Consider the following 229,444-nt stretch of genomic DNA (forward strand, 5'->3'; position numbering starts at 1 on the left):
TGGTGGAGGCAATGGCGGCGGTAACGGCGGCGGCAACGGCGGCGGCAATGGCGGCGGTAACGGCGGGGGCAATGGTGGCGGTAACGGTGGAGGCAACGGCGGGGGCAATGGCGGCGGTAACGGCGGGGGCAATGGTGGCGGTAACGGTGGAGGCAATGGCGGCGGTAACGGTGGAGGCAATGGCGGCGGTAACGGCGGCGGCAATGGCGGCGGTAACGGCGGGGGCAATGGCGGCGGTAACGGCGGCGGCAATGGCGGCGGTAACGGCGGGGGCAATGGCGGTGGAACCGGCGGCACTGCCAGTGCAGTCACCGGATATGGCTCCGGCGGCCCCGGCGAGCCCGGTGTGAGTGCTCATGGTCGGCATGGCAGATCTGATCGTGCCGCAGGACCATCCAGGGGTAGAGCGAAGGCGGAAGCCGCCAAGGCCCGCGGACGCGCGGCAGCACGTGCCGCTGCGGAGAAGGCGAAGGCCGGCCGGCCCGCAGCGCCTACTCGAAGCCCTGCGCGTGCGGTGAGGGCCGAGCCTGCCGCCACCGAGCCCCGCGCCCTATCGGCGGAGCGTCGGGACCGCAGCCGGCAAGCCGCCGAACAGGCCAGAAGCGCCATGCCTGCTCCCCCTCCTCGTCCACGGGCGGAAGACGCTCAAAAACCCCGTCAGGCGCAACATTCGATCGTCGCCGCAGGGCTGAGCGACGCGGATCTCGCCCGCCTTACGGCGCGGGGCATTCGCATCGCCGAAGCAACCCAGGGCCGTCTTGCCCCGCGGGTTGCGCGTCTGCATCTGCCAGCCGGCATGAGCGTGGCACGCGCGCGAAGCCTCGTCGCCCAGATCGACCGGCGCGCCACCTCCGATTTGGACCATTTCTACTATACGGACGAAGGTCCGCCCAATTGTACGGGGCCGGGCTGCCGGGCCGCGCTGATAGGCTGGCAGATGTCGGAGCCTCACCGCTGCGGCGCCCCGCCGCTCATCGGCATGATCGATACCGGTATCGATCGCAACCACGACGCGCTCCGCGGACAGAGCATCGAGATCATTCCCGGGCCGGAGAGCGGGAAGAAAGCGGCATCGCCAGGCCACGGCACCGCGATCGCAGCCCTTCTCGTCGGCCGCTCGAGCAGCACGGCGCCGGGCCTGCTACCCGATGCCAAACTCATTGCCGTCGACGCCTTCTACAACGAGGGTGGCACGGCCGATCGCACGGACGTGATCTCGATCGTCTCCGCCATGGAAACCCTGGCCGAGCGCGGTGTGCGCATCATCAACCTGAGTTTCTCGGGCCCGCCGAACGAGGCTTTGCGCGAGGCGATCGCGGCAGTGCTGGCGCGCGGCATCGTGGTGGTGGCGGCTGCGGGCAACAGGGGAGCCGGCGCCGAGCCGGCCTATCCGGCCGCCTATCCCGGCGTAATCGCGGTGACGGCGGTCGATGGTGAACTCGGCATCTATCATCGAGCCACACAGGGCGACTATGTCGATCTCGCCGCCCCGGGCGTCGATGTCATGGCCGCCCAGCCCGGCGGCGGCGTCGCCCCGAAGACCGGCACCTCCTATGCCGTGCCCTTCGTGACAGCCGCAGCTGCGCTAGTCCGGGCTGCCCAACCCGACCTCGATCTCGGCACGATCCGAACCATGCTCGAGAACCATACCCGCGACCTCGGCCGGCCCGGCCGCGACCCCACCTTCGGCTGGGGTTTGATCGAGGTGGCGCAGCTCTGCCCGGCGTCACCGGACGCCAAGCCGGTCGCATCGGCAAAGGCCACCGCTGCCGACACGGCCGCTGGGCAGGATGAGCCCATTCCATGAGGATTGCTCGCGGGCGCGCCGACTTAGGGGCAGGGACGCGAAGCCGCAGCCAAGTCTTTTGGAGCGGGACCCGCTGGCTTTTCAAGCGGGCGCGGATGCACGATCGATGAACGGCCCGCACGGCACGCGGTGCCGCAGGATTTCCAACGGGGGCGCATCGGGTTTTTCGCGGTCTCTCCCGCCGTCACGACTTTAGGGCTGTCGTTTCCCCGGCTGCTACTCGCACCGGCTAGAGAGTGGTTCCGCTCGCGTTTGTCGTCGCCAAGGCCCCCACCAAAGCCCCCCACGCTCTGGACACCCTCGCAGCGAAGACCCGAGGGCGAATCCATGCGGCCGCAGAAGCGGCGAAGAGTTGAACGGACCTCGCGCAGAGACGAGGGCGTCCTCCATGGCGCAGGAGAGCCCCGACGGGGTCGAGGGAGTCCTTGCGCGCCTTCCGGGTCTTCGCCCGGTTCTGCCGGATAGTGGCGCCGTTCCCCCCAACGGGAAGAGCCATATCCTCAGGCTTCAGCTTCTTTGGTAAAGCGCTACACGCCTTTAGACAAGATTCTCAACGAATCTAATCCCCATTTATCAACTGTTCAATGCAATTCCCCGCCCGAAACATGGCGTTTTGCGCGACATGAGGACCGATAGCCAACATCCAAGAACCAAATGATTCGGGGCGAATCCCATGCTCCCGGTGTGAGCCTCCCCGGTAGCGAATCGGGAACCACGGATCCGCTCCGGCGCTTTCACGCTTGAGCAGCTTTCATCCCGCTCGGATTGTTCCCCTGTCGCATTGCCGGAGCAGCTTTGTTCTCGATTCTCGACAGCGCCGCCATTCTCCTGGTGCTTTCCGCGGCATTCAGCTGGGCCAACCACCGCTTCCTCGGCCTGCCGCGCACGACGGGCCTCCTCCTGACGGGCCTCATCGTTTCGCTGCTGCTGGTCGGCGTCGATTTCGCAGTGCCCAACGAGCATCTTCACGCCGCCCTGACGCAGGCGCTCCTGCAGGTCGACTTCTCCGAAGTGGTGATGAACGGCATGCTCGCGTTCCTGCTCTTCGCAGGGGCTCTCGACGTGGACTTCGGGGCACTGCGCAGCCGCGCCTGGCCCATCGCCTTTCTCGCCATCGCCGGCACCACCTTGTCGACTGCCATCGTCGGCGGCGCCTTCTGGGGCGCCACTCAACTGGTCGGCACACCCATTCCCCTCGCTTGGGCACTCGTCTTCGGCGCCCTCATCAGCCCGACTGATCCTGTCGCCGTGCTGAGCACGCTGAAATCCGTACAGCTGCCGAAAGCGCTCGAGGCCGAACTTCAAGGCGAAGCCCTGTTCAACGACGGCGTCGGCGTCGTCCTGTTCACGGTGCTGGTCGGTTTGGCGGTCGGCAGTTCCGCGCAGGGGACGGATGCACCCGGGCTCGGGCATCTCCTGCTGCGCGAGGTGCTCGGCGGGCTGACGCTCGGGCTCGCCGCCGGCTATCTCGCATTCCGCGCGATGCGCGCCATCGACGATTTCGCCGTCGAGGTGCTGATCACGCTCGCTCTGGTGACCGGAACCTACGCACTCGCCGAGCGGCTCGAAGCCAGCGGACCGCTCGCCGTCGTCGCCGCCGGCCTGCTCATCGGCGATCGCGGCCCGCGCTTTGCCATGAGCGATCGCACGCAGCGCTACGTTTCGACGCTCTGGACCCTCATCGACGAAGTGCTCAACTCCGTGCTCTTCCTGCTGATCGGCCTGGAAGTCATCATCCTGCGCTTGCGCGGCATCGACCCCGCCCAGGCAGCCCTCGCCATCCCGATCGTGCTCGCCGCCCGTCTCGTGGCGCTGGCAACGCCGATACTGGCCTTTCCCGCAACGCTCTCGGCGACCAATCTGCCTTTCCTGACCTGGGCGGGCATTCGCGGGGGGATCTCGGTGGCGCTCGCCCTGTCACTTCCCGACACGGCGGCAAAACCGATGATTCTTGCCGCGACCTATGCGGTGGTCCTGTTCTCGATTCTCATCCAGGGTTCCACGCTCGGCTGGTTGGCGCGGCGCACCATCGCCAAGCCAGCGTGAATTCCATGCACGCCACACCTTCCACCGCAGGTGCCGTCTCGACGCGGCTCGCTAGCGCCGAACCGGCGGCTTTGATTCCAAGGTTCATCGAGCAGACGGGAGGCTGAGGTGGCTGCGCATTCGGGATCGACGAGAACGGTCTATGCTGCGCTCATCGGCAATTTCTTGATTGCCATCACGAAATTCGTCGCCGCAGCGCTGACGGGCAGCTCGGCGATGCTCAGCGAGGGCGTGCACTCGCTCGTCGACACCGGCAACGAGCTTCTGCTCCTCTACGGCCTCAAGCGGGCCGCCCGCCCGCCGGACCGCTCGCATCCGCTGGGGCACGGGCGCGAGCTCTATTTCTGGAGCTTCATCGTCGCGCTGCTGGTCTTCGCGCTGGGTGCCGGCGTTTCCTTCTATGAGGGCGTCTCGCACATCCTGGATCCGCATCCCGTCGAGGCCGTCGGCACGACCTATGTCGTGCTCGCGCTCTCCTTCGTCTTCGAAGGCATCACCTGGCGCATCGCGCTCAAGCAGTTCCGCGCCGAGAAGGGCCGCCTCGGCTATGTCGCAGCAATGCGCAGGAGCAAGGACCCGACGACCTTCACCGTGTTGTTCGAGGATAGCGCGGCCCTGCTCGGCCTCGTCATCGCCTTCGCCGGCATCTTCGCCGCCGATCGCCTCGGGCGTCCCGAGCTCGACGGAGTCGCTTCGCTGGGCATCGGCGCCGTGCTCGCTGCCACGGCGATCTTTCTGGCCCGGGAAAGCAAGGGCCTGCTCATCGGCGAGCCGGCCCTGCCCAAGGTTCAGGAGGCCATCCTGGAGACCGTCCGCCGCGATGCCGCCGTTCAGCACGCCAATGGCGTGCTGACGGTTCACCTTGGGCCGGATCAGGTAGTCGCGGCCGTCAGTGCGGAATTCGAGGACGAACTGACCGCGCCCGAGATCGAGGCCTGCATCGAGCGGCTCGAGGACGCGGTAAAGCGGGAGCACCCGCAAGTCGTCACGCTCTTCGTCAAGCCGCAGTCGACAGGCACCTGGGCGGCGCGGCGGCAGCGCATCGAGCCCGCCGGCTCAGGAGATTGATTCGGGCAATCGGCGAGGCGGCTTCGCGTCGACGGTCTGCGCAGCCCCGCTCTCGTACCAGCCTTTGGAGCGGTTCACGATCCAGACCACGGACAGCATCACAGGCACCTCGATGAGCACGCCGACGACGGTCGCGAGCGCCGCGCCCGACTGGAAGCCGAAGAGGCTGATGGCCGCAGCCACCGCGAGCTCGAAGAAATTCGAGGCGCCGATCAAGGCCGAAGGGCCGGCGACGCAATGCTGCTCGCCGGACAGCCGATTGAGCAGATAGGCGAGCCCGGAATTGAAATAGACCTGGATCAGGATCGGCACGGCCAGCAGCGCGATGACGAGCGGCTGCGCCAGGATCTGCTCGCCCTGGAAGCCGAACAGGAGAACGAGCGTCGCCAGAAGCGCCACCAGGGAGAGAGGCTGCAGATGCTCCAGCAGCCTCTTGAGCGCGAGCTCGCCGCCGCTTGCTATCAGGCGCCGGCGCAGGAGCTGCGCCGCGATCACCGGCACCACGATATAGAGCACGACCGACAGGACGAGGGTGTCCCAGGGCACCACGATCGAGGACAGCCCGAGGAGCAGCCCGACGATCGGCGCGAAGGCGAAGATCATGATGCTGTCGTTGAGGGCGACCTGGCTCAAGGTGAAATGCGGCTCGCCGCGGGTCAGGTTCGACCAGACGAAGACCATGGCTGTGCAGGGTGCCGCCGCCAGGATGATCAGCCCGGCGATATAGCTTTCGATCTGATCGGCTGGCAGATAGGGCCTAAACAGATAGCCGATGAAGAGCCAGCCGAGCGCCGCCATCGAGAAAGGCTTGACTGCCCAGTTGATGAAGAGCGTGACGCCGATGCCGCGCCAATGCTCCTTCACCTGCCCGAGCGCGGCGAAATCGATCCTGACCAGCATCGGGATGATCATCAGCCAGATCAGCGCCGCGACCGGCAAATTGACCTTGGCGATCTCGGCCGCGCCGATGGCATGAAAGACGCCCGGCATGAGCTGACCGAGCGCGATGCCGGCGACGATGCAGAGCGCGACCCAAAGCGTGAGGTAACGTTCGAAGGTGGACATCATTCTTCCCTATGCGGTCGCGACGCGGCGGCCGTGCTCGTCGACCACGCGCTCGCCGTCCTCCTTGACGAACTCGCCCTGTTGCGGCGGCAGCAAGTCGAGGACGTCCTCGGACGGGCGGCAAAGCCTGACACCCTTCGGGCTGACCACGATCGGTCGGTTGATCAGGATCGGATGCGCCATCATCGCATCGAGAAGCTGGTCGTCGGTCAAAGCGGCATCGCCAAGGCCGAGCGCGGCATAAGGCGTGCCTTTTTCGCGCAGCAAAGCGCGAGCCGAAATCCCCATTCGCGCGATGAGCTGTTTCAGCATGACGCGCGAGGGGGGCGTCTTCAGGTATTCGACGACATGCGGCTCGACGCCGGCATTGCGGATCATCGCCAGCGTGTTGCGCGAGGTGCCGCAGTCCGGGTTGTGATAGATGATGACGTCCATCGCCGCCCTCACGCCGCGCTCGGGCGCGGCCGGGTAGCGCCATCGAGTTGCCCAATCTCGGTGAGCTTGGAGCTGAGCGTCAAGCGATCGAGGCTCGCGATCGGCAGTGCCGCAAAGATCGAAATCCGGTTCTTCAGATGGCGAAAGGCCGCGACGAAGGCGGCTTCCTTCTCGATATCCGCCCCCTCGACCGCGGCGGGATCTTCGATCCCCCAATGCGCCGTCATCGGCCGGCCCGGCCACACCGGGCAGGTCTCCCCGGCGGCGGAGTCGCAGACCGTGAACACGAAATCCATGATCGGCGCGCCGGGCTGCGCGAACTCATCCCAGCCTTTCGAGCGGAAGCCCTCGGCAGGATAGTCGAAGCTTCCGAGAACGCGCAGGGCGAAGGGGTTGATGGTACCCTTCGGTTGGCTGCCGGCGGAGAAGGCGCGGAAACGGCCGGCCCCGTCCTTCGCAAGAATGCTCTCGGCCAGGATGGAGCGGGCTGAATTGCCCGTGCAAAGGAACAGCACATTGTAGATACGATCAACCACGGACGGCCTCCTTCTCGGCGGTCTCTTCGGATGTGCAATCTTCGGATGTGCAGCATGGCGCGAGATCGGCGATCAGCGGCTCGCAGATCTCGGGCCGGCCGCCGCAGCAATCCTTGACGAGGAAGCCGGCGACTGCCCTCACCGCATCGAGCCGTGCCCGATAGAAGATGGACCGGCTTTGCCGCTCGGCATCGATCAGACCCGCGCGCGTCAGGATCGCGAGATGCGACGACATGGTATTGTGCGGCACGGCCAACGCCCGAGCGATCTCCCCCGCGGGCAGCCCGTCGGGTTCGTGCGCGATCAGCAGTCGGAAGACGTCGAGCCGCGTGGATTGGGCAAGCGCCGCAAAGACGGTTATGGCCTGTATCGATTCCATATGTCCAGACTACTCGACATATGGACCGGACGCAAGCGTTTCGGCATCCCCACGCCGCGATCGACGCTGGCTGCACCCGCAAAGCTCAACCATAGTAAACTCCCGAAACTGGAAAATGTTCTCGCCCAAATTTCTGTGAGAACGCGGAATTTTTGGTCATTCCACTCGTTAGCCAAGTGTCGAAGAGAAAACTACGCGGCAGTCTAACCGTAGATCACGCCATCGCTCCGCGGTTGTTGTCGCCACATTACGGAGTCATGATGATGCGCAATCTTCTTCTTACAACAGTGGCGGCCGCTACGCTCGTGCTTGGCGCGAGCTATGCTGGCGCGCAAAGCCAAAACTCGCAATCCGGGAGTAGCGGCAGCTCGGCCACGCAGGCTCAACCCGGTTCCTCGAACGGCTCGGGCGGGGCAAGCAACAGGATGACGCCGGGGCAGTCCGGTGGCGCCGCCGGTACGAGCCGGCAGTCCGGCGCCGCAACGGGCGGCATGAACGACTCCCAGCCGGGGTCGATGGGCTCCCAGGGCAACCAGAAGGAGCCGAGCCGCACCGGCCAGAACGCCTCTCCAGGGCAGCCCGGAAGCGCTTCGGGCAGCCAGCAGTCCGGCGCGGCAACAGGCAGCGCAAACGACTCGCAGCCGGGGGCGATGGGGTCGCAGGGCAATCAGCAGCAGCCGAGCCGCTCTGGTCAAAATGCCTCGCCAGGGCGGAGCGGCACGTCCCAGGAGCAGCGGTCGACCACTCAAGACACGATGCAGCAGCAGAACGGGACGCGGTCCGGGGCAGCGAGCACCAGCCGCGATACCGAGACCACCGGCAGCATCAATATCACCAGCGAGCAGCAGAGCACGATCAAGCAGACGATCGTGAGCCAGCGTGTCGAGCCGGTGCGGGACGTCAATTTCTCGATCAATGTCGGTACGGCCATTCCGCGCACGATCGAGTTGCGCCCGCTGCCGGAGCGCGTCGTCGAAATCGTGCCGCAGTATCGGAACTACCGCTACTTCGTGCTCGCCGACGGCCGGATCGTGATCGTCGAGCCGTCATCCTACAAGATCGTCTATGTCGTCACGAGCTGACGCCTGGATCGGTGCCGCAGCTTGGCGTTAACAGGGCGCGCGTTCCCCGGAGCGCGCGCCCTACTTTTTGGCTCTGTCAGAAGCTTTTCTTCTCTGATCAGCCGGGCCAGCAAGCGAGCGCACTCAGGCGCTCATGACGCGAAGCTAGTGGAGCGCGAGAGCGATGGAGCGTCCGGCGTGAGCGCAGCCGTAAGGCGTTGAAAAATGGGGGAAATTGCTTCTGACAGAGCGGAACTGTCGTCACGATGGCTGGTTTCTCTGGCACCTGCCGCCATACGGCGGTTCCTCTGTCCGGAGAGTCCCGATGCCCATCCAATCGCCGCAGGAATTGCTTGTCCACGAATTGCACGACATCGAAGACGCAGAGACCCAGGCGGCTCAGGCGCTGCAGAAGCATATGAAGGAAGTCCAGAACGACGAGCTGCGCGAAATGCTGGAAGAGCGCCTCAAACAGGGCGAGACTCTGCTCGAAGACGTGCGGCAATGCCTCCAGAAGCTGAACGGCAAGAGCAAGGGCACCCGCAACAGCGCAGCCCGTGGCCTGATCGAAGAAGCCGAAAAGCTCGCCAAGGAAGTAAAGTCACCTGAAATGAAGCAAGCCGTGATTATCGCCGGCGCGCAGAAGCTCGAGCATTACTGCATTGCCGCCTGGGGCACGGTAAAGGCGATTGCCAACGAAGTCGGCCAGCAGGAACTCGGTGAAATCATGCAGCGCGCCGTCGACGAGGGCTATCGCTGGGACGAGGAGATGACCAGGATCGCGGAAAGCCGCATCAATCCAGAGGCGATCGAAAGCTCCGTACGGTCTGGCAAGAGTCAGTCCTCTGGGAAGAGCTCATCACGCGGCGACGGCCAGAGCGAGAAGCGCAGCCGCTAATTGCAGCTACCTTCGGGGAATGCGGGTAGCCCAAGAGGGAGCCCGCATTCTCGCGCCATGGGCCTGCATTGGGCAGCCGCCCAAAGGCTCTCCTTCAAGCGCCTATGGCCGCCTTGATCTTCTCGCGGGTGAGCGGCAGATCGCGGAAGCGCACGCCCGTCGCATGGGCGACCGCATTGCCGACCGCCGCTGCGGCCGGCCCCTGCGCCGCCTCGCCGGTCCCGAGGAACGGCATGCCCGGACGCGGAACGATATGCACCTCCACGCTGTCGGGCACCGCGTCGAAACGCAGGATGGGATAGCTCGCCCAGTCGATGCTGGTGATGCGGGTGTCGTCGAAGGTGACGCTCTCGTAGAGGGTCCAGCTCATCGACTGCAGGATGCCGCCCTCGATCTGGTTGCGGATGCCGTCGGGATTGACCAACTCGCCGGAATCGACCGCCGCCACCACCCTGACGAGCCGTGCCCGGCCGGTCTCGCGCTCAACCTCGACTTCGGTCGCGAGCGCGCAATAGGCGGCGAGATTCTTGTAGCGCGCGAAGGCAAAGCCGCGCCCCCTGCCCTTCGGCAGATCGGCCGCGTTTGCCCAGCCGAATTTCTCGGCCGCAACCGAGATCACATCGCGGGCGCGGCTGTCCTCCATATGCCGCAGCCTGAACTCCACCGGGTCGACGCCGGCAGCGGCCGCGAGCTCGTCCATGAAGCTTTCGATGGAAAAGATGTTCACATAGGCGCCGAGGCCGCGCATAGCCGAAACGCGCAGCGGCATGTCCGGCAGGAAATGGTGCACCACGCGGGCGCTCGGCAGGTTGTAGAGGGGAATGGCGTTACGGTCGCCGCCGCCTTCCGGCTGCGGCAGCGGCTTCGGCGGCGGCGGCGCAAAGGGCTTGGCGAGATGCCGCGCCGCAAGCAGCGCCCCCGCCGGCCCCGGACGCGTCGCATGGGTATTGCTCCAGACGCCGTAATCCCAATCGGCGATGCGACCGGAGGAGTCGAGGGCCGCGCTCACCCGGGTCACCATGGCCGGGCCATAGGGCTCCCACGCGTGCTCCTGCTCGCGCATCCACTGCACGCGTACGGGGCGGCCGGGCACCGCACGCGCGATGAGGGCGGCATCGGCCGCGGCGTCATCCGCGCCATTGTGGCCGTAGCAGCCGGAGCCTTCCACATGGATGCAGCGCACCCGCTCCGGCGGAAGCCCCAGCATCTCGGAGATCGCCTTGCGGTCGGGATAGACGCCCTGGGTATGCGTCCAGATCGTCAGCTCCTGGTTGGTCCAATGCCCCACCGCGCAGGACGGGCCCATCGAGCCGTGCAGCTGGTAGGGCCGCGTGAAGGTCGCCTCGACGATGCGCAGGCCCGGCGGCTGCGGGCTACGCTTGTCGTGGATCGCTGTATCCTGGGAGGCAAGGCCGCTCGTAAGCAGCTTCGGCAGCTCGGTCTGGGGGGGCAGGCTCGGTTTTTCCTGCCATTGCGCGGCTACGGCGAGCACCCGCATGGCCTTGATCGCCTGCCATTCGCGCTCCGCGACCACGGCCAGGAAATTGCCGTCGCGCACCACGCGCAGCACGCCCGGCAGGCGTTCGACTTCCGCCGTATCGAGCGCCTCGAGCGTGGCCGCGGGGCTTGGCGGGCGCACGACGCGCGCATGCACCATGCCGGGCAGCCGCATGTCCTGCACATAGGCCGAGCCGCCCGTCACTTTGGCCGGAATGTCGACGCGCGGCATGGGCTTGCCCATGACGGTGAAGCTGTCCGGCCCCTTCAGCGGCGCATTGGACGCGGCATTGACATGCAGGATGTCGCCCGCGACGAGCGCGCCATAGCCAAGGCGGCGGCCGTCCGGCGCGACAACGGCGCCACCGTCCGCCTTCAACTGCTCCGGCGGCGCCTGCCAGCGTGACGCGGCTTGCTCGATCAGGATCTGCCGCACCTGTGCCGCCGCATGGCGGATCGCGGTGCCGCTGTCCTGCATGGAATGGCTGCCGGCCGTATAGCCCTCGTTGGGGGTGGCGCTCGTGTCGGCCGTGATGAGCTTGAGCGCAGTGGGAGCGACCGCGAGCTCCTCCGCCGCCACCTGCAGGAGCGCCGTCTTGATGCCCTGGCCGAGCTCGACTTTGCCCGTGAAGACGGTGATCGCTCCGTCCGCATCGATCCGGATCCAGGAATCGAGGAAGGGCGCATCTTCGAGGCTGCCCGGCAGCGCCGGCGTCTGCGGGGAATCGCTCGCGAGATTCTGCGGCTCCTGCGTCTCCTGGGCGAGCGCCCGGGACACGGAGAAGCTGAGGATCAGCGCGCCGCCGCCGGCGAGCAGGCCGCGGCGGGTCGGGTTCGGCAAAGGCGCGTTCATCGCACGGCTCCCGTCGTCTCGGCTCCGGCGCTCTGCATCATCGTGGCGGCGCGGCGCACCGCCCGCAGGATGCGCATATGCGTGCCGCAGCGGCAGAGATTGGGCTCGAGCGCGGCGCGGATGTCCGCATCGCTCGCATGCGGGTTACCCTGCAGCAGTGCCTGCGCGCGCATCATCATGCCGGCGATGCAGTAGCCGCACTGGGCCGCCTGCTCCTCCATGAAGGCACGCTGCATCGGCCCTGGATTCTCGACGGTGCCGAGCCCCTCGACGGTCATGACTTCACGATCCTCCAGCATCAAGAGCGGCATCACGCAGGAGAAAACGGCGACGCCGTCGACCATCACGGTGCAAGCGCCACACTGGCCGAGCCCGCAGCCGAATTTCGCCGCGTTGAGTGCGAGATGGTCGCGCAGAACGTAGAGAAGCGGGGTATCCGGCTCGGCGTCGACCTCGTGCCGTTGCCCGTTGACGGTGAGGCTCACCATGTCGACCCCCTTTGTGCGCCGCTGGTCGGTGCGTTGCCGCCCGTATGGGTGGCGTAGGACGAGACCACCCGCGCGCCCTCGCGCGCCTCACGGATATGGCTCTCCACGTCCGTCCAGGCCGGCTGCTCGCTGAAGGTTGAACGCAGGTAGCCGAGGAGCGCCGCGAGCTGGCCGTCGGTCATGGCGCCGTTGAAGGCGGGCATGATCGCGCCCCTCTCGCCGCCGAGCGCCGGCACGCCCTGCAGCACGACATTGATGACATTGTCAGGCGTGGAGGCATTCATGGCGCTGCTCAGGTGGAGATTGAGCCCCCCGAAGGGCGGCGCCCGCCCGCCTTCGTGACAACTGGCGCAGGCCGCCGCGTAGATCATCGCGCCCTGGTCTGCCGAGGCTTTGAAGGGCGGCACGGCCTGGCTGTCGGCGGAGGCGGGCTTCAGCCCCGGCGCCTCGACGCGTGCAGCGGTCATGGCCTTTTCGCCGCGCTGGCGCCGCTCGGGCGCGGTCTCGCCCATCAGCGAGGCGACATAGGTCGCGATCGCCTGGACGTCCGCGTCGGGCACGGAAGCGAGATTCGCGGTCACCGGCGCCATCGGCCCGCGCGCGACGCCGTGCAGCGGATGCCAGCCCTGGCGTAGATAGGCGTGCAGGGCCTCCACGTCCCAGGGCACCGGAGCGGGCGAATTGGCATCGAGCGCATAGGCATGCCAGCCCTCCGCCTCGCCGCCGGCGTAAGCATCGCCGGACTTTTCGGCGCCGAGCAGGTTGCGCGGCGTGTGGCAAGCGCCGCAATGGCCGAGACCTTCCACTAGATAGGCGCCACGGTTCCAGGCCGTATCCTTGGTGGCATCGGGCTCGAGGGGGCCGGGGCGGAAGTAGAGCAGCTTCCAGCCGGCGACCATGGCGCGGATGTTGAGCGGGAACGGCAGGCCGTTCTGCGGCGCCTCGGCCTTCACCGGCTCGCGCGTCATGAAGAAGGCGTAGAGCGCCCGATTGTCCTCGTCCGTCACGTGGGTGAAATGGTCGTAAGGGAAAGCCGGGTAGAGATGCCGGCCTTCCCTGTCGAGGCCTTCGCGCATGGCGCGGGTGAAGGCCGCCTCCGACCAGCGTCCGATGCCGGTGTCCGGATCGGGCGTGATATTGGTCGAGTAGATCGTGCCGAAAGGCGTCGGCAGTGGAAGACCGCCGGCGAAAGGCTGGCCACGCGGCGCGGTATGGCAGACGGAGCAATTGCCGATGGCCGCAAGCTCCGCGCCGCGTGCCACGAGCCCCTTGTCGAAGCTCTCCGGTGCCGGCCGCTCGATCGGGTCGATCGCTGGACGCCAGATCACGGCGAAGGCCGCTATGGCGATGCCGAGAACGATGACGGCGATCGCCGTGGTGATAGGTCTGGCCCGCATGATCTCACGACTGCTCGACGAATGCGCCCGGCCGAAGGCCTTGGCCCTTCAATCTCGACTCGCGTCGTTGGTTCCCCGAGGGCGCCCGCGCCGCCAGCCTTGCCTTCCCGCCGACCTTATTAGAATACCTCCAAAATGGCAGCAAGTATTCCGCCGAGGCGGGTATCGCGGCACTTATCCACCAGGACCGTGCATCCGATCGCCCCACGTCGCGGGGGGCGGTGCCGCGGCGCTAACGCATCGCCGGGCTGAAGCGCGCGATGAGCTGGTGGCGCTCGCCGGGATAGGTGAGCGCGACCGCGGTGACGGTCACGCCGGCCTGGAAGGTGCGGCGTTCGACGACGAGACAGGCGGCGCCGCGCGCGACCCCCAGATGATGGGCGATCTCGGCGCCGGCGGTCTCGGCGCGGATCCTGTGCTCGGCTTCCGTCCAGGGGATCTGTTCCAGAAGCCATGTGCCGGGCGGCGAGAGGGCGAAATCGGCCGAAGCCGCTTCCGGCACGACGGCGAGATCGATCAGCCGGTTCTCGTGCACGAAAGGCCGCTCGTCGGCGAAATGAAGCACCGTAAGCGCTTCGATCGTGTGGGCCGCACCGTCCAATCCGAGGCGCTCCCGATCCTCAGGGCGGACGCGGCGCCGCTCCCGCTCGAGGATCATGTAGCGGTAGCTGCGGCCGGCTGCGGTGATCTCCGCCTTGATGTCGTGGACTTCGAGCACCGTCTCCTGCGACTTCGGCGTCGCCACGAAGGAGCCGAAGCGACGCCGCCGCACGACGAGCCCGGCAGCGGCCAAGGCCGACAGGGCCTTGTTGACGGTCATGCGCGAACAGCCGAACTGGTCCACCAGATCGTGCTCGGACGGCACGCGATGCCCCGGCGGCCATTCGCCCGACAGGATCTTGTGTTCGAGGAGGCGGCGGATCTCGGCGTAGCGCGGGAGCGGTTCGACGAGGCTCACGGCACGGCCTCCGATTGCGCACTCAATGCTCGGCGGCGGCGCGAACCGCTTCGACGCGGATTTCCTCGGTCAGCCGCAGCTTGAGCGAAGAGAATTCCGGGCTCGTCTTCATCCTGTAGTCGCGCGGATGGGGCAGGTCGACGGCGACATCGGCCTTGATGCGCCCGGGGCGGGCTGACATGACGATGACGCGGGAGGCGAGGAAAATCGCCTCCTCGATGTCATGTGTTACGAAGAGCACGGTCTTGCGCTCGCGCTCCCAGATGCCGAGGAGCAGTTCCTGCATGAGCGAGCGGGTCTGATTGTCGAGCGCCCCAAAAGGCTCGTCGAGCAGCAGTATTTCCGGGTCGTTGGCGAGCGCACGGGCAATCGCCGTCCGCTGCTGCATGCCGCCGGAAAGCTGCTTCGGCCAGTGGTTTTCGAAGCCGGTGAGCCCGACCTTCTCGATATAGGAGGCGACGATCTCCCTGATCTCTGCCTCGGGCCGCCCTTTCTCGCGCAGGCCGAAGGCGATGTTCTGCGCCACCGTCAGCCATGGAAAGAGCGTGTAGGATTGGAAGACCATGCCCCGGTCGGCGCCCGGTCCCGTGATCTTGCGGCCGTCGAGCAGAACCGCGCCGGTGGTCGGCCGGTCGAGACCCGCGACGATGCGCAAAAGCGTGGACTTGCCGCAGCCGGACGGGCCGAGAACGGTGATGAAGTCGTTCACCGCCACGGACAAATTGGTCGGCTCCAGCGCTCGCACCGGCCCCCCGCCACGCACACCGGGGAAGGTGCGCGAGACGTTGTCGATGAGGAGCTTGCTCACGCCAGCCTCCAGGGGAAGAACCAGCGGTTGAGCGCCTTGAACAGGAAATCGGAGACGAGGCCGATGACGCCGATGACGATGATGCCGAAGATGATCTGTCCCGTGGCAAGCAGCGCCTGGCTGTCGATGATCATATGCCCGATGCCGGACGAGGAGCCGATGAGCTCGGCGACGATGACATAGGTCCAGGCCCAGCCGAGAACGAGCCGCAGGATCTCTGCGATATCGGGGGCATTGGCTGGGATCATCACACGTCGCACGATGCCTCGGTCGCGGGCGCCGAGCGTATAGGCGGCCTCGACCAGGTCACGCCGGGTCGAGCCCACCGAGACGGCCACCATCAGGATGATCTGAAATACCGACCCGATGAAGATCACGAGGAGCTTCTGCACCTCGCCAATGCCGGCCCAGAGGATGAGGAGCGGGATGAAGGCCGACGCAGGCAGATAGCGCGCGAAGGAGACGAAAGGCTCGAAGAAGGCTTCGATGGGCTTGTAGGCGCCCATGAGAATGCCGAGCGGCACGGCAACGACCGCCGCGAGCACGAAGCCGCCGAGCACGCGCCAGATCGTGACGCCGATGTCGAGCAAGAAGCCCTGGTCGACGAGAAGCGTCCAGCCGTCCGTGACCATGGTGAGCGGATCGGCCAGGAAGGTGCGTGAGACATAGCCGCCGAAGGTGGCGTAGGCCCACCCCAGCACGAAGAGGACGAAAAAGGAGATGCCGAGGACGACGCGCATCCCCTGCCCGATCGGTTCCAATGGTCTCAGCATGAATGCGCCTGCGGTGTCCTTGGGAAACTATTGCGGGTTCCGCTCGTCGACGCGCCCGCCGGTGAGGTCTTGCGCGTGAATGGCCCAACCGATCTTGCCGCTCGCCGCCGGCATCGCGGCGCTGGACCTGCGGTGAAGGCTCCCGCGGTGCAGGCGCCTCCTGGGCCGAAGGAGCTTGGCGTATGCTCGCCCGGATCAGTCGATGAAGCGGGTATCGACGATGGTGCTGATGTCCGGCTTCTTCTTGATGATGCCTATTTCGAGCAGAAGGTCTCCGGCTTCGCTAGAGAACTTCTGAAATTCAGCCTCGAAGAAGGTCTTGTTGGCGGCACGGTCCTGCCAGCGCAGATATTGCGCCGATTTGCCGAACTGCTCTCCACTCTGCTTCACATCGGCGCCCATGATCTCGAAGGCCTTTTTCTGATCGGTCTTGATCATCTCGAGCGCGGCGAAATAGCTGTCGGCGAGGGCCTTGGCGGCCGTGGGATTCTCATCGAGGAATTTCGGCGTGCAGCCGAAGGTGTCCATGACCACCGGATAATCGAGCGTCGTGGCGATGATCTTGCCCGCCTCCGGCTTGTCGCGGACCGTCGAGAGATAGGGCTCATAGGTCATCGCCGCATCGTTCTGGCCCGCGACGAAAGCCTGGGCCGCCGGGCCGGGCTCGAGATTGACGACCCTGACGTCCTTGACCGAGAGCCCATTCTCCTTGAGCATCCAGGCCAACACGAAATAGGGCGAGGTTCCGGGTGCCGAAGCGGCGACGGTCTTGCCCTTCAGATCCTTAATCGACTTGATGTCGTTGCGCACGACCATGCCGTCCGCACCATAGGACTTGTCCATCTGGAAAATCTGCTTGGTGGGAATGCCGTTGGCGTTCCACACGACCCAGGTCTCGACGGTGGTCGCCGCACACTGGATGTCGCCCGATGCGATGGCGAGATGGCGGCTCGCCTGCGGGATCTTCTTGATGGTCACGTCGAGGCCGTTCTTCTCGAAGATCCCGGCCTCCTTCGCCAGCGTCAGAGGTGCAAAGCCCGTCCAGCCGCTGATGCCGATCACGACCTCGGTTCCGGCCGCGCGTGCCGACCCTGCAGCCCCGATGACAATGCCCGCTGCGAGCCCCAAGGCCGAACACCATTTCATGACGATCTCCAGTTCGTTAGCCCCTCTTTATCAGGAATGGCAGCATGCCCCAGGACCGCTGTCAATTGTCTAGACATAACTGCATAGACTTTGTCGGGGGCAGGCGGCAGTTGCCTATTTGAGCGGCAAGGCCGACGCGCGCAGATGAGCGTTTGCCGACGCCAGGTCGCGTGCGGCTCAACGACCGGGGAACAGTCAAGCGAGGTTCGCTGCAGCGCGAGGCGCGCTAGGCATTAGGGCCTGCAACGCCCGCGCCCGGCAGGCAATCAATGGCAGAGGGTGCCGTGGAGAGCGCCGGCGGTGGATCTATCCCCGTGCCATCGCCTCGGCGAGGCGCAGGAAGGCGAGCATGCCGGGATCGTCGCTGCCGATGCTCTTCTCGGCGAACATGCGCGCGCGGCCGATCTTGCACGGCTCGCCGCGCAATCGCTCCAGCGCTGCCGCGGCACCCGCCACAGCCCGTTCACCGGGCGTCCCGGTCTCGCTCTCCGCGGCGGCATGGGCCGCGCCGTCGATGGCATCGAGCACGGTCTTGTCGCCGAGCTTGGCGCCGCCGCGCGCCATCATCGCATCGCGCGCCGCGACAAGCAGCGCGCCGAGCCGCTCCCAGGGGATATCCTGCTCGCCGCGTGTCTGCTTGGAGATCGTGAGCAGCCCCGTGGCGAGCAGCGTGCCGAGGCTTGATCCCGTGGCGCCGGCGGCAGCGCGGGCGAGCGCCGCGAAAGTCTCGCCGACATCCGCGCCAGGCGCGATCTCCGTCGCGGCCAAGCGGTCGACGACACGGGCGAGCATGCCACCCGTATCACCATCGCCGAGCTTGGCGTCGGCCTCGTTCAGCTCCTGCTCCAAGGTCGCCATCCGCGCCTTGGCACGGGCGATGCCGGTGGCAATGGCGGCCGCGTCGATCGCCATCAGCCGACCCTCCAGAAGGGGCAGGAGGCGGGCGCCGCAAGAAGCCGCTCCAGCTCCTCGTCGACGAAACAAAGGCTGATGGAGGCTCCCGCCATTTCCATGGAGGTGACATAGGGCCCGACGAGCGGCTGCACGATGGTGAAGCCGGCCTCCGAGAGCCGCTTCGCCGCGCGACGGTAGAGGATGAAGAGCTCTTCCAGCGGCGTCGCGCCCAGGCTGTTGACGAGGATGGAGACGCGGTTGCCGGCATCGGCCGGCTTCTCGGCGAGAAGGCGCTCGATCATCTCGTCCGCAATGGCATCGGCGGTCTTGAGCTTGGCGCGCCAGATGCCCGGCTCGCCGTGGATGCCCATGCCCATCTCGATCTCGTCGTCGGCGATGGTGAAGGTGGGCTTGGCCGCCCCCGGCACCTGGCAGGGCGAGAGCGCCACGCCGATGGTGCGTGTGCGTTCGACCGCCTTGGCGGCGGTCGCCGTCACCGCGGCGAGATCAGCGCCTTCCTCGGCCTTCGCGCCGGCGGTTTTATAGGCATAGATAATGCCGGCGACACCGCGGCGCTTGCCCGCCTCATCCGGCCCGGCGCTCGCGATATCGTCGGTGCCGAGCACGGTGGTCGTCTCGATCTCGCCTTCGAGCATCTCGCCGGCCATGTCGAAATTCATGCGGTCGCCGCCGTAATTGCCGTAGAGGCGCAGCACGCCGCGGCCGCCATCGGCGAGCTTGATGGCCTCCATGCAGGACTCGACATTCGGGCCCTCGAAGACATTGCCGATGGAGCAGGTGTCGAGCAGGCCGGCGCCGACATAGCCGGTGAAGAGCGGCAGGTGACCCGAGCCGCCGCCGGAGACGACGCCCACCTTGCCCGAACGCGCACCCTCGGCGCGACGGATCACCCGCCCAGCAGCGCCGTCGCGCTTGAGAGATGGGTTGGCCGCAACGAGCCCCTCCAGCATTTCATCGACGAAATTGGACGGATCGTTCATCAGCTTTTTCATAGGGTCTCTCCTCCCACTCAGGCTCAGCTCACGAAGTGCAGGTAAAATATATTTCTACCTGCACAACCCGGCGCTGTCTCGGGGTGCGCCCGCATACAGCCCGCATTCTTGAACGGACCCCGCGCCTGCCACCGGTGGGAACTGGTTCCGTGCCGATCAGCCGAGCATCGTTGTTCGAAGCGCGCTATTTACCAGGGTGATGCCCGCAAGAAAAATCGATTGTTGCCGCAAGTAGTGATCGGTTCTGCCGATGGGCGTCATCGGCTGCGCTGTCCCCATCGGATCTTGCCCCCGGGCTGCACGATGCCGCCTCACCTCACCTCGTTCACGTAACAATAGCGGTCGGTCAGGGCCCGGTGCAGGGCCCAGATCACCGGCAGCCCGGCCTGGTCATAGGCGACCTCGTCGATGACGAGCAGCGCCTGCGGCGCGTCCGAACCGAAGATCGCAGCATCCTCCTCGGTCGCCACCTCGGCCGTGACGCTCTCGCGAATGGCCGAGATGCGGATGCCGTATCGATCGAGGAGGTAGAGATAGAGCAGCTCCGGCAAGGCTTCCGCCGGGGGGAAATCCGGCAGGCGTGCGGCCGGCATGACCATGCGCTCGTGCATGGCTGGGCGTCCCTCGACCCCGCGCACGCGGTGGAGGCGGATGACCGCGGTGCCTTCCGGGATCTGCAACCGCTTGCCCTCGGCAGCGGTCGCCTTGCCGATGTCATAGGCGAGAATCGCCGGCGTCGAGCGCAGCAGCTCGCCGTCGGCCCCGTGCAGGCGGAAATACTGGAAAAAGAAACGCAGCGAATGGTCCGGGCTGCGGCCGGTCACGACCGTGCCCGTCTTGCGCCGGCGCATCAGGAGCCCTTCCGCGGTGAGATCGGCAAGCGCGCGGCGGACGGTGCCGACGGCAATCCCGAAATCGCGCGCGAGCTGGCTCTCCCCAGGCAGAACCGTACCGGGAGGCCAGGTACCACGCAGTATCCTGTCGGAGATCTGCCGCTTCACCTGCTCGTAGAGCGGTGTCGCGGCTTGCTGCGACAGCGGACGCACACGGCCCGAGGCCGTCACCGTTGACAAAGGCGATTCCTCCTGTCCTATTTCTATATAGGAATAGGCAAACGATCAGTGCTCTCTCATCGACCGAACTCAACAGACGCCTTACTCGCCAAGGCTCTCGCACGGCTTGCGGAGGACGAAGCGCAAGTCAAGCAGGAACTTGCGCTCATCATAGCGGCCGACACCTCCTTTCCGCCCGGCACCGGCTATGGCGCCTTCGCCGATCTGCTCGAGCGCCTGACTGCCCCCCTCGGCTTCGACGCCCAGCGGGTGAGCGTGCCGCAGGCCCTCTGGGATGCGGGCGTGCCCGACATCGCCGGCGAACGGGTGAACCTGATCGCCGCCCGCCGCAATGGCCGGCCGGTCTGCAGCCTCTATTTCCATGTGGATTGCGTGCCGCCCGGCGATGGCTGGACGCACCCACCGCTTCAGCTCACCGTTGACGGCCGAACCCTCTACGGCCGCGGCACAGCCGACATGAAGGGCACCATCGCCTCGGCGCTCGCCGCCATCCGCGCAGCGGTTGCAGTGGGCCTGCCGCTCGCCTTCGACCCGGTGCTGCTCTTCTGCACGGACGAGGAAGGCGGGCTTTATCCGGGCATTCGCTATCTCGCCGAACAGGGGCTCGTGGAGGGGCATCTTCTCAGCTTCAACGGCGGCGCCGTGCCACGGATCTGGGCAGGATGTTTCGGCAGCCTCGACCTGCGCATCGAGATCGAGGGCAGAGCCGCACATTCGGGCGAGCCCGGCGACGGTGTCAATGCCATCGAAGCGGCCATCCCGCTGCTCACCGCATTGCGGAAGCTCAAGGCGGTCGTCGAGCAGCGCACATCCGCCCTGCCCCCGCCGCCGCGCCGCGAAGGACGGCCGCTGACGGCGAGGCTCAATGTCACGGCGGCGCACGGCGGCGACAAGGGCTCCTCGCTGCCGGGCCGCTTCACGCTGCTCGTCAACCGGCGCTATGCTCCCGAGGAGCGCTTCGAGGACGTGCTCGCCGAGCTCGAGATGACGGTGGCCGAGGCCATGAAGGGTTCGGGCGCCCTCGGCTTTACGACCCGCGTCGTCGGCCATCTCGCGCCGGTCGCCGACCCGACCGGCCCGCATTGGCCGCGCTGGCAGGCGGCCCTGTCGGAGGGCTTCGGCTGGCCCATGGAAAGCTTCAGCGCCTATGGGGCCTCGTCGAGCTCGGACATGGGCTGGGTGCAGGCGGCCGGCATCCGAGAGATCCTGCTCGGCGGGCTCGTCAAGCCGGGCTGCGGCGCGCACGGCGCGGACGAACACACCACCCTGGACGACGTCATGGCGCTCGCCCGGAGTATTCTTCTCTACCTGGCCGAAGCTTTTCCGGGCGACGGCCCCAACACCACAAAACCAGAGGCGTGACCATGAACAAGCTCTTCAGCCCCAACCGTCGTGAATTGCTCGCCGGCACCGCGGCGCTGCCCTTCCTCGGCACGGCCGCCGGTCCGGCCTTCGCGCAGGCAAAGCGCGGCGGGACGCTGCGCGTCAGCGTCGACCAGGCGCCGGGCAAGCTCAATCCGCTGCAGCACCGGGTCAATCCGGAATATCTCCTCGGCGAGCTCCTCTACAGCGGCCTGACGCGCCTTGCGCCCGACATGACGGCGGAGCCGGATCTCGCCGAATCCTGGAGCCCGAACGCCGACCTTTCGGAATGGACTTTCAAGCTGCGGCCGGGGGTCACCTTCCATGACGGCTCGGCGCTGACGGCAAAGGACGTTGCGGCCACTTTCGCGGCGATCCTCGACCCCAAGACCGGCTCGCCGGCGCGCACCAATGTCGGCCCGATCGCGAGCGTCGAAGCACAGGACGACCTGACCGTCCTCATCAAGCTCAAGGGGCCCTACGCCGACCTGCCGATCGCCCTCGCCTATACCAATGCCAAGATCATTCCGGCGGCGGTGCTCGAGGGCGACATGGCCCGCCTCGACCGCGAGGCCATCGGCACCGGCCCCTTCAAGCTCGTCTCCTACGAGCCGGCGCGGCTCGTCGTCGTCGAGCGCAACCCCGCTTATTTCGACAAGGAGCGACCCTATCTCGACCGCATCGAGGTGGTGGTCTATCCCGACTCGACCGCCGAGGCCTCCGCACTGATGAGCGGCGACACCGACCTGATGCTGCTCGTCTCGCCGGCCGACTACAAGCGCGTCAGCACGGCCTCCGGCATCAAGGGGCTGCGCACGCCCTCCGGCCTCTTCCTCAATGTCATCCTCGGCTGCAACCAGAAGCCCTTCGACGATGTGCGCGTGCGCAAAGCGCTCTCCCTCGCCGTCGATCGCGACGCCCTGGTCGAGCTGGTCGCCGAGGGCTACGGCACGCCGGGCGAGGACACGCCGATCAACAAGGCCTATCGCTTCTACACGGAGCTGCCGCCGAAGAAGGCCGATCCCGCCGCCGCCAAGCGCCTCCTCGCCGAGGCCGGCTATCCGAACGGCATCGACCTGACGCTCGTTGCCTCCGACCGGCCGGGCACGCGCACGCAGCTCGGCATCGCCCTGCGCGAGCTCGCCAAGCCCGCCGGCTTCAACATCAATGTCCAGACGATGGCGCACGCCACTTATCTCGACCAGGTCTGGCTGAAGGGGCCGTTCTACGTTGGCTATTACAACATGCAGCCGACGGCCGACGGCATCTTCTCCCTTCTCTACACCTCCGACTCGCCCTGGAACGAGACCAAGTGGAACAATGCCGAGTTCGACCGGCTCGTCGCGGAGGCGCGGCGGACGGGGGACGAGGCCAAGCGCAGCGAACTCTACGGCGCGGCGCAGAAGCTGATGTATGACGAGGTGCCAACGGTCATCCCGGTCTTCTTCGATCTTCTCGCCGCCCAGCGCGATTACGTCGAGGGCTACAGGCTGCATCCGCGCGGCGCCGTCTACCGCCTCGATCACGTATCGCTGACGGACAAGGCGCCGCGGCGCGGCTGAGCGGGAACAGTCCCTTGTCCCCCGCTTATCTCCTGAAGAGGATGGCGACCATCCTCTTCACCCTGCTCGTCGTATCGGTCATCGTCTTCGGCATCACGCAGCTGTTGCCGGCCGATGCGGCGGTGATGATGCTCGGCGAACATGCGACGCCCGAGCAGCTCGCCGCCGTGCGCAATCAACTCGGTCTCGATGCCCCCGGCTGGCTGCAATATCTCCACTGGCTCGCCGGCGTGCTCACCGGCGACTTCGGCACTTCGCTGCGCACCGGCCTGCCGGTCGGCGAGACGATGGTCGTGGCGCTCGGCCGCTCACTTCTGCTCGCCTTCGCCTCCATCCTGCTGATGCTCGTCATCGCGGTGCCGCTGGGGATTGTCGCGGCGCTGAAGCGGGGCAGCGCGGTCGACCTCGGTGTCGGCCTCGGCTCCTATCTCGGCGTGTCGCTGCCGGAATTCGTGACCGCGACCATCGTTCTCATCCTCCTCGCCAATCCGGCGCTCGGCTGGTTTCCGGCGACCGGCTATGTGCCGCTGACGGAGGATTTCGGCGCCGGCCTCCACCATCTCGTGCTGCCGGTCATCACCGTCTCGGTCATCCTCATCGCCCATGTCTCGCGCATGGTGCGCTCGGATCTCGTCGACGTGCTCGAGACCGATTATATCCGCGCCGCGCGCCTCAAGGGCCTGTCGCCGCGGCGCGTGCTCGTCCGCCACGCCCTGCGCAACGCCCTTCTGCCGACCATCACCGTGATCGCTCTCGACGTGGGCTATCTCCTCGGAGGCATCATCGTGGTCGAGGAGATCTTCGCCTTCCCCGGCATCGGGCGCGAGCTCATCGTCTCGATCCAGGCCCGCGATCTGCCGGCGATCCAGGCGGGTGCCCTCATCATGGCGGGGACCTATGCGGCCGCCAATTTCCTCGCCGACATCGCCTATGCGGTTCTCGACAAGAGGATCCAATATGGCTGACGTCATCAAACGGCTGATGCGTACCCCGCAGGGCAGCCTCGGCACGCTCCTCCTGCTGGCGGCCTTCGCCGTCGCGGCTTTCGGGCCGTTCATCGCGCCCTACAGCCCCGAGCAGTTCCACATCACCGACCGCTTCCAGGGGCCGAGCGCGCAATATTGGCTCGGTACAGACCAATTCGGCCGCGATCTTCTGAGCCGCATCCTGATCGGGGCGCGGCCGACCGTCATCCTCGCCGTCGTGGCGACCCTGCTCGGCTCCATCATCGGCGCCGTCATCGGCACGCTCTCGGCCTTTCTCGGCGGCCGCGCCGACGAGGTCATCATGCGCATCCTCGATGCGATCATGGCGATCCCGAGCCTCCTCTTCGCGCTGCTCATCGTCACGGCACTCGGCGCCAATGCGGCCAACGCCCTCATCGCCATCGGCATCGCCTTCGCGCCCGGCATGGCGCGCATCACGCGCTCGGTAGCGCTCGCCGTGCGCAAGCAGGACTATGTCAATGCCGCGGTGGCGCGCGGGGAATCGAGCAGCTTCATCGTGCTGCGCGAGATGCTGCCGAATGTCATCGCGCCGATCATCGTCGAGGCGACGATCCGCGTCGCCTTCGCGGTGATGACGCTCGCGACCTTGAGCTTCCTCGGGCTCGGCGCACAGCCGCCCTCCTCCGAATGGGGACTGATGGTGGCCGAGGCGCGCGAATATCTCTTCCGCAATCCCTGGATGATGATCTGGCCGGGGCTGTCCATCGCCGTCGTTGCCATCGGCTTCAACCTCTTCGGCGACGGCCTGCGCGACGCGCTCAACCCGAGGACGCGGACATGACGGCGCCTGTGCTCGCGATCGAAGGCTACGGCCTCGACTATCTGACGCCGGCGGGCCCGGAGACGGCGCTCGCCGACGTCAGCCTCACGATCGCCGCCGGCGAGGTGCTGGGGCTCGTCGGCGAATCCGGCTCTGGCAAGACCTCCCTCGCCTATGCCGTGATGCGTTATCTCCCGGGCAACGCGCGCGAGACGGGCGGCGCCATCCGCCTCTCCGGCGAGGACCTGCGGAGCGTCTCCCGCTCGGCGATCGGCCGCATTCGCGGCCGACGCATCGGCATGGTCTTCCAGGACCCGAGCACCTCGCTCAACCCGACGCTGACGCTTGGCGAGCAGCTCGCGGAAGTCCTCGTCGAGCACAAGAGCCTCGCCTTGCGCGAGGCGCGTCAGCGCGGCGAGGCGTTGCTCGAACGCGTCGGCATCAAGGACCCGGCCGCGATGATGCGCCGCTACCCGCACGAGGCGAGCGGCGGCGAGAAGCAGCGCGTCGTCATCGCCACCGCCTTCGCGGCCGAACCCGAGCTCATGCTCTTCGACGAGCCGACCACGGCGCTCGACGTCATCACGGCGCGGCAGATCCTCGAGCTCTTTGCCGAACTGCAGGCGGAGACCAAGGTCGCGTCGCTCTATATTTCCCACGACTTGGCGCTCGTCTCGCGCATCGCCGACCGTGTCGCCGTGCTGAACAAGGGGCGCGTCGTCGAGATCGACGCCGCCGGGGATGTCTTCCGCGCGCCGCGCGAGGCCTATACCCGCCAGCTCGTCGCCGCCGTGCCGCGGCCCGATCACCGCCTCGTACAGGGCGAGGCGCCGGCCGAGGGCGCGCCGCTTCTCGCCATCGAAGACATGACGGTGCGCTACGGCCGCCCGTCCTTCATCGAGAGCCTCACCGGCAAAGGGCGGTCCGTGACCGGCGCGCGCAGCGTCTCGCTCGATGTCAGGCCCGGCGAAATCCTCGGCATCGTCGGTGAATCCGGCTCGGGCAAATCGACGATCGCGCGCGCCCTCGTCGGCCTCAATCCCTTCGAGGGCAAGCTCAGCTTGGAGGGCCGGGCCGTCCGCGGCGCCACCGACATGGACACCGCCTATCGCCGTGCCGTGCAGATCGTCTTCCAGCACCCGGATTCGTCGCTCAATCCGCGCCACACCATCGCCGACATCCTGGCGCGGCCGCTCCGGCTCTATGGCCGCGGCGGGGAGCGCGAGCGCGACGCCATCGCCCGCTTGCTGGCGGAAGTCGAGCTGCCGGCCGATTTCGCCAGGCGCTATCCGCATGAGCTCTCCGGCGGACAGAAGCAGCGCGTGGCGATTGCGCGCGCCTTCGCCTCCGCGCCGCAGCTCGTCATCTGCGACGAGATCACCTCGGCGCTCGACGTCTCCGTGCAGGCGCGCATCGTCGAACTGCTCTTGAGCCTGCGCGAGCGCTTCGGCACCGCCTATCTCTTCATCACCCACGACCTCAACCTCGTGCGCCAGATCGCCCATCGCGTCGCGGTGATGTACCGCGGCGATCTCGTCGAGGTCACCGACGTGGCAGGCCTCGCCCATGCCGAGCACCCCTATACGCGCGCCCTCATCGACGCCGTCCCCACCCCCGTCTGACTGTCCCACGAAAGGATCCAGCCATGGATCGCCAAAGCCTTCTGGCGCGTATCGACGAGAAAGCCTGCCTCGACCTCTTGAGCCGCATGGTCCAGCACAAGAGCTACTCCCAGACCGAAGGCGAACGTAAGCTCGCGGCTTTCATGGCCGAGGAGATGCGGGCCATGGGGCTCGACGCGAGCCTCACGCCGGTGGAGGGCCAGCGCGTCAATGCCATCGGCCGCTGGAAAGGCGCGGGCGGCGGCAGAAGCCTGCTGTTCAACGGCCATGTCGATACCAATCCAGCGACCGAGGGCTGGACGGTCGATCCCTGGGGCGGGCTTGTCGACGACAAATTCATCTACGGCATCGGCGTCTCCAACATGAAGGCGGGCGATGCCGCCTATTTCTGCGCTGTAAAGACGCTGGTCGATGCGGGCGTGCGCCTGAAGGGCGATGTGATCCTCACCTTCGTCGTGGGCGAATTACAGGGCGGCGTCGGCACGATCGCAGCGATCGACCAGGGCATCCGCGCCGATTACTTCATCAATTCCGAGCCGACGGACTTGGCTGCGCTCACCATGCATGCCGCGGCCTTCACCTTCATCATCGAGATGACGGGCGTGACGCGCCATCTCTCGAAGCGCGAGGAGGCGGTCGACGCTATCGCCGCCGCCTGCGAGCTCATCCCGACGCTCAATGCCATGACCTTCTCCGGCGCGCCGAGCGAGGAGCATCGCGGCATCAACCGCGCCCATATCGGCGTGGTGCATGGCGCGCTCGGGCGCGACCTGCACGAATGGCGGCCGCCTCAAGTCGCCGATTTCGTGCGCATCAAGGGCTCGGCCCGTTACGCCCCCGGCCAGACCGAGGCGGTCGTGCTCGCCGACATGCGCCGCGTGCTCGATGATCTCGAAGCCCGTCACCCCGGTCTGAAGGCAACGCTCATTCCCGAGCATCAGGTCGGCCGGCCGGCCATGCCGACCTTCGAGGTGCGCAAGGATTCGCCCATCGTCCAGGCCGTCAACCGGGCCTATCGCGCGGTGCGCGGCGCGGACCAGCCGACCGGCGCCATCACGCCGCCAGGCTACTACGGCACGGATGCGGCCCATTTCCAGCACCGCGCCGGGATGGAGGGCATCGTCTGCGGCCCCGGCGGGCGCTACAACACCATGCCGGACGAGCGTGTCGACATCGCCGACTATCTCGACGCCGTGCGCATCTATCTGCTCGCGATGGTCGAGATTTGCGAACTCGCCTGACAGATCAAATTTCCATAGACGCACGGAAAGAGAGCTCTCCTGCAGCGATGCCAAGCGGCTCACGCTATGCGTGGTCCGCTTTCTGCGCAAACTGCAGTAGCCATACTCGGCATATGCAAAGATTTTCACGCGAACAGACGAATTATCATCAGAATTTCTTTACATAGCGGAACATGATGCCAATCACTAATGATTGGATACAGAAACCATTTTCCGCTAAATTGCCTGATATGAAATCGGCCTAGCGCACGCTCTGAGACGGTGGAGCGTGCTGCTTAACGCCGCCGTTGGGGCGGTTGCCGCGGCCAAGCCGAGCCGCATTGCAAGGCCATCGGCCGATCGCGCGAACGCGACGCAGCTTCGTCTCATGGACGGCCGGCCAGCGGCAGCTGATCTGATTTTATTCCTTTGCAGAGCGAGTAGTTTCATGGCGGACATCAGCACCACCTCCCCCTTCCCGCTCAACGAGAATGGCGGCGCGCGGGCCCCCTCGGCCGCGCAAGAGACCGCCTTCGATACGGCGATCCAGTCCGTTCAGGAGCGGCCGGAGAATGAATCCGGCGCACGCCCCGATTCGGACGGCGAAGCGGCAGGCGGGCCACCGACCGATACAAACCCGACTGGAAGCAATGAATCGCCGACCGATGGCATGCAGCCGGGGGACGCCATAACGTCGGATAGCGTCTCGAGCGCAGCCCAGGAGAATGCCGAGGCCGGCCCGGCCGCCGTCCTGGCCGATACGGCATCGACAGCGGCGCCGGGCGCCACGGCGGAGCTTTATGCCAAGCTGCGCCATGCTCTGGCTGAGCACACGCGGGGGACTGCGGAGGGCGCAAGCGCCTTCAGCGGGCTCACCGATGATGAGGTGCTCGCGAATATCGCCGATTTCCCGAGCCCGGACGCGCCTGACCTCATGCGCTACCTGGCGGATGCCGTTGGCCTCTACGGCGGCAAGGAGGGCGAGACCGACGTTTCTCCCGCCCAGCAGAAGGCTCTTTACGGCCAGCTGCTGCTCGCGCTGACCGAGAATATCGATTGGCAGATCGAATTAGCCACCGCCGCCGCAGATGGCGCGAACGTCGTGACCTCGGACGGCGACGTCCTGCTCGGAGCAACGGGCAAGACGCTCGCCGACGCCGCGGCGGCCATCAAGGACAAGATCCGCGCTTTACTCACGAGCAAGGTCGGCGGCTGGGCCGCGAGCATGACGGACCAGATCGCCTCCGTGCTCATCGCAGATCCCACGCTGTTCCTATCGTCGCCACCCGCCACCATCCTCTACGGCAGCCTGGAATGGGCGCAGTTGCGAATGGGCATCGAGATCGCGGGAGATCTCGGTCTCGATTACGGGACGCGGACCGCAGACGAGCTGATGGGGCTGGGCAAGGCGGCCATGACCGCGCCAGCCGCCGGGAGCGAAACGGCAACTTCGACGGAGACAGCCACCCCGGCAATCGACGCTGGTGCCGCGACGACGCCGGCGCCCGAGACGGTGCCGACGGATGCCGCCGACGCGGTGGGCCATGCGATCGCGCTGGATCCCGCCGCCTCGGCGGTTGCCGCCCGGACCAGCCAGGCGCTTCTCCTGGTCGCCCGGGCGACCGGTAAAATTGACGCGGAAAAGCTCGCGACCGCGGGCGACGACGAGATCACGGCCGTGCTCGAAGCAGCGGCGCGCGCAGTCTTCGCGGAGGACTTCGCCTTCGCCGATGCGCTCGACGCCATCTCGCAGGACATGCCCACCCGCCAGGAGCTCGGCTCCGAAATCCTTCAAGAGCACGGCATCAACCCCGAAGCTTACATCTTCACGCATGGCGGCCTGATTCCCACCGATACGTCTGCGGATGAATTAGCAGATCAAAGGATGCTCGACCATATTACGAACTTCAAGTCCTATTATTTCGAGCACGATAATCCGGGCGAGGTTCCGGATGCGGAGAACTATCCGGTACTGTCAGATGAATTCGACAGAAGATTCAACACTTATAAGACAAATTTTGCAAATGCAATGTCCACCATCATCGACCATTGCATCTTATCTTATGCCACGGATAACAATATAAATCTTGATGAGTCACATATAGAAATTAGCTTACTTAATTATCAGGTAAAGGACAGGAACCCTAGATTCTGGGGTATTGGAGATGACACCTGGACCACAAATAATAAGAATTTCTTTGTTATAAAGATTTCCAAAGCCGACTTGACGGATCCTAAAAGTTTTACCCTTTCAATGGTGGATCTCGACAAGGGGCTACAAGAATATTCTGGCGAAAACCAATGGCTCTCCGACAGATATGAAACTATCTTCGAGTCGGATACAGTCGAAAAAATGCGCGCCTCCTTAGCGGACAACCACGAACTGATCGATACTTGGACAAGCTTGGCATCCGCCGCTGGGAGAGATTACAAAAGCCAGATTGTCAGCCATTATGAGAGCGAAGTTCAAAAATCCCATGAATCCTTGCGGGGGAACACCGCCCTTGAATCCCTTGGGAATTACGCACTCAATTTGATTCCTTTTCGCGCGATGATCGTGTCGATTCAAAAGGGAGAGACCGGCGGCGCCATCCTGAACGGCTTGCTCGACATCGCCACCTTCATTCCTTTCGTCGGCGAAGCGGTCGCAGCTGCACGAATGGGCGTCAAGGCTGTCGCGGCCGGCGTCTCGGCCGCCCTCAGGGCAACCCTGAAGGAAGGCCTGACGGCCGGTCTCTCGCTCGGCCTCAAAGCCGCAGCCCCCCTGGGGCGTGAGTTCGGCACGCAATTGCTTAAAGTCGGCCTGACAGGCCTCGAAAACGCCCTGCCGATCCCGACCCCCGGCCTTACGCCCAAGCTTTTCAACAGGGCGACGGAAACCGCACGCATCGTCGGCAGCCTCAAGGATACGCAATCCGAGCTGGCCACAGTCCTGGAACAGGTCACGAAGCGTTCGAATCTCGTCGACATCGCCGACGACGGCGCGCAGACCCTGGCTTCCGGCATAGCACTGACAAAAGACGCCAAAGGCCTCGACGTCATCAAGCTCGACGCCATTCATCTTTCGCTCGCCGACAGTCGGAGCATCGATCTGGACGATGTCACGCTGACCATTGGCCGGACGGAGGATAATCGGCTCCTTTTCCTCAAGGAGCATACCGGCACGGAAGGCGCCTTCTATACGCTCGCCGATCCGACGACCGGTCTATCTTACGGCGCACGGCTCACGCCCGATGAGGCCGGCTGGCTCGTCTCGAACGGCGCCAAAATCGGCCGTCTCAGCGGTGCAACCGAGGAGGCGGTCAACGCTTCTGGCACGGGCGCGGCCGGCCCGCATGATCTCGTGCAGTCCTGGGATGACATAGTCGAGGACTTGCTTCAGACGGCGAACGAGGCGGGACTTACCGATGTGAACGGGGCCACGACCGAGGCCGACACCGCTGGCAATGCCGAATCGGCGGGCGTCGACAAGACAGCTGGAGAGGCTATGCTCGCGGCCTTTGTCGACTACGAACGCACCGATCTGGCCCTCCCCCCCGAGACGAAACAAGAGGACGTGCTCCTCGCTTACTTCAAGCTCGACTTCGACCCGGGCGCCCCCAGGCGACTCGAAGACGATGCTGATCTGATGTTGCGCCTTGCACAGACGTCCGGCCTTTACGAGGACGATGTTACCGCGGCCGACCTGAGCCTCGGCCAGAAGCGGGAGCTTGCCAAGGCGCTGTTGCACGCCCTCACGAAGGACATTGATTGGGAGAGTGCACTCGGCGCCGACGCGAGCGATCCAACCGTCTGGTACGACGGCATGACATTGCGCAACGCGACCGGCCTGTCCATCGCCGAGGCGGCTACGCAGATCGAAGCGAAAATCAACCGGCTCCTGCTGAAGAGCCCCGCATATCAGAACAATATCTATATCAAGCGCCAGCTGCGACTAGCGCTCATCGACGACCCGACACTGTCGCTCGACCCGCCGCCGGACGACATCATATATGGCAGCCGCGACTGGGCCAAGCTATGGATGGGTGCGCAGATGGCGAGCCACATGCCCGATCTGGCCGACTTGAGCGCGGCCGAGCTACAGGAACTCGGCCAGGCCGGCATGTTGCAGGAGGCGCGCGATGCTCTGCCAGCTGCAGAGGCAAGCGATGCCAATGCCGAGGCCATGGAGACCAATCCAGAGAGCGGAATGGCGCTCTTCCTCATGGCCAACGCTGCCGGCAAGCTTGAAGCAACGGACAACTCCGATGCCATGGCTGTGAAGCTGGCGAACTTCGCCGAGGAAGAGTTCAGGGACGAACTGGCCCTCACGGTCATGCCGACGCGTGAACAGATCGCCAAGGACGAACTCAAAAAGCGAGGCATCGATCCCGATTGGATCTTGCTCGATTATGACGAGGTATCTAACCCGGCTGGATATTTGCTCTTCGGCCCATCCGCCACCATTGGTGATTATTATTTCAAGCACGGCAACATCAAGCATGTCATCGAGCTCGTGTCGAAACAATCTCCGGACGGCACCCTCAACGATCATCTTCCCGGCCTGTTCAGCAATAATGCGCAACACAAAGCCGTATTAGTCTCCGCGGATGATCTTTCCATAATGGCCAGCGATTTGCCTGCCGCAAATACGTTAAACGATCTGTTTAACGAACAATTTGACAATTATTGCAAGATAATTGCTGAATACCAGTCGCAGTCTATCTGCGGCCTAATCACAAACAAACTTTCCAGCGATGGCTTTGATCTGAGCCAGACGACGTTCTCGTTGAGTCGCCCGCATGTCACGTCCACGTTTGCATCATTATTCGACACAGATAAGCTAGCAGGAGACAGCTATTTTCTGCAAGCTAAAGCAGGCACGGCAACGAAAACATATTTCGTCGCCAGGAACCTGGAGGGTGCCGACTCTGCCGCTGACGTCACCTATGAACTTCCAGGCGTGGTAGACGACGAAGGACTTATTAAGTGGAGCCGAGCCAACGCCATCACCGTCTTCGGAGATAAATACGGCGGCTTCTACAAGAACTCCGTCGACAACTCCTATAATCAAGAGTTCTCTGTGGAAAAATGCAATCGCGGGACGGAGTATGAATTCCGCGATATCTCCGACGTTAGAGAAATTATTGCATATGATATGACCCGCGATATAGCCGCGTCGCGGGAGGAAGCGGCAGGGCAGACCAATGCGGAGGCCGCCAAGGATTTTCTTCTTAACCTAATTCCTCTGCGACAGACCTTCGTTGCAATTAAGACAGGACAGTGGGGTGACGCCCTTATATCCGGCTACTTCGACTTACTATCATTCTTGCCCGTCGGAGGGCCTCTCATCAAGACGCTGTCTGCGGGCAAGAGTTTCGGCGCCGCTGCTTTCAAATCGCTCGCGAAGAGCATTACGAGCAACGGCCTGAAATCCGGCTTGCCCAAGGGCGTGGCTTCGGCCTGGACCGCCGGCACCCCATGGAGCAATGAGTTCTTTAAGCAGCTTGGAAAAACCGCCTTGGCGGTGGGCGACGCCATCTCCCCCGTGCCCGGCTTGGACGCGACGCAGCTTTTCGGTGTGGGTAAGGCTACGATAGCGAACGTTATGGATATCGCTGCAGTTGTTAAGATCAGAAATGTCGCGCTCGCCGGCAAGATCGAGGCAACGGCAACGAAGCTGCCCGCTCTCGCCAAGATCGATGACGCTGCCTGGACCGTCAAGGTGGAGAAGGAAGCTGGCGGGACCGGAGGGGTCTCCGATGCGCCGCTGTACCTGACGGCGACAGACGCGGCGGGCAATAAACTAAAGCTCATGCACTTCAGCGATAACACCTATGTGCAATACGACCCCGTGACACTCGAACCTGTCGGTCCCATCCTGCTGCCGGATGCCGCCGGACGCCTTTACAAGTCGCTCGATGTCGATGCACTCGGCAGATACGGCATCCGCGATACGGACCTCCGTACGAAGCTCGGCAGCGCCACGCGCGACGAGAATGGCGTCATCTGGGTGGATAACGAGCGTTACGCGAAGCTCTTCGATGGCGAGTATCTTAAGCTTGCGGCCGATGGAACGACGGATCAAGGCCGGACGATTTGGCGCGTCGCTGATCCAAATGGCGATCTCGCCTATGATGCGACGACACCACGCCTGATATACGACCAAGAGCGGGGCATCTGGCGCCGCATAGAGGCCGGCGGGCTCGCTGGTGGGCAACGCGTTTCCCAGCCGGACTTGACCAAGCTTATGAACGCTCTTGGCCAACGCACCATACTCAACATTCCGAAGTCGGGCGTCGAGACCATGACACGCGGGGCCAAAGTCGACCAGCAGAAGGAAGCCAATCTTCTCCTATCCGCGGCACCCGACCGGAAGAACGGTGCATTTGAGGCCACCGTGTACCCGATGTCTGAACAACCCGTCGTGAAAGCTGGCGAGCTCATATTGAAGGGCTACTGGGCTCCCTTCAAGAGCACGGGAACCAAGATGGACTTTGTGGACGTTCCCTTGAAGGACCCGAAATACGACTTCGTCTTCACGGCGCCGATGAATGGTTGCAGTCTCATTGTTACCAAGCTCGACGATGACACGATACGTGTATTTCATTTGAACAATGGAACAAAAATTTCTGATCGACAAAAACGTCTGGCGGAATGGAATATTGATGAGGACAATATTATCGATGAGATTAGCTTCAACGAATATGGCACAGACCGTGATTTCACCTCGTTCACGGGAATGGCCTATGACGGGACAAGCGGATCCTGGAGCTTCTTTTCACAGCGCCAGCACCTGTTGACGGATGGAACGACTCTCGAGGCATCAAGTAGCATCGTTTACAGGTCCGTCGAGCTGAAGCCGAGCGGCCTCTCCGCTGCCCAAATCGAGCGGTACCGGGTGGAGAAGCCCGAATCGCTGCAACTTGCCGCCGGAGGTCCAGCGGTTACTCACGAAGGCAAGCACTACATCATGGTGAAGTCGACGGTCTTCGAGGTGGAGGCTGGCGCGGATAGCGCGCATTGCTGGATCATCAATCCGAATGATGCATCCGCACCGAAGATCCCGATGGAATCGGACGGAGTGGCCTGGCGCGCAGAGCCCGACAGCACCCGACCGGACGGCGATCGGCCGAGCAGCGGTTCCGATACGGACAGCGACTCTGGCGTCGGCAGCGACGGCGGCGTCGAGAGTGTCCTCAGCACGGGAACCATCGGCCTCAGCACCCAAGAGATCGTGGCCAGCCGTGCATTTGACGAGGACCTCCTCGATATCCTGAAGAGCGAAGCTGTCGGCTCGGATGGCACGATCAGATTGGGAGATGGTCACGTCTACTGCCAGATTGGGAACGACTATATTGAGATTGCACCCTATGCAACGGCGCGTCCCGACCGCATCATCTGGCGCCCCATCAGCCTGGACGATCCTCTCGAAGTCCCGACGGCTGCTACCGGTCTCGTCTATGATGCGAATACTCGACTTTGGCGCGCAGCCACGTTCGAGGACTATCTCGGCGGCCTCGAACTCAGTCCGGATCAGGTGCCGGCCGACTTGTCGCCTCCGAACGCGGCGGGTTTGAGCCAGAGTGGGCAGACGAACTATTTGGTTCGAGGAGACCGCACCTACCGGCTACGCGAGGATCTACAAAACAGCAGGCCAGACCAGAAGGTTTATCAGGTCGACGATCCGAACGGGGCAAATGCGGCTGGAGCCTCGGCGAATGCACCGCGGATCAGCTATGATGCGGAATTGAAGCGCTGGGACATTGAGGATGAGCTGTGGCTTGGCCTCGGCGGTGGTCTACCGCCGCTTTCCGTCAAGTATACGGCGATGGATTACAGCGCCGTCACGACGCTGCAGCAGGGCGACGTCGTCCAAAACCAGCTGGGTTACCTTGAGTTGGCGGCGGGCAAAACCTTCAATGGACGAGTCGAGTACGACGGCAGGCGCTATATGGTTCTGGACTTTAGAGATTACCTCGACAGCGCCGGAAACGTGATGATCCGGAAGGGGCGGATCCTCGCTGAAGAGCTTCCAGGAGAAATGTACGCGGTCAGAGACGCTGACGAGAATGTTCTCGCCTATGCGGTCCGCGACGCATCTCGCGACTCGCTGAAGGTTATTGCTCCTGCCGAGAGAACGAAGGCGTTCACGAATGAAATCGCGGACGTCGAGACCGGGTGGGAGCGCGCGACGGAGATCCGAAAGAACGAAGCCCAGGCAAGGAGCACGATCGGAAGAACCGATCACGTTGCCATCGCCCAGATCGAGATCAAGGACGACGTGGGCAACGTTACCGACCGACTGGAGTGGGTCGCGCCGACCGGCAGCAAACCGTCCCCCCCGAACGGAGGCATCGAGCGAGATTACGAAATCATCGCCTTTGACAAGACGGATCCAAGAGCGGGCAAGATAGAAGATAGAAATCTGACCGGCCCCCAAGCTGCAAGCGAGAAATTCGCACCTCACGAGGCCACGACCAACCGCGACAACGGGACCGATTCCGAATACAGGATCCTCAATGAGTTTCGCCGCAGGTATCCTCCCGAATCCGACATCAAAGCGACCATCGTTCTATTCTCCGAAATGCGTCCCTGCGCCGGTTGCGAACAGACGATCGCGGAATTCAGGACGTTATATGAAGGAACGGTCGAACTGAAATTCCTCACCCGCTTTGATGAAAGTTATCCGAATCTCGTCGAATCCGATACCACGATCAAGCAAATTACCGAGACCTGGAAAAAGGAAGTCGGAGAACTTTACAAGGCTAATGGCAGTGGCAGCCCCAGCAATGGCACCTCCAACAGCGGTGCGCAGCTAGCGGGGCAGTCCGATACCGGCAATAGCTCGCCGACCAGCGTGGGAACGAATGGCTCCAGCGACAGCGGAAACTATTCGGGTGAGAGCTCGGGTGAATCGTCAGGCACCCCTGCGGAAGAACGGGAAGCAGCCTAGAAATTATGATCTGTTGGCCAAGACCGGAGAAGCTATCGACCCGCTCGCTGCCGCAACTATACGCCTTGAATGAACGATAAACCGAAGGGTGAGTATTTGACGGCCACTGTGCCCGTGGCTCGCCCATCACCGTCTCAACTCGGGGCTAGTTCGCTCCGGTCCGCCCGACAATCGGGAAAGGCGATCGCGCCGTGCTCCTCTATCGCCGGACAGGCAGCATACCCACCCCTCACCTCGCGAGGCCGCTCAGCATGTCCCCGACATCGAGGAGCCTCGCGAGATCGTCGCGCATATAGGCGATCAGAAAGCCGGCATAGAGCGTCAGGAGCAGCGTGAAGACGAGGTTCTTGACGGCAAGCGAGAGATCGAAGGCGTTGAGTTGCGGCGTCGCGCGCGAGACGACAGCGAGCACCACATCGGTGACGAAGAGCGCGATGATGAGCGGTCCGGCGAGAACCACGCCCATGGACACGACAGTATCGATGAGGCCGAGGAGGCGCGCCGGCGTCTCCGCGGAAAAGGCCGGCAGCATCGCGCCGGCCGGCCAGAGGCCGTAGCTGTCGTAGATCGCCTGCATCATCAGCTGCTGCCCGCCGGCGGCGAAGAAGACGGCGATCATCACCAGACCGAGCAGGGTCGCGGTGATGCTCGCGGTCGCGCCCGAGGTGGGATCGACGACCTGCGCCAGGGTCGCACCGCGCTGCAGGTCGAGCACGTCGCCTGCGACCTCCGCCGCATAGAAGGGAAGGCCGAGCACGAGCCCGAGGATGAGGCCCGCGAGCATCTCCTTGGCGATCAGCACGACGAGCCGCGTCCCCGTCATGGCGAGAACCGGATCCGTTGTCATGGTGGCGGTGAGCGGCCCGGCAAGCGGCAGCGCGAGCACCAGCGCGATGGCGCCGCGCAGCAAGACGCCGAGCTCGAGCCGCGTGAAGACCGGCAGAACGAAGAGCACGGTGAGGATGCGTGCCATGGCGAGCGCCGCCGCCAGGAATTGCGTCGTTGCGAAGCGGACGGTCTCCTCATCGAACAGCCCGGACACTTGGACCCTCGCTCGAAACATGCGCCGGCGCGGCGCCTCGTTGGTCGGCCGACCATGGTCGTTTGGTTTCCGGCATGGGATCGCCGCGGCGGCGGGAGGCGAATGTCGGCATCGGCCGCCTAGCGCGTCATGGCGGCGAAGTTGGTGAACAGCATATTCGCCTGCTCGCCGATGTAGGACGCGAGCAGCGGCCCGAGCGTGATCGTCAGCAGCGCGACGGCGACCAGCTTCACCGCCTGGGCGAGCGTCTGATCCTGGATCTGCGTGAGTGCCTGCAGCGTGCCCACCGCGAGGCCGACGAGGACAGCGGCCGCCAAAGCCGGGCCGGAGACGATGAGCACCGTGAGCAGCGCCCTGTCCACGATCGCGATGATCATGCCCTCTGACATCTCGCTCCCTCAGGCCGCGGTGAGGATGAGGCCGTGCAGAAGGCGCGACCAGCCGTCGATCGAGATGAACAGCAGAAGCTTCAGCGGCACCGAGATCAGCGGCGGCGAGACCATCATCATGCCCATCGCCATCAGCACATTCGCCACCACGAGGTCGATGACGAGGAAGGGCAAGTAGAGCAGGAAGCCGATCTCGAAGGCTCGCTTCAGCTCCGCGCTGACGAAGGCCGGCAGCAGGACGATGAAATCGTCGTCCTTGACATCGATACGCGCCTCCGGCGGCCAGATCCGTTCGGCAGCGGCTGCAAAGAACTGCCGCTCGCCGATGGTCGTAAAGCGCATGAGGTGGTTCTTGACCGGATCCTTGATCGCCTGCGCGCTGTCCATCAGGCCAGCCATTGAGCTGAAGTCGGGCGGCTGGTCGCTGAGCCGCCGTTCGATCTCGCTGAGCACGGGCATGCTGATATAGGCGGTCAGCACCAGCGCGACGCCGTAGATGATGAGGTTCGGCGGCGTTTGCGGGACGCCGATCGCATTGCGCAGGAGCGACATGACGACGGCGATCTTGAGAAAGCTCGTCATCGTGACGACGATGAGGGGCGCAAGCCCGAGCACCACCGAGAGCGCGATCAGCGCCGTGAGATTTTCGGGCAGGGTCTGCATCAGGTCATCGCCTCGACATCGGCGCCCGCACGGGCTGTCATCCCTGGCCGAGCCGGGCGACGCGCACGCCGAGGCTGTCGCCGATCGTGACCAGCGTGCCGCGGCCGATGCGTCGGCCATTGGCGAGGATATCGACCCCCTCCTCGAGATTTCGGCCGAGCGGCAGGAGCGAGCCGGGCGCGAGCGCCTCGATCTCGGCGAGCGGCAGATCGAGCCGGCCGAGCTCGATGACAATCTGCACCGGCATTTCGTCGAAAGACGTGTCAGGCGATGAAGCAGATGGCATATCCATGCACCATTGAAGAGGGGAGCCGCGGGCAGGCTTCAGGGGTTCGAGAAGGACGGAGCCCTCCGGTTTCAGTTCAACCGGGGCGACCAGCATGCCGGCGACCAGGATGACGCCCCGGTCCGGCTGAGCAGCCCGGCCTTCACTCACGATCACGTCGCCCACCGCGACGCTTTTCACGTCCGCCAGTGGCAGCTGCACGGCCATCTGCCGCAGGCTGACCGGCAACGGGAGGTCGCGAAAGCGCGGCGGCTTCGGCGCAGCTTCGTCCAACAGGCGCACCAGCCGTTCGGCGCCGGCGAGGGTGAGGTTGAGCAGGGCGATCGATGGGCCGGAGCTAGCCTTCACGCGGAACGGTAAATTCAGCCTGTCCGTTGTGGCAGATGGTGCGGCGGCGGCGGCCGTCTCAAAGCGGATGCAGACATCGGCCCTCGATTCCAGGGCCGCAATCGCCGGTGCGGCAGCCGATTCGAGAAGAAGAGCCAGCACCTGCGGTTTAAGCGCCTCTCCGTCGAGCGCCGGATCGAGGGCGGCAAGAACCGCATCGACGAGAGCCTTCGCCAGGACGAGCACATGCATCTCACCGTCGATGGTGACGGCCACGGCGATCGGATCCTGCGGCGCCTCGTCCGGTGCCGCGGCCTCCATCGTCACCGCCATCTCGCCGACCGAAAAAGCGAGCGGCGCGCGGCGCTTGAAGAAGCCTTTCAGGCAGGCGAGATGCTCAAGGGGGATCGAGGGCAGCTGCGCATCACGCAGCGGGGCGATGGTGGGCATGGCCATCATGCGCCCCTCCCGCCGGGATTGGCGGATTCCGGCTTGGCCTGCCCGAGCAGACTCTGCTCGTCGGCCTCGTTCTCCGCCTTCTGTTCCTCCGCGCGAATGCGCTTGCCGGACAGGATTTCAGACAGGAGGTCGAGCCGGGAACGCGCCTTCTGGCGCTCCCTGACCTGGGTCCTGGACTGGGCCACCGCACCAGCTTGCCGTGCCAAGGCGGCTTCCGCGGCAGCATGCGTCGCTTCGCTCGCATGCCGTTCGCTGATATGGGCTTCGAGCCGGGCACGGACGGCCGCGATGCGGACTTCCGAGACATGCCGGTCGAGGAGCATTTCGGTCAGGTTGCGCGCCTCCGCCGCTGTCCGCTCCGCCGTGTGATCGGCCGCCGTGCGCGCCGCAGTCGCGGCCTCGCGGCCCTGCTCGAGTTCGGCGAGCGCCTGTGCGAGGCGCGCTTCGGCGCGGCGCTCGCGCAAGCGCCTGAGCTCCTGCAAGGCATTGAGACGCCGGCTCATGCCGCAAGCTCCCGCATCCCGGCGAGCGTCGTCTCCATCGAAACATGCTCGCCCGCGCCCTGCTGCAGGAAGGCATTGATGCGGTCGATCTTCTTGATCGCCTCGTCGGCCTTGGGATCGCTGCCAGGGGAATATTCGCCGACGCGCAACAGAAGCTCGATCTCGGCATAACGCGCCAGCAGTTCGCGCAGGTGTCCGGCCAATTGCCGATGCTCGTCACCAATCACCGTGTCCATCAACCGGCTACGGCTACGCAGCACGTCGATGGCCGGAAAATGGTTGCGCTCGGCAAGCTCGCGCGTGAGCACGATATGACCGTCGAGAATGGCGCGCACCTCCTCGGCCACCGGGTCGGCCTCCTCCTCGCCCTCCACCAGCACCGTATAGATGGCGGTAAGGCTGCCGGTCGGCGCGGTGCCGGCCCGCTCCAGCAGCTGCGGCAGGGCGGCGAAAAGCGAAGGCGGAAAGCCGCGCCGCGTCGGCGGCTCGCCGGCGGCGAGCCCGATCTCGCGTTGGGCGCGGGCGAAGCGCGTGACGCTGTCCATGACGAGCAGCACGTTCTTGCCGCGATCGCGGAAGTATTCGGCAATGGCGGTTGCCACATAGGCCGCCTTGGTGCGTTCCATCGCCGGTCGGTCGGACGTTGCCACCACGGTCACAGACCGTGCCCGCCCTTCCGGCCCGAGATGGCGGCCGATGAACTCACGCACCTCACGCCCGCGTTCGCCGATCAAGGCGACAACGATGACATCGGCATCAGTGCCGCGGACAATCCGCGCGAGAAGGGAGGATTTTCCCACGCCCGGGGCACCGAAGATGCCGAGCCGCTGGCCGCGCGCGCAGGTGATGAGCCCGTCGAGCGCCTTGACGCCGAGCTGGATCGCCGTGTCGACGAGCGCCCGCTTCAGCGGCGCCGGCGGCGGCGCCTGGACGGAGACGAGGCGCGGCGCATCGAAGGCCGAGAGCGGCTCGCCGTCGAGCGGTTCGCCCAGCGCATTGACGACGCGCCCGAGAAGCCCTTCGCCCACCCGCACGCGCAGGTCATGCCCGGTCGGGATCACCTCCGTCAGGCTGGAGAGGCCGTCGAGATTGCCGATCGGGGTCAGGATCGCCCGATCGTCCGCGAGGCCGATCACCTCCGCCAGCACGGAGCGGCCGGTCGTCGGATCATGCAGGTGGCACAATTCGCCGACATGCACACCCGGGATGGTCGCATGAATGATCAGGCCGAGAATCCGCTGAACGCGACCCTTGACCGGGCGCAGCTTCACCTCGGCGACCGCGCGGCGCAGATGAGGCAGAATGGTGGAGAGCCGGGCGGCCGCAGGATTCGGTGCGGGAGCCCCGGTCATGATGTCGCCCTCCCGCCGCTGAGTGCCGCCGAAATGGCCGCGAGTTGCATGTCGAGATCGGCCTCGACCACCGAGAACTCGGTCTCGATGCGGCATGCGGTCTGCGGGAGCGTCGGATAGGTCGAGACCGTCAGTCTGAGCTCGCCGTGGTCGGCGGTCATCGCGAGCAGCTTCTCGCGCACGGCATCGGCCACGTCCGGATGGACGATGACGTTGAGGCTGCGCTGATTGCGGAAGGTCTTGAGCGCCTGCGCCGCGATCTGCGCGACGAGGTCTTCCGCCGCGTATTCGCCGACGACATTGTGCAGGATATCGCGGACGAGCTTGGCCAACTCGCCTTCGATAGAGGCGAGATAGCTATCGATTTCAGCCTGAGTACGGGCGACGAGGCGTGCGGCCTCCCGGCGCCCCTCCTCCTCGCCCTTGGCGAAAGCGCGAGCATATTCGGCCTCGGCCGTCTTGCGCGCTTCGGTCGTGATCGTCTCCGCCGCCTGCCGTGCCTCGGCTACGATCTCGTCCGCGCTCCTGCGCGCGTCTTCGAGACAGCGGAAGCTCTCCTGCCATTCCGCGGCTTCATCGGCCCGTACGATCCGGCCGGAGGGACCGGGCCGCGGGACTGCCGTTGGGCTGGTCGGAGGCAGGCTCATGCGGCGGTCCTCTGCGCAGCGCGCCGGATGATCGCGGGCCCGGCTTTGCGTAAAGGCTCCGGCAGCGTCGCGCTGACGCGCACCGGGTCGCATTTCATGACCGCGCGTTTTCCGATGGCCGGCGGCTGTGCGGCGCACCAAGCGGCATAGCAGCGCCAGCCATCCTCTCCGATCTGCCCACACAGCTCGTCGATATCCTCGACGGGCCTGCCCGGTATCGCGAGCTCGCGGTTGGCGAGCGCGAAACGGACGACGTCCTCGCCGAGGCGATCGCGGACGGCCGCCGCCTCCTCGCGGCGCACCCGCCGCGCCAATGCATCCGCCCAGATGACGGCACCAGCCGCAGTAACGAGCTCCTCCAGCGCGTCACGGGAGACGAGTGCGATCTCGCGGTCGAGCGGATTGTCCGGCTCAATCTCACCCCAGGGCGGAAGTGCTGCATGGGCGGCGAGCTGCGCCGAGAGGCGATCGTGAAAGCGCGGCTCGGCGCTGAGCCGCGCACAAATCCCGAGCGTGACGCCTGGGCTAAGGCTCGCGGCCAGCCAAGCCGGATGGGCATGGCGGACCGGCTCCGTGCCGAATATCCGCCAGGCATCCTGGGTGACGGGATCGGCCATGGCAGCGCTCGTCATGACTTCGGTCCCACGGCCCGCAGCCGGTGACGGCGAGCAAAGCTGAGCCAAGCCAGGGCGAGGACGGCGCCGACAAGCGCCAGAATGAGCACCCCGACAGCAACGGCGATCGTCACTGCATTTGCCTTGCTGGACCGGTCGAGCCGCAGCCCGAGAAAAGTGTCGAGCCTGTCCCGCGGTGCCGCGACCGCCTGCGAAGCAACCGGCACGAGCACCACCGAGACCTTGTCATAGCTCAGGCCCTCCACCCCATTGGTGACGAGCATCTTGATCTGTGGCACCAGCGCCGGAACCGCCGCATCGGCCCGGTAGCGGATGAAGACCGATGCAGAGGTCGGCAGCAGTGTCCGTTTGAGAAGATCGTTCTCGGGAAGGGCGAGATGCACGCGGGCGGAAAGCACGCCGTCGATCGACGAGACGCTCTGGGCGAGTTCCTGGCTCAAGGCGAAGATCAGCCGGGCTCGTTCCTGAACCGGCGACGAGACCAGGCCGTCGTTCTTGAAGACGTCTCCAAGACTGGAAAAGGCATCGCGCGGCAACCCCGCCGAGCGAAGAACCTCCACCGCCTCGGCAAAGCGTTGCTGATCGATGGAGATCGAGAGCCGGCCGTTCTTGGCGAGCGTGCGCTCGGCGGGAATGCCGCTCGTCACAAGCGCCGCGACCATCTCATTGGCTTGGCGTTCGTCGAGATTGGTGTAGAGGTCGACCTTGCAAGCGGCAAGGCTGAGGCAGCCCAGGAGGGCAGCGACAAGACGCAGGCGGCTAGGGGAGCGTATTGCCGGTCTCATCGGTGTCTTTCGATCAGCCGCGGGCCAGTTGGTTCGCCGTTGTCGTGAGCTGGCTCGTGCCGCGCACAACAAGCGTCGCCGCGACGGAGACGTTCAGGATCTCGCCAAAGGTTGCCATCGTTTGATCGACGATCGCAGAGCCCGACTGCAGCGTTGAAGCACCGGCGCGCGGCTCCGCCGCACCTCCGGCAGCGGATGTCGATGCATAGGCTCCATCAAGGAACCCGATCCGATCGAGAAGGAGGTCGAGCTGATCGCCGATCGCGCTGCTGCGTTCAGCCGGTGCGATATCGGCCGGGGCGGTCGCTGCAGCATTGCTCCGCGCCTCTGCGATTGCCGTGCTGAACAGGGCAGCCTCCTGCGCCGTTGCGGTCGTGGCGCCGGTCGCCTGCGCCACGCGATCGAACTGGGCGACTGCTGCAGGCACAGTTGAAATCGACATAGGACTCTCCAATCGACGGTTATTTTATCAAATATTTTGCGTATTAAGGCTATTGCTCGGGTTCTTCATTGAGAAGGTCGAGAATATCCATGACGATCGGCTGCAAAAAAGACATGGAAACGGTTCCGAGGGTACTTTGCAGCTCCTGCACTGCGGCCTCGTTTTCTTGCGCCACGCTCTCGATCTGCTGCAGAAATTCGCCGGCCTCGGCGCTGCTTCTGCTCTCGGTGATCGGTTGTGTCGGAGCTATGGGATTGGAAATTTCCACCGGTCTACTCCTTCCGTGTCGGACTTGAGCCTCAGTCGGCAAGACATTCACCGCACCGCCTGTCCACCGCGAAAAACCCGCACGCGCGGGTCATCGCCCATGGCGGAGCGCGTCTCCAGCGAGGCACTCTGCTGGCCGGCAACCGACGCAACGATCCGCTGCACCTGCGCGACATAGGCTTGCGGCCCGGATACGACGACGGCTCGGCGATCGGGCGTGAGCTTCAATTGGAAGCGCTCGTCGAGCACGCCGAAGGCCTGCATACGTTCGTGGAAATCTGCCGGCGCCGGAGTGGCCAGGCTGATGAGTTCCGTCTTGCTATCGTCGATGCTGGCGATATGGACGATGGCGCCATCGTAGAACCAAAGGAGGCCATACAAGGCGCAAAGCTTGTCCAGGAAAGCGCGGGGGGCTGCTGGCGCCAAGCGCCCTGAGAGGCGGCCGCGCACCGTGTCGCTCAGCGCCATCGGAATGCGCATCTGGCGCCCGAAATCCTTGAGAACGATCCTGATATCCTGGCTAGTGACGAGATAGGCATAGGTCCCAACCGGCCACGTCGGCTCGACCGGCCGGGCGAAGCCGGGCACGGGGAGCATCGTCACTATCAAAACGACGGCCGCATAGAGCGGGACACAACACCGGGCCAACATAGTAAAAACATACTTTCAAATCGATGCGCCAATTCGCATCCACTGTAGCAATTTCTTAATCATCGTGGTGTCGCCGCAGAGATATCGACATAAGCGGCCACCGTAGATATTCTCGTATGCTGCCATATCAGCCCCGCATATGTAATGCATCCTACGCATAACGAGTCGACGGGGCTGCTTTCTTGCATCTTCCAAATTGACAAATACTTGCAACAGCCAAATCTTAGCGGCAGGCAAAGGCAGGTCCGTATGCGCGCGGACGTGACAGGCCGAACCCGTCCATGGCTGCCTTGCGTCGCGTGTCGACGTCTTGGGCAACAGGCGGCCGGCAGAGTGCAGGAGATATCCATGGCTTCGATACCCGAGATCAATACCAGCACGACCACATCATCATCTGCCGCGGTTCAGTCGGACGGCGCGATCGACGCAATGAAGGACGTCTTCCAGCAAGTGCTCGAAAAGCAGATGGAGATTTCCAAGCTGAAGTCGGAGAATAACGTCGCGATGGACGCGGCTCGCTCGGCCAAGACGAGCTGATAGCGGAGCTCCGACGGATCCGGCACCAGGCGCGCTGACGCAACGGCACCCATGTTCAGAAGCTCAGCCAGGACAGAGGAAGCGGTAGCGCCCCCGATGCTCGACGTAACCGGCGGGCTTCACCGCGACACCAATGTCGGCCTGGACGGCACCGTCTGGCGCATCGGCTCGGCGCCCGACGACGATGTCGTACTGCTCGACCGGGGCGTCGAGCCGCATCATGCGCTCTTGCGCCGGGACGGTGCAGCTTTCGAGATCGAGGCAGTCGGCGGCGAGGTGATCGTCGCCGGCACCACGCGTATCGCGCCGGGCTTTGCCGGACGCTTCAGGACGCCCGTCACTTTTACCCTGGCTGGAGCCGAGCTTCGCCTCAGGGATACCAAAGCCCGGCCGCGAACCATGCAGATCGCCGTCACCACATTAGCCGTGGCCGCGCTCGTTCTCGCTGCACGGCTGGTCCCTTGGAACGGGGTCCACGACAGGACCGGCGGGAGTGTAGAGGAGGCGGGCCCAGCGACTGCCTCCGATCAAGCGGCGAGGAGGGATGTGGCCGGCGCCCCGGAGCCGGATCGCATCGAGGCGGCGCTCACAGCCCTCCACTCCCGGCTCGCCGCTGCCGGCCTCACCTCCCTTCATGCGCGCGCGGAGGCAGGTCGCCTCGTCGTAGCCGGCACGCTCACGACGCGGCAGTCCGCGCAGTGGGAGGAGATCGACCGCTGGTTCGATGCGACCTTCGCCGGCACCCCACCCCTCGTCGCCGAGTTTGAGGCGGCCGAGGTGGAAAAGCCTGCCGTGGTGCTCAAGGCCGTCTGGAACGGGGCGCGCTCCTTCATCGTCACCGCTGACGGCGTCACGTATTTTCAGGGCGACAGGCTGCCGGAAGGCTGGACCATCGCCTCCATTGAACCAGGCCGCGTCGTCCTGACGCGCGCCGGCGAGTCGGTGACGCTCACTTATTGAAGCGCCCGCGAACGAGGCTTGTATGCGTCAGCTCCAGAAATTCCTCGTTCAGACCTCGCGGCGCAGCGACCTCGCCATCGCTCTCCTGATCCTCACCGCCATTCTCATGATGGTCATTCCGCTGCCGACCGTGGTGGTGGATGCGCTGATCGCCACCAATATCGCCGGCAGCATGCTGGTTCTCTTCGTCGCGTTCTACATCGGCCGGCCGAGCGATTTTTCGTCCCTGCCCGCGGTCATTTTGATCGCCACGCTATTCCGGCTGTCGCTCGCGATCACGACGACGCGCCTCATTCTGCTCGACGGCGACGCGGGCGAGATCATCAACACCTTCGGGTCCTTCGTCATCGGTGGCAATCTCGCCGTCGGGCTGGTCGTCTTCCTCATCATTGCCGTCGCACAGTTCGTGGTGATCACGAAGGGCGCCGAGCGCGTCGCCGAGGTCGCCGCGCGTTTCACGCTCGATGCCATGCCTGGCAAGCAGATGGCGATCGACAACGATATGCGCAGCGGCAACATCGACCAGGCGGAGGCGCGAGACTTGCGTTCGCAACTCGAACGCGAAAGCCAGCTCTACGGCGCCATGGACGGCGCCATGAAATTCGTCAAAGGCGATGCCGTCGCCGGCCTCATCATCATCGTGATCAATCTCGTCGGCGGCTTGGCGATCGGAACCCTGCAGCGGGGCATGGCGCTCGCCGACGCGGTTGCCGTCTATTCGCTGCTCACCATCGGCGACGGCCTGATATCGCAGATCCCGGCATTGCTTATCTCGGTGGCCTCGGGAACAGTCGTGACGCGCGTCGCCGGTCACGGCGACAGCGACCTCGGCGCCTCGATCACCCGCGAGCTTCTGGGCTTCCCCCGCGCGCTCGGCTTGGCGGCGGTGATCGTCCTCGGCATGGGGCTCGTGCCGGGCTTCCCCTTCTTCACTTTTCTCCTGCTGTCGATGGCCTTGGCTGGTGCCGGCCTTCTCCTCATGCGCCGCAGGGCGGCCGCAGATCAGGCGGAGGCCGCCTCAAAGGATGGCGAAGCCGCCGAGCCGCAGGATGGGCTACGCCCTCGGCTGCGCCTCCTGCTCGGAGAGGGGCTAGGCGCGCGCTTGCATATGGAAGCCCTCCATACCGAATTGGCGGCCCTGCGCCGTCGCATCGCCGACGACCTCGGCATCGCCGTGCCGCGCATTCTCGTCGAGGCCGGTCCAAACCTCGCCGCGGATGCTTTCCTGCTGGAGCTCGAGGATGTGCCGATCGCCGACGGCCAGCTCGCTGATGACCGGCTTCTCGTCGACGACACGCCGGAGCGGCTGGCGGAACTGGGCATCCCCTTCGAGGGGCGCCCGCCTGCGCTCGGGCGAAGGCTTCTGTCGGTCGAGAGCAGCGCTCGGGAGCAACTCTTTTCCACCGGTGCCGTGATCCTCGAGCCGCACGAGGCGCTGCGCGAGATGCTGCATGTGCCCCTCGTCCGCCATGCCGGAGAGTTCGTTGGTGTCCAGGAAACGCGCGCGCTGCTCGCGGCGATGGAGCCCGGTTTTGCGGATCTCGTTGCCGAGGCGCGCAAGCTCGCGCCCCTGCCCGTTATGGCCAATGTCCTGCGCAGCCTCGTCGAAGAGGGCGTGCCGGTGCGCAATCTGCGCCTCATCCTGGAAGCTCTGGCGACAAGCCGCGGCGGAGAGGTGGAACCGCTCGTGGCCCATGTGCGCGCACATTTGAGACGGCAGATCTCGTTCCTGCTTGCGGATCAGAATGGTGCCGTGCCCGCTTTGCTTCTGGCGCCCGAGATCGAGGCCGAACTCAGGCGCGCCGCGCAGGGCGGACAGAATGCCCCGGCGTCTGCGCGCGATCTCGCAGGACGGGTAGCGGCGGCTGTCAGTCGCCAGCTCGCGGGAGTGCGTGGCGAGCCTCGCGCGCCCGCCCTTCTGACCGCACCTGATATTCGCCGCGCTCTGTGGCGGCTCCTCCGGCGTCACGAAGTGGCCGTACCCGTGCTGTCGGTCACCGAGATCGCACCTGAATTCAAGGTTCGGACGCTCGCCACGGTCAAACTCAACCCATAGATGTGTATATCAGATTTAATGTATTGCTGATTGCACATCCATGCTTTGGAATGCCACCCGGCAGTATCGACGGGCCGGTCGCGACCGCGGGACATCGAATCCAGGCGAGCGCTAGTCGGATCGGCCAGCTGTTCCGGCGTGTGACGATGGGTGCGAGGTGGTGCAGTGATCGTGCAGGTGATCATCAGATGATCGTGCAGTTGGTTCGCCGTATCCGATTTATCGTTGTGGCGTGGCTGATGCTGCTGCCCTGCGGGCAGGCTTTCGGCATCGATATATCCGCCCCTTCGCAGCAGGCGATCGACTTGGCCATCGGCCAAGGCCGCCTCTTGCAATTCGATCAGCCGGTGGAAGCGGTCTTCCTTGCGGATCCGACGATCGCCGACGTCAAGGTCGTCTCGCCGGAGGTTGTCTTCGTCTATGGCACAAAGCTCGGCACCACCAATCTGATCGCCACTTCCGCCGACAAGGCCATCAAAGCCTCCCTGCAGTTGCGGGTGATCGCCGATGCCAAGCCCGCCAATGACGCCAAGGCGCGGCTCCAGCCCAACTCAACCGTCCGTATCTCGCTGTTCGGCAATCGCGTCGTCGCCACCGGCCGGACCCGCACGACCCATGAGGCGATCGATATGGGCGCGGTGGCCGATACCTTTTCACCATCGGGCATGCCGCCCCTGAACGACACGACGATCGCGACGTCGCAGCAGGTCAATCTGCGGGTGCGTTTCGCGGAGGTGTCGCGCACCGATCTGATGGCGCTCGGCTTGGACTGGCAGGCAGCGGTCAATGCCGGCGGTTTCTCGCTCGGCCTGTCGCGCAAGGGCGCATCGGGCACGGGCAGCGGTCTGGCGGCCAGCCTGCAGGTCGGTGCGGTCAACATCAACGCGCTGATCGATGCGCTGGCGCAGAAAGGCATCGTCACCGTACTGGCCGAACCCAATCTGACGGCGGTGACCGGCCAGACCGCGAGCTTCCTGGCCGGTGGCGAGATCCCCGTGCCGGTGCCCCAGGACAACGGGCGCACCACCATCGATTACAAGCCTTTCGGGGTATCGCTTCTCTTTACGCCGACCCTCTTGCCCGGCGACCGCATTGCGCTGCGCGTCCGGCCGGAGGTGAGCGCGCTTTCCGCATCCGGCAGTATCAAGATCGAGGGCTTCGACGTGCCCGCATTGACCGTGCGGCGGGCCGACACGGTCGTGGAGGTGGCGAGTGGCCAGACCTTCGCCATCGCCGGCCTGTTCCAGCGCGAACTCACCCACAGCGCCGACCAATTCCCCGTTCTCGGCGACGTGCCGATCATCGGCGCGCTGTTCCGCTCCAGCCGCTTCAAGCGCAATGAGACCGAGCTCGTGATCCTGATCACGCCCTATCTCGTCGCGCCCTCATCCACACATACGCTCGCCACGCCGCTCGATCGACCGGCGGACGGCACTGCCCAGGTCGAAGGCGGTGCCGTTGGCTTCATCGTCAAATAGGTGGCATCGATGGCTGCTCTGGAACGGCGCTGGCTGACAAGGGCTCTTCTTGCCGGAATGGCGGTGGCGCTCGGCAGCTGCGCCAGCCCCCCGGCAGACTACAGGCCCCGCTATGCCTTGATCACACCGGCTCCCGGCTACGGGCCGGGGCGAGCGGCCCAGGGTGCGGCCGTCGTTCCCGAAGCCTGCCTCAGCGCGGAGCCCGCTTTTCTCGAGACCGCCGGCCCGCTGCTGCCGCCAGGATGCGCGAATGCCTATAACCTGGCAGAGATGGTGGAACGCAGGTCGGATCTCCTGCATGGCCGGCGGCTCGCACCTGCCCCGGCCGCGCCCACCGCCCGCGCGGCGCGCCGCTACATCGATGGCGACCGCCCCAGAACCCCCCCGGCGCCACCATCCGCGGCCGACGTGTCGACCGATCAGCCTGGGCGTGGCCTCTAAACGCGATGCGGCGCACTGCTAGCCAGACGAGGGGACTCTTAGGCGCTCGTCACCGTGCCGAGCGCACGGCTGCGCGCCGCGGCATCACGCAAGGCGCGAATGGCTTTCGCGCGCGCCAGGATCTCGGCGATCTGGCGTTTCGGAATGCTCGGCGACGCCAGTCGCCGCGCGTCGGCTTCCCGGCCGGCGAGGCCCAGCACGAGCACGTAGTTTCTTTCGTGCCCCGCTTGCGCGGCAGCAGCGCGGACGACGTCCTGCATGCCCGCGATGGCGTCCTCGCCGCGTCCGGTGACGGCGGCGAGCAATGCCAGATTGGTCTTGAGGTCGAGGTCGCCGGGAGCGAGCGACAGGGCCATCTGGAAGGAGGCTCGGGCGGCCTCGACTTCCCCCACCATGGCCTCCGCGGCGGCGAGCCGGTTATAGGCGACAGCTGTATTCATCTTGGGCGCGGCCGCGCGAAGATGGGCGAGCCCCGCCCCGACATCGCCGCTCCGCAGTTCCGCCAAGCCCAGTCCGAGCTCAGCCTCCATCGACCCGGGATCGCGCGCCAGGGCGGCCTTGTAGGCTGCGATGGCGGACGCGATCTGACCATGGCGCAAATAGGCTTCTCCGAGTCTTATTTGCGCGGCGGCCGACCCATCGGTAGCGGCCCGTTGATAAAGCGCGAGCGCGGTTGCCGCATCGCCCCGCGCCTCGACATCGGCGGCGAGCCCCGTGAGCTGCGACTGCGGGGCCGGACGCTCCGCAAAGCCTGGCAGAAGCGACTGGATTCCGGAGCATCCGGCGAGCAGAGACGCAGTGGACAACAGGGCAGCCGCTCGAATCAATCGCATCGGGCCGTCTCCAGTCTCGGTCGCGGCGATTGTGACCAACCGGCCGGCCCCATCAATCTCCCATTGTTTTTTTCCTGTTGATACACGCATTGCGTGTAGAACGGCGTCATGGCTGACGGCTCATCCGAGGAAAAGCAACATCCCGCCTCTGCAAAGAAGCTCAGGGACGCGCGCCGACGCGGCGAGGTTCCGCAAAGCCGGGACCTGGTGGCCGGTATCACGCTCACGGCCACGGTTCTCTATCTATTTCTCGCATGGCCGGCCCTGCACCGGCGACTGGTCGCGCTCATCGACACGGCCGCCGTGCAGAGCGGCGCACCCCGGCCGGGCGCCTTACCGGTCGCCGAACAGGCGGGAGAGGCGCTCCTCGCATTCCTCCTCCCCCTCGTCCTCGCGACCATCGGCGTCGTCATTCTTGCCGGCGCGTCGGCGACACTCGGCGTGATCTTCGCCCCGGAACGGATCCAGCCGCGCTTCGAACGGCTCGATCCGGCGAGCGGCTTCCGCCGCCTCATGTCGATGCGCAGCCTGCTCGAATTCGGCAAAAGCATCGCCAAAATCATTCTGCTGCTGTCGACCTTCGTGTTGGTCCTCGGGGGCTTCCTGCCCAGGCTCTTCCTGGAGCCACCCTGCGGGCCGGCATGCCTCGGCCCGAGCCTTCTCGCCGTGCTGCGGCCGCTTGCAGTCCTCGCAGTCCTTCTCCTTCTCGTCATCGGCGTCGCCGACATGATCCTGCAGCGTCGCCTCTTCCTGCGCGATCAGCGCATGACGACGAGCGAGCGCAAGCGCGAACACAAGGACATGGAGGGAGATCCCCATCTGCAAGCAGAGCGCCGCCGGCTGCGGCGGGAGATGGCCGAACAGGGCCCAGCAGGTCTCGCCCAGGCGAGCTTCGTCATCAGCGATGGGCAGCGGATCATTGCGCTACGCTTCAACCGCGAGGACTCTCCGGTGCCGGTCATCGTCGCGAAGAACCTCGGCGAGGGCGCGGCCAAGCTCCACGCGGAAGCGCAAGCCCTCGGCCTGCCGGTCGTCAAGGACGACAGCCTGATCGAGTCTCTGTCAGCCGGTCCCGGGGTCGGCGAGCGGATCGCGCCGGCGCTTTTCACGCCGGTTGCCGGCCATCTCGTGCAACTCGGCCTCATTTGACGAAAGACCGGCGCGCATCGAGAAAACGCGAAGCTCTAAGCAGGCCGGTCGGCGGACGGCGCGATACGCGCACCGACAGACGCCAGAAGGAGCTCATGGGCCCGGTCTGCGATGTCTTCCAGCGACCTGGTCTTGGCGAACATCGCCCTGGCCTCCGCGAGGACCTCGTCGCGACTGGGGACGTGAGGCAGGTGCAGGCTGCGTAGCACCTCGGTCGTGCGATCACGCGCACGCGTTAGCCTGACCTGCAACGCCGACAGTTCAGGCCCGTGCAGGGCCGAGGCGACGGCAACTGCGATCCGCTCCGGATTGAAACGGGCGGCCAGCTGCTCGGCCGCACGGTCGATGACGCGCGAACCGAGCCGCTGCTCGTTGCGCAACACTTTTTCCGGCGGCGTTTTCAGGTCCCACACGACGCCCAGTCGGGAAAGCCCCTTCAGGATGTAATAGGTCGGGTCGACCTCCCACCACTTGAATCCCTGCCGGGCGCTGCTCTGATAGGCGTGGTGGTTGTTGTGCCAGCCCTCGCCCATCGTGAAGAGGGCCAGGAGCCAGTTGTTGCGGGAATCGTCGCCCGTCACATAGCGCTTGCGCCCATGCACATGCGCGAGCGAATTGATGCAGAAGGTCGCGTGATAGACGAGCACCGTGCTCCACAGGAACCCGACCACAAGGCCCGACCAGCCCGCGATGAGGAACGACAGGACGGCGAGGATGACCGCCGGCAGCAGTTCATAGCGGTGCAGCCACATCAATTCGGGATAACGGGCGAGATCGGGAACCTTGGCCAGATCCACGCTCTCGTGCCGGCGCGCGAAGATCCACCCCACGTGGCTGTAGAGAAAGCCCTTCTGCCGGGGGGAATGCACGTCATGCTCGGTGTCGGAATGGAGGTGGTGATGCCGGTGCTTGGCAGCCCACCAGAGAACGCTCTTCTGCGCGCTGCTCTGGGCGAGGAATGCCAGGATGAACTGGAATGTCCGGCTCGTTGAATAGGCGCGGTGCGAGAAATAGCGATGGTATCCGGCGCCGATCGCGAACATGCGCAGCCAATAAAGCGCCACGCAGAGCACGACGGCCGGCCATGTTACGCCCGACCAGATCGCGGCGAGGCACCCAACATGCACGAGCAGGAAGGGGATGGCCGACGGATACATGATGTCTTCATGCCCGTCGTCGGCATGGATGGTGGAGGACAAATCAGCGAACCTTCTTTTTGACCACCTTCTTGGGCGGTGCGGGTACCGCCTCGGCTTCTCTCGCCAGTCGAAGCTCTCTCAGGCGTTCGGTCTTGGCGGCGACAGCGCGCTTTTCAGCTTCGTAGTCCTGCAGCGCCTTTGCGCCTTCCCGCGCGCGCTCTTCCTTGACGATAGCCCGTGCGGCGCTCTGCGGGTTATTGCTGGAGACTGACATCGATCGGCCCTTTCGCTGGGTCGGCGCGACGAAGCGCACCGAACGTTATGTCACGGCTCGAAGGCAGGACGCGGCAGAGATCCCGTTCGAGGTAAATCTTACAAAAGAGCCCGCGCCTGGCAACCAGACGCGGGCTTCAAAAGCCACGAGCTTCGCCACGATGTGACCAAGCGGTGTGGTGCTGGCGGTCGCTTAGACGGCGCGCAGATTTTCCGCAGCAGACTTGCCAGTCCGGCGATCTGCAACGAGGTCGAAGGAGACCTTCTGGCCCTCGTCGAGGCCGCTCATGCCTGCGCGTTCGACCGCGCTGATATGAACGAACACATCCTTGCTGCCGTCTTCCGGCTGAATGAAGCCGAAGCCCTTCTGACTATTGAACCACTTCACTGTTCCCGTATTCATTGGGATCGTTCCTTAAGTACGTTTTCATAGAACTGCGCGCGAGCGCAGCCGCTCAATCGATGTTTTGGAGAAGTTCGTCAGGCAGGCCGCGGGTACGGCAAGGCCAAGTCGTTCGGCCGAAACACGATAAGATATAAATGGGCGCAGCAAGGCCATTTGGCAAGTGGCGATCTGCACCGGGCGGAAATTTCAGACCCTGGTGCGCGCCCCGCGGCCATAGATGAGCAGCATCGCGATGATCACCACGCCATAGATAATCTGCCGGCCCGCCTCCGGCATCTGGGTCACGGAGAGGATGGATTGCAGGAGCGTGATAAGGATCACGCCGGCGATCGTGCCGAGATAATTGCCGCGCCCGCCGAGGATATTGGTGCCGCCGAGCACGACAGCGGCGATCGCCGGCAAAAGATAGGCATCGCCCATATTCTGGTAGGCTTTGTTGGAATAGCCCGCCAGGAGGACGCCGGCGAAAGCGGCGAGCGCGCCGGAGATCATGAAGCAGATGATGAGCACACGATTGGTGCTGACGCCGGAGAGATAGGCCGCGGCCTCGCGGTTGCCCATGGCATAGACGTTGCGGCCGAAGGCCGTCCGCTTCAGGAGAAAGATGACCAGCGCCCCGACGATCGCCCAGACGATGAGGGCATTCGGGATGCCCAAGATCGTGCGCTGGACGGCGATGAAATGCATGGCGGGGGTCGCCTGGTCCTGCGGCGCCGATCCGCCCGTGTGCAGGATCATCAAGCCCTGGACGACGGCATTCATGCCGAGCGTGAAAATCATCGAGGGCAGCCGGAGATAGGCGACGCCGAGGCCGTTGAGGAGACCGACGGCCGCGCCGCACAGAATCCCGAAAGGAATGGCGAGCACCGGGCCGGCCGCACCGCCCCAGCCGACCATGGCGGTTGCCATCATCGCGCCGAGCGTCACGACCCAGGGGATCGACAGATCAATATGGCCAAGCAGGATGACCATCATGGCGCCGGTGGCCACGACGCCGAGAAAGGCGCCGATCTGCAGCTGCTGGAGCAGATAGTCCGGCGAGAGGAACTCGCGCGAGTAAAGCGCGCCGCCGGCGAGGATGACGAGGATGCAGCCGAAGGCGATCGCCACCGAGCGATCGATCCCGAGCCGCTCGGCGAGGCTGCGGCCTGCCTGCGGCCTGCTGTCGAGAGCGGTCACGTGAAGAGCTCCAGGCGGTTGCGGATGCGCAGGATACGCAGTGCCCCGAGACTGACGGCGATGAGCAGGACGACGCCCTGGAAGAGCGGCTGCCACAAGGGCGGCAGATCGAAGACGAAGAGGAGATCCTCGATCGTGCGCAGCACGAAGGCGCCGAAGAGCGAACCGATGGCCGAGCCCCAGCCTCCGAACAGCGAGGTTCCGCCGATCACCACGGCGGCAATCGAATTGAGCGTATAGGTGCCGGCGATGGGTGCAGACGCCTCGCCCGAATAGGTGTTGAAGGTCAGCATCAAGCCGCCGACCGCCGCCAGCAGGCCGGCGAGCGTATAGGCGAGGAGCTTGGCACGCTCCACGGGCACGCCCGACATATAGGCCGCCTGCTCGTTCGAGCCGACGGCATAGGCGGCACGGCCGAGGACCGAGCGGCGATAAGGCACCCAGACCACGAGCACGACGGCGAGAAGAACGGCCAGTGCCGCCGGGATGGTGTCGAAGAGCTGCCCCGTCAGGAAATCGGCGATATCCGACTGGACGTCCCCGCCCGGGTCCGGACGGATGAAGAGCGCGATGCCGTAATAGACTGCCCCGGTTGCGAGCGTCGTGATGATCGGTTGCAAACGCCCCCAGACGACGATCGCTCCATTGACGAAGCCTGCCAAGGCCCCGACGGCCAGCACCGCGACCATGCCGAGGAGCCCCTCCCCGACCGTCCCCACCACGATGGCCGAGGCGATGCAATTGGCCAGAACGAAGATCATGCCGACGGAGAGATCGAGGCCGCGCGTCAGCACCGGCAAGGTCTGCGCCATCGCCACCAGGGCAAGCAACACGGCCTTGTTGGCGGCGGTGGTTGCGACCGCCGGCGTGAGCCCGCTGCTATAATTGCCGATATAGGTCGCGAACATCAGGAGGAAGAGCCCGATGGCTGCGAGCACGCCGGCATTGTGGGAGATGCGATAGCGCCAATCGCTCATGCCGCCTTGTCCGCCCCCGTGACATTCAGCGCGCTCTGCAGCAGCGCGCGTTCGTTGAGATCGTCGCCTGCGAGTTCGCGCGTGATGCGCCCGCCATAGACGACGAGCACGCGGTCGCAGCAGCCGATGAGCTCCGCATAATCGGTGGAATAGAACAGGATCGCCGCTCCTTCATCCGCCAAGCGCCGCATCAGCCGATAGATCTCTTCCTTCGTACCGACATCGATGCCGCGGGTCGGATCGTTGAGGAGAATGATGCCGGGATCGGTCATCAGCCATTTGGCGAGGACGACCTTCTGCTGATTGCCGCCGGAGAGGGTCGACACCGGCGCGGTGAGATGGGGGAGCTTGATGCTGAGGCGCTCGACCGCCTGCGCGACGGCCTTTTCTTCCTTCTCCGCATCGATGCCGAAAAGGCCTTGCATGCGCGGCAGCGCGGCAAGCGTGACATTGTCGCGCACGCTCATCGGGAGCATCAGCCCCTCGGTCTTGCGATCCTCGGGGATGAGGGCCATCGGCAGCGGCGCCGCCATGGCGCGCCGCGGGCCGCTGAGCGGCACGGCCTGGCCACCGACCGTGACCCGGCCCGAGACGCCCTTCAACACCCCGAAGAGCGCAAGCAGCAGCTCCCGCTGCCCCTGCCCGTCAAGACCACCGAGCCCGACGATTTCGCCTTTGCCGACCGTGAAGGAAATATCCGCGAGTTCGCGCCCCCAGGAGAGGTTCGCGACCGTCAGCGCCGGCGACAGCGGCGCAGAGCGTTGCGGCTTTTCCGGATATTGGTGGGTGATGTCGCGGCCGATCATCATGCCGATGATGGCGTTGACCGACCGCTCGCCCTTGGTGAAGGTCTCGATCTTGCGGCCGTTGCGGAAGACCGTCGCCACATCGGCGAGCGCCTCGATCTCGCGCATGCGGTGCGACACATAGAGAATGCCGACGCCGGCCGCCTTGAGATCGCGGATGATGCGATAGATGCGCTCCACGTCCTCGGCCGTGAGCGCCGACGTCGCCTCGTCCAGGATGAGAATTTTCGGATCCTTGCCGAGAGCCTTGGCGATCTCGACCATCTGGCGGCGCGACAGCGGCAGGTCGCGCACGAGCGTCATCGGGTGTACGTCGCCGCAACCGACGCGTTCGAGGAGCTTCACGGCGCGCTCGCGCTGCGCGCGGCCGTCGATGAGCCCGGCACGTTTCGGGGGATCGACCAGACAGAGATTGTCGGCGACCGTCATGTCCGGCAGGAGCGAGAGCTCCTGGAACACGCAGACGATGCCGGCCTGCATCGCCGCGGTCGGCGAGCCGAACCGGACGCCCTTGCCCTCAACCAGGACCTCGCCTTCGGAGGGATCGGTGACACCCGAGGCGACCTTGATGAGCGTCGACTTACCCGCGCCGTTCTCGCCGAGAATGGCGTGGATCTCGCCGGGATAGATGGCGAGATCGACCTCGTTCAGCGCGGCGACGCCGCCATAGCGCTTCGAGATGCGCTTCAGCTCCAGGAACGGCCTGCGATCGGCGGGAGGGGTACTCGTCAAGGCGGCAACCTGCTTGAATGAAGGAAAGCCGGCGGCAACCGCTGCCGCCGGCGCAATCAGGCTTACTGGTTGTCCTTGGTCTGACCCATGATTTCCTGGGCTGTGAAATTGATGCCGCAGGTCGGGAAGGAATTGCCGACGAAGAAGTTGTCGGACTCCTTCGAGTAGAAATTCTTTCCGTCCTCAAACTCCTTGTCGACGGCGAGCGGCAGCGCGACCGATTGCGGCACCACCTGGCCTTCGAGCGCGGCAATCGCGGTTTTGATGGCGACCGCCACCTGAGCCGGGCCGCTGCCGGCCGAAATGCATTTCAGCCCCTCGCCGGCATGCGCGGCGCAGAGCTTGCGGAAGCCGTTTTCGGTCTCGCCGCCGACGGGCACGAAGGGGTGCTTGGCATCCATCATCGCCCGCACCGTGCCGGTCGACCCGCCCTGGACCGTGACGCCGTCGAAGCGCTTGTGCACGGCGATGGCATCGGCCACCACCTTCTGAGCCGTACCGTCGTCCCAGCGGCCGTTCACCTCCACCGTCTCCCACTTGCCGCCTGAGGCCTTCAGCACCTCCTGGACGCCGTCGTGACGGTCGCGATCGACCGAGGTGCCGGAAACGCCGCGCACCTCGAGGATCTTGCCTTGCTTCGAGGGAATATTCTCGACGAGCCACTGCGCCCAGACCTTGCCGAGCCCCTTCTGGTCGACATTGACGTTGATCGCCTCGTCGCTGTCGAAGGTATTGTCAAAGGCGACCAGAACGACACCGGCCGCATTGGCGCGCTTGATCACCGGCCTGAAGGAGGCGGGGTTCTGCGCATCGACGACGATGGCGTCATAGCCCGAATTGATGAAGTTATCGACCGCGGCTATCTGTGCGGCGACATCGTCGCCGGTCGACACGATCTTGAACTCCTTCAACTTTTCCTTGATCTGCGGCTGCTCGGCATAGGCCTTCGCCGTCTGGATCATCTGGATGCGCCAGGTATTGCCGATGAAGCCGTTGGCCAGCGCGATCCGATAGGGGCCGTTTTTCTTCGGGAACTGGAAGAACTTCGTGTTGCTCGTCCAGGGCTTGAAACATTCCTGGTCAGCGGCGGGGCCGCTCACCACCTTCGGACCTGCCGCCATGGCAGCGGTTGCGAGCACGCTCACGGCGGCTCCGGCAACAAGCGTCGACAAAAAGACTTTCAACATGCCTTCCTCCCTCTGGGTGGCCGCCGCTGTTGCTCTCCGCGACGCCGGGAAGGCTGCTTCAAGCGTATCAAGGCGAGCCGCATCAGTGGCGCGCCACTGATGTTTCACTTCTCAGACGATTGATGGCCCAGGTGAGGGATGCAAGCAAGCGCGACCTCCGGCCGCAACTGAAACCTCCACCGCAGACGGCGGAAGCGGCCGCATTCATCGGCTCCGCGATCGAGCCCGCGCCAGCGCCGCGATGATGAGCGAGCTCATTGCCAGCGTCTGGAAGCCGGCACCCGCGGCATGCGAATATTCCCATTGCCGGCGCAGGATCTCCCAGTTGTCGGGCACGACCGTCCAGTTCTGCGTCGCCACATTGGCGGGATAAGTATAGATCCAGAACAGGGCCTGTGCGCCGACGAGAAACGCGATTGCGGCAACCGTCGGCCAACGCACCCACGGCTCGCTGGATAGCGCGGCGATCGCGATCATCGAGCCGAGCTCGATCAAGAGCAGAAAGCCGAGCAGGCTCCAGCCGCGATAGGCCTGCTGGACGACGAAATACTGGTCGCGCGACATGCCGATCTTGTTCGGCATCTCGAGCGCGTGAGCGAGCGCTCCGCCGAGGGCGAGCGCCGTCGACAGAAGAGCAATGGAGAAGACGACTTCATAGGCCATCCCGTCCCGGGGGCCGCCTGGCGTGCCGATCTCGCGCGTGGACAAAGCGACCGCTCCTTCGTGCCGTTCCGCTGCATCCTTTCGGGTTCAGTGCGACCGCAACTTGGCGCCCGGTCGGGCGCTCTCCCCAGGCTGCCCGTTGCGACGCGCGCGCTGCACCGCCGGCTTGGCCGCACGGCTCAGATTGTGCACCGTATTGATGAGCGCGACATGCGAGAAGGCCTGTGGAAAGTTCCCGAGCTGCCGTTTGGCCAGGGGATCATATTCCTCGGCGAGCAACCCGACGTCGTTGCGCAGTCCCATCAGCCGCTCGAGCAGGCGCTCCGCCTCCTCGTGCCGGCCGAGGAGGCTGTAGGCATCGGCGAGCCAGAAGCTGCAGGCGAGAAAGGCGCCCTCACCTTTCGCCAGCCCTGTTTGCGTCTCGGCCGGATCGTGACGCATGACGAAACCGTCGACCATCAACCGCTTCTCCACCATCGCGACGGTGCCGACGACGCGTGGGTCGTCGATGGGCAGGAAGCCGGTCGTGGGGATGAGCAGCAGGCTCGCGTCGAGCCTGTCCGAGCCATAGGATTCGGCGAAGCTTTCGAGCTTCTGATTGTAGGCCTTGGCGCAGATGTCGGCGTGAATCTCGTCCCGCAGCCGCGACCATTGTTCGACCGCCCCGTCGAGCTCGAATTCACCGCTCATCTTTACCGCCCGGTCGAACGCGACCCACGCCATGACCTTGGAGAAGGTGAAATGGCGCGGCTCGCCGCGTATCTCCCAGATGCCGCGGTCGGGCTCTCGCCAGACCTTTTCCAGGTGGTCGAGCAGCGCGCGCTGCAGCGCCCAGCTCTCGTCCATGCGCGGCAGACCTCCACGCAAACCTTGGTAGAGGGTGTCGATCACCTCGCCGTAGACATCGAGCTGCAGCTGCCCGTGGGCGGCGTTGCCGATGCGGACGGGGCGTGCGTCCTCATAGCCGGGCAGCCAGCTCACCTGCCATTCCGACAGACGCCGCTCACCAGCGATGCCATACATGATCTGCGCTTGCGAGGGGGCGCCGGCGACCGCCCGCATCAACCAGTCGCGCCAGTCCCGCGCCTCCTCGTAGATGCCCGCATTCATGAGAGCAAGCAGAGTGAGGGTGGAATCGCGCAGCCAACAGAAGCGGTAATCCCAATTGCGGATGCCGCCGATCTGCTCCGGCAGCGAGGTGGTCGGGGCGGCGATGATGCCGCCGGTCGGCGCATAGGTCAGCGCCTTCAGGGTGATCAGCGACCGCCTGACAGCATCGGCCCAGGGGCCGGAACATTCCGCCTTGCGCACCCACTCCGTCCAGAACGCGCGCGTGTCGCCGAGCGCGCGCTCGGCATCGATCGCGGGCGGAGACGGCCGATGCGAGGGCCCATAAGCGAGAACGAAGGGAACCCTGTCACCGGCCTTGACGGTGAAATCGGAGATCGTCTTCAGATTCTCTCCTCGGAGGGGTGCGCAGGTGCGCAGCACCGCCATATCCGGACCGGCAACGGCCCGCAGCATTCCCGGCTCGGGGCGCGTCACCCAGGGCACATCCGACCCATAGCCGAAGCGCAGCACCAACTCGCCGCGCATGTCGACCGTGCCGCTCTCGCCGATGACGAGCCGTACGAGCTCGGAGATCTCGCCGCGCGGCGGCATGAAGTCCACCAGCCGCACCACGCCGGTATCGGTCTCGAACCGTGTTTCGAGGATCAGCGTATCGTCGAAATAATTGCGGGAGGTCTGGCGCAGTCCACCCCGTGGCGCCAGCCGCCAGCGGCCGTGCTCTTCTGTCCCGAGAAGGGCGGCGAAGCAGGCATCGGAATCGAAGCGCGGCCAGCAAAGCCAATCGATCGAGCCATCCCGCCCTACGAGGGCCGCAGTCTCGCAGTCGCCGATGAGGGCGTAGGATTCGATAGGTCCGGGCATATCCCTCCCACAACGGCCGAGCTCGCCTTACCGTTCCACACGAGCAACCGTGGAGGCCACTGTCGCAGCCCGGCCAAGCCAACGCCGGCAGCATGAGCGGCGGAATTTCCGCTCACCCTTGCAACCGTTCTAATGCGATAGAACAGCTGCACGCGCCGCTCCTCCGGAGATCGCCATGGCCATTTTCAACAGAAGGAACAAAACGTTGCCTTGACGGGGATTGACATCAATTCCCTTGCGTGAAACCGTTATAGTCACTCTGGACATTCGGCGCCGCAGACGGCAGAGGTTCGCATGCATTCTCGGTTGCTTGAAAGTGGGCAGGCAGCATCGGCACGCCATACCTATCCGCAAATGGACCCGGCGACCCTTGCAGCCCTCAACGCGAAGTTGATCGAGATCGTCTCGCTCCTACATCGGCAGGGGCTCTCGGCTGAACAGCTCACCGAGCTTACTTCGGCCGTCGCCATCCAGACGGCCAATGCCGAAAGACTCCACCGGTTTCCTCTGCGCAACGCGGACGAGCCTGCCTTTACCGTCTTCATGCCAGAGATGGCCGCCCGTGAGCGATGACGACATTGCCTTCCTGTCGATCCGGGCGCTCGGCGAGCAGCTGCGGACCGGCGCGATTTCGCCCGTCGAGCTGACACGGCTTTATCTCGCGCGCCTCGACGGGATTGGCCGCGCCATCAATGCGGTCGTGACGATCACGGACGAGATTGCCCTGCGCGAGGCCGAACTGGCTGAGGCGGAGCTGCGCAGCGGCCTCGACCGCGGCCCGCTGCACGGCATTCCCTATGGCCTCAAGGATATCATCGCCGCCGTCGGCGCGCCGACGACCTGGGGCGCTCAGCCCTTTCGCGACCAGACTTTCGCGGAGGAGGCGACCGTCACGCGAAAGCTGCGCGATGCGGGCGCGATCCTCGTCGCAAAGCTCGCCACAATCGAGTTCGCAGGCGGCATGGGCTACAATCACCCCAATGCCTGCCATACCGGCGCGACAGCCAATCCCTGGGATGTGACGCGCTGGACCTGCGGCTCCTCCAGCGGCCCGGCGGGGGCGGTGAGCGCCGCCGCCGTTCCCTTCGCGATCGGCAGCGACACGAGCGGCTCCATCTTATTTCCCGCCGCCTTCACCGGGACGGCTGGCCTGCGCGCAACTTATGGCCGGGTCAGCCGCTTCGGCGCCATGACGCTCTGCTGGACGCTCGACCGACTAGGCCCCATGTGCCGGACCGCTGATGACTGCGGTCTCGTGCTCGAGGCCATAGCCGGTCACGATGCCCGCGACCCGGCAAGCCTCGCGCAAAGCTATCGTTATCGCCGCCGAGACGTGCGCGACCGTGGCTTTCGCTTCGGCGTTATCGAGGGCGCCTGCGACAATGCGGATCGCGAGGTCGAACAGAATTTCAAAGCATCACTCGCCATCCTGAGCGAGATCGGCACCCTGGAAGAGGTGTCGCTGCCGGACTTTCCTTATGCCGAAGTCGCGCAGGTCATCAGCGCGGCGGAGTCCTATGCAGCCTTCGACGATTTCATCGCGTCCGGCGGCACCGCTGAGCTGACCGCGAAGAAGGCGAGCGGATTTCGCCTCGCCGGAGCCACGCTGCCCGCGCATGATTATATTCGCGCCCAACGGATCCGTCGCATCGTCGCCGACAGCTTCGGCCATCTCGCCGGCCGCTATGACGCCCTGCTCGCGCCGTCGCTCGGGGTCGTGGCCTGCGAGATCGACGAGGAATTCGAATATGGGCTGCCCCGCGGATCGGGACGCCCGCTCAACCTCGCCGGAACCCTGTCAGGCACGCCGACAATTTCCGTGTTCAACGGTCTCGGCCAGGGTAATCTACCGACAGGAATTCAGTTTGCCGGCGCAGCGCTCCAAGAGAATGCTATCCTCGACGCCGCACGAGCGCTCGAGGAACGGCTGGACCTCGGACATCTTCGCCCGCCGATCGAAATCGGCAACGCGGAGGCGGAATCGCGGGTGGTTGCGGAGCAAGGTCTGCTCCAGTGAGACGAGCCACGCCGCCGACAGCAAACAAAACTGCGCCGATCGCGGGGAGCGGCGCATCGGACGTTCGGGGCAACCGAAGGTCCAATCCAGCCGATACGGGGATACGGCGCCAACAACGAGGAGGGGCATGACCCCGTGAGCAGTTACGTTCTTCGGCGCCTCGTGTCCATCGTCGCGCTGGCATTCGGCATCAGCGTCATCGTCTTTCTGATCGTCCGCCTCATCCCCGGTGATCCGGCGTTGGTGATGCTCGGCACCAATGCGGGGGACCCTGCCGTTGTCGAGCGGCTGCGCGAACAGCTTGGCCTCCATCTGCCGCTGCATGTCCAATATTGGCGTTGGCTTTCTGCTCTATTTCAAGGCGATTTCGGCTATTCTTACGGCTATCAGCAGTCGGTCGCCTCGCTTCTTGCGGCGAACTTCCCAGCGACCATCCAGCTGACGATCGCCGGCCTCGGCCTGTCGCTCACCTTTGGCCTGGCTCTCGGCATCATCGCGGCGGTGAAGCGCAACCGCCTTGCCGACACGGTGACCATGGGCACGGCACTCGTCTTCATGTCCATCCCGAGCTTCTGGCTCGGTCTCTTGCTCATCCTCGCCTTCGCGGTGACGCTGCCGTGGTTCGACGTGGTCGGCGGGACCTCCCTCAAGGGTCTCGTTCTGCCCGCCGTCACGCTTGCCCTCGGCACGATCGGCTTCAACGCCCGCTTTATCCGCTCGAGCGTCATCGCCGCGCAGGTGCAGAAACACGTCGTCACCGCGCATGCCAAGGGCCTGTCGCGAGTGACCGTCTTCGTCCGGCACGTGCTGCGCAATGCCATACTGCCGATCCTCACCGTCGTCGGCCTGCAGGTCGGCCAGCTTCTGTCGGGAACGGTGATCGTCGAGACGGTGTTCTCTCGCCCCGGTATCGGGCGGCTGCTCGTCCAGGCCATTCTCGCCAAGGATTATATGACCGTGCAGGCCGTGGTGCTGATCATTGCGATCATCTATGCGCTGACCAATTTGATCGTCGATCTTCTCTATCCTGTTTTCGACCCTCGGGTCGCGAGCCGCTAGGGGGATGACAATGCAGCTCGAACCCGAACTGGCGAAGGCCGCCGCCCCTCCCACGGTCGACGTCTTCACCGAGACCATCGGCCCCAAAGTTCCGCGCTGGCGGCTTGTTCTCAGGGCACTCCGCCACCGCAGCCTCGGGCTTGGCTTTCTCATCGTCGTCGCCCTGACGCTGTTGGTCATCGCCGCACCGCTCCTCACGTCCATCGACCCGAATGCCCAGGACCCGATGGCGACCTTCGTGCCGCCCTCGGCGGAGCACCCCATGGGCACGGATGCCTTCGGCCGCGACCTCTTCTCGCGCGTTCTCTACGGCGGGCGCACGACCATGCTCGCGAGCCTCTTCGTCGTCGTGATCGGTGCGATCATCGGCACGGCGGTCGGGCTTGTCGCCGGCTATTTCGGCGGGGCCCTCGGCTTCGTCATCATGCGCCTGGTCGACCTTCTCCTCGCCTTCCCCGGCATCCTGCTCGCGCTGACGGTCACGGCGATCCTGGGGCCGGGGCTCTTCAATGGCGTCATCGCCATCGCCGCCATCCTGGTGCCGGTCTATGCGCGGCTCGTTGAGGGCGCGACGCGCGAGGTGCGCAACCTGCCTTACGTTGAAGCCGCCGTGACGCTCGGCGTCAGCTCCCGCAAAATCATCCTGTGGCACATCCTGCCGAACGTCATGTCCGGCGTCATCGTGCTGACCACTACCTGGCTCGGCATCGCCGCCCTGTGGGTCACGGCGCTCGGCTTCATCGGCTTGGGGGTACAGCCGCCAACGCCGGAATGGGGCGCCATCCTTAACGACGGCCAGAACTACATCACGCTCGCCTGGTGGATCACGGTGTTCCCCGGCGTTTTCCTGTCGCTCTTCGTCATCGGCGTCAATCTGGTCGGTGACGGGCTCAGGGACGAGCTCGACCCCACCCTCACCGGACAGTAGCCGCAGAGAACGGCCTTATGCAGTCGGAGTAGAAGTCATGTACAAAAAAGACAGAGGCGGATCCATGAAAAGTCTATTTCTCGCTCTCGTAGCGGCAGGGAGCCTGACGCTCGCCCCGGCTGCCATGGCCCAGACGCCGAACAAGAACGCCAAGCTGACGATCGGCTGGGCGGAGCCGATCGACACGCTCAACCCGGCAACGACCGGCGCCCGCAATGTCGGCCCGGTCGTAGCCAATATGTTCGACATGCTGGTCTGGTTGACGCCTGATTTCGAGATCACGCCGCATCTCGCGACGAAATGGACAGTCTCCGACGACGGCCTGACCTATACATTCACCTTGCGCGAGGGCGTGACCTTCCACGACGGCACGCCCTTCGACGCCGAGGCCGTCGTTGCCAATATCAACTACATCACCAACAAGGAGACGCAGTCGAAGATCGCGCTCGGTCTCCTCGGCCCCTGCGGCTCGGCAAAGGCGCTCGACAAATATACGGTCCAGTTCACCTGCTCGGCGCCCTATGCGCCCCTCCTCGCGCAACTGGGCGAGCCCTATCTCGGCATGCAGTCGCCGAAGGCCATCGCTCAATACGGCAAGGACCTCGGCCTGCACCCGACTGGCACCGGGCCGTTCCAATTCGTGAGCTACTCGCCGAACCAGAGCCTCGTCCTGAAGCGCAACGAGGCCTATAACTGGGGCCCGGCGGCCGTAAAACATTCGGGGCCTCCCAATATCGCGGAAGTCACCTTCCAGATCGTTCCCAATTCCCAGGCCCGCGTCAGCCAGTTCCTCAGCGGCCAATCGCAGATGATGCAGCAGACGCCGGGCGTCTACTGGAATTCGCTGCAAAAGCAGGACAAATATACGGCCATCCCGGTGCCGATCAGCGGCCTGGGCATCTTCTCGCCCATCAATGCCTCGAAATTCCCGACCAACGACATCGCCGTCCGCAAGGCGATCCTGCACGCCATCGACAAGAAGGGCGTCATCCAGCTGGCGGAAGCCGGCGTCTTCCCGGTGCACAATACGCCGCTGCAGAAGGGCATGACGGGCTATGATCCGTCGCTCGAGGATGCCTATCCCTATGATCCGGCCAAGGCCGAAGCCCTTCTGAAGGACGCCGGCTGGACGAAGAACGGCGAGTTCTGGGAGAAGGACGGCAAGCGCCTCGCCTTCACCATCAACGCCATCGCCACCGTGCCCTCCTACCCGCTGCTCTCCCAGGCGATGCAGGGCTATCTGCGCAAGGCCGGCATGGACGTCTCGGTGCAGCAGCTTGCGGTACCGGCCTGGCTCGCCTCCAACATCAACGGCGAGACCTCGATGGCGCCGCTGCAGTATATCGGCGTCGATCCCGATGCGCTGCATTTCTGGTTCTTGCCCGGCGAGTACTTCAACTGGAGCAAGTTCTCCGATCCCAAGCTGACCGACCTCATCAAGGAAGGACAGAAGGAGCGGGATCCGGCAAAGCGCGCCGAGATCTATCACCAAGTCCAAAAGATCATCATGGACAACGCGGTGATGATGCCGATCCGGCAGAACATCGACCTCGTGATGACCACGAAGAAGCTGACCGGCGTCACCTATATGGGCGGAGGTTTCGAATATCTTCTGCCCGCGACCCTGTCCGACTGATCCGCTTTCCGGCCGCCCCGCGGCCTTGTTCCAAGGAGTTCGTTTCGTGACAACGCTCATCCGCGCAGACAGGCTGATCGACGGCACCGGTGCCGCGCCCATCAAGGACGCCGTGCTCGTCGTCGACCAGGGCAAGATCGTCGGTGCCTTTCAGGGCACGCCGCCGGAAGGGCTCGTCGCGGCGAATGCCGAGATCCTCGATTTCCCCGGCTGCACCATCATGCCGGGGATGATCGACACCCATGTGCATCTCAATCTTCCCGGCGACGGCACCTCGCTGGAAGATGCGGTGCGCGAGCCGGAAGGCGTGCTCGTCGCGACTTCCGTCTTCACGGCCGCGACGGCGCTCGCGGCCGGCATCACGACGGTGCGCGACGTCGGCGCCTACGGCACGACGGCCATCGACCTGCGCCGCGCCCTCGAGCTCGGCCTGGCCAAGGGACCGCGCGTTCTCGCCTGCGGCCAGCCGATCACCATCACCGGCGGCCATACCTGGTATTTCGGTGGCGAGGCGGACGGCGAGGATGCCCTGCGCCGCAAAGTGCGCCACATGGCCAAGATCGGCGCGGATTTCATCAAAGTCATGGGTAGCGGCGGTGGCACCGTGAACACCATGTCCTGGCTCCCCGCTTATCGCCTTGAGGAGATGATGGCGCTCGCGGACGAGGCCCATCGCCTCGCCCGTAAGATCACCGTGCACTGCCTCTGCGCCGAATCCATCGACTATGCCGTCGATGCCGGCGTCGACCAGATCGAACATGCCGGCTTCCTCGTCGACCGCAGCGGCCGGCAGGAATTCGTTCCGGCGGTTGCCGAGAAGCTCGCGCGCTCAGCCATTCCCGTCACCGGCACGCTCGCGGTCGGCGGCGCCGTGGTGAATGTGATGCAAGCCAAGGAGAAGCGCACGCCCGACGAGGAGGCGATGCTCACCCGCTGGCTCAAGATGCTCGAGGACAATCTGACCCAGTTTCGCAAGCTGCGCGAGGCGGGCGTTTCCTTCGTCGCCGGCACGGACGCCGGCTGGCGGTTCACGCCTTTCGACGGCCTGCCGCTCGAGCTCGAGCTCATGCACCGGGGCGGCATGCCGACCATGGAAGCCATCGTCGCCGCCACGGGCTTCGCCGCCAAGGTCATCGGCATCGATGACAAGGTCGGCACCCTGACGAAGGGCCTTGCCGCGGATGTCATCGTGGTCGGCGGCAACCCGCTCGATGATCTCGCCCAACTGCGGGATCTGCGCCTCGTCATGCAGGCCGGCCGCGTGCTGAACGGAGCCAAGGCACCAGAAGGCGCGCGCCAGTCCTGAGCGTGACGGCCGGCGGCCTTATCGGGCCGCCTGCCATGCCACCGAGAGGACCGCGGCGCCCACGGGCGACCGTCCCTGAAACGAGGCACCCGATGCTCGTCATCCACCATCCCGACCAGGCACTGCACGATCCGGAACTGGTCTTCCGCACCGGCCAGTTCATTCCGCAGCCCGATCGCCGGGAGCGTTACGAGATCTTTCAGCGGGTCATGCAGGAGGACGGGCACGCGGTCGAGACCGCGCCCTTCGGGCCGCTCGATCCGATCACCGCGGTGCACGACCCGGATTACGTCACTTTCCTGCAGACGGTCTATGCGCGATGGTCGGCCAGTCCGGGCTATGGACCGGTCGTCATTCCCAATGTGCATCCGACCCATCGCATGCATCACAAGCCGACCGAACTGCTCGGCGAGCTCGGCTGGTATTCGAATTCCACCTCCTGCCCGATCACGGCGGATACCTGGCCCTCCGTCCATGCGAGCGCACAGGTGGCGATCCACGCCGCCGACAGGCTGTCGGGCCTCCCGGCCGTCTATGCCATGTGCCGGCCGCCGGGCCACCACGCTTATCCCGACTTGATGTCCGGCGCCTGCTTTCTCAACAATGCGGCCATCGCAACGCATCGGCTGACCAAGACCTTCGGCAAGGTGGCGCTAGTCGATATCGACGTGCATCACGGCAACGGCAGCCAATTCATCTTCTATGAGCGGGCGGATGTACTCTTCTGCTCCATCCACGTCGACCCGCGGCTCTCGGCTCCCCTCTATGCCGGCTATGCCGACGAAATCGGCGAGGGCGCCGGCAAGGGGCTGAACTTCAATCAACCGCTGCCCCTGGAGACGCGCGACCCGGAATGGCTCGCGGCCATCGACGAGGCGCTTGCCCGCGTTCAGGGCTTCGCCCCGGGGGCGGTCGCCGTCTCGCTCGGCTTCGACGCGGCCGAGCACGATCCCGTCGCCACCTTCAAGATCACCAATGCGGGCTTCATGGAGGCCGGCCGGCGCTTTGCCGCGCTCGACCTGCCAACCCTACTTGTGCAGGAGGGCGGCTATCTCAGCCCGCATCTCGGCAGCTACCTGCGCAGCTTCTTTCAAGGCTTCGCCCGTCAATCGTCCTAACCCGCGAATGGACCTACCCCCATGAAGACGCTACCGCCCCTGAAGACCGGCAAAGCCCGGACGGAATTCGGCCATGTCCGGCCGCTGGAGGATGACGCGGAGATCCCCTTCGCGATCATCGAGAGCGCCGAGCCTGGGCCTTGCCTCGTCATCACGGCCGGCGTCCATGGCTCCGAGTTCTGCACGGTCGAGGCTGCCGTCCGCCTGATGCAGACGCGGCCACAGGATATCAAGGGCACGCTGGTCGTCCTGCCGATCGTCAATATTCAAGGCTTCCATAAGCGTAGCATCTATGTGATGCCGCAGGATGGAAAGAACCTGAACCGCATGTTCCCCGGTAATGCCGATGGCACGACCAGCGAACGTCTGGCCCATTGGCTCGTCACCAATGTCTATCCCCAGGCCGATGCTTACATCGATCTACACGGCGGCGATCTCGACGAACAGCTTGCGCCGTTCACGATCTTTCCGGGCAGCTCGGAGAAGTCGAAAGAGCTCGCCGTTGCCTTCGGTCTCCCGACCCTGGTCGCCTCGGCCCGTGGCGGCGGCACGATCCACGCGGCAGCCGCCTTGGGCGTGCCGAGCATTCTGCCGGAGGTCAGCGGCAACGGCCTCTGGGGCGAGCAGACGGTGACGCAAGTCACGGACGGCGTGCGCCGCGTGATGCGCCATATCGGGATGGTATCGACCGCGACCGCGCCCGCATCCGAGGCGACGAAGATCGTCAGCATGTGGGTTCCGGCGGCCCCTCACACCGGCCTCTGGTATTCGCACAAGGAGGTTTCGGACAAAGTCGCGAAGGACGAAGTTCTCGGCGAGATCAAAGGCGTTTTCGGTGAGGTCCTGGCCACCATTCGCTCGGAACAGGAAGGCTTCGTGCTCTACCGGCTGACAAGCCTTTCGGTGAACCAGGGCGAGGCGCTCATCGGCATCGGCACATCGCTTTAAAGGAGCAGCCGGCAAGCAGCTTTTAGCGCTGCTCGCCGGCCCGTTTCGACGCGTGCTGCTTGCGCGGTGCTCAGCACCTTCAGCATCGATTGAGCAGCGCGACGACAACCGTCTGTCGCTCATCGCCTCGATCTCAGGACCGGTATAGAGCAGGCGCCGACCGGTCCGCCAAAATCCCGGTCCCGAATCCTTCTGCCGCCGCCTGTATGCGCAAAGCGTGCTAAGTCGTCTTAAATAACAGCTTCATTCCGACCTCCAGTCGTAGTGACGGCCATCTCCACTAGACAAGCGCGCGGCGGGCCGCCGTAGAGTTTGTCCTGTTCTGTGCTTGTCGCGTTAGCCGTATCCGGGGATTCTTTTTGAGACAAACTACTTGAGGTTTTAGCATATATGATTGTGTTTATTTTCCCTTCGAGTATGTAAAATTCCAATAAATTATGAGATATATATAGAAGAAAGGAACTTCTATAAGAAGCCTATAAGACGATTTCTGTTCTTTGCTCCGAACGAATTGGGAAAGCCTGAGCTTTCGCGCTGACCCCGAAGCTGCTTTACGAGCCGCACCCGCACCGCTCGGACCGCAACGGACGGCTGAAACTGCCAATCAAAACTGTCTGTATAGTTAATCGTAAACACAGGCATTGTCTTCAGACCAATTCATTCAATTTGAATTTCGATCTTTCCGGTGGTATTCTGCTGCACCTCGGCTCGTGAGGGAGGCGTTCATGTCTATGCGGACGATTGGTTTCTTAGCTGGCGCGGCGATTTCTCTAATTTGGGTTTGTGCAGTGCCGGCACAGGCGCTGACCATGCAGGAGTGCAGTGCGAAGTATAAGGCAGCCGAGGCTGCCGGCACGCTCAACGGCATGAAGTGGAACGACTTCCGCAAGGCCCAATGCGGCAGCGATGCCTCCGCGGCTGCGCCGGCCGCAGCAAGCACGGCGAACCCCGGCGCACCGGCGGCCGCGCGGAGCGCCGCAGCTCCGGCCGCGGCCACGACCAATTCCGGCAGTGTCGTCTTCCCGACATCGGTCTCGACGAAATATGCCGACCAGCCGGCGAGCAAGGCGCGAATGCATACCTGCCTAGACCAGTACAAAGTCAACAAGGCGAGTGGCGGCAATGGCAGCCTGAGGTGGGTTCAGAAGGGCGGGGGCTATTACAGCGAATGCAACAAGCGCCTGAAAGGCGCCTGATTTCGCAGCTGGCGGCAAGTCTGTCGGCCGATTGCGATCCTCGTATCGGCCCGACGCATCCTGTCTTGGAGAGGAAGCATCCATGGGACTGCTCGACAATCTTTTCAACCAGGCCGTTCCGGACGGCAATATCGCAAAGCCCGCGATGATCGCGCTAGGCGCCTTGCTCGTCGGCAAGATGCTGACCTCGGGCCAGAGCGCCCAGCCTGCCGCCGACCCGCAAGCGGGGGATTCTGCCACCGCAGCCGCTCCGAGCGGAGGAGATCTCGTCAGTGGTCTCGGCGGCCTTCTTCAGCGCCTGCAGGATGCCGGCCACGGCGACACGGTGAATTCCTGGGTTGGAACCGGCCAGAACAACCCCATTCATCCGGACCATCTCGGCGCTGCGCTCGGTCAGAACACGGTGAGCGATCTGGCACAGCAGGCCGGCGTCAACCAGCAGGAGCTTTTGAGTGTACTGGCCCAGGCGCTACCGGCCCTCATCGACCGGTTCACGCCCAACGGTCGCCTGCCGACCTCGCAGGAAGCGCACGCGCTCGTGCAGCAGTGAGCCCCTGAACAGACCAAGCGTCACCCTCAAGCAAAAGGGCTATACGATGTCGGTTATCGGATGGATCGTGCTCGGCCTGATCGCGGGCTACCTCGGCAGCAAAATTGTCAACAAGAGCGGTCAAGGCGTCCTGCTCGACATCGTTCTCGGCGTCGTTGGCGCGATTGTCGGCGGTGTTCTGTTCACGTTCTTCGGCATGAGCGGAGTGACGGGCTTCAACATCTACAGCCTGATCGTCGCCGTCATAGGCGCCGTCGTGGTGCTTTGGCTCTATCACGCGGTCACCGGCCGGCGTTCCGTCTGAGCCATCTCAGCCGGCTGCTGTGACAGCTTTCCGATAGCTGCGGCGGCGGAGCATTCCTTCGCCGCCGTCGGCTTTCGCAGGCGACAGTTCGCGCCGGTCAGCCTTCGCGTCAGCTCGCGATCGGCGTGCCGACGCCGAGCAAGGCCTCGCCCTTGTTCACGGAGAGGCTGGTGAGCCGATAGAGCACGAAGCCCTCCTTCTCGGAGCGCACGGTCGCCAGCACCGTACCGAACACGTCGCGGATCTCGCCGAGGACGTCGCCGATGGCAACCGGATCCGGAATTTCCTTGGCTGCATACCACAGCCCGTCGACCGGTGCCGACGGCACCCACATGGTGACGAAGCGCGGCGCCTCTTGCGGAGCAGGCTTCACCGGCCCGGCGATCATGCCGATATGCTGCATCACGCGCTCGACGCCCGCCGTCATCTCGCCGACCGTGGCCTCGCCCCAAAGGCCGTTGCCGCTGACCTCCGGCAGGATGCTCGGTACGCCGACCTTGTAAGCCGCATTGACCGTATAGCCCTCCCCGCCCGCGGCGATCGCCACCGGAATGCCGAAGGCGACTGCAAGTGCTTTGGAGCGCTCACAGGCAGCCGGATAGATGGTGAAGGGCGCAAGGGACTCGTCGAGATCGCCGCCGTGCATATCGATATAGGCATCGGCCTGCGGGAAGACATTGGCCACCAGCCAGTGGGCGAGCCGTTCGCTGGTCGAGCCGTCGGGCTTGCCGGGGAACATGCGGTTCAGGTTCTTGCTGTCCTCCGGCATGATATAGATGCTGCGCTTCTGAAAGCCCTTCACATTGAGGATGGGAAGCACGACCAGCGTGCCCTTGATCTCCTCGGGCTTTGTCTTGAGAAGTCTGAGCGCCGTCTCGATCGAGCAGAATTCCGAGCCATGGACGCCCGCCGTGACGAGCAGGCACGGTCCGGGCTCAGTGCCTTCGATGATGCCGAAGGGGATCTCGAGATCGTGCGTCGGCTGGACATGGCCTTTTTCGACACGCGGCTTTCCAGTGCGGAAGGGCGGAAGTGAATTCATGGCTGGTTCCTTGTCCGATGGGAAGAACGTCGCGTTGTCATCGCGCCAGCAGATGAGAATGGGATCCGCCGAGCGCGGGCCTGACATTCCTTAGCAGAGGCGGGCCGCCCGCAGGCAAAGTCTTATGCGCCGTGGCCGCTCAGTCGAGCGACCGCCCTCGGGTCTCCGGCGTCAGGAAAATATGCGTCAGCAGCGTAACGACGCAAATCGCTCCGATATAGAGGGCGATGTAGAAGGGCCCGCCCAATCCCTGCAGCCAGGTTGCCATGAGCGGCGCCGTGCCGCCGAAGATTGCGGCGCAGACCGCATAGGGAATGCCGATGCCGGAGGTCCTGACCTTCGTCGGGAAGAGCTCGGCGAAGACGGTGCCGATCACCGCGTTATTGAGCGCTATGAACAGAGCCCCGACCACCGCGACGAAGAGGAAGGTGCCGAAACTCGGATTGCCGACGAGCAGTGACAACAGCGGATAGGTAAAGACGAGGAAGCATGCCGCCGAGACGATGAAGAGGGGCCGGCGGCCGATGCGGTCCGACAAATAGGCGAAGACCGGCACGCCGATGCAATAGGCGGCCGTCGCGATGATATTGCCGGCAAAACCCGCAGACCGATCGAGCCCTCCGACGAGATTGGCATAAGTCGGCAGAAAGATGAGCCAGATGTAATACTGCACGCCGTTCATCTGCACGACGAAGACGATGAAGGCCTCTTTCGGATATTTGGCGAGGGAGGCGATGATGGAACCGAGGCTAAGCCTTTCCTTCGCAGCCGCCTTCGCGAAGGAGGGTGTCTCATCGAGCCCGCGCCGCATATAGAGACCATATAAGGCAAGCAGCGCGCCGATGAGGAAAGGCACGCGCCATCCCCAGGAGGCGAGCGCATCGGGTGGAATGAAGCGGGTCGTCAGCGTTGCGACGGCGGTCGCCGCGAGCACAGAAAGCCCGATCGCCACCATCTGCGGCGAGGCCGAGAGTGCGCGGTTCTTCGCCGACGCATGCTCGTTGAGGAAGGTCACGGCGATCTGGAATTCTCCACCGGAGGAGAAGCCCTGCAGAAGGCGCGCCGCGACGATGATGATGGGCGCGGCTATCCCGATTTGCGCATAGGTCGGGCAAAGGCCGATGATGAGACTGCCCAGACCTGCCATGATGATGGTGGCGGAGAGCATGGTGCGCCGGCCGTATTTGTCGGCCATGGGCGAGAGCACGAAGGCGCCGATCGGCCGGCCGGCAAAGCCGATGGCGAAGGCTGCGAAACTCGCGACCAGCGAGGCCACCTCGTCATGGGCTGGGAACATCTGGCTGGCGAAGATGCCCGCGAGGAGGCCGTAGATCGACCATTCATACCACTCGATGAAGTGGCCGATCGAGCCGCCGAAGATGGTCTTCAGCCGGCCCGGCGCGGCATCTACCGACCCGGACGCCGCATGCGCTCTGGCGCTGTCGCTCATTCCACCAATCCCCTCTTCATGTGTCTTTCTTGGTCATATGGATGTGTTGCCGAGGCCGCACCGCATCAGCGGGCGAAATCCTTCGGCGCCAAAGCTTCCAGCCGCTCACCCACGAGTTCGGCCAGGATTTTCAGGTTGCGTTCGAAATAGGCTTCGTCCTTGTCCAGAAACCGCTCCAGGCTCAGGCCGCGGATGGCGGTCAGCATAAACTCGAAAAGGGCGATCGCACGGGGGCGGCTCTGTTCAGCCGAGGTATGGCGCACGAGCCACGGGTGCAGAACCTTGCGCATCGTCTCCAGACGATGTGCGACGACCCGCGGATGCACCGCCTCATCTGAGCGTGTGCCGATGATGATTTCCCAGATCGCCCAATATTCGGGGTCGCCATAGACCTCCCAGAGATGCCGCACGAGATCGGATATGTGCAGCGCCGCGCCCGGTGCGAGATGCTCTTCCGCATCGAGGCGCGCCCGCACACGCTCGGAGGCGGCATCGAGCACCCCGAACATGAGCTCATCCTTGGTGGCGAAGTGATGATGCAGCGCGCCGGTGGTGACGCCGGCGCGCCTGGCAATGAGCGCAGTCGTGGTGCCGGCGAAGCCGACCGTCTGCAGAAGCTCGATGGTGGCGCGGATCAGGATCGCCCGCGTCTCGGCACTGCGATCGACCTGGGTCCGTCGGCGGCTGGGAACTGCACTCATCCGCGCGAAGTTACATACATATCAGACAGTATGTAAATGGGCGCGATGGTTCGTCACCAAGCTTTTGCCTGGCGATGTTCATGGGCATCGCCAGAGGGCGGTCCGATCCCGACTTTAAGTGGTGACAGCCTCGGAACTGTGGCGCCGCAGTTCCGCGATCAGCTGCCGTGTCGCCGGCGCGACATAGCTGTCCCGCCGCGTCATGAAGCCGAGCTTGCGGCGCAATGTCGTCTCCTCCAGGCGAATGGCCCTGAGCGGAGCACTTCTTGCAGGCGCGCCGAGCCCGCGGGTTGAGGTGAAGCTGAGGAGGTTCGTTTCAGAGATCAGCCGCGGCAGTTCCTGGATGGAATTCGTCTCGATCTGCACGACCGGCGCCGGCAATCCCTTCGCGAGGAAGACCCGCTCAAGCCATTGGCGATTGGCGACGCTTTGCCGGGAAAGCACCCATTTGTAGCGAGCAAGAACCGGGAGATCGACGGCGCGCCGGAAGAGTTCGTGGCGGGGATTGGCGACCACCACCACCTCGTCGTCGCAGAGCACCTCCACCGCAAAGGTGCCGTCCTGTTCCCAGGATACCGAGCTGACGATGATGTCGATCTCGCCGCGCCGCAGCGCCTCGCGCAACACGTCGCCCATCCCCACGACAATCTCGAGCGTCACGGCGGGACTTTGCGCGAGCAATGCGCTCACCACAGGCGGCAACAGACTATTCGCCGTGACTGCGCCCGCTCCGATCCTGACATGGCCGGCGCTGCCTTGGGCGCGATCGTGCAGCTCGCGCCGCACCTCCGCCACTTCGGCGCGCAGGTATCGCGCGCGTTCCAGAAGAACGCTGCCAAGCACCGTCAAGACGATGCCGCGCCCGGCACGCTCGAACAACTCACCGCCGATCGCGCTCTCCAGCCGGTGAATGCATTTCGTCAGAGCCGGTTTCGTACGACCGAGTTTCTCCGCCGCCACGCGGAGATTGCCGGCATCCGCGATCACTTCGAAATAGGCAAGGTCGCGCAGATCCATTGTTCACCTAAAGTTTCCAATTCAGGAACTTTAGAAAATGGACGAATGCGGCTCAATGCTCAATTCTCATCCGACATGTCGACGGTCTGATGCCGTCAGCACAAGGCAAAAGACAAACCGGGAGATGCGCACCATGGCCGAGAGCAAGACCACCATTGCCTATGAAACGCTCGATCGGGTCGTGACCGACATCTTCGCGTCCCACGGGCTGCCGCGCGCGGATGCGGCGCGCGTCTCCGAATGCCTGCTCTTTGCCGAAGCGCGCAGCATGTCGTCGCACGGCTTGAGCCGCATCCCGATCTATACGCGCCGGCTGCGCGAGAAGCTGGTGAACCCGACGCCTTCGCTAACCGTCGAGGAGGCAAGCCCGGCGGTCGCGCGCATCGACGGCGACAACGGCATGGGCTTCGTGGTGGCGACAAAAGCGATGGAGGAGGCGATCAAGCGCGCTTCGCAGCTGGGCATCGGCCTCGCCCTCGCCAAGGACAGCAGCCATTTCGGTATGGCGGCGATCTATCTGCACCAAGCGGTCGAGGCCGGCATGGCGGCGATGGTGCTCACCAATGCCTCGCCCGCCATGCCCGTCTGGGGTGGGCGCAACGCCTTTCTCGGCACGAGCCCCTTTGGGCTCGCCGTCCCCGGCGGCCAGGTGCCGATCGTCCTGGACATGGCGACCTCCGTCGCCGCCCGCGGCAAGGTCCGGCGTGCCGCCCAACTCGGCCAGCCGATCCCCGAGGGCTGGGCGCTCGATGAAGAGGGGCGGCCGACGACCGACGCCGAGGCCGCCTATAAGGGCATCGTGCTGCCGCTCGGCGGCCCCAAGGGCTCCGGCCTCTCGCTGCTGATGGAAGCGCTTGCCGGCGTGATGGCAGGATCCGCCTTCGGCGGCGAGGTCGGCACGCTGTATACGGATCTCGACCGGCCGCAGCGCACCGGCCATCTCTTCCTCGCCCTCCGGCCGAATCTCTTCATGTCGCGCGCCGATTACGAACGTGACATCGACACCCTCGTTGACCGGGCGAAATCCTGCCCCAAGGCGGAAGGCTTCGACGAGATCCTGATGCCCGGCGAGAAGGAGGCGCGCCTCTTCGCCGAGCGGCGCAAGAGCGGTGTGCCGATCTCGCAGGAGGACGTCGATATGCTCGCTTCCGAGGCGAAGATCGCCGGCACGCAAGGGCTCTACAGGTCTACTGCTCGGGGTCCGAGCTGATCCTTCCCCGCGAGGAGGGGCAATTGCACGCAATCGACGGACGCAAGCTAGCCTCTCCCCGCCTGCGGGGAGAGGTCGGTCGCAAAGCGACCGGGTGAGGGGATCTCTTACTTTCTANCGCGACTGCCGCTACCCACGGGGTGGAAGGTCGAGCGTTGGGTCCGCTTGGTCGGCAATGTCTTCTAACGCTAGCCAGCTCGGACCTCTCAAATACGGCCTGGAGAAATTCCGGTGGGATGGATCATCCCATCCCGTCCAAACCGGGAATATGCTCGGCTGGTCTTAAGGGGAGCAACTCCGGAATAGACGGCTCTGAACTCGATTACGTGCGCGCGATAACGTTGTGCTTCTCCAGAGCGGCAATCTCCTCGTCCGTCATGCCCAGCTCGGCCAGGATCTCCCGGTTGTGCTCGCCCATGGCGGGCGCTTCGCGACGCAGCCCCAGGCTATGGGCACCGATAGCCACAGGCAGGCGCGGCAGCCGTGTGCGGATGCCGCCGGGAAGCGTGACATCCAACAGACCACCGCCGGCCCTCAGATGCGGATCGTCGAAGAGATCTTCCACTTCCGCGACGGGCGCATAGGCGATGCCCGCGTCATCGCAGAGCGCGCAGATCTCCGCCGTGCCGCGCGCCTTCAGGATCTCGGCGATCAGCGGCAAGAGCCACTCGCCTTCGGCGATACGCTTTTGATTGCTGTCGAGCCGCGGGTCGGCTGCAAGATCCGGCCGCTGGAAGGCCGCGCAAAAGCGCGCCCATTGCTTGTCGCTGACAATGCCGATGAAGAGCTGGTCGCCGTCGCCGGTCTCGAAGGTGCGATAGATGCTCCAGGCGCTCCGCCGCTGGCTCATCGGCAGAATCTTTTCCTGGGTCATGGCGCTCGCCGCCATGTGCTGCCCCATGAGGAAGGCCGTGGATTCGAAGAGCGCGCTCTTGACCAGTTGGCCCTTGCCGGTTCGCTCGCGTTCCTTCAATGCGGCGAGGATCGCGATGACGCCGAACAAGCCGCCGGTGATGTCGATCACCGAGGACCCCGCCCGCAGTGGCCGGCCGGGCAAGCCCGTCATATAGGCGAGGCCTCCCATATATTGCACCACCTCGTCGAGCGCCGCCCGCTTCTCATAGGGACCGGGGAGGAAGCCCTTCAAGGCGCAATAGACGAGGCGCGGATTGATGCGGGCGAAGTCGTCGTAGCCGCAGCCGAGACGCTCCATCGTGCCCACACCGAAATTCTCGATGACGACATCGGCATCGGCCACCAAACGGCCGATAATCGTGCGCCCCTCGTGCGTCTTCAGGTCGAGCGCCAGGCTCTTCTTGTTGCGGTTGAAATAGCCGAAGAAGCCCGAGCCGAAGCCGCGCAACTGCCGGGTCGTGTCGCCGTTCGGGGCTGGCTCAATCTTGACGACATCCGCCCCGAGATCGGCCAGGACCAGCCCAGCGACCGGCCCCATCACCGTATGGCCGAACTCCAGCACGCGGTATCCGGCGAGCGGCAAGAGCCCCTGCCCGGATCCATCGGCCATCTCCTTGTCCTCGATCATCCCGCCGCCGATACGGCCGGCTTGGCCGGGGGCAGGATCCGGCCGTCGCCGGCATTCCAGCTGAGCGTCGCCGGCGTGCCCGGCTCCACGGTCATGCGCCCCGCCTTGGTGAGTTCTTGAACCACCAGCACCTTGTCGTCCGATAGACGTACGAAAGTCTTCGTCACACCACCATAGGCGATGCTGTTGACCATCTGCCCGGTCACCCGGTTGTCGTTACGTTCGGCGCTGGCGGGCTGGGTGTGGAAATTCTCCGGCCGGATCAGGATCTGCACGGCATCGCCGACGCCCGCCGTCCCAGGCTCGATCTCCGAGCTGCGGAAGGTGCCATAGGCTGTTTCCACCTCGACCACGGTGCCGGTCGATTTCACCGTGCCGTCAAGGATGTTGGAATCGCCCAGGAAGGTCGCGGCGAACAGGGAGCGGGGCCGGAAGTAGAGCTCTTCCGGCGGGCCCATCTGCTCGATGCGCGCACCGTTCATCAGGACGATGCGGTCCGACATGGTCAGCGCCTCCTCCTGGTCGTGCGTGACATAGAGGACGGTTATTCCGAGCTCGCGGTGCAGCCGCTTCAGTTCGAGCTGCAGCTCTTCCCGGAGCTTCTTGTCCAGCGCCCCCAGAGGCTCGTCCATGAGGATGATGGAGGGGCTATAGACGAGGCAGCGGGCGATCGCGATACGCTGCTGCTGACCGCCGGACAGCTCGCGCGGCTTGCGTGCGCCAAGATCCGGCAGGCGCACGAGCCGCAAGGCCTTGGCGACTTCCGCATCGATCTCCGCCCGCGATCGCCGCCGCACCCTGAGCGGAAAGGCGACATTCTCGAAAATGGTCATATGCGGCATCAGCGCATAGTGCTGGAAGACCATGCCGAGTTCGCGCTTGTTGGCCGGCACGTCCGTCACGTCCCTGCCGTCGATCGAGACGCGGCCCGAGGTCGGCGCCGTCATGCCGGCGATGAGATTGAGCATCGTCGTTTTGCCGGAGCCGCTCGGCCCCAGCAAGGTGACGAACTCACCCTCGCGCACCTCGAGATCCGTCGAATGGAGGGCGGTGACCGCACCATAGCGCTTGCCCACCCCGCTCAGGCGAACCTTGCAGGCGCGCGCCGTACCGCTCTCGGCGATTTGGCCCCCTGCGCCGGCGGGCCTGATGGCTTGCTCAGCTCGTGATGATAGGCTCATGAGGGCTTCGATCCATTCTGCGTGCGGGTCTGCGCGGCGACGACGAAGAGCGACAGCCCGAAGGCGAGCGCCGTAAGCAGCGTCGAGACCGCGGCGAGGACCGGCGATACTTCAAAGATGATGTTTTCCCACATCTTGACCGGCAGGGTCTTGGTATCGAAATCGGCCAGAAACAGCCCGATGACGAGTTCGTCGAAGGACAGAAGAAAGCCGAAGAGGCCGGCCGAGATCAGTCCGGGCTTAATGAGCGGCAGCGTGACGCGACGGAAGGTGTAGAACCGGCCGGCTCCCATCGTGCGCGCGGCCTGTTCCAGATTGGGATCCACGTTGCGCAATGCCGCCATCAGCACAACGATGACATAGGGCGTGACATAGGCGGTATGCGCGAGAATGAAGGCGAGCTCCGTGCCCTGCAGCCGCAGCGTGGCGAAATAGATGTAGAAGGCGAGCGCCACCACGACGAGCGGGACGAACATGGGACTGAGCAGGAAGAGGGTCACCACCTGCCGGCCGGGAAAGGTGCCGCGTACCAGCCCGTAGGCGGCCGCCGATCCGAGCACCAGCGCGAGAATCGTGGCGACGATGGCGATGCGGGCGCTGAGCAGGCTCGTTGCAACCCAGTCCGAGGTGAAGAAAAACTTCTCATAGAGATAGAAGGAATAGCGGCGCGGCGGAAAGACGAGAATGTCCTCGCTGGCGAAGGACATCGGGATCACCACCAGGCTCGGCGCGACCAGAAAGAGCAGCACGAACCAGGCAGCGGCCGCGGTGCCGAGGGACGGCCGGCCGCCGAAGGTGCCGGCTGATGCAGTCATGGGACCTGCCATCGTCGATCAGCTCCGTGTTCCAAGAAGATCGCCGCCGCGCACACGCCCGAGCGCGACGAGGAAGACGGCGCAGACCGCGAGCAGAACGAGCGAGATCGCCGCCGCCATGTTCCAGTCGAGCACCTGGCTGATGTGGAAGCCGACGAGATTGGCCATCATCATATCCTGACGCCCGCCGAGCAGGGCTGGAACGGCATATTGCCCCATCGCCCGGATGACGACGAGGAAGACCCCGGCCAAGAGGCCGGGCAGGCTCAGTGGAAAGGTGACCTTCCAGAAGATCCTGAGGCGACCCGCGCCCATGATTTCGGCGGCGCGATGCAGCGCCGGATCCTGCGCCAGCAGACTGACCAGAATGGGGAAGACGAGAAAGGGCAGCATGTCATGCGTGATGCCGATCACCACGCCGATCCGGTTGTGCAGCAGCTCCAGGCCCGCGTCTTCGCCGAAGATGAGCCGGATGAAGAGATTGACCATCCCCTGATGGCCGAGGATGACCGAGAAGGCGAAGCTCTTGACGAGAATGCTCGTATAGAAGGGCAGCAGTAGGAGCATCGAAAGATAGATGCGTTTGCGTGCCGGCTGCGCAGCCAGGTAATAGGCCAGCGGATAGCCGAGCAGGAGCGTCACCGCCGTCGAGATGAAGGAGATTTCGAGCGTCGTGTAAAGCACCCGAAGATAGAGCTCGTTGCTGAAGAACCGCTCAAAGAACTGCAGCGTGAACTGATATGTGCCCTCTTGAATGAAGGCGGTGCCGATGACAAAGCCCATCGGCACAACGAAGACGGCACACATGAAGATCAAGAGCGGAAGAAGAAACGGCATCGGCGGTTCACAACCTGTATTGTCGTCGAACGCACGAAAGCGAGCTGAACCTGCGGCTCAGAAAGATCGCGTAATCAGCTGATCAGGTCAGAAGCCAGAGCTTATGCCGCCGCGTCACCGGCTCAAGATTTTGGCTCCACCAGTCCACATTGAGCCATACGGCTTGCGGATTGTCGCGTGAGGGAAGTTGCGCCCTGATATTTTGCGGCAGCCCTTCGAGCGTCGGCTTGTCGGTCGGCCCATAGCCGATCTGCACCGTGAAATACCGGATGCCGGCCTCCGTGTTCTCCGTGAACCACTTCGCCAGTTCCATGCAGGCGTCGTAATTCTTGCCGCCCTTCATGATATGGACGTTCTGCGGCGGATTGAGCGGCATCTCCGAAAGCATGCCGAGCGGCACACCGGCCTTGGCGGCGGCTACGACGCGGGCGCTCGTCGTATAGGTATAGTCGATCTCGTTCGTCTGCAGCAGTTCGATCGTCTTGCCCGTGTCGTCGATCCAGATCTTCACGTCGTTCTTGACGCGATCGAGCGATTTATAGGCGCGGTCGAGATCGAGGGGATAGAGTTCAGAAGGCTTGACGCCATCGGCCATCAAGGCCTGTTCCAGCGTCTCCTGCGGGCGGGACAGCATCCCACGCCGGCCGGGAAATGCCTTGAAGTCAAAGTATTCCGCCCAAGTCTTCGGCAGCGGCTTGCCCTGCAGCGCCTTTTGATTGTAACCGATTCCACCCGTATAATATTGCCAGGCGATCGAGCCGTTGAAGACCCATTCCGGGAACATGTGCCGCGACATGTCGAGACGCGATTTGTCGAGCGGCGCGAGATAGCCCGCTTTATCGGCTGCCGCCGACACGGTGCCGAGTTCGTTGCCCATGTCGAATTCGAGATTGCCGACCTGAGTCATGGCCTTCATCTTGGCGAGGCTCTTGTCGCCGACATAATGCTGGATCTCGACGCCGGTCTTCTCCATGAAGGGCTTGAGATAGGTCTCGAAACGGCGGTCGTAGTTGTAGCCGCCGTCATCCGCATAGCGGATCGTCGCCGACGCCTGCGCCCTGCCGACCGTGGTGAGCAGCGGCCCTGCCGCCAGGGCGATGCCCGCGCCGGCTGCGCTTTTCAGCAATGAGCGGCGGTCGATCTTCTTAAGCGTCTTCGGACCTTGGCCGTGCTGCAGCAGCTTTGCCACGCTCTCCTCCCTCTATTGTTTCGACGGCCTATGGCCATTCTTGTTCGCGGGCCCAACCGCTGCCCTGAGACGCACAGCAGGCCAACCATTCTTGAGAATAGTTTTAAACGATATCAGACTAAAAGCGAAGCTTTTTTTAAAGCGTCACACCTGTTCAGATCCGCAAAGACCGCATATACAAAATCACTCCAGCGTAATCGTGCGGATAATTCATTGGAATACGCAACGTCCGCACCGGAGCGCAATAGTAGAGAGCCGCACCGTGCCGGACACGTGCTTGAGCAACAAACGCCTGTTGGATAGCGGGGGCCACCTATTCCTGCATCAGAACCTCGCGCTCGTGAAATGCCGCTGAATCACGAAATTATGCTCCGCCAAGAAATTCGTGGGTCCATTGCCGGTAGCGATCGTCGCGCGTGACTTTCTTCATCAGCGCCTCCGGCGCGACGCCCTCGATGGTTGCGGGCGGGGCTCCTTCTCTCAGCGCCTTCAGCGTTTCGTAGGTTGCCCTGACGGCCGCCATGATCGGCAAATGGCCCTGCAAAGCGATCCGGACGCCCGTTCGACTCAAGTAAGCGCGGTCGTCGATGGCCTTAGCCACGGCGCCGAGCATCACGGGGATGCGCACTGCCGCGCACAAGGCCTCCAAGTCTTCGCGCCGGGTGATGCCGGTTGCAAAGACCGCGTCGACGCCAGCCTGTTCATAGGCGCGGCAGCGGGCGATGGCCTCGTCGATGCCGGCGATGGCGGCAGCGCTGGTGCGCCCGGCGATGACCATCGACTTGTCCCGGCGCGCCTCGATCGCTGCACGCATCTTGCCGACGCCTTCCTCGATCGAGATCATGCTGGGCTTTGCGGTCTGCGCGAAAGGCAGCGGCAGTTGCGTATCTTCGATGGTGAGCGCCGCGATGCCGGCATGTTCGAGCTCCTCGACCGTCCGCATGACGTTGAGCGCATTGCCATAGCCGTGGTCGGCATCGACGAGGAGCGGCAGATCGCCGGCCCGGCAGATGCGGCGGGCCTGATCGGCGAATTCCGACAGGGTGAGCAGAATGATATCGGGGGCCCCGAGCACGGTCAGGGAGGCGGTGGAGCCGGCGAACATTCCGGCCTCGAAGCCGAGATCCTCGGCGATGCGCGCCGACATCGGATCATAGACCGAGCCCGGATAGATACAGGTCTTGCCCGCCAGAATAGCGCGGAACCGCTCGCGCCGCTCGGTCGCACTCATCTTGCAGCTATCCTCGTTCGTTTCACGGGCCAACCGGCGCCCGGTTCAGCGCCTCCGGCCCTCAGCGGCACGGGGCCTGTCGATTTGCGTAAATTGAGCTCCCTCGGCAGTAAAGGACGCACCGGCGGCGGTGCACGGCCCTGAAGCATGGCGATCAGCACGTCGACGGCGGCCGCGCCCATGTCCTGCAAAGGCATTCCCACCGTGGTCACGGGTGGCTGCAGCGCTTCGGCAAAGCCGTGGTCATAGAGCGCAAGCACCGAGACGTCGCCGGGAACACGCAAGCCTTTCTCGGCGAGAATGGCCATGATGCCGGAGGCCGCAAAGGGCGTGACGGTGAAGATGGCCGTTGCCACCACGCCGGACTGCAACAGCGCCTCGACCCCGTTAATGCCGCCTTCGCGCGTATGGGCGGAATGGATGATCAGGCGCTCGTCGATACCGATGCCCGCTTCGCGTAGCGCGGCCTTGTAGCCGGCGAGCCGCCGCGTATCGTTGTAATAGACCGAGCGGCGGGCGACATAGGCGATCCGGCGGTGCCCCTGCTCGATGAGATGATGTACCGCGAGCTTCGCGGCCGCATAGGAATCCATGATGATGCAGCGCTCGATGCCGCGAATCCTGCGATGCACCACCACATAAGGCACGTCTATGCGCTCGAAGGCCGCCATCAGCTCCGGCCCGGCATCGAGGGGCGCGGCGATCAAGCCATCGACCCGATTGACCTGCGCGACCTTCTCGTAGACCGAGCCGCCGCCGGCCCAGTCTTCCTGATAAGCGACGAGCAACGTGTAGTCATGGGCACGCACCGCCCGCGCCGCGCCTGCGATGATCTCCGCATAAAGCGGATTTTCGATCTGCGGGACGACGATGCCGATGCTGCGCGTTCGCGCCGTGCGCAGGCCGCGTGCCATCGGATTGGGGGAGTAGCCGAGCTCGGCAGCGGTCGCGAGCACGCGCTCGCGCGTGGCTGCGCTCACCCTGTAGCCGGCGTCGTGATTGAGGATGCGCGAGGCGGTGGATGCATCGACCCCCGCCTTGGCGGCGACATCCGCCAAGGCGACGGCGCGGCGCGGCGCGCGTTGGACCGTGCTGCCGTTCCGTCCGGCCTTCATCGCGCAAAAACCCTCGTGAACGGCCCGCTGGGTGGCCGCTTGCCGGTCTTTCCTGAGCGCGGACAATTCGGCATCGGTCGTCCCGTTGATCTCGTGCCGCTCATGATACCGGGCGAACGGAGGACACCGCCGCCTCCGAGCGCAGCAGAAGCTGCGCCAAAGCCGCGGCCACCGTCAAACCCGTGGCCAGCACGCCGGCTGAATCGATAATGCCTCTTGCCACAAGGTCGCAACGCTCGCCCGTGCTCACATCGATGCCGGCCGGATAGTGCCCGTCGATGCGGCCGACGACCGCTGCGAAATCGATGCCGGCATTGGCGAAGATCTGGCGTGCCGGCGCCTGCAGCGCCCGATGCATCACATCGATGCCGACGCGCTCTCCGAGGCTGCCTCGGCGCAGGCTGCGCAGGGCGTCCGCCGCCGCCACATAGGCCAGACCGCCGCCTGCAACGAAGCCGTGCCGCAGCGCCGACTTGGCGGCTTTCGCGGCAATGTCGATGCGATCGCGGCGTTCCTTGGCTTCGACCTCCGTGCCTCCCCCCACCTCGATGGTCACGAGGCGACCACCGAGATAGGCGAGACGCTTGCCGAGCGCATCGCGCTCGTAATCGGACTGGGTTCTTTCGCGTTCCGCCTGCAGTGCCAGCCGCCGCTCCTCGATGCCCGCCGTCTCGCCCCCGCCGCCGACGAGCAGCGTCTCCTCCGCCTTGAAGACCGCCCGCTCCAGCCGTCCGAGGTCAGCCGCGGTTATGCTCTCCAGGGAAACGCCGCGGGCCGTCTCGACGAGCTCGGCGCCGGTGAAGACCGCGATGTCGCGCAGTAACTCGCTCCGGCGCTCGCCGGAGAGCGTGGATCGGATGGCGGCGACGTCGAGAATATCGCCACGCTTGTTCTCGATCAGCCCGGCCAGCGCATCCGGCGCGATCGTATCCGCGATGATCAGCAGCGGCTGATCGAGCGGCAGGATCTCTTCCGCGAGCGGTGTCAGCGCATCGAAGGAGCTGATGGGCCCGTCCACCACAAGCACGAGCACGTCCTCCAACTCGCGCAGTCCATTGGTGATGTCGACGGCGAGGGCTTCGGAATGCGAGCGGGATTCCAGCTGATAGCCGCGGCTCTCGCTGACCAGCGTCTCCCGTGCGCGACCCGCACGAATGGTGAGAAGCCCCTGATCGCCGGCGGCCTCCAGCCCCCGGCGCACCAGCCGGCCGATCTCCGCGTCGCCATTGGCCGCGACCGTTGCGAGCTGCTCCAGGTGATCGCCACCCGCCACGGGCTGGGCGAGGTCGGCAAGCCGGCCGAGTGCAGCCTTTGCGGCAGCACTTATGCCGGCGCAGATCTCGACCGGGTCGATCCCGCCGGCCGCAGCGCGGATCCCGTGAGCCGCAAGCGCGTGGAAGAGGAGCACGGCCGAGGTGGTGCCGTCGCCCGCGAGATCGGATGTCTGCACGGCGACTTGGCGGACAAGACCGACGCCCATGTCGGCGATCGGGTCGGCGAGCTCGATGGCGCGCACCGCGCCGACGCCGTCACGCAGCAGCGGCGGGCCGTAATGCCGGTCGACGATGACATAGCGGCCCCGCGGTCCGAAGGTCGTCGCGGCAGCGCGGCTCGCAAGCGTGATCCCGCCCAACATGCGCAGCCGAGCCTCCTGGCCGTATGTCACGCGCTTGGCCATCATGCGGTGAGCGGTCCCATGGTGCGGCGCCTCGATGCTGAAGAGCCCATGTCAGTCCGGAATTTCGACCAGGAGCGCGTCGCCCTCGCGGCGCAGGCGGTAGGTCTGAAGGTCTTCCTCGATCGGCGGGCCCATGCCTTTGCCGGTCCGTATATCGAAGCAGCCGGCATGGAGCGGGCATTCGATCATGCAGTCATCGGCGAGCCACCCTTCGGACAAGAGCGCTTGACCATGCGTGCAGATATTCGCCGTCGCATGGAATGAGCCGTCCGGCAGGTGGTAGAGGGCGATCTCATGCCCCTCGACCGTCACGCCGATGACTTCGCCCTCCGGGACATCGTCCACCGATGCGACTTCGACCCAGCGGGTATTGAGCGCGTCCTGTGTCAATAAATCTCCCTCCCGGTATACGGTGCGCAAAGCTCAGACCTGTACGACCACATAATTGCGCTCGACCGAGACCTCGAAGGTCTCGGCCTTATACGGCCCCTCGACGATCTCCTTGCCGCTGGCAACCCCGGCTTCATAGCGGCGAACCTTCGTATGCAGGGGATCGAAATAGGACTGGCCGGTCTTCACGTCGAATTCCCAGCCGTGCCAAGGGCAGCGGATCACCTCGCCGGCCCGCTCCAGGGCATATTGGCCAGGCCCCGTCGAGGAGGCAAAGCCCGTGAGATGTCCGTGGCACAGTGAAGCCCCCTGATGCGGGCAGCGGTTGAGCAGCGCGAAATATTCGCCGTTCACATTGAAGATGACGATCGGCCGGCCACCGACCTCGACGAGCTTGCGAGATCCGGGCGGTATTTCGTCCGCCTGGGCGACAGCGTAGCTTTTCATCCCTATCCCCTCTGCCGCACAATAGCCGGGAGCGCTCAATGCAGCGCGAAAGCGGCGCGCGCGTTGTCCTCGAAGATCAGTTTTCTTTCGCGCTCGTCCAACTTGAATGGAAAGGCGTGGCGCGGATCGTCATAATCCCAATGTGGATAGTCACTGGAGTAGACGAGCCGATCCCAGCCGATCCAATCGAAGATGCGGCGCATCTCTGCGGGATTATCGACTTCCTCCATCGGCTGCGTGCTGAACCAGCAATGCTCGCGAATATATTCGGACGGCGGACGCTTAACCTGCGGCACCTCGCTGCGCAGCTTCGCCCACAGCTTGTCGAGACGCCACGTCAGCGCCGGCAGCCAGGAAAAGCCGCCCTCGATCAGAATGATCCGAAGCTTCGGGAATTTCTCGAATACGCCTTCCATGACGAAGCTCGTCACCAGGGCCTGCATGCCGAGCGAGATCAGGTGATGCTGCTCGACATAATAGGAGCACCAGCCGCCACCCGGCACGGGCGGGTGGCCGTTGTTGCCGCCGCTGTGGATGCCAATGGCAAGGCCCGCTTCCTCGGCCGCCGCATAGATCGGCCAGTAGCGGCGCCGGCCGAGCGGCTCGAGCGACCGTTGCGAGACGGAGACCTGCACGAAGTCTGGATTGCCGGCGCGCCGCTCGATTTCGGCGACGGCCGCCTCCGCATATTCCTGCGTGACCAGAATGGAGGCTTTGAGCCGCGGCTCGGCGCTCGTCCACGCGGCGATCTGCCAGTCGTTGAGCCCGCTGCAGAGTGCCGCGCCATAGTCCACATTGCGCTGGTTGGCACCGGTCGGCGCGAGCACCTGCAGGACCCCCAGCTCGACCCCGTGCGGATCGAGGTGCTGCTCGCGCATGAAGGCGAGGTCCGAGCCGGGCGGGCCCCCCGCCGGCGGATAGGCATCCCGACGCGAGATATAGGGCGAGATCTTGGGATAGATGTCGCTGCCGGCGAAGGGCTGGCGATAGTGATTGCCATACTCGTCGAAATGCTGCTGCCAGCGCTGCGACAGATGGGCCTTGATGTCGCTCGGCTTGCGCATCAGCGGATGGATGTCGCAATCGATCACCTGCGGGCGCGTTCCGGCCTGTTTGATTCCAGTCGGTGTAGCCTGGATGTTCATTGCACGGTCTCCAGGAGGCGTGGATAGGTCTGAAGCGGATTGTCGACCATCATTCGCCGGGCGATGTCGTCCGGCATATGTGCCGGCAGCACGGCCTCGCCGTCGAACTGCCAATGGGGGTAATCGGAGGCGAAGAGGAGGAGTTCGTCGGCTGGGAACTGGTCGAGCAGCGCCTTCATGTCGTCGGCCTCGCTCGGACCGTCGAAGGGCTGCGCCGTCAGACGGACGTGTTCGCGGACGATCTCGCTCGGCGCACGCGTCACCCACGGCACCTCCATGCGCAGCGCCCGCCAGGTATTGTCGGCGCGCCAGAGGAAGCTCGGCAGCCAGGCGACGCCGGACTCGAGCAGCACCACCCGAAGTTTCGGGAATTTATCGAAGACGCCCTCGTAGATCAGGCTGAGCAACTGTCCCTGAATGGCCTGGGACTGCACCGCATAGTCTTCGATATAGAAGGACGGCCAGCCGACATAGCTCGGCGCAAAGCGATGCGCTGCACCGGCGTGGATGGCAACGGGCAGCCCGTGCTTCTCCGCTGCCCGGTAGATCGGCCAATGCTGCCGCCGCCCCAGCGGTACATCGCCGGTGGCCAGCATGAGAACCTGCACGAAGCGTGGATCGCCGGCGCAGCGTTCGATCTCCGCCACGGCGAGTTCGGCATCCTGCATCGGCACGACGATCGAGGCCCGGAGCCGCGGCTCCTGGTCGAGCCACTCCTTCGCGACCCACTGGTTGACGGCGCCGCAGATGGCGGCGCCAAAATCCACATTGAAGACGGCCTGCCCGCCATAGACGACATTGCCGATGGCGAAGCGCGCCCCGAAGCCGTCGAGGGCATGGCTGCGCAGCAGATCGAGGCTCGTGCCCGCCTTGCCGCCCCCGCTCGGGCGCCAGTCGGCGCGGCCGGTCAGCGGGTTCTTCGCGGGATAAGTGGCAAGGTCGAGCGCCTCGATGCCGCGCGAAGTCACCTGCTCGCGCCAGTAATCGTCGAGATAGGGCAGCAGCACCTTGTTGTCGGGCACGACGATATGAACGTCGCAATCGATCGCGCCTTGCGTTGAAAGTGTCATCGGCGTTTCCTCAGTTGCGCTCGCGCAATCGTTTGTTCAAGGCACAGGCATGGGTGGGGAGCGGGATCGATCCGGCTGTCATGCCGCCAGCTTCCTGAGCGGCACGCCCGCATCCGCCAGCAAGTCGCGATCAGGCCGCCGGCGATGACGGATCATGTCGATGCCCGGGCGCATGTCGCGGCCATTATTGGCGGCGGTCACCGCGACGACGATGCCATCGGCGTCGAGATGGAAAGCCGTGTAGCTCTTGCCGTCGCGCTCGCCACGCAGCACCGTATCAGTCGCCTCGCCGGGCAGACCCGCCACCTGCAGATTGACCCCGTGCTGGTCTGTCCAGAAGCGTGGGATGGCCTCGTAAGCCTCCTCCGCTCCGGCCATCACACGGCCGACCAGCCCGCCGTGGTCCTGGGCATGGTGCCAGGACTCAAGCTGCATGCGCCGCCCGAACAGGGGATGCCAGAAGGCGGCCACGTCGCCGGCGGCATAGACTTGCGGCAGGCTCGTCCGCCCACGCGCATCGACCACGATGCCGCCCTCGACCTGCAATCCGGCCGTCGCGGCGAGCGCCGTGTTCCGCTCCATGCCGACCCCGGCGACGACGCAGTCGGCCATCTCGACGCTGCCGTCCGCGAGGATCACGCGCTTCGTCCCATCGGCGGCGGCCTCGATCGCGGCAACGCCGACGGAAAGGCGAAGATCGACCCCCGCAGTCCGGTGCAGATCCTCCATGTATTGCGCTTCCGACGGTGTAAGGCACCGTCCCATGGCGGTGGGGCCCGCTTCGATGACCACCACATCGCGGGCGAGAGTCCGCGCACTCGATGCGATCTCCAGCCCGATGACGCCGGCGCCGATGCAGACCACCCGCGCAGCGCGCTCCAAGGCGGCGCGGATCCTGCGCGCATCGGCATAATCGCGCAGGTAAAGCACCTGATCGCCACCCGGAATGGGCAGCCGACGCGCGCGGCCGCCGGTGGCGAGCAGCAATTTGTCATAGGCGATCGCCTCCCGGCCGGCGACTTGGAGCCGCTGCGCGGCCGGGTCGATCGCCTCGACGACAGCCCCTAAGAGGAGATCGATGCCCTCGTCGCCGTAGCGTTCCGCGGCAGACAGAAAAGGGCAGGCGGGCTCGGGTGCCGTGAGAACGTCCTTGCTCAGCGGCGGTCGCTCATAGGGGCGTTCGCGCTCGGCGCCGATGAGCAGAATGCGTCCTTGAAAGCCGGCGCGCCGCATGGCGAAGGCGGCGCAGCTGCCTGCCTGTCCGGCGCCTATGATCACGTATCGATCAAGCATTTCCGTCCCGCACGACTGCATTGTTCTGTTGTGCACAATCGTTTGTGCAGGCTATGCTACCGCCTGAGCGCTTGTCAACGCTCGCCGCACCCAATCCTGCGCGTATCGCGATATGGTCATAGCGATCGCCGGTCCTCCTCTTGGAGCCGCCATGCCTATCGATCTTACCGGCAGAGACGCGCGCGTCGCCGGCCGCAGTCCCGGCATCGGGCGCAGCCCGGTGCTCTGAACGATGAAGCTTTCTCCGGAAATCCGGCGCATTTTCCTTGCCCGGTCGCTGCGCGGCATGGGCGATGGCTGCGCGGCGGTGCTGGTGCCCGTCTACCTGCTGGAACTCGGCTTCGGCCCGGGCGAGGTCGGTGCCATCAGTTCGGTCATGCTGCTCGGGGCCGCACTGATGTTGCTGCTGCTCGGCACCGCCGGCCATGCCATATCGCTCCGAACGAGCCTGGTCGTCACGAGTGGGCTCATCGTTCTGACCGGCGTCAATTTTGCCCTGTTCCAAAGCTTCGGGGCGCTGATGATTGCGGCCCTCATCGGCACCATCAATCCGTCCGGCGGCGACAACAACGTTTTCCGCCCGCTGGAACAGACCTTCATCGCGCGCGTCGTCCAGCAGTCCGGGCAGACGGCCGCCTTCGCCTATTATTCCTTCCTTGGTCTCATCGTGGCCGGTGTCGGCGCCTATCTCGCCGGCCTGCCCGACTGGCTCGCCCCCGTGGCCGAGCGGACAACGGTGGCGCGCGTCATGTTCCTCGGCTATGCGGCACTCGGGCTCGCTTCGCTCCTCATTTATCTGCGGCTCGACCGGGACTTGCCGGACAGCGGACTGCAAAAGGCCCGTCCGCTCCGAGCCTCGCGGCGGCGCGTCGGCTGGCTCACCTCGCTTCTGACCCTCGATGCGCTCGGCGGCGGGTTTCTGCTCAATTCCGTGCTGGTGCTCTGGCTCAGCCAGCGCTTTGGCGCCTCGGCCGGAACCGCCGGCACGATTTTCTTCGCGAATGCGGTCTGCTCGGCAATTTCGCTGCTCGTCGCGCCTTATGTCGCCCACCGCTTCGGCCTGGTGCGCACCATCGTCTCGACGCAGGCTCTGGCCAATGTCTTCATCGTCGCGGCCGCTTTGGCGCCGAGTCTCGAGATCGCCGCCCTCTGCCTCGTGCTGCGCAGCATGACGACCCAGATGGATGTGCCGGCCCGCGCGAGCTATCTCATGGCGATCGTCACGCCGGACGAGCGCGCAGCGGCCGCGGCCTTCGCCACCGTGCCCTTCCTGCTCGCCGCCGCCTGCGGGCCGGTTCTCGCCGGATTTCTGATGCAGATGAGCGATTTCGCCTGGCCGCTCATTATCGGCGCCGGACTGAAGATCATCTATGACGTGCTGTTTTATTGCCTCGCCGATCGCATTGCCACGCTGCCGCGCGATGGCGAGCATGTTGGAGCCGAAGAGCCCGCGCCACACCGGTAGGACGGCGACTGCACGAGAGCCGATGTCCTGCACGGCAGGCCTCATGCGCCCGGCTGGGCGGTTGCTTGCGCCGCATGGCGCGCCGCGACCTCCGGCGGCGTTTCATAATTCGGCGCAACCAGCGTCTCGGTTTCGCCCCGCCAGAAGGCCGAGGCATTGCGCAGGTAACGCAGGCCGAGCTGCAGGATTTCACCATAGCCGCAGGTGCTGACGCCGTCCTGATAGACGGTCTTGCGCAACGAAATGTCGATCGGCCGGTCGGTCTGCAGAGCCCGCGCCAGGCGGATGGACGGATCGTCCGCGTTATAGAACGTGGTGCGGACGCCGTAGGCCTCGATCTTCGCGGGATCCGGGCGCTGATAGACGCTCACCCAGAGATCCACGTCGAGATAATAGGGCTGGACGCGCTCGAAGAGATTATCGAGCCATTCCTCCATATTGGCGCTGTCGGGCTTCAGCGTATGCGCCGAAAGAAGCGAGCGCTGGAACATGGCCCGAATGACGGCCTCGAAGCCCCGGCCCGCATCGCTCACCTCGGCCATGAAGAACTGATTGAACGGATTGGCCTGACCCTGCAGATAGACTTCGCGAAAGACTTCCGCGTCGAAATAGGCCGAGACCTCTTGCGTGCGGGCGATCTGCTCGTCCCGCCGGCTGATCGCATCGGGCGTCTTCTGCATCACCGCCTGCATGATGTTCCAGTCGGCGCCGACCGCCGCGGACAGGATCGGCTTCATCGCGCCGTCGCAGGCCTGGTGGATGAGCCCGCCGAGCACGAAGGCGAGATTCCGCTCATATTTGCCCGAACGGCCGACCCCGGCCCAATGCTCGCGCGCGCTCCGCAATATCGGCTCCATCCAGGTCTTGCCACCGAAAGACAAGGTGCCGAGCCGCGCGAAATCCTGACCATATTCGATGACCGCGCGGAACTCCGGCGCGATCGTCGCGTCCAGGAGGGCAAGCCGCCGGCAGTCGTCGAAGGATGCAAAATGGGTGAGCATATCGGACATCATTTCCTCCCCGTCGTCGCTCCCCTTTGGCCGGCCGCCGTCCCGCGGCTCTCAGGTCAGCGACTTGTCATTGCCATGCGCATCATCGATCGAGCCGATAGAGGCTGCGCGCGTTCTCGTTGAAGATCTTAGCCCGCTCAGTCGGGCTCATGCTGAACGGGAAAGCATAGCGCATGTCGTCGAAGTCCCAGTGCGGGTAGTCGCTCGAATAGACGAGGCGATCCCAGCCGATCCAGTCGAAGGTCTTGCGCATATGCTCGGGATCCTCGACCTCCTCCATCGGCTGGGTGCTGAACCAGAAATGCTCGCGGATAATCTCCGACGGCGGGCGCCTGACCTGCGGAACCTCAGATCGGAGCCGACGCCACAAGCTGTCGAGCCGCCAGGCGAGCGCCGGGACCCAGGTGAATCCCCCCTCGATCAGCACCACGCGCAGATCAGGGAATTCCTCGAACACGCCCTCCATCACCATGCTGGTGATGAGCGACTGCATGCCGAGCGCCAGGAGATGATGCTGTTCGGCGTAGTAGGAGCACCAGCCGCCCCCCGGCACCGGCGCATGGCCGGCAAGGCCGCTGCTGTGGATGCCGAGCGGCATGCCGGTTTCGACGATCGCCGCATAGATCGGCCAGTAGCGCCGGCGGCCCAAGGGCTCCAGGCACCGCGAGGGCACCGACACCTGGGCGAAGTCGCGATTGCCCCCGTGCCGGCGGATTTCGGCGACGGCGCTCTCGGCATCCTCCTGCGCCACCACCAGCGAGCCCTTCAGGCGCTTGTCGCGCCCGGTCCACTCGGCGAGTTGCCATTCGTTGACGGCCTCGCACAGGGCCGCACCATAGAGCACGTTGCGCTGGTTGCTGCCGCTCGGCGCGAGCACCTGCAGGATGCCGTATTCGACATTGAAAGGGTCCAGCATCTGCTGCTGCATGAAGGCGAGATCCGAACCGGGGGGTGATCCATCCGGCGGAAAGGCATCACGCCGCGAGATATAGGGCGCGATCTTCGGATAGATGTCGCCCTGCGAAAACGGCTGCCTGAGCCCATTGCCGTAGACGTCGAAATGCTCATGCCACTCTTTGGCCAGGTATGTCTTGATGTCGCCCGGCTTGCGCAGCAGCGGGTGAATGTCGCAGTCGATGATCGCGTTCGTGCGCGTCGCGGTCGTCGATGGCTGCATCTGGACATTCATGGTTCGTTACCCTCTCCCGGTATGTGGTGGCCCCGGCAGGCGCCGGCTGATTGTCATTGCTCTTTGCCTGCCGGAGCGCACTCCCTCACCCTCGTTCTATGGCACTGCGCCCCGCGCTGCGGATGCGGGCAATTCGTTCGGGCTGTCACTGAGTTCGAGCATCATCAAGGGCGCGTGCTGCTGGGCGCCATAGACATCGCTGTCCCCGAGATCGCCGGACCCGTGAATGCGCGGCATGGTGATCTTGATCGCGCGCACCTGGGGATAGGCAATCACCGAAACATCTTCCGGCCGAACCTTGTAGAGCGCCGCAATCGTCGCCGGGCTCATCTCCGGGCTCTGCACGACGCGCTGATAATCGGCCTCACTCTTCAGCATCACATCAATGGTAAGCACGAAGGCGCCGGCATTTTTCGAACGTAACGTATGCGCATAGGCGCTGAGCATCGCCATGAATATCAGTTCCTGATGTCGATCATCGTGATCGGGAAGATTTCGAGCGGGTCGTCGAGCTCCATCGTGTGCCACACGGAAAAGCGATAGGCCGGGCCGACCGCGACGTCCGACGGAGCAAAAGGAAAGGCGAGATTGCCCGCGGTGCACATGCGGCCTTCGAACTCGGTATGCATGGCGATGTAGCGCGCCTTCGCGAGAACCGCCGATGCCTCGGCCGGCGTCTTTGCAACGACGTCCAGCAGCAGTCCGATCTCATGCGGCGGGGTGGTTGCCATCTCTCGCGGACCGAGCACGGCATCGAGGCCGTAGCGTCGGATGGTCAATGTGTAGCTGTCGCTCGCAATGCCGAGATTGACGGCCTCCGCGCTCACCCGATCCTTGATCTGCTGGGTGAAGGCATCGATGCGGCTGATCAGGACGGGATCGCGGGTCGCGCCGAGGCTGATGGCGCGATAACCGCTGAGGGCGACGCCTTCGAGCTTCACCGTATACCGGTCGGCTGGCCGGAATTGGGTGCCCCAAACCCGCACGGCACGGTCGTCCACCGCCTCATAGGACGATGTGCGCGTATCGACCATCCCCGCCGGTTCCATGAACTCGTAGGGTGAGGGGTTCTCATAGAGTGTGTGCGCCGCCACGCTGTCGGGCGTGCAGCGCTTGTCGGGATGCGCCGGTTCGACGACGAAATGATCCTGGCGCAGGACACCGATGACGCAGTCCTGCCCCGTCTTCGGTCTTACGATGACGGCGCCGCATTCCATGGTCTTGCCGAGATGCCAGGCGAGCCCGGAGTCGAAATCGCGCATCAGGGGAAACGCCGCATAAAGCGCGCTGTCGCTGCAACGCCCCGCGAGCACCACGTCGGCGCCGTCGGCCAGCGCCTTCTGCAAGGGCTCCGCCCCCATCATGGCGACGATCCGGCTGCTGCTCGTGACGGCGGCTTCCTCAAGTTCCTTGAGCGGCCAGAGCGGCGCCGTCCGGCCGGCGCGCAGGCGCTGCAGGATGAGATCGGTCGGTGGTTCCGCGTCGATGACGGCGAGCCGGAACGACAGCCCTTCGGCAGCGGCGATCTTTTCGATGATGGAGCGGGTCAGCGCCACATGCGGCTTGCCTCCGCCACCGCCGGCCGAGCCGATGATCACCGGTACATTGTGGGCCCGCGCGCCTTTCAGCACGATACGTAGATCGCGCTCGAGCGCCTCCGGCGATACGAAGGGCTCACCGGCGCCGAGATAATAGGGGCCGGGGTCCATGGAGCCCGCATCGCTCGCGATGACGTCGAGGCCCATGGCCAGTCCGCGATTGAATGCGACTTCGGTGAAACCGTAGCCGAGGCAACCGGTGACGGCGAGGAGTCGGATTTCCTGTCTATCCACCATCCATGTCCTTCGATACGCATAGTCTCAGAAGTTTTCCAAAGGTCTGCGACGTCGTAAGCCGTTGTTCCGCGCACAGGCGCCCGGCCCGGCGTCGTCGCCGGCCGAGAAGGCTCGTTTGCAAGACGGCCCGGTTGCAATCCGGCCCAGATATTCGGGCCGGCTTTCCTGTCGCGGTTGCCCGCTACTGCAACAACCACAGCTTGTGGCGGGGCGCGACTTCGCCGAGATGCTGACCCCACCAGCTCGGCATGCCCCAGGCGACCTTCGGATTGTCAGGGTTCGGCAGCTTTGCCTTCGACGACTCGGGAAGCCGGTCGAGCGTCGGCCGATCGAGCGGGCCGAAGCCGATTGCCTTGGTGAAATAGGCCGCACCGGAATCTGGATTGCTGACGAAGCGGTTAATCAGCGTCGTGCAGTGGTCGGCCTGGGTCGTGCCCTTCATGATGCCGAGGTCCTGCGGGCCGGCGAAGGGGAACTCGTAGAGGAAGCCAAGCGGCACACCAGCCGCCAGTGAAGCCTCGATGCGTCCGCTCGACGTGAAGGCATAGTCGACCTCCTGTCGCTGCAAAAGCTCGATGCTTTTGGCCGAGTCGTCCATCCACACCTGCACATGAGACTTCAATTTATCGAGCGAGGCATAGGCGCGGTCCACGTCGAGCGGATAAAGCTTGGCGGGCGCGACCCCATCGGCCAAAAGCGCTACTTCCATCGTGTCGCTCGGACGGCTCAGCATCGCGCGACGGCCGGGAAAGGCTTTGACGTCCCAATATTCCGCCCAGGAGGTGGGCAGCGGCTTTCCTTTGTGGGCTTCGGCGTGATAGCCCATGCCCAGCAGATAGTATTGAAAGGCGATTGCGTGTTCGGTCGCCCATTGCGGCTGCATGTAGTTGGTGAGGTCGAGCTTGCTCTTGTCGAGGGGCACCAGATAGCCGGCGAGCCCCGCCGCCTCCACTGGGCCGCCCTGGTCGCAGACCACATCGAATTCCAGATTTCCGGCGACCTGCATCGCCTTCATCTTTGAGAGATCTTTCTGGCCGATATAGCGGCGGACCTCGACGCCCGTTTCCTTGGAGAACGGCTTGAGAAAGGCCTCCTCGCGCGCGTCGCCATAGAAACCGCCGTCGTCTGCGAAGCGAATGACCGCCGAGGCCTGCGCCTTGCCCTCGGTGCTGATGATCGGACCAGCGGCCAGCGCTACAGCTGTTGCGCCGGCGCTTTGCAGAAGCGATCGGCGCGTAATCAAGTCGGACGCCTGCTTCGGCTTTTTGCCGATGAGCCTCTTTGCCATGGTGTTCCTCCTGTTGTGTTCTTGTTGTTCTGCGGTCGCCTCATCGGCGCCGATGTTCTTGCAAGCGGCAACGGTCCGAGAACCGGTCTCGCCCACCGACATCAATCTCTCGATGATGACCCCGCCGCTTGAACCGTCAAACGAATTGTGCTCCTGTGAAGTGAGAATTTCTCAACATAGAGAAACGCCCTTGAAGCTTCCCCCGCTAAACTCGGTCAGAACTTTCGAGGTCGCGGGCCGCCTGGGCAGCTTTTTTCGCGCGGCCGAGGAGTTGAATGTCACGCCCGGTGCGGTCAGCAAACAGATCGCGTTGCTCGAAGATTTCGTCGGCACCGACTTGTTCGAACGCATGCGCAAACCGGTGCGGCTGACGGCAGCGGGCGAAGCTTATCTCGCATCGGTACGACGAGCGCTCGCGATCATCGAGGAATCGACACGCGAAATCCAGATGGACGAGGCGGACAAGCCGCTTCACATCTGGAGCTCCAGGTTCTTCATGCAGAAGTGGCTCGTCCCGAAACTGGCATCCTTTCAGGCCGCCAATCCAAATCTGGAGGTCGTGATCACCACAGGTCTGTCGAGCGAGCCGATGCCGGCGGAGGCCGATATCGGCATCCGTTTCGGAAGCGGGCCTTGGGCCGGCTTCAAGGCGCATGCGCTCATCGGCATGCGTCTCATTCCCGTCTGCAGCCCGCGTTACCTCGCCTCGCATCCGCCGCTCGATGCACCGGCGGCCTTGGCCAGGCATACGCTCCTGCAGAACCTCTACCGACCGAATGATTGGGGCGACTGGCTGCGCCACGCCGGCGTGCCGAGCCTGCCGATCACCAACAGGATCAGCTTCGAGAGCAGCCTCGCCGCCTATAGCGCGGCGATGGAAGGCCTCGGCGTGGCCCTCGGCCGATGCGGCTTCATCGAGGATGATCTTGCTGCCGGCCGGCTCGTCACGCCGCTCCCCATGGTCGCGGAAACGGAGGGGGCCTTTCACCTCGTCTATCGCGACCGGGCACGGCAACCACTACGCCTTGCCCGTTTCCGCCGCTGGATCCTCGACGAGATCGCTAACGGCCCGGCCCGGGCCAAGGCGGAGCAAGCATGACGCGCAGGATTGTTCGCAGCACAGCCCTGCCAGCCCCATCGGTTATCGGCGTGCGCCGATCGCGGCCAGGACGAAATCGATCTGCTGGTCGAGGGTAGGAGTCGGGATTTCCCCGCATTGCCGCAGGACCATCGGATTGCAGAAGCGCATCATGGCGGCGCGGATACAGGGGCCGGCCACCTCCGGGCTGGTCGCGGTGAACTCGCCAGCCGCGATGCCCTGGCGGACGAGCTCCGTCAGGATGCCATCCATGCGCTCGATATGCGCACGGACCACCCCCCAACTTTCGGCCATGGCCACCTCGACCATCTCGTAGATTTTGGCGTCCGCGTCACCGTATTCCGCGACGGTGCTGTGCATGGTCGCGAGCAGGTCGCGCATCCGCTGGGTCGCCGATCCCTCGCCGGCGGCGATAGCCGCCAGGGCGGCGTCGATCTCCGCCACGCAGCGCTCCGCCACGGCCTCGTTGATCGCCTTCTTGGAGGAGAAGAAGCGATAGACATTGGCCGGGCTCATGGCGAGTGCCTTGGCAATGTCGGCGACAGTCGTCTTCCGATAGCCGATATCGCGGAACAGGCGCTCGGCAGCGGAGAGGATGCGGCAGCGCGTGTCGCTGGAAGCGCGTTCGAGCATGGACCAAATCATTCTGAGAACTTGAGTTTTATAGATATGAGCCGATCCGTCATTCGTCAAATGACCAAGCCGTCATTCGGCCGCTATCGCCATCCCCGGTGGCAGTGAAGCGGGCGCCGTTTCATCCGGCGTGGTCTCTCCCGCGCCCTTCTCGTCGAGGCGCTTGCGGAACCACAACGCATAGAGCCCGGGCAGGAAGAGCAGCGTGAGGAAGGTCGCGACGAACAGCCCGCCCATGATGGTGATCGCCATCGGCCCCCAGAAGGCTGAACGCGACAGGGGAACCATGGCGAGGATGGCTGCGAGCGCCGTCAGGATCACGGGCCGCGCGCGCCGCACCGTCGCCTCCACGATGGCCTCGCGGCGGCTGAGGCCATGGGTGACGTCGGCCTCGATCTGATCGACGAGAATAACGGCATTGCGCATGATCATGCCGGCGAGCGCGATGAGGCCGAGAAGCGCCACGAAGCCGAAGGGCGCATTCGCCACATTGAGGCCGAGAGAGGCACCGACGATGCCGAGCGGCGCCGTGAGGAAGACCAGAACGAGCCGCGAGAAGTTCTGCAGCTGGATCATCAGGATGGTCAGCATGGCGATGACCATGAGCGGGAAGAGCACGAAGATCGAGGCATTGCCCTTCTCCGATTCTTCCACCGCGCCGCCGATCTCCAGCCGGTAGCCGGGCGCCAGAGTCTGCCTGATGCCTTCGAGCTGCGGCCAGATCTGGTTGGTCACGTCCGGCGGCTGCACGCCGTCGACGACATCCGCGCGCACGGTGATCGCCATGTCGCGGTTGCGCCGCCAGAGGATCGGCTCCTCGTGGCCATAGGCGATCTTCGCCACCTGCGAGAGCGGCACGGGCGTGCCGTTGCGGGTGGTGATGGTGAGGTCGCCGATGCGGCCGAGATCGAGACGCTCGGCCGGCACGGCCCGGGCGACCACGTCGACCTTTTCGGTGCCGTCGCGCACCGTCGTCACGGGGAGGCCGGAGATCAGTGTCTGCAGCGATCCGGCGACATCCTGGGGCGTGAGTCCCAGCGTGCGGGCCCGCTCCTGGTCCACGACGAGCTCGACGGAGGGCATCCGCTCGTTCCAGTCGAGATGCGGGTCGATGGTATTGGGGTTCGCCCGCATCACCTCGCGCAGCTTATAGGCGATGTCGCGCACGGTGTTCGGGTCGGGGCCGACCACGCGGAACTGAACGGGGAACCCGACGGGCGGGCCGAAATTGAAGCGGTCGACACGGACACGCGCCTCGGCGAGCGCGCCATCCGCAACGGCCTTCTCGAGCCGGGCCTTGATGCGCTCGCGCGCCTCCACGTCCTTCGCCACGACGACGATCTCGGCGAAGGCCTCGTTCGGCAGCTGCGGATTGAGGCCGAGCCAGAAGCGCGGCGAACCCTGTCCCACATAGGTGGTGTATGTCGCGATATCCGGATCGTCGCCGAGGAGGCGCTCCGCCTTCTTTGCCGTCTCGGCCGTCACGCCGATCGCGGTGCCTTCGGGCAGGCGCATCTGGAAGAACAGCTCCGGGCGTTCCGAGAGGGGGAAGAACTGCTGCTGCACGCGGCCGAAGGCGACGATCGAGGCGGCGAAGACGAGCACGGTGGCGATCACCGTGAGGCCGCGCCGGCGCACGCACCAGGTGATGATGCGGCGCAGCACCTCATAGGGCCGCGTATGGTAGATGGCGTTCGGGTCCGCATGGGCTTTATGGCCCTTCTTCTTCGCGAAATCGGGCAGGAGCTTCATGCCCAGATAAGGCGTGAAGATCACCGCCACGAACCATGAGGCGACGAGCGCGATCGCCACCACCCAGAAGATGCCGCCGGCATATTCGCCGACCGAAGAATTGGCGAAGCCGATGGGCAGGAACCCGGCCGCGGTGACCAGCGTGCCGGTGAGCATGGGAAAGGCGGTCGATTCCCAGGCGAAGGACGCGGCCTTCATGCGATCCCAGCCTTGCTCCATCTTCACCACCATCATCTCGACGGCGATGATGGCGTCGTCGACCAGAAGGCCGAGGGCGATGATCAGGGCGCCCAGCGTGATGCGGTGCAGGTCGAGCCCGATCGCATTCATGACGATGAAGACAATGGCGAGCACGAGCGGAACCGAAAGCGCGACGACGATGCCCGTGCGCCAGCCGAGCGACAGGAAGGAGACGAAGAGCACGATGGCGAGCGCTTCGGCGAAGGAGCGCACGAATTCACCCACCGCATGATCGACGACGAGCGGCTGATCGGCGATCTGGTCGATGTCGATGCCGAGAGGCAGGGCAGCCGTAAAGGTCGCGAGCGACGTTTCCAGCTCTTTGCCGACCGTCAGGATATTGGCGCCCTTGGCGATGACGACGCCGACACCGAGCGCCGGCTTGCCCTTCTGGCGCACGAGAAAATCGGGCGGGTCGACGAAACCGCGGGTGACTGTCGCGATATCGCCGAGCCGGAAGACGCGCCCGTTCGCCTCGACCGGGGTTTCGGCCACCGCCTGCGCGCCATCGAGCGCGCCGGTGACGCGCAGCGGCACGCGCTGGGCGCTCGTCTCGACCGTGCCCGCCGCGACGACCGCATTCTGCTTGGCAAGCGAGTCGAACAGGGCCTGCGGCGCGATGCCGAGGGTTGCGAGCTTGGCATGCGAGAATTCGACGTAGATCTTCTCGTCCTGCACGCCGTAGAGATTGACCTTGGTGACGTTCGGCACCTTGAGAAGATGCTGGCGCAGCGCCTCCGCGACACGCTTCAACTGAGCGTAATCGGCGCCCTCGCCAGTGATCATGTAGAGGAGGGAATCGACGTCCCCATATTCGTCGTTGACATTCGGCCCGAGCAGACCCGCCGGAAGGTCGCTGCGCAGGTCGGAGAGCTTCTTGCGCAGCTGATAGAAGAGTTCCGGCACGTCCTTTGCCGGCGTATTGTCTTTGAAGCTCACCTGCATCGCCGTGAAGGAGGGCTTCGTATAGGTCTGTACCCTGTCGAAATAGGGCAGTTCCTGAAGCTTCTTCTCGATCGGATCGGCGACCTGATCCTGCATCTCCTGCGCGGTTGCGCCGGGCCAGATGGCGGTGACCACCGCCACCTTGATGGTGAAGGAGGGGTCCTCCGCCCGGCCGAGCTTGAGATAGGAAAAGGTGCCGCCGACGGCGAGCGCGACGATGAAGAAGAGCACGAGGGCCGGATGCGTCACCGCCCAGTGCGAAAGGTTAAACCGGCGCATCGTCTTCGCCTCGCGTTCGAACTGCGATCAGAAAGTCAGGGCCTGGACGGTCTTGACGTGGTCCTTGGGGTCGAGCTTCTGCACGCCGAGGGCCACGACGCGCTCGCCCTCTTCGACGCCGCCGGTGACGAGCACGTCGCGGCTGTCATAGGCCTTCACGGTCACCGGCTTGAGCGCCAAGGCGCCGGTCTTCTCGTCCACCGACCAGAGGGCGGGACCCTGCCCCTGATCGAAAAGCGCCGAGAGCGGCAGCCGGGCGACGCGTTCCTCGCCGGGCTCGGCGAGCGTCAAGGTCGCGGTCATGCCGAGCGCCACCTCCTCCCCGGCATCGGGCAGCGAAAAGCGGGCGAGATAGGTGCGCGTCGCGGGGTCGGCAGCAGGGGCGAGCTCGCGCAACTGCGCCGTATAGCGCTTGTCTGCATTCGACCACAGCGTCACCGTCGCGGTGCCGCTGCGGGCGCGCTCCACCAGCGCTTCAGGGATGGCGACGACCGCCTCCTTGGCATCGAGCCGCGCCACGCGGATCGCCGCCTGTCCGGGCGCAACAACCTGGCCGGGCTCGATCATCGTCGCCGTGACGACGCCGGCGGTATCCGCCGCGAGGGTCGCATAGGAAAGGTTGTTGCGGGCGAGTTCGAGCGCGCGCTGGGCATGGGTCAAGCGTCCACGCGCCTCCTCGGCTGCCGCCTTCTGCCGATCGTAGGTCGCATCCGTCGACCAGCCCTTCTTGATTAGTTCGGCGCCGCGGCGCTCGTCGGCGGCAGCCTGTGCCAGCGCAGTGGTCGCGGCACGCTGCTCGGCTTCCGCCTGGTCGACCTGAAGCCTCAAGTCCGTGTCGTCGAGTGCGGCGAGTGGCTGGCCGGCGCCGACGCGCTCGCCGACATCGACGAGCCGGCGCGCCACCTTGCCTGAGACGCGGAAGCCGAGATCGCTCTCGATCCGCGGGCGAATGCTGGCAACGAAGCTGCGCTCGGGCGAAAGCCGCTCAAAGTGAACGGTCGCGACCAGAACCGGACGGTCCGGCCGTGGGGCTTTCTCGGCCGATTGCGTGTCGCAGGCCGCGAGCATGGCCGGCAGGATCAGCGCCAGGATCAGCCGGCCGATGGAAGATAGGGGACGTGGGGAGGCATGGCTGGTGCTCATCGGACGCCCTCTCAAAGTGACCCGTCAGGCGCGCAAGAGCGGCCGAACGCGGGGTCACCGTATGTGACGACTGATGAATGTCAATTTTTATCACTGCACACGCCAGCGCGCGGCACGCGGGATGGAGTCGGGCTGTGCGTCAGCGCACCTCGGCGTCGCGGGCCTAACAGCCGAACGAGTGAGTGGTGTGGCTTGTCCCGCGGACGTTATGCGGGCGCGCGCACCAGGCAGGCGATCTCCGTGCCGGTCGGGCCCGTGACGAGCCGCGGCCGGTCGTCCGGGCAGCGGTCGATGCGGATCGGGCAGCGGCCGACGAAGGGGCAGCCTTTGGGCGCGGCGAGCGGGCTCGGCAATTCGCCCGACAGGATAATCTTCGGCCGGCTGCGCTGCACGACAGGATCCGGCAGCGGAATGGCCGAGAGGAGCGCCTCGGTATAGGGGTGGCCGGGCGCGGCAAAGAGGGCATCGGTCGGGCCACGCTCGACGATGGTGCCGAGATACATGACCGCGACTTCGTCCGCCACGTGCCGCACCACGGAGAGGTCATGCGAGATGAAGAGATAGGCGAGGCCGAGCTCCTGCTGCAGGCGCATCAGGAGATTGAGGATCTGCGAGCGGATGGAGACGTCGAGCGCCGAGACCGGCTCGTCGCAGACGAGGAGCTTCGGCTGAAGCGCCAGCGCGCGGGCAATGACGACGCGCTGGCGCTGCCCGCCCGAGAGCTCGTTGGGGTAGCGGCTCGCGTGGCTTTGCGGCAGGCCCACGAGGTCGAGCAGCTCGGCCGTGCGGCGGCGCCGCTCGGCTCGCGGCACATGCCGGATGGCGAGCGGCTCGGCAATGCTGTCGCCGATCGTCATCTTCGGGTCGAGGGCGGCGCTCGGGTCCTGGAAGACGATCTGCATGTCGCCCGCGAGCTTGCGCCGCTCCTCGGAGCTCGCCCGGGTGATGTCGCGGCCGTCGAAAAGGACCTGTCCGCCCGTCGCCTGCACCAAACCTAATATGGCGTAGGCCGTCGTCGACTTGCCGCAGCCGGATTCGCCGACGAGCGCCACCGTGCGCCCGGCCGGCACGGTGAGCGCCACGCCGTCCACCGCCTTCACGACCTGCGGTGCCGCGCGCGAGGCACCGCGCACCGGGAAATGCACCTTGAGATCGGTTACGGAAAGGAGCGGCTCGCTCATGCCACCTCCCGGATGCGGTCGACATGCCAGCAGGCACTGCGATGGGCCTCGCCGGCGACCGGCGCCAGTGGCGGCACCTGCGCGCAGACCGCGTCGGCGAGGGGGCAGCGCGAGCGGAAGCGGCAGCCCTGCGGCCAGGAATGGACGTCCGGCACCATGCCCTCGATCGTGCGCAGGGCCGTCTTGCGCGCGCCGTCGAGGCGCGGAACGGTTGCGAGCAGCAGGCGCGTGTAGGGATGTGCCGGATCGCGGAAGATCGTCTCCACGGGGCCCGTCTCGACGATGCGCCCGCCGTACATGACGGCAACGCGATCGGCCATCTCGGCGACGACGCCGACGTCGTGGGTGATGAGAATGATCGCGGTGCCGGCCTCGGCGCGCAGCGTCTTCATGAGATCGAGGATCTGCGCCTGGATGGTGACGTCCAGCGCCGTCGTCGGCTCGTCGGCAATCAAGAGCGCCGGCTGGCAGACGAGGGCGGCGGCGATCATCACGCGCTGGCACATGCCGCCCGAGAGCTCGAAGGGATATTGCGTAGCGCGCCGCTCCGGGTCGGGGATGCCGACCCGGCGCAGCATGGCGATCGCCTCGCGCGCGGCCTCCGCGCCCGTCATACCGCGATGGAGCTGCAGCACCTCTGCGACCTGGGCCCCGACGCGCATCAGCGGATTGAGCGAGGCGATCGGCTCCTGGAAGATGACGGAGAGCCGATCCCCGCGCAGTCGTCGCATGCGCTCCTCATCGATCGTGGCGAGGTCGGTGCCATCGAGCAGGACGCGGCCCGCCGCGATGCGCGCCGCGCGCGGCAGCAGGCGCAGGAGCGACAGCGCGGTCAGGCTTTTGCCGCAGCCGGATTCGCCGACGACCGCCAGGATCTCGCCGCGCGCCACGTCGAAGGTCACACCGTCGACGACCGACGTGCCGCCGATCGTCACGGTGAGGTCTTGCACATCGAGGAGCGGCGCGGCGGCGTCCGTCATGCGGTTGTCCCGACAGCGACGGAGGCCCAGGGGCTCGTCGGATGCGCCATGCCGATATTGTCCTCGCCCTCGCGCAGGGCGGCGGAGGGAATCGCGAATTGCGTCGGGTAGAGCGTGTCCTCGACGATCTCGACCGGGAACTCGCGTGCCACTGCCGCGGCGACATCGGAAGCGGCCCGGGCATTGACGCGGATGGTCGGGCCGCTCGCATCGATGCGCGGCGCGTGGAAGGCCTCCTCCAGGCTCATGCCGAAATCGATCACATAGGACACGAGCTGTGTCAGCGCCGGGAAGATGGAGCGGCCGCCGGCCGCGCCGACGGCGAGCCGCTTGTCGCCGTTGGTGAGGATCAGCGGGCACATATTGGCGAGGGGGCGCGCGCCGGCCGCGATGGAATTCGGGCGGCCGGGCCGCGGGTCGAACCACATCACGCCGTTATTCATGACGAGGCCGGCATTGGGCAGCACGACCTTGGAGCCGAAGCGCGAGAGCAGCGTATTGGTCAGCGACACCATCGTGCCGTTCTTGTCGACGACGCTGATATGCGTCGTGCAGCTCGGCTCCTTGGAGCCGGCATGGCCCATCGTCCGGAGCCGCCGGTCATAGGCCTGGCGGATGGCGCGGGCAAAGCCGAGGGCCGCCTCGCCCGGCGCGCGGCGGCCGAAATCGGCGTCGCGCGTGAGCGCGCCGAGCGCATCGAGGAAGCTCGGGCCGCCGCTGAGCCCCGGAATGGCATTCACTTCCCAGCCGCGATAGTCGCCCTTCAGCGGCGCATACCATTCCGGCCGGTAGCGGGCGAGATCCTCGCGGGAGATGCGCGAGCCGCCGGCTTGGAGATCGACGACCAGCATCTCGGCCACTTCGCCTTCGTAGAAATCGCGGGCGCCGGCTGCGGCGAGGCGCTTCAGCAGCCGCGCCTTGGCCGGCATGGGCCGGCGGCGGGGCTCGCCGCGCTCGGCGGCACGCGGCGCCAGGCCGTTGTCCAGGAAGAGCGCGGCGGTCGCCGGGAACTGGGCAAGCTCGCTCGCCTCGATGCCGATGCACAGCGAAGCATACCAATCGATTTCAAGGCCGCGCTCGGCGTGTCCGATGGCGGGCTGCAGCGCATCCGCAAAGCTCAGGGTGCCGAACCGTTCGAGCGCAGCCGACAGGCCGGCGACGGCGCCGGGCACGCAGATCGAACCATAGCCCTTGACGTTGCGCGCGCCTTCCACCGCCGGCCAATCGAACCAGTTGTCGTCGCTGCCGCCGACGAGCGGGTAGTCGGCCGGATCGAGAGCGCTCGCCGAGCAAAGGTTGAAGTTGAGCGTGTTCACTTCGCCCGTGCCGTCGGCATGCAGCAGGAAGCCGCCGCCGCCGATGCCGGAAAGCCAGGGCTCGACCACGCTGAGGACGAGGGCCGTGACCACGGCCGCGTCCATGGCATTGCCGCCGCGGGCGAGCACGGCCGCGCCGGCTTCAGCCGCATGGCGGTTCTGCGCGGCGACGAGGCCGTGGCGCGTGCGAACGGCCGGTTTGCGCAAGGTCCAGGTCTGCATCAGGTCCTCCGAATCCATGTGGCGCCACGGTTCCCCTTCTCCCCGCCTGCGGGGAGAGGACGGCTTTGCGGGTGCGAAGCGCCCGCACGCCGGGTGAGGGGGAATCTGAGCCTCGCCTCGATCATCAATGACACAGCGCCGCGGCCCCTCACCCTAACCCTCTCCCCGCGAGCGGGGAGAGGGGACGTGGGCCCGGCGAGGGCCGATCGAGGGGGGCGTTTCGACCGGCACGGCGAAACGTTCGGCATTGGCCGAGGCGGCGTGATGGGCGGCAATGTCACCCACCGTCGCCACCCAGACGCTCTTTTCGGCGAGGATGCGTTCGAGCAGGCGCTCCAGCATGCGGATGCGCTGCGCGCGGCCGGAGATCCAGTCGTGCACGGTCAGCATGAAGAGGCCACCGAAGCGGTGGATCACCTCCCATTCGTCGAGCCAGCCATCGAGGATGGGACCGGGCGCCATGGGCGGCCAGTTGTCGGCGCCGCCGCCGGCGAATTTGAAATAGACCGCGTCGTCGATCGTCCACTGCACAGGCACCTCGGGCACCCCGCCGATGGTATAGGGATGATCGAAGCCCATCAGCGAGCTGTCATAGAGGCCGCGCCGCGCGAGCTCGGTGAGCATGCCGGGCGTCATCTCCCAGGCCGGCGAGCGAAAGCCTTTCGGGACGATACCGGTCTGCGCCTTGAAGATGGCGAGCGAGGCGTCGAGCGCCGCGACGAATTCCTCGTCGGAGGACTGGCTGACGATCTCGTGGAAATAGCCGTGCAGGCCGATCTCGTGGCCGCGTTCGACGAAGGCCGGCAAGAGCTCGGGATGGTTCTCGGCGACGACGCCAGGCACGAAGAAGCTGCCCTTGATGCCGAAGCGGTCGAGCAGATCGAGCAGGTTCCAGATGCCGGCACGCGGGCCGTAAAGGCGCTGCTCGTATTGCCCGAGGCGCCGATAGCCGGCGTCGTCGCGCAGCGTCCAGAGGAGCGGGGCCTCCGCGTCGACGTCGACGGTGAAGGCGAAGGCGCTTTGGCGGTCTTCGGGCCATTCGTAGCGGACTTGAGGAGAGGTCATCGCGCCCTCACAACGGCTTCTTCTTCGGCTGGTAGACGGCGAGCGAGCCGATGGAATTGCCGCCGTCGACGGTGAGCGTCGCGCCGGTGACATAGCTCGCGGCGCTGCTCGCCAGATAAAGCGCGGCCTGGCCGACATCGGCGGCCGACGACGGGCGCCCGAGCGGGATGGAGCCGACGGTCGCGGCGATATGCTCTTCCGTCAGGTCGCTCACCTCGCTGCCGGCGGCAAAGCCGGGTTCGAGGGCATTCACGCGGATGCCGAATTCGGCGAGCTCGATGGCGAAGCCCTTAGTCAGCCGGTCGAGCGCGGTCTTCGAGGTGCAATAGGGCACGACCGTGCGGCGCATCTTGCGCGAGGCGCCCGACGAGATGTTGATGACGCTGCCCTTGACGCGGGCCTCAATCATCTGGCGCGCGACGAGGCGCGTCAGAATGAACGGCGCCCTCAGATTAATGGAGAAGATGCGGTCCCATTCGGCGGTGTCGATGTCGAGCAGGAAACCGCTCGGATAGATGCCGGCGTTGTTGATGAGCACGTCGGCCGCGCCCCAGCGCTCGCCAATGATCCGAACGAGACTGTTGATCGAGGCCTCGTCCGTGAGGTCGGCGGTCTGCACGAAGCTGTCGCCGTCGAGGCCGAGGCGCCCGGCGAGGCCGTCGAGCACGTCGGCGCGGCGGTCCGTCAGGCAAAGCTTCGCCCCGGCGTCGCGGAAGGCCTCGGCGAGCCAGCCGCCGATGACGCCGCAGGCGCCGGTGACGATGACGCGCTTGCCGGCAAGATCACTGGAGAAATCCATTGCTGTCCTCATGTCGTACGCGGATCGAGCCGGTCGCGCAGGTCATCGCCGATGAGATTGACCGAAAGCACCAGCAGAAAGAGGCAAAGCCCGGGGAAGGTCGCGATCCACCAGGCGGTCGCGACATAGTTGCGGCCCGTGGACAGCATGGCGCCCCAGCTCGCGGTCGGCGGCTGCACCCCGAGCCCGAGGAAGGAAAGGCCCGCCTCGAAGAGCACCATGAGGCCGAATTCGAGCGTCGCAACCACCGCGATGGCGCCGAGGATGTTCGGCAGCACGTGCCGCAACAGAATCCAGATCGGCTTTGCGCCCATGAAGGCGGCGAGCCGCACATAGGGCATGGTGGCGACCGTGAGCGTCTGGCCATAGGCGACGCGGGCATAGCGCGGCCAGCGGGTGAGCGCGAGCACGAAGACCACATTGGTGAGGCCGGGGCCGAGCACGGCGACGGTGATGATGGCGAGCAGGATGGCCGGCACCGACAGGAAGACGTCGACGATGCGCATGATGATCATCTCGACCACCCCGCGGCTGTAGCCGGCGATCATGCCGAGCAGCGTGCCGACCACGCCGGAGAGAACGACCGACGAGAAGGCGACGAACAGCGACACGCGCGCGCCATAGACGAGGCGGCTGAGAAGATCGCGGCCGAGCTCGTCGCTGCCGAGGAGATAATGGACGTTGCGCGCCACCGTGCCGGGCGGCTTCAGCCGGCCGAGAAGGTTCTGCGTATAGGGATCATAGGGGGCGACGAGCGGTGCGAGGATCGCGACAAGCACGAAAACGCCCATGATCGCCAGAAAAGGCGCGACGCGCAGCAGATTGCGCCGGCGGCGGGGCGCCGCGGTGACGGTGGGAGCGACCACCGTCATGAGCGCGCCTGCCCGAGGCGGATGCGCGGGTCGACCGCGCTGTAGAGGAGGTCGGCTGCAAGATTGAGCCCGATGGTCACGAAGGAGCCGAGCAGCACGACGCCTTGGACGATCGGGAAATCGCGGGCGAGGATCGACTGCACCGTCAATTGGCCGAGGCCCGGCCAGGCGAAGACCGTCTCCACGATGACGGCACCGGCGAGCAGATTGGAAATCTCCAGCGCCGCGACGGTAATGACCGGGATGGCGGCGTTGCGCGCCAGATGGCGCATGATGAGGCGGCCCGTCGGCACGCCGCGGGCGCGGGCGGTGCGCACGTAATCCTTGCCGAGCTCGTCGAGCAGCGCCGTGCGCGTGACGCGCGCAAAGGTCGCCATGCTGAGGAGGCCGAGCGCCAGGGACGGCATGATGAGATGCGAGAGGCCGCCCGCCGAGGAGGGCGGCAGCCAGCCGAGCGTCACCGCGAAGACGAGGATGAGGAGAATGCCGCTCCAGAAGGTCGGCATGCTTTGGGCGGCGAGCACGAGGCCGGAAAGCGCGCCGGCCACGGCACTGTTGCGGAAGAGCGCCAGCGCGATGCCGACAGGGATGCCGAGCCCGCAGGCGACGACCAACGCGCCGGCCGCGAGTTCGAGCGTATAGGGCAGGCGCGAGGCGATGATGGTGGCGACCGGCACGTTCTGCACCACCGAGCGGCCGAGGTCGAAGCGCGCCATCTCGCCGAGGAAGGAGAGATATTGGACGGGCAGCGGCCGGTCGAAGCCGAGCGCATGCCGCAGCGCGTCGATATCGGCCTGCGTCGCCGTCTCCGGCACGAGCAGAAGGGTCGGATCGCCCGTCAGACGCTGCAGGAAGAAGATGAGCGTCGCGACGCCGAAGACCGTGACGATGGCCTGTCCGAGCCGGCGCAGGAGAAATGAGCTCATCGCCGCGGTCCGCCCTCAGCCATTCCAGCGCATGCGGTTCAAGAACATGCTTTCATTGGGCGTGGGCTGCCAATCGAGCTCCTTGGCCGCGCCATAGAGAATGGCCGCCTGATAGAGCGGGATGAGATAGAGGCTTTTCGCCACCGTCTCGTGCACCTGTTTGTAGAGCGCGAGGCGCTTGCCCTCGTCGAGGGTCTCGCGAGCCTCGACCAGCAGCTTGTCCAGCGCCGGGTCGCGCACGGTCGCCCAACCGCTCGAGGAATGCAGCAGCGGGAAGAGCGTGCCGTCCGCATCCTGGCAGGCGCAGGACCAGCGGCTGAAGGAGACCGTCGGCGCGGCCTCCGGCCCGCTCTGCATCCGCTTCAGCCAATTGGCCATGTCCGTCATCTCGATGGAGACAGTGAGGCCCGCATCGGCCAGCATCTGCTGGATCGCCTGCACGACGCGCTGGTCATAGACAGGCGCGGTCAGAAGCGCCATGGGCGCCTTGGCTGCCGCACCGATCTCCTGCACCAAGGCCTTGGCCTTGGCTGCATCATAGGGCGGCGCCTCGATGCCCTCGACATAGCCGAAGCTCACCGGCGCCACCAGCTCGCTCGTGGGCTTGTCATAGCCGCCGAGCACGCCATCGACGAGGCCCTGCTTATCGATGGCGGCAGCGATCGCCTGGCGCAGCTTCACATCCGTCAGCGGCGCGCGCTGCACGTTGAGCGCGAGATAGGCGACGCGCTCGGTGAGAACGGAGAGGACTTTGGCGCGCGGCGAGCTCTTCAATTGCGCCGCAAGATCGCTGTCGAGCGTCACGGCGAGGTCGGCCGTCCCCGCCTGCAGATCGGCAAGCCTGGTCGCCGCATCCGGCACGGCACGGAACACCGCCGTGGGGAATGGACCTTTTTCGCCCCAGTAAGCGTCATTGCGCAGAAGCGTGACCTGCACGCCGCGCTGCCAGCCGTCGAATTTGTAAGGCCCGCTGCCGACCGGCTTCAGATTGAAAGCATCTTTGCCGACCGCCTCGACCACATGCTTCGGCACGATGGAGAGCTTCACGAGCTGGGCGAGCAATGCGGGATAGGGACCGTCGGTCTTGAGGCGCACTGTCGTCGGATCGACGGCGGTTGCGTCGACGATTTTGTTGAACTGGCTGAGCTGCGGGCTGCCGAATTTCGGATCGGTGATCCGCTTGACCGAAAAGACGACATCGTCGGCCGTTAGCTTTTTGCCGTCATGAAAGCTGATGTCGTCGCGCAGCTTGAACTCGATTTCGGTGTCGGACAGGTATTTCCAGGAGGTCGCGACCTGCGGGATGATCTTGCCGCCGTTGTCGCGTGTAACGAGATTATCGAAGATGTTGCGATAGACGTAGTAGCTGTCCGGGTTCCACTGCACATGCGGGTCGAGCGACGACGGCTCGTTGACGAGGTCGACGACGAAGCGTTCCTTGTTCGCGAGCGCCGGCGACACGACGAGCGCGAAGGCAAAGGCCGCGCCGGCCAATGATTTCAGCAATCCCTGCATCTTCCCCTCCGTTATTGATGAACCATTCGCGGTTCCCGGCAATAGGCTTCACATCGCATTGCTGTTGTTATTGGCGGATGCGGAGCCTCTCGTCAGTCATGGTCGTCCGTGATCTCCCTTGCGGTGGTGCAAACCTCCAGATTGTCTCACTGATCCTGCCAGCCCATGCGGTTCAGGAACATGCTTTCATTGGCGGTCGGCGCCCATTTGAGCTGCTTCGTCGCGCCATAGAGAATGGCGCTCTGGTAGAGCGGCACCACGGGAACGTCGGTCGCGACGATCTCGTGCACTTGCTTGTAGAGCGCCAGGCGCTTCTTCTCGTCCAAGGTCGAGCGCGCCTCCACGAGGAGCTTGTCCACCTCCGGATTGCGGTAGGTCGACCAGGAGCTCGACGAGTGGAGCAACGGAAAGGCGATGCCGTCCTCATCCTGGCAGGCGCAGGACCAGCGGCCGTAGTTCATGTCGGGCGCGATGTCCGGCGAGCTTTGGGTTCGCTTCAAATAATTCGCCATGTCGCTCATCTCGATCTTCACCTTGAGGCCGACGTCGGTGAGCATCTGCTGCACGGCCTGGACGATGCGCTGATCGAAGACGGGCGCGGTGGCCAGCACGATCTCGGTATCGGCGGCGGAGCCGGCTTCCGTGACGAGCGCCTTCGCCTTCTCCGGGTCGTAGGGCAGCCCCTTGATGCCGTCGACCCAGCCGAAGACGACAGGCGTCGACAGTTCGTCCACCGGCTTGTCGTAGCCGCCGAGAATGCCGTCGACGAGACCCTGCTTGTCGATGGCATGCGCCACGGCCTGGCGCAGCTTGAGCTCCTTGAAGGGCGCACGCGACGGATTGAGCCTGAGATAGGCAACCCGCTCAGTGAGCACGGAGAGCACCTGCGCCTTGGGCGAGCCCTTCAGCTGGGCGGCAAGATCGCTGTCGAGGGTCACGGCGAGATCCGCCGTGCCTGCTTGCAGGTCGGCAAGGCGCGTCGCGGCATCCGGCACGGCCCGGAACACGGCCGTCGGAAAGGCGCCTTTCGGCCCCCAATAGGCGTCGTTGCGTTGCAGCGTGACCTGCACGCCGCGCTGCCAGCTGTCGAATCTATAAGGGCCGCTGCCGATGGGCTTCAGGTTGAAGGCATCCTTGCCGACCGCCTCCACCACGTGCTTCGGCACGATCGAGAGCTTCACGAGCTGGGCGAGCAGCGCCGGATAGGGCCCGCCGGTCTTCAGCCTGACGGTGGTCGGATCGACGGCCGTTGCCTCGATGATCTTGTTGAACTGGCCGAGTTGCGGACTGCCGAATTTCGGGTCGGTGATGCGCTTCACGCTGAAGACGACATCATCCGCCGTCAGCTTCTGGCCGTCATGAAAGGTGATGTCGTCGCGCAGCTTGAATTCGATTTCGGTATCGGAGAGATATTTCCAGGATGTGGCGACCTGCGGGACGATTTTTCCAGCGTCGTCACGCGTGACGAGATTATCGAAGATATTGCGATAGACGTAGTAGCTGTCTGGATTCCACTGCACCTGCGGGTCGAGCGACGACGGCTCGCTGACGAGATCGACGACGAAGCGGTTCTTGTCGGCGAGCGCGGGACTGCAGCCGAGGGCGAGCGCGAATGCCACGGCCGCCCATGCCTTCACGTTTTTCATGCTTCCCCTCCTTGATCACATGCGCGGGGGTCAGTTCGACCAGGTCATCCGGTTGAGAAACAGGCTCTCGTTCGGCGTCGGCTGCCACTGCAGCGGCTTGGCCGCGCCATAGATCGCGACCGTCTGGTAGAGCGGCACCACCGGGACTTCTTTGGCGATCCACTCGCTCACCTTGCGGTAGTCGTCGAGGCGACGCTTCTCGTCGAGGGTAGCGCGTCCGTCCTCGAGCCAGCCGTCGAGATCCTTGCTCTCGACGATGGTCCAGGCATCGCCCGAGTGGAACAGCTGGAAGAGCGCGCCGTCCGCGTCCTGGCAGGCGCAAGAGGAGCGGCTGACGGCGAAGAGGGGCGAGTCTTTCGGCCCCTTCTGGGTGAGCGCCAGGAAGGTGCCGGTGTCGACGAGGTTGATCTCCACCTTCAGCCCGGCTTCGGTGAGCATCTGCTGAACCGCCTGCACGACGCGCTGGTCGAAGAAGGGGGCGGTGGTCAGGGCGATCGGCTTCTGCGCGGCGGCCCCCGCCTCCTTGACGAGCGCCTTGGCCTTTTCCGGATCGTAGGGCAGGCCCTTGATGTCGTCGATCCAGCCGAAATGGACCGGCGTCAGCATCTGGCCGATCGCCTTCCCATGCCCGCCGAGGATGCCGGCGATGATCCCCTCCTTGTCGACCGCCTGGGCGATCGCCTCGCGCACGCGGATATCGTCGAAGGGAGGCTTGGTGGGATTGAGGCGCAGATAGGCGAGCCGCTCCGTGAGGCCGAAGAGCTGCTTGGCCTTGTCGGAGCGGTCGAGCTGGCTCGCGAGGTCGTTGTCGAGCCCGACGACGAGATCGGCCGTGCCCGCCTGCGCGTCGGCAAGGCGCGTGGCGGCATCGGAGACGATGCGGAACACCGCCGTCGGGAACGGCCCCTTCTTGCCCCAATAGGCGTCGTTACGCTGGAGGGTGACCTGTGCACCGCGCTGCCAGCTGTCGAATTTATAGGGACCGCTGCCGATGGGCTTCAGGTTGAAGGCATCCTTTCCCACCGCCTCCACCACGTGCTTCGGCACGATCGAGAGCTTCACGAGCTGGGCGAGCAGCGCCGGATAGGGCCCGTCGGTCTTCAGTCTGACGGTCGTCGGATCGACGGCGGCCGCCTCGACGATCTTATTGAACTGGCCGAGCTGGGGGCTCGCGAACTTCGGATCGGTGATGCGCTTGACGCTGAAGACGACATCGTCGGCCGTCAGCTTCTGACCGTCGTGGAAGGTGATGTCGTCCCGTATCTTAAACTCGACTTCCGTATCGGACAGATATTTCCAGGATGTCGCGACCTGCGGGACGATCTTGCCGGCATCGTCGCGGGTGACGAGATTGTCGAAGATATTGCGATAGACGTAATAGCTGTCCGGGTTCCACTGCATCTGCGGGTCGAGCGACGACGGCTCGTTGACGAGATCGACGACGAAGCGGTTCTTGTCGGCGAGTGCCGGTCCCGAAGCAAACAGCGCCAAGGCCAGAGCCGCGCCGGCGAACGCCTTCACTCTCTTGTTCATTGCGACTTGTTCCCCTGCTGAATGGCGCTGTCGCGCTCATGGTTTTGGCTTTGAGGCTTGCGCGCCCGTGCGCGACGGCCGCTCTCCGGCCGTGCCGCGAGAATCGCCGGATCGCGCAGAAGACGGTCCGTCGCGAAGGCCTGGAAGCGATCGATCTCGCGTTCGATTTCGGCACGTGCCAGTGCGGCATCACGACCCGCCAGCGCCGCGACGAGCTGCTCACGGTCCGCAGCCGGGAAACGCAGGTCCTCGTTGTCGAAGAAGGCGGCGATGCGCTCGACGTGGTTCCAGAGCTGGCCGAGCCAGCGCGCGACGAAGCCGCCGGCGCAGGCGGCGAGATGATCCACGATTTGCCGGTCGGTGACGCGCGCCGTCGTGACCGACTGCTGATCGCCGCGCTGGCGGAGTGCAGCCACCAGATTGACACTTCCGCGAAGCGTAGCCGCTTCCGTGTCGCTCAGCACGATCGTCGCAAGGCTAGGCTCGACCGTCCGGCGCGCGGCAAGCACGTCGCCCACCAGGGCGCCCGAGATCGGCAGCACGCGCCAGCCGTGGCGGGCCTTCGGCAGGACGAAACCCTCCGCCGACAGCAGTGTCAGTGCCACCCGGGTCGCGGCCCGGCCGAGGCCATAGCGCTCGGCGATCTCGCGCTCGCTGACCGCGGCACCCGGCCGCAACTCGCAGGCGATGATCGCACGGCGAAGGCGTTTGAGGGCGAAGGCATTCTTGGCCTCGCCGGCGGGAAGGAGCGACTGTGCGAGGGGCGAGGACGTATCGAGCATAAGGCTGACATCTCACGAAAGAGATGTGAGATGTCACACGCTCGTCATCGGCATGTCAATATGGCCCCCAAATGCCTGGCCTGCCGTCGTGGACCACCCGGCCAGCGGGCTTGTCTGACAGCGACCCGTCCAGCGTCACGCCCGCTCTGTTGTGGTTGCCGATTTTTCCCCGCCACGCTTGGGGCCCTTGCGCAATCTGAGATGCACGGCGCGGTCGCGTTCCTCGGCAAGACGCCGGGCGCGCGCCTTGAGGAGATCCTTGCGCGCGACGAGGCCCACCAGTCTACTGTTCTCATCCACGATGGGGACGCGGCCGACGCCAGCCTCGGCCATGCGATCCGCGAGATGCCCGACCAGGCCATTCGGCTGGCCAAGGAGAAGGTCCTGCGGGCCGAGGCGCTCGATGATGGGGCTTTCCCGTGGCACGTTTCCGCCTTCGCCGAGCCAAGCGAGGATGTCGGCGCGCGAGATCATGCCGACCACGAAGCGGTCGGGTGTGACGACGGGATAGCTCTTGTGGCGGCGGTCCGTTGCCATGAAATGGTCGATCGCCTGACCGACGGTCCAAGAGGACGGCACCACGTCGACATTCCCGACCATCACATCCTTCACCATGGCCTGATCGAAAGGATCGGTGTGATATTCGCGCGTGATATGCAGGCCGCGCCGGGCGATTTTCTCGGTCAAGATCGAGCGCTTCAGCAGGAGCACGGTCGTGGCATAGGCGGTGCCGCAGGCAACCAGCAAGGGCAGGGTCGCATGCTGGTCGCCGGTGAGCTCGATGGCGAAGAGCGTTGCGGTGAGCGGCGCGCGCATGGTGCCGCCCATCATCGCCGCCATTCCGAGCAGCGCCCAGAAGCCGGGATCGGCCTGCGGCAGCCAGGGGGCTGCCAGCGCGCCGAGCGCGCCGCCGAAGATGAGCAGCGGCGCCAAGACGCCGCCCGAGGTGCCCGAGCCGAGCGCGACCGCCCAGATGATGGATTTCACGACGAGGAGCATGAGGACGGCGCGGAAGGCGAGGTCGCCGGCGAGCAGATGGCGGATATTGTCATAACCGACGCCGAGGGCGGCGGGGTCGATGAGGCCGCCGATGCCGATGACGAGGCCGCCCAGGAGCGGCCACCACATCCAGTGGATCGGAAGCTTCTCGAAGGCATCTTCCGAGCCATAGACCATGGCGGTGAGCAGGCCGGATCCAAGCCCGGCGCCGAGCCCGACGATCGCCCAGGCGAGCATGCCCGTGAGCGAGGGCGCCATCGCGCCGGCATAGGCGAAGAGCGGCGCCGGATCGAGGATGAGCGTGCGTTCGGCAGCAGCGACCGCCGCGGCAACGACGACCGGCAGGAAACTGCGCGGCTTCCATTCGAACAGCAACAGCTCGACCGAGAGCAGCACGGCGGCAAGCGGCGTGCCGAAGATCGCCGTCATGCCGGCCGCGGCGCCGGCGACGAGCAGGGCCTTGCGTTCGGTCGAGCTCAGGTCGATGAGCTGGGCGAGCAGTGAGCCAACGGCGCCGCCGGTCATGATGATCGGTCCTTCCGCGCCGAAGGGGCCGCCCGTGCCGATCGAAATGGCCGAGGAAAGGGGCTTCAGGACCGCGACCTTGGCGCTGATGCGGCTCTTGCCGATGAGGATCGCCTCGATCGCTTCGGGAATGCCGTGGCCGCGGATTTTCTCCGAGCCGTAGCGTGCCATCAATCCGATGATCAGGCACCCGACGACCGGCACCAGGACGGCATACCAGCCGAAGGGTGAGCCGCCGATGGGCAGGGCCTCGAGCGAGAGCCGTCCATAATAGGCGAGATTGGTGCACAGGGTGATGAGCTTGAGAAGAAGCCAAGCGGTGCCGGTGGCCAGCGAGCCGACGACGACAGCGATCGCCATGAGCAGGAGAACGCGGCGATCCGTCGTAAAGTCACCGAGCTTCATCGTGGGGATGGGGTTGGCGATCTCGCGCGAGTTGGTGATCTCGCGCGCCTTGGCAGGGGCGAACATGCGGGCAAACATAAGGGCAGCTTTGTTCCAGGGTGGGTGATATATGTCGTGTTACGATATATATAGGCAGAGGGAAACAGTCCGATGACGCGCAAGGAAGCGGCATCGCGTCGCTCGCGCTCCAGCCGGGGGGCGGTGGACTATGCGGCGCTGGCGGAGTTCCGCTACGCGATCCGCCGGTTCCTGGCCTTCAGCGAGAGGGCCGCGGCCGAGGCGGGCATCACCTCGCAGCAGCATCAGGCGCTGCTGACGATCAAGGGAGTGGCCGGCGAGGAAGGGCTTGCGGTCGGTGCCCTCGCCGAGCGCCTGCTCGTCAAGCAGCATACGGCGGTCGAGCTCGTGGACAGGCTCGAGCGTGCCGGTCTCGTGCGCCGTGGCGCCGATCCTGCGGATGGCCGGCGGGTCCTGGTCTCGCTCACGAAGGAGGGCGAGCAACGCCTGCGAGCCTTGTCGAGCGCTCATCTCGACGAACTCAAGTCCATCGGCCCCGCTCTGTCCGCCATCCTCGCCGGCCTGCGGGATGAGCCCAAGGCCGACGACTAGAAAAGCCGGACCAGCTTTTTCGCCTCACATCCCACCGTGGCCGTGCCGACCTCGCAGCGGCGATATGCAGCGGGGGCAAGCCACGTCGGCTCCTTGTGCATGGAATCGCGACAAGCTGTCACTGCACCTTCCATGCAGATGCTATTATATGCGTGCTTATGAACAGCAAGCTCAATGATCCCGCCAGGACGCCTCCGCCTTCGCTCGGCTTCCTGCTGCACGACGTGGCGCGGCTGTTGCGCAAACGGTTCGAGCAGCACACCCGTGACAGGGGCCTCACGCGCTCGCAATGGCAGGTGCTCGCTTATCTCGAGAAGAACGAGGGGACCCACCAGGCGGGTCTCGCCGAGCTGCTGGAGGTGGAGCCGATCACGCTCGCGCGCATGGTCGACAAGCTCGAAGCTCTGGGGCTCGTCGAGCGGCGGCCGCACGCCACCGACCGGCGGATCTGGCTGCTCTTTCTGACGCCGCAGGCGGGACCGAGGCTCGACGAGATGCACGAGACCGCCGCACTGGTCCGCGAGGAGGCCTTCGAGGACCTCTCGGAACGAGATCGCGCGACGCTTCTTAAGCTTCTTGGACGACTGAAGGGCAATCTTGCGCGGGCCCTGAACGAACGCCCGGTGCAAAGGCGTGAAAACCATGGATGACAGGACAGTAAATCCCAGATCGGCCCGGCCCCCTGTCGAGCCGGCGACTGCGAGCGATGCCGCCGAGCAGTTGCAGGCGCGTGGCGAGGCCAAGCGGCCGGCGCAAGATCCGGCTCAAGAGCCAGCTCAACAACCGAAGCCTGAGCAAGAGGCGCGGCGGGAGACACAGCCGGCTGCCGGCCAGCCTGCGCCGAAGCGCAGCCGCCTTCGCCTCGTTCTCTTCCTGCTGCTGCCGGTCATCCTGGTAGCGGGCGGCTATCTCTACGTCACCGGCGGGCAGATCATGTCCACCGAGAACGCCTATGTGCAGGCGGATATCGTCGGTATTTCCACCGATGTCGCCGGTATCGTCAGTGAAGTCGACGTACGCGACAATCAGCGGGTGAAGGCCGGCGACGTTCTGTTCAAGCTGGATGATCTGCCTTTTCGCCTCGCGCTCGATCGCGCCAATGCGCAGATCGGTCTCGTCAAGAACGATCTCGAAGCCTTGAAGGCGAGCTATGCGGCGATGCAAAGCCAGATCGCCCAGGCGAAGACCGACATTGCCTACTACCAGACAGTCTTCAAGCGCCAGCAGGAGCTCGCCGCCAAATCGGTCTCCTCGCAGGCAAGCTATGATCAGGCCAAGCACGACCTCGACACGGCGCGGTTGAAGCTCGATCTGCTCCAGAATCAACTTGCCGGCATCGCCGCAAACCTCAATGGCGATCCCAACGCTCCGGTCGAAGACCACCCGCGCTACAAGGATGCGGTGGCGACCCGCGACGAGGCCGCACGCCAGCTCGCCCACACGGTGGTGAAGGCGCCCATGGATGGCATCGTCACCAATGTGCCGTCGCTGCAGAAGGGGCAGTATCTCGCCGAGGCGACGAATGCCTTCAGCCTGGTCTCGACGGATCATGTCTGGGTAGAGGCCAATCCGAAGGAGACCGAGCTCACCTGGGTCAAGCCCGGCCAACACGCGACGGTGAGCGTCGATACCTATCCCGGTGAGGCGTGGACCGGCACCATCGAGAGCATCAGCCCGGCTTCGGCTTCGAGCTTCTCGCTTCTGCCGGCGGAAAATACCAGCGGCAACTGGGTCAAGGTGGTGCAGCGCATCGCCATGCGCGTGAAGATCGAGACGCCTCCGGATAAGCCCCAGCTGCGGGCGGGCATGAGCGTGGTGCTCGGCGTCGACACCGGCCACGCCCGTGGACTGCCGACCTTCGTGACCGACCTCTTCGGTCGGACCGAGGCTGGCAATGGCTAGCGCCTCGGCCGCGGCGGCGACCCCGATCGCCAACCGTGGCGCCATCACCGCCTGCGTGATCCTGGCCGTGATCATGCAGGCGCTCGACACCACGATCGCCAATGTCGCGTTGCCCTATATCCAGGGCAGCGTCTCGGCGAGCGCCGACCAGATCAACTGGGTTCTGACCTCCTATATCGTCGCGGCTGCGATCATGACGCCGCCGTCCGGCTTTCTCGCCGCCCGTTTCGGCCGCAAGCGCGTGCTGCTCGTGGCGATCGCCGGTTTCGTCGTGGCGTCCATGCTGTGCGGAGCGGCGCAGTCGCTGCCGCAGATCGTCGGCTTCCGCCTGCTCCAGGGCTTCTTCGGCGCAGCGCTGGTGCCATTGTCACAATCCATCCTCCTCGACATCTACACGCCCGAAGAGCGGGGCTCCGCCATGGCACTGTTCGGCGTCTCCGTCATGGTGGGGCCGGTGCTCGGCCCGGTCATCGGCGGGTGGCTGACGGAAAACATTTCCTGGCGCTGGGTGTTCTATATCAACCTGCCGCTCGGCCTATTGGCCTTTGCGGGCGTCTCGATCTTTCTATCGGAGACGAAGTCGAGCGCTGCGGCCAAGCTCGACTGGCTCGGCTTCGGCAGCCTCAGCATTGCCATCGCTGCGCTGCAGCTCTTCCTTGACCGCGGCGCGCAGCTCGACTGGTTCTCGTCGCTCGAAATCATCGTGGAGGCGACAATTGCCGCGGCAGCCTTCTATATTCTTCTCGTCCACACCTTCACGGCGAAGGGCCAGAATAGTTTCATCAAGCCGCGGCTGTTTCTCGACCGGAACTTCGCGGTTGGGATCATCTTCATCTTCATCGTCGGCATTTCCTATCTCGCCTCGATGGCGCTGATGACGCCTTATCTGCAGACGCTGATGGGCTATCCCGTGGTCACGGCCGGCATCGTCATGGGCCCGCGCGGCCTCGGCACGATGGTCTGCATGTTCATCGTCGGGCGGCTCATCGGCAAGGTCGACACGCGCATCCTGCTCTTCATCGGCTTCGCGATCAGCGCCTGGGCGATGTACGACATGTCCGGCTGGACGCCCGACGTCTCGCAGACGACGATCATGGTGACCGGCTTCATCCAGGGCGGGGGCCTCGGCTTCCTCTTCGTGCCCTTGACCACCGTCACCTTCGCGACCCTGCCGGCGGAGGACCGCGGTGATGGTACCGGCCTCTATAATCTCTCACGCAATATCGGCTCGAGCGTCGGCATTTCCTTCGTTGCCTACCTCCTCACCCGCAATGTGCAGGTGAACCATGCGGAGATCGCCAATCACGTGACGCCGTATAATCGCATTTTCGAGACGCCGGCGATCCACGAGCACTGGAATCCGCTGACAGCGGCCGGGCGCGCGGCGCTCGACGCGGTCATCACGCGGCAGGCGACGATCATCAGCTATATCGACGACTTCAAGCTGCTGATGCTGCTCTGCCTAGCGGCGATGCCGCTGATCATTCTGCTGCGCTCGCCGCGCCAGGAGGCCAAGGGCGGCGACGACCACGCGATGGTCATGGAATAGCTGGGGCTGCCGACTGATGCATGCCTCGCCGGGCGGCCTATGCCGCCGCGGCGGCTGGCTGGCTCAGCCCATGGCGCCGTGATGGGCCGCCTTGAGGCCGGCAATATCGAGCTTCACCATCCTCAGCATCGCCTGCATGACGCGCTGCGCCTTGGCGGGATCGCGGTCGGCCAGCATCTCCAGGAGCACGCGCGGCACGATCTGCCAGGAGACACCGTAGCGATCTCTCAGCCAGCCGCATTGCTCGATCGCACCGCCGTCCGAGAGCCTGTTCCAGAGCCGGTCGACCTCGGCCTGATCGTCGCAATCCACCTCGAAGGAGATGGCATGGGTGTATTCGAACCGCGTGCCGCCGTTGAGCGCCAGAAAGCGCTGGCCGGCCAGCGTAAAGGCAACCACGAGGACGGTACCATTCTTGCCGCCGGGGCTATCCACTACATTGCGTTGCACATGGTCGATGCGCGAGTCCGGGAACAGCGAGACGTAGAAATTGGCAGCCTCCTCGGCCTCGCCGTCGAACCAGAGACAAGGGGCGATCTTCGACTTCAGCATGGGCTCATCCTCTCCTGATCGGTGGAACGGGTCGCCAGATCCGGCAACCGACCAAAGCCACGCGGCCGGGTCCGTCCGAGGACGATCGCAAAGACGCCAAGCCGACAGACAATCTGCAGATTTTTTGCGGGCAGTGGGTGCGGTCGGCGAAGGTCGGTAACCGATCATCGGCCGTGACGCAGCCTAGCACGAGGATGGCGTGCCAGGATCAAAGTCTCAGATCCGGTAGAAGCGCGCCGCGTTGTCGTGAAAGAGGGCGCTCTGCTCCTCCCGCCCATGGTCGCCGAAGGCATAGGCGTAAGCGTCGTAATAAGCGTCGAAACTCCCCTTCAGTCGATCGACCGGGAAGTTGCTTGCGACCATTATTCTGTTCGGACCGAAGATATCGACGATCTCACGTGCGTAATCGCGCATGACCTCCGGCGTCCAATCGTGGATCAGCATGCTGAGTCCACAGAACTTGATCGCTACATTCGGCCGTTCCGCCAGCGTGGCGAGGCCAGCCCGCCAGAGCTGCAAGCCCTCCGGATCGCGCTCCACCGGCATGCCGGCATGAAGGATGGCGAATGGGGTCTCGAGGCTCAGATCGGCGAGCGCGGCCGCATCCCCCATCTGGCTCGGATAGATCTGGCACTCGAAGGAGAGCCCGTAACGTGCCAGCAGGCGGAAACCGCGGCGGAACTGATCGTCGCGCAGATAGTCGGGCCGATCCGCCCAGCGATAGACCGGATTGTCGTGCCAGTTGAGGGAGACGCGGATGCCGCGCATGTTGGGATAGCGGCAATGCGCCGCGAGCACGTCCTCGACATCCGGCCTGTGGAGATCGGCAGCGCCGACGATCGCATGCGGGAACCCGCCCGGATTTGAATCGGCGATCGCCTGCAGATGCCGCGTTTCGCCGACGGGGTCGGCGGGGTTCCAACCCGTCTGCACATGCACCGACTTGACGATCGTCTGATGGCGTGCGTCGCGCAGATAATCGTCGAGGCGGTAGTTGACGCGGAGCGCGGCCGAGCTCCCATAGACCCGCTGGACGGGATCGCCCGAAACGAGCCAGGGATAGCGGTCGCTCTCCACGTCCCAGAGATGGTGGTGGGCATCGATCTTCGGAAGAAGCCTGAGATCCTGCTGCATCACCCTCTGCCATTCCGATCAGCGCGCGTCACCAGCGCCCGATTCCCGCGACACGGACGCCCGTGGCGTCTGCACGACCAATTGGCCGGCAACCGAACCCTCTACACATGAGGGCAGCCGCCCTCCTTCAATCCACGATAGGCACGCTCCTTCGGGATCGTGGTCAGGACTTCGAAATAATCGTAGTCGCCCGAGGATTGCTCCGGCTTCTTCACTTGGACGATATTGAGATCACGCAGAACCCGCCCATCCTCACGAACCTGGCCGTTCTTCGTCATCATGTCGTTGATGGGCATTTCGCGCATCTTCTTGAGCACCGCCTGGGTCTCGTCGGTGCCAGCCGCCGCGACGGCCTTCAGATAGTGGGTGACCGCCCCATAGGCATTGGCTTGGTTGGCCGTCGGCACGCGCCCGCCGGGCACGCGTTTGACGAAGCGCTTCGTCCAGGCCAGCGTCTCTTCGTTGAGGCGCGGAAAGAATGGCGTCGGCGTGATGAGGCCTTGCGTTGCCTGCTGGCCGATGGATTCCACCTGTGCCGTCTGCAGGAAGAAGACGGCGAGCTTCTGCCCATTCTGCGTTACGCCGAATTCGCGGGCTGCCTTGATCGTATTTTCCAGATCGGCGCCCGCCTGGGCGAGCGCGATCACATCGGCACCCGAAGCCTGCGCCGAGAGGATGGCGCTGGAGAAATCGAGATTGCCGAGGGGATGCGCCACGGAGCCGACGACCTCGCCGCCCTTCTGCTGGATGATGGAGGTTGCCTGGGCCTGCATGTCACGGCCGAAATTCACGTCGACCGTGATGAAGAACCACTTCTTGCCACCCTGCTGGATGATGCCGTCGACGAGCGCCAGCGCGCTGGCATAGGTATCGAACATCCAATGCAGACTATTGGGCGTGCAGCCCTTGCCGGTCAGTTCGGCCGAAGCCGCCGCCGAGACGATGCTGATTTTATTCGCCTGCTTGGTAATGTTCTGCACCGCGAGCGCCGAATTCGACGCAGCAAGCCCGGTGATCATCTGCACGCCGTCCTGATCGAACCATTTCTGGGCGATGGCCACCGCGATGTCGGGCTTGTTCTCGTCGGTCGCCACAAGCAGCTCGATCGGACGGCCGAGCACCTTGCCGCCGAAATCCTCGATCGCCATCTTCGCCGCTTCGACCGTCCCCGGCCCGCTGTTGCCGGAGTTTGGACCGGACAGATCGTCGATAATTCCGATCTTGAGCGGCTTGCCTCCATCCTGCGCGTGCAGACTGCCGCCGAGGCCGATCAGCGCGATGGAAGCTGCGGCCCCGAGCAGCACTGTGCGGCGCGTTGTTTCAAAAGATGGCATTCGTTCCTCCCGTTTTATTTGAGCGTCCCGAACCGTGCCAAACGTGAGAAGACCACATGGACAGCCGAGGTGCCGGGTTATATTTACCGACCGAACGGTTTGTTTTCAAGCTCCGCGAGATCGGCTGTGGCCTCAGCGGCCTGTGTGGAAAGGCCACGACGAAAAGCGGGATTGTGCGCCGAGGTCGAATCGGTCCAATCGCTTGTCCGATTTGTGATATCCGTTCGTCGCGCCTGCGGGCGCTGATCTGGTTTGATGAAAGGTTGCCTGGATGAATCGGCCCGAGAGAAAGAGAGTCGGCCGGCCGCCTCTGGTCGAGAACCGGAGGGAGATGATCCTCGAATCGGCGGCCCATCTCATGGGGCGGATCGGTTTTGAGAAATGTTCCATGCAGGACATTTCCGACAGCACCAATGTCTCGAAGGGCACCCTCTATCACTATTTCAAGACCAAGCAGGACATCTACGACGCGATCTTCCTGAACACATTGCGCAAGATGAACGAGCATGTGAACGGCGCGATCGACACGAAGGCCTCCGCCAAAACCCGGCTGGTTCAGTATTTTCGCGCGCATGCCGAATATTTCGACAGGCATTATTGGGAATTCAATGCGACCATGCTCGGCATTGCCGGCGTCAGCTCCAGCGCCATGCGCCAGGAAGCGGTCGAGCTCAGGGACAGATACGAGGGCATCCTTCGGGCGATCATCGCCGATGGCATCGCCTCCGGGGAATTCCGCTCGCTCGAGCCGAGCATGACCTCGCGCGCCGCGCTGTCGCTGCTCAATTGGATGCCGCGGTGGTACAGGCCGAACGGCCCGATGAGCGCAGCCGATATCGCGGTCCATTTCGCTGAGCTCCTGATCGAGGGGCTCGGGACTGAGGCGCGCTGAGCGCTGCCCTCAGGGCGGCCCGGCCTCCTCTCCGAGGATCTCCGCAAGCACCTCCGCCGTATGCTGGCCGAGAAGCGGCGCCGGCCCGATGGGCGCCATCGGCGTCTCCGAAAGCCGGAAGGCGGGGCCGACGGCTTGCAGACGGCCCGCGGTCGGGTGGTCGATGTCGAAGACCAGCCCGGCCTCGCGTGTCTCGTCCGAGGTGATCGCCTCGATCGGCCGGCGCACGGGGCCGGCGGGAACGCCGGCGGCGCGCATATGCGGCACCCAGTGCTCTCGCGGCTTGGTGCGCAAAATCGCATTCATCGCCTGCGACAAGGCATCGACATTCTCGAGCCGGCTGCGGTTGCTCGCAAAGCGGGGATCATCGCGCATGCCAGGGGCCTCCAGCACCTGGCACAGCTTCCGAAACAGCCGATCATTACCCGCGCTGATCATGACCTGGCCGTCGCTGCAGTCGAACAGGCCGTTCGGGCACATGAAAAAGGATGTATTGCCCAGCCGCGGCGGGTCCTCGCCGGTGAGCAGCACGCCTTGATAGACGAAGGCCGTCGCGGCGATCGCGGTGTTGTAGAGGGGTACATCGACGAACTGCCCGCGCCCGGTGCCTTGGCGCGCATGGATCGCGGCGAGAATGCCCATGCCGGCATGGGTGCCGGCGAGCACATCGATGAGCGACCCGCCGGCACGGGTCGGCGGCTGCGAGTCGTCGCCCGTGAAATACATGAAGCCGGTCTCTGCCTGCACGATCGGATCATAGCCGGCAACCGCCGCATAGGCACCTTGATGGCCGTAGCCCGAGATCGAGCAATAGATGAGCCGCTCGTTCTTCTGCGCGAGCTCCCCGTAACCCAGACCAAGCCGGCCCATGGTGCCCGGCCGGAAGTTCTCCACCAGCACATCGCTCTTCATGGCGAGCGCAACGGCTCGCTCCCGGTCCCGTTCCGTCTTCAGGTCGAGCACGACACTCTTCTTGAGGCGATTGAGGCCCATGAAATTGGACGACTGCCCGGCGCGGCCCGGCGGCAGATAGGCGCGCGTGTCGTCACCGGCCGGACTTTCGATCTTGATGACCTCCGCGCCGAGATCCGCCAGGAGCTGCGTGAGATAGGGCCCGGAGAGAACGCGCGTGAAATCGAGAACGCGCAGACCGGTCAGCGGGGGCGCATGGGCGGGAGTCGCGGTCATTGTCGTGCTCCGGCGCTCAAGTGACGGGCACCGCCAGCCCGCCATAGCTTCGCGAGCGGTCGAGCGCCATGCCGGCGAGCACGTCGCGATGCTCATAGGCCGTGCCATGGGCGTTCGCCAGCCGGGTGATGCGGCGGAAATGGAGGTGCAGGCCGTATTCCCAGGTGAAGGCGATGCCGCCGTGCAGCTGGATGCATTGCTCGGCGAGATTGAGGCCGGCTTCCGAACAGAAGGCCTTGGCCGTGCGAAAGGCGGTCTCCGCCTCACCGTCGTCGCCGTTCAGGTCGCCGCTTTGCGTCGCACGATCATGCAAGGCGGCCGCATATTCGACGCTCGCCTTCATGCCCTCGAGGCTCACCTGGCAATCGGCGGCCATATGCTTGAGCGCCTGGAAGGAGCCGATCACCTTGCCGAACTGCTGGCGCTCCTTCATATAGCCGATGGTGCGCTCCAGGCAGTAGGCGGCCGCACCGACGAGTTCGGCGGTCGCGAGAATGCCGAGCACGCGGTCGGTTCGCTCCGCGACGAGCTCATTGGCCGAGACGTCGCGGGAGAGCTCGACCCGGCTCATCGGATAGGTGAGATCGATACCGTCCGTTCTGACGCCACGTTCACCATTCAATTCCGTCAGCAGGGTCCGTGGTCCGGAGCTGGATGCGACCGGAGCGACGAGGTAGCGCGCGCGTTCGGCGAAAGGCACGCTCAGGCGACCGTGGATCGAAGGGCGACTGCCGGACGACGCCTCCAATCGGCCGTGGTTGGGGGCGGTCACGACGGCCGTGCCGGCAAGCACCGCCTCGCAGATATCCGGGCGCGCCCGCGCCGCGATGCCCATCGCCGCAATCGATTCGATCACTGGAAACGGCACGGCCGCGCGCCCCGCTTCCATGGCGACGGCGGCCGCCTCCGTGAGGCCGAGGCCAAGCCCGCCCTGCCCTTCAGGCACCAGAAGCCCGAACAGGCCGAGCTCAGTCAGCGCCGTGCCAGCCGCCTCGAAACCGGGTTCCACATCGTCGGCCGTGCCGGCCGGCGGCACCGATGTGATCGGCAAGGCCTGAAGGGCCCGCCTGACGCTGTCCGCGAGCATCCGCTGTTCTTCGGAGAAATCGAAACGCATCGTGCGGTCCTGTGCTGATCGTGCCAAGCAATGGCCGTGAAAATGATTAGCGCGGCAGGCCGAGCATACGCTCCGCGATGATGTTGCGCTGGACCTGCGAGGTGCCGGCATAGATGGTGACGGCACGCGCCTGCAGGAAATTGTAGCGGAAACGCTCGATGCCGACGGAATCGGCGACATAATCCGCGCCGAGCACCTCCATCGCGAAGCTTTCGATGCGCTGGTGAAGCTCGCTCCAGAACAGCTTGACGACGCTCGCATCGGAACCGATGCCGTCGCCATTGACGATCCGGCTGACGGTTTTCAGGTTGAGTTGCCTGAGCACGCCGAGCTCGGCATAAAAGCGGCCGATCTGCTGGCGGTAATGGGCATTCACCGCCACCTCCGGCCGGCTGCTGATCTTGCGCAGGAGCTGCTCGAACTCGTTCATGAAACGCGCCTGGCGATAAAGCCGCGCGGTCGCCCGCTCATAGCCCAGGAGATTGACCGCGACGTTCCAGCCGTCATCGACCGCCCCGACATTCATGTCGGCGGGGATCCGGGCATTATCGAAGAAGACCTCGTTGAATTCCTGACGCCCGGTAATTTGCACCAGCGGCCGCACGGTGATCCCTGGCGTCTTCATATCGACCAGGAAGAGAGTCAGGCCACGATGCTTCGGCACGTCGGGATTGGTGCGGGCGAGCAGGATGCACCAATTGGCGTGGACCGCGAAGCTCGTCCAGACCTTCTGGCCGTTGAGGACCCAGGAATCGCCGTCGCGGACCGCACGCGTCCGCACGCCCGCGAGATCGGAGCCGGCGTCCGGCTCCGAAAAGCCCTGGCACCAGATGTCGTCGACGGTGAGGATGCGCGGCACATAGTGCTTCTTCTGCGCCTCCGTCCCGGCAGCGAGGATGATCGGCGCCACAAGCTCCTTGCCGATGGTATTGATGCCTTCAGGGGCCGCCCGGCGACCGAGCTCCTCGCTGACGATCAATTGCTCGACCATGGTGAGGCCCTGGCCGCCATAGGCTTTCGGCCAAGCAACGCCCTGATAGCCGGCAGCATAGAGCTTGCGCTCCCAGGCTGCCTGCATCATGGCGTTCTCGTCCGCATCGTCCGGCCCGAGATAGGCCGGTCCGCCCCAGTCCTCGGGCAGGTTCTCATTGAGCCAGCGGCGGAAGTCGCGCCGATAGCGCTGCTGTTCGGGTGTGAAGTCGATGTCCATGGCGGCGCGTTCCGGTTCTATGCGCGGGTCGGGGGCGCGTCAGCGGCCCTTGAAGACGGGCTTGCGCTTTTCGAGGAAGGCGCGCTGCGCTTCCTTCGAATCCTCCGTCTTGGAGAGCGCGAAAGTCATGTTCTGTTCGAAGCGATAGGCATCGCGCTCCGGCATGGCCTCCACCACATTGTAGGCCTCCTTCGCGAGCTTCAGCGCAATCGGGCTCTTGCTGGCGATCTCGGCGGCGAGCGCACGGGCCTCCTCCATCAAGCGGTCAGCCGGCACGACCTCCTCGATGACGCCGAGCCGGTACATCTCCTGAGCCGACAAGCGCATGCCGGTGAAGAACATCCGCCGGCCCCGCGAGCGGCTGAACATGCGATTGAGGATGCTGGCGCCGCCCGCCAGCCCCACATTGATTTCCGGCATGGCGAAGACGGCATTGTCCGAGGCCAGGATGATGTCGCAGGCGGCCACGACGTGGAAACCGGCACCGAGCGCCGGCCCGTTCACCGCGGCGATGACGGGCTTGAAACATTCGTGGATTGCATTGGGCGCCTCGCGGGTGCGCCGATTGTGCCGCCAGAAGCCGCCGGGCTCGGCGGCGATGCTGGCACGCTCGGTGATGTCGGCGCCGGCCGAGAAGCAGTTGCCCGCCCCGGTCAAGATCACCACACGGACATCGTCCATGTCGTTGATCAGATCGAATGCCTGGATGATCTCGTCGCGCATGCGGCTGTTCTGCGCATTCACCTTCGGCCGGTCGAGGGTGACGGTCGCGATGTGGCCGTCGACGTCGAGTTTCAGGCATTCGAAATTCATGGCAGCACCATTTCCTTCCCTGTCTGCGGCTCCGCCCTGCGAAGGCGGCGCGGTCGCAGGGCTTCTCATTCGGCCATCGTGTTTTTACTTATTTACCGGACAACCGGTCTATGAACAAGTCGGGCGACCTTGGCAAGCGCCATTGTTATGGCAGGCTAGATGAACAGCGCCGATGACCTCCGGCTTTTGCAGATGCGGAGTCCACCCACCGCAATTCGTACGCGGCGCCGTGATTCGGGCCGCCTCACACGGGCCGCACGGCGCAGGGGCTAAGTTTTCTCTTGACGAGCGGCGGCTCCACGGAGACAAGAATAATAACCATCCGGCCGGTCGAGAACGAGGCACGGGGACGCAATAAGAACCCAGGGGAGTGGATCGCTTGGCGGGAGCAGGCACGGAAGTCGGACGGCGCACCTCCGATGGAGCAACGGTTCCCAAGAAGCTCGGCCTTGCGGTCTGGGCGACCGAGCCGCTCGACAATATCATCGCCCAGGTGAAGCTCGCCGAGGATATCGGATTCGACAGCATCTGGGTGATCGATTCCCAGCTTTTATGCCGCGACGTCTTCGTGACGCTCGCCGCGCTGGCCGTGAATACATCGCGGATCAAGCTCGCCACCGGCGTGACGCAGCCCGCCACACGTCATCCCGCCGTCACGGCGAGCGCTCTCGCCGCCCTCGACGAGCTTTCCGGCGGGCGCATGATGTCGGGCATGGGCACGGGCTTCTCCTCGCTGCGTACTCTCGGCCTGCCGGCCGCGAAGTTGGCCGAGTTCGAAGCCTTCGTCGCGGCCGTCCGCCAGCTGCTCGCGCAGGAGACGGCGCGCTTTCCGAACGGTTTCGAGGCGCGCATGACCTGGCTCGCGCAGCCCGCCCGGGTGCCGATCTTCGGCGCCGCGTCGGGGCCGAAGATGACGCAGCTTGTCGCGCGCATCGCCGATGGCGCCATCCTTCTCCAGGGCATTGCGGATGACCTTCTCGACCGCGCCCATCAATGGCTCGATGAAGGTGCAAGCTCCGCCGGGCGCGATCTGGCAAGCCTCGAGGTTGCCTGCTGGGTTCCACTGGGGCTCGACGACGATCCCGAGCGCGCCCGCGATCAGGTCCGGGTGCGGGTCGCCGGCGCCATCATGAATACCGACGCCGACTGGTTCGAGGGGGCGGAGCGGGAGGCGGTGCTCGCCGTTCAGCGGTCCTACAAGGATTTTCAGCATGCCGGCGCCAATGCCGACCACGCGAGCATCCTGCCGGACCGGATCGTCAACCGCTATGCGATTGCCGGCACACCCGAGGGGGTGCGCGAAGGGCTCGCGCGGGTGATGCGGCGGCCCGACCTCGACCATGTCATTCTCACGCCGCAGGCATCGGCCGACGACAAGACGGATGTGCTCGGCCTGCTTCGGCGTTTCGACCGTGACATTCTCGCGAAGCTGTGACGCGCGCCGGCGACTGGCCTGCACTCTGACGATCGGACGAGACCCGCGATGCCCACAGAGCCCATTCTGACCACCGACGGCCTCACCAAGCGCTTCGGCGGCTTCACGGCCGTGAAGGACCTCACCTTGAGCGTGGCAAAGGGCTCCATCCACGCGCTGATCGGCCCCAACGGAGCGGGCAAGACCACCGTCTTCAACCTCCTCACCAAGACGCTGCAGCCGACGAGCGGCCGCATCGTCTATAACGGCGAGGACATCACCCGGCGCCGCCCCTATGAAGTGGCGCGCATTGGCATGGTGAGGTCGTTCCAGATTTCGGCGGTTTTTCCCCGGCTCACCGTGCGCGAGAACGTGCGCCTGGCGCTGCAGGACAAGGCAGGCGAATCCTACGCCTTCTGGCGATCCGGCCGGTCGCTTGCGCGGCTCGACGCCCGCGTCGACGAACTGTTGGAGCTGGTCGATCTCAGCCCCTATGCCGACGATCCTGCGGTCCGGTTGCCCTATGGCCGCAAACGGGCACTGGAGATCGCAACCACCATTGCGCTCGAGCCCAACCTGCTTCTCCTGGACGAGCCCATGGCGGGGTTGAGCCGCGAGGATATCCAGCGTGTCGCGGATCTCATTCGCCGGCTATCGGTCGATCGCACCATTCTCATGGTCGAGCATAATCTCTCCGTCGTTGCCGATCTCTCCGACCGCATCACGGTGCTCACCCGCGGCCAGATTCTCGCCGAAGGCAGCTATGCCGAAGTCTCGCGCGTGCCGGCCGTTCAGGAAGCCTATCTCGGAGGTGGCCATGCCTGAGACCACCGCCCCCTATCTGCGCGTCCGCAATCTCGAGGCCTGGTACGACGAGTCTTACGTCCTGCAAGGCGTCGACTTCGATGTCGCCGAAGGCGAAGTCGTCACGCTGCTCGGCCGCAATGGTGCCGGTAAGACGACGACGCTCAAGGCGATCATGGGCCTGATGCCGCGCGCCTCCGGCAGCATCACCTTCTCCGGCAGGGATATTCTCGGCCATCCACCGCACCGGATCGCCCGCGCCGGAATAGGCTACTGCCCCGAGGAGCGCGGCATATTCGGCAGCCTCACCGTCACGGAAAATCTCGTCCTGCCGCCGGCGGTGGCCGCCGAAACGATCTCCTTGGCGCGGATCTATGAGATGTTCCCCAATCTGGCCGAGCGCCGCGACAGCGCCGGCAACAAGCTGTCCGGCGGCGAGCAGCAGATGCTGGCCATCGGCCGCATCCTGAGAACCGGGGCGCGCATCCTGCTTCTGGACGAGCCGACCGAAGGCCTGGCCCCTGTCATCGTCCAGCAGATCGGGCGGGTGATCGCCGACATGAAAAAGGCGGGGCTGACCATCGTTCTCGTCGAGCAGAATTTTCATTTCGCCGCGCATGTCGCCGATCGCCACTACGTGGTCGAGCGCGGTCGCGTCGTCGACATGATTCCGGGGGCGGAGCTCACCGCCCAGGAAGCCAAGCTTCGCGACTATCTCGGCGTCTAACCGTTTCGAGCGAAATGGACACCCGTTCGCGTCAAGACAACGCGAAACTCAGAGCCTGAAGGGAAATATCCGGCATGTTCGACTGGCTGAACATCACAATTCCGACCGGAATGGCCCTTTATTCACAGCTGTTGATCGGCCTGATCAACGGCTCGTTCTACGCGCTCCTCAGCCTCGGCCTCGCCATCATCTTCGGCCTTCTCGGCGTCATCAATTTCGCGCACGGAGCGCAATATATGGTCGGCGCCTTCTGCGCCTGGGCGCTGCTGAATTACGCCGGCATCGGCTATTGGCCGGCCTTGATCATTGCGCCCCTCATCGTAGGCGCAGCGGGCCTTCTGCTCGAACGAACGCTGATCCGGCCGACCTACAAGCTCGACCACGCCTATAGCCTGCTGCTCACCTTCGGGCTGACCCTCATCATCGAGGGCCTCTTCCGCCAGATCTTCGGCACCTTCGGCCAGCCCTACCAGATGCCCTCCTCCCTCACCGGCGCGACCAATCTCGGTTTCATGTATCTGCCGAATTACCGCGCCTGGGTTCTCGTCGCCTCGGTCGTCATCTGCGCCGCCACCTGGTTTTTCATCGAGCGTACGCAGCTCGGCTCCTACATGCGCGCCGCGACCGAGAATCCGAAGCTCACCCAGGCGCTCGGCGTGAATGTGCCCATGCTTATGGCGGTGACTTACGCCATCGGCGTCGGTCTCGCGGCGCTTGCCGGCGTCATGGCCGCGCCGATCTACCAGGTGAGCCCGCTGATGGGATCGGAGGTCATCATCATCGTCTTCGCCGTAGTGGTGATCGGCGGCATGGGCTCGATCCTGGGCTCCATCGTCAGCGGCTTCGCCCTGGGGCTCGTGGAAGGGCTCGCCAAGGCCTTCTATCCGCCGGCGTCCTCGGTGGTGATTTTCCTGGCCATGGCGATCATCCTGCTGATCCGGCCTGCCGGGCTCTTCGGCCGCGCCGCCATCGTCCCGGCGGCCCTGTCGATCGTGAGGGGTGGCGTCGATACGCGCATCAGCCCGCTGCTTTCAACCGCTCTGATTTTCCTGGCGATCGTCGCGCCTTTTGTCTTCTATCCGGTCTTTCTGATGAAGGCGCTGTGCTTTGCGCTCTTCGCCTGCTCATTCAATCTCGTGCTCGGTTACGGCGGTCTGCTCTCTTTCGGCCATACAGCCTTCTTCGGCGGCGCCGCCTATGCCACCGCCCATGCGATCAAGGTTTGGGGCTTTTCGCCCGAGCTCGGCATTCTCGCCGGCGTTGCGGCCGGCGCGCTGCTCGGGGCGATCTTCGGCGTCATCGCGATCCGCCGGCAGGGAATCTATCTGGCGATGGTGACGCTCGCGCTCGCCCAGATGCTCTATTTCATTGCCGTCCAGGCGCCATTCACCGGCGGCGAGGACGGCATTCAGTCGGTGCCGCGCGGCCAGCTCTTCGGCTTCATCGACCTCTCCGATCAGATGACGCTGTATTATGTGGTGCTCGCCATCTTCATCATCGGCTTTGCCTTCTTCTGCCGCGTCATCTCCTCGCCATTCGGCCAGGCGCTCCGGGCCATCCGGGAGAATGAGGGCCGCGCCGTCTCGCTCGGCTACCGCAGCAATATGTTCAAGGTGATCTGCTTCGTGCTTGCCGGGGCGCTTGCGGGGCTCGGCGGCGGCACGAAAGTCCTGGTCTTCGGCATCGCGTCGCTCACGGATGTCCATTTCGCCATGTCAGGCGAGGTCATTCTGATGGTGCTGCTTGGCGGTCTCGGCACGATCCTCGGCCCGGTCGTCGGCGCTTTCACCATCATCGCCATGGAGAGCTACCTCCAGGACTATGGCGCCTGGATCAAGGTGATCCAGGGCGTGATCTTCATCATCTGCGTGCTGTCGTTCCGCCAGGGCATCGTGGGCGAGATCGAACGCCTCGGCCGGCTGGCTGCGCCGCTCGTCCAACGCCTCGGTGGCGGAAGCCGCACCCGAAGCGCCGTCCACTCGCGCCCGTGAGACGGCATCCGCCGCTCACTCACTCGGCGGCGGCTTCCAAAGGGCGCATCGCGCCGTCGAGGAGGTTGAGGAAGGCGCGCGGAGCAGGATCCGCCGGACCGCTCTGGCCCTTGTCGGCCGACACATAGGCGACGACCAGCTCCCAGCACATTTCCGGTTCGGCGAGCTCGGCGATGCCGACGCAGGAGCGCCGGGCTTCCGCGACGGCTTCCGGCACCAGGGCCACGCCGAGGCCGCGGGCTACCAGTCCGATCAGCGTATCGAGGTCGCTGACCTCGAAGGCGATGTGCCGTTGCAGTCCCGTTTCGGCAAAGCCGCGGTCGACCAGTTGGCGCGTGCCCCAGGCTCGCTCGAAATCGACGAAGGGCTCGCCCGCCACTGCCGCGAGCGGCACGTTCGTCCGACCTGCCAAGGGATGAGCGGGCGCACAGATCACAACGAGCGCCTCGCAGGCGATCATCAGCGTCGTGATGCCGTTGGACGGCTCGCACATGGGCAGAATGGCGAGATCGAGCCGACCGGTCTGAACTTTCTCCAGGAGATGCGACGTGCTGCCCTGGCAGAGCCGAACCTCGACCTCCGGATATTCGGCGTGGAACCGTGCGAGATGGGCCGGCAGATCAAGAAAGGCCGGCAAGCTCTGCACCGTGCCGATGCTGAGACTGCCGCGTTTCAGCCCTTGCAGGGCAGCGACCGAATCGCGCGCGTCGCGCACCGCCTCGAGCGCGATCCGCGCCTTGTCGAGGAACACACATCCCGCCGCCGTCAGCCGCACCTGGCGCGTGCTGCGCACGAAGAGCTTGGCATCGAGCTCCTCCTCGAGGGCCCGGATCGAGCTCGACAGCGCCGACTGGACAATATTGACGCGCTGGGCAGCCCGCGTGAAATGCTGCTCCTCGGCCACCGCCACGAAATGCTGCAGCTGCCTCAATTCCACGGACGCCCCCTCAATAAGCGGTGAGGGCGATGAATATCATCTCGATTTTCCATTTGAAAGATGAGTTTGGGGATCGCATGTCTCCACGGAACAGGTGAGCCCGCGCGGCGCCGTCACGTGGTCGTGATCCGGAAGGCAAGCCAAGCGACTGGTCCGAACAGTTGCTCATCGGCAGCCTCTTGGTGCCGTTTCACCCGCTTCACGAAAGGACGTCGCCATGAAGGTTGGTTTCATCGGGCTCGGGCGCATGGGCGCTCCTATGGCGGAAAACCTCTTGAAAGCCGGCCACGAGGTGACCGTCTACAATCGCACGCCCGCCAAGGCCGAGGCCCTCGCCGGCAAGGGCGCCCGTGTCGTGGCCACCATGGCCGAGGCCTGCCGCGGCGAGGCCGTCCTCACCATGCTCGCCAATGACGAAGCGCTCGAAGAGACCGTTTATGGCGAGCCTGGCGTGCTCGCGAGCCTCGCCGAAGGCGCGGTCCATGTCTCCTGCAGCACCATCGGCATCGCTCTCTCGGAGCGGCTTGCGGCGGATCATGCAGCAGCCGGCCAGCGCTTCGTGGCTGCACCGGTCTTCGGGCGGCCGCAGGCGGCTGCCGCCCGCGAGCTCTTCGTTGTCGCTGCCGGTGCCGGTGAGGCGGTCGATGCCGTCAAACCGCTGCTCGATGCGATCGGCCAGAAGACCTTCATCGTCTCGGAGACGCCGAAGGCCGCCAATCTCATCAAGCTGAGCGGCAATTTCCCGATTGCGAGCGTCATCGAATCCCTCGGCGAGGCCATGGCGCTGGTCGCCAAGGGCGGGGTCGACCGGCACCAGTATCTGGAGATCCTGACCTCCACGCTCTTCAACGCTCCGGTTTACAAGACCTATGGGGGCCTGATCGCGGACGAGGCCTTCGAGCCCGCGGGATTTGCCGCACCGCTCGGTCTCAAGGACATACGGCTGGCGCTTGCGGCCGGTGACGCGTTGCGCGTGCCGCTGCCGCTCGCCAGCCTCCTGCGCGACCGTTTCCTCACGTTGCTCGCCAATGGCGGGGATGCGCTCGACTGGTCGGCGATCGGCGGGCTGGCGGCACGCGATGCCGGCGAGCCGGGACGTTGAGGTCGCCGCATCGTTGCCCCAGGATGAAGGACTGATGGGATGTCAAATCTGAACGCTGGACAGTTGCGCTTTCTCGGACTGCCCGGCAGCATTCGTCGCGAGGCTTATTCGCTCGCTGTCCTACGTGGCCTGCAGGCGAGGCTGGGCGAAGCCATGCTCGGCATTCGAGACCTGCATCTGCCGCTCTATGACCAGGATGTGGACGGATCGGCGGCGCCCGAAGTCGTCACCGCCTTCAGGAGCGCGATTGCCGGCTGCGATGGACTGATCATCTCGACGCCGGAATATAACCACGGCACGTCCGGCGTCCTCAAGAACGCGCTCGATTGGGCGTCGCGGCCTTTTGGCCGGTCGGTGCTTACGAACAAGCCCGTGCTCGTCATCTCATCCTCGCCGGCTTTCACCGGCGGCGTCCGCGCGCATGCTCAGGTGAACGAGACGTTGCTCTCCGTTCAGGCGCTCATCGTGTCAGGGCCGCAAGTCGTCATCGGCGGCGTCGCCGACAAGGTTCGCGATGGTCGCCTTGTGGACGAGGCGGCCCTGAGCTTTACGCTCGCGGCCGTCGACCGGCTGGCGGCCCTCTGTCGTGTGACCGAGGAGCCCGCGCTCGCCTAAACGCGCGCGGCGCACTTCACTTCAGACGGAAAGTGGCGTTGAGATCGGCGATCGCCTCGGGCGAGAGAAGCCGGACCTTCATCCCGCGGGTCAGGAGGACGAGACGAGCCGTTTCCTCCAGCTCCTCCATGGCGAAGACGGCGGCATCGAGCGAGATGCCGGCGACGACGGGGCCATGGTTGCCGAGCAGGATCGCCGGATGCTCGCCCGCCTTGGCGCGGATGAGCGGCGCCACATCCGGTGCGCCCGGGCGCGTATAGGGCACGACCGGCACCTTGCCGACCCGCATGACGACATAAGGCGTGATGGGCGGGATGGCATCCTCCTGATCGACATCAGCGAGGCAGGAGAGCGCCGTCGCATGCGTCGAATGGAGATGGACGACCGCCTTCGCCGTCGGTCTCACTTCGTAGAAGGCGAAATGAAGCGGCAATTCCTTTGTGGGCGGGTCGCCGGAAATGAGGCTGCCTGCGGCATCGAGCTTCGACAGGCGCTCGGGTTCGAGAAAGCCCAGACAGGAATTCGTGGGCGTTACCAGGAAGCCGTCGTCGAGCTTGACCGATATGTTGCCGGACGACCCGGCGGTGAGGCCCCGCTCGAACAGCGAGCGCCCCCATTTGACGATGTCGCGGCGCAGGCTTGCTTCGCTCATGGCTGCTCCAGCATCCTCAGGGCCTTGTCATAAAAGTCGACCGTCCCGAAATTCCCGCTCTTGAGCGCGAGCCCGAGGGGGCGCCCGATATCGGCGGCAAGCGCCGGCACGCCCGGATCGATCTCCCGGCCGATGCGCAGGCTCGAGAGGCCGAGCGCCGTGACCACGGCGCCCGACGTTTCGCCGCCGCCGACGACGAGCCGGGTGAGCCCTTTCGCCGCCAGCTGCCGGGCGAGATCGCCCATGAAACGCTCGATGGCGTCGGCGACGCGCTCCCGTCCGAAGACCTTCTGCACCTCCGCGACCTGGTGGGGATCGGCGGTGGAATAGACCATCGGCGCGTCGGCCCAGTGCTCCTCGACCCAAGCGACCGCCCGCTCTGTCGTCATCGATCCGGCGAGAAGATCGGCCGGTTCGACGAGCAGCGCCGGATGGTTCGCCGCATAATCGGCGACCTGCGCCCGCGAAGCGGTGGAGCAGGAACCGGAGAGGACGCAAGCCGGGCCGGGGGTCGGCGGCAGCGCCGCCGCCCTGCCCGACAGAAGTCCTTGCGCGCGGAAATTGTCGGGGAGCCCCAGCGCGATCCCCGAACCGCCGGTGACCAGGCGATGGTCGGCGATCGCCTTGCCGATCGTGCGCAGGTCCTCGTCGGTCACGGCGTCGACCACCACGAGGCGACGGCCGGAGCGCCCCTCCTCGGCGAGCGCGGCGGAAACCGCCTCGCTCCCCCGGCGCACCACGTCGTAGGCCAACAGACCCACATCGCCTTTGGTCTGGCGTCTGAGCCAACGGCGGATGTCCGGGTCCGTCATCGGATTCAGCGGGTGGTTCTCCATGCCGGATTCGCTGAGCAGGCGGTCCTTCACGAAGAGATGACCCATATAGAGCGTGCGGCCGGTTGCCGGAAACACCGGGCAGACCACAGCGATCGGCGCATCGAGCGCGTCGAGGAGCGCCTCCGCGACGGGGCCGATATTGCCTTCCGGGGTCGAGTCGAAGGTCGAGCAATATTTGAACAGGAATTGCCGGCAGCCCTGGGCCTTCAGCCAGGCGAGAGCTTCGAGCGACTGGCGCACCGCATCGTCCTTGCCGATCGAGCGCGTCTTCAGGGCGACGACGCCTGCCTCGCAGTCGGCCGGCGCGGCATCCGTCGGCGTGCCGACGAACTGAATGGTCGCCATGCCGCCTTTGGCGAGGGTATTGGCGAGATCGCTCGCTCCGGTGAAATCGTCAGCAATGGCCCCGAGCAGCATGTCTTCCTCCCCAGCCACAATAGCTTTCGTTTAAGGACGGGCAGCCCACCGGCGCCCGCCGCCTTCTTCGTGCAGCCAACATGCCGCTCACCCAAAGAGCGCCCCAGAGAGTTTGCTCCGAGGAGTTCGCCCGGAGGACTTCGCCCGGAGGACTCGCCCCGAGAGCATGTCAGATCCTTCGCCGCGAGACGAGGCTCAGCACCGTTAACTGGACCGCTCAGCAGTCCAGTTAATCGACGGCTATCTCCTTGTCATCTGAAATATGCGGGGAGCAAAAGGGGCACTGACGCGCGCATCACGCGCGGCTTCTCCAACCCAAGTCGCTGCTGATGGCGTCGGCTGTCGCGCTGACGACCCGGGTGAGCGCCTCCATGCGCGCATCGTCCATATAATGCGCGGCGCTGGAGACGCTGATCGCCGCAACCGTCTCGCCGCTCGCGCTGCGGATGGGCGCGGCCACGCAGCGCACCTGCGGCTCGTTTTCCTCGAGATCGAAGGCATAGCCGCGATGGGCATAGTCGCGCATGCGTGCGAGCCAAGCCTGTTTGTCGCCCGCTCGGTAGGGACCGCGCGCCGTGCCGATTGCGAAAAAATGGTCCCACAGCCTCTCCTCGCATCCGAGGATCAGCGCCTTGCCAAGCCCCGTCGACCAGACGGGATGCCGCTCGCCGACCCGTGAGCTGATCTCGAAACGGCGCTTGCCGGGAATTTTGTCGAGATAAAGCGCCCAATCTCCTTCGAGCACGCCGAGATGGACGGTGTCGCCGGTCTCGTTCGCCAGCCGGTCGAGATGCGGCCGGGCAATCCGCGTCAGCGGTCGCTGGGCGCCGGCGCGATGGCCGAGTTCGAGGAGCTTCGGCCCGAGCGTGTAGCCCTCGCCCGGCGTGAAGCGCAGATAGTCACGGGCAACGAGGGTGCTCGCCAGCCTGTGGGTGGTGCTGCGCGTCAGACCGACCGCGCCGGCAAGCCGCTGCAGATCAACCGGATCACCCGAGGCCGCATCGATGATGTCGAGCGCCCGCATCAAGGCTTGGCTGCCTGCCGGCGCCGTCTTGGACGCGCCTGTCGCATGGCCGCTCTCCTCACCCAGCGAACCGTTCTCGTCATTCATTTCCAATTGACACCAGCTCTTTGCCTCATTAGGTGATCCTATATAATAGGAGAGAATACCACATTGTGGGATCCATTGATATCCTGCCGCCGGTGAGGCCGCAACCCTGGGTGAGAGCTGCGCAGGCCACGGCCCTCCCTGCCGGAGACACTTTCCGCATAATGTAGAATGCCCACCCCGCAGCTCATGGAGAAACGCTGATGGCAGACACGACTCGCTTCAACACGCGCACCGCCGTCGTCACCGGCGGCGCGGCGGGCATCGGCCTCGCCGTCATCGAACGCATCGTGGCGGAGGGCGGCCGCGCCGCCATCTGGGATCGGGACCAGACGCAGATCGACGCAGCCAAAGCCAAGTTCGGCGACAAGGTCATCGGCATCGCGCTGGACGTCGCCGACTGGAGCGCGGTCGAGGCCGCGGCCGCAACCACCGCGCAGACTTTCGGCGGCATCGATATTCTCGTCGCCAGCGCCGGCATCACCGGCCCGAATACCACGACTTGGCAATATCCGGTTGAAGACTGGCGGCGGGTGATCGATGTCAATCTGAACGGCTTGTTCTACTGCGACAAAGCGGTCGTGCCGCACATGCTCGAGAAGGGATATGGTCGGATCGTCAATATCGCCTCGATCGCCGGCAAGGAAGGCAACCCCAATGCCCCCGCCTATAGCGCCTCGAAAGCGGCCGTCATCGGCCTGACGAAGTCGCTCGGCAAGGAACTCGCCAAGACAAAGATCACCGTCAATTGCGTCACTCCGGCCGCCGTTCGCACGGGCATTTTCGCGCAGATGTCCCAGGAGCATATCGATTTCATGCTGTCGAAGATCCCCATGGGACGCTTCGGCGAGATCGAGGAGGTCGCATCCCTGATCTGCTGGCTCGCCTCGGAAGAGTGCTCCTTCACGACCGGCGGCGTATTCGACATCTCCGGCGGTCGCGCCACCTACTGACCCGCCGCCCACGACTGCAGATTTCTACCAAAGTGCTTCGCGCCGGCTGTGCCGGCGCGCGGCTGTTCTCGACCTGGAGCCCTCCCGCGACTCCCACCTCACGGAAGTGAGGCGTTGCACGAACCGAGTGGCGAACTCACGCCCGCGCAAGCTTGGACGTCCGCTCGCCTGACGCCCCGACAGGGGGAGGAGACGATCATGTTGAAAGGCACTCCGTCCACCGCGCGGCCGCCGCGCATCAGGACGATCCAGCGCTCGGCGCTGGTGCTGCTCATCGTTGCCGGCACCTTGAACTATGTGGACCGCGCGACGCTCGCCGTCGGCGGCACCCTGATCCGGCAGGACCTCGGGCTCTCCATCGCTGAAATGGGCATGCTGCTGTCGGCCTTTCTCTGGGCCTATGCCTTCGCCCAGCTTCCGGGCGGCGCGTTGATCGACCGCTTCGGCTCCCGCCGGTTGCTCGGCGCCGGCCTCTTCATCTGGTCGCTCGCGCAAGCCGCGGCCGGGCTCATCGGCAGCTTCGGCCAGTTCATCGTCGCCCGAGTCGTCCTCGGGCTCGGTGAAGCCCCCATGTTCTCATCCGGCGCGCGGGTGGTGAAGGACTGGTACAACGTTCGCAACCGCGGCCTGCCGACCGGCATCTACAACTGCACCTCGACACTCGGCCCGACCATTGCCCCACCCCTCCTGACCGCCCTGATGCTCGCCTTCGGCTGGCGCTGGATGTTCATCATCATGGGGCTTGCGGGCATCGTCATCGCCGTTCTCTGGTTCGTGATCTATCGCGATCCCAACGAAGCAGGCCTGACCGCGGAGGAGCAGAACTATCTGGCCGACGGCGAAGAGCCGCGTGTGGCCGAGCCCATCACCTTCGCGGAATGGAGGCGCCTGTTCTCCTTCCGGGTGACCTGGGGCCTCATTCTCGGCTTCTTCGGCATCATCTATCTGCTCTGGCTGTTCCAGGCTTGGCTCCCCGGGTATCTGGAGATGCAGCGCGGCATGAGCCTGCAGAAGACCGGCTGGGTGGCGGCGATCCCTTACGCCTTCGGCGTCGTCGGCAGCATCGGCACGGGTTTCGTGGCCGACAAATTGATGGCTGCCGGCCTTTCGCCGATCAACAGCCGCCGCTTTCCGGCGATCATCGCGCTCGTCGGCATGGCCGCCTTCACCTATCTCGCGGCCGAGACTCCGAGCAACACGCTCGCCGTCGCCTGCATTTCCGTGGTGATGTTCTGCGCGGGCGCGTCCAGCGCCATGGGCTGGGCGCTCGTCAGCGTCGCGGCGCCGGAAAACAACACCGGTTCGCTCGGCAGCATCATGAATTTCGGCGGCTATCTCGGCGGCGCTCTCGCCCCGACGGTCACCGGCTTCATCGTCGAAGCCTCGGGCAGCTTCGTGCCGGCTTTGGTGGTCGGCTCCGTCATCGGGCTCGCGTCGGCCGCGGCCTATCTCTTCGTGCTGCCGAACCGGCCGATCACCGCGGCTGAAGTGGCGGGCGGCGCTAGGCGATGAGGCTACAGCACTGGGTCCAAAAGCGAGGCGAGGACCACAAGGAATGGCGACTCGCATGCGCTGCATGCACACGTCTTAAAGGCCCCGCACAAGGCGGTCAGTTGATATAGGGAAAGTGGGTTGTATCCACTTCGCGCCCCCGGCATAGCGTGTCGGGGGCGAAAACCATGGCCGAACCAGCAATAACGGCACCTATCGCGAGACCGAGCAGTGGGTTGATCGCAAGGCCGACGCCGGTGCCGATCATCGCGCCGAGCCCAGCACCCCAGATCCCGACTTCAACCTGGCAAAGAGCATCGCCTCCGGCGATCTGTTCGATCTCGGCGTCCGAAAGTAAAAGCATAGCGTCACACGAGGTATGCCAAGCGCTATCTTAATGCGCGCCGATTTCAGGACACGAAAAGTGCGCTCTCACGATGCAGCGCCGACACGAGCACCACGGCCGGAACGCGATCTCAGCTGATGTGGGGGGACCGGGACAGATCCGCTTGCTGGTCCTCACACCGCGTCGGGCCGGCGAACGCCAAGGTGCTCCCCGCCACGAGAATTCCAACGAGGACACCGAGCGTCGAACTGGCAAATCTCGCAACCACGGCCCCAATAGTCGCACCAGTTACAGTGCCCCAGATGGAGACTTTCGCCGCACAGAAGGCATCGCCCCCAGCAACCCGTTCGACTTCGGAAGACGATAGCAGATGCATAATTCCCTCGCTGGAGGCGTCGTGTGCGACGCTTGTCTCTCGTGAGCATTCACCGCACGGAATCGCAGGCGCTGCAATGCAAAGACAGTCAAATGGCTGGCAAACTCCGTCGCAACCTCCACTCGAATAATCGCGCATATTTGCCGCAATAATGCGGGCGCTAATCCGACCGAGCGACGAGCGAATATTGCAGGCGGTAGAGGCCACGCTCGGGCTCGTCGATCGCCCCATGCGCCGCGAGGCCGCCGTGCAGCAGGCTATCCGTCGCCGCATCCACATGCGCCGGATCCGAGCCCTCGACCATGACGATCCAATTGGGCACGCCGACTTGGCGCCCTCTGCTTTCATTGGTCTCGACGCCGCTTGCCGCTGCATCGGCGATGCACAGATGCGCACCGGAGATGCCGTGCTGACGCTCCGCCTCGGCCAGCCGCGTCTTGAGATACTCGGCAAGCGCATCGCGCTGGTCGGCCTCGGCTTCGAAACGCAACGTCACCAAGGCGCCGCCATCACCGGCGCCGGCCGTGAACACGGTGGTGCAGACGCCGCGTGAGGTATTGCGAAAAGCGGCCGTCACCTCCTTGGTCCAGGCGGTCGGATCGTTCAGGCGCTCCAGATAGTCCGCGCCGGTGAGCACATCCTGGTCGCGTGCCTCGTAGAGCGTGAAATAAGCCGGCTCGCCATACCAGGCCTCATAGCGGCGCCCGCGCAGGAAGCCGGGAATGGCGACCCGCTCGGGAATATGCTCGCGGTTGTGCCACTCGAGGAAATTGGCTTTTGCTTCGGGCAGAATGTCGTTCCATATCGCGACGACGGCGCGTCCCAGAAGTGCCATGGCAATCATCCTCAGTAGGTAGCGCGCCCGCCCGACAGATCGAACACGGCGCCGGTGCTGAAACTGCATTCGTCGGACGACAACCACGCGACCAGCGCGGCGACCTCCTCGGGCTCCAGGAAGCGGCGCATGGGGATGCGCCCGAGAATGTCGGCGAGCCGGTCCCTGGGCGCATCGACGCTCATCGCCGTCAGGGACGCCGCGGGCGTGACAGCATTGACCAGGATGCCCTCCTCGGCAAGCTCCTTGCCGAGCGACTTGGTCATGGCCACGAGCCCGGCCTTGGCCGCGCTATAGGCGGCGGCGTTATGCATGCCTTCCTTGGCCTGGATGGATGCAATATTGACGATGCGGCCCCGGCGCCTGGACTTTTCCTGCTGCAGCATCAGCGGCACGAGCGCGCGGCAGACGAGGAAGGCGCCCATCAGATTGACATCGAGGATGCGCCGGAACTCGGCGACCGGAATCTCCCAGGTGCGCCGCACTTCGCCGACGATGCCGGCATTATTGATAAGGATATCCGGCGGCCCGAAGCGGGCTGCAAGCGCCGCCGCTGCGGCATTGACGCTCGCCTCGTCGGTGACATCGACCGCGGTCGCATGCGTGCCCTCGGACAGCTTCGCACGATCGAGCGCCGCCTGGAGGTCCCAGAGCACGGGCACGGCCCCACAGGCCTTGAGCCGGGCCGTGATCGCCGTGCCGAAGCCGCCGGTCCCGCCGGTGATGACCGCCACCCGGCCAATGAGATCGTAGGTCGCTGTCATCGGCTGCCCTCGCGGAACCTGCGCCACCGCCGCGAGCCGCCAACCACGACGGCCCTCATCTATTTCGTCACGAATTCGTTCGTATAGAAGCCCTCGGCCGGCATCGCCGTCGCAACGTCCTGATAGCTCTTCATGAGATCGAGCGTCCGCGCCCAGTCGGCGGGCGCCATCTCGCCGAGCGGCAGATCCGGCGCGGTGGGCGACGGCACGAGCTTGAGCGAGGCAAGCAGCTGCGCCTTGACGAGCGCCTTGTCCGCGTCGGGCCTTGCCTTGACGGCGGCGGCCACAGCCGCATCCGGATCGGCCTTCGTCGCCTCCATAGCCTTCAGCGTCGCGCGGACGAAACGGGCAACCAGGTCTTTGTTGCTGGCGATCGTGTCGTTGCTGGCGACAATGGTGAGCCCCTGGGTATTCACGCCGAGCTCGGCGAAGGAGAACACCTTCTGGTCGAGGCCGCGCTGCTCCAGGATGATCACCTGTCCTTCGAGACCGGCCAGGATGCCGTCGGCGCGCTTCTGCAGAATGGCGACGAGCTTGCCGGGGCCATCCACATTGAGCATGCGGATCTTGGAAGCATCGACCCCATTGCCCTTCCAGATGGCCGGCAGCAGCGCCATGGAGGCTTCGCCTGCCGTCCCGGCAAGGGTTTTGCCCTCCACATCCTTGATCGTCTTGACACCTGAGTCGGCGCGGAAGGACAGGCCATAGGGCGAGGTGTTCATGATGCCGAGCACGGCCTTCACCGGCGCGCCGCGGGTTGCCGCCGCGATGATGCTGCCGCCGTCCGCGACCCCGAAGGTGTCGCCGCCGGTCGCCACCACCTGCACGGCCCGCGTCGAGCCCTGCCCCTCGCCGATGGTGAGCTTGATGTTCTCGTCGCCATAGAAGCCACGGTCGACGCCGTAGTAGAAGATGGAATGCACGCCGCTCAAGAGCCAGTTGAGCCGCAGGCTCACCGCGTCCTCGGCCCGCGCGTTCGTTGCCACGGCAAGGCTCATTCCGGCAGCGAACAGAGCCAGTATTGTTTTCGTGATCGGATTCATCAGCCCTCTCCCTGAAGCTTGTTGTCTCTATTGGTTGTTCGCGGCGTCACACGCCGCTTTTTCCGACCGTGAAATCGTCCCGGCGCTGCGACACATGCCAGGGAATGGCCCAGCGCTCGACGATCTCGACGACGCCGTAGAGCACCAGGCCGAGCAGGCTGAGCACGAGAATGACCGCAAAGGTCATGCTCGTATTGAGATTGCCATTGTAGTTCAGCAAGAGATAGCCGAGCCCGTTGTCGGAGGCGACGAACTCCGCCACCACAGCTGCCGTGGCGGAGAGCGCGGCTGCCACCTTGAAGCCGGCAAAGAGCGAGGGCATGGCGCTCGGCAGCTCGACGCGCCAGAAGATCTTGAGCCGGCTCGCGCGATAGCTCTTGGCGAGATCATAGACCTCCGGCTCGATCGATTTGAAGGCAACGATGGAATTCACCACGATCGGGAAGAACGACAGGAGGAACACGAGCAGAATTTTCGAGGGCAACCCGAAGCCGACCCAGATGATGAAGAGCGGCGCCACCGCGATCTTCGGAATGATCTGCAGCACCACGAGCAAGGGATAGAAGATGCGCTCGAAGAGATGCGAATAGACGACGAGCAGCGCCAGCGCGACGCCGAGCACCACGGCGACCAGAAAGCCGAGCACCATGGGCTCCATGGTGTAATAGGCGGCCGGTGCCACGGCGGCGTAGTTCCTGGCGAGATCCACCAGCACCTTGCTCGGCGCGGGCAGAATATATTCGGGGGTGCCGAGCAGCCGAACGGCGATCTCCCACAAGACGAGCGCGCCGACGAGGCTCGCCGCCGTATGCGCATGCCGCAGCCATCCACTCCCAGACGTCATAGCTCCTCCCGGCGCGCCGTTTTCATGCAGCAGGCTTGACCCAAGGCTGGAACATTGTTCTTCTTGGAACAGTGTTCCGTCAAGAAATTTCCTGCGTCATGCCGGCGGGAGCATGGGAGAATTTTGATCGATGCGTGAAGGCACCGTCCCTCGTGCAGGGGTTTCGCTCGACGGCGTCAGCAAGGTCTTCGGCAGCGCGAGTGCGCCGGTCGTCGCCCTGGAGCGCGTGGACCTCACGATCGGCGATGGCGAATTCGTCGCGGTGGTCGGCCCGTCCGGCTGCGGCAAGTCCACCCTGATGCGGCTCATCTCCCGGCTGTCGATGCCGACCAGCGGAGAGATTGCCGTCTTCGGCGATCGTTCGGCAAAGCCTCCCGCCGACATGAGCATCGTCTTCCAAAGCCATGTGCTGCTCGCCTGGCGCACCATCGTCGAGAACGTGCTCTTTCCCGCCGACATGGTCGGTGTGAGCAAGGCTGAACTGCGCGGTCGCGCGCGCGAACTGCTCGCCAGCGTCGGCCTGGGCGATTTCGCGGACCGCTATCCGCATGAGCTCTCAGGTGGCATGAAGCAGCGCGCCGCCATCGCCCGCGCGCTGCTGCTCGAGCCTCGGCTGCTTTTGATGGACGAGCCCTTCGGCGCTCTCGACGCCTTGACCCGCGAGCAGATGCGGGTCGATCTCGAAGCCCTCTGGCTGAAGAACCGCATGACCGTGCTGTTCATCACCCATTCCATCGACGAGGCGGTGTTGCTCGCCGACCGGGTGATCGTGATGACGCCGCGTCCCGGCCGCATCGAACGCATCATGGATATCGACATGGCCCGCCCGCGCGGCCTCGCCGCCCGTCGCAATCCCGAATTCCTGCGCAAGAGCGAGGAGATCACCGATATCTTCCTGTCACGCGGCGTGCTGCACGGCGAGGCGCAAGCGACATGAGCGCCATGCCATCCTCCCTCGGCACCGCACCTGAGACCGGCGGCCGCGAGAGCCCGAGCGGCGCCGTCGAGCGCGCGCTCGCGACGCTGGAACTCCTCGCCCTGGCGGAGGAGCCGATCCGCCTGAGCGACATCGCCCACAAGCTCGCGATCCCTAAGAGCGCCGCCCACCGCATCCTCACGAGCCTTGTCGAGAACGGCTGGGCCGACCAGAGCAGCGAGAGCGAATGTTATAGTCTCACGCTGCATATGGCGCTGATCGGCCAGCGGCAGCTGGCCCGCCTGGACAAGGCGGACCTACGCCAGCCGGTGCTCGAGGAAGTGGCGCGGCGCACGAAGGAGCTGGTGCGGCTGACCGCGGTCAAGAATGGCGCACTGGTGTGGATCGCTTCGGCGCGCGGGCGGCGCTCCGGCCTCGTCTACGAGCCCGACATGGGCGAGCGTATCGTTCCCTTCGCCACCGCCAATGGCAAAGTGTGGCTTGCATCGCTCTCCGCCGATGATGCCGCGCGCATCGCGCTCGCTGCCGGGCTCGGCAAATGGCGGGAGGCCCCGCCCAACACCATCCGCAGCCTGGCGGCGCTCGCCGAGGAGCTTGCCGAAACCAGGCGGCACGGATTCGGGCTTGCCCGGGAGGAAGCCGAGATCGGCGTCGGCGCTGTGGCGGTGCCGATCCGGCGCGACGGCACGCTCGTCGGCACCATGAGCGTCGCCGCACCGATCTCGCGCCTGCCGCCGCAGCGGATCGAGGAGATCGTGCCGCTCCTGCGCCGGGCCGCCACCGACATGGCGCTCGTCTGGAGCTGACGCGGCGCTCGCCCGCTGCCCCGTCTACCCGGGGCACCATGCCGCAAGTCGGAGGCGGTTCCCTCGGCTCAGCTGCCGTGTTACGCCGCAGGTGCGGATGAGGTGAGACGATCGTCGTGAACAGGCGGCGCCAAGGATGGGATCTCTGGGTTGCGCTTGGCGTGGCCTATCTCGTCGTGGTGCAGATGCTCGTCACCGGCATCGCCCTTGGCGCCCAGGCGGCACCGAGCCGACAGCTCTCCACCGTCATCTGCACCTTCCATGGCACCGCCACCGCACCGGACGGCACCGGGCAGCCTCCCGATCACGCCCATCTGCCCGCCTGCTGCGTTCTCGGCTGCAGCATGTTCGGGCCGACGGTGGCTCCGCCGCCGGCAATGGCCAGCATGCTCGTGCCGCGGCAGATCGCGCGTGCGCCGGTCTTCGCCTTCGCCGATCAGCCGCCGCCCCCCGAAGAGCGGCGAACACCCGGCAATCCCCGCGCTCCACCTCACGTCTGACGCATCGGCCCGCCCTCGATGGGCGACCCCTTCGTTCCTGTCGGACCGAGACGGCCGCCGCCGCAAAGCCGGCGCGACGCCGTCGCCTTTGGAGCCTCCATCATGGCAAATCTTTCCCAGTCCGTTCTCACCCGTCCCGATCTCGGGCGCATTGGCGTCTCGCGCAGACGTCCTGAAACGCTCGGTGCCGCCGTGCTCGCCCTGCTGCTGATGGCGGCACCCGCCTTCGCCCATGAATTCAAGCTGGGCAATCTCGAGATCAAGCATCCGTGGTCACGCGCCATTCCGGTGGGCGCCAAGGTGGCGGGCGGCTATTTCGTCGTCGTCAACCACGGCGCCACGCCCGATCGGCTGGTGGCCGCCACGGCCGAGATCGCCGGCCGCGCCGAGATCCACGAGATGAGCACGAAGGACGGCGTCATGACCATGCGGCCGCAGCCCGATGGTCTGCCTGTTCCGGCCAATGGCGAGCTCGCGCTGAAGCCCGGCTCCTATCACCTCATGCTGCTCGATCTGAAGCGCCCGCCGAAGCAGGGCGAGTCCTTCGCGGGAACCCTGACCTTCGAGAAGGCGGGCAAGGTGAACGTGACCTTCGCGGTCGAGGCCATCGGCTCCTCGCCCGGCGATCACGACCATAAAGCAATGGGGCACTGACATGCGTCCCCGGCTGAAAGGCCTGGTGTTCGTCGCCTGCGCGGCGGTGACCCTCACGGTGGCGGCCGCAGCTGGCCTCACCGTGCTCGCGCCCAAACGCCCGACGGTCAGCACCACGGGGGTCGCCGATATCGGCGGCCCCTTCCGGCTGACAACGCAGGACGGCAAAACGCTGTCGGACGCCGACCTGAAGGGTAAGCCTTATGCTGTCTTCTTCGGTTTCACCCATTGCCCGGAGGTCTGCCCCACCACGCTCTGGGAACTCTCCCAGGCGCTGCAGAAGCTCGGCCCGGACGCCGACCGCATCAAGGTGCTCTTCGTCACGCTCGATCCCGCGCGCGACACGCCCGAGCTCCTGAAGACCTATCTTGCCTCCTTCGACCCGCATATCGTCGGCCTTACCGGCAGCGAGGAGGAAATCGCCAAGCTCGCCAAGGCCTATAAGGTCTATTGGCGCAAGGTGCCGACCGACAACGGCGACTACACGCTGGACCATTCGGCAATCGTCTATCTCATGGATGCAAAGGGCGCCTTCACCGGCACCATCGCCTATCAGGAGAAGGAAGAGGCCCAACTCGCCAAGCTGCGAAGCTTGGCGGAGCTCTGAGCCGCTTGCATTGGTGGAAACCATCTCCTCGCCGGTCCTGGCCGGCGGGGAACAGGCGTCCCACCGCTCTCATTCGGATGAACGAGGGGAGCGCGCAACAGCGTCTCGGCCGAAGCGGCCGAGACGCTATGCACTTCGCTTGAAAGCCTTAGTCAAAGGTGATCGATCGGAGAGCCACACCGAGGACCCGGCTGTCAGTGCTCTCGCCGGTCGTCGAAGGGGATTTGGAATCCGGCGTTTCGAAAGTAACCCGCAGGGCACCGTTCGACACGTCGTTCGGCGTCAGTGGTATGGTCAAATGTTCCGGTCCGCCGCCGATTTGAAAGTCATGGCGGTTGCTTTCACCCAGTTGGATGCGGACATTCTGCGAGCCATAGGCATTGATCTCAAAGGTGAGTGCCTGCGGGAGGTTGGTTATGTCGACGGGAACCAGCAGAACAGCGCGTGACTGGAGGCTCCAGGTGCCGAAAGACTCCGGTCCCGCCCAGCCGTAGAGTTGGGTCTCCGCACCTTGGCCGTTCGCTGCAAAGGAAATTCGCGCCCCGCGCCCATAGCCAGGCGGCATCGACAAAGGCTCAGTTCTGAATGCACTCTGCACCTCAGGATCAGTGATCGCATTCCATCCCAGACTACAAGCATAGCCCCCGTCGAAGGCACGACAGGCGGAATTCTGCGAGATGAACGCCCGTTCTACGGCCGGAACGGCAGCCGCTGGGACCACGACGAGATCGCCGGACCTCAGAGCCATCTGTGAAATTGCGGCGAAGTCGGACCGGCATTCGGGATCGATCGGACGGCGAGCGCTGCGAGCTTGGTTGATCGGCAGATTATAACGGCTTGCGAGATAGCTCAGCTCCAGAAAGGCCCGTTCGAAGCTGCCCATCCCACACCAGTAGTTGGGGAGCACTTTGAGATTGGAATGCGTTGCCAGCAGCGGACCCCACACACCCCTGTCGATCGACCAAGGCCTGGGCTCCTCAGCCTTGCCTGTGGCCATGGCCATCATCGGTCGAAGATCGATGGCCTGCAGGACCAGAGCTGCGGCCAGGATGGGAATGAGAGCCGCGAACCGGACGCTTCGCGCCACCGCCATAATGACAGCCGCCGACCCGAGATAAAGGGGAAGCCAGACGAAACGGCCGGAAGACCGAAAAGTCTGCACCAAATCCGGCACACTGCCCAAATCGTACAGTTTGAAATGGCCGGCATAAGCCACTGAACTCACCGCGAACAGATAAACGACAGCCATGCCGACAAAGAGCGTCCAGCCCGAACGCAGCTCCGGCATGAACCTTTGCCGTTTGGCGACAATCGCGGCCAGCGCAAGGAGCGACAGCCCCAGCAGGCCGGCGCCCAGATAGGCGTATCCTTCAGCTTGCCCACCGGTGGCATCGATGATCGGAAGATGCGGCCCGAAAATACCCGAGACCTGCGGCCAGAACGGCCCAAGCAGATTGAGCGAGAAATAGCCGTAGCCACCGCGGTCGCCTGCCGCGTTGAAGCCCAAAATCAAGACCACGCCAACCGTCGTCACGAACGCTGCTGTGAGGCCCAAGGCTGCAGCCCAAAACCGGCGTTGATCAATCCACATGCTCAGAGCGGCGATTGCGCAGCAGCCGATAACCATGGCACCGAGATAGGGATGAATGAGGGTGGATACCGTGGACAGCACGGCAAAGGCGCCAGCCCGTCCCCGCCAGTGGCGACCGTCTCGCACTACCCGCACGGCCAGGCCGAGCGCAAAGAGCAGCATGAAGTGACCGCAGAGGGCAAAGTGCTCCGCCACCTGTCGCCAAATGAAGCTTCCCGTAAGCAGAAACAAAGCGGAGCCGAAAACAAGGACGGTCAGGCGACGCTCGCCAAATGAACGCAGCAGGTAGACTGCTCCGACGCCTTGCAAGGCAAAACAGATAAGAAGCCAGAACCCGACGTAGTTCACAGGTCCGGAGCCAACGCCCATCAGGATCTTAACAATAAGCGCCAAAATCGGCACGCTATCCGTATAAATGATGGATAGCCCTTCTGGAGGATGGATTTGCGGAACCTTCAGTGGCGACCAGTGCCATGGGTCCGCCAGGAAATAATTGGCACCCACGAGCGCCTGTGCTGCATCGCCGGCCGGTGGATCGAAAAACGGCGCCTGCCCGGTCACGTAGCTCCAGGAGTAAATCCAAAAGAACAATGCAGCGCCCAAGGCCGTGGCGCAGGCGTAAGCGCCAATCGCGCGAACGAGGTCAGAACGAAAACGCATCGGAGGCCCGCCAAAATGAACATAAGAGAAGCTTAATAGGCTGGTATACTTACCCTGACCGTCACAATCAGGAGGTTATACGGAACGCTTCACCCGAGTGATTCTCGTTACCGCTTGCCGATGAATGCAATGTTGGAGAATTCTCGTAGACTTCACGGACTATATAGAGCGGCCGGCCCTTCACCTCGACGAAAATGCGCCCGATATATTCGCCCAATATGCCGACGGACAGGAGCTGAATGCCACCGAAGAACAGCACAGCGGTCATCAGAGAGGCGTAGCCGGGCGCCGAACGGCCGAAAAGAAGCACCTGGACGATAATCAGGAAGCCGTAGAGAAACGAGACGAAAGCGATGCCGGCGCCGATATAGGCCCAGATCCTGAGCGGAATGGACGAGAAGGACACGAGCCCGTCAAGGGCGAAATTCCACAGCTTCCAGTAGTTCCATTTGGTCGTGCCGGCCGAACGCGGCCGCCGCTCATAGGGCACGGCTTTCGCGCGGAAGCCGACCCAGGCGAACAGGCCTTTCATGAAGCGGGAGCGTTCGGGCAGGCGGCGCAGCGCATCGACGACGCTGCGGTCGAGCAGGCGGAAGTCCCCTGCATTCGGGGGGATTTCGCTTTGCGAGAAGGCGTTGAACACCCGGTAGAACGCCTCGGCCGTCACCCGCTTGAGCGCGCTGTCGCTGCTGCGGTCCTCGCGCACGCCGTAGACGACGTCATAGCCCTCCCGCCAATGGCTCAGGAACACGGGAATGAGCTCGGGCGGATCCTGCAGATCGACATCCATGGGAACGACGACGTCCCCCGTCGCATGGTCGATCCCGGCGGAGAGCGCGATGTCTTTGCCGAAATTGCGCGACAGTTCGATGAGCTTGATCGTTCCAGCGGCCCCCCGGTAGCTACGGATGACCTCCGAGGTGCGGTCGATCGAGCCGTCATTGACGAAGACGAATTCGACGGCCACCCCCTCGACCTGCAGTCTCTCCATCGCCTCGAGGAATAGAGGAACCGCCGCCTCCTCGTTGAAAACCGGGACGACGATCGATAGGTGCGGATGCTCGGGCCGAACTGACACGGCCAAATCCCTGGACACGCGATTTCCCACTGCGCAATAAGAGCCGAAATGCTTATCGGTCCAGCCGGGCAGGGTCAATCTGGTGGCCTGGGGCGGCGACCGCGCCACTCACAGCTCGGCGTCGCCGTCAAACAAGGAGTGGGACGCGTCTCAGCCGTTCGGCTCAGTTATAGACGCGCAGCCCCTCCGTCGAGACCGATCGCATGAAGGAGCGCGTGTAGCGCACGCCCGGTACCGGATCCGCAAAGACGTCGCGGGCGTGGAAGCCGGCGCCGTTGTTCATCAGAATGAGCCTTCGGGCCCGCTGTGGCACGGCGAGGCGCGTGGAGCGCATGCTGATCGAGTCTTTCATCTCTATCAGATGACCCATGTCGAACCGGGCGGTGGCGCTCGCCGGCCCGATCACCTCGCCGTTGAGAAAGACAGCTTGCTGCTGCCCGCCGTCCCGCCAGAAGATCGGCGCTTCGATGAAGCGTGGCGCGGGCAGGCTGGCCTGCCCTATAGCGCCGGAATAGACGATCGGGGTCATCGCAAAGCGGTAGGGGACGTTCCAGCCGATGCTCTCGCCATAGCGTTCAAAGTCGGGCCACAGGGAGAACGGCACCCAAAGGAAATTGCCGGGCCGGCGGTAGGCAATGAGGATGTTGTAAAGCGCGAGATAGCGCGGCACGTAAATCGCGTCGTTGCGGATCAGGCCGTCCGTATGGAAGCCGAGCTTTTCATTCGGTGAGAAAAACTTGAGGCCAGCCTGCTTCAACCGCGCCTCGTTTTGCGCGGAGGCGGTGTAGAGCGTGAACGGGGTGCCGTTGCGGACATCGAGGGCCGGGGTCATGAACCGGGCGGCCACAGCGGCGGCGATAACGGCGCCCATCACGGCATCCGCGGTCGGCCTGGTGGCCAGCCCCGGCGGCACGTCCACCCCGATGATCCCGCATTTGGGATTGTCGAGGCTGTCATGGACGGGCATGTAGAGGTCGACCGTCAAACGATCGATCGCGCTCCTATGCGCGTCGAAAATTCTATGGTCCTTCAAGACATCGAGCGACGACAGCATAAGTCCATCGGCGACCAGTGCGTCGATGAATTCCCTGCAGGTATCGAGAGGCAAGGCCACGACTGGCCCGGCCTGCCGCATCTCTTGCATTGCCACGACATTCATGAGCTCGCCTCCCGCCTATTGCCTGCCTCTAGTCGCTTCAACTGAAGCAATGCTTGTTTGATGCAGCGCTTCAGGTCTGCGTGCTGTCGCTGCATTCCGGCGACTGCAGACAAGGTTCCAGCGTGCCGGTGACCTCATCCAGATCGATGGCTTGGATCGTTTCCTCACTCATGACCGTCTCCTTTTCTTTCTCATTCGGGAGAGCCACTCCGCTCTCTACTGACCACGTCTTCAGGGCCCGACGGAGCCACCGCCACCGCCGCCGCTGTTACCGCCGCCGCCACCCGTTCCGGCCGATCCGTCGCTGCATTCCGGCGACTGCAGGCAAGGCTCCAGCGTACCGGTGAGCTCATCCAGATCGATGGCTTGGATCGTTTCCTCACTCATGTCCGTCTCCTTGATCGCGGCGAACTGAAGACTCCACCGGACATTATACGAGTATGCCCTACGCCGTGCCGCGGTCAGCGTAAGGCGTTCCATGCTGCGGCGGGCTTTTCTGCCAATACGATTCAGCCATCCGAGCGCAATGTCAATAATATTTAAGTATATTGAATAAAGAGCAATATTAATGCTTATTTGTCTATTTTGTAGACGATACAAATTCATTGACCAATAGCCTCATTTCTTGAAATATAAACCTGTAGCCTGGGCACAGGCGTAGCGAATGCCATCGCCAACAATGCACTCAGAGCAGCCTTGCATGCAGGATTAACGATGGGATCAACGGATCATGCCCTCAGCAAGGACGGACCGACGGCAGGTCTCGCGGCCAGACGCCGTCATTTCCTCCTGGGTTGCATCGCCTTTTCATTCTTGACGATGTGCCTCATTGGGGTAGGCCTTGTGGGCGTCTCCTGGGTTGCGGCGAACCACGGGACCATCGCCCTCGTCGGCCAGCTGTTCTTCATCAGCGGTGTCACCAATATCGTCGTTTCCGCGATCGGCGGCGTGCTGGTCGACCGGCGCAGCCGGCGCAGCATGGTGCTGCGCGGGCAAGTGGTGCGGCTTCTCGGCACCACGATTCTCTTTGCCGGCGTACTGTATCCCGCCTGGTTGACCTTTGCCCTGTTCGCCTCCACCATTCTCAACACGGCCGGGCCGGCTTCGGGCGGTGGCGCCATGGCGGGCGTTTTCCAGAAGCTCTTCCCGCCGGAGCAGCGCATGAGGATCAACATGCGGCTCGGCGTCGTCGGGCAGGTCGGCTTCGTCGCCGGCACCGGCATCTCCGGCGTCGCCCTGCACCTCTGGGGCGCAGAGCTTTGCGTTGGGCTCATGGTCGTCATAGCCGGCGTGCTGCTCATCCTCGGCGATTATTTCACCCGCGACATGACGGAAGCACCACCGCCGACCGGCAACAGCTTCTCGGCGGATTGGCGGGAGGGCCTGCGCTATGCCCTCACCGACTGGCGCTTAGCCGGCGCAATTCTGGGCGTCGCCCTTCTGGTCTCGGTCGCACAGATGACCAATACGCTCGTGCCCGGCTTCGTGCGCGATACGCTGCACGCGGGCAGCGACGTCTACGGCCTGCTTGAGGCCGTCTGGTCGGCCGGCGGGGGCAGCGCGCTCGCTGCCGCCGCATTCCTGCGGCAGCAATCGAGCTATCGCGGTTGGGTCGAGTTCGCCATGCTGGCGGTACTCGGCCTCGTCATGGTCGCTTTTGCCCTGTCGCGTTCCGTCAGCGTCGCCGTCGCGCTCTATGCGATCATGGGCGCGCTCTTCGCCCTGTCGCGCGCCGTCTGCAGCGGCCGCATCCTCACCCTGGCCGATCCAGCCTATATCGGCCGCGTGCTGGCGCTCACCTCGATGCTGACCAGCGGCACCGGCATGGTCATCTACATCATGCCGACCTTCGTCCTCATCGCCGACATCGCCTTGTATTATCAGGCCTGGGGCATCGCCATCCTGGTCACCGGCCTCGGGCTCGCCGGTGCATCCTGGCACATGGAGCGCAACACGACTGCCGCCTCCGCGGCCGGCGCGGCGCGGTCGCGGCCGGGCCGGCCGGTGTGAGCACGCTCGATTTGAGCATGCTCGGATTTACCGCCCTTTGGCAGCCCGCCAGGCCGCGAAATCGGCCTTCGTCCGATCCTCGGTCGCAGGATAGAGGCCGAGAATCGAGCGGCCTTTCAGCACCTCCTCGGTGACGAAGTCCTCAAAGGCAGTCATCTCCACGGCCTCGTCGGCGATCTCGTCGGCGAGATGGGCGGGGACGACGATCACGCCTTCGCCGTCGCCGACAACGACATCGCCCGGCCACACCGGCACGTCGCCGCAGCCGATCGGCACATTGATATCGAGTGCCTGGTGGTGGGTGAGATTGGTCGGTGCCGACGGGCGGTTGTGATAGGCCGGAATCGCAAGTTCCGCGATGTCCGGGCTGTCGCGGAAGCCCCCGTCGGTCACGATGCCGGCGACGCCCCGCACCATGAGCCGCGTCACGAGGATCGAGCCGGCAGAGGCAGCGCGCGGATTCTTGCGGCTGTCGATGACGAAGACCGCGCCGGGCGGGCATTCCTCGACCGCCTTGCGCTGCGGATGCGCGCGGTTTTGGAACACCTCGATCCGGTTGAGATCTTCGCGCGCCGGAATGTAGCGAAGCGTGAAGGCCTCGCCCACCATATTCCTGCCCTTGTGCTTCAAGGGCCGCACATCCTGGATGAACTGGTTCCTGAGGCCGCGCTTGAAGAGCGCGGTCGACAGGGTGGCCGTGCTCACGGTCTTCAGCTTCTCGCGGGTGGTATCGGTCAGCATGTTATTCCCGGGTAGGGTCGTTACGATGGATCGTCAGTAGATGACCGGCTCGTCCACCGGCCGGCCGAAGTCGGTGCGCAGGAAATCGAAGTCGCAACCCTGGTCCGCCTGGCCGATATGCTGGGAGAACATCCAGCCGTAGCCCCGCTCGTAGCGCGGCTTCGGCGGAGGCAAGGCGGCCCGGCGACGCGCAAGTTCGTCCTCAGCCACCTCGAGCGTGATCGAGCGGGCCGGCACGTCGACGCGGATCATGTCGCCGGTCTGAACGAGGGCGAGCGGCCCGCCGATATAGGATTCCGGCGCCACATGCAGGATGCAGGCGCCGTAGCTCGTGCCGCTCATGCGCGCGTCGGAGATGCGCAGCATGTCGCGCACACCTTGCCGCACGAGCTTCTTCGGGATGGGGAGCATGCCCCATTCCGGCATGCCCGGCCCGCCGAGCGGGCCGGCATTGCGCAGCACGATCACGTGGTCGGGCGTCACATCGAGGTCGTCGCGGTCGATATTGGCCTTGAGGCTCGGATAATCGTCGAAGACGAGCGCCGGCCCGACATGCTGGAGAAGGTGGGGCGCCGCCGCCGAGGGCTTGATCACGCAGCCGTCCGGCGCGAGATTGCCCCTGAGAACCGCGAGCGCGCCCTCCTGGTAGATGGCCTGATCGAGCGGGCGGATCACGTCGTCGTTGTAAACCTCGACGCCTTCCAGGCACTCGGCCCAGGTTCGGCCGGACACATTGATCTGGCTGAGGTCGAGAAAGGATTTCAGCCGCATCATCAGGCCGGGAAGCCCCCCCGCGTAGTAGAAGTCCTCCATCAGATAACGGTCGCCGCTCGGCCGGATATTGGCGATGACGGGCACCTTGCGGCTCGCGGCGTCGAAGTCGTCGAGGCTGATGGCATGCCCTGCCCGCCGCGCCATGGCGACGAGATGGATGACCGCATTGGTCGAGCAGCCCATGGCCATGGCGACCACGATGGCATTGCGGAAGGCCTGCTCCGTCTGGATCTTTGCCGGCGTCAGATCCTCCCAGACCATGTCGACGATGCGCCGGCCCGCTTCCGCGCACATGCGGATATGGTTGGAATCGGCCGCCGGGATGGACGAGGCGCCGGGCAGCGTCATGCCGATGGCCTCGGCGAGCGCCGTCATCGTGGCGGCGGTTCCCATCGTCATACAGACGCCGTAGGAACGGGCGATGCCGGCCTCCATCTCGTGCCAATCGCGTTCCGAAATATTGCCGGCGCGGCGCTCGTCCCAGTATTTCCAGGCATCCGAGCCCGAGCCCAGCACCTTGCCGTGCCAATTGCCGCGCAGCATCGGGCCTGCCGGCACGAAGATGGCCGGCAGCCCGGCGCTCGTCGCCCCGAGAAGGAGCCCCGGCGTAGTCTTGTCGCAGCCCCCCATCAGCACGACGCCGTCGGCCGGATGGGAGCGAATGAGCTCCTCCGTCTCCATGGCGAGGAAATTGCGGTAGAGCATGGTGGTCGGCTTCACCTTGCTCTCCGACAGGGAGACGGCGGGAAGCTCCACCGGAAAGCCGCCGGCCTGCAGGATGCCGCGCTTCACATCCTCGACGCGATGCTTGAAATGCGCGTGGCACGGGTTGAGGTCCGACCAGGTATTGATGATCGCGATAACCGGCTTGCCGGCATAATCCTCTGCCGCATAGCCCATCTGGTTCATGCGCGAACGGTGGCCGAAGGAGCGCAGGTCGTCGGGCGCGAACCAGCGCGCGCTGCGGAGCTGATCGGGAGTTTTACGGGTCATTGGCTGCTCTGGAGGCGAAAGGCGGCGGTGCGGACACACGCCTGACGGAGGGATCTGCGGACTTCTGCTAATGTATCAGTGATAGGAATTGCCCTCTCCTTCACCGTTGAATGCCATCCTCCCGTCATCGCAGGAAGTCCGGATAGCGTTGGCGGATTTCATCAACGATCGACAGCGTTCCCGAGAGATGCCGGCGCATGACCGCCGCGGCACCCTCGGGATCCCCCCGCTCGATCGCCGCAACCAGCGATTCATGATCGCGCAGGACAGCCTCGATCTTGCCCGGCAGAGGCAGGTTCAGTCGCCGTAGCCGGTCGATATGCCCGCTCTGCCGGCGCACGACATCCCAGAGGTCGGGGATATCGGCGCCCTCATAGAGCACCTTGTGGAAACCGCGGTCGGCGGCGCTGAAGGCCTCCGAGTCATCGGGGGCTGCATGGCGCCGCTGGTCGGCCAGGAAGGGCTGTAGCTTGGCCGCGACCGCAGCCGTCGCCTCGCCCGCCGCAATGCGGCGAACCGCTTCTATTTCAATGGCCATCCGGAGAAAATGCGCCTGGCGGGCGGCGGCGAGATCGATCCGCGCGACGAAGGTCGCATGCTGCGGAAAGATATCGACCAGCCCCTCCTGGCCGAGTTTCATCAGCGCATCGCGCACCGGCGTCAGGCTGACGGCGAATTCCGCCTGAAGCGCTGCCCGCGACAGTATCTCATTGGGCTTGAGCGCGAGCGACAGGATGCGCTGCCGCAGGATCTCCTCGATCTGCGGCGCGACCTGGCGGGACCGATCCAGGCGCACGCTCGGCTCAGCAAGATGCAGGTTCATCGTCCTCCCCGACCCTGCGGCAACAGCCGCGGACGCCGCTTGCAACGGGCGCAAACCACATAATCACACCAACCCACTTGATGCAATAATACATTAGTGCTTTAGCTGGAGGCGCCGGCCGCAACGAAAAGCCGGGCTGAGGATCCCAGGGAGACAGACGACATGGCCATCGCTATGAATGGATCAGAGGAGACGCCGGGCATGATGCGCCGGGTGGCGATCGCCTCCTGCATCGGCACCACCGTCGAGTGGTACGACTTCTTCATTTATGCGACGGCCTCGGCGCTCGTCTTCAACAAGCTGTTCTTTCCGAGCTTTGATCCGCTCGTCGGCTCGCTCGTGGCGCTCGCGACCTATGCGGCCGGCTTCATCGCGCGGCCCATCGGCGGCCTGCTCTTCGGCTATATCGGCGATCGCTATGGGCGCAAGAACGCGCTGGTGACGACACTGCTCATCGTCGGCATCGCCACCTTCGTCATCGGCCTCATGCCCACCTACGAGACGATAGGTGTCGCCGCGCCCTTGGCGCTCCTGTTCATCCGGCTCCTGCACGGCTTCGGCATCGGCGGAGAACAGGGCAACGCCATTCTCATCATGTGCGAGCACGCCCCGGCCCGCTCGCGCGGCTTCTTCGGCTCCTGGGTCCAGACGGGAGCGCCTGCCGGCTTCATCTTGCCGCTCGGCATCTTCGCCCTGCTCACAGCAACCCTTTCCGAGGAGCAGTTCCTCAGCTGGGGCTGGCGCATTCCCTTCCTGTTGAGCCTCCTCCTCGTCGGCGTCGGCCTCTATATCCGGCTCTCGCTGACGGAAACGCCCTTGTTCCTGGAGATGCGCAAGCGCCGTGCCGCCGACCGGCATCCCCTGGCGGAGGTTCTGCGCGACTATCCCCGCCCGCTGGCGCTCGGCTGCGGCAGCAAATTCGCCGAGAGCATCGCCTTCACGAGCTTCGCCGTGCTGATCACGGCCTATGCCGCGAGCCGCGGCGTCTCGCGCGAGACCATGACGACGGCGACGCTCGTTGCAATTCTATTCGAACTCGTCGCGCTGCCCACTTTCGGTGCGCTGTCGGACCGGGTCGGCCGCAAGCCCGTCTATCTGTTCGGCGCTGTCTGCGTGCTGCTTGCGACCTTTCCCACCTTCGCTTTCGTCTATTACCGCATGGACGGCCTCATCTGGGTAGGCCTCGTCGCCGCGCTCGCCGTGGGGCACGCCGCCATGTATGGCCCGCAGGCGGCCTATTACGCCGAACTCTTCCCGACGCGGATCCGGGCGAGCGGGGTCTCCTTCATCCAGCAGATCGGCGCGCTGATCGGTTCCGTCGGAACGCTCGCTGCCGGCTGGCTCCTTCAGGTGGCGCATGGCGCACCCTGGGCCTTGTGCGGCTATATCGGCCTCGGTTGCGTCATCACCATGGCCTGCACCGCCGCCCTGCCGGAAACGGCGCCGCGGCTCGAGCGCGCCCGCGATCTCGTCAGCGACTTCACGGCCGGGGATGTCGCACCGCGCTCACCGGCCTGAAAGCCGGATACGGCTCGCCTAAACACAAAGGGGAACGCGGCTGTGCCGTGCTCCCCTCAACAGTCCGACAGATTCGCCGCCGCGGCGAAGCGGTACGGCTCGCGGCTCAGGCTTCGCCGCTCTGGCGCGCCATGGCACGCCGCCCCTTGCGCCGCACGCGGACTATCAGCTCGACACCGACGAGTTCCATGCCCGCCGGCAGCTCGGCCGGGGCCGCCGGCAAGCTGCCGGCCGGCAGCATGCCGTTGGGAATATCGATCAGCACCTGATCATCTTCGACGAAGAAATGGTGATGCACCGCCACATTGGTGTCGAAATAGCTCTTCGTGCCATCGACGGCGAGCTGCCGCAGCAACCCGGCTTCCGTGAACTGGTGCAGGGTGTTGTAGACGGTGGCGAGCGACACGGCCGCCTTGGCGCGCGTCGCCTCGGTATAGAGGAGCTCCGCCGTGACGTGGCGATGCCCCTTGGAGAACAACAGCCAGCCCAGCATCAGCCGCTGCCGCGTGGGCCGCAGGCCCGCCGCACGCAAGATCTCGCGCACGTCGTGGAAGCCGCAGCCGGTTTTCACCGGTGCGCTCGGGCTATCGAGAAGCGCCGCGAGATCCGAATGCACGGGCACACCGCGCGCTGTCGTTAGGCGAACATGATCTGACATGATGAAATCCTCGAACCGAGCTATAGCCAGTTCGCACATAAATGCAATATGATTTTTTCGGCATTGGCAGGCTATTGGCGTGGCGCCTCGCCGTAAAACTTACCTTATAATAATTAAAAACTACGATCTACCTGAAACCAGCGAGCCTGAAAAGACAGATCGGCTTTTATTGTACCATCCGAATACGAGGTATTCCTACAGCAATACAGATTGCGTCAAGAAACGCCGCGCGACGCCCGAGTAATGGAGCATATCTGAGATTCCAGACTGAACCTCAGATCCCATCAGCTTGGATCGCCGCCGCGCTACCTGCACACGTCGAGCCAGATCTGCAGGCGATTGGCGAAAGCCTCCAGGGCATATTCCGGCGTGAACGACAGCTTGCGGAGGGCGTAGGCGGTCAGTCCGAGGAAGACGGAAATGAGCACGAGGCCGGCGAGCGACAGCCGCTCCTGCTTGTAGAAGGCGGAGAAAACGGCGAGGCAGAAGCCGCCGAGCATGAAGCCGGCGAGCACTTCCGAACGCGTGTGATAGTTGAGCCGCACCCGGCTCCAGCCGATCAGCAGCACGAGCACGGCGCCGCCGAGGGCGAAAAGCACGCGGATGATGCGATCCCGGCCGCCGGCCATGACGATGGCAAGGCCCCCAAAGACCATCATGCTCAGCGCCGCATGGCCGCTCGGGGAGCGGATGCGGTCGCCGGTCAGCATGTCGCCGCAGGCGTGGAAGGTGAGCTTGGCAACGCCCGTGAGCGCCATGCCGACCAGGATCATGAGAGACCATTGCAGGGCAAGCCGGCGATGCCCCGCCATGAAACAATAGAGCGCCACGAGGGCCGCGACCGGCACCAGCACCGCCACGTCGCCGAGACCCGTAATTCGATGCATCATAACGACCGCCGCGCCTCCATCCTCACCCCCCGCGGTGTCGCTTTACCTCAAAAAGCGTTGCGATAGGAGTGCGGATGAAAGACCGTCATGGCGATGATCTTGAGATCGAGCCACAAGGACCAATTGTCGATGTAGAACAGGTCGAACTCGACGCGCTTTTCCATCTTGGCGTCCACGTCGGTCTGGCCGCGGAAGCCGTGCACCTGCGCCCAGCCGGTGATGCCCGGCTTCACATTATGGCGGCGAGCATAAAGACCGATCTTCGCCTCGAACTCGCGGTCATGCGCCAGGGCGTGCGGTCGCGGTCCGACGATCGACATATCGCCCTTGATCACATTGATGAGCTGCGGCAATTCGTCGATGTTCCAACGCCGGAGGAAGCGGCCGATGCGCGTCACCCGCGGATCGTCGCGCGTTGCCTGGCGAATGACGTCGCCGTCGTCCTGGGTGCGCATCGTCCGGAACTTGTAGATGCGAAACGGCTGCTGGTTGAAGCCGAAGCGCCGCTGCGTAAAGAGTGCCGGGCCGCGCGAGTCGAGGCGGATCAGCACCGCGACGATGAGCATCAACGGAGACAGCGCCAGGAGCGCACAGCTCGCGAAGACGAGATCGAAGCAGCGCTTCAGCACGATCTCGACGGGACTCAGCGGCAATCGGGCGAGCTGCAGGCTCGGGATCGGACCGCGCCGCACCAGATTGACCTCCTCGAAGCGCTCGAGGATCCGTTCCGGGCTCAAGTGGATCTCGACCGGAATGAGCGAGAAGGCCTTCACCGTCTGGTCGATCACCGCGGCATCCGACCACGGCAGGGCGATGAAGACGGAATCGGGCTTGAGCTGCCGCGCCGCCTCGACCGCCCGGCGCAGGTTGGCCGCTTCGGGCGCACCAAAACCAGCTGGCGAGGTCTGGCCGTCCCGGCCCATGGGCTCCTCGATCGTCCCCGTGCCGACCACCCGGACGCCGAGGTCCCAGGGCTGATAGCGCTTGAGGAAGGCGTCGATATCCTCCTTGCCGCCGAAGACATAGAGCCGGTGGCCGGTGATCATCCCGAGCCGGCTCGCCGTAGTCACGAGCCGCACCAGCACATAGCGCCCGCTGACGAGCGCCAAGGGACAGGTGAAATAGAGAAGGATGAACCAGCCGCGCGAATAGACCTCCGAGCTCTTCAACACGAAGAGAATGAGCAGGAAGGACAGGAAGGCGAGATTCCAAAAGCGGAATACGGACGACAGATGCGTCCTGTACGACAGATAGCGCGCATAGCCGTATTCGCCGGCCAGCACACCGAAGGTTCCAAAGAGAACGGCCGTGGATAGACCCGCACTCAGGAACAGGCCGAACGGGCCCGAGTCGTTATAGGCCAGCGCGTGGTAGATCATGCCGGTCAGGGAAGATGCCCCTGTCACGACGGCGATGTCGACCATGAAGAAGGCGATCGCGAGAAAGTTTCGCGAAAAGGTAGTCCCGACCTGGGCGAAGCCTGCCTGTGTCGGCACAAAATCTGTTTTGGCCATGCTGGATTGCCTCGTAACAAAACTGGCCGGACACTGAGCTGTTTCTTCTTGAGACAGTTGGCGTCCCCAACCTCTGGGGTGAGCAGAGGCCATGCCAAGACGGGCAAAATCCTTGCGCGGGTCCAAAATCCTTTCACTGACCGTTGATACACATGACCTGCCGCGTTATGAGACGAATGCATAAGAATCAGAGGGGGGAACAGGTGCATTGCGCCTGCTTCACAGCCGTCAGGAGCCATGATCGACATCGGCACAAGGCCATCCATCGGCATCGTCCTGGGCGGATTCGCGGGCGGTGGGGCACAGCGGGATTCGGTTCTGCTCGGCAATGCGCTCGCCAAGCTGGGCGCGGCGGTCACGCTCATCGTGCTGCGCACGGAGGGGCCGCTCCGGGCCCTCGTTGATCCCGGTATCGCAACCGTCAAGGTGCCTTCGCGGCTGAGGCGCGCCATCCCGCAGCTGCGCCGGGTCTTCGGCGATAGTGATTTCGATGTCGTCCTGAGTTCGGAAGCCAGTCTCAATCTCGGCTGCGTGCTCGCTGCACGGCTGCTGCCGCGCAGGCAGCGTCCCCCGCTCATTCTGCGGGAGGTGGGCGTGCCATCCGTCGGCCTGCGGCACGATCCCTACCTCCAGAACCGCGTGGCCTACAGGCTCGGCTTTTTCTATCGCTACGCCGACCACGTCCTCACGCTGACGGAGGGCGCCTGCGACGATCTCGTGCGCCAGTCGCATGTGCCGCGGGTCATGATGTCCATGATGGTGTCCAAGCCGGTGATCACGCCGGAGGTCGCAGCCTCCCTCGACAGCTTTGCCACGGCCGAGCGCGAAGAAGGGCTGATCGTCTGCATGGGGCGCCTGTCCACCGAGAAGGGCCAGGCCCATCTCGTGGAAGCGGCGGCACTGCTGCCCCGGTCACGCCCATGGCGCCTCACCTTCGTCGGCGAAGGCGCCGAGCAGCCGGCGCTCGAACAGCGCATCGCGGCGCTTGGCCTGGCGGACCGCGTCATCTTCGCCGGCTACGCGAAAGATCCCTTTTCGTGGTTCAAGCGGGCCGAGCTCGCCGTATCGGCCTCGTTGTTCGAGGGCTTCGGCAATTCACTGGTCGAAGCACTCGCTTGCGGCACGCCCGTCGTGGCTGTGGACTGCCCCTATGGTCCGCGCGAAATTCTCGACGGCGGCCGATATGGCATGCTTGTCCCGCCCGGAGACGCGCGTCAGCTCGCCGCGGCCATCGAGCAATCGCTCGGCCAAACGGTCGATCGCAGGCGGCTGATGGAGCGGGGCCTCTTGCACAGGACCGATCGATCCGCGCAAGAACTTCTGCACATCGCGCGCGATTTATGCGAGAGGGTCGATAGCCGGCGCCTCGGCCGGCTGAGTGAAGCTTAACGCAGCATAGCGAGGACAAGCGGAATGAAACCAGCGCGCCTCCTTGCCGGCTTGGGACGCAAGGCCGGGCGGCATCTCAATACGCAGCCCTTCCGCATGCGCAATCACCGGCCGCTCGCCAGCTTCACCTTCGATGATGTTCCCGCTTCGGCCGCGCGCGCCGGCGCCGACCTGCTGAATGCCAACGGTGCCTTCGGCACCTTCTATATCGCCGCCGGTCTTCTCGGCACTCGCGACGAGTTCTGGGATGTGGCGACGGTCGAGGATGTGCGTCGGCTCCACGCCACCGGCCATGAGATCGGCGATCACACCTTTTCCCATCCCAAGGTCGACGAGATCAGTGCCGAGGCGCTCGAGGAAGAGGAGAATGCTAATCGCGCCGCCCTGCGCGAGATCTGCGGCGATCTTTCTCTCGAGAATTTCGCCTTTCCCTTCGGGCGGCAGTCGCTGTCACGCAAGCTGCAGCTGCAGCGCCGTTTCGCCACCTGCCGCGGCGTCTATGAGGGGCTGAATGTCGGGCGGATCGACCTTGCCATGCTCAGGGTGATCGAGCTCTACGACCGAACGCTCACGCCCGAGAAGCTGGCCCGCACCCTCGATGCGGCGGCGGCCCGGAACGCCTGGGTCATATTCTATACACATGACGTCGCCGACCCGCCGAGTTGGATCGGCACGTCGACGGCGCTGTTCGACCGCGTCCTGAAGACGGTGGCCGACCGCGGCTTCGACTGCGTGACGATCGCCCAGGGCCTGCGCCGGATAGGCGCGCGACCCTGAAGCCGGCGTTGCCGATCGCCGGATGCGATCAGCGGATGGCGATCAGCGACTTGGTGAAGCCGAAGACCCGCTCGCGCTCGATATGCGACGTCGGAAAGAGCGTCTGCATGTCCTTGAAGTCGAGCAGGCTGGCATCGCTCAGGATCTCATAGGCCTGGTCGCGCGTCTTGGCCTGGTCGTAGAAGCCGAGCTTCTTGCGCATGACGGCGGCGACCCTGAGCGGCTCCGGCAGCCAGTGGATGGCCGGCGTGCGGAAATGCGGCTCGATCGGAAACCAGAAATTCGGCGTTTGCACGAAGTGGCGCGGCGCGATCCGCTGGATCTCCTCGGCCATCCGGCGCTTGTTGGCATAGCTTCCCACATGCTCCAGCACCGAATTGGAATGGATCACGTCGAAGGCGTTGTCCTCGAATTCGGGCATATTGCAGGCATCACCCGTTAGACTCGTGAAACGGCCGTCCGGAACCGGCTCCGCCTTGAGATTGACGAGGGTGATGTGAACCGGCCGGTCGCTCCAGAGGTCTTCGAGACCCTTCCAGTAGGCGACGCCGCCGCCGACGTCGAGGATCCGGCAGCTGCGCTTCGTCTTGAGCACGTCGTCGACCAGCGCGAGGAACCGCGCCAGCCGCCGCCGCCGGAACTTGTTGCGATAAACCGCAGTCTCGGTGGTTGCGAGAAACATGGAAAGCCCTTTCCCGGGTAGAAGCCTGTTCGCGGCTTCTCGGCAGGGCCGATCACCGCTCTCGCCGCAATGAGGCAAGAGCCGGACCAACGGCCGCGTCACCGCCTGCCATGGGCCGGGCGCCGAACAGCAGACCCCGTATTCCGCTTGATTCGTCTTGGCCGGGCTCGCTTTGCCGTGCCTCGAACAGTGCTTGCCGCATGTGGTTCGGCTCTTGCTGCTTGTCCTGTGCCGTCCGATGGCGAGGCTAAAGACGTTTTAAAATGAAACAGATCCGTTGCACCCAAATCCCGGAGCGAAGCACATGAAACCCGCCGATCCAGCTGGTGAGGACTGGCCGATTTTCGGGATTCCGGTTCGGGCCACGACGAGCGAAGCCGCCATCGAGGCGCTCGGCGCGCTTCCACAGAAGCCGCGGCAGATCGCCTTCCTCAATGCCCATAATGCCAATCTCGCCTGGGACGATGCGCGCGTGGCCGAGGCCTTCCGCGCGAGCCTGGTGCTCAATGACGGCATCGGGCTCGATATCGCCGCGCGCCTGCTGCACGGCGCGCCCTTTCCGGAGAATCTCAACGGCACCGATCTCGTGCCGCTCTTCCTGCAGCGCACGCAGAAGGTCCTGCGCGTCTATGTCCTGGGAGGCGCCGAAGGCGTCGCCGAGCGCGCCCGCGATGCCTTTGCCGCCCTCGCCCCACAGCACGTCTATGTCGGGGTGCGGCACGGCTATTTCAGCGACGATGAAAGCCCTGCGATCGCCGCGGCCATTGCGGCGACGAAGGCGGATGTGCTCCTTCTCGGCCTCGGCAGTCCGCGGCAGGAATTATGGATGCAGGCCCATCTGGCGGCCACCGGCTGTCGGCTCGGCTTCTGCGTCGGTGGGCTCATTGATTTCGCCTCGGGGCACAAGCCACGGGCGCCGGAGCTCATACGCCGCCTCCATTGCGAATGGATCTTCCGGCTGATGCTCGAGCCGCGGCGGCTCGCGCGCCGCTATCTCGTCGGCAATCTGGTCTTTCTGGCCCGTGTGGCCCGGGAGCGCCTTCGCCCATCGGCACGCCGGCGCGCAGCGGCCTATGGCATCAATTCACAGTCCTGATTCGAACCGAATCGGTCCAAAATCAGGGTGATCGCTCAATGCGCCATCTTTCGTCCCGAACGCGACAGGCTGAGGAGATCGAACCTGAAGATGGCGAGCCCGCCAAAGGCGGCGAAGACCACCGCCTTGGCGATGAGGGCTGCAACCGGTGCGGTGACGACATGCTCGACAGCATAGTCCGCGAGCAGCGCGAAGAGCGCAAGAATGCTGATGGTGAAAAGGCCACTGCGGTCGACCGGCATGGGATAATACCGGCGGCGCACCACGACGAAGGCGAGACAGGTGACGATATGAGCCACCATCAGAGCAATCGCCGCGCCCTTGGCGCCTTCGAAGGGCACGAGCAGGGTCGCAAGCGCCGCAGAGATCGCGACGAACATGAGCGAGACTACGAGTTCGAGATGGCTCGCGGTCGAAAAATAGATGACCTGGGCGAAGTAGAAGCTGCGCATGGTCATGAAGCCGAAGGCGATCGCGAATATCGGGATGAGCGCCCGGCTCGGCTCGTAGAATTCCTCGCCGACCAGCAGATGAACCACCATGTCGCCGAAGATCAGGAAGAATACCGCCCCGAAAGTGGCGGTCGCCAGGCAGGCATTGAAGGTGTTGCGCAGAACGCGGTCTGCGGCCTCCATCTCGCCGGCGTTGGCGTGCTGCTTGGCGACGGTGACGAGCGCCATGGTGATGGACTCGCCGACCACCATGAAGGCCTGACGCAGAAGGTCTGCCACGACACCATAAGGGCCGAGCGCGCCCGCACCGCCGAAATGGGCGAGCACCAGACGGTCGACACTTTGTCCGACAGCCATGACGCCGAAGGAAATGAGCAGCGGCCAGCCGTAGATGATGAGGCCGCGCATCGCGCGCGTATTCGGCGCAAACTCGATATCACGGATGGCGAAATAGCCGGGAACGGCCGCGCAACAATGGGCGACGGCGACCGCCACGGCGAGCGACACCGCGGTTCCCTGAAACCACAGCGCCGCGGCACCGAAAGCGATGACGAAACCGGCCCTGAGCAGCATGTGCATCGCTACGACGCCGGGCTGCAGCCGCGTGCGGCTGATCTCCAGCAGCGCCTCGTAACCTGCCATGCTGACGACGAGAACAAAAACCGCCGTCAGAAAATTAAAGCCGGCGATACCGGCGAGCCAGATGCCCGTCAGGACGACGGCAACGCCGACGAGAGCCGCGCCGAGCAACACGCCGTAGGAGGAGATGTAATCGGCAGGTGCCTGGTGACGGTAGACGCCAAAGAAGGCAAAGCGCATCCACTGGGTCGAAAAGCCATAAACGATCACCGTCCAGGCGAAAATCAAGAGATATTCGCCGTAGGTCACCGGACCCGCCATGCGGGAAAAGATCGCCAGGGCGACCAAGTTGCCCGCAGCCGAGAGACCTCTGGCAGCGAGAAAGAGCACGATGTTGTCTTGCTTCATTGGCTGATCCGACCGGACCGAGGGCCCGCGGATGCATCCTATCCGACGTCTCGTGCGTCTATACAAGTCATTGATCGCCGGGGAATGCGATGAAAGTCCTTCAAATCCTTCACACCGACGAGATCGGCGGGATTCAGACGCTCGCCGCCATGGTCGAGGAAGGGCTGGTCGCGCATGGCATCGCGGTCGAGACAGCCTTTCTGTTCCCTCGACCCTTCATGCCGGCCTCGGCCAAGATGATGGCGGCAGCCAGCATGGCGCGTCGCATCCTGCGCGGTGGCTTCGATGCCCTCATCGCCTATCAGGCCACCGCGTCGATTCTCGTCGGCACGGCCGGGCGCATGCAGGGCTCGCGCCATCGCATCGTTCACCAGACCTGCGTGCCGGACGAAACGGCCCCGGTCGTGCGCTGGCTCGACAGGCTGGTCGGCAGCGCCGGCGGCTATACCGCGAATATCGCCAACTCAGCCTTCACCGAGGCGGAATTCGCCGGCTATCCGGCGCGCTACCGGCGCCACATGCAGCTCATCGAACACGGCCTCGATCCACCGCGGCCGAAGCTCACCCGTGCCGAAGCCCGGCAACGCTTCCAGCTGCCGGCGACCGGCAGCATCATCCTGAACGTCGGCCGCCTGGTCGATCAGAAGAACCAGGACGTGCTCGTCGCGGCTTTGCCCGCCCTTCCCGGCGCTCATCTCGTCATTGCCGGCGACGGGCCGCGTCGCCCCGAGATCGAAGCGCTCGCCGACCGGCATGGTGTCCGCAACCGCCTCATCCTGCTCGGCTCCGTCCAGCCCGAGGAGGTCGCCGACCTCTTTGCGGCGTCCGACATCTTCGCCTTTCCCTCGGTCTGGGAAACCTTCGGCCTCGCGGCGGTGGAAGCGGCGATGGTGGGTCTGCCGTCGGTCGTCGCCGACCTCGACGTCTTGCGCGAAGTGCTCGCCACCGACCAGACCGCCACCACCCGTTTCGTCAATCCTCGGGACGTGAAGCGCTGGAAGGATACACTCGGCCAGATGCTGCGGGATCCGCCGTCGCCAAACCTGGTGCAAGCCTCGGCCAAGGCGATCACGCGCAAATATGCGCGCGAGCGGATGGTCGCCTCCTATATCGCACTGCTGAAGCCGGGCGGCGAGAACCATGCCATCGTCAGCCGCACGCGCGAGCTCGAGGTATGATCCGGCATAGGATCTCCTTCGCCATTCTCCTGTGTCTGGCGCTATGGCAGGCCGCCGGTCCGGCACCCGCCGCCGAGACCGGACTGTTTCGTCGCGGCACGAATTTAACCTGGTTCGCCTTCCCCGCGACGACCGTCATCGACGGCCGCACCGTCTATGCCGACCCGCCCTATGCGGGACCGGACGCCCATGAGCCGACGGATCTGACCCGATTCGGCTTCGACCACGTGCGCCTGCTCATCGATTTCGGTCCGCTCATCAATGCGGATGGGCCGCACCGGCGTCGTCTTTTCGAGGAGATCGACCAGGCGATCGCTCGGCTGCGCCGCTCGGGGCTCGGCGTCATCGTCACGCTCCTCGCGCCGGGGCTCGGCGGCGAATTGCCGATGGCGTGGCTCGACGGCACGGACGGGCCGCGGTTCAGCCGCTTCAAGGCGCTCGTGGAAGAGGTGGCAGGCAGACTGGAGGGCTTGCCGGCGGGGAGGCCGGTTGCCCTCGAACTGCTGAACGAGCCGCAACAGGACTGCCGCGCGGAGAAGGGCACCGACTGGAGCGTCCATCAGAAGGTGCTCGTCGATGACCTGCGCGGCCGGGGCATCGGCCTGCCGCTGCTGCTCACCGGTGGCTGCTGGTCGACCATCGAAGGTATCGTCATGCTCGACGGCGCTGAATTCGCCGACCGGCGCAATCTCATCAGCGTGCATTTCTACGATCCTTTCGTCTTCACCCACCAGGGTTCGGACTGGGCATTGCCGTTCCTGGCGGAGGTGAAAGGCCTGCCTTATCCCGCCGGGCGTGGCGCAGTGGCGGAGACGCTGGCTGAAACGCGCGCGAAGTTCGCCGCAAGCGACCGCTGGCGGCCGGCAGAACGTGACGCCAAGCAAAAAGAAGCCGAAGACGCGATCCGCTGGTATTTCACCTCCGCGCCGGGCGCGGCGATGATCGCGGAACGCTTTGCCACGCTCGCGCGGTGGCAGCAGGACAATCGTATCGATCCGGGACAGTTCGTCTTTACGGAATTCGGCGCCATGCGCCAGCCAAACGCGGATGCGGACGACGAGGCATCCCGCGCCCGCTGGCTCCGCGATGTCTCATCGGCCATCGAAAAGAACGGCTGGGGCTGGTCGCTCTGGGTGCTGCACGGCCTGCCCTTCGGCCTTTACCCGACTGATGAAGCATCCTGTCCCGAAACCGATCTGATCGAGGCCCTGCGGCTGACGCCGCCAGTGACTTGCCGGTGACAGTCACCTGCCGCTGAGGGTCGACGGCAACGGCTTGCGGCAGGGGTATGGAACCGCCGGCCGGCCGTGAACCACGCCGCGAAGGCGTGGGGCGCGCCTGCCAATACGGCCGTTCTCCGCACTTCACCTTAAGCCTTCATTGGCCCTGGCGCGCCGCTTGCTCCGGGAGTGTGCCGTCGCTTCGCAACCGGCGAGACTGTCCCGAAACAGGACGTTCTATGTCTCGAAGGTTCAAGCGAACGGCGGCAATGCTCCAGTGGAGCCTGAGAGGGCCGATCATGACTGTGATGAGTACACGCTTCGAAGCGCCGGGACATATCCGCGTGGTCAACGCCGCCAACGAGCCTGTGCTCGGCGAGGCCGTTGCGAGCTTCGATCCTTGGGCGATCGTTCAGGGTCTGCGGCGCAGGCTGCCCCTGATCGGCGCGACCACCCTGGCCACCTTGGCGCTGGCGCTCGGCTTTGTCGCCTTGAGCCCATCCCGCTATACGGCATCGACGCAGATCCTGGTCGATCCGCGCGGCCTCAAGATCATCGACAATGACATCACCCGGAGCGGCACAGGCGATACGGATCTCGTCCAGGCGGAGAGCCAGCGGGAGATCATTCAGTCGCGCAGCGTGCTCGAGAAGGTGATCGACAAAGCGGAGCTGGAGACCAATCCGCTTTTCGGCGCGCGGCCGCCTGGGCTGCGCACGCGCCTGATGGGCCTCGTCGGCCTGGGCGCCGAGCCCGCCGATCCCTTCGCCACGGCGCTCGCAACGCTCCAGAAGAGCATCACCACACATCGCGATGACCGCTCCTTCGTCATCGACATCGGGGTCACGACAGAAGACCCGGAGACCTCCCAGTTCGTCGCCAATACGATCGCCCAGGTCTATATCGCCGAAGAAGCACGCGTCCGTGCCGATGCGACACGCCGGGCGAGCGACGCGCTGGCGGCGCGCCTCTCGGAGCTGCGCAACAGCGTGAAGTCGGCGGAGGCGCGCGTCGAGGAGTACAAGAAGGAACATCGGATCATCGGCATCGACGGCGGTCGTGCCGACGAGCAGGAGCTGCGCGAGCTGAATTCCCAGCTCATGGCGGCCAGGGCGCAGGTCGGCGACCTGCAGTCTCGCGTGGACCAGATCCGCGAAGTGCAGGCCCGTGGCCTCGACATGGGCGTCTTCCCGGAAACCCTCCAGGCCAACACCATCAACGCCCTGAAGGACCAATATGCCGCACTGAAGCGGCAGGAGGCCCAGCTCGGCCAGTCGCTTCTTCCGCAGCATCCGGCGATGAAGGCCTTGAGGGCTCAGGCGGATCAGGTCCGCTCGCTCATCCGCGCGGAGATCGCCCGCATCGCGACGGGCACGGCCGGCAATCTCGAGCGCGCCAAGGCAACCGCCCAGGATCTGGAGAAGCGGGTCGCGGCGCTCAAGAGCAACGTGCTGACCACGAACGAAGCCTCCGTCAGCCTGCGCGAACTGGAGCGCGAGGCGGATTCGACGCGGGCCGTCTACGAGACATTCCTGCAGCGCACCAAGGAGTTGAGCGAGCAGCAGAGCGTCGATTCGAGCAATGCGCGCATCATCACCAGGGCCCTCCTGCCGCGCACCCGCACCAATCCCTCGCCGATCCTGGTGATCGCCGCCGGGCTGCTGCTCGGCGCCGGGCTCGGCACCTCGCTCGCCTGGGCGCTTGACCAGGTCGACGACCGCTTCCGCGATCTTCGGCAGATCGCAACAGCGACTGGGCTGCCGCTTCTCGCCAGCATTCCGGCCGCCTGGCGGACCTCCCCGCCGAGCCGCTTCAACTTCCGGGGATCGGACCGCAGCACCTCGACCGTGAAAGCCATCGAACGGATCCCCGTGACGAAGCCGTTCCTTCTCGGGCAGTTGGCCTTTGCCCTCGAAAGCCTGCTGCCGCTCTCCGACACGCGGACCATCGTGATCATCGCGCCTGACGGCAGTGAGGTCCGGTCCAAGGTCGCCATCGATCTCGCGGTCACCTTCACCCAGGATGGCGAGCGCACGCTGCTGGTCGACGGCGACGCCCGTAGCCGGCAGCTCTCGACGCTCGTCACGAACGGCGGCGGAACGGCGGAGAACGTCGTGACGCCACTGCCGAACGGCGCGAGCCTTCGCGTCCTGCCGGTGCCGGCCAATGCCAGCGGACAGATGGCGCGATCTCAGCGTACGGAACTCGACGACGCCATTGCCGGCGTTGGCGATAGTGACGCGCCGAGCGTCGTTCTCATCGACGCGGCGCGGCCGCAGGACGACCTGTCGGTGCATCGCTTCGTGGCCTCGGCCGATATGGTGATCGTGCTCGTGGAAGAGGGTGCGACCCATCGCAGGGCCCTGAACGAGACCCTGGCGACCGTCCGCATGCTCAGGCCGCGCGCCGTCGGCGTCGTCGTGGTCGAAGCGTAAGCGCCTCCGAGAAGCACAGGGAGAACCGGCATGACGCTCGCATTCACGGCCAATGCCGCCCAGGGCTGGACGGCTACTCCGGCCCGGGCTGATATCCGCCAGCGGCTGGTAATGCCGGTGCTGATCGCCGCGCTCACCTTCAATTTCGCCCTGTGCTTCGTCAACACGACCGCGATGCATGTCGGTACAAGCCTGGTCATGCTGGCGGAAGTGCTGCTGCTCGGCTGCACCTTCCTGCTCGTTGCCGACCGCAGCCCCGCCATGTACGCGGTCCTGCTCGGCATCGTCTCCTATCTCGGCGCGCTCATGCTGGTGCGTGGCGTCGCCGATCCCAAGATCCTGCGCGATCTTCTGATCCCGGTGGTTTTCTACACCCTCGGGCGCAAGCGCGGCACTTTGGAGCTGGGAGACCGGGTGGTCACCTGGTCGGTGGTCATCGTGCTCGCCGTTTCACTCTTCGAGTGGGCGTTTCTCGACACCTTCCTGAAGTTTTTCGACGTGCTCGGCTATTACGTGTCGCGGGGCACGGTGGATGCGGCATCGGCCGGCCACGGTTCCGGCCTCTTCATCAGCGGCACGCGTTTCGACGGGCGCACCCTCCTGCCCTTCCTCGGCGAACACCGGGTTTCGTCCGTTTTTCTCGAACCCGTGTCGATGGGCAATTTCGGCGCGATCACCTTTGCCTGGGTGCTCAGCCGCGACCTGAAGCGACCGTCGGTCTTCATCGCCAAGACGCTGGCGATCATGACGATCCTCGTCTTGGGCGATGCGCGCTTCGGCATGTATATCTGCATCATCACGCTCGGGCTCTATTGCGTGGCGCCCTTCGTGCGTCCGGCGATGATCTATGTCGCGCCCTTTCTCGCCATCATCGCCATCGTCAGCTACACGACGATGAAGGGCAATGTGGCCTGGGACAACACCATCTGGGGCCGCTTCCTTCTCGCCGGCCAGATGATCGGCACGCTGGATGCGCAGCAGGTCTTCGGCCTCGTCTGGACGACGACCGACTACAACGACTCCGGCTATGCCTATGTCATGGCCCAGCTCGGAATCGTCGGCTTCGCGGCGCTCTGGGCAGTCTTCGTCTTCCTGCCCGTGCCGGACGGTCAGCCGCGGCGCTTCACGCTGTTCATCGCCTTCTACGTCATTCTGCTCCTGTGCATCAGCGTGTCGCTGTGCACGATCAAGACGGCAGCGCTCGCCTGGTTCCTCGCCGGCATCTGCGGCCAACCGGCTCTGACTGCCGCGGCACAACGCTTCGGCGGCCGCTCGCCGTCCATGGGACGGGCGGCTCTTCGATAGGGCAGCTTTCGGGCATGGATATGCGGTCGGCCTGAGCGATCGGACCCGTCAGCCTCGGTTTTCGAGGCGACCGGCGCAGACGAAAAGCGGCCTAGGCCTGATTGGGGGATTTGGCGATCTTCTCGGCGATGCCGTAGAGCCTCTCGCGCCGTTCCATTTCGGCCCAGACGTCTCCCGGCGCGATGCCGGCCTCGGCCCACAGCACGGTCAGGTGGTAGAGAAGGTCCGCACTTTCGTAGATCACTTGCGTGCGATCGCCCTGGACGGCATCCAGACCAACCTCGGCCGCCTCCTCCACCAATTTCTTGGCCATCTTCGCGACGCCCTCGCGCGCAAGCTTGACCGTTCGCGGCGCGCCCTGGCCGCTGCTCTTGATGGCAAGCACGGCGACATGGAGGCGTTCGATACAGTCTTCACCGCTGGCCGATAGCGGCATGACATCTGAATTCATCATTTTCCGATCCAAAACTGCGATATCATACACGGATTCGCAGCCCGAAGCCGCGCATTTGGCGCCCTTCTGCCGTTTTGCGGCTAACGAGACCAATTTGCGGCTAATTGCCATCGGGAGCTCCAGGATAAGGGACGATCGCAACGAAGCCGCGGAGCGCTTCGTCTTCGACCCAGCCACCCGATAGTGGCACTGACAGATCGACAGGCCGTTTACAGGATCGGACGAAAACTAGCGCACCGCGAGCTTCGCAAATGTCGCGACGACCTGCTGATACACCGGTCGCTTGAATGGAACGACCAAGTCGGGCAGGCGTTCCATGGCCTCCCACCGCCATGCATCGAATTCCGGTTTATGTGTACCGCCAGCCGGACGGTGGATCTCGATCTCGTCCTCGTCGCCGGTAAAGCGAAGCGCGAACCACTTCTGCGTCTGACCGCGAAAGCGCCCTTTCCAGGCGATGCCCACGAGTTCGGGCGGCAGGTCGTAGTTGAACCATTCGGGCGCTTCCGCGAGCAGTTCGACGGAGCGCACATTCGTCTCCTCGTAGAGCTCCCGGCAGGCGGCTTCAAACGGCTCCTCGCCCTCGTCGATGCCGCCCTGGGGCATCTGCCAGGCAAAGGGTCCGGTCACCTGTTCCGGATCGTTCTCAGCCGCTCGGCGGCCCAGAAAAACCTCGCCCCGCGCATTGAGGAGCATGACGCCGACGCAAGGGCGATAGGGCAAGCCCGTCGGGTCCTTGAAGCCGCGCCCATGATCGGCGGGCGATCGGTTCTTCTTCTCTTTGGCCATAGAACTTCTCGATGCCTGGAGACGCTGCCGGCGGGTCGTGCCGCTAGCCTCGGTCTCGTGGAGAGAGATTGAAAGGCAACGGCCTCCCCGCAACTTCACTGCGGAGAGGCCGTGTAGTCCTATCCATAGACGGCCCGCCGGCGGCGGACCGGCCGATATCAGTTCTTGGCCGGCGTGCCGGCGTCGGCCTTCGGCAGCACCACCTCGGCCTTCTTTGCCTGCAGGGCCGGGTTCGGCGTACCGCGCAGGAAGTCGAGTGCCGCGTGCAGCTGGTTGTCCTTGGCCGGATCCGTCGGGAAATAGCCGGAGGACGCCGGACGTTCGGTCTCGCCATTCTTGAGGTGGCCGCGCAGGCCGGCCTCGCCCTCGGTCTCGTCCTTGCCCTTCAACTCGGGCGGCACATCCGGAATGATCTCGATATCCGGATCGATGCCGCGGGCCTGGATCGACCGTCCCGACGGCGTGTAGTAGCGCGCCGTGGTCAGCCGCAGCGCCCCGTTCGAGCCGAGCGGAATGATCGTCTGGACGGAGCCTTTGCCGAAGGAGCGAGTGCCGAGCAGGGTCGCGCGCTTGTGATCCTGCAGGGCGCCGGCCACGATCTCCGATGCCGAGGCCGAACCGCCGTTCAGCAGCACCACGACTGGCTTGCCGTTGATCAGGTCGCCGGCCTTGGCGTTGAAGCGCTGCGTTTCGTCGGCATTGCGCCCACGCGTCGAAACGATCTCCCCGCGATTGAGGAAAGCGTCGGACACGAGGATCGCCTGATCGAGCAGGCCACCCGGATTATTGCGCAGGTCGAGCACGAAGCCCTTCAGCTTCTCTTTCGGAATGTCGCTTTCGATCTTGTCGATGGCGGCCTTCAGATTGTCGAACGTCTGCTCGTTGAACTGCGTGACGCGCAGATAGCCGATGTCTCCGCCTTCCTCGCGCGACCGCACGGACTTGATGCGGATGACGTCGCGCGTCAGCGTGATGTCGAGCGGCTCCTTCTGCCCGGAACGCACCACCTTGAGCTTGACGTCGGTCTTCACCGGCCCGCGCATCTTGTCGACGGCCTGGTTGAGGGTGAGCCCCTGAACCTGTTCGCCGTCGATCTGGGTGATGAGATCGTTCGCCTGGATGCCGGCGCGCGCTGCAGGCGTCTCGTCGATCGGGCTCACCACCTTGATGACGCCGTCTTCCATGGTCACCTCGATGCCGAGGCCACCGAACTCGCCGCGAGTCTGCACCTGCATATCGCGATAGTTCTTGGCGTCCATGTAGCTCGAGTGAGGATCGAGCGAGGTCAGCATGCCGTTGATAGCCGCCTCGACCACCTTGGTCTCGTCGGGCTTGTCGACGTAATCCGTTCTGATCTTTTCGAAGACGTCGCCGAACAGCGTGAGCTGCCGATAGGTCTCCGCAGACGCGGCTATCGCACTCGTGCTTGTCAGCAACGGCGATTGTGTGGCGACCACGGCCGCACTCGCGCCGATCAGTGCACCAACCATCACGAGAGTAACTTTACGCATCATCCGCGAACCTTCTCGCCTTGCGATTTTGCCCACCACGGGCTCGGATCGATCGATCCACCGTCCTTACGGAACTCGACATAGAGAACTGGACCGTTCGTTCCTCCGACGAACGCCGTCGAAAGCGGCGCCGCGGTTTCCCCCATGACGGCGACGGGCTCTCCAGCCAAGACGAACTGTCCGAGCGTGACGTTGATCCGCTCCATGCCGGCGAGCAAGATATAGTACCCGTCCCCGGCATTGATGATCAAGAGTTGACCGAAGGATCGAAACGGTCCGGCGAAAGCCACCCAGCCGTCGGCGGGGGATGCCACGGTGGCCCCGGATCGCGTCGCGAAGGAGATGCCCTTGGTCGTTCCGCCAAACCCGTCTGAAGCCCCGAATTTACGCAGCGTGGACCCGCTGACCGGCAGCGGCAGAAGGCCGCGGGCATCCTTGAAAGCGACTTTCGGGGTCAACCGCGCAGGGTCCTGAAACGGCCCGCCGGCGGCGATTTGCCCGCTGTTTTGGCTCTTTGCGGCCTCGCGCGCCGCCTCGGCGGCTTTGCGGGCGGAGGCGATATCGCGCTCCATCCCGTCGATCAAATCCTTGAGGGTTTGTGCCTTGGAGGCGAGCCCGGCGACGCGGGCCGCCTCGTCCTCGGCCGACCGCTGCACCTCGCCGAGCTGCTGCTGGCGGGCATCCACCAGGGCCGAGAGGCGCGCCCGCTCGCTGGCGAGCGTCGTGAGATCGGTCTTCAAAGCTTCGCGATCATGCGCAATCTGATCCCGCAGGCGCACGAGTTCGGCGAGGTCGGAGGCGAGCGCCTCGGTCTCGGCCTTGAGTTCCGGCACGACCGCGCCGAGCAGGATGGAGCTGCGTATCGCCTCCAACATGTCGTCCGGGTGCACGAGCACGGCTGGCGGCGGGCGCCGCCCCATGCGCTGGAGCGCGGCCAGCACTTCGACGATCACCCCGCGCCGGCTCTCCAGCGAACGGCGGATTGCCTGTTCGCTGCCGTTCAAAACCGACAGCCGCTGCTCGATCTGGCTCACCCGCGTCTCAGCGGCGCTGGTTCGCTCATTCGTCTCGATGAGGGCAGCGTTGAGTTTCGACCGGTCGGCCCTGAGCGAATCAATTTCTTGCTGAAGTTTCTGCTGCGCCTCGGCGCGCGACTTCATCTCGCTCTCGATGGCACGAAGCTCTTCCTCGCGCTTGGCCTTGTCCTGCACCGCCTGCTGCGCCGGATCGGCCGGGGCGGTTGGGGCCGGACTTGCCTGTCCCTGGCCCGCTTCTCCTGGCCCCGCGCCTTGTGCCAAGGCGGCGTGCGGCGCCAGCGCCAAGCCCGCCACGGCAAGGACGACGCTCAACGCACGCGAAACGGACGACGACGGGACTGACAATGGCATGCTGGCCAGGAAAACGAATCGGTTATGCGCGATGATAGGGATGACCGGTTAGCATTGTCATGCTGCGATAGAGCTGCTCGACCACGAGAATGCGCACGAGTTGATGAGGAAGGGTCGCTGCGCCGAAGGACAGCACGAGATCCGCACGCTCGCGGATCGCCGGATCGAGACCGTCCGCCCCGCCGATAACGAAATAAACCGCGCCGATGCCCTGGTCGCGCCAGGCAGCGCAGCGATCCGCGAAGGCGGTGCTGGTCAGCGAGGCCCCGCGCTCGTCGAAGGCGACAACGGCCCCATCGCGGCAACGGGCCGCGATGGCGGCAGCCTCCTCAGCCTTTCGCTCGGCAGGTCGTTTGGCGCGGCTCTCACCGATCTCGATGTGATCGAGCACGCCGAAGCCAAGTGTCCGCGCCAACGGCGCGGATCGTTCCAGATAACGCTCGACCAGGATGCGCTCGGGCCCGGCCTTCAGCCGGCCGATCGCAACCACGGCCAGACGCATGAGCTCAGCCGTGCACCCGGGCGTTTACTGGCCGATCGTTGGCAAGCTCTTGATCGCCGCGTTGCTCGGTCGGCCGGTCGGAGCCCCACATCTTCTCCAGATTGTAGAAGCCCCGCACCTCAGGCCTGAACACGTGAATGATCAGGTCGCCGGCGTCGATGAGCACCCAGTCGCAGGCCGAAAGACCCTCGACGCGCAGCGGGCCATGGCCCGCTTCCTTGAGAGCCGCGACCACGCGTTCCGCGATCGCGCCGACATGGCGGTGCGAGCGGCCGGAGGTCACGATCATGGCGTCGGCGATCGAGGTCTTGCCGGCAAGGTCGATTGCGACCGTGTCCTCGGCTTTCATGTCCTCGAGACAATGGCGGGCAAGCACAAGCGCATTACCGCCAAACCCATTCCCGGGAGCTTCGGCTGTCCCGCCGGCTGCCGGGTGAAGCGGCGCATTGCCAGCTTCGAGCATAGGCAAAGGATTCAGTGCCAGTTCCTCGCTTAACATGACGCCCTCAGCGTCACACCATTAAGATAGCGGCGGTCGCCGTCATCTTCAATGTCGAAGCGGGAGAAAGTCAGGCGAGAACCCCGCCTTGGGCTCTCAATGCGGTCGACGAGAGCGGCGATCGCGGACCGTAGAGGAAGATCCAGGCCGGCGGGGTGCGGCGCGCCAGACCAAGCGCCTCGCCGTCGCGCAGCCGCGCCCCGGCGAGCGCGATGGCGGCAGGCGCCCGGCTCGCGGTCCAGGTCGAGCCCGGCCGGTCGATGACGGCGAATGGCGTGAGATTCGCCAGCCGGCGCCACTGCTGCCAGCGATGGAAGCTACGCAGGTTATCGGCGCCCATGATCCACACGAAGCGTGTGTCCGGGCAGCGCCGTTTGAGGTAGGCGACCGTATCGTAGCTGTAGCGGGTGCCAATCTCGGCCTCGAAACCGGTGACGTCGATGCGCGGATGCCGCGCGACGGCCCTCGCCTGCGCCATCCGCGTTGCAAGCGACGGCAGCCCGGTATTGTTCTTGAGCGGATTGCCGGGCGTCACGATCCACCAGACGCGGTCGAGCCCGAGCTGGCGCATGGCGATCAGGCTCGCCAGGCGGTGGCCCGCATGGGCCGGGTTGAACGAGCCGCCAAAAAGCCCGATGGCGAGCCCTGCCCCGTGCCGGGGCAGAACCGGCAATCCCGCCACGCGCCTTGTGATCAAGGCCGCGTCTGTCCGCGGCCGTGAATGCGGTAGTTGAACGAAGTGAGCTGTTCCACCCCAACCGGGCCGCGCGCATGCATGCGCCCGGTGGCGATGCCGATTTCCGCCCCGAAGCCGAATTCGCCGCCATCGGCGAATTGCGTCGAGGCATTGTGCAGCACGATGGCCGAATCGACTTCGGCCAGGAAGCGCGCCGCCGAGGCCTCGTCCGCGGTAATGATCGCGTCGGTGTGGTGCGAGCTATAGGTGGCGATATGGTCGAGCGCCGCGTCCAGACCGTCCACGACGCGCACGGAGATGATCGCCTCGAGATATTCGGTCCGCCAGTCCTCCTCGCTCGCCGGCTTGACGCGCGGATCGATCGCCTGGGTCGCTCCGTCGCCGCGGACCTCGCAACCGGCCTCGATCAACATGGTCACGAGCGGCGCCAGATGGCTCGCGACGCACGCCTTGTCGACGAGCAGCGTCTCGACCGCGCCGCAGACGCCGGTGCGGCGCATCTTGGCATTGAGCACGATCGACTTGGCCATGGCGAGATCGGCCGCTTCGTGCACGAAGATGTGACAGAGCCCTTCGAGATGCGCGAAGACGGGCACCCGCGCTTCCTTCTGCACGCGCGCCACGAGGCTTTTGCCGCCGCGCGGCACGATCACGTCGATCGCCCCATCAAGCCCTCCGAGCATCAGGCCGACGGCCGCCCTGTCCTTGGTCGGTACGAGCTGGACGCTGTCGGCCGGCAGTCCCGCCGCGACGAGCCCTTCGGTGAAGGCCGCCGCGATGGCGCTCGCTGAACGGAAGCTGTCGGAGCCTGCGCGCAAGATCGCAGCATTGCCGGCCTTGAGGCAGAGCGCCGCCGCATCCGCCGTGACATTCGGCCGGCTCTCGAAAATGACGCCGATGACGCCGAGCGGCGTCGCCACGCGCTCGATCAGCAAACCGTTCGGCCGCTCGAAGCGGGCGAGCACGCGCCCGACCGGATCCGGCAGCTGGGCGACGCTGCGCACCGCCTCGGCGATCCCTGCGACCCGCGCTTCGTTCAGCTGCAAGCGGTCGAGAAAGGCCGGCGTCTGGCCGTTCGCCCGCGCCTCTTCCATATCGGCCGCATTGGCGGCGAGAATCGCCGGGGTCGCCGCCAGAATGGCATCGGCGGCTTTGTCCAGCGCCGCGGCCTTGAGGGGAGCGGGGGTGAGCGCGAGCGTCCGCGCCGCGGCGCGCGCCTTGCGGCCGACGGCCGCCATGGTGGCGGCCATTTCCGCCGTCTTCAGGCCGGCAGCCGGCGCCGGCTTCGGGCTCGCTTTCTGCGTGCCACCCGCCTCGACCAAGCTCACCACCTTGCCCATCGCTCAATCTCCAGAAATCGCGCTCATACCTAAGCCATTGCCGGCTCCGGTCAAGCCATGGCATCGACCGACCACGGCCAGGTCAATCGGTCGGTTGCGGCCCGTCATAGCCTTCGACGATCACCAGATCGGCTATCGAAGCATCGCGGCGCAACGCGAGCGCCTGCTGATATTCCGGCGAGCGGTAACAGGCGAGCGCAGTGGCGTAGTCCTGGAACTCGATCACCACGAGCCGGGCGCGCAGACTGCCTTCGACCCTCTCAGCCGGGCCCCCGCGCACGAGAAAACGCGCACCATATTTGCGGAACGCCACCGCATTGGCCGCCACATAGCCTTTATAGGCCTCAGGGTCCGTAACATCGACCGAGACCATCCAATAGCCTTTGGCCATCGCCATTCTCCACTCGCTACCGGCAATTGTGCGGCGGCCGATCCGGGCGTGCAAGTGCTGCCGGTCGAGCCTCCTATTTCGCGGCCGGCCCACTCTCCCCGCCGACGAGGGCCAAGTCGTCGCGATGGATAACGGCGGCGCGGCCGCTGTGGCCGAGGATCGCCTCGATGGCGCGGCTCGACTGGCCCGCGATGCGCTGCGCCTCCTCGGCGTCATAGCCGACGAGGCCGCGGCCGATCTCGTGACCAGCCTCGTCGCGGATGACGACGGCATCGCCGCGCCGGAAGGAGCCTTCGAGGCGCTGCATCCCGGCTGGCAGCAGGCTCGCGCCGGCACGCAGCGCACGCACGGCGCCCGCATCGATATAGATGGTGCCGCGCGGCTCCAGCGTCCCGGCGATCCATTTCTTGCGCGCCGTCACCGGGTTCGACGGCGTCAGGAACCAGGTGCAGCGCGCCCCCTGGGCAATGGCCTTGAGGGGGTTTTTCACGCGCCCGTCGGCGATCACCATATGGCTGCCGGCGGCCGTCGCGATCTTACCCGCCTCGATCTTGGTGCGCATGCCGCCGCGCGACAACTCCGAGGCCGCGCCGCCGGCCATCGCCTCGATCTCGGGCGTGATCGCCTCGATCACGGCAATGGGCTTGGCGGACGGATCCTTGGCGGGCGGCGCCGTATAGAGGCCATCGACGTCCGAGAGAAGGACGAGGAGGTCGGCCTCGGCGAGGGTGGCGATCCGGGCAGCGAGCCGGTCGTTGTCGCCGTAGCGGATCTCGGTCGTCGCCACCGTGTCGTTCTCGTTGATCACCGGCACGGCCCGCATTTCGAGAAGCTTGGCGGTCGTCGCGCGCGCATTGAGATAGCGCCGGCGCTCTTCCGTGTCGGCGAGCGTGACCAGGATCTGCCCCGCTATGATGCCGTGGTGGGACAGCGCCTCGGCCCAGTTGCGGGCGAGCGCGATCTGCCCGACGGCAGCGGCGGCCTGGCTTTCCTCGAGCTTCAAAGCCCCGGGAGCGAAGCCGAGCACGTTACGCCCGAGCGCGATGGCGCCGGAGGAGACGACGAGCACATCCGCGCCGCGCGCATGCAGCTCGGCGATGTCCTCGGCGAGCGCCGCAAGCCAGGCGTGGCGCAGCCGGCTGCCGGTTTTCGGCGCGCCGCTGTCGACGAGAAGCGACGAGCCGACCTTGACGACGATGCGGCGGAAATCGGCGAGCGAGGGAAGCGAAATGGATGTCATGGATCTGAGCCTCGCCCCTGCATAGAGCAAGCTGCCGGGCGAAGACAATGGGCGGGAAGGAAGACCCTAGACCGTCAACCCCGTCCGCGTGCGCTCATGGCAGGCTCGACCATGGCGGTGAGCCAGTTCCTGAGCTCCATCGTCCGCCGCTCGGGGTCGAGCACATCGGCATCGAAGCCGAGCCGCCAGGCAATGTCGGCGCGGCCGGGATCGGCGGCGAGTGCCTTCAAGTCCGCCACATAGGCGTCGATCTCCGCAGCCTCCTTGAAGAGCCCTTCCCGAACGAGCGTCTCGGTGCGGCTCGCGACGATGATGGCGATATCGGCGAGCGTGAACTCGGGATGGTACTGCACGCCCCAGAAGGTGCCGCCGTCGTGGCGAATCTCGGCCGCCTGCACTTCCGAGAAGGTGTTGGTCGCCGTCACCGTCATGCCGGCCGGCCGCGCCTCGACTTCGTCGGTGTGGATCGCCGGCGCGTCGAAGACGGGCCCTTTGCCGGCATGAAGCGGATGGCCCCGACCGGCCTCCGTGACATGGATCTTGCGGGCAAGGCCCATTTCGCGACCCTTCGGCGAGCGCCGCACGCTGCCGCCCGCCGCGGCCGTCGCGACCTGCAGGCCCCAGCAGGAACCGAAGAAGGGCACGCCCGAGGCGAAGACGGCGCGGGCGAAGTCGATCTGCCGCATCACGTCCGGCCCGCCATTATAGACATTGAGCGCCGAGCCGGTGATGGCAACGCCGTCATAGCCGGCGAGCCCCGCGGCATCGGGCAGATTTGCGCCGGCATCGGCGGGATAGCAGATATCGACGATCACGCCCGGCATCAGGCCACGCAACACATCGGCATAGCCTTCGCTATAGCTCGCGCCGGCGAGCGCCACACGGCGCGAGCGCGCCTCGGTTGTATTGCCTTCGGCGATGAGAAGGCGCGGCACCCTGGAAGGCGATTGGTCGGTCATGATCCTGTCCATCGTTCCCTTCGCCATCATATGGGCGGATTCGCCGCCGGCGAAAATGCCCAGGCTCAAAACAACGAAGCGGGAAAGACCACGGCGGCGACCCCGGCAGGCTGGCCGAGCCATGTATCCCAGCCGAGCCGGGCATCGCCGAGCCGCAAAGGCGGCACCTCGTCGGCGCGGAGCATCGCCCGGATGAGGAAGACGATCTCCGGCCCGAGGCAAAAGCGCGCGAGTTCCGTGAGCGCGCGCGCATTCGCGCCACCGGATACGAGCGCCATGAAATCCCCATAGCCGAGCGGTCCGACATGGAGAACGACGCTGCCGGCGACATCGAAGACACGCGCACCGGCCACGAAGTCGATCCCGAGCCGTGCATGGCCGCCGCTACCGGCCGTCAGCCGGCTCTGCTCGTCTTGCGCCAGCGCGAGCCAGCACCCGTGAAACTGCTCGACTTTCACCGGCCAGCCCGTAATGGCGGTGAGCACCTGCGCAATGTCCGGTGCTGCCCGCACCCGCCGCGCCAGGATGGCGGTAAGCGGCAGGAGCCGCTCGTCGAGAAAGCCCATCCGATCGCGCAGCCCATCCATGCCGAGGCCGAGAAGCGCCAGCAGCACCGCGGTGATCGCCTCGGCGCTCTTCGTCCGGCCATCGCGCCTCTTGCGTCGATAGGTGAGCGCCAGCCGATATTTGGCATGGACACCATAAAGCAGCTCGATCAGGCGCCCGTTGAACAGGTCGAGAAAATCGCGCAGCGCGAGATCCTTGCCGCGCACAAGGCGCTGCAGCAGCTCCGTATAGGGGACGGGAAGCACGCCCAGCGCCCCGGTCAGACCCATGACTGTCACGGTCAGGACGATGCGGCCATCCGGCCGCAGGCCGGCGGCAGCGATTTCCGTGGCGGGGAAAGCGAGGCTCGTCGCGCCACCGAGGCGAAGGGCATCGAGCGGGTGCTCGGCACCCCCGGCCGCGATCTCGGCCTCGAGAAAACGCAGCGAGGTGTAGACGTCGGCCTGCGCGATGCCGCAGGCGCGGAAGGCGGCAAGGGCTTTGACGACCGCGGCTTCCGCCGCATGCTCCTCGCGGGAATGTTCGTCCGACGTCACAGCAGAACCCGGTCGCCGGCCCGCGCCGGCCATCTCTTGACGATCTCGCCGCTGCTGGTTGCCAGGGATGTCCGGGTGAAGGAATTGACCGAGCAGTAGAGGCCGAGGAAGCGATCGAGCACACTGGCCAGAAGGAACGGCCCGGCTCCGGAGAAGCGCTGTTCGTCGAAACGCAGGGTGACATCGAGCCCGCGGCAGAAGGCGCCGGCATGGGGCCCCGGTACGCGCGCAACGCCGGGCACGACGGTGAGCGCGACGAGCCCCTCGATGGCGGCGAGCGTCTCGGCCGAGACGCGCAGATCGTGCAGGGCGAGGATCTCACGGAGCACCGCCACAGCGTCCGGCTCATCGGACAAGGAGAGATGGTTGAGGGCGAGATGCGACATGAGCCGCCACTGGCCCCCTGGGCTTCCACCCCGCCGCAAGACCGGGCTCGGCGGCGTGAGGCAGGTGATCGCCCTGACCGGCTGCCCCTCGGCCAAGGTGAAGTCCGGCCGGCCGCCGCCGAAGGGCAGTTGCGCCGGCAAGTTCCTGTTGAAGCACAGGCAATCCATGCCGAGAACGGCGCCTGCGAGCTCTGACGGGCGCCCGCCTGGATCGGCGAGCGTGAGATAGACTTCGCTCGCCTCCCCGCGCGGGGCGGGTCGCCGCGCCGCCCGCCAGAAGCCTTCGCCAGGCTCTCCGGTAAAGAAGGGCCTGAATCGGCGCATGGTGCCGTCGCTCCGGGTCGCCCGCACGTCGAGGACGCGATAGATCTCGAAGGCCTCGGGCCGGCGGGCATCCGCGACGACGCGATAGGTGCCCGCACCATGGTCGAGGAGAAGCGGCTCGGCGGTGCGCGGAAAGAGATTGACGACGGGCGTGCAGCCGAGCGCAAAGCTATCGGCCGAAACATGACGTTCGAGATCCGCCGGCCATCGGCTGAGATGAACGGCAAGATCGAGCCCTCTGCCGGCAAGACCCGGCGGCAGGGCGATGTCCACGAACATGAACTTGTCGGGACAGGCGAAATATTCGCAGAGCAGGCGATAGCCGAGGAGCGTCCCGCGCGGATAGGGCAGAAGTCCTTCGTCGGCCCCGAAGCCGACCGGCGTGATGCAGTCCGCGCCCGCGATCTTGATCGGATCGACTGGCGTCCCATCCCCGTCCTTGGGGCGGAAGGCGACGGCAACGGCGTCGTTGAGCAGCATCTCATAGAGGCGATGCGCCTGCTGCGCCGGCCCGCGCAGGAAAAAACGCAGCCGATCCGGCCAGGGCGCCTCCGCGGCGCCCGGCGGACGCGCGAGCGACAGATGAAGCAGGCCGCGCGCGCCGGCGAGGGCCTGCGGCACGGGATCGGTCATCGCCCGGCTGCCGAGATGCGCTGCACCAATGATCAGCGGCGCGAGCGTGACCGGATAGATGCTGCGGAAGCGGCATCGCTCACCCTCGATCGCCTCGCTGTCGATCTCTGTCCCGGCCTTGAGCTGATAGGGTTCGGCGAGGTCCGGGCGCGGTGAAAAGCTCAGGATAGCGGTCGAGGGGACGGGGGCCAGCAGGTGCGGATAGAGAAGATCGAGCACCGTCTCCGTCAATTCCGGCAGGTCATCGTCGAGCTTTTGCCGCAGGCGCGCGGTGAGGAAGGCAAAACCCTCCATAAGTCGCCCGACGAAGGGATCCTCGATCGCATCGGGACTGAGCCGCAACCGGCTTGCGACCTTCGGATGCTCGGCGGCGAATTCAGCGCCCCGGTGGCGCAGATGCGCGAGTTCCTCGTTGTAGTAAAAGAGAAAATCGTCAGTCATCGCCGCCATCCGTCAGGTGAAACCGCCGCGCGCCCGGCACGAGCGCGGATTCGAAGGCGAGCGGGCGCCGCGCGGCGCCGATGACGAGCATGGCGCTGATCCTCAGGCTGAGGGAGCCGCCGGACTGCGTGGGCCCCGCCAGCTCGACCTTGAGCGCGCCTAGTGAGGGCGCGAAAAGGCGAATGGCCTCCTCGACCGTGGCGCGAAAATGCTCGGCGTCGGTCTCGCCCACCAGCGCCTCGCCGGCGAGATCCGGCAAGCCGAAGGCGATGAGCGACCGCGCCAGCTCCGGCGCGCCCTGCGGCAGGGCAAGGCAGGGCCGGCGCGTGTTGAGAATGAGTTCGAGCTCGGCGCGCAAGGCGTCCCGCATGCGGGCAAAGCCGCGAGCCTCGCCTTGCGCCGGCTGTTCCTCCTCGCCGCACAGGCGCTCGACGAGCGGCCGCTCGAACCCGGCGCAATCAGGATCGCCTGTCATGGACGGGCCATTCGGGGTCGCATTCACAGGCCATTCGGGCTGGCGAGTTCCGTGTAGAGATCGAAGCCCGCCACGACTTGCTGGAAGCGAAGATGAGGCCGGAGATGGATGACACAGGCGAGCGCTCCCGGCCGCCCCGGTACCTCGCTCAAGCTCACCCTGCTCTCGCGCAGCGGATAACGCGCCTTCTGCGCCGGGCTCACGTCCTCATTGCTGATCGAATAGGACTGCAGCCAGCCGGCGAGAAAGGCCTCGAACTCTGTGAGCGTGGTGAAGCTGCCGATGCGGTCGCGGGCGATCACCTTGACGTAATGGGCGAAGCGGCTGACGCAGAGCATGTAGGGCAGCATCGTGCCAAGCGCCGCATTGGCCCTCGCGCCGGACGTCGACCAGGCGGCTGCAACCTGCAGCGACGGGCAGTCGAACAGGGCAAGCCACGGCGTGAAGGCCGAGGGCTGCAGGACGATGATGCCGAGTGCGCCGAGGCGCTGCGCCAGATCGTCGGAGAGGTTGATCTCCACCGGCTGCCGAACCAAAACGCCGGAGCTGCCCAGACCGAAGGGCGGCGTCGGCAGATCGTCGACCAGCCCGCGGGGGTCGTCAGCCTCCCCGATGCCGCAAATCTCGGCGAGCCAGCCGTGGCGAGCAAAGACCCGCGCCACTACCGTGCCGAAGACATAAAGGCCGCTTCCCCAGAGATAGCCGCGGCCGTTCGCGATGGTTTCGCGATAGCGAAAGCCGTAGCGTTGAGCGCCGTCATCCCTGTAGGGCGCGCGCATCAGCACACGCGGCGCGATCACCCCGACGAAGCGCGCCTCGTCACTGCGGCGAAAGTTCTGCCAGCGCCGATGATCGGCATCGCGAAAAACCGCGTCGAGATCGATGGTCGCGGTGAGCTCCGCAAAATCGTCGAGCCCGACGAGTTCCGGCTTTGCCGGCAGGATCACCGGCGCGAAGGCAGCGGTCGCGACTGCGGCGAGCCCCGCGACCACATCCACATCGTCGAGCGCGCTGCCCGGGCGCCGGCGGTGGCCGACCGGAAAATCGGCCAGCAGCAAACCATAGGGTTCGCCGCCGGGCATATCGAACTCCTGCGCATAGATCAGATTGAAGAGCTGCGTCTGGTCGAATTCGAGCGCGCGGCCGAGATCCGCCGCGAGCTCGCCCCAGGTCAGCGTCAGGACCCGCAGGATGACCTTCTCGGTTCGCCGCAGATGCCCCGCGAGATAGGCGAGCCCGCGCCATCCCGCCTCCAGCTGCTGGAACCGGGGGTGATGCAGGATCGCATCGAGCTGCGCGCCGATCGTCCGGTCGAGCCGGGCAATGAGCTTCTCCACGCTGAGGCGAGCGGAAGCGCGCGCCGCGACGGCGCCCGCCTCCTCGGTCTCGACCCAGGCCGCGGCTGCGCTCATCCGATCTGCGGGATGCGCGCCACGAGCCGCATGGAGGTGGTCAATTCCTCCATCTGCAGCCAGGGCCTGAGCCAGGCGATGGCATGATAGGCGCCCGGCTGGCCCGGCACCTCGCGCACCACCACATTGGCCTCGGCCAGAGGATATTGCGCCTTGGACTGCTGGCCCGCATCGGGATTGGCATTGACGTAGTTCAGGATCCAGCGGTTGAGCCAGTCCTCACAGTCACTCGCCTCCGCGAAGGAGCCGATCTTGTCGCGCGCCATCACCTTGAGGAAATGGGCGAAACGCGACATGGCCATGACATAGGGCAGGCGCGCCGATATGGCGGCATTGGCGGTTGCGTCCGGCCGGTCGTATTTCTGCGGCTTCTGCACCGTCTGAGCGCCGAAGAACACCGCATAATCGGTGTTCTTGTAATGACAGAGGGGCAGGAAGCCGAGGCCGGAGAGTTCGGCCTCGCGCCGGTCGGTGATGCCGATCTCCGTCGGGCATTGCTGATCGAGGTCGCCGTCGTCGCTCATGAAGGCATAGCTCGGCAGGGCCTTCACCTTGCCGCCGCCTTCCGCGCCGCGAATGGCCGTGCACCAGCCATATTGGGCGAAGGCCTCGGTCAGCCGGGTGCCGAGCACATAGGCCGCGTTCATCCAGGTGAACTGCCCATGCTGCAGCGGCCGCATCGTCCCCTCCGCATCGGCGATCGCCTCTTCGAAGGTGAAGGCCTCGATCGCCTTGCCCTTCGCGCCATAGGGCAGGCGCGCCAGCACGCGCGGCATGACCAGCGTGACGAAGCGGGCATCTTCGCTCTCGCGGAAGCCTCGGAGTTTTATATATTCCTGCGTCTCGAAGATCTTCGCGAGATCGCGCGGCCGGGAGAGCTCGGTGAAATCGCCGAGGCCGAACATCTTGGGCCCGGCGGCAGCGATGAAGGGCGCGAAAGCCGCCGCTGCGACACCCGCCATGCCGGAAAGGATTTCCACATCCTCCGGCTCGGCGCTGAATTCGTAGTCGCCGATCAGGACCGCGTAAGGTTCGCCGCCCGGCGTGCCGAACTCGCTTTCGTAGATCTTTTGAAAGACGACGCTCTGGTCGAATTCGACCGCCGTCGTGAGGCTCTTGTACAATTCCCGCTTGGTGACGTTCATCACCCGGATCTTGAGGCTAACGCCCGTTTCGGTATTCATGACGAGGTGATGGAGCCCGCGCCAGGATCCTTCCAGTTTCTGGAAGGATGGATGCTGCATCACCGCAGCCAGCTGCCGGGAGAGTTGCTGGTCGATGGCGGCGACCGCCTGGTTGATCGTCTTGACGAGATTGCGATCATAGGTGACGACGCCCTGCATCGCCTCCTGGGTGAGGGTGCGCAGAAGCGTCTCGACTCTGTCCGGCTCCGTTTGCTTGGTGGCGGCGATCGCTTGGTCGAGCAGGCTCGGTGTGGTGGTGGTGGTCGCCGCAGCGACATCCGTCTGCGTCTCGGTCGCGGTCATACCTATTACTCCTGCCCCTGATCGCCGCCGGCGAGCCCGAGCTCCTTCGAGAGCGCAGCGATCTTGTCCCTGCTCTGCAAGATCTCTTCGAGGAGCGTCTCGAGCTGCTCCGAGCGATCGATCTTGCTGAGCAGATCGCGCAGATGATCACGCGTCTCCAGAAGCCGCCGGAGCGGCTCGATCTGCTGAACCACGTTAGCCGGCTCAAAGTCCTCTATCGTCGTGAAGGCGAGCTCTACGGGGAATTCGCTGCCGTCATCGGCGATCTTGTTCTCGACCCTCATTTTCAGGCCCGGGCCCATACGCCCCATGACATCGTTGAAGTTGTCGCGATCGATCTGCACGAATTTGCGCTCGCGCAACGGCGGCAATGGCGTCGTCGGATCGCCGGAATAGTCGCCGAGCACGCCGACGACAAAGGGAAGCTCCTTCTGGAGGACGGCACCGTCCTGCTCGACATCGTAGGTGATATGGACGCGCGGCTTGCGCACACGCGTCAATTTCTGATGAATGCTGTCGCTCACGCCCGAACTCCTTCGCTACGACGACGCACTGCTTGCGTCGCCCATTGCACTGCCTCGTCTGCTCAATCCTCGTCGCTCTCCACGAAATGGATGCCGGCAGCCGTGAGAAACTGGCGACGCGCATCCCTGTCGGGCACGAGTTCCGGCAAGAGCTCGAGGAGCGACAGATTGGCCCGGCGGACGGCCTCCTCGAGCGTGTAGGAAATCGGCGAATGCGGCTCGATGCGGCGCAGATAGCTGGCGATCGCCAGCACCTCCGCAATGGCCTCGTTGCGGCTGGCATAGCCCGCACCCCGACCGTCCCAAGAGGCCGACGCGCCATCCGCAGGCGCCGTCTCATCCGCGGCCGGCGAGCCGGCGATTGCACCGCGGTCGAAGCCGAGACCGCGCAGCGCTTCCTTCACCTCGTCGAGAATGTCGAGGATCTGCCGGGCAGGCGGCGCTTCCGCACCGGCTGCCTCATCCAAGGCCCCTGCGGCCGCTGCCACCGCCTCGCGCGCCGCCGCCACATCTGCAAAGAGCGACGCGGCGACCTCGGCCGGCATGGCGCGCAGGCAGGCCTCTATGGTCGACAGACTGAAGCCGGCCTCGGCGAGAGCCGCCTCCTTCCGGGCCACAGGCGTGATCCGCTCCATCTTGGCGGCCCGCTCGTAGTGCCAGAAGGCAAAAGAGCCGGCATCACCGGATACCAGAGGCACGAGGCGGATCGGCGCGATCAGCGTGCCCTCCCCGCCCTCACCATTGAGGCCGGCGATGGGCGCGAGCCGCGCCGACAATCCATCCTCGTCCGGCTGCGGGTGGAGCGGCTCCCAATAGTGCCGCACCAGCCCCTCGATGACGCGAAAGCCGTCACGCAGGCCGGCGAAACCGTGAAGCCGAAGCAGAGCCTCCGTCAGCCATGCCGCGATCTCCAGATCCTTGCTGTATTCGGCGAGCGCAAGCGAGGCCTGATCGGCAACGGTTCGCCATGATCGGGCGATGCCACCGTCGTCGCCATCGTGAATGGCGCGGCGCTCGGCCCCGCGCGCCGCCGCGCGGGCATCGCGCAAATCGTGGTAGAGGGCGGCGAGCGCGGCATCGCTCCGCAGATCCACCCCGGCCGCGCATGCGCCGGGGATGGGGCGCAGCAGAAGGTCGAGATCGATGGTCGGCGGCGTCGTCATGACGGTGCTCTCGCCTCGGAGGGGGGCGCGACCGCGCGCCCATCACCGCCGCGCGCGATATCGAGCGCCTCGGCGAGCGCCGCCCGATACAGAGCGGGATCAGGACCCCGCTCCGCATCGACCGCCGCCAGCAGCACCGCCGCCCCGATCGCGACCGGAGCAAGCGAGGGATCGGGCGCGATCTCCGGCAGATCCGGGCGGGAGAGATTGCCGGTCCAGAAGGCGGCGAGGGCGGCATAACCCGCCGGCGTGTCGAAGCCGGCCACCTCTGCGAGCGCAAAGACCGGCCGCCGCGTGTCCTCGCATGGACGCCGCACCCATGTCTCCGCCGCCTCGATCGCGGCGAGGCTGGGGACGCGATCCATCTCCGCGCCTGCGCGTGTGAGCATGCGGCGCGCAGACAGGCAGGCCCACCACACGCCTTCGCGCCGCGGCAGCGCAAAAGCGAAGACGCGGATAGCGTCCGTCCAAAGGCTCCCGCCGACGAGCCGGGCGAGAAAGGCCGCCGACCCCTGCTCTCCCTCGCGCAGGAGCATCTGCGCCTCGCGAGACAAGTCTGCCACCGTCGCGATGTCCTTCGCGGACGACTCCTCTATCTTGACGAGGCGTTCGAAATTCATGCGATCATGCGATGAATGCTTCGGCCGCGAAATCGTCATGAGCATCGCAATCTCACGCTCTAGTTGATCTCGACAAGGCCGCCCTTGAGGGCGGCGGTGGCCTTGCCGCGTACCGTCGTCATGCCGCCCTCGATGTCGACCTTGACCTCGCCGTTGATGGCCACCGACATTGCCTTGATCGTCGCCCCCGCCGGCGTGAGTTCGACCCTGGTCTCCCCGCAAGTGAAGGTGATGCTCTGGCTTGCCGTGAGCGTAATGCTGCGCGCTGTCACGCTCTGCTTGCCCTGCTGCAGCACCACCTCGCGGTTGCCCTTGGCGATGGTCACCGTCTCGCTGCCCTTCTCGATCGAGAGCTTGCGATCATTCTGGACGGTAAGCGTCTGGTCGTGGCCGACTTTCACCACGTCGTCGTGAACGACCTCGCGCAGGGAATTCCGCTCGGCGCGCAGAAGCACCTCCTCGGCCCCCTGCTTATCCTCGAAGGACAGGATATTGGCATTGGCGGCACCGCCATTCGGCGTGGTCCGCGACATGAAGCCGGACCGTGTCTTCTGCGCCGGCAGCGACCACGGCGGCCGGTTGTCGCCGTTATAGACGGTGCCGGTCACGAGCGGACGATCGGGATCGCCGTGCAGGAATTCGACGACCACCTCCTGTCCGACGCGAGGCAGGAACACCGTCCCCCACCGGCTGCCGGCTGCATTTTGGGCGACCCTCACCCAGCCGGAGCTGTGTTCATTGCGCTTTCCCTGCCGGTCCCAATGGAACTGCAGCTTTATGCGCCCGTATTCGTCGCAATAGACGTCCTCGCCACGCGGACCGACGACCGTCGCCGTCTGCAGCCCCGGCGCATTGGGCCGCGCCTTGCATAGCGGCCGAAAGGGCACGCTGCTCGGCATGGCACTGAAACTGTTGCGGTAGAACGTCTCGCCGCCGTCGGGCGCTGCGGCGGCATCCAGCGCCTCATGGCTCACGCTGGTGATCAGCCATTTCGTCTTGTCCTGGCTGCCGACGGGCGCTCTACCGAGGCTGAAAGTGATGCCGGGGGCGAAGCCGGCGTGCAGACCCGTCCCGCGCGCGATCTGGAAGGTGGCTTCCTCCGCCTCGATCCGACGGCGCGCCCAGGCTGCATCGTCCCCATTACGCAGCGGCAGCCCGGTATAGTCGTAATGGGCGATCCCGCGCATGGCATTGACCGACGAGACCGTACGTTTTTCTTGCGCCACGCGCCGGCTGGGCGCGAGTTCGTCGAAACCACCGACGTCCCACACCCCCGTATGCAGCGCATAATCGATGCCCCAGGCGGCCATGGCACCGCCGACGGGAGCGTTGACGTTGAAGGCGACCTCTCCCTCCGGAAGATCGCCGAAGGCCGAGGCATTATCCGCAAGGGTCAGGCCTGCCTGCCCGCTACCATGGCGAAAGAAATAGAATATCCCCTCCTCGGCCAGTAGACGCTCGATAAATTCAAGCGTCGACTCACCATATTGAACGCAATACGCTCGCTCCGAATAGTTTTCCGAGAGCTTTTGGTGAATATCGGAAATACCTGCCTCTTTCAGGATGCCGACCACCAGATCGGGCACGGTCGTGTTCTGAAAAATGCGCTGGTCGTAACAGCGGCCGAGCAGGGCGAGCCGCGGCACCAGCGTCAGGCGCACGACGCGTAGGCCCCGCCCAGCCGGCGCAGCCAGGCTGAAGGCACTCACTACGCCACAGAAGGGCCGTTCCGCTCCGGCGGGATTGGTGACGAAGACGCTGACGTCCCGCCCCAACAACGAAGCTGGATCGGGCTGCGCATGCGGCGACAGCGCATCGATGACGAAGGAGAACGGCCGCGACAGGCCTTCTTCGCCGCGCAGGGCGAAGGGAACGAGTTCCCCCGCCTCGCGCGGAGCCTCCATCCGCAGCCATGGTCGCGTTATCGACATCAACGATCCCTTCGCAGATCGAATGGAAGCATCGCGCGAAACCGGCGCCGCTAGGCTGGCGCTACGGTCTCGATTAGAGCCTCGCACCGACGGATCGGCTGAGGACAGGACCAGCGATGCCCCCGTCACAGACCACCGAAGCTCAGAAGGCGGTCAGCCAGCCACTTCGAGGTCGAAACTTCCAATGATTGGGCTTCCTGGCTTGTTATCCTTGTCACGCGGGGTGAATTTCATATCCAGCTTGGTATAGGCGATATGGAATTCTTCGCGATCGTCACCTTGCCCGGTCAACTGGCCATGCTGACACGACAACATGGCATTGCGCAGCGTCAGACGAAGATATTCGTTGTTTCCCGAGGCCACGCAGACCAGTTCGACATCATAGGCTTCCTTGACTTTGGTCGCGTGCTCAAGGATGCGCGGTGTGCAGACATCCACCGTCCGCTGAAAAGTTATCTCACCAGCCCACGGCTCGCTCGCCTCGCGGTTCTTCGCGCTACCGACGTGGTTGGCGATGCAGCGCCCCACCTCCCATCGCGCCGAACTTACCTCGACCCAGTCCTTATAGGAGGCGTGAGTTACGGATCCGGGGATTTTTGGGTGCTTTAGATATATTGCCATCGCAAATCTCCGCTAAAAAGGCTAAAGAGACCAAGTCATATAATTACACGCATCAGAAACACGCAAGTCAATTTTATTGCATTACAAGATGTATTATATTCATTTCTATTTGAATTAAGTGAAATACGAAAAACTGTCTTAAACGAACGCAATATGAAAGCGATCACTGCGCACGCTGATCTTAATTCCTCCCGCAACACCGCCGCTAGCGAGCCGTTCGAGCAAGGCGCCGGAAAGTGCCGGCAGGAGCTCCTGCGTCAGCATCTGTTCCACGCCGCGAGCGCCGCTGTCGCGCGTTCGGCATCGCGCCTCGATCAGGTGGAAAACCTCCGGCGACCACGAGAGCTCCGTCTGGTAGACAGCGCGGTAGCGCGCGGCGACCCGATCGAGCTGCAAGCTGATGATCCGACCGATCGTCGCGGCGTCGAGCGGCAGATAGGGCACCACCGTGACACGCCCGAGAAAGGCCGGCTTGAACACCTTGGTGAGCTCCGGCAGCAGCAGCTCCGCCAGCCTGTCCACATCCGGAGGCGGATCAGCCTCCTCCCATAGCCGACTGATGAGTTCGGATCCGACATTGGCCGTCATGATCACGACCATGTTGCGGAAGTCGACGTCGCGACCTTCGCCGTCGCGCAGGCTGCCCTTGTCGAAGAGCTGGTAGAAGACGTCCTGCACGCCGGGGTGCGCCTTCTCCATCTCGTCGAGCAGAAGCACGGAATGGGGCCTGCGCCGCGCGGCCTCCGTCAGCAAGCCGCCCTCGCCATAGCCGACATAGCCGGGCGGCGAGCCCGTCAGCGTCGATACTTTATGCTCCTCCTTGAATTCGGACATGGTGATCACGGTCAGCGCCTGCTCGCCGCCATAGATCTGGTCGGCGAGCGCCAGCGCCGTCTCCGTCTTGCCGGTGCCGCTCGTGCCCACCATCAGGAAGACACCGAGCGGCTTGCGCGGATCGGTGAGCTTCGCCCGTGAGGTCCAGATCGTCCGGGCGATCGCATCGAGGGCATGGGGCTGCCCGACAACGCGCACGGCCAGCGCTTCGCGCAGCGACAACACGGAACGGATCTCGTCGCGCAACATGCGCCCGAGCGGGATGCCGGTCCAGGCGCTCGCGACCTCCGCGACCGCTTGGCCGTCGACGGCGATGCGCAGGAGCGGCATCTCGCCTTGCAATGCGGCAAGCTCCGCCTCCAGCCCGGCTTGCGTCGCGCGGCGGCGCGCATGCTCCTCGGCGTCGGCTGTCTCGGCGAGCCGCACCCGCCCGGCGAGCACGCGCTCGGCGAGGTCCCGCTCCGCACGCCAGCGCGCATCGAGCCCAGCGAGCTGCCGGGCAATATCCTCGCGGGCGGCCCAGAGGCCGGCCATATCGGTCGGGGGCTCGAGCCCCACGGCTGCTTCGCGCTGCGCGGCGGCGAGCCGCGCCTCGATTGCGGCGAGTTCCCGACGAAGGCCGAGGAGCGGCTCCGGGCTGACGGACCGACTCATCGCGACGCGCGCACAGGCCGTATCGAGCAGACTGATCGCCTTGTCGGGCAACTGGCGGCTGGGCAGATAGCGCCGCGCGAGGCGCACCGCCTCGTCGAGCGCCCCGGAGAGGATCTGCACGCCGTGGTGCCGTTCGAGGCTCCCCTGCAGGCCGCGAAGCATGTCGACCGCCGTCGCGTCGCAGGGCTCCTCGACCTTGACCACCTGAAACCGGCGCGTCAGTGCGGGATCGCGCTCGATGTATTTCTTGTACTCGCCCCAGGTGGTCGCCGCTATGGTGCGCAACTCGCCACGCGCGAGCAGCGGCTTCAGAAGATTTGCGGCATCGCCCTGGCCGGGCGCCGCGCCCGCACCGATCAGCATATGCGCCTCGTCGATGAAGAGGGTGACCGGCGTGCTCGCTCCCTGGATCTCGGCGATCAGATCCTTGAGCCGTTGTTCGAACTCGCCTTTCATGCCCGCCCCGGCCTGCAGCAGGCCGAGATCGAGCGCGAGGAGCCGCGTTCCGCCGAGCGCCGGCGGGACGTCTCCGGCGACGATGGCGAGCGCCAGGCCCTCGACGACCGCGGTCTTGCCGACGCCCGCCTCGCCCGTGAGAATGGGATTGTTCTGGCGTCGGCGCGTGAGGATGTCGACGAGCTGGCGGATCTCCCGGTCACGGCCGATCACGGGATCGAGCCGCCCCTCCCGGGCGAGTGCCGTGAGATCCGTCGTGAAACGTGCAATCGCGGTCGCGCCGTCGGCCGGCTTGCGCTTCACCGGCGTCTCGGCCGCACCCACCTCGCCCGATCGCGCATCGAGCCCGGAGAGATGCGATGCGACCCCTTCGGGGCTGAGCCGCGCAACCTCCTCCGAGGCGCGCTGGGCCACCGCCCTCAACCCCGGATCGGCAAGTAGCGCCTCGAGCAGATGGACTGAGCGAACCCTCAGCGCGTCATGCTTCAGCGACGCAACGACCCAGGCCTCGCGCGCGAGCTTCACCAGATCCGGCGAGAAGCCAGGCGCGCGGCTACTGCCGCCGCGCAGGCCGGCGAGCGTGCGGCGCAGATCCTGCTGGAGCCGAACGCGGTCCGCTCCGCTGTCGTCGACCAGGATCGCCAGATCGCTGTCGTCTATCTCCAGCAGAGATAGCAGCCAGTGCTCGACCTCCACATTGAAGTGCCCCTGCGTCACGGCAAGCCCCACGGCGGCTTCCAGGCTTCGGCGACAGAGCGGACCGAGCTTCACCACGAGGCTTTGCAGCAGACCGGCATCCATCACGGAATGGCTCCATCGAGGGTCTCGTCCGGTGCGAGCACGAGGACATGCGTGTCGTAGGTCACGCTGGCTCGCCGATGCAGGCGCAACCGCCAGGGCTGGTGCGGCCATTCCTGCACGATGCGAAAGCCGGCGGCGGTCGCCTTCGTGCGGAGTTCCGCCTCCGCGTCGGTCTCGTCCGATTGCGATCCCCCGGCACCGGCGATCCACTCGCTCACCGGCGTCACAGCCTCCGCCCAGTCGTATGGGACGCTGATGATCGCCCGCCCGCCGTCGGCGAGCACCCGCCTGAGCGCCGCAAGCGCCTCGGCCGGCCGCTCCAGGCAATCGACCATGTTCAGCGCAGCCAGCGCGCCGAAGCGCCCGCGCGTGAAGGGTGGCTGCTGTGCATCGGCAATCCAGAAGTCGACCTGCCTGCCGCAGGCCGCAGAGAAGGGCACCCGCCGGCGCGCATAGGCGCGGCCTAGATCGCGGCGGGGATAGACCACCTCGCCCGTGTGAAGCGCCTGGCGGGCAAGGCGCAGCAGCGGCACATTGAGATCGATGCCGAGCACGAGGCCCCTCACCTGTTCGGCGAGGGCAAAGCTTGCACGGCCGGCACCGCAGCCGACGTCGAGAACGGGCCCGTGCGGCGCCGCGGCCAGGTTCTCGAACGCGACGGCCAGCGACCTGACCGCACTGCCCGGGCGGGAGGCCGCATCGCAGGTCGCCTCATCGGGATCGCAATCGCCGTAGTGGTCCCATCCATAGGTCGAACAGTGGCGCCGCATGGCCTCGTGCCAGCCGGAGCCGCCGAGCGCCTCCCCCAGCCAATTCTCGAGAGCCTCGGGCAGATCTGCCGGCAAAAGAAAATAGACGAGATGGTCGGCGATGAAGCGCGCCGGGTCCGGCACGAGCACAGGGAGTCCGGCGAGGATAGGATAGCCGGCGTTACATGCCAGGCATCTGAGTAGACCGCATTCGATCTCTTCTGCCTGCCCGTCGCCCTCCTCGAGCTCCAGCGGCCGCGGCTCCGGGCAGCCGGTGTCGTGGAGCTGCTCGGCGAGACATTGGGGACAGACGGGCGCCAGCGCCCGCAGGTGGGTCATGCGCATGCCGTCACCCGCCGATGACCACCGTAGTGGATCCAGGCGGCAATATTCGCCCGCTCGGTGCCGGTATCGGCGCGACACAGGCGGGATGCGTGGTGGCATCGCCGACGCGCGCCGCCGGCAGGCCGCCGATCAGAACCGTGCGCGAGCCGCCGGTCACCACGCCCGGACCTCCCGGCAAGCAGCCGGGCAGCTGGCAGGGCAGCGAGACGTCCCCGATCCGCACGGCCGGCAGGCTGCCGATGAGGACGCGCGGCTCCCCCTTGATCAAGGCAAGCGGCAGGCCAGGATGCGAGCAAGGTGCAGGCACGGGCGCAGCCGGATGGATGGGGGCATGGCAATGCGGCTGCATCTGACGAACGCGATCGGTGATACGAGCAGCTGGCGGCATTGAAACCCCTACGACAACTGAGGGATACGAGACCCTCGCTCCGCAAAGCAAGAACACCGCAGATTCCAGCGGCATTAACATCGATAATATCAATATCTTAACTTGACCGATGACAGGCCGAGAGGCTGGATCGAACAGGTCAGTTTGAATACTGCCCTCGCTAGCACACCGATTCTATAGAAATCCAGCCCTGATATGACATGACGCCCAGATCGACAGCAAAAATGCGCGGCATGCACGGTCGTTTCTTCTAACTATATGAATACAGAGCGTCTATGATGTCAAATATCAGAACAAGCCAAAGAACGAAATCTCTTGTAGCGATAACGTTACACTGCATTAGGACAATAGCCGATGGAAATCCAAGATATTTCCTGAATTTCAGCGGTGTTTACATGTCGTATTGTATTGGGCCGGGCATGAACCTATCACGTCGAGTTCACCGTATGGCAACGGCTCGCTCACCCCGACTGTGGTGGCCGAGCCTCGTTGACGGCCTGAAGGGAGCGGTCTCCGTGCCGACGCTGATGGGGGTCCTCGCGACCGTGGGAGCATGCGCCTTGCTCACCCCCCATGCGCCGGCGGTGCTGAAAGCGACCTTGGTCGCGGGTGCCGTGATCAATCCAGATGGTGACGGGCGACCGTCACCCGTCGTCGTCCATGTCTTCGAGCTCGCCTCGGAAACCGAATTTGCCGAGGCGGGCTTTTCGGCCCTCTACGAGGATGCGGACAAGACACTCGGTGATGCGCTTTTGGCCCGCCACTCCGTCATCCTGCAGCCCGCGAGCACCAAGATGATCTCGATCAATTTGGCCCCACGCACCTCGGCTATCGGCGCTGTCGCCGGACTGGCGCGTTTCGCGAATGTGACCTGGCGGGCGCTGGCACGGACGGCCCCCGGAAAGTCCGTCGCTATTCGCATTGTGGCCGATGCGACGGGTATTTCGATAGAAGCGGACCGATAGTCATTCCCATATTGCAGCTTTATGATTGGAATACTGAAAGAGTATGGCGAATTACAATAGGGTCGTCTGGTCGGAAGGCATGTTCGTTCGGCCACAGCATTTTCAGCAGGAGTCGCGTTATTTCGAGCAACTGGTCCGGCAGCGCGTGCATGTCATGCGGCCATACGGCTGGGGTTTGACGGAACTCGAGATCGACCGCGATCTGCTCGCGACCCGCCATTTTGGCCTGCGACGCTGTACGGGCGTTTTCGAGGACGGAACGCCTTTTACGCTTGATGACGGCGACGGGGATCTTGCGCCGATCGCCCTCCCGGAGGGGCTCAGGAACACGCTCGTTTATCTCACTCTGCCCTTGCGGCGCTCGGGTTCCGTGGAAATGGCCGAGGAGGCCGACACGCAGACGCCGGCGCGCTATCGGCCCGTTACGGTCGAGGTGGAGGACGCGCATGGCGGTTCGGGGTTACCCGCCGAGATCAGGGTCGCCAAGCTCCGGCTGCGCTACACGCTGGCCGAGGCGGCCCGCCCGCAGCAGCTCGCCATTCCCGTGGCCCGCATTGCCGATGTTCCGGCGGGCGCGCCGGCCCACCTCGACGACGCCCATATCCCGCCCGTGCTCACCACGGCTGCCGCCACCGCCTTGGCGGGCCTGGTGACCGATATCGATGGCCTCCTGCTGCAGCGCGGCGAGGTTCTCGCGCAGGATCTCGGTCCCGATCTCATGGGCGCGAGCGCCGCCGATCTCATGCTCATGCAGACCATCAACCGTTACCGTCCGCAGTTCCACCACATCAGCCAATCGGGGCTGCATCATCCGGAGGAGGTGTTCCGGCTCGCGATCGCGCTCGCCGGGGAGCTTGCCACCTTGGCCCGCGCAGGCCGCCGACCAGCGGATTGTCCGCGCTATCGCCACGAGGACCTGCAGGCCAGCTTTGCACCCGTCGTCGCCGCCATACGCCAGGACCTGAGCCTGTCGCTCGACCAGCCGGCCGTCCTCATTCCCCTCGTCGAGCAGGCCCATGGCGTGCGTCTCGGTCAGGTGAATGATGCCGACCTCTTCGCCCGCGCGACATTCGTGCTCGCGGTGCGGGCCGAGATAGCGACCGAACGGCTGCTGCGCGGCTTTCCCGCACAGGTCAAGATCGGCCCTCCCGATCAGATCCAGAACCTCATCAATGCCGCCCTTCCGGGGGTCAGGCTGCGGGCGCTGCCCGTTGCGCCGCGCCAGATCCGCTATGTGGCCGGCACGTCCTATTTCGAATGCGACCACGCCAATCCGCTGTGGAAGCAGATCGCAGCATCCCGAACGATCGCCGTACACGTCACGGGTGACTTCCCGGAGCTTGCGATGGAGCTCTGGGCTCTGAAGGGCTGACATGCCGACCGACAATCCCTTCGCCGAACACCATCTCCCAGAATTCGGCGCGGCCCCGGATGCGGCCGCCGGCGCACGGCCGCTCTGCGCGGCCCAGCGCGATGTCGAGGGCCCGCGGGACCTGCCACCCGTGGCTAAGGCCGCAGCGCGGCGAGCCCTGACGACGGCCGCCGCCAATCCCCTTCTGGCCGCGGCCTCCCGGCTGACATGGCTCGCCGGCCGGTTCCCGGATCTCGCGACCGACGACGTTGCCGATCTGAGGGGCATTATCATGGACGAGCTCCGCACGATCGGCAGCGATACCCGCCTCGATCGGCAGATACGTGCCTCCGTCTGCTACGCGCTCGCGGCCACCTTCGACGATCTTGCACTCAATATGCCTTGGGCGGGCGCCGACATCTGGGCAAGCAACACCCTCGTCAGCCTGCTTTTCAGCGAGGCCTGGAGCGGCGAGCGCTTTTTCGATCTGCTTGCGCAGCTCATGCACGACCCGGCCCGCCACATCGATCTTCTCGAGCTCCTTGCGGTCTGCCTCGCCGTCGGCTTCCAGGGCAAGTTCCGCGTGCTGCCCGGCGGACAGGTGCAGCTCGAGCGGGTCAGGGCCGAGCTGCACCGCGCGATCGACCATGTTCGGGGGACGGAGGATCCCTTCCAGCGCGCGGCCTGCGCCGCCAATCCCTATCGCGCGCCCTCTCTTTCGCGCACCGCCGCCGTGGCGGCGGCCATCACGGCGCTGCTCACCGCCATTCTCTGCGCGGCGACTATTGCCGTGCTGGTCTCGGATCTGCATGCAGCGGCGCGCGAAGTCTCCCGCCTCGTGCCGGGCACCGTCTCCCGCCTGCGCCCGCTCGCGCCGCCGCCACCGCCCCTGCCTGCAACCGCCGAGGCCCCGCCGAAACCCGCCGAGCCGGCCGAAGCGCCGCAAGTCCGTATCCATCGGCTCCTGGCGAAGGAAGAGCAGGCCGGGCTCCTCACCGTCGTCGAGAAGGGCGGCAGGGTCATGGTCCGGGTCGCCGGCACCGGGTTGTTCGCGAGCGGCAAGGCAACGATCGCACCGACGGCCGAGGGACTGATCGACACCATCGCCGCGGCCCTCGGTGCTGATCCGGGGCCGCTCCTGGTCGTCGGTCATGCCGACAATCAGCCGATCAACACGCGCGAGTTTCCGTCCAACACCGTGCTCGCGCTGAAGCGGGCCGAGGCGGTGGCCGAGGCGTTGCGTAGCCGGCTCGGCGAAGACACCCGCATCACGGTCGAGAGCCGCGGCGACACAGAACCACTCGCCAGCAACGCAACATCCGAAGGACGTGCGCTCAACCGACGCATCGAGATCATCCTTCCGTAGACATCCGCCCGGCAGCCGCACATCCCCCCGCCTCGCTGCCGTGGCCGACAAGCGCACGGAAACCGCGCATGCCCAATCTTCGCCTCGGCCGCTGGGTGGTCGTTCTGCTTTTGGCGCTCGAATTATGCGCCGTCATCTGGTTCGCCGGTCCGCTGGCGAGCCTCGGTGATGCGCGGCCGTTCGCCGGGCCGCTGGTGCGCACCCTCGCCATGGGCGCCATCCTCATCGCGGCGATTGCCGGTCTCGTCCTGTTCGAGCTGCGCGCGCAGCACAGAGAACTCGAGGCCGGCGGACACGATCATCGCCCCGACCGGGACATGGTGGCGGCCGAGCTCGCGCTCCTTCGGATGCGCTTCAAGGCCGCCCTGCGCCGCATGAGGCATGCGGGCGCCTGGCTGCATGCGCCGGCCTATCGCCATCCCTGGTACCTGATGCTCGGCCCGCCATGCAGCGACAGAGCGACCGTTCTCGCAGAGGCCGGGCTCTCGCGCATGTCGGCCGGCCCGATCGACGACCCCGCCCCCGACGACTGGGCGGACGCCGTGCAGCTCTGGACAGGCCATGATGCGGTCGTGATCGACACGTCCGACCATTTCCTCGGCGGCGAAGCCGTGGCCGATACCCTGTTCCGTCACGTGCTCCGGCTCGTCAAGCGCTTGCGGCCACAGCAGCCACTGAATGGAATTATACTCCTGCTCGGCCTCGCGGATCTCGCCGCGCGCGATGAGCCTGCACGAACGGAACTCGGCAGCCGGTTGCGCCGCCGGCTCGAGGAGACGATCCGCGTCACCGGATCCTCGCCACCAGTCTATCTTCTCTTGACCGAGGTCGATCATGTGCCGGGTTTCACCGACAGCTTCGCACATCTCGAGCCGTCCGAGCGCGGCAAGCCGCTCGGTGTCACACTGCCCTTCACCGCCGACAAGCGCAGCCCGGCGGCACCTGTCCGGAAGGCGAAGCTCGCCTCCGAAATCGAGACTTTCGTCCGACGGCTTGCACGGCACGCGCTGCACCAAATCGGGACCGAACGCGACATCCGGCATCGCGCGCGCATGCTGGAATTTCCCGCCCAGCTCGCGGTTTGCCTGGAAGCGGTCACGAGCCTCGCACGGAGCCTGACGGCGGGACATGCGAGCGGCCGCCCAGTGCGGCTGCGCGGCGTCTATCTCGTGGCGCCGCGAACCGCTGAGGCGGGCGAAGGGTGGACGCTCGATCTCATGCTGCCAGCCATGCGCCAGAACCTCGCATTCCGTGGCTCCATCTTGGGTCGTCTGCCGGATGATCGCCCCCCCACCGGCGCCGGCTATTTTCTGGCGCGCCTCGTGCCGGATGTGCTCAGCCCGGAAGCGGGCCTCGTCACCGGGCGGTTGCCCCATTGGCGCGCAAGCCTCGGCGCCGCCGGACTGGTCGTCACGATGATCGGCCTTTTCGGCCTCGCGCTCCTCTGCCGATCGGAGTTCTCCACGGCTGAGGGTCGGCTTGTGGATCTGCACGCTGCCACCACCCACACCGACTCGGCGATCGCGGCCGGCCGGTTGGACCGCGGCGGCCCGGACCTGACCGCCATCCTGCCGCATCTCGATGCGCTCGGGGCAAGCGTCGCCGGTGCCGCCGCGATCGCGCCGCGACTGCCGACCTTCGGTGGAAGGGACGCTCTCGCCGAGGCCCATCGCGCGGCCTATGCCCGTGCCCTCGATCGCCTGCTTCTGCCCCGCCTTATCCTGCATGCCGAAGAACGCCTGGCGGGCTTTGCCCCATCGGCGGACGACGCCCGATCCATCCGAGACCTCTTCGAGACCTTGAAAGTCTACCTCATGCTCGGTGCTCGCGGCCCTCGGGACGCCGATGCGATTGCCGCCTGGGTCGCACAGGAGGCCGCCGCCTTCCTGCCCGCGCGCGATCCCGAGGCCCTCGCGCGGCTCGACAGCCACGTCCGCTCGCTGACCAAGGGCAGCCGTCCGCACCTCGCCCTCGATGAAGAGCTGATTACTGCCGTCCGTCGGAAGCTGTCGCTCGAGACTTTGATCGAGCGGGGCTTCTCGTCCCTGCAGAGCCTGCCGGGCGCGAGCGATCTTCCACCCTGGCGCGCGGTCGATGTCGCGGGCCCGCTGGCGAGCCGGCTTCTGATCCGCCCTTCGGGCAAGGCGCTCGGCGAGGGCATTCCCGGCCTCTACACCAGGGCTGGCTTTTTCACGCTCGTCGCTCCGGCGCTCGATCAGGTCGCCACGCGGCTTGCTCGCGACGGATGGGTCATTCAGCTCGGCACAGACGAGAAAGATATCGCCAAACTCGCCGGCGTCCTGAAGCAGGAGATCGCCGACGATTACTTCGTGGAATATATCAACCGCTGGGACAGCCTCTTAGCTGACCTGACGGTGGCACCGACAGCCACGCTGCAGCAGGCTGCGGCCGAGCTCAGCCAGCTCGCGGGTCCCGCCTCGCCGCTCGATTCCCTCTACCGTTCCGCCGCCCATGAAACCGATCTCGACCAGCCCTGGCAGAAGCAGGCCGCGTCTCCCGCCGGAGCGGCAAAGCCGACACAGCCGTCCATCTCCGGGCATCCGGTCGCCACCCATTTTGCCTGGCTGCGCGACCTTGTCGGGCCGGCGGATGGCGGCCCCTCGCGTCTCAAGCAGCTCATCGACACGCTGGGCGAACTCGGACGGCAGCTCGCGCAGGCAGCGGCGCTGCCGCCCGATGCGGCGCCTGCACCCAATGCCGGCCCCTCCGCGGCCGGTCAGCTTCTCGACATGGCCTCTACGCTGCCGCCACCGCTCGCCCATATCGTCTCCGACCTGACGGCCAATGTGGCCCAGATCCGTTCGAGCGCAACGACAGGGCGCTTGCAGAACGCTTGGCGGGACATCGAGCCCTTCTGCCGCCTGGTCACCAGCGGCCGCTACCCCTTCGTCGCCAAGGCGAGCGACACGGCCTCGCTGGAGGACTTCACGCTGCTGTTCGGGCCGCAGGGCAGGCTGGCGCGCTTTTTTGCCGAATATCTCATGGCCTTCGTCGACAGGAGCGGCCCCTCGTGGCGCGTGCTGCCGAAAGACGGCATGCAGGTCGGCGTCGATCAGGCCGCGCTGGAACAATTTCAGCGGGCGGCGCGTATCCGCGACATCTTCTTCAATGAGAATCCGGACAGGCCGTCGTTGCGCTTCGGCCTAGAGCCCCTGCGTCTCGACGCCGCCGCCGAGACCATGACCTTCTCCGTCGGCGGCCAGACGCTGCTATATCGGCACGATCCGCCCCGCATGGTGATGATGCAATGGCCAGCCCCTGACGGGCAGCCGACGGCCGAGCTGCAGTTCACGCCGTGGCTCCAGAACGAGGAGAATGGCATCGAGATGCACGGACCCTGGGCCTTCCTGCAGCTCGTCGACGCCGGCCAGCCTAAACGCGAGGGCAAGAGCCTCGACCGCTTCATCCTGCGCTATACGGTCGGCTCACGCAGCGCCTCGCTCCGCTTAAGCGCAGCGAGCATCATCAATCCCTTCGGGTCGCAGGACCTGAGGCAGTTCCGCTGCCCGTCCATTCAGTGACCGGTGGGCGCCGTCAATAGTTCCATTCCATGCCGATGCCTACGGCGCCGCCGCCGGTGCCGGCTTCGGCCTCGAGCTTGATGTTGCGGCCGAGGTCGAGGTCGATGGCCGCCCGGCTCGAATCGGGCGTAGCACCCTGCTTGATGCTGAACCGCATGCGATCGTTGATCTGCTTGCCGATGCCGACGGCGACGCTGCCGCTCCCGTCGTCATTGGTCGTGCCGAGGTCGATCGAATCGAGCCCGAGCGACGAGCCGATCGTGCCGAGCGGGCCGCCGCCCTCCCCCGTGAGCTGGGCAAGGGCCTGCGCGAGCTGAATGGCCTGGCCGGTCGACAGCCCGCCTGACGGACGGCCGAAGAGCAGCCGCGCCAGGATCTCGTCGCGCGGCAGTTCCGGCGAGGAGCTGAAGTCGATTTTCGGCGCGGAGGCCTTGCCCGTCACCAGCACGCGCGCCGTGATGCCGCTCGCGGTCGATTCGGCCTCGAAATCGATCTCCGGATCGAAATCGCCGACGAGCGTCACCTCGCCCCGGGTGAAGGTGAGCTGCCGGCCGAGGATCGACAATGTGCCGCGCCTCAGCGTGAAGGCGCCGTCCGCCTGCGGCGCGGCGCTCGTGCCGCCGAGCCGGACCTGGCCTCCGAGCTGGGCATTGATGCCCTGGCCGCGCACCGCGATGCCGCTGCGGGCGGAAAGCGCGATATCGAGCGTGGCGGTGAAGGGATTGGCGGATTGCGCCGCCTCTTCCCTGCGCTCCGCCGTGAGCCTGGCTCGCACCGCAGGCGGCGCATTGACATAGCGCACGTCGATCGGTGTGGCCGCATAGGGAAAGCGCTTCGGCAGGGTGATTTCGAGGGTAGAGAAGTCCACGCTGCCTCGCACGGTGGGTCGCGTCGCCAGCGCCCCGGCGATCGTCAGATCCGCATTGGCGGTCGCATTGACGACCGGGCTCGCCATGAGCTGGGCATTGCTGGCGCGGATGGCGATCGAGCCGGGAAAGCCCGCGGCCGGATCGAGTGCCACGCGCCCCGAGCCGGTCACCGAGCCGCCGTTCCGCGCCCGGGCGGTGAGCCTCGAGATCACGAGCTCCCGTTCGGATCCGGTGATGAGCGCCTCGATATTGCTGAAGGAGACGCCGTTGAGCGCATCCTCGAAGCGGCCGTTGGCAATCCGAACGGTGCCGGAGGCTGCGGGTGCCGCTGCCGTACCGCGGATCCGCAAATCGGCGATGGCCTGGCCGGTAAAGTTCTGCCCAGAAGCGGAGAGGCGCGCATTGAGGAGGCCGAGGTCGATGCGGCCGTTCATGCCGACATCGAGATTGCCCGCCCCGAGCGGCGCCGATCCCGTGATCTGCATGTTCGAGCCGCTGAGCCCCGTGACGCGCGCATCGACCGTGACGCGCCCGCCGGCGAGCGTGCCCTGCGCCGTGATGCCGAGCGGCCGCAGCCCGGCGTCGCGGATCTGCGACGCCGTCAGATTGCTGACGGTGATGGTGTAGCGTCCATTCGGCTGGGCGGCTGGGCCGGAGAGGGCAACATCGCCATTGAGCGCGCCCGTCACCCCAAGTCCCGGCACGAAAAGCTCGGCCAGCGTGAGCGGCAGCGCCCGAGCCGTCGCACGAATATCGAGATTGGCACCCGCCGAGCCTTCGACGGTGAGACGCCCCGAACCGGAGGCGAGCTCGACCCCGCTCAAGGTCACCGTGCCGTTGCGCAGGCTGATCCTGGCATCCGGCGCAAGGGTGATACGCTGGCCGCGGCTCAACGTGAGCTGCCGGATCACCGCATCGAGGCCGCCGGCAGCCGGCGTGATCCGTGCCTGAGCGGCGAGGTCGGCGCCTTGCACGACCGCATTCAGCGTCACATCCGTCGTCGTGCCGCTGCCCTGGGCGGTGAGCCGCGCCCGCGACAGGCTGACGCCGCCGGTCGCGGCATTGTCGACCGTGACCTCACCGTTGAAGGCCGGCGCCTGCCAGAGGTCGCGGCCGGACGCATCGATTTTCGCACCGGTGAGCGACAGGCCGAAAGCCTGCAACCGCGCCGCCGAACCGGCGATATGCGCGGCCTGCTTGCCATCGGCGGCATCGAATTGCGCCATGAGCTCGAGCCGGCCGGCGAGGTCGGTCAGCAGGAGCGGCGAAAGATCGGCGAGATCGCCCGCCGTCACGGCTAGTTGGCCCGTGACCAGCGTCGCCGGATCGGCGGCGAGCGCCCCGCGTACCACGACCGAGCCGAGCGTCACGTCGAGCGCCTCCAGACGGCTCGCGCCGGATGCCTCTCGCGCAAATCGGCCGCTGCCGCGCGCCGGCTTGCCGTCGACCGCACCGTCCAGCGTGAAGCTGCCGCTCGGCGCCTTCAGGATGTCGGAGGCGGTGACGTCGAGCGTCAACCGCTCGATCGGCCGTCCTTGGGCGCGCGCATCGCGAATGGCGATCTCGGCGCGTCCGTCGAGCTTGGCGAGGCTGCCCGTCAAGGTGGCCGAGACGTCGCCGCGACCGGTAAGGCGCGGATCGACATGCTGCAGCTCCGGCAAGGCGATCTTGGCGACCACATTGGCGCGGTCGGCCGTGGCGGAGCCATCCGCCATCAGCGAGGCATGGGCGCCATCGACCGAGAAGGTCTCGAAACCGAAGCTGCCGTCGGCCGCCCGCCGCACCGTGCCCTTGACGGTGGCTTGGCCTCCCAGGAGGCCGTCGAGCTGGGCTATGCCTGTCCGCAACTGGCTGGCGCTGCCGTCGAGCGTCGCCACCAGCCGGCTGAGATCATAGGCGGCATCGACATCGGCGACCATTCGCACCTCGCCACCGAGATCGCGCTGGGCGATCGCCCGGAGAGCGGCGAGATCGGCGCGCTCGATCGTGAGCCGGCCGGCGAGCGCCTGAGCATCGAGCCGCCCGGCATAGGTCGCGACAAGCGGCGCCGCCTCGATCCGGGCATTGTCGACATCGACGCGCCCGCTGCGGTCGCCTGTCCCCTGCGCGGTCAGGGTGAGGCGGGAGCCGAGTGCCGCCGCGACCGCCGGATCGCTGGCCGAAAGGCCATCTGCCACGGCGCTGAGCGTCGTGGCAAAGCGCGTGGCCGGCGCCAGCAGCAGACCGTCGCCGTTGGCCGTTGCATTAAGCGTAAGGGCCTGTGCGCCATAGCGTTCGCCAGCCGCAACGAGGCTCACACCGCGACCGTCGAGGGCGAGCCGCACCTGTGGCGCATCGCCTGTTCCGCCGAGGGTGACGTCCGCGACCACGGACTGCCACGCCGCGATCGGCGCGGTGCTGCCGTCGGCGATCACGGCCATGGGCAGGAGGGCGGCAAAGGGTGCGGAGCCGGCGGTCTCCACATGGGCTGTGCCCGTGACAGCGCCATCGGCGGCGTAGCTGCCCGAGCCATTCGCCTTCAGCGCTGCATTCTCGGCCGTGAAGCGGCTCACCGTCACAGCGCCGTCGTCGCCGAGGGAGGCGGCGAGCGTCAGCTGCGTCGGGCCGGCGAGAGGCTCGACATTGGCCGGCAGCACGGCGCCGAGATTGGCGTTGAGGCTCACATCGAGCCGGCGGCCGGCGCCCTCGCGCCTGAGTACCGCCTCGCCTTCGGCGCCGGCCCGGTCGCCCAGCCCGAGCTTGAGCTGTCCGCGCCAGTCGTCGAGCGTGCCGCTGCCGGTGACGGTAAGCGCAACGGGCGGCGCCCCGCGCAGGTCGGCAAGCCGCGAGACGAGCCCGCCAGACGGCTCGCTCGCCGCGACGTCGACGTCGAGCATTTTGCTCTCGGGTACATAGCGCAGCCGGGCACGCGCCTCACCCGCCGTGCCGTCGATGCGTCGCGCCTGAAGCTCCGCGACCAGGCCTTGCGCGGGATCGACGAGCCGGGCCGTGCCATTCAGCGCGAGCTCGGCCGGCGCACCGACGAGCGCCGCGCCGAGCGCGAGATGCGCCACTTCCCAATGCTCGACGGCGACGCCGACGGGCAGGCGCGGCAAGCCGGCGGAAGGCTCCGCCGGTGCCGCCGGAGCCGGCTGGCTTTCCGGCGCGCGCGCGACATCGAGCCGGCCGAGCGCCAGCTGCCGAATGTCGAGGCGCCCGCTCAGGAGCGATAGGGGGTGCCAGGAGAGATCGGCGCGATCGAGCGAGAGCCAGACACCGCGCCTGTCCGCCACGGTGACGTCCGTCACCCGCATCTCCGCGGGGAGCGCTCCATCGAGCCGCCCGATCCGGATGGTCATGCCCTCGGAACTCGCCAGCCGCTCGACCATCCGCGCGAGTTCGGCCCGGCCGAAATCGGTGCGCGTCAGTACGACGAGCCCGACGCCGACCAGCACGATGATGCCGGCAATGGCGGTTAGAACAACGCGCAGGGCGGGAAAGGAGGGCCAGCGCATCAGAAGGACTGTCCGAAACTGAGATAGATGCCGTAGGGCGGATCACCGGGCGACCGGTTGAGGCCGCGCGCAACGTCGAGGCGCAGCGGCCCGAGGCTCGTGTAGTAGCGCAGGCCGAGACCCGCGGAGTATTTGATCTCCTCGTCGAAGGACGGGAAGCTGTCACGGAAAGCGCCGCCGGCGTCCATGAAGGGCACGATGCCGATGGTCTCCGTCACCCGCATACGCATCTCCAGCGAGGTCTCGAGCAGGCTTCGTCCGCCGATCACCCGGCCGAAAATGTTCTTCGGTCCGATGCTCTGGTAGGTGTAGCCGCGGATCGAGCCGCCGCCGCCTGCATAGAAGCGATGCGGAGGGGGGATATCGTAAAGATCCGCCCCGACGATACTGCCGATACCGATGCGACCCGCGAGAATAAACCGCGAATCTTTGTCGAAACTGAGATAGCCGGAGACCGAGCCGTGCATCTCCGTCATCGACACGGTCGAACCGAGAAGGGCCGGATAGGGCGTCACCGCAGCCGTCACCTTGTAGCCCCGCGTCGGATTGAGCTTGGAATCCGTGGTGTCGTAAGTGGCTTCGATCGGAATCCCGACCAGCGTGTAATAACGGCCGTTGCGCTCGAGTGGATCCACCACATTGGTGAATTTGGCACGCTCGAAGCTGAGGCCGATTTGCCCGGTCAGCTCGTCCGAGAACTTCCGCCGCACGCCGATGGAGCCGATGAAGCCCTGCTGGGTATAATTCTCCGTGACGTTGCGCAGGAAATTGGCCTTGACGACGAGGTCGTCCTTGACCGTGAAGATGCCGGGCTTCTCAAAAGTCGCGCCGACATTGAAGCCGAGCCGCTCGCGCCAGCTGGCATCCTGGCCGGTCGCCGTCTTGATGTCGCCCTGCCCTGCCCCGACGGTAGCGTCGAGCCTGAGGCTCTCGGCATTGCCGAACAGGTTGCGGTGCCCCCAATAGGCGTTCACCGCCGGCCCGTCCGTGTTGGAATAGCGCGCGCCGAAGCCGACGAAGCGCGGCAGCCGCTCCTTCACGTCCACGGTAATGGGCAGCTGGCCTTCCTCGTCGAGCGCCGTGCCCTCGCGGATGCGAATGGAATCGAAGACGTTGTAGGCGTTGAGATCCTGGCGGAAATCATCGAGCGCCTTGGTGGAAAAGACGTCGCCCGGCTGAAAGGTCACCCTGCGGCGGATGAAGTCGGGGTTGAGGCGTTCGGTTCCCGACACCGTGACCTCGCCGAAATGCACCAGCGGCCCGGGGTCGACGCGTAGCGTCACGTCCATGGTGTCGGATGCGAAATCGACCACCGCGTTGCGCTTGACGGCCTTGGCGAAGGCATAGCCCAAGTCGCGGAAGCGGGCGACGAGTGCCGCCTCCGCCGCGAGCACCACGGTGCTCTCCGCCGGCTCTCCGGCCGTGAACTTCAGCTTCTCCCATTCCTCGGGTAGCGGGACCGGCTGCCGCGTCGCGGCGTTTTCCGCGCGCAGGCTACCGAAGACGAAGCGCCGGCCGGGATCGACGTTGATCGCCACGGGCACGGGGCCGGCGCGACGCGCGCCATTGATTCGGGCCGGCGCTGCCGGCGAATCCACGTCCGCGCCGGCGGCCGTGATCGTCACCTTGCCCTCGTAATAACCGAGTGCCGAGAGCGCCGCATAGAGGCGCGGCAGATCGGCCGCGGCGCGCTGCACCAGGCCTTCGGCGCCGGAAGGCGGGCTCTCCTTCAGTTCCTCCAGATTGGAGCTGTCGCGAAGGCGCCCGGTGAGGGTGTCGTCATCGCCGGCGACATTCAGGGTGAGCGTATAGGGGACGGCATCGGGTACGGGGATGCTCGGCTGCTCAGGCTCCTTCTTGCGGCCGAAGAGCCAATCGAAGAACGAGCGGTCGTTGTCCTTACCGGCCTGCCCGGCGGTCTGGGCATTCGCCGCCCCCGCATCGAGCACCAACATGCCGAGCACAATCCCCAGCGCTCCCAGGGGAAGCCCAGAGGGGATGCCGATCAGACGGCGCGGCCGCCTGACGGCCGTGCGGAACGGGGCAACTCTCACTGAACGCAACTCAACTCAACAGGCCCGCGCTCGACCCGGGCAAGGCTCCACCTCGGCCGCTGCACTTCACTCCAATTCATCAGACCATGATAAGGATGACAAATCATGAACGCCATATCGCCGCAGTCGAACTTGCCGCACAGCGGCTTCCACCGGGCGTAGGCGAGCGTTACGACATGCCGGCGCGGCAGACGAGCGCTTGCCATTCGGGTCGCGCATGGGCCATTCCTGGCATGACCTTTTGATGCGCACCATCTGGAGACCATGGCTCCCCCTCTTCTTCTCATCCAGGACGTCGCGCTGACCTTTGGCGGCACGCCGCTCATCGAACGCGCCGCGCTGTCGGTCGAAGCCGGTGAGCGACTGTGCCTGGTTGGGCGCAACGGCTCCGGCAAGTCGACGCTGCTCAAGATCGCCGCCGGGCTCGTGGCGCCGGACAGCGGCCAACGCTTCCTGCAGCCCGGCACGACGCTCCGCTATCTGCCGCAGGAGCCGGACCTGAGCGGTTACGCCACGACCCGCGCCTATGTCGAGGCGGGCCTCGGACCGGGCGATGATCCCTACCGCGCCGGCTACCTGCTGGAGCAGCTCGGGCTGACCGGCGAGGAGGAACCCGCGCGGCTCTCCGGCGGCGAGGCGCGCCGGGCGGCGCTAGCGCGCCTGCTCGCGCCCGAGCCGGACATCATTCTGCTCGACGAACCGACCAACCATCTCGACCTGCCGGCGATCGAATGGCTGGAGAGCGAACTCGCGTCACTGCGCTCGGCCCTCGTCCTCATCAGCCACGACCGGCGCTTCCTGGAGCGGCTGTCACGGGCCACGGTCTGGCTCGACCGCGGCGTTACACGCAGACTGGACAAGGGCTTTGGCGCCTTCGAAAGCTGGCGCGACACGGTGCTGGAAGAAGAGGAACGCGACCGGCAGAAACTCGACCGTCGCATCGCCCAGGAAAACGACTGGCTGCGCTATGGCGTGACGGCGCGGCGCAAGCGCAACCAGGGGCGGCTGAGAGCCCTCGGCGCCCTCCGACAGGAACGGCGCGACGCACGCCGGGCTGTCGGCGACGTACGCATGACGGTAAGCGGAGGCGAGGTCTCCGGCAAGCTGGTGATCGAGGCGCGCGGCGTCTCCAAGACCTATGGCGACAAAACGGTCGTCCGCGACTTCTCGATGCGTATCGCCCGCGGCGACCGCATCGGCATCGTCGGCCGCAACGGCGCCGGCAAGACGACGCTCATTAATTTGCTCACCGGGCTCCTTCCCCCCGATGCCGGCGAGGTCCGCCTCGGCGCCAACCTGGCCATGGCGAGCCTCGACCAGCGCCGCGCAGCCCTCGACCCGAACGTCACCCTGCGCGATGCACTCACGGGCGGGGGCAGCGACAGCGTCATGGTGGGCGGCACCCCCAAGCATGTCATGAGCTATATGAAGGATTTCTTGTTCACGCCGGAACAGGTGAACATGCCGATCGGCAAGCTGTCCGGCGGCGAGCGCGGCCGGCTCATGCTGGCGCGGGCGCTCGCCCAGCCCTCGAACCTGCTCGTGCTCGACGAGCCGACCAACGACCTCGATCTCGAAACGCTCGACCTGTTGGAGGAGATGCTCGCCGCTTATGCCGGCACCGTCCTCCTCGTCAGTCACGATCGCGACTTCCTCGACCGCACCGTGACCTCCGTGCTCATGGCCGAAGGCAACGGCCGCTGGCAGGACTATGCCGGCGGCTATTCCGACATGCTCGCGCAGCGCGGTTCGGGCGTCGAGCCGGTGGGCGCTTCGCGCCCCGCGCCGCGGAGCCGGCCAGCCGGCGACCTCGCCGAATCGGCCCGGCAGCAGGTCCGGCCCAAGCTGAGCTTCAAGGACAAACACGCGCTGGACACCCTGCCGAATCGCATGGCGGCGCTCGAGCGCGACATCACGAAGCTGAAGGCGGTGCTCGACGATCCCGATCTCTACGCCCGCGACCCCGCCCGCTTCACCAAGGCGACTGAGACGCTCGCCCATGCCGAGAGCGAATTGGCGGCGACCGAGGAAGAATGGCTGAGGCTCGAGCTCCTGCGCGAGGAAGCCGAGAGTGGGGGGTGAGGTGCCAGCGCCGATCCCCATCGCCGACCCCGACGACCCGCGCATCGCCGCCTATAGCCATATTCGCGAGCGTGATCTCGTCGGGCGCGGCGAACGGTTCATCGCCGAAGGCGAGGTCGTGCTCGCCGTGCTCCTGCGGCAGAGGCGGTTTACGGTCGAATCGCTTCTCGTCAGTGACAAGCGCCTCGCGGCGCTCGATGGCGCGGCCCTCGCGCCCGACATTCCGGTCTATGTGGCGAGCCAGCCGGTGATGGACCGAATCGCCGGCTTCCATATCCATCGCGGTGTGCTGGCGGTCGGCCGGCGGGTGTCGAGCCCGCGCGTCCGGGAACTTCTCGCCGGCTTGCACGGGCAGGCGCTGGTGGCCGTCGCCATCGGCATCGCCAATCACGACAATATGGGCGGGCTCTTCCGCAACGCCGCCGCCTTCGGCGCCGATGCGCTCATCCTCGATGCCACATCCTGCGATCCGCTCTACCGCAAGGCGATCCGCGTGTCGGTGGGGGCGACCTTCATCGTGCCCTATGCGCGCGCCGATGCCGGCGAGGACATCCTCAGCCTGCTCGCCGATACCGGCTTCGCGGCGCTCGCGCTGAGCCCATCCGGCCAACGAGCCTTGCACGACATAACCCCGGCGGAGCGGACGGCGGTCATCTTCGGGACGGAAGGGCCGGGCCTGCCGGCGGACATCATGGCGCGCATGGAGACCGTGCGCATCGCCATGCAAGGCACGCTCGATTCACTCAATGTGGCGACGGCGAGCGGCATCGTGCTGCATCACCTTGCCACGGCTCGCCGTGCGATGGACTAATTTCCCTGCTCGGGCGCAGGCGGAAGGGGCAGGACCTCGATGCCTTCCTCCAGAAGTTCACGGACATCCTCGCGCGTCGCCTCGCCGTAGATGGCGCGCCCTTCGGCCTCGCCGGCGTGAATGCGCCGGGCTTCGTCGGCGAACTCATCGCCGACATAGGCCGCGTTCTCCACCACCTGTTTACGCAGCGCCCGCAGCATCTCGCGCAGTTGCTGCTCCTTCTCGCTGAGGAGGGTGACGGGGGCCGGTGCGCCCGGCTGGGCGGCGGGCTGCGGCTGCTCTGCAACGGCGACGGGGCGCCGCTCCTTGTCCTTGCGCGCCACAGAGGGCGCCATGATCGCCTTACCGACCTTGGCCGAGCCGCAGGCGGGGCAGGAGACGAGGCCGCGCGTGGCCTGTTCGTCAAAAGCGTCGCTGTCCTTGAACCAGCTTTCGAAGCTGTGCTCCTGATCGCAGACGAGAGTGTAGCGGATCATCTGTTATTCGTTTCTCTGGTCCGATTGAGCAGGCCGGCTCGCCTCACGGCGCCAAAAGCTTGTCGAGCTCGCCGCGCGCGTCGAGCGCATAGAGGTCGTCGCAACCGCCGACATGCCGATCACCGACGAAGATCTGCGGCACGCTCATGCGGCCGCCGGCGCGCTCGATCATGGCGGCGCGCTCTTCGGCCTTGCCGGAAATCTCGATTTCCGTGAAGGCAACGTCCTTCGACGTCAGCAGCTCCTTCGCCGACTGGCAATAGGGGCACCAGGATTTCGTATAGATCGTGACCGGCGGCATGCGGATAACCCCTGCAAGACACGTGCCTTAATACCAAGCTTGCAAAGATATAGGTATTTTCATCCCTCCACGACAACCCTGGCGAAGGTGAGTATGTCCACATGGCCTGCTCCGCCCCGAAGCAGGGCGCGCGAGGCGGCATTGGCGGTCGCCCCCGTCGTCAGCACGTCGTCGATCAGAACGACCCGCTCGCCGGCAAGCCGGCGGGCCTCCGGCACGTGGAACGCGCCCTGGAGATTGGCGGCCCGCTCGTTGCGGGTGAGCCCGACCTGCGAGCGCGTGCGCTTGCGCCGCACCAGCACGAAGCCGTTGCAGGTGACGCCGCTCTGCCGCGCGACAACCGCGGCGAGCGCCATCGCCTGATTGAAGCGACGGGACCAGAGCCGCCAGGCATGGAGCGGCACGGGCACGATGAGATCGGCCTCTGCCAGCAGCTCGGCGCCGGCGACGGCCATCATACGGCCGAGGGTTTTCGCGAGCTCCGGCCGATCGCCGTATTTGAGGCGATGCACGAGCTCCCTCGCCGCGCCGTCATAGCGCGCCACGGCGCGCGCCCGCCCGAAGACCGGTGGATCGGCGATGGCGCCCGGCGACAAAAGCGGGCCGCCATAATCGACAGCGAAGGGCGTGCCGAGCCGTTCGCAATAGGGCCGTTCGATAAAGGGCAGATCGCGCCAGCAAACCGGGCACAGCCCGTGCGGCTCGGCCGTGGCGCGCCCGCAGGCGACGCAGCTCGGGGGATAGACGAGGCCGAGAAGATGCCCGGCGATGGTCGCGCCCTTGGCCCGCGCCTCGCCTAAGAACGCGTGCAGGCGGCCGCCCCCCACGGTTGCCGATCGAGCGTCGTCGACCATCGAAGTCCCCCGCGATCAGCTTATCGCAAAGGGCGATCCGCGAAAGATCTTTGACGGACGGCCGGGCGCGCGGTAACCGGCCTTGTCGTGCCCGGCGCTTGCCCCACATGGGTGGTGCCGCCCTCGCCTACGGACAGGTTTCCATGGCCGCTCCCCTCGTCTTCGACCGCGCCCTGCAACGCCGCCGCTTGGAACGCGCCGCCGAAGGAGGCTTTGCGGATTTTCTTCTGGCCCGCGCCAGCGAGGATCTGATCGAGCGGTTGTCCGCGGTAAAGCGCGAGTTTCACTTCGCCCTCGACCTCGGCACGCCGACGGCGGCGGCTGCCGCCGGGCTTGCCGCGGCCGGTATCCGGACCGTCCTCCGCGCGGCTCCGCTCGTGCCGCGTGGCGCGCCCGACCCCGCGATGCTGGTGGTCGCCGACGAGGAGGCGCTGCCCTTTGCCGAGGAGCGGTTCGACCTCGCCGTTTCACTGCTCGCGTTGCACGGCGTCAACGACCTGCCGGGCACGCTCGTGCAGATCCGCCGCAGCCTGAAGCCGGATGGGCTCTTTCTCGCCTGCCTGCTCGGTGGCCGAACGCTCGCCGAATTGCGCCAAGTCTTCGCGGAGGCGGAAGCGGAGGTCGAGGGCGGCGTCAGTCCTCGGGTCGCCCCCTTCGTCGATATCCGCGACATGGGCGGGCTCCTGCAGCGGGCGGGCTTCGCACTGCCGGTCACCGATATCGACACGCTGACGGTGCGCTATCGCGACCCGGTCGCGCTCATGCATGACCTGCGCGCCATGGGCCTCACCAACAGCCTCGTCGAGCGCCGGCGCACGCCGCTGAAGCGCGCGACGCTGGCCCGCGCCATCGCGCTCTACGCGGAACGCTTTGCCGATCCGGACGGGCGCATTCCCGCAACCTTCGAGCTCCTGTGGGTGTCCGGCTGGGTGCCGCATGAGAGCCAGCAGAAGCCTTTGCGGCCGGGCTCAGCTCGCACCCGCTTGGCCGATGCCTTGGGCACGAAGGAGATCCGGACGGGCGAAAAGCCGGGCTAGCGCCGGCCTATCCCAAGAGGTCGACCAGCACCGGAATGAGCGGCTCGTCGGCCGGCGGCATGGGATAGTCGCGCAGCGCCTTGGCGCGCACCCATTTCAACGCCTGGTGCTCGCGCGCAGCGACGATCCCTTCCCAGCGCCGACAGATATAGAGCGGCATGAGAAGGTGGAAGCTCTCATAAGCATGGCTGGCGAAGGTAAGGGGTGCGAGGCAGTCGGCCTTCACGGCAATGCCGAGCTCCTCGTGGAGTTCGCGGATGAGCGTCTCCTCCGGGCGCTCGCCGGGCTCGACCTTGCCGCCCGGAAACTCCCAGAGGCCCGCGAGCTGCTTGCCTTCCGGCCGCTGCGCGATGAGAACCCGCCCGTCCACATCGACGAGGGCGCAGGCGACGACGAGGGTGAGCTTGACGGCGGCGGGCAAGGACGTATCGGGCACGGCGCTCACTTTGCCTCGAGAACGGTGACGGCCGGTCGCCGGTAATGGTAGCGATAGCGCTCGGCAAGCCCGTAAGATGCGTAGAGGCGTTTCGCCGGCTCATTGGTCGCGACCACCTGGATGGCGGCGAAACCCGCGCCCGCCTCGCGCCCCCAGGCGAAGGCCGCGTCGAGGAGGCGGCGGGCGAGACCCTGGCGCCGGTATCGCGGCGCCGTCACCACATTGAAGAGGCCGACGATCCGGCCGGTCCGGACTGCGAGCGCGGAGGCCGCCGGCGCGCCGTCCGCGGCGGTCGCCGTGAAGGCACGCGCCTCGGCCGGGATCACGGCGAGCATCTCCGCGAGCGTTGCCCGGCTCGCCTCGTCATAACCGCTCATCGCCGCATTAAGGGCTGCCCAGGTGGTGGAAGGCACCTCGCGGCCCTCGACGCCGGGCGGAAGGTCGCGCTGAGGCAAGGGGCCCGTCAGCACGATGCTTTCGTCGAAGGCGTCCCAGCCGGCAGCGGCGAGCACCTCGGCGACGCGCGGCGCAGCGAGCGGTGTCACCCGGAAGACCGGCTCGATGCGGTTTCGCCGCGAGAGCTTCGCCATCTCGCCGAGCCGGCGCTCGAGATCCTCGTCATCGGCCGGGTCGAGCGCCTGAACCGAATTTGCCCGCTTCGTGTAGCCTTTCGCCCAGCGCCAGACCCAGCTCCGGTCGTGCGCCGTCCGCAGCGCCGGCCAGGAGGAGAGGGCTGCTGTCTCGATCTCCAGGATGGACGGATCCCCGGCCACGGGGTCAGCTCCGATAGTCGCCGTTGATCTCGACATACGCCTTGGTGAGATCGCAGGTCCACACCCGCGCAGAGCCGTCCCCAAGGCCCAGATCGACCGTGATGCGGATCTCGTCGCGGCGCATATAGGTCGAGGTTTCCGCCTCGTCATAGGCCGGGTCGCGCTCGCCCTCGACGGCGACGCGAATGTCGCCGAACCAGATGGCGAGCCGGTCGCGCTCGGCGGGCTCGCCCGCCTTGCCGACGGCCATGACGACGCGGCCCCAATTGGCGTCCTCGCCGGCAACCGCGGTCTTCACCAACGGCGAATTGGCGATCGACAGCGCGACGCGCTTGGCCGAGCCGGCATCGACGGCGCCGCGCACCGCGACCTCGACAAATTTACGCGCGCCCTCACCGTCGCGCACGACCTGATGAGAGAGATCGAGCAGGAGCTCGTCGAACGCGGCCCTAAAAGCGGGCAGCCGCGGATCGGTTGCCGTTGTGATGGGTGCAGCACCCCGGGTGGCCGCCGTCCCGGTGGCGAAGGCCATCAGCGTGTCCGAGGTAGAGGTGTCGCTGTCGACCGTGATGGCGTTGAAGGAGCCCTTCACGCCCTCGCTCAGAAGCTGCTGCAGGACGGGCGCGGCGATCGGGGCGTCGGTCATCACATAGGACAGCATCGTCGCCATATCCGGCGCGATCATGCCCGCCCCCTTGGCAATGCCATTGAGGGTCAAGGAGACACCGTCCAGGGTCACCGTCCGCGTCGCCACCTTGGGGAAGGTGTCGGTGGTCATGATGGCGCGCGCAGCCTCGATCCAGGGCGTAGGCGCTGTCCGGCTGGCGCAATCGGTGAGCACGCCCTCGAACTTCGAGGCGTCGAGCGGCTCGCCGATCACGCCGGTGGAAGCGAGGAACACTTCGCTCTCCGCGCAGCCCGCCGCGGCGGCCGCCAATCTCGCCGTCAGCGCCGTCGATTCACGGCCCTTGCGCCCGGTGAACGCATTGGCATTGCCGGAATTGACGACCAGGGCACGGGCTTTGCCGCCGGCAAGCCGTTCGCGGCACCACTCCACTGGCGCCGAGGGGCATTTGGAGCGGGTGAAGACGCCGGCAACGGTCGTGCCCGGATCGAAGAGGACGAGGAGCACATCCGTCCGCCCCTTGTAGCGAATGCCCGCCTCGGCGGTCGCAAAGCGCACGCCGTCGATGGCCGGCATGGCGGGCTCGGTCTTCGGGGCGAGCGGCGAAACGGGATGGGCTGGGGCCATGGCGGGTCGCGACGCCTTTGCAGAGGCCGTTAAAGGGGCTGTCAGGGCTTCTTGGGCTCGGCGGGGGTCGCCGGCGCAGGCGACGGCTCGTCGAAGCGCTCGATCTTGGCGTCCTTGCGCAACGCCAGGATGATGTCCTGCTGCGTCTTCTGCGCGAGATAGCTGTCCACCTGGTCCTTGACCTCTTCGAAGGTCGGCACGGGCTTCTCGCGCTTCTCCTCGACCTTGATCACGTGCCAGCCGAACTGGGTCTTCACGGGATCGGAAATCTCGCCGGGCTTCAGCTTGAAGGCGACTTCCGCGAATTCCGGCACCATGCGGTCCTTGGTGAAGAAGCCGAGATCGCCGCCGTCCTTGGCCGAACCCGGGTCCTTGGAGACCTCGGTCGCCACCTTGACGAAGTCCTCGCCGCCCTTGACCCGCGCGGCGATCTTCTTGGCGTCGTCCTCGCTCTCGACGAGGATATGCCGGGCGCGCACCTCCTCCTCGGGCTTCATGGTCTTGATGGTCTCTTCATAGAGCTTGCGTGCCGCCTCGGGCGTCGCCGCCTTCTTGACCTCGGAGGCGAGATAGTCGTCGAGCATCACCTTGTCGCGGTAATAGGCCATGCGCCGGGCGAAATCGGGCGTATCGGCGATTTTCGCCTTCTCGGCCGCCTGGGCCAGGATCTTCATGTCGATGAGATAATTGACGAGATAGGTGCGGCGCTGCGCATCCGGCATGGCGGGCAGACGATCGCCGAGGTCCTCGCTCGCCATGTCGAGGTCTTTCTGGGTGATCGGCACGCCGTTGACGAGGGCAAGCGGCTTCTCGGGGGCCGGCGACTGCGCGGCGGGCGCCTGTGCGGCCGGAGCTTGCGCTGCAGGCGCTTGTGCGGCAGGGGTTTGCGCAGGCGTGCCGGTCTGCGCCAAAGCGTCCTGTGCCGGGAGGGAAACGGCCGCGGAAACAGCGAGCGCTGTCGTGGCGACGGTCGTCAGGAAAAAGCGACGGGCGTTCATGTCTGGCTTCCGCAATGCGGCCGATGGCCGGTGAACGACTGGCTGCCGGCTGGCCGCACGAGTCCGGGTCTATGATCAGCCTGCATGAGTGGCCGAAGCCGCGTGCCTTGGCAAGAGGCAAGACACGAGGGCACGTTGCCGCGCCCGGCCCGCTTCAGGCCGTAAACGGGTTGACAGATTTGACGGATACACCCATTTCGCCCAACAGCGAAGGACACCCCGCGCTGGACCCGGCGCCGTCGGGGGTTTAATCGTGTGGCCGACGGGTGGGATGCCATCCCGGCCGGCCCTACGCGCAGAAAGAATGTCTATGCTCGGCGCTATTGCGAAAAAAATATTCGGTTCCGCCAATGACCGGCGCCTGAAGACCTACGCCCCCAAGGTTCAGGCCATCAATGCGCTCGAACCGGAGGTCGCTGTTCTCTCGGACGAGGACCTGCGCGCCCGCACGGTGCAGTTCCGCCGCGAGCTCGCCGAGGGCAAGACGCTCGACGATCTTCTGGTGCCGGCCTTCGCGACCGTGCGCGAAGCCGCCAAGCGCGTGCTCGGCCAACGGCATTTCGATGTGCAGCTCATCGGCGGCATGGTTCTTCACGAAGGCGCGATTGCCGAGATGCGCACCGGTGAAGGCAAGACGCTGGTGGCGACGCTCGCAGTCTACCTCAACGCGCTTGCCGGCAAGGGCGTTCACGTAGTGACGGTCAACGACTATCTCGCCAGCCGCGACGCGGAATGGATGGGCCGCGTCTATAAGTTCCTCGGGCTCACCGTCGGCGTGATCGTCCACGGCCTCGACGACGACGAGCGCCGCGCGGCCTATACCTGCGACATCACCTACGGCACCAACAACGAGTACGGCTTCGACTATCTGCGCGACAACATGAAATACGAGCTCGCGCATATGGTGCAGCGCGGGCACCATTTCGCTATCGTCGACGAGGTGGACTCGATCCTGGTGGACGAGGCGCGTACGCCGCTCATCATTTCCGGCCCGCTGGACGACCGCTCCGAGCTCTACAACGCCATCGACGTGCTCATCCCGAGGCTCTCGCGCGAGGATTACGAGGTCGACGAGAAGCAGCGCGCCGTTTCGCTGACCGAATCCGGCAACGAGCGCATCGAGGCGCTCCTCGAGGAAGCAGGCCTTCTGAAGGAGGGCTCGCTCTACGACGCCGCCAATGCGACCCTGGTCCATCACGTGAACCAGGCGCTGAGGGCCCACACCCTCTTCCAGCGCGACAAGGATTACATCGTCCGCAACGACGAGGTCGTGATCATCGACGAGTTCACCGGCCGCATGATGCAGGGCCGGCGCTATTCGGAAGGACTGCACCAGGCGCTCGAGGCCAAGGAGCACGTGCAGATCCAGCCCGAGAACCAGACGCTCGCCTCCATCACCTTCCAGAACTACTTCCGTCTTTATCAGAAGCTCGCCGGCATGACCGGCACGGCGGCGACTGAGGCGGACGAGTTCCTCGACATCTACAATCTCTCCGTCGTCGAGATCCCGACGAACCAGCCGGTGAGACGCATCGACGAGGACGACGAGGTCTACCGGACCGATGTCGAGAAATACAAGGCGATCGCCCGCGAGATTACCGAGGCCTCTGAAAAGGGCCAGCCGGTGCTCGTCGGCACCACCTCGATCGAGAAGTCGGAGGTGCTTGCCAAGTTCCTCACCCAGATGGGCTACAAGCAGGTCGACTTCACGAAGCCCGATGCGCTCGACCCCATCTTCAAGGCGGCCCGCGGCGGCAAGCCGTCGAAGCATTTCGCGGTCCTGAACGCCCGCTTCCACGAGCTCGAAGCGTTCATCGTCGCGCAGGCGGGCGTGACCGGGGCGATCACCATCGCCACCAATATGGCCGGCCGTGGCACGGACATCCAGCTCGGCGGCAATGCGGACATGCGCGTGCCGCAAGAACTCGCCGACATGCCCGAGGGCGAGGAGCGCGCCGCGCGCGAGGCCGAGATCCGTGCCGAGGTGGCGCTGTTCAAGCAACGCGCCCTGGACGCCGGCGGCCTCTATGTCATCGGCACCGAACGACACGAGAGCCGGCGCATCGACAACCAGCTGCGCGGCCGCTCGGGCCGCCAGGGCGACCCCGGCCGCTCCAAGTTCTTCCTGTCGCTCGAAGACGATCTCATGCGCATCTTCGGGTCCGGGCGCATGGACGGCATGCTCCAGCGGCTCGGCCTCAAGGAGGACGAGGCGATCGTCCATTCCTGGATCAACAAGGCGATCGAGAAGGCGCAGGGCAAGGTCGAAGCGCGCAACTTCGACATGCGCAAGAACATCCTGAAATACGACAACGTCATGAACGACCAGCGCAAGGTGGTCTTCGAGCAGCGTCGCGATTTCATGGCCCAGGAGTCGGTGCGCGAGACCATCGACGAGATGCGCCACGGCGTCATCGAGGAACTCGTCTCCCGCCACATCCCGGCAAATTCCTACCCCGAGCAGTGGGATGCAGCGGGCCTCGCCGAGGCCGCGCTGAACGAGCTCAACCTGACGCTTCCGATCGAGGACTGGGCGAAGGAAGAGGGCATCGCCGACGAGGAGATGCGCGATCGCTTGAAGGCGGCGGCCGATGCGGCCTATGCCGAGCGCGTGGAGAAGAACACGCCCGACGTCATGGCTTATGTGGAGAAGCAGGTTCTCCTGCAGACCCTCGACCATCTCTGGCGCGAGCATCTCTCCACCCTGGATCACCTGCGCCAGGTGATCGGCTGGCGCGGTTACGCCCAGCGCGATCCG

At 65.4% G+C, this 229,444-nt stretch carries 202 protein-coding genes and 1 pseudogene (1 of these 203 cut by a window edge); 68 read left to right on the plus strand and 135 right to left on the minus strand.

What is annotated here, in order from left to right; genetic code table 11:
• Positions 1 to 367 (minus strand): hypothetical protein (locus ACFQU1_RS17555; RefSeq protein ID WP_378134993.1); only part of this gene is annotated, 367 nt, incomplete at its 3' end.
• A gap of 240 nt (positions 368 to 607) precedes the next feature.
• Between ACFQU1_RS17555 and ACFQU1_RS17560 the strand changes: the two genes are divergently transcribed.
• From ACFQU1_RS17560 to ACFQU1_RS17570, 3 genes are all read left to right on the plus strand, one after another.
• Positions 608 to 1,807 carry a S8 family serine peptidase gene (locus ACFQU1_RS17560; protein WP_378134995.1) on the plus strand — a complete coding sequence of 400 codons (1,200 nt, stop codon included), beginning with the start codon at positions 608 to 610 and terminating at the stop codon, positions 1,805 to 1,807.
• Between the two features lie 795 nt (positions 1,808 to 2,602).
• A complete protein-coding gene (locus ACFQU1_RS17565) occupies positions 2,603 to 3,853 on the plus strand; it encodes a cation:proton antiporter (RefSeq protein ID WP_378134997.1) in 1,251 nt (416 codons plus the stop codon).
• A gap of 108 nt (positions 3,854 to 3,961) precedes the next feature.
• Positions 3,962 to 4,921, plus strand: coding sequence for a cation diffusion facilitator family transporter (locus ACFQU1_RS17570; protein WP_378134999.1), 960 nt, complete (start codon positions 3,962 to 3,964; stop codon positions 4,919 to 4,921).
• Here the strand turns inward: ACFQU1_RS17570 and arsB are convergent.
• From arsB to ACFQU1_RS17590, 4 genes are read right to left on the minus strand one after another with little or no spacing between them, the layout of a single operon-like run.
• The gene (arsB, locus tag ACFQU1_RS17575) at positions 4,910 to 5,986 is read right to left on the minus strand and encodes an ACR3 family arsenite efflux transporter (RefSeq protein WP_378135001.1); all 1,077 of its coding nucleotides are present in this window, start codon (positions 5,984 to 5,986) and stop codon (positions 4,910 to 4,912) included. The two genes, ACFQU1_RS17570 and arsB, sit on opposite strands and share 12 nt — an antisense overlap.
• Before the next feature lie 9 nt (positions 5,987 to 5,995).
• Positions 5,996 to 6,421 carry an arsenate reductase (glutaredoxin) gene (gene arsC, locus ACFQU1_RS17580; protein WP_378135003.1) on the minus strand — a complete coding sequence of 142 codons (426 nt, stop codon included), beginning with the start codon at positions 6,419 to 6,421 and terminating at the stop codon, positions 5,996 to 5,998.
• A gap of 8 nt (positions 6,422 to 6,429) precedes the next feature.
• Complete coding sequence (locus tag ACFQU1_RS17585) at positions 6,430 to 6,957, minus strand: arsenate reductase ArsC (protein WP_378135005.1); 528 nt, start codon at positions 6,955 to 6,957, stop codon at positions 6,430 to 6,432.
• Complete coding sequence (locus ACFQU1_RS17590) at positions 6,950 to 7,336, minus strand: ArsR/SmtB family transcription factor (RefSeq protein WP_378135007.1); 387 nt, start codon at positions 7,334 to 7,336, stop codon at positions 6,950 to 6,952. Before ACFQU1_RS17590 ends, ACFQU1_RS17585 begins: the two co-directional genes overlap by 8 nt.
• 263 nt (positions 7,337 to 7,599) lie before the next feature.
• Between ACFQU1_RS17590 and ACFQU1_RS17595 the strand changes: the two genes are divergently transcribed.
• Together ACFQU1_RS17595 and ACFQU1_RS17600 are read left to right on the plus strand one after the other, a co-directional pair.
• Positions 7,600 to 8,418 (plus strand): DUF1236 domain-containing protein, encoded by an 819-nt coding sequence (locus ACFQU1_RS17595; protein ID WP_378135009.1) that lies wholly within the window; start codon positions 7,600 to 7,602, stop codon positions 8,416 to 8,418.
• A gap of 214 nt (positions 8,419 to 8,632) precedes the next feature.
• Positions 8,633 to 9,295 carry a ferritin-like domain-containing protein gene (locus ACFQU1_RS17600; protein WP_378135011.1) on the plus strand — a complete coding sequence of 221 codons (663 nt, stop codon included), beginning with the start codon at positions 8,633 to 8,635 and terminating at the stop codon, positions 9,293 to 9,295.
• Positions 9,296 to 9,389: 94 nt separating this feature from the next.
• On the opposite strand, the gene ACFQU1_RS17605 is transcribed toward ACFQU1_RS17600, so the two are convergent.
• The 10 genes from ACFQU1_RS17605 to ACFQU1_RS17650 all read right to left on the minus strand — a co-directional run bounded on the left by ACFQU1_RS17605 (position 9,390) and on the right by ACFQU1_RS17650 (position 20,186).
• On the minus strand, positions 9,390 to 11,645 hold the full coding sequence (locus tag ACFQU1_RS17605) for a molybdopterin cofactor-binding domain-containing protein (protein WP_378135013.1): 2,256 nt from the start codon (positions 11,643 to 11,645) through the stop codon (positions 9,390 to 9,392).
• Positions 11,642 to 12,133 carry a (2Fe-2S)-binding protein gene (locus ACFQU1_RS17610; RefSeq protein WP_378135015.1) on the minus strand — a complete coding sequence of 164 codons (492 nt, stop codon included), beginning with the start codon at positions 12,131 to 12,133 and terminating at the stop codon, positions 11,642 to 11,644. Before ACFQU1_RS17610 ends, ACFQU1_RS17605 begins: the two co-directional genes overlap by 4 nt.
• Positions 12,127 to 13,530, minus strand: a complete 1,404-nt coding sequence (locus tag ACFQU1_RS17615; protein WP_378135017.1) for a c-type cytochrome — start codon at positions 13,528 to 13,530, stop codon at positions 12,127 to 12,129. The genes ACFQU1_RS17610 and ACFQU1_RS17615 overlap by 7 nt, the downstream gene beginning before the upstream one ends.
• A 232-nt stretch (positions 13,531 to 13,762) precedes the next feature.
• On the minus strand, positions 13,763 to 14,488 hold the full coding sequence (hutC, locus tag ACFQU1_RS17620) for a histidine utilization repressor (protein WP_378135019.1): 726 nt from the start codon (positions 14,486 to 14,488) through the stop codon (positions 13,763 to 13,765).
• A 22-nt stretch (positions 14,489 to 14,510) separates the two neighbouring features.
• Positions 14,511 to 15,296, minus strand: coding sequence for an ABC transporter ATP-binding protein (locus ACFQU1_RS17625; RefSeq protein ID WP_378135021.1), 786 nt, complete (start codon positions 15,294 to 15,296; stop codon positions 14,511 to 14,513).
• Complete coding sequence (locus tag ACFQU1_RS17630; RefSeq protein WP_378135502.1) at positions 15,293 to 16,066, minus strand: ABC transporter permease; 774 nt, start codon at positions 16,064 to 16,066, stop codon at positions 15,293 to 15,295. The genes ACFQU1_RS17625 and ACFQU1_RS17630 overlap by 4 nt, the downstream gene beginning before the upstream one ends.
• A 198-nt stretch (positions 16,067 to 16,264) precedes the next feature.
• Positions 16,265 to 17,215 (minus strand): ABC transporter substrate-binding protein, encoded by a 951-nt coding sequence (locus ACFQU1_RS17635; RefSeq protein WP_378135023.1) that lies wholly within the window; start codon positions 17,213 to 17,215, stop codon positions 16,265 to 16,267.
• A 306-nt stretch (positions 17,216 to 17,521) separates the two neighbouring features.
• Positions 17,522 to 18,127 (minus strand): DAK2 domain-containing protein, encoded by a 606-nt coding sequence (locus ACFQU1_RS17640; RefSeq protein WP_378135025.1) that lies wholly within the window; start codon positions 18,125 to 18,127, stop codon positions 17,522 to 17,524.
• Entirely contained in the window at positions 18,127 to 19,122 is a 996-nt protein-coding gene (locus ACFQU1_RS17645; protein ID WP_378135027.1) for a dihydroxyacetone kinase subunit DhaK, read from the minus strand. Before ACFQU1_RS17645 ends, ACFQU1_RS17640 begins: the two co-directional genes overlap by 1 nt.
• 311 nt (positions 19,123 to 19,433) lie before the next feature.
• Positions 19,434 to 20,186: a GntR family transcriptional regulator gene (locus ACFQU1_RS17650; RefSeq protein WP_378135504.1), complete on the minus strand. Its 753-nt coding sequence runs from the start codon at positions 20,184 to 20,186 to the stop codon at positions 19,434 to 19,436.
• Positions 20,187 to 20,243: 57 nt separating this feature from the next.
• Between ACFQU1_RS17650 and ACFQU1_RS17655 the strand changes: the two genes are divergently transcribed.
• The 7 genes from ACFQU1_RS17655 (at position 20,244) to ACFQU1_RS17685 (ending at position 36,663) form a co-directional block, all read left to right on the plus strand.
• Complete coding sequence (locus tag ACFQU1_RS17655; RefSeq protein WP_378135029.1) at positions 20,244 to 21,557, plus strand: M20 family metallopeptidase; 1,314 nt, start codon at positions 20,244 to 20,246, stop codon at positions 21,555 to 21,557.
• Positions 21,558 to 21,559: 2 nt separating this feature from the next.
• Positions 21,560 to 23,119, plus strand: a complete 1,560-nt coding sequence (locus tag ACFQU1_RS17660) for an ABC transporter substrate-binding protein (protein ID WP_378135031.1) — start codon at positions 21,560 to 21,562, stop codon at positions 23,117 to 23,119.
• 14 nt (positions 23,120 to 23,133) lie between these two features.
• Entirely contained in the window at positions 23,134 to 24,084 is a 951-nt protein-coding gene (locus tag ACFQU1_RS17665) for an ABC transporter permease (RefSeq protein WP_378135033.1), read from the plus strand.
• Positions 24,077 to 24,907 carry an ABC transporter permease gene (locus ACFQU1_RS17670; RefSeq protein WP_378135035.1) on the plus strand — a complete coding sequence of 277 codons (831 nt, stop codon included), beginning with the start codon at positions 24,077 to 24,079 and terminating at the stop codon, positions 24,905 to 24,907. Before ACFQU1_RS17665 ends, ACFQU1_RS17670 begins: the two co-directional genes overlap by 8 nt.
• On the plus strand, positions 24,904 to 26,508 hold the full coding sequence (locus ACFQU1_RS17675; RefSeq protein ID WP_378135037.1) for a dipeptide ABC transporter ATP-binding protein: 1,605 nt from the start codon (positions 24,904 to 24,906) through the stop codon (positions 26,506 to 26,508). The genes ACFQU1_RS17670 and ACFQU1_RS17675 overlap by 4 nt, the downstream gene beginning before the upstream one ends.
• A 23-nt stretch (positions 26,509 to 26,531) precedes the next feature.
• On the plus strand, positions 26,532 to 27,749 hold the full coding sequence (locus ACFQU1_RS17680; protein ID WP_378135039.1) for a M20 family metallopeptidase: 1,218 nt from the start codon (positions 26,532 to 26,534) through the stop codon (positions 27,747 to 27,749).
• 427 nt (positions 27,750 to 28,176) lie between these two features.
• A complete protein-coding gene (locus ACFQU1_RS17685) occupies positions 28,177 to 36,663 on the plus strand; it encodes a hypothetical protein (protein WP_378135041.1) in 8,487 nt (2,828 codons plus the stop codon).
• 229 nt (positions 36,664 to 36,892) lie between these two features.
• Here ACFQU1_RS17685 and sctT read toward each other — a convergent pair whose 3' ends face one another.
• The 12 genes from sctT to ACFQU1_RS17745 all read right to left on the minus strand — a co-directional run bounded on the left by sctT (position 36,893) and on the right by ACFQU1_RS17745 (position 45,057).
• On the minus strand, positions 36,893 to 37,705 hold the full coding sequence (gene sctT / locus ACFQU1_RS17690) for a type III secretion system export apparatus subunit SctT (protein ID WP_378135043.1): 813 nt from the start codon (positions 37,703 to 37,705) through the stop codon (positions 36,893 to 36,895).
• 119 nt (positions 37,706 to 37,824) lie between these two features.
• Positions 37,825 to 38,094, minus strand: coding sequence for an EscS/YscS/HrcS family type III secretion system export apparatus protein (locus ACFQU1_RS17695; protein WP_378135045.1), 270 nt, complete (start codon positions 38,092 to 38,094; stop codon positions 37,825 to 37,827).
• Between the two features lie 9 nt (positions 38,095 to 38,103).
• Complete coding sequence (sctR, locus tag ACFQU1_RS17700; RefSeq protein ID WP_378135047.1) at positions 38,104 to 38,757, minus strand: type III secretion system export apparatus subunit SctR; 654 nt, start codon at positions 38,755 to 38,757, stop codon at positions 38,104 to 38,106.
• Between the two features lie 37 nt (positions 38,758 to 38,794).
• Positions 38,795 to 39,829, minus strand: coding sequence for a type III secretion system cytoplasmic ring protein SctQ (gene sctQ / locus ACFQU1_RS17705; protein ID WP_378135049.1), 1,035 nt, complete (start codon positions 39,827 to 39,829; stop codon positions 38,795 to 38,797).
• Positions 39,826 to 40,332, minus strand: coding sequence for a hypothetical protein (locus tag ACFQU1_RS17710; protein WP_378135051.1), 507 nt, complete (start codon positions 40,330 to 40,332; stop codon positions 39,826 to 39,828). Before ACFQU1_RS17710 ends, sctQ begins: the two co-directional genes overlap by 4 nt.
• Positions 40,329 to 41,684 carry a type III secretion system ATPase SctN gene (sctN, locus tag ACFQU1_RS17715; protein ID WP_378135053.1) on the minus strand — a complete coding sequence of 452 codons (1,356 nt, stop codon included), beginning with the start codon at positions 41,682 to 41,684 and terminating at the stop codon, positions 40,329 to 40,331. Before sctN ends, ACFQU1_RS17710 begins: the two co-directional genes overlap by 4 nt.
• The gene (gene sctL, locus ACFQU1_RS17720) at positions 41,681 to 42,331 is read right to left on the minus strand and encodes a type III secretion system stator protein SctL (RefSeq protein WP_378135055.1); all 651 of its coding nucleotides are present in this window, start codon (positions 42,329 to 42,331) and stop codon (positions 41,681 to 41,683) included. Before sctL ends, sctN begins: the two co-directional genes overlap by 4 nt.
• Complete coding sequence (locus ACFQU1_RS17725) at positions 42,328 to 42,963, minus strand: SctK family type III secretion system sorting platform protein (RefSeq protein ID WP_378135057.1); 636 nt, start codon at positions 42,961 to 42,963, stop codon at positions 42,328 to 42,330. The genes sctL and ACFQU1_RS17725 overlap by 4 nt, the downstream gene beginning before the upstream one ends.
• The gene (sctJ, locus tag ACFQU1_RS17730; RefSeq protein WP_378135059.1) at positions 42,960 to 43,751 is read right to left on the minus strand and encodes a type III secretion system inner membrane ring lipoprotein SctJ; all 792 of its coding nucleotides are present in this window, start codon (positions 43,749 to 43,751) and stop codon (positions 42,960 to 42,962) included. The genes ACFQU1_RS17725 and sctJ overlap by 4 nt, the downstream gene beginning before the upstream one ends.
• Positions 43,752 to 43,764: 13 nt before the next feature.
• Positions 43,765 to 44,193, minus strand: coding sequence for a hypothetical protein (locus ACFQU1_RS17735; protein WP_378135061.1), 429 nt, complete (start codon positions 44,191 to 44,193; stop codon positions 43,765 to 43,767).
• Between the two features lie 49 nt (positions 44,194 to 44,242).
• Entirely contained in the window at positions 44,243 to 44,461 is a 219-nt protein-coding gene (locus ACFQU1_RS17740; protein ID WP_378135063.1) for a hypothetical protein, read from the minus strand.
• 47 nt (positions 44,462 to 44,508) lie between these two features.
• Positions 44,509 to 45,057 (minus strand): hypothetical protein, encoded by a 549-nt coding sequence (locus ACFQU1_RS17745; protein ID WP_378135065.1) that lies wholly within the window; start codon positions 45,055 to 45,057, stop codon positions 44,509 to 44,511.
• A 402-nt stretch (positions 45,058 to 45,459) separates the two neighbouring features.
• On the opposite strand from ACFQU1_RS17745, the gene ACFQU1_RS17750 reads away from it, so the two are divergent.
• The 5 genes from ACFQU1_RS17750 (at position 45,460) to ACFQU1_RS17770 (ending at position 50,583) form a co-directional block, all read left to right on the plus strand.
• Complete coding sequence (locus tag ACFQU1_RS17750) at positions 45,460 to 45,648, plus strand: hypothetical protein (protein ID WP_378135067.1); 189 nt, start codon at positions 45,460 to 45,462, stop codon at positions 45,646 to 45,648.
• Between the two features lie 96 nt (positions 45,649 to 45,744).
• On the plus strand, positions 45,745 to 46,608 hold the full coding sequence (locus ACFQU1_RS17755) for an FHA domain-containing protein (RefSeq protein ID WP_378135069.1): 864 nt from the start codon (positions 45,745 to 45,747) through the stop codon (positions 46,606 to 46,608).
• Between the two features lie 22 nt (positions 46,609 to 46,630).
• Entirely contained in the window at positions 46,631 to 48,664 is a 2,034-nt protein-coding gene (gene sctV / locus ACFQU1_RS17760) for a type III secretion system export apparatus subunit SctV (RefSeq protein ID WP_378135071.1), read from the plus strand.
• A 188-nt stretch (positions 48,665 to 48,852) separates the two neighbouring features.
• Positions 48,853 to 50,142 (plus strand): type II and III secretion system protein family protein, encoded by a 1,290-nt coding sequence (locus tag ACFQU1_RS17765; protein WP_378135073.1) that lies wholly within the window; start codon positions 48,853 to 48,855, stop codon positions 50,140 to 50,142.
• Between the two features lie 9 nt (positions 50,143 to 50,151).
• Positions 50,152 to 50,583 carry a hypothetical protein gene (locus ACFQU1_RS17770; protein ID WP_378135075.1) on the plus strand — a complete coding sequence of 144 codons (432 nt, stop codon included), beginning with the start codon at positions 50,152 to 50,154 and terminating at the stop codon, positions 50,581 to 50,583.
• Between the two features lie 38 nt (positions 50,584 to 50,621).
• Here ACFQU1_RS17770 and ACFQU1_RS17775 read toward each other — a convergent pair whose 3' ends face one another.
• On the minus strand, positions 50,622 to 51,416 hold the full coding sequence (locus ACFQU1_RS17775; RefSeq protein WP_378135077.1) for a tetratricopeptide repeat protein: 795 nt from the start codon (positions 51,414 to 51,416) through the stop codon (positions 50,622 to 50,624).
• 108 nt (positions 51,417 to 51,524) lie between these two features.
• Between ACFQU1_RS17775 and ACFQU1_RS17780 the strand changes: the two genes are divergently transcribed.
• Complete coding sequence (locus ACFQU1_RS17780; protein ID WP_378135079.1) at positions 51,525 to 52,565, plus strand: EscU/YscU/HrcU family type III secretion system export apparatus switch protein; 1,041 nt, start codon at positions 51,525 to 51,527, stop codon at positions 52,563 to 52,565.
• Positions 52,566 to 52,600: 35 nt separating this feature from the next.
• Here the strand turns inward: ACFQU1_RS17780 and ACFQU1_RS17785 are convergent, their stop codons facing one another.
• From ACFQU1_RS17785 to ACFQU1_RS17825, 9 genes are all read right to left on the minus strand, one after another.
• Positions 52,601 to 53,764, minus strand: coding sequence for an acyl-CoA desaturase (locus ACFQU1_RS17785; RefSeq protein ID WP_378135081.1), 1,164 nt, complete (start codon positions 53,762 to 53,764; stop codon positions 52,601 to 52,603).
• Between the two features lies 1 nt (position 53,765).
• The gene (locus ACFQU1_RS17790; RefSeq protein WP_378135083.1) at positions 53,766 to 53,978 is read right to left on the minus strand and encodes a hypothetical protein; all 213 of its coding nucleotides are present in this window, start codon (positions 53,976 to 53,978) and stop codon (positions 53,766 to 53,768) included.
• Positions 53,979 to 54,170: 192 nt separating this feature from the next.
• On the minus strand, positions 54,171 to 54,380 hold the full coding sequence (locus ACFQU1_RS17795) for a cold-shock protein (protein ID WP_378135085.1): 210 nt from the start codon (positions 54,378 to 54,380) through the stop codon (positions 54,171 to 54,173).
• A gap of 189 nt (positions 54,381 to 54,569) precedes the next feature.
• Entirely contained in the window at positions 54,570 to 55,562 is a 993-nt protein-coding gene (locus ACFQU1_RS17800) for an ABC transporter permease (RefSeq protein WP_378135087.1), read from the minus strand.
• On the minus strand, positions 55,559 to 56,539 hold the full coding sequence (locus ACFQU1_RS17805) for an ABC transporter permease (protein ID WP_378135089.1): 981 nt from the start codon (positions 56,537 to 56,539) through the stop codon (positions 55,559 to 55,561). The genes ACFQU1_RS17800 and ACFQU1_RS17805 overlap by 4 nt, the downstream gene beginning before the upstream one ends.
• Entirely contained in the window at positions 56,536 to 58,077 is a 1,542-nt protein-coding gene (locus ACFQU1_RS17810; RefSeq protein WP_378135091.1) for a sugar ABC transporter ATP-binding protein, read from the minus strand. The genes ACFQU1_RS17805 and ACFQU1_RS17810 overlap by 4 nt, the downstream gene beginning before the upstream one ends.
• A 62-nt stretch (positions 58,078 to 58,139) precedes the next feature.
• Positions 58,140 to 59,264, minus strand: coding sequence for a sugar ABC transporter substrate-binding protein (locus tag ACFQU1_RS17815; protein ID WP_378135093.1), 1,125 nt, complete (start codon positions 59,262 to 59,264; stop codon positions 58,140 to 58,142).
• Positions 59,265 to 59,468: 204 nt separating this feature from the next.
• On the minus strand, positions 59,469 to 59,972 hold the full coding sequence (locus ACFQU1_RS17820; protein WP_378135095.1) for a DUF1772 domain-containing protein: 504 nt from the start codon (positions 59,970 to 59,972) through the stop codon (positions 59,469 to 59,471).
• A gap of 42 nt (positions 59,973 to 60,014) precedes the next feature.
• Complete coding sequence (locus tag ACFQU1_RS17825; RefSeq protein ID WP_378135097.1) at positions 60,015 to 61,859, minus strand: glycoside hydrolase family 15 protein; 1,845 nt, start codon at positions 61,857 to 61,859, stop codon at positions 60,015 to 60,017.
• A gap of 294 nt (positions 61,860 to 62,153) precedes the next feature.
• Here ACFQU1_RS17825 and ACFQU1_RS17830 point away from each other — a divergent pair, with 294 nt between their 5' ends.
• The 11 genes from ACFQU1_RS17830 to ACFQU1_RS17880 all read left to right on the plus strand — a co-directional run bounded on the left by ACFQU1_RS17830 (position 62,154) and on the right by ACFQU1_RS17880 (position 72,921).
• Positions 62,154 to 62,432, plus strand: coding sequence for a hypothetical protein (locus ACFQU1_RS17830; protein WP_378135099.1), 279 nt, complete (start codon positions 62,154 to 62,156; stop codon positions 62,430 to 62,432).
• Positions 62,422 to 63,876: an amidase gene (locus ACFQU1_RS17835; RefSeq protein WP_378135101.1), complete on the plus strand. Its 1,455-nt coding sequence runs from the start codon at positions 62,422 to 62,424 to the stop codon at positions 63,874 to 63,876. Before ACFQU1_RS17830 ends, ACFQU1_RS17835 begins: the two co-directional genes overlap by 11 nt.
• A 135-nt stretch (positions 63,877 to 64,011) precedes the next feature.
• Positions 64,012 to 64,935, plus strand: coding sequence for an ABC transporter permease (locus ACFQU1_RS17840; protein ID WP_378135103.1), 924 nt, complete (start codon positions 64,012 to 64,014; stop codon positions 64,933 to 64,935).
• A 10-nt stretch (positions 64,936 to 64,945) separates the two neighbouring features.
• Positions 64,946 to 65,863 (plus strand): ABC transporter permease, encoded by a 918-nt coding sequence (locus tag ACFQU1_RS17845; RefSeq protein ID WP_378135105.1) that lies wholly within the window; start codon positions 64,946 to 64,948, stop codon positions 65,861 to 65,863.
• 64 nt (positions 65,864 to 65,927) lie between these two features.
• Positions 65,928 to 67,499: an ABC transporter substrate-binding protein gene (locus ACFQU1_RS17850; RefSeq protein WP_378135107.1), complete on the plus strand. Its 1,572-nt coding sequence runs from the start codon at positions 65,928 to 65,930 to the stop codon at positions 67,497 to 67,499.
• A gap of 46 nt (positions 67,500 to 67,545) precedes the next feature.
• Positions 67,546 to 68,805, plus strand: a complete 1,260-nt coding sequence (locus ACFQU1_RS17855) for an amidohydrolase family protein (RefSeq protein ID WP_378135109.1) — start codon at positions 67,546 to 67,548, stop codon at positions 68,803 to 68,805.
• Between the two features lie 92 nt (positions 68,806 to 68,897).
• A complete protein-coding gene (locus tag ACFQU1_RS17860) occupies positions 68,898 to 69,923 on the plus strand; it encodes a histone deacetylase family protein (RefSeq protein ID WP_378135111.1) in 1,026 nt (341 codons plus the stop codon).
• Positions 69,924 to 69,944: 21 nt separating this feature from the next.
• Entirely contained in the window at positions 69,945 to 70,871 is a 927-nt protein-coding gene (locus tag ACFQU1_RS17865) for a succinylglutamate desuccinylase/aspartoacylase family protein (RefSeq protein WP_378135113.1), read from the plus strand.
• A gap of 725 nt (positions 70,872 to 71,596) precedes the next feature.
• A complete protein-coding gene (locus tag ACFQU1_RS17870) occupies positions 71,597 to 72,067 on the plus strand; it encodes a hypothetical protein (protein ID WP_378135115.1) in 471 nt (156 codons plus the stop codon).
• An 82-nt stretch (positions 72,068 to 72,149) separates the two neighbouring features.
• Entirely contained in the window at positions 72,150 to 72,617 is a 468-nt protein-coding gene (locus tag ACFQU1_RS17875) for a YidB family protein (RefSeq protein WP_378135117.1), read from the plus strand.
• A 46-nt stretch (positions 72,618 to 72,663) separates the two neighbouring features.
• Positions 72,664 to 72,921, plus strand: a complete 258-nt coding sequence (locus ACFQU1_RS17880; RefSeq protein WP_378135119.1) for a GlsB/YeaQ/YmgE family stress response membrane protein — start codon at positions 72,664 to 72,666, stop codon at positions 72,919 to 72,921.
• A 109-nt stretch (positions 72,922 to 73,030) separates the two neighbouring features.
• Here ACFQU1_RS17880 and ACFQU1_RS17885 read toward each other — a convergent pair whose 3' ends face one another.
• From ACFQU1_RS17885 to ACFQU1_RS17900, 4 genes are all read right to left on the minus strand, one after another.
• A complete protein-coding gene (locus ACFQU1_RS17885; protein WP_378135121.1) occupies positions 73,031 to 73,963 on the minus strand; it encodes a succinylglutamate desuccinylase/aspartoacylase family protein in 933 nt (310 codons plus the stop codon).
• 139 nt (positions 73,964 to 74,102) lie between these two features.
• Entirely contained in the window at positions 74,103 to 75,413 is a 1,311-nt protein-coding gene (locus ACFQU1_RS17890) for an MFS transporter (RefSeq protein ID WP_378135123.1), read from the minus strand.
• A 65-nt stretch (positions 75,414 to 75,478) separates the two neighbouring features.
• Positions 75,479 to 76,114: a TetR family transcriptional regulator gene (locus tag ACFQU1_RS17895; protein ID WP_378135125.1), complete on the minus strand. Its 636-nt coding sequence runs from the start codon at positions 76,112 to 76,114 to the stop codon at positions 75,479 to 75,481.
• A gap of 114 nt (positions 76,115 to 76,228) precedes the next feature.
• The gene (locus tag ACFQU1_RS17900; RefSeq protein ID WP_378135127.1) at positions 76,229 to 77,131 is read right to left on the minus strand and encodes a LysR family transcriptional regulator; all 903 of its coding nucleotides are present in this window, start codon (positions 77,129 to 77,131) and stop codon (positions 76,229 to 76,231) included.
• A 133-nt stretch (positions 77,132 to 77,264) separates the two neighbouring features.
• On the opposite strand from ACFQU1_RS17900, the gene ACFQU1_RS17905 reads away from it, so the two are divergent.
• Positions 77,265 to 78,341: an Ldh family oxidoreductase gene (locus tag ACFQU1_RS17905; protein ID WP_378135129.1), complete on the plus strand. Its 1,077-nt coding sequence runs from the start codon at positions 77,265 to 77,267 to the stop codon at positions 78,339 to 78,341.
• Positions 78,342 to 78,663: 322 nt separating this feature from the next.
• Here ACFQU1_RS17905 and ACFQU1_RS17910 read toward each other — a convergent pair whose 3' ends face one another.
• The 13 genes from ACFQU1_RS17910 to ACFQU1_RS17970 form a co-directional block, all read right to left on the minus strand.
• Positions 78,664 to 79,866 (minus strand): CaiB/BaiF CoA transferase family protein, encoded by a 1,203-nt coding sequence (locus ACFQU1_RS17910; protein ID WP_378135131.1) that lies wholly within the window; start codon positions 79,864 to 79,866, stop codon positions 78,664 to 78,666.
• Between the two features lie 14 nt (positions 79,867 to 79,880).
• Entirely contained in the window at positions 79,881 to 81,065 is a 1,185-nt protein-coding gene (locus ACFQU1_RS17915) for an ABC transporter ATP-binding protein (RefSeq protein WP_378135133.1), read from the minus strand.
• Complete coding sequence (locus ACFQU1_RS17920; RefSeq protein ID WP_378135135.1) at positions 81,062 to 81,880, minus strand: ABC transporter permease; 819 nt, start codon at positions 81,878 to 81,880, stop codon at positions 81,062 to 81,064. Before ACFQU1_RS17920 ends, ACFQU1_RS17915 begins: the two co-directional genes overlap by 4 nt.
• Positions 81,881 to 81,898: 18 nt before the next feature.
• The gene (locus ACFQU1_RS17925) at positions 81,899 to 82,717 is read right to left on the minus strand and encodes an ABC transporter permease (protein ID WP_378135137.1); all 819 of its coding nucleotides are present in this window, start codon (positions 82,715 to 82,717) and stop codon (positions 81,899 to 81,901) included.
• Positions 82,718 to 82,799: 82 nt separating this feature from the next.
• A complete protein-coding gene (locus tag ACFQU1_RS17930) occupies positions 82,800 to 83,906 on the minus strand; it encodes an extracellular solute-binding protein (protein WP_378135140.1) in 1,107 nt (368 codons plus the stop codon).
• Positions 83,907 to 84,270: 364 nt separating this feature from the next.
• Positions 84,271 to 85,137, minus strand: coding sequence for an oxaloacetate decarboxylase (locus ACFQU1_RS17935; protein ID WP_378135142.1), 867 nt, complete (start codon positions 85,135 to 85,137; stop codon positions 84,271 to 84,273).
• Positions 85,134 to 86,252 (minus strand): LacI family DNA-binding transcriptional regulator, encoded by a 1,119-nt coding sequence (locus ACFQU1_RS17940; RefSeq protein ID WP_378135144.1) that lies wholly within the window; start codon positions 86,250 to 86,252, stop codon positions 85,134 to 85,136. The genes ACFQU1_RS17935 and ACFQU1_RS17940 overlap by 4 nt, the downstream gene beginning before the upstream one ends.
• A 100-nt stretch (positions 86,253 to 86,352) precedes the next feature.
• Complete coding sequence (groEL, locus tag ACFQU1_RS17945; RefSeq protein WP_378135146.1) at positions 86,353 to 87,933, minus strand: chaperonin GroEL; 1,581 nt, start codon at positions 87,931 to 87,933, stop codon at positions 86,353 to 86,355.
• 48 nt (positions 87,934 to 87,981) lie between these two features.
• Positions 87,982 to 88,320 (minus strand): non-heme iron oxygenase ferredoxin subunit, encoded by a 339-nt coding sequence (locus ACFQU1_RS17950; protein ID WP_378135148.1) that lies wholly within the window; start codon positions 88,318 to 88,320, stop codon positions 87,982 to 87,984.
• 33 nt (positions 88,321 to 88,353) lie between these two features.
• The gene (locus ACFQU1_RS17955) at positions 88,354 to 88,767 is read right to left on the minus strand and encodes a Rieske (2Fe-2S) protein (protein WP_378135150.1); all 414 of its coding nucleotides are present in this window, start codon (positions 88,765 to 88,767) and stop codon (positions 88,354 to 88,356) included.
• Between the two features lie 35 nt (positions 88,768 to 88,802).
• Positions 88,803 to 89,912 carry an amidohydrolase family protein gene (locus ACFQU1_RS17960; protein ID WP_378135152.1) on the minus strand — a complete coding sequence of 370 codons (1,110 nt, stop codon included), beginning with the start codon at positions 89,910 to 89,912 and terminating at the stop codon, positions 88,803 to 88,805.
• Positions 89,909 to 90,982, minus strand: a complete 1,074-nt coding sequence (locus tag ACFQU1_RS17965) for an amidohydrolase family protein (protein ID WP_378135154.1) — start codon at positions 90,980 to 90,982, stop codon at positions 89,909 to 89,911. Before ACFQU1_RS17965 ends, ACFQU1_RS17960 begins: the two co-directional genes overlap by 4 nt.
• A 78-nt stretch (positions 90,983 to 91,060) precedes the next feature.
• Positions 91,061 to 92,260: an NAD(P)/FAD-dependent oxidoreductase gene (locus ACFQU1_RS17970; protein ID WP_378135156.1), complete on the minus strand. Its 1,200-nt coding sequence runs from the start codon at positions 92,258 to 92,260 to the stop codon at positions 91,061 to 91,063.
• A gap of 247 nt (positions 92,261 to 92,507) precedes the next feature.
• On the opposite strand from ACFQU1_RS17970, the gene ACFQU1_RS17975 reads away from it, so the two are divergent.
• Positions 92,508 to 93,740 carry an MFS transporter gene (locus tag ACFQU1_RS17975; RefSeq protein ID WP_378135158.1) on the plus strand — a complete coding sequence of 411 codons (1,233 nt, stop codon included), beginning with the start codon at positions 92,508 to 92,510 and terminating at the stop codon, positions 93,738 to 93,740.
• A 41-nt stretch (positions 93,741 to 93,781) separates the two neighbouring features.
• Here ACFQU1_RS17975 and ACFQU1_RS17980 read toward each other — a convergent pair whose 3' ends face one another.
• The 5 genes from ACFQU1_RS17980 to ACFQU1_RS18000 form a co-directional block, all read right to left on the minus strand.
• Complete coding sequence (locus ACFQU1_RS17980) at positions 93,782 to 94,750, minus strand: hypothetical protein (protein WP_378135160.1); 969 nt, start codon at positions 94,748 to 94,750, stop codon at positions 93,782 to 93,784.
• A gap of 82 nt (positions 94,751 to 94,832) precedes the next feature.
• Entirely contained in the window at positions 94,833 to 95,927 is a 1,095-nt protein-coding gene (locus ACFQU1_RS17985; protein ID WP_378135162.1) for an amidohydrolase family protein, read from the minus strand.
• A 108-nt stretch (positions 95,928 to 96,035) separates the two neighbouring features.
• On the minus strand, positions 96,036 to 96,392 hold the full coding sequence (locus ACFQU1_RS17990) for a DUF4387 domain-containing protein (protein ID WP_378135164.1): 357 nt from the start codon (positions 96,390 to 96,392) through the stop codon (positions 96,036 to 96,038).
• A 5-nt stretch (positions 96,393 to 96,397) separates the two neighbouring features.
• Positions 96,398 to 97,771 (minus strand): acyclic terpene utilization AtuA family protein, encoded by a 1,374-nt coding sequence (locus ACFQU1_RS17995; protein WP_378135166.1) that lies wholly within the window; start codon positions 97,769 to 97,771, stop codon positions 96,398 to 96,400.
• Positions 97,772 to 97,955: 184 nt separating this feature from the next.
• On the minus strand, positions 97,956 to 99,062 hold the full coding sequence (locus ACFQU1_RS18000) for an extracellular solute-binding protein (protein WP_378135168.1): 1,107 nt from the start codon (positions 99,060 to 99,062) through the stop codon (positions 97,956 to 97,958).
• A 190-nt stretch (positions 99,063 to 99,252) separates the two neighbouring features.
• Between ACFQU1_RS18000 and ACFQU1_RS18005 the strand changes: the two genes are divergently transcribed.
• Positions 99,253 to 100,161 (plus strand): LysR substrate-binding domain-containing protein, encoded by a 909-nt coding sequence (locus ACFQU1_RS18005; protein ID WP_378135170.1) that lies wholly within the window; start codon positions 99,253 to 99,255, stop codon positions 100,159 to 100,161.
• 42 nt (positions 100,162 to 100,203) lie between these two features.
• Here ACFQU1_RS18005 and ACFQU1_RS18010 read toward each other — a convergent pair whose 3' ends face one another.
• From ACFQU1_RS18010 to ACFQU1_RS18080, 15 genes are all read right to left on the minus strand, one after another.
• A complete protein-coding gene (locus ACFQU1_RS18010) occupies positions 100,204 to 100,794 on the minus strand; it encodes a TetR/AcrR family transcriptional regulator (protein WP_378135172.1) in 591 nt (196 codons plus the stop codon).
• Positions 100,795 to 100,866: 72 nt separating this feature from the next.
• The gene (locus tag ACFQU1_RS18015; protein ID WP_378135174.1) at positions 100,867 to 104,010 is read right to left on the minus strand and encodes an efflux RND transporter permease subunit; all 3,144 of its coding nucleotides are present in this window, start codon (positions 104,008 to 104,010) and stop codon (positions 100,867 to 100,869) included.
• 27 nt (positions 104,011 to 104,037) lie between these two features.
• Entirely contained in the window at positions 104,038 to 105,153 is a 1,116-nt protein-coding gene (locus tag ACFQU1_RS18020; protein WP_378135176.1) for an efflux RND transporter periplasmic adaptor subunit, read from the minus strand.
• 206 nt (positions 105,154 to 105,359) lie between these two features.
• Positions 105,360 to 106,334: an ABC transporter ATP-binding protein gene (locus tag ACFQU1_RS18025; RefSeq protein WP_378135178.1), complete on the minus strand. Its 975-nt coding sequence runs from the start codon at positions 106,332 to 106,334 to the stop codon at positions 105,360 to 105,362.
• Positions 106,331 to 107,314, minus strand: coding sequence for an ABC transporter ATP-binding protein (locus ACFQU1_RS18030; RefSeq protein WP_378135180.1), 984 nt, complete (start codon positions 107,312 to 107,314; stop codon positions 106,331 to 106,333). Before ACFQU1_RS18030 ends, ACFQU1_RS18025 begins: the two co-directional genes overlap by 4 nt.
• On the minus strand, positions 107,311 to 108,870 hold the full coding sequence (locus ACFQU1_RS18035) for a gamma-glutamyltransferase family protein (RefSeq protein WP_378135182.1): 1,560 nt from the start codon (positions 108,868 to 108,870) through the stop codon (positions 107,311 to 107,313). The genes ACFQU1_RS18030 and ACFQU1_RS18035 overlap by 4 nt, the downstream gene beginning before the upstream one ends.
• A 135-nt stretch (positions 108,871 to 109,005) precedes the next feature.
• Complete coding sequence (locus ACFQU1_RS18040; protein WP_378135184.1) at positions 109,006 to 109,917, minus strand: polysaccharide deacetylase; 912 nt, start codon at positions 109,915 to 109,917, stop codon at positions 109,006 to 109,008.
• Positions 109,918 to 109,924: 7 nt separating this feature from the next.
• A complete protein-coding gene (locus ACFQU1_RS18045; protein WP_378135186.1) occupies positions 109,925 to 110,716 on the minus strand; it encodes an SDR family NAD(P)-dependent oxidoreductase in 792 nt (263 codons plus the stop codon).
• 8 nt (positions 110,717 to 110,724) lie between these two features.
• Positions 110,725 to 111,588 (minus strand): ABC transporter permease, encoded by an 864-nt coding sequence (locus ACFQU1_RS18050; protein WP_378135188.1) that lies wholly within the window; start codon positions 111,586 to 111,588, stop codon positions 110,725 to 110,727.
• The gene (locus tag ACFQU1_RS18055) at positions 111,585 to 112,514 is read right to left on the minus strand and encodes an ABC transporter permease (protein ID WP_378135190.1); all 930 of its coding nucleotides are present in this window, start codon (positions 112,512 to 112,514) and stop codon (positions 111,585 to 111,587) included. Before ACFQU1_RS18055 ends, ACFQU1_RS18050 begins: the two co-directional genes overlap by 4 nt.
• A 15-nt stretch (positions 112,515 to 112,529) precedes the next feature.
• Positions 112,530 to 114,029: an ABC transporter substrate-binding protein gene (locus ACFQU1_RS18060; RefSeq protein ID WP_378135192.1), complete on the minus strand. Its 1,500-nt coding sequence runs from the start codon at positions 114,027 to 114,029 to the stop codon at positions 112,530 to 112,532.
• A 146-nt stretch (positions 114,030 to 114,175) separates the two neighbouring features.
• Positions 114,176 to 115,675, minus strand: coding sequence for an ABC transporter substrate-binding protein (locus ACFQU1_RS18065; RefSeq protein WP_378135194.1), 1,500 nt, complete (start codon positions 115,673 to 115,675; stop codon positions 114,176 to 114,178).
• A gap of 30 nt (positions 115,676 to 115,705) precedes the next feature.
• Complete coding sequence (locus tag ACFQU1_RS18070) at positions 115,706 to 117,208, minus strand: ABC transporter substrate-binding protein (RefSeq protein ID WP_378135196.1); 1,503 nt, start codon at positions 117,206 to 117,208, stop codon at positions 115,706 to 115,708.
• Positions 117,205 to 117,990 carry a GntR family transcriptional regulator gene (locus ACFQU1_RS18075; protein WP_378135198.1) on the minus strand — a complete coding sequence of 262 codons (786 nt, stop codon included), beginning with the start codon at positions 117,988 to 117,990 and terminating at the stop codon, positions 117,205 to 117,207. The genes ACFQU1_RS18070 and ACFQU1_RS18075 overlap by 4 nt, the downstream gene beginning before the upstream one ends.
• Before the next feature lie 135 nt (positions 117,991 to 118,125).
• Positions 118,126 to 119,997 (minus strand): chloride channel protein, encoded by a 1,872-nt coding sequence (locus tag ACFQU1_RS18080; protein WP_378135200.1) that lies wholly within the window; start codon positions 119,995 to 119,997, stop codon positions 118,126 to 118,128.
• A 72-nt stretch (positions 119,998 to 120,069) separates the two neighbouring features.
• Here ACFQU1_RS18080 and ACFQU1_RS18085 point away from each other — a divergent pair, with 72 nt between their 5' ends.
• The 4 genes from ACFQU1_RS18085 to ACFQU1_RS18100 all read left to right on the plus strand — a co-directional run bounded on the left by ACFQU1_RS18085 (position 120,070) and on the right by ACFQU1_RS18100 (position 123,979).
• Positions 120,070 to 120,528: a MarR family winged helix-turn-helix transcriptional regulator gene (locus ACFQU1_RS18085; protein WP_378135202.1), complete on the plus strand. Its 459-nt coding sequence runs from the start codon at positions 120,070 to 120,072 to the stop codon at positions 120,526 to 120,528.
• Positions 120,529 to 120,686: 158 nt separating this feature from the next.
• Positions 120,687 to 121,178 (plus strand): MarR family winged helix-turn-helix transcriptional regulator, encoded by a 492-nt coding sequence (locus ACFQU1_RS18090; protein ID WP_378135204.1) that lies wholly within the window; start codon positions 120,687 to 120,689, stop codon positions 121,176 to 121,178.
• On the plus strand, positions 121,171 to 122,430 hold the full coding sequence (locus ACFQU1_RS18095) for an efflux RND transporter periplasmic adaptor subunit (RefSeq protein ID WP_378135205.1): 1,260 nt from the start codon (positions 121,171 to 121,173) through the stop codon (positions 122,428 to 122,430). The genes ACFQU1_RS18090 and ACFQU1_RS18095 overlap by 8 nt, the downstream gene beginning before the upstream one ends.
• A complete protein-coding gene (locus tag ACFQU1_RS18100) occupies positions 122,423 to 123,979 on the plus strand; it encodes a DHA2 family efflux MFS transporter permease subunit (protein WP_378135207.1) in 1,557 nt (518 codons plus the stop codon). The genes ACFQU1_RS18095 and ACFQU1_RS18100 overlap by 8 nt, the downstream gene beginning before the upstream one ends.
• 63 nt (positions 123,980 to 124,042) lie before the next feature.
• On the opposite strand, the gene ACFQU1_RS18105 is transcribed toward ACFQU1_RS18100, so the two are convergent.
• The 3 genes from ACFQU1_RS18105 to ACFQU1_RS18115 all read right to left on the minus strand — a co-directional run bounded on the left by ACFQU1_RS18105 (position 124,043) and on the right by ACFQU1_RS18115 (position 126,999).
• The gene (locus tag ACFQU1_RS18105) at positions 124,043 to 124,531 is read right to left on the minus strand and encodes a VOC family protein (protein ID WP_378135209.1); all 489 of its coding nucleotides are present in this window, start codon (positions 124,529 to 124,531) and stop codon (positions 124,043 to 124,045) included.
• A gap of 216 nt (positions 124,532 to 124,747) precedes the next feature.
• Positions 124,748 to 125,665 carry an amidohydrolase family protein gene (locus tag ACFQU1_RS18110; protein WP_378135211.1) on the minus strand — a complete coding sequence of 306 codons (918 nt, stop codon included), beginning with the start codon at positions 125,663 to 125,665 and terminating at the stop codon, positions 124,748 to 124,750.
• 101 nt (positions 125,666 to 125,766) lie between these two features.
• The gene (locus ACFQU1_RS18115; RefSeq protein ID WP_378135213.1) at positions 125,767 to 126,999 is read right to left on the minus strand and encodes an ABC transporter substrate-binding protein; all 1,233 of its coding nucleotides are present in this window, start codon (positions 126,997 to 126,999) and stop codon (positions 125,767 to 125,769) included.
• Positions 127,000 to 127,330: 331 nt separating this feature from the next.
• On the opposite strand from ACFQU1_RS18115, the gene ACFQU1_RS18120 reads away from it, so the two are divergent.
• Positions 127,331 to 127,891 (plus strand): TetR/AcrR family transcriptional regulator, encoded by a 561-nt coding sequence (locus tag ACFQU1_RS18120; RefSeq protein ID WP_378135215.1) that lies wholly within the window; start codon positions 127,331 to 127,333, stop codon positions 127,889 to 127,891.
• Between the two features lie 9 nt (positions 127,892 to 127,900).
• Here the strand turns inward: ACFQU1_RS18120 and ACFQU1_RS18125 are convergent, their stop codons facing one another.
• From ACFQU1_RS18125 to ACFQU1_RS18140, 4 genes are read right to left on the minus strand one after another with little or no spacing between them, the layout of a single operon-like run.
• The gene (locus ACFQU1_RS18125; RefSeq protein WP_378135217.1) at positions 127,901 to 129,079 is read right to left on the minus strand and encodes a CaiB/BaiF CoA transferase family protein; all 1,179 of its coding nucleotides are present in this window, start codon (positions 129,077 to 129,079) and stop codon (positions 127,901 to 127,903) included.
• Positions 129,080 to 129,095: 16 nt separating this feature from the next.
• Entirely contained in the window at positions 129,096 to 130,196 is a 1,101-nt protein-coding gene (locus ACFQU1_RS18130) for an acyl-CoA dehydrogenase family protein (RefSeq protein WP_378135219.1), read from the minus strand.
• A gap of 46 nt (positions 130,197 to 130,242) precedes the next feature.
• On the minus strand, positions 130,243 to 131,406 hold the full coding sequence (locus ACFQU1_RS18135; protein ID WP_378135221.1) for an acyl-CoA dehydrogenase family protein: 1,164 nt from the start codon (positions 131,404 to 131,406) through the stop codon (positions 130,243 to 130,245).
• Positions 131,407 to 131,445: 39 nt separating this feature from the next.
• Complete coding sequence (locus tag ACFQU1_RS18140; protein WP_378135223.1) at positions 131,446 to 132,219, minus strand: enoyl-CoA hydratase/isomerase family protein; 774 nt, start codon at positions 132,217 to 132,219, stop codon at positions 131,446 to 131,448.
• 379 nt (positions 132,220 to 132,598) lie between these two features.
• Here ACFQU1_RS18140 and ACFQU1_RS18145 point away from each other — a divergent pair, with 379 nt between their 5' ends.
• From ACFQU1_RS18145 to ACFQU1_RS18165, 5 genes and pseudogenes are all read left to right on the plus strand, one after another.
• Positions 132,599 to 133,654, plus strand: coding sequence for an LLM class flavin-dependent oxidoreductase (locus ACFQU1_RS18145; protein ID WP_378135225.1), 1,056 nt, complete (start codon positions 132,599 to 132,601; stop codon positions 133,652 to 133,654).
• Positions 133,655 to 133,702: 48 nt separating this feature from the next.
• A complete protein-coding gene (locus ACFQU1_RS18150; RefSeq protein ID WP_378135227.1) occupies positions 133,703 to 134,458 on the plus strand; it encodes an ABC transporter ATP-binding protein in 756 nt (251 codons plus the stop codon).
• Entirely contained in the window at positions 134,451 to 135,164 is a 714-nt protein-coding gene (locus ACFQU1_RS18155) for an ABC transporter ATP-binding protein (protein WP_378135229.1), read from the plus strand. The genes ACFQU1_RS18150 and ACFQU1_RS18155 overlap by 8 nt, the downstream gene beginning before the upstream one ends.
• A gap of 74 nt (positions 135,165 to 135,238) precedes the next feature.
• A pseudogene (locus tag ACFQU1_RS18160) lies at positions 135,239 to 136,132 on the plus strand (branched-chain amino acid ABC transporter permease); the annotation flags it as partial.
• A 123-nt stretch (positions 136,133 to 136,255) separates the two neighbouring features.
• Positions 136,256 to 137,155 carry a branched-chain amino acid ABC transporter permease gene (locus ACFQU1_RS18165; protein WP_378135506.1) on the plus strand — a complete coding sequence of 300 codons (900 nt, stop codon included), beginning with the start codon at positions 136,256 to 136,258 and terminating at the stop codon, positions 137,153 to 137,155.
• A gap of 19 nt (positions 137,156 to 137,174) precedes the next feature.
• Here the strand turns inward: ACFQU1_RS18165 and ACFQU1_RS18170 are convergent, their stop codons facing one another.
• A complete protein-coding gene (locus tag ACFQU1_RS18170) occupies positions 137,175 to 138,092 on the minus strand; it encodes a LysR family transcriptional regulator (RefSeq protein WP_378135231.1) in 918 nt (305 codons plus the stop codon).
• Positions 138,093 to 138,309: 217 nt separating this feature from the next.
• Here ACFQU1_RS18170 and ACFQU1_RS18175 point away from each other — a divergent pair, with 217 nt between their 5' ends.
• Complete coding sequence (locus ACFQU1_RS18175; protein ID WP_378135233.1) at positions 138,310 to 139,194, plus strand: NAD(P)-dependent oxidoreductase; 885 nt, start codon at positions 138,310 to 138,312, stop codon at positions 139,192 to 139,194.
• Positions 139,195 to 139,233: 39 nt separating this feature from the next.
• Entirely contained in the window at positions 139,234 to 139,809 is a 576-nt protein-coding gene (locus tag ACFQU1_RS18180; protein ID WP_378135235.1) for an NADPH-dependent FMN reductase, read from the plus strand.
• Between the two features lie 16 nt (positions 139,810 to 139,825).
• Here the strand turns inward: ACFQU1_RS18180 and ACFQU1_RS18185 are convergent, their stop codons facing one another.
• The 3 genes from ACFQU1_RS18185 to ACFQU1_RS18195 form a co-directional block, all read right to left on the minus strand.
• Positions 139,826 to 140,461, minus strand: a complete 636-nt coding sequence (locus ACFQU1_RS18185) for an aldolase (RefSeq protein WP_378135237.1) — start codon at positions 140,459 to 140,461, stop codon at positions 139,826 to 139,828.
• Entirely contained in the window at positions 140,458 to 141,714 is a 1,257-nt protein-coding gene (gene otnK, locus ACFQU1_RS18190; RefSeq protein WP_378135508.1) for a 3-oxo-tetronate kinase, read from the minus strand. The genes ACFQU1_RS18185 and otnK overlap by 4 nt, the downstream gene beginning before the upstream one ends.
• Before the next feature lie 295 nt (positions 141,715 to 142,009).
• Positions 142,010 to 142,825 carry an IclR family transcriptional regulator gene (locus tag ACFQU1_RS18195; RefSeq protein WP_378135239.1) on the minus strand — a complete coding sequence of 272 codons (816 nt, stop codon included), beginning with the start codon at positions 142,823 to 142,825 and terminating at the stop codon, positions 142,010 to 142,012.
• A gap of 200 nt (positions 142,826 to 143,025) precedes the next feature.
• On the opposite strand from ACFQU1_RS18195, the gene ACFQU1_RS18200 reads away from it, so the two are divergent.
• Both ACFQU1_RS18200 and ACFQU1_RS18205 read left to right on the plus strand, forming a co-directional pair.
• Positions 143,026 to 143,775, plus strand: a complete 750-nt coding sequence (locus tag ACFQU1_RS18200) for an SDR family NAD(P)-dependent oxidoreductase (protein WP_378135241.1) — start codon at positions 143,026 to 143,028, stop codon at positions 143,773 to 143,775.
• Between the two features lie 198 nt (positions 143,776 to 143,973).
• Positions 143,974 to 145,287, plus strand: a complete 1,314-nt coding sequence (locus tag ACFQU1_RS18205; RefSeq protein WP_378135243.1) for an MFS transporter — start codon at positions 143,974 to 143,976, stop codon at positions 145,285 to 145,287.
• Between the two features lie 97 nt (positions 145,288 to 145,384).
• Here the strand turns inward: ACFQU1_RS18205 and ACFQU1_RS18210 are convergent, their stop codons facing one another.
• From ACFQU1_RS18210 to ACFQU1_RS18230, 5 genes are all read right to left on the minus strand, one after another.
• Positions 145,385 to 145,630 (minus strand): hypothetical protein, encoded by a 246-nt coding sequence (locus tag ACFQU1_RS18210; protein WP_378135245.1) that lies wholly within the window; start codon positions 145,628 to 145,630, stop codon positions 145,385 to 145,387.
• A 518-nt stretch (positions 145,631 to 146,148) separates the two neighbouring features.
• Positions 146,149 to 146,823: a hypothetical protein gene (locus tag ACFQU1_RS18215; RefSeq protein ID WP_378135247.1), complete on the minus strand. Its 675-nt coding sequence runs from the start codon at positions 146,821 to 146,823 to the stop codon at positions 146,149 to 146,151.
• Between the two features lie 11 nt (positions 146,824 to 146,834).
• Positions 146,835 to 147,587, minus strand: a complete 753-nt coding sequence (locus ACFQU1_RS18220) for an SDR family NAD(P)-dependent oxidoreductase (protein ID WP_378135249.1) — start codon at positions 147,585 to 147,587, stop codon at positions 146,835 to 146,837.
• Positions 147,588 to 147,646: 59 nt separating this feature from the next.
• Positions 147,647 to 148,630, minus strand: a complete 984-nt coding sequence (locus ACFQU1_RS18225; protein ID WP_378135251.1) for an ABC transporter substrate-binding protein — start codon at positions 148,628 to 148,630, stop codon at positions 147,647 to 147,649.
• 46 nt (positions 148,631 to 148,676) lie between these two features.
• The gene (locus ACFQU1_RS18230; protein ID WP_378135253.1) at positions 148,677 to 149,474 is read right to left on the minus strand and encodes an ABC transporter permease; all 798 of its coding nucleotides are present in this window, start codon (positions 149,472 to 149,474) and stop codon (positions 148,677 to 148,679) included.
• Between the two features lie 130 nt (positions 149,475 to 149,604).
• On the opposite strand from ACFQU1_RS18230, the gene ACFQU1_RS18235 reads away from it, so the two are divergent.
• From ACFQU1_RS18235 to ACFQU1_RS18255, 5 genes are all read left to right on the plus strand, one after another.
• Complete coding sequence (locus ACFQU1_RS18235; protein WP_378135255.1) at positions 149,605 to 150,411, plus strand: ABC transporter ATP-binding protein; 807 nt, start codon at positions 149,605 to 149,607, stop codon at positions 150,409 to 150,411.
• Positions 150,408 to 151,217, plus strand: a complete 810-nt coding sequence (locus tag ACFQU1_RS18240) for an IclR family transcriptional regulator (RefSeq protein WP_378135257.1) — start codon at positions 150,408 to 150,410, stop codon at positions 151,215 to 151,217. The genes ACFQU1_RS18235 and ACFQU1_RS18240 overlap by 4 nt, the downstream gene beginning before the upstream one ends.
• 116 nt (positions 151,218 to 151,333) lie before the next feature.
• Positions 151,334 to 151,717 (plus strand): DUF2946 family protein, encoded by a 384-nt coding sequence (locus ACFQU1_RS18245; protein WP_378135259.1) that lies wholly within the window; start codon positions 151,334 to 151,336, stop codon positions 151,715 to 151,717.
• 102 nt (positions 151,718 to 151,819) lie between these two features.
• The gene (locus ACFQU1_RS18250) at positions 151,820 to 152,371 is read left to right on the plus strand and encodes a copper chaperone PCu(A)C (RefSeq protein WP_378135262.1); all 552 of its coding nucleotides are present in this window, start codon (positions 151,820 to 151,822) and stop codon (positions 152,369 to 152,371) included.
• Position 152,372: 1 nt separating this feature from the next.
• Complete coding sequence (locus tag ACFQU1_RS18255; RefSeq protein ID WP_378135264.1) at positions 152,373 to 152,978, plus strand: SCO family protein; 606 nt, start codon at positions 152,373 to 152,375, stop codon at positions 152,976 to 152,978.
• A gap of 148 nt (positions 152,979 to 153,126) precedes the next feature.
• Here ACFQU1_RS18255 and ACFQU1_RS18260 read toward each other — a convergent pair whose 3' ends face one another.
• The 4 genes from ACFQU1_RS18260 to ACFQU1_RS18275 all read right to left on the minus strand — a co-directional run bounded on the left by ACFQU1_RS18260 (position 153,127) and on the right by ACFQU1_RS18275 (position 157,853).
• On the minus strand, positions 153,127 to 155,229 hold the full coding sequence (locus ACFQU1_RS18260) for a DUF6311 domain-containing protein (RefSeq protein ID WP_378135266.1): 2,103 nt from the start codon (positions 155,227 to 155,229) through the stop codon (positions 153,127 to 153,129).
• A gap of 67 nt (positions 155,230 to 155,296) precedes the next feature.
• Complete coding sequence (locus ACFQU1_RS18265) at positions 155,297 to 156,307, minus strand: glycosyltransferase family 2 protein (protein WP_378135268.1); 1,011 nt, start codon at positions 156,305 to 156,307, stop codon at positions 155,297 to 155,299.
• Positions 156,308 to 156,470: 163 nt separating this feature from the next.
• Positions 156,471 to 157,226 (minus strand): hypothetical protein, encoded by a 756-nt coding sequence (locus ACFQU1_RS18270; protein WP_378135270.1) that lies wholly within the window; start codon positions 157,224 to 157,226, stop codon positions 156,471 to 156,473.
• Between the two features lie 471 nt (positions 157,227 to 157,697).
• Positions 157,698 to 157,853 carry a hypothetical protein gene (locus ACFQU1_RS18275; RefSeq protein ID WP_378135272.1) on the minus strand — a complete coding sequence of 52 codons (156 nt, stop codon included), beginning with the start codon at positions 157,851 to 157,853 and terminating at the stop codon, positions 157,698 to 157,700.
• 327 nt (positions 157,854 to 158,180) lie between these two features.
• On the opposite strand from ACFQU1_RS18275, the gene ACFQU1_RS18280 reads away from it, so the two are divergent.
• Positions 158,181 to 159,476 carry an MFS transporter gene (locus ACFQU1_RS18280; RefSeq protein ID WP_378135274.1) on the plus strand — a complete coding sequence of 432 codons (1,296 nt, stop codon included), beginning with the start codon at positions 158,181 to 158,183 and terminating at the stop codon, positions 159,474 to 159,476.
• Between the two features lie 27 nt (positions 159,477 to 159,503).
• On the opposite strand, the gene ACFQU1_RS18285 is transcribed toward ACFQU1_RS18280, so the two are convergent.
• The 3 genes from ACFQU1_RS18285 to ACFQU1_RS18295 form a co-directional block, all read right to left on the minus strand.
• Positions 159,504 to 160,217 carry a ribonuclease activity regulator RraA gene (locus ACFQU1_RS18285; protein WP_378135276.1) on the minus strand — a complete coding sequence of 238 codons (714 nt, stop codon included), beginning with the start codon at positions 160,215 to 160,217 and terminating at the stop codon, positions 159,504 to 159,506.
• A 33-nt stretch (positions 160,218 to 160,250) separates the two neighbouring features.
• Positions 160,251 to 161,984, minus strand: coding sequence for an L-arabinonate dehydratase (gene araD, locus ACFQU1_RS18290; RefSeq protein WP_378135278.1), 1,734 nt, complete (start codon positions 161,982 to 161,984; stop codon positions 160,251 to 160,253).
• Between the two features lie 124 nt (positions 161,985 to 162,108).
• Positions 162,109 to 162,807 (minus strand): GntR family transcriptional regulator, encoded by a 699-nt coding sequence (locus ACFQU1_RS18295; RefSeq protein WP_378135280.1) that lies wholly within the window; start codon positions 162,805 to 162,807, stop codon positions 162,109 to 162,111.
• 162 nt (positions 162,808 to 162,969) lie between these two features.
• Between ACFQU1_RS18295 and ACFQU1_RS18300 the strand changes: the two genes are divergently transcribed.
• Positions 162,970 to 164,325, plus strand: coding sequence for an MFS transporter (locus ACFQU1_RS18300; protein ID WP_378135282.1), 1,356 nt, complete (start codon positions 162,970 to 162,972; stop codon positions 164,323 to 164,325).
• Positions 164,326 to 164,431: 106 nt separating this feature from the next.
• Here the strand turns inward: ACFQU1_RS18300 and irrA are convergent, their stop codons facing one another.
• The 3 genes from irrA to ACFQU1_RS18315 form a co-directional block, all read right to left on the minus strand.
• Complete coding sequence (gene irrA, locus ACFQU1_RS18305) at positions 164,432 to 164,983, minus strand: iron response transcriptional regulator IrrA (protein ID WP_378135284.1); 552 nt, start codon at positions 164,981 to 164,983, stop codon at positions 164,432 to 164,434.
• Between the two features lie 305 nt (positions 164,984 to 165,288).
• Positions 165,289 to 165,873 carry a phosphatase PAP2 family protein gene (locus tag ACFQU1_RS18310; protein WP_378135286.1) on the minus strand — a complete coding sequence of 195 codons (585 nt, stop codon included), beginning with the start codon at positions 165,871 to 165,873 and terminating at the stop codon, positions 165,289 to 165,291.
• 47 nt (positions 165,874 to 165,920) lie between these two features.
• Positions 165,921 to 167,387 carry an undecaprenyl-phosphate glucose phosphotransferase gene (locus ACFQU1_RS18315; RefSeq protein ID WP_378135288.1) on the minus strand — a complete coding sequence of 489 codons (1,467 nt, stop codon included), beginning with the start codon at positions 167,385 to 167,387 and terminating at the stop codon, positions 165,921 to 165,923.
• 237 nt (positions 167,388 to 167,624) lie between these two features.
• On the opposite strand from ACFQU1_RS18315, the gene ACFQU1_RS18320 reads away from it, so the two are divergent.
• On the plus strand, positions 167,625 to 168,776 hold the full coding sequence (locus ACFQU1_RS18320) for a glycosyltransferase (protein WP_378135290.1): 1,152 nt from the start codon (positions 167,625 to 167,627) through the stop codon (positions 168,774 to 168,776).
• A gap of 24 nt (positions 168,777 to 168,800) precedes the next feature.
• Positions 168,801 to 169,553, plus strand: coding sequence for a polysaccharide deacetylase family protein (locus tag ACFQU1_RS18325; RefSeq protein WP_378135292.1), 753 nt, complete (start codon positions 168,801 to 168,803; stop codon positions 169,551 to 169,553).
• 28 nt (positions 169,554 to 169,581) lie between these two features.
• Here the strand turns inward: ACFQU1_RS18325 and ACFQU1_RS18330 are convergent, their stop codons facing one another.
• Positions 169,582 to 170,235 (minus strand): class I SAM-dependent methyltransferase, encoded by a 654-nt coding sequence (locus ACFQU1_RS18330; RefSeq protein WP_378135294.1) that lies wholly within the window; start codon positions 170,233 to 170,235, stop codon positions 169,582 to 169,584.
• Between the two features lie 304 nt (positions 170,236 to 170,539).
• On the opposite strand from ACFQU1_RS18330, the gene ACFQU1_RS18335 reads away from it, so the two are divergent.
• Positions 170,540 to 171,331, plus strand: coding sequence for a WecB/TagA/CpsF family glycosyltransferase (locus ACFQU1_RS18335; protein WP_378135296.1), 792 nt, complete (start codon positions 170,540 to 170,542; stop codon positions 171,329 to 171,331).
• A 35-nt stretch (positions 171,332 to 171,366) separates the two neighbouring features.
• Here ACFQU1_RS18335 and ACFQU1_RS18340 read toward each other — a convergent pair whose 3' ends face one another.
• Positions 171,367 to 172,770 carry a lipopolysaccharide biosynthesis protein gene (locus tag ACFQU1_RS18340; protein ID WP_378135298.1) on the minus strand — a complete coding sequence of 468 codons (1,404 nt, stop codon included), beginning with the start codon at positions 172,768 to 172,770 and terminating at the stop codon, positions 171,367 to 171,369.
• An 89-nt stretch (positions 172,771 to 172,859) separates the two neighbouring features.
• Here ACFQU1_RS18340 and ACFQU1_RS18345 point away from each other — a divergent pair, with 89 nt between their 5' ends.
• The 4 genes from ACFQU1_RS18345 (at position 172,860) to ACFQU1_RS18360 (ending at position 178,908) form a co-directional block, all read left to right on the plus strand.
• Positions 172,860 to 173,948 carry a glycosyltransferase family 4 protein gene (locus tag ACFQU1_RS18345; protein WP_378135301.1) on the plus strand — a complete coding sequence of 363 codons (1,089 nt, stop codon included), beginning with the start codon at positions 172,860 to 172,862 and terminating at the stop codon, positions 173,946 to 173,948.
• Positions 173,945 to 175,189 carry a glycoside hydrolase family 5 protein gene (locus ACFQU1_RS18350; protein WP_378135303.1) on the plus strand — a complete coding sequence of 415 codons (1,245 nt, stop codon included), beginning with the start codon at positions 173,945 to 173,947 and terminating at the stop codon, positions 175,187 to 175,189. The genes ACFQU1_RS18345 and ACFQU1_RS18350 overlap by 4 nt, the downstream gene beginning before the upstream one ends.
• Before the next feature lie 278 nt (positions 175,190 to 175,467).
• Entirely contained in the window at positions 175,468 to 177,603 is a 2,136-nt protein-coding gene (locus ACFQU1_RS18355) for a GumC family protein (protein ID WP_378135305.1), read from the plus strand.
• Positions 177,604 to 177,633: 30 nt separating this feature from the next.
• Entirely contained in the window at positions 177,634 to 178,908 is a 1,275-nt protein-coding gene (locus ACFQU1_RS18360; protein WP_378135307.1) for a surface polysaccharide polymerase, read from the plus strand.
• A gap of 91 nt (positions 178,909 to 178,999) precedes the next feature.
• Here the strand turns inward: ACFQU1_RS18360 and hisE are convergent, their stop codons facing one another.
• The 24 genes from hisE to ACFQU1_RS18480 form a co-directional block, all read right to left on the minus strand.
• Positions 179,000 to 179,473, minus strand: a complete 474-nt coding sequence (gene hisE, locus ACFQU1_RS18365; protein WP_378135309.1) for a phosphoribosyl-ATP diphosphatase — start codon at positions 179,471 to 179,473, stop codon at positions 179,000 to 179,002.
• Positions 179,474 to 179,590: 117 nt separating this feature from the next.
• Positions 179,591 to 180,151 carry an RNA pyrophosphohydrolase gene (locus ACFQU1_RS18370; RefSeq protein ID WP_378135311.1) on the minus strand — a complete coding sequence of 187 codons (561 nt, stop codon included), beginning with the start codon at positions 180,149 to 180,151 and terminating at the stop codon, positions 179,591 to 179,593.
• Between the two features lie 158 nt (positions 180,152 to 180,309).
• Positions 180,310 to 181,662, minus strand: coding sequence for a S41 family peptidase (locus tag ACFQU1_RS18375; RefSeq protein WP_378135313.1), 1,353 nt, complete (start codon positions 181,660 to 181,662; stop codon positions 180,310 to 180,312).
• Entirely contained in the window at positions 181,662 to 183,050 is a 1,389-nt protein-coding gene (locus tag ACFQU1_RS18380) for a murein hydrolase activator EnvC family protein (protein ID WP_378135315.1), read from the minus strand. The genes ACFQU1_RS18375 and ACFQU1_RS18380 overlap by 1 nt, the downstream gene beginning before the upstream one ends.
• A 22-nt stretch (positions 183,051 to 183,072) precedes the next feature.
• On the minus strand, positions 183,073 to 183,552 hold the full coding sequence (gene rlmH / locus ACFQU1_RS18385; RefSeq protein WP_378135317.1) for a 23S rRNA (pseudouridine(1915)-N(3))-methyltransferase RlmH: 480 nt from the start codon (positions 183,550 to 183,552) through the stop codon (positions 183,073 to 183,075).
• Positions 183,553 to 183,556: 4 nt separating this feature from the next.
• On the minus strand, positions 183,557 to 184,051 hold the full coding sequence (gene rsfS / locus ACFQU1_RS18390) for a ribosome silencing factor (protein ID WP_378135319.1): 495 nt from the start codon (positions 184,049 to 184,051) through the stop codon (positions 183,557 to 183,559).
• 70 nt (positions 184,052 to 184,121) lie between these two features.
• Entirely contained in the window at positions 184,122 to 184,748 is a 627-nt protein-coding gene (locus tag ACFQU1_RS18395; RefSeq protein ID WP_378135321.1) for a nicotinate-nucleotide adenylyltransferase, read from the minus strand.
• Positions 184,745 to 185,998 carry a glutamate-5-semialdehyde dehydrogenase gene (locus ACFQU1_RS18400; protein WP_378135510.1) on the minus strand — a complete coding sequence of 418 codons (1,254 nt, stop codon included), beginning with the start codon at positions 185,996 to 185,998 and terminating at the stop codon, positions 184,745 to 184,747. The genes ACFQU1_RS18395 and ACFQU1_RS18400 overlap by 4 nt, the downstream gene beginning before the upstream one ends.
• Before the next feature lie 172 nt (positions 185,999 to 186,170).
• Complete coding sequence (locus tag ACFQU1_RS18405) at positions 186,171 to 186,479, minus strand: DUF1330 domain-containing protein (protein ID WP_378135512.1); 309 nt, start codon at positions 186,477 to 186,479, stop codon at positions 186,171 to 186,173.
• A gap of 73 nt (positions 186,480 to 186,552) precedes the next feature.
• A complete protein-coding gene (gene proB / locus ACFQU1_RS18410; RefSeq protein ID WP_378135323.1) occupies positions 186,553 to 187,719 on the minus strand; it encodes a glutamate 5-kinase in 1,167 nt (388 codons plus the stop codon).
• 74 nt (positions 187,720 to 187,793) lie between these two features.
• Complete coding sequence (locus ACFQU1_RS18415; protein ID WP_378135325.1) at positions 187,794 to 188,678, minus strand: type 1 glutamine amidotransferase; 885 nt, start codon at positions 188,676 to 188,678, stop codon at positions 187,794 to 187,796.
• Positions 188,679 to 188,743: 65 nt separating this feature from the next.
• Positions 188,744 to 189,781, minus strand: coding sequence for a type VI secretion system baseplate subunit TssG (tssG, locus tag ACFQU1_RS18420; RefSeq protein WP_378135327.1), 1,038 nt, complete (start codon positions 189,779 to 189,781; stop codon positions 188,744 to 188,746).
• Positions 189,778 to 191,565, minus strand: coding sequence for a type VI secretion system baseplate subunit TssF (gene tssF / locus ACFQU1_RS18425; protein WP_378135330.1), 1,788 nt, complete (start codon positions 191,563 to 191,565; stop codon positions 189,778 to 189,780). The genes tssG and tssF overlap by 4 nt, the downstream gene beginning before the upstream one ends.
• The gene (gene tssE, locus ACFQU1_RS18430; RefSeq protein ID WP_378135332.1) at positions 191,558 to 192,040 is read right to left on the minus strand and encodes a type VI secretion system baseplate subunit TssE; all 483 of its coding nucleotides are present in this window, start codon (positions 192,038 to 192,040) and stop codon (positions 191,558 to 191,560) included. Before tssE ends, tssF begins: the two co-directional genes overlap by 8 nt.
• A 23-nt stretch (positions 192,041 to 192,063) precedes the next feature.
• Entirely contained in the window at positions 192,064 to 193,452 is a 1,389-nt protein-coding gene (gene tssC, locus ACFQU1_RS18435; RefSeq protein ID WP_378135334.1) for a type VI secretion system contractile sheath large subunit, read from the minus strand.
• Complete coding sequence (gene tssC, locus ACFQU1_RS18440; RefSeq protein WP_378135336.1) at positions 193,449 to 194,939, minus strand: type VI secretion system contractile sheath large subunit; 1,491 nt, start codon at positions 194,937 to 194,939, stop codon at positions 193,449 to 193,451. The genes tssC (ACFQU1_RS18435) and tssC (ACFQU1_RS18440) overlap by 4 nt, the downstream gene beginning before the upstream one ends.
• 5 nt (positions 194,940 to 194,944) lie before the next feature.
• Positions 194,945 to 195,463, minus strand: a complete 519-nt coding sequence (gene tssB / locus ACFQU1_RS18445) for a type VI secretion system contractile sheath small subunit (RefSeq protein ID WP_378135338.1) — start codon at positions 195,461 to 195,463, stop codon at positions 194,945 to 194,947.
• A gap of 62 nt (positions 195,464 to 195,525) precedes the next feature.
• A complete protein-coding gene (tssA, locus tag ACFQU1_RS18450) occupies positions 195,526 to 196,626 on the minus strand; it encodes a type VI secretion system protein TssA (protein WP_378135340.1) in 1,101 nt (366 codons plus the stop codon).
• Positions 196,623 to 197,246 carry a DUF6931 family protein gene (locus ACFQU1_RS18455; RefSeq protein WP_378135342.1) on the minus strand — a complete coding sequence of 208 codons (624 nt, stop codon included), beginning with the start codon at positions 197,244 to 197,246 and terminating at the stop codon, positions 196,623 to 196,625. The genes tssA and ACFQU1_RS18455 overlap by 4 nt, the downstream gene beginning before the upstream one ends.
• Before the next feature lie 59 nt (positions 197,247 to 197,305).
• Entirely contained in the window at positions 197,306 to 199,177 is a 1,872-nt protein-coding gene (locus tag ACFQU1_RS18460) for a type VI secretion system Vgr family protein (RefSeq protein WP_378135344.1), read from the minus strand.
• Between the two features lie 153 nt (positions 199,178 to 199,330).
• On the minus strand, positions 199,331 to 199,798 hold the full coding sequence (locus ACFQU1_RS18465) for an Hcp family type VI secretion system effector (protein WP_378135346.1): 468 nt from the start codon (positions 199,796 to 199,798) through the stop codon (positions 199,331 to 199,333).
• Positions 199,799 to 199,936: 138 nt separating this feature from the next.
• Complete coding sequence (tssH, locus tag ACFQU1_RS18470) at positions 199,937 to 202,543, minus strand: type VI secretion system ATPase TssH (RefSeq protein ID WP_378135514.1); 2,607 nt, start codon at positions 202,541 to 202,543, stop codon at positions 199,937 to 199,939.
• Positions 202,543 to 203,637 carry a methyltransferase domain-containing protein gene (locus tag ACFQU1_RS18475; protein ID WP_378135348.1) on the minus strand — a complete coding sequence of 365 codons (1,095 nt, stop codon included), beginning with the start codon at positions 203,635 to 203,637 and terminating at the stop codon, positions 202,543 to 202,545. The genes tssH and ACFQU1_RS18475 overlap by 1 nt, the downstream gene beginning before the upstream one ends.
• Positions 203,638 to 203,641: 4 nt before the next feature.
• A complete protein-coding gene (locus ACFQU1_RS18480) occupies positions 203,642 to 203,944 on the minus strand; it encodes a PAAR domain-containing protein (protein ID WP_378135350.1) in 303 nt (100 codons plus the stop codon).
• A gap of 596 nt (positions 203,945 to 204,540) precedes the next feature.
• On the opposite strand from ACFQU1_RS18480, the gene tssJ reads away from it, so the two are divergent.
• The 4 genes from tssJ (at position 204,541) to tssM (ending at position 211,249) form a co-directional block, all read left to right on the plus strand.
• On the plus strand, positions 204,541 to 204,990 hold the full coding sequence (gene tssJ / locus ACFQU1_RS18485; protein WP_378135352.1) for a type VI secretion system lipoprotein TssJ: 450 nt from the start codon (positions 204,541 to 204,543) through the stop codon (positions 204,988 to 204,990).
• Positions 204,991 to 205,033: 43 nt separating this feature from the next.
• Complete coding sequence (gene tssK, locus ACFQU1_RS18490) at positions 205,034 to 206,362, plus strand: type VI secretion system baseplate subunit TssK (protein ID WP_378135354.1); 1,329 nt, start codon at positions 205,034 to 205,036, stop codon at positions 206,360 to 206,362.
• A 1-nt stretch (position 206,363) separates the two neighbouring features.
• Entirely contained in the window at positions 206,364 to 207,707 is a 1,344-nt protein-coding gene (gene tssL, locus ACFQU1_RS18495; protein ID WP_378135356.1) for a type VI secretion system protein TssL, long form, read from the plus strand.
• Between the two features lie 68 nt (positions 207,708 to 207,775).
• Positions 207,776 to 211,249 carry a type VI secretion system membrane subunit TssM gene (gene tssM / locus ACFQU1_RS18500; RefSeq protein WP_378135358.1) on the plus strand — a complete coding sequence of 1,158 codons (3,474 nt, stop codon included), beginning with the start codon at positions 207,776 to 207,778 and terminating at the stop codon, positions 211,247 to 211,249.
• Between the two features lie 13 nt (positions 211,250 to 211,262).
• On the opposite strand, the gene ACFQU1_RS18505 is transcribed toward tssM, so the two are convergent.
• Both ACFQU1_RS18505 and ACFQU1_RS18510 read right to left on the minus strand, forming a co-directional pair.
• Positions 211,263 to 215,612: a translocation/assembly module TamB domain-containing protein gene (locus tag ACFQU1_RS18505; RefSeq protein WP_378135360.1), complete on the minus strand. Its 4,350-nt coding sequence runs from the start codon at positions 215,610 to 215,612 to the stop codon at positions 211,263 to 211,265.
• Entirely contained in the window at positions 215,612 to 217,567 is a 1,956-nt protein-coding gene (locus ACFQU1_RS18510; RefSeq protein ID WP_378135516.1) for an autotransporter assembly complex family protein, read from the minus strand. Before ACFQU1_RS18510 ends, ACFQU1_RS18505 begins: the two co-directional genes overlap by 1 nt.
• A gap of 363 nt (positions 217,568 to 217,930) precedes the next feature.
• Here ACFQU1_RS18510 and ACFQU1_RS18515 point away from each other — a divergent pair, with 363 nt between their 5' ends.
• Both ACFQU1_RS18515 and ACFQU1_RS18520 read left to right on the plus strand, forming a co-directional pair.
• The gene (locus ACFQU1_RS18515) at positions 217,931 to 219,748 is read left to right on the plus strand and encodes an ABC-F family ATP-binding cassette domain-containing protein (RefSeq protein WP_378135362.1); all 1,818 of its coding nucleotides are present in this window, start codon (positions 217,931 to 217,933) and stop codon (positions 219,746 to 219,748) included.
• A complete protein-coding gene (locus tag ACFQU1_RS18520; RefSeq protein ID WP_378135364.1) occupies positions 219,738 to 220,559 on the plus strand; it encodes a TrmH family RNA methyltransferase in 822 nt (273 codons plus the stop codon). The genes ACFQU1_RS18515 and ACFQU1_RS18520 overlap by 11 nt, the downstream gene beginning before the upstream one ends.
• Here ACFQU1_RS18520 and ACFQU1_RS18525 read toward each other — a convergent pair.
• Genes ACFQU1_RS18525 through ACFQU1_RS18535 form a run of 3 tightly spaced genes read right to left on the minus strand, consistent with a single transcriptional unit; the run spans position 220,556 to position 222,190 of the window.
• Positions 220,556 to 221,035 carry a DUF1178 family protein gene (locus tag ACFQU1_RS18525; RefSeq protein ID WP_378135366.1) on the minus strand — a complete coding sequence of 160 codons (480 nt, stop codon included), beginning with the start codon at positions 221,033 to 221,035 and terminating at the stop codon, positions 220,556 to 220,558. The genes ACFQU1_RS18520 and ACFQU1_RS18525 overlap by 4 nt on opposite strands.
• A gap of 43 nt (positions 221,036 to 221,078) precedes the next feature.
• The gene (grxC, locus tag ACFQU1_RS18530) at positions 221,079 to 221,336 is read right to left on the minus strand and encodes a glutaredoxin 3 (RefSeq protein ID WP_378135368.1); all 258 of its coding nucleotides are present in this window, start codon (positions 221,334 to 221,336) and stop codon (positions 221,079 to 221,081) included.
• A 59-nt stretch (positions 221,337 to 221,395) separates the two neighbouring features.
• Positions 221,396 to 222,190, minus strand: coding sequence for a ComF family protein (locus ACFQU1_RS18535; RefSeq protein ID WP_378135370.1), 795 nt, complete (start codon positions 222,188 to 222,190; stop codon positions 221,396 to 221,398).
• A gap of 143 nt (positions 222,191 to 222,333) precedes the next feature.
• Here ACFQU1_RS18535 and ACFQU1_RS18540 point away from each other — a divergent pair, with 143 nt between their 5' ends.
• Entirely contained in the window at positions 222,334 to 223,227 is an 894-nt protein-coding gene (locus tag ACFQU1_RS18540) for a methyltransferase domain-containing protein (RefSeq protein WP_378135372.1), read from the plus strand.
• Positions 223,228 to 223,234: 7 nt separating this feature from the next.
• On the opposite strand, the gene ACFQU1_RS18545 is transcribed toward ACFQU1_RS18540, so the two are convergent.
• The 4 genes from ACFQU1_RS18545 to ACFQU1_RS18560 are packed head-to-tail and all read right to left on the minus strand — an operon-like array spanning position 223,235 to position 226,686.
• Positions 223,235 to 223,648, minus strand: a complete 414-nt coding sequence (locus ACFQU1_RS18545; protein WP_378135518.1) for a (deoxy)nucleoside triphosphate pyrophosphohydrolase — start codon at positions 223,646 to 223,648, stop codon at positions 223,235 to 223,237.
• A 20-nt stretch (positions 223,649 to 223,668) separates the two neighbouring features.
• Entirely contained in the window at positions 223,669 to 224,436 is a 768-nt protein-coding gene (locus tag ACFQU1_RS18550; protein WP_378135374.1) for a GNAT family N-acetyltransferase, read from the minus strand.
• A gap of 4 nt (positions 224,437 to 224,440) precedes the next feature.
• Complete coding sequence (gene argJ, locus ACFQU1_RS18555; RefSeq protein ID WP_378135376.1) at positions 224,441 to 225,688, minus strand: bifunctional glutamate N-acetyltransferase/amino-acid acetyltransferase ArgJ; 1,248 nt, start codon at positions 225,686 to 225,688, stop codon at positions 224,441 to 224,443.
• Positions 225,689 to 225,729: 41 nt separating this feature from the next.
• Positions 225,730 to 226,686 carry a peptidylprolyl isomerase gene (locus tag ACFQU1_RS18560; RefSeq protein ID WP_378135378.1) on the minus strand — a complete coding sequence of 319 codons (957 nt, stop codon included), beginning with the start codon at positions 226,684 to 226,686 and terminating at the stop codon, positions 225,730 to 225,732.
• Between the two features lie 310 nt (positions 226,687 to 226,996).
• On the opposite strand from ACFQU1_RS18560, the gene secA reads away from it, so the two are divergent.
• Positions 226,997 to 229,444, plus strand: the 5' portion of a protein-coding gene (gene secA / locus ACFQU1_RS18565) for a preprotein translocase subunit SecA (RefSeq protein WP_378135380.1). The gene runs 333 nt beyond the window's last position; only the first 2,448 of its 2,781 coding nucleotides appear in the window; it begins with the start codon at positions 226,997 to 226,999; the stop codon falls past the right edge of the window.

Source organism: Chelatococcus sp. GCM10030263 (assembly GCF_042666455.1).
Lineage (GTDB): Bacteria > Pseudomonadota > Alphaproteobacteria > Rhizobiales > Beijerinckiaceae > Chelatococcus.

Bases quoted from the DNA above. Each gene is read 5' to 3' on its own strand.
- ACFQU1_RS17560 (WP_378134995.1), top strand. From the start codon at position 608: ATGCCTGCTCCCCCTCCTCGTCCACGGGCGGAAGACGCTCAAAAACCC.
- arsB (WP_378135001.1), bottom strand. From the start codon at position 5,986: ATGTCCACCTTCGAACGTTACCTCACGCTTTGGGTCGCGCTCTGCATC.
- arsC (WP_378135003.1), bottom strand. From the start codon at position 6,421: ATGGACGTCATCATCTATCACAACCCGGACTGCGGCACCTCGCGCAAC.
- ACFQU1_RS17590 (WP_378135007.1), bottom strand. From the start codon at position 7,336: ATGGAATCGATACAGGCCATAACCGTCTTTGCGGCGCTTGCCCAATCC.
- ACFQU1_RS17595 (WP_378135009.1), top strand. From the start codon at position 7,600: ATGCGCAATCTTCTTCTTACAACAGTGGCGGCCGCTACGCTCGTGCTT.
- ACFQU1_RS17605 (WP_378135013.1), bottom strand. From the start codon at position 11,645: ATGAACGCGCCTTTGCCGAACCCGACCCGCCGCGGCCTGCTCGCCGGC.
- ACFQU1_RS17610 (WP_378135015.1), bottom strand. From the start codon at position 12,133: ATGGTGAGCCTCACCGTCAACGGGCAACGGCACGAGGTCGACGCCGAG.
- ACFQU1_RS17615 (WP_378135017.1), bottom strand. From the start codon at position 13,530: ATGCGGGCCAGACCTATCACCACGGCGATCGCCGTCATCGTTCTCGGC.
- ACFQU1_RS17635 (WP_378135023.1), bottom strand. From the start codon at position 17,215: ATGAAATGGTGTTCGGCCTTGGGGCTCGCAGCGGGCATTGTCATCGGG.
- ACFQU1_RS17640 (WP_378135025.1), bottom strand. From the start codon at position 18,127: ATGGCGATCGACGCGGCCGCCATTGCCACCGGCATCGCCCGTGCCAAG.
- ACFQU1_RS17645 (WP_378135027.1), bottom strand. From the start codon at position 19,122: ATGAAAAAGCTGATGAACGATCCGTCCAATTTCGTCGATGAAATGCTG.
- ACFQU1_RS17660 (WP_378135031.1), top strand. From the start codon at position 21,560: ATGAACAAGCTCTTCAGCCCCAACCGTCGTGAATTGCTCGCCGGCACC.
- ACFQU1_RS17670 (WP_378135035.1), top strand. From the start codon at position 24,077: ATGGCTGACGTCATCAAACGGCTGATGCGTACCCCGCAGGGCAGCCTC.
- ACFQU1_RS17675 (WP_378135037.1), top strand. From the start codon at position 24,904: ATGACGGCGCCTGTGCTCGCGATCGAAGGCTACGGCCTCGACTATCTG.
- ACFQU1_RS17680 (WP_378135039.1), top strand. From the start codon at position 26,532: ATGGATCGCCAAAGCCTTCTGGCGCGTATCGACGAGAAAGCCTGCCTC.
- ACFQU1_RS17685 (WP_378135041.1), top strand. From the start codon at position 28,177: ATGGCGGACATCAGCACCACCTCCCCCTTCCCGCTCAACGAGAATGGC.
- ACFQU1_RS17695 (WP_378135045.1), bottom strand. From the start codon at position 38,094: ATGTCAGAGGGCATGATCATCGCGATCGTGGACAGGGCGCTGCTCACG.
- sctR (WP_378135047.1), bottom strand. From the start codon at position 38,757: ATGCAGACCCTGCCCGAAAATCTCACGGCGCTGATCGCGCTCTCGGTG.
- sctQ (WP_378135049.1), bottom strand. From the start codon at position 39,829: ATGATGGCCATGCCCACCATCGCCCCGCTGCGTGATGCGCAGCTGCCC.
- ACFQU1_RS17710 (WP_378135051.1), bottom strand. From the start codon at position 40,332: ATGAGCCGGCGTCTCAATGCCTTGCAGGAGCTCAGGCGCTTGCGCGAG.
- sctN (WP_378135053.1), bottom strand. From the start codon at position 41,684: ATGACCGGGGCTCCCGCACCGAATCCTGCGGCCGCCCGGCTCTCCACC.
- sctL (WP_378135055.1), bottom strand. From the start codon at position 42,331: ATGAGCCTGCCTCCGACCAGCCCAACGGCAGTCCCGCGGCCCGGTCCC.
- ACFQU1_RS17725 (WP_378135057.1), bottom strand. From the start codon at position 42,963: ATGACGAGCGCTGCCATGGCCGATCCCGTCACCCAGGATGCCTGGCGG.
- sctJ (WP_378135059.1), bottom strand. From the start codon at position 43,751: ATGAGACCGGCAATACGCTCCCCTAGCCGCCTGCGTCTTGTCGCTGCC.
- ACFQU1_RS17735 (WP_378135061.1), bottom strand. From the start codon at position 44,193: ATGTCGATTTCAACTGTGCCTGCAGCAGTCGCCCAGTTCGATCGCGTG.
- ACFQU1_RS17745 (WP_378135065.1), bottom strand. From the start codon at position 45,057: ATGCTCCCCGTGCCCGGCTTCGCCCGGCCGGTCGAGCCGACGTGGCCG.
- ACFQU1_RS17750 (WP_378135067.1), top strand. From the start codon at position 45,460: ATGGCTTCGATACCCGAGATCAATACCAGCACGACCACATCATCATCT.
- ACFQU1_RS17755 (WP_378135069.1), top strand. From the start codon at position 45,745: ATGCTCGACGTAACCGGCGGGCTTCACCGCGACACCAATGTCGGCCTG.
- sctV (WP_378135071.1), top strand. From the start codon at position 46,631: ATGCGTCAGCTCCAGAAATTCCTCGTTCAGACCTCGCGGCGCAGCGAC.
- ACFQU1_RS17765 (WP_378135073.1), top strand. From the start codon at position 48,853: ATGATCGTGCAGTTGGTTCGCCGTATCCGATTTATCGTTGTGGCGTGG.
- ACFQU1_RS17770 (WP_378135075.1), top strand. From the start codon at position 50,152: ATGGCTGCTCTGGAACGGCGCTGGCTGACAAGGGCTCTTCTTGCCGGA.
- ACFQU1_RS17775 (WP_378135077.1), bottom strand. From the start codon at position 51,416: ATGCGATTGATTCGAGCGGCTGCCCTGTTGTCCACTGCGTCTCTGCTC.
- ACFQU1_RS17780 (WP_378135079.1), top strand. From the start codon at position 51,525: ATGGCTGACGGCTCATCCGAGGAAAAGCAACATCCCGCCTCTGCAAAG.
- ACFQU1_RS17790 (WP_378135083.1), bottom strand. From the start codon at position 53,978: ATGTCAGTCTCCAGCAATAACCCGCAGAGCGCCGCACGGGCTATCGTC.
- ACFQU1_RS17795 (WP_378135085.1), bottom strand. From the start codon at position 54,380: ATGAATACGGGAACAGTGAAGTGGTTCAATAGTCAGAAGGGCTTCGGC.
- ACFQU1_RS17805 (WP_378135089.1), bottom strand. From the start codon at position 56,539: ATGAGCGATTGGCGCTATCGCATCTCCCACAATGCCGGCGTGCTCGCA.
- ACFQU1_RS17815 (WP_378135093.1), bottom strand. From the start codon at position 59,264: ATGTTGAAAGTCTTTTTGTCGACGCTTGTTGCCGGAGCCGCCGTGAGC.
- ACFQU1_RS17825 (WP_378135097.1), bottom strand. From the start codon at position 61,859: ATGCCCGGACCTATCGAATCCTACGCCCTCATCGGCGACTGCGAGACT.
- ACFQU1_RS17830 (WP_378135099.1), top strand. From the start codon at position 62,154: ATGCATTCTCGGTTGCTTGAAAGTGGGCAGGCAGCATCGGCACGCCAT.
- ACFQU1_RS17845 (WP_378135105.1), top strand. From the start codon at position 64,946: ATGCAGCTCGAACCCGAACTGGCGAAGGCCGCCGCCCCTCCCACGGTC.
- ACFQU1_RS17850 (WP_378135107.1), top strand. From the start codon at position 65,928: ATGAAAAGTCTATTTCTCGCTCTCGTAGCGGCAGGGAGCCTGACGCTC.
- ACFQU1_RS17860 (WP_378135111.1), top strand. From the start codon at position 68,898: ATGCTCGTCATCCACCATCCCGACCAGGCACTGCACGATCCGGAACTG.
- ACFQU1_RS17865 (WP_378135113.1), top strand. From the start codon at position 69,945: ATGAAGACGCTACCGCCCCTGAAGACCGGCAAAGCCCGGACGGAATTC.
- ACFQU1_RS17870 (WP_378135115.1), top strand. From the start codon at position 71,597: ATGTCTATGCGGACGATTGGTTTCTTAGCTGGCGCGGCGATTTCTCTA.
- ACFQU1_RS17875 (WP_378135117.1), top strand. From the start codon at position 72,150: ATGGGACTGCTCGACAATCTTTTCAACCAGGCCGTTCCGGACGGCAAT.
- ACFQU1_RS17880 (WP_378135119.1), top strand. From the start codon at position 72,664: ATGTCGGTTATCGGATGGATCGTGCTCGGCCTGATCGCGGGCTACCTC.
- ACFQU1_RS17885 (WP_378135121.1), bottom strand. From the start codon at position 73,963: ATGAATTCACTTCCGCCCTTCCGCACTGGAAAGCCGCGTGTCGAAAAA.
- ACFQU1_RS17890 (WP_378135123.1), bottom strand. From the start codon at position 75,413: ATGAGCGACAGCGCCAGAGCGCATGCGGCGTCCGGGTCGGTAGATGCC.
- ACFQU1_RS17895 (WP_378135125.1), bottom strand. From the start codon at position 76,114: ATGAGTGCAGTTCCCAGCCGCCGACGGACCCAGGTCGATCGCAGTGCC.
- ACFQU1_RS17900 (WP_378135127.1), bottom strand. From the start codon at position 77,131: ATGGATCTGCGCGACCTTGCCTATTTCGAAGTGATCGCGGATGCCGGC.
- ACFQU1_RS17905 (WP_378135129.1), top strand. From the start codon at position 77,265: ATGGCCGAGAGCAAGACCACCATTGCCTATGAAACGCTCGATCGGGTC.
- ACFQU1_RS17910 (WP_378135131.1), bottom strand. From the start codon at position 79,866: ATGGCCGATGGATCCGGGCAGGGGCTCTTGCCGCTCGCCGGATACCGC.
- ACFQU1_RS17915 (WP_378135133.1), bottom strand. From the start codon at position 81,065: ATGAGCCTATCATCACGAGCTGAGCAAGCCATCAGGCCCGCCGGCGCA.
- ACFQU1_RS17920 (WP_378135135.1), bottom strand. From the start codon at position 81,880: ATGACTGCATCAGCCGGCACCTTCGGCGGCCGGCCGTCCCTCGGCACC.
- ACFQU1_RS17925 (WP_378135137.1), bottom strand. From the start codon at position 82,717: ATGCCGTTTCTTCTTCCGCTCTTGATCTTCATGTGTGCCGTCTTCGTT.
- ACFQU1_RS17935 (WP_378135142.1), bottom strand. From the start codon at position 85,137: ATGAGTGCGACCGAGCGGCGCGAGCGGTTCCGCGCTATTCTGGCGGGC.
- ACFQU1_RS17940 (WP_378135144.1), bottom strand. From the start codon at position 86,252: ATGAAGGCCGGACGGAACGGCAGCACGGTCCAACGCGCGCCGCGCCGC.
- groEL (WP_378135146.1), bottom strand. From the start codon at position 87,933: ATGATGGCCAAGCGCGTGACATACGGCCAGGAGGCTCGGCTGCGCATG.
- ACFQU1_RS17955 (WP_378135150.1), bottom strand. From the start codon at position 88,767: ATGAAAAGCTACGCTGTCGCCCAGGCGGACGAAATACCGCCCGGATCT.
- ACFQU1_RS17960 (WP_378135152.1), bottom strand. From the start codon at position 89,912: ATGAACATCCAGGCTACACCGACTGGAATCAAACAGGCCGGAACGCGC.
- ACFQU1_RS17965 (WP_378135154.1), bottom strand. From the start codon at position 90,982: ATGACACTTTCAACGCAAGGCGCGATCGATTGCGACGTTCATATCGTC.
- ACFQU1_RS17975 (WP_378135158.1), top strand. From the start codon at position 92,508: ATGAAGCTTTCTCCGGAAATCCGGCGCATTTTCCTTGCCCGGTCGCTG.
- ACFQU1_RS17980 (WP_378135160.1), bottom strand. From the start codon at position 94,750: ATGTCCGATATGCTCACCCATTTTGCATCCTTCGACGACTGCCGGCGG.
- ACFQU1_RS17985 (WP_378135162.1), bottom strand. From the start codon at position 95,927: ATGCAGCCATCGACGACCGCGACGCGCACGAACGCGATCATCGACTGC.
- ACFQU1_RS17990 (WP_378135164.1), bottom strand. From the start codon at position 96,392: ATGGCGATGCTCAGCGCCTATGCGCATACGTTACGTTCGAAAAATGCC.
- ACFQU1_RS18000 (WP_378135168.1), bottom strand. From the start codon at position 99,062: ATGGCAAAGAGGCTCATCGGCAAAAAGCCGAAGCAGGCGTCCGACTTG.
- ACFQU1_RS18010 (WP_378135172.1), bottom strand. From the start codon at position 100,794: ATGCTCGAACGCGCTTCCAGCGACACGCGCTGCCGCATCCTCTCCGCT.
- ACFQU1_RS18015 (WP_378135174.1), bottom strand. From the start codon at position 104,010: ATGCGCCGGTTTAACCTTTCGCACTGGGCGGTGACGCATCCGGCCCTC.
- ACFQU1_RS18020 (WP_378135176.1), bottom strand. From the start codon at position 105,153: ATGAGCACCAGCCATGCCTCCCCACGTCCCCTATCTTCCATCGGCCGG.
- ACFQU1_RS18025 (WP_378135178.1), bottom strand. From the start codon at position 106,334: ATGAGCGAGCCGCTCCTTTCCGTAACCGATCTCAAGGTGCATTTCCCG.
- ACFQU1_RS18030 (WP_378135180.1), bottom strand. From the start codon at position 107,314: ATGACGGACGCCGCCGCGCCGCTCCTCGATGTGCAAGACCTCACCGTG.
- ACFQU1_RS18035 (WP_378135182.1), bottom strand. From the start codon at position 108,870: ATGGATTCGGAGGACCTGATGCAGACCTGGACCTTGCGCAAACCGGCC.
- ACFQU1_RS18040 (WP_378135184.1), bottom strand. From the start codon at position 109,917: ATGACCTCTCCTCAAGTCCGCTACGAATGGCCCGAAGACCGCCAAAGC.
- ACFQU1_RS18045 (WP_378135186.1), bottom strand. From the start codon at position 110,716: ATGGATTTCTCCAGTGATCTTGCCGGCAAGCGCGTCATCGTCACCGGC.
- ACFQU1_RS18050 (WP_378135188.1), bottom strand. From the start codon at position 111,588: ATGACGGTGGTCGCTCCCACCGTCACCGCGGCGCCCCGCCGCCGGCGC.
- ACFQU1_RS18055 (WP_378135190.1), bottom strand. From the start codon at position 112,514: ATGAGCTCATTTCTCCTGCGCCGGCTCGGACAGGCCATCGTCACGGTC.
- ACFQU1_RS18060 (WP_378135192.1), bottom strand. From the start codon at position 114,029: ATGCAGGGATTGCTGAAATCATTGGCCGGCGCGGCCTTTGCCTTCGCG.
- ACFQU1_RS18065 (WP_378135194.1), bottom strand. From the start codon at position 115,675: ATGAAAAACGTGAAGGCATGGGCGGCCGTGGCATTCGCGCTCGCCCTC.
- ACFQU1_RS18070 (WP_378135196.1), bottom strand. From the start codon at position 117,208: ATGAACAAGAGAGTGAAGGCGTTCGCCGGCGCGGCTCTGGCCTTGGCG.
- ACFQU1_RS18075 (WP_378135198.1), bottom strand. From the start codon at position 117,990: ATGCTCGATACGTCCTCGCCCCTCGCACAGTCGCTCCTTCCCGCCGGC.
- ACFQU1_RS18080 (WP_378135200.1), bottom strand. From the start codon at position 119,997: ATGTTTGCCCGCATGTTCGCCCCTGCCAAGGCGCGCGAGATCACCAAC.
- ACFQU1_RS18085 (WP_378135202.1), top strand. From the start codon at position 120,070: ATGACGCGCAAGGAAGCGGCATCGCGTCGCTCGCGCTCCAGCCGGGGG.
- ACFQU1_RS18090 (WP_378135204.1), top strand. From the start codon at position 120,687: ATGAACAGCAAGCTCAATGATCCCGCCAGGACGCCTCCGCCTTCGCTC.
- ACFQU1_RS18095 (WP_378135205.1), top strand. From the start codon at position 121,171: ATGGATGACAGGACAGTAAATCCCAGATCGGCCCGGCCCCCTGTCGAG.
- ACFQU1_RS18100 (WP_378135207.1), top strand. From the start codon at position 122,423: ATGGCTAGCGCCTCGGCCGCGGCGGCGACCCCGATCGCCAACCGTGGC.
- ACFQU1_RS18105 (WP_378135209.1), bottom strand. From the start codon at position 124,531: ATGCTGAAGTCGAAGATCGCCCCTTGTCTCTGGTTCGACGGCGAGGCC.
- ACFQU1_RS18110 (WP_378135211.1), bottom strand. From the start codon at position 125,665: ATGCAGCAGGATCTCAGGCTTCTTCCGAAGATCGATGCCCACCACCAT.
- ACFQU1_RS18115 (WP_378135213.1), bottom strand. From the start codon at position 126,999: ATGCCATCTTTTGAAACAACGCGCCGCACAGTGCTGCTCGGGGCCGCA.
- ACFQU1_RS18120 (WP_378135215.1), top strand. From the start codon at position 127,331: ATGATCCTCGAATCGGCGGCCCATCTCATGGGGCGGATCGGTTTTGAG.
- ACFQU1_RS18125 (WP_378135217.1), bottom strand. From the start codon at position 129,079: ATGACCGCGACTCCCGCCCATGCGCCCCCGCTGACCGGTCTGCGCGTT.
- ACFQU1_RS18130 (WP_378135219.1), bottom strand. From the start codon at position 130,196: ATGCGTTTCGATTTCTCCGAAGAACAGCGGATGCTCGCGGACAGCGTC.
- ACFQU1_RS18135 (WP_378135221.1), bottom strand. From the start codon at position 131,406: ATGGACATCGACTTCACACCCGAACAGCAGCGCTATCGGCGCGACTTC.
- ACFQU1_RS18140 (WP_378135223.1), bottom strand. From the start codon at position 132,219: ATGAATTTCGAATGCCTGAAACTCGACGTCGACGGCCACATCGCGACC.
- ACFQU1_RS18150 (WP_378135227.1), top strand. From the start codon at position 133,703: ATGCCCACAGAGCCCATTCTGACCACCGACGGCCTCACCAAGCGCTTC.
- ACFQU1_RS18155 (WP_378135229.1), top strand. From the start codon at position 134,451: ATGCCTGAGACCACCGCCCCCTATCTGCGCGTCCGCAATCTCGAGGCC.
- ACFQU1_RS18165 (WP_378135506.1), top strand. From the start codon at position 136,256: ATGAAGGCGCTGTGCTTTGCGCTCTTCGCCTGCTCATTCAATCTCGTG.
- ACFQU1_RS18175 (WP_378135233.1), top strand. From the start codon at position 138,310: ATGAAGGTTGGTTTCATCGGGCTCGGGCGCATGGGCGCTCCTATGGCG.
- ACFQU1_RS18180 (WP_378135235.1), top strand. From the start codon at position 139,234: ATGTCAAATCTGAACGCTGGACAGTTGCGCTTTCTCGGACTGCCCGGC.
- ACFQU1_RS18185 (WP_378135237.1), bottom strand. From the start codon at position 140,461: ATGAGCGAAGCAAGCCTGCGCCGCGACATCGTCAAATGGGGGCGCTCG.
- otnK (WP_378135508.1), bottom strand. From the start codon at position 141,714: ATGCTGCTCGGGGCCATTGCTGACGATTTCACCGGAGCGAGCGATCTC.
- ACFQU1_RS18195 (WP_378135239.1), bottom strand. From the start codon at position 142,825: ATGAATGACGAGAACGGTTCGCTGGGTGAGGAGAGCGGCCATGCGACA.
- ACFQU1_RS18200 (WP_378135241.1), top strand. From the start codon at position 143,026: ATGGCAGACACGACTCGCTTCAACACGCGCACCGCCGTCGTCACCGGC.
- ACFQU1_RS18205 (WP_378135243.1), top strand. From the start codon at position 143,974: ATGTTGAAAGGCACTCCGTCCACCGCGCGGCCGCCGCGCATCAGGACG.
- ACFQU1_RS18210 (WP_378135245.1), bottom strand. From the start codon at position 145,630: ATGCTTTTACTTTCGGACGCCGAGATCGAACAGATCGCCGGAGGCGAT.
- ACFQU1_RS18215 (WP_378135247.1), bottom strand. From the start codon at position 146,823: ATGGCACTTCTGGGACGCGCCGTCGTCGCGATATGGAACGACATTCTG.
- ACFQU1_RS18220 (WP_378135249.1), bottom strand. From the start codon at position 147,587: ATGACAGCGACCTACGATCTCATTGGCCGGGTGGCGGTCATCACCGGC.
- ACFQU1_RS18225 (WP_378135251.1), bottom strand. From the start codon at position 148,630: ATGAATCCGATCACGAAAACAATACTGGCTCTGTTCGCTGCCGGAATG.
- ACFQU1_RS18230 (WP_378135253.1), bottom strand. From the start codon at position 149,474: ATGACGTCTGGGAGTGGATGGCTGCGGCATGCGCATACGGCGGCGAGC.
- ACFQU1_RS18235 (WP_378135255.1), top strand. From the start codon at position 149,605: ATGCGTGAAGGCACCGTCCCTCGTGCAGGGGTTTCGCTCGACGGCGTC.
- ACFQU1_RS18240 (WP_378135257.1), top strand. From the start codon at position 150,408: ATGAGCGCCATGCCATCCTCCCTCGGCACCGCACCTGAGACCGGCGGC.
- ACFQU1_RS18250 (WP_378135262.1), top strand. From the start codon at position 151,820: ATGGCAAATCTTTCCCAGTCCGTTCTCACCCGTCCCGATCTCGGGCGC.
- ACFQU1_RS18255 (WP_378135264.1), top strand. From the start codon at position 152,373: ATGCGTCCCCGGCTGAAAGGCCTGGTGTTCGTCGCCTGCGCGGCGGTG.
- ACFQU1_RS18260 (WP_378135266.1), bottom strand. From the start codon at position 155,229: ATGCGTTTTCGTTCTGACCTCGTTCGCGCGATTGGCGCTTACGCCTGC.
- ACFQU1_RS18275 (WP_378135272.1), bottom strand. From the start codon at position 157,853: ATGAGTGAGGAAACGATCCAAGCCATCGATCTGGATGAGCTCACCGGT.
- ACFQU1_RS18280 (WP_378135274.1), top strand. From the start codon at position 158,181: ATGGGATCAACGGATCATGCCCTCAGCAAGGACGGACCGACGGCAGGT.
- ACFQU1_RS18285 (WP_378135276.1), bottom strand. From the start codon at position 160,217: ATGCTGACCGATACCACCCGCGAGAAGCTGAAGACCGTGAGCACGGCC.
- araD (WP_378135278.1), bottom strand. From the start codon at position 161,984: ATGACCCGTAAAACTCCCGATCAGCTCCGCAGCGCGCGCTGGTTCGCG.
- ACFQU1_RS18295 (WP_378135280.1), bottom strand. From the start codon at position 162,807: ATGAACCTGCATCTTGCTGAGCCGAGCGTGCGCCTGGATCGGTCCCGC.
- ACFQU1_RS18300 (WP_378135282.1), top strand. From the start codon at position 162,970: ATGGCCATCGCTATGAATGGATCAGAGGAGACGCCGGGCATGATGCGC.
- irrA (WP_378135284.1), bottom strand. From the start codon at position 164,983: ATGTCAGATCATGTTCGCCTAACGACAGCGCGCGGTGTGCCCGTGCAT.
- ACFQU1_RS18310 (WP_378135286.1), bottom strand. From the start codon at position 165,873: ATGATGCATCGAATTACGGGTCTCGGCGACGTGGCGGTGCTGGTGCCG.
- ACFQU1_RS18315 (WP_378135288.1), bottom strand. From the start codon at position 167,387: ATGGCCAAAACAGATTTTGTGCCGACACAGGCAGGCTTCGCCCAGGTC.
- ACFQU1_RS18320 (WP_378135290.1), top strand. From the start codon at position 167,625: ATGATCGACATCGGCACAAGGCCATCCATCGGCATCGTCCTGGGCGGA.
- ACFQU1_RS18325 (WP_378135292.1), top strand. From the start codon at position 168,801: ATGAAACCAGCGCGCCTCCTTGCCGGCTTGGGACGCAAGGCCGGGCGG.
- ACFQU1_RS18330 (WP_378135294.1), bottom strand. From the start codon at position 170,235: ATGTTTCTCGCAACCACCGAGACTGCGGTTTATCGCAACAAGTTCCGG.
- ACFQU1_RS18335 (WP_378135296.1), top strand. From the start codon at position 170,540: ATGAAACCCGCCGATCCAGCTGGTGAGGACTGGCCGATTTTCGGGATT.
- ACFQU1_RS18340 (WP_378135298.1), bottom strand. From the start codon at position 172,770: ATGAAGCAAGACAACATCGTGCTCTTTCTCGCTGCCAGAGGTCTCTCG.
- ACFQU1_RS18345 (WP_378135301.1), top strand. From the start codon at position 172,860: ATGAAAGTCCTTCAAATCCTTCACACCGACGAGATCGGCGGGATTCAG.
- ACFQU1_RS18350 (WP_378135303.1), top strand. From the start codon at position 173,945: ATGATCCGGCATAGGATCTCCTTCGCCATTCTCCTGTGTCTGGCGCTA.
- ACFQU1_RS18355 (WP_378135305.1), top strand. From the start codon at position 175,468: ATGACTGTGATGAGTACACGCTTCGAAGCGCCGGGACATATCCGCGTG.
- ACFQU1_RS18360 (WP_378135307.1), top strand. From the start codon at position 177,634: ATGACGCTCGCATTCACGGCCAATGCCGCCCAGGGCTGGACGGCTACT.
- hisE (WP_378135309.1), bottom strand. From the start codon at position 179,473: ATGGCAATTAGCCGCAAATTGGTCTCGTTAGCCGCAAAACGGCAGAAG.
- ACFQU1_RS18370 (WP_378135311.1), bottom strand. From the start codon at position 180,151: ATGGCCAAAGAGAAGAAGAACCGATCGCCCGCCGATCATGGGCGCGGC.
- ACFQU1_RS18375 (WP_378135313.1), bottom strand. From the start codon at position 181,662: ATGCGTAAAGTTACTCTCGTGATGGTTGGTGCACTGATCGGCGCGAGT.
- ACFQU1_RS18380 (WP_378135315.1), bottom strand. From the start codon at position 183,050: ATGCCATTGTCAGTCCCGTCGTCGTCCGTTTCGCGTGCGTTGAGCGTC.
- rlmH (WP_378135317.1), bottom strand. From the start codon at position 183,552: ATGCGTCTGGCCGTGGTTGCGATCGGCCGGCTGAAGGCCGGGCCCGAG.
- rsfS (WP_378135319.1), bottom strand. From the start codon at position 184,051: ATGTTAAGCGAGGAACTGGCACTGAATCCTTTGCCTATGCTCGAAGCT.
- ACFQU1_RS18400 (WP_378135510.1), bottom strand. From the start codon at position 185,998: ATGGCCGCCACCATGGCGGCCGTCGGCCGCAAGGCGCGCGCCGCGGCG.
- ACFQU1_RS18405 (WP_378135512.1), bottom strand. From the start codon at position 186,479: ATGGCCAAAGGCTATTGGATGGTCTCGGTCGATGTTACGGACCCTGAG.
- proB (WP_378135323.1), bottom strand. From the start codon at position 187,719: ATGACATCCATTTCGCTTCCCTCGCTCGCCGATTTCCGCCGCATCGTC.
- ACFQU1_RS18415 (WP_378135325.1), bottom strand. From the start codon at position 188,678: ATGACCGACCAATCGCCTTCCAGGGTGCCGCGCCTTCTCATCGCCGAA.
- tssF (WP_378135330.1), bottom strand. From the start codon at position 191,565: ATGACTGACGATTTTCTCTTTTACTACAACGAGGAACTCGCGCATCTG.
- tssE (WP_378135332.1), bottom strand. From the start codon at position 192,040: ATGACAGGCGATCCTGATTGCGCCGGGTTCGAGCGGCCGCTCGTCGAG.
- tssC (WP_378135334.1), bottom strand. From the start codon at position 193,452: ATGAGCGCAGCCGCGGCCTGGGTCGAGACCGAGGAGGCGGGCGCCGTC.
- tssC (WP_378135336.1), bottom strand. From the start codon at position 194,939: ATGACCGCGACCGAGACGCAGACGGATGTCGCTGCGGCGACCACCACC.
- tssA (WP_378135340.1), bottom strand. From the start codon at position 196,626: ATGACGACGCCGCCGACCATCGATCTCGACCTTCTGCTGCGCCCCATC.
- ACFQU1_RS18455 (WP_378135342.1), bottom strand. From the start codon at position 197,246: ATGAATTTCGAACGCCTCGTCAAGATAGAGGAGTCGTCCGCGAAGGAC.
- ACFQU1_RS18460 (WP_378135344.1), bottom strand. From the start codon at position 199,177: ATGTCGATAACGCGACCATGGCTGCGGATGGAGGCTCCGCGCGAGGCG.
- ACFQU1_RS18465 (WP_378135346.1), bottom strand. From the start codon at position 199,798: ATGGCAATATATCTAAAGCACCCAAAAATCCCCGGATCCGTAACTCAC.
- tssH (WP_378135514.1), bottom strand. From the start codon at position 202,543: ATGGATGCCGGTCTGCTGCAAAGCCTCGTGGTGAAGCTCGGTCCGCTC.
- ACFQU1_RS18475 (WP_378135348.1), bottom strand. From the start codon at position 203,637: ATGCGCATGACCCACCTGCGGGCGCTGGCGCCCGTCTGTCCCCAATGT.
- tssK (WP_378135354.1), top strand. From the start codon at position 205,034: ATGGCGAATTACAATAGGGTCGTCTGGTCGGAAGGCATGTTCGTTCGG.
- tssL (WP_378135356.1), top strand. From the start codon at position 206,364: ATGCCGACCGACAATCCCTTCGCCGAACACCATCTCCCAGAATTCGGC.
- tssM (WP_378135358.1), top strand. From the start codon at position 207,776: ATGCCCAATCTTCGCCTCGGCCGCTGGGTGGTCGTTCTGCTTTTGGCG.
- ACFQU1_RS18505 (WP_378135360.1), bottom strand. From the start codon at position 215,612: ATGCGCTGGCCCTCCTTTCCCGCCCTGCGCGTTGTTCTAACCGCCATT.
- ACFQU1_RS18510 (WP_378135516.1), bottom strand. From the start codon at position 217,567: ATGTTGGTGCTCGATGCGGGGGCGGCGAATGCCCAGACCGCCGGGCAG.
- ACFQU1_RS18515 (WP_378135362.1), top strand. From the start codon at position 217,931: ATGGCTCCCCCTCTTCTTCTCATCCAGGACGTCGCGCTGACCTTTGGC.
- ACFQU1_RS18525 (WP_378135366.1), bottom strand. From the start codon at position 221,035: ATGATCCGCTACACTCTCGTCTGCGATCAGGAGCACAGCTTCGAAAGC.
- grxC (WP_378135368.1), bottom strand. From the start codon at position 221,336: ATGCCGCCGGTCACGATCTATACGAAATCCTGGTGCCCCTATTGCCAG.
- ACFQU1_RS18535 (WP_378135370.1), bottom strand. From the start codon at position 222,190: ATGGTCGACGACGCTCGATCGGCAACCGTGGGGGGCGGCCGCCTGCAC.
- ACFQU1_RS18540 (WP_378135372.1), top strand. From the start codon at position 222,334: ATGGCCGCTCCCCTCGTCTTCGACCGCGCCCTGCAACGCCGCCGCTTG.
- argJ (WP_378135376.1), bottom strand. From the start codon at position 225,688: ATGGCCCCAGCCCATCCCGTTTCGCCGCTCGCCCCGAAGACCGAGCCC.
- ACFQU1_RS18560 (WP_378135378.1), bottom strand. From the start codon at position 226,686: ATGAACGCCCGTCGCTTTTTCCTGACGACCGTCGCCACGACAGCGCTC.